Source organism: Micromonospora sp. NPDC000121 (assembly GCF_042899165.1).
Classification (GTDB): Bacteria; Actinomycetota; Actinomycetes; order Mycobacteriales; family Micromonosporaceae; genus Micromonospora.
Window position 1 is genome coordinate 243411 of record NZ_JBIAZP010000003.1, and the last position, 226839, is coordinate 470249.

The following is a 226839-nucleotide window of genomic DNA, read 5'->3' on the forward strand; positions in this document are numbered from 1 at the left end:
TGGTCGGCGTGGAGCAGGCGTGGGCGGCGTGCGAGAGTGTGGGCCCGGCGGCGGTCAACGACCTGACTGCACCGCCCTTGAGCAGGGAAGGCAGCCCGGATGTTCAACACCGCACGCCTGCAGGTCGTCCTCGAGATCGCCCGCCACGGCACCATCGTCGCCGCCGCGGAGCAGCTTCGGCTGAGCCCGTCCGCGGTCTCCCACCAGCTCGCCACGCTGGAACAGGAGGCCGGGGTGGCGCTGGTGGAGCGGGGGCCGCGCAGCCTGCGGCTGACCGCCGCGGGTCAGCGCCTGGCGGACTACGCGCAGCAGATCGTCGATCTGATGTCGGCCGCCCGGGGAGAACTGGCCGCGCACGGCAAGGGCCGTCAGGGACTGCTACGAATCGGATTCTTCGCCACCGCCGGCACCGAGCTGCTGCCGCGCGCCCTGTCGAGCTTCACCCACGACCATCCGCAGGTGGAGCTGGCGCTGATCCTGGGGCAGCCGCACGAACTGCTGCCCCGGCTGCACCAGGGCGAGCTGGACCTGGTGATGGTCTTCGACCATCCGTTGAGCCCGGCGCAGAAGTCGCCGTACACGAAGGTCCAGCCGCTGATGGTGGACCCGCAACTAGTGGTGCTGCCCACCGGCCACCCGCTCGCCGGGCGACGGCGGCTGCGGCTCGCGGACCTTGCCGCCGAACCGTGGATCACCACCCTTGGCGTGCAGGGTGAAGTCTCGGTGCTGGAGCTGGCGGCGCGGGCCGAGGGCTTCCCGCCGCGGATCCGCTGCCGCAGCGACCACTACGAGGTGGTGCTGGGTCTGGTGCGGGCCGGTGTCGGGGTGGCGCTCGTGCCGTCGCTCGGCCTGGGTGATCCCGGCGGGGTGGCGGTGCGGCAGCTCGCCCACGCGAATCTGCACCGGGAGATCGGCGTGGCGCTGCGCCCCGGCAACCCCAATCCGGTGGTCGGCAGCTTCGTCGAGCGGCTGGCCGGCGCGGCGGCGACGCTCAGTCAGGAGCTGTCCGAGCGGTGGGCTCCGGCGAGCCGGTCGACCGCCGTGCCCCAGCGCCGCAGCTCGGCCACGGCGGCCCGCTCGGCCCCGGGCTCGAACGCGGCGATCACGGCGTAGACGACGGTGTGCCGGCCGGACACGATCCCGGTGTCGGCGCGTACCCCGGTGTCGGTGCCGGTCTTGTTCTCCACCCGGACGCCGTCGCTGGACCACGGGTCGTGGCCGACGGAGTCGGCGACCATCGTGCGGTCGGTGTTGCCGGCGAGCCAGCCGCGCAGCAGCCGGCACGCCTGCGGGCTCTGCCAGGTCCCCGTGGCCACGTCCGCGAGGAAGGCACAGAGCTCGTGGGCGGTGCCGGTGGCGAAGGTCTGCGGCACGTCGGGGCCGCGCTCGGCCCGGATCCGGTCGTGCACGGTGGAGTTCCGCATCCCAGCGCGGCGGGCCAGCTCCTGCACGGCATCGAGGGTCACAAGCCGCAGCAGGGCGTTGGTGGCGGCGTTGTCGCTGACCGCGGCGACCGCCGTGGCCAGGTCGGCGACCGTCCACCGCCGAGGGGACAGCTGGCCGAGCAGTCGGGTGCCGCCGACCTGCCGGTCGGTGTCGAGCAGCTCCAGCGGCTGGTCCGGCGCGAGCGTGGCGTCGGCGAGCCGCCGGGCCACCTCGGCGAGGAGCAGCACCTTGCCGACGCTGGCCAGCGGCAGGGCAAGGTCGGGGTCGGCTGAGACGGTGCGCCCGTCGTCCAGCCGGCGCACCATTGCCCCGACCCGCACCGCCGGGCTCATCGCCGCCCCGGCAGGGCGGGCTGCCGGTCCGGCACGGCCAGCACCCGGCCCGGCCGCGCGTCGGTGACCTCACCGCCGTCCACGACGATCCGGCCACCGACCACGACCAACCGCACGCCCTGCGGAGGCGCGAGCGGATCGTCGTACGTGGCGCCGTCGGCGACCCGCTGCGGGTCGAGGACCACCAGGTCCGCGTGGTACCCGTCGGCGAGCAGCCCGCGGTCTGGTAGGCCGAAGCGGCGGGCGGGCATCGCCGTCATCTTGTGCACCGCCTCCGCCAGCTCCAGCAGTCCCACGTCACGAACGTAGTGGCCGAGGACCCGGGCGAAGCTGCCCGCCCACCGCGGGTGAGGGCGGCCTCCCTTCGGTACGCCGTCGGAGCAGAGCATGGTCAGCCGGCTGGCCAGCACCCGGCGTACGTCGTCCTCGTGCATCGAGTGGCTGAGGATGGTGACGTCGCCGTGTTCGGCGGCCAGCAGGTCGCAGGCGTAGTCGACCGGGTCGACGCCACGCGCGGCGGCCAGCTCGGCGATCGTGTGCCCCTGGGCGTCCGGGGTGCGCGCGGCCGACGCGACCCGGATCAGGTCCCAGCCGCCGTTGCCCACGGTGTTCTCCCAGCCCGGCACCCCGGCGACCAGGTCGGTGCGGATCCGGTCGCGGACCGTCGGATCGGCGACGGCGGCCAGCATCGCGGGCACCCCGTCGGCGATCAGCCACGGCGGCAGCATCGCGTGCAGGGCTGTGCTGCCCGCCGTGTACGGGTAGACGTCGCAGGTGACGTCGAGTCCCTCGGCACGCGCCCGTTCGAGTCGGGCGAGGGTGCGGACGGTGGCGCCCCAGGCGCGCCGCCCGGCCGTCTTGTGGTGTGAGACCTGCAGCGCGGCCCCAGCCGCGACAGCGATCTCGATGGCCTCTTCGAGGGCCGACTCGACCTGGGACATCTCGTCCCGCAGGTGCGTCACGTACGGCTTGCCGTGCGCGGCCGCGATCCGGGCCAGCGCGATGACCTCGTCGGTGCCGGCGTTGACGCCGGGGGAGTAGATCAGGCCGGTCGACAGGCCGGCCGCGCCCGCGGCGAGCGCCTCGTCGAGCAGCCGGCACATCCGCCGGGTCTCCTCGGGCGTGGCCTGCCGTTGGGCGAAGCCGACGACCGCGGCCCGCAACGTTCCGTGTCCGACGAGGGCGGCGAGGTGGTTGCGTCGCGCCACGCCCTGCGCGTCGGCGAACTCGGCGAACGACGCGTACGCCGACGCGGGCGGACCGAAGGTCGCGGCGATCAGCTCCCGCACCGGCCCGACGCGTTCGGACGGGACCGGGAAGGGGCTGATGCCGCAGTTACCGCAGATCTCCGTGGTGACGCCCTGGAGCAGCGGCGCCCGGCGCAGCGCCTCCCGCCGCGCGTCGTCGCCGGCGAGCAGGTCGGAGTGGGTGTGCACGTCGATGAAGCCCGGCGTGACGGCCAGCCCGGTCGCGTCGACCACCTCGCTGGCGGGCGCGCGACTGCCCGGCGGTAGTAGCACGAGCCGCCCGTCCCGGACGCCCACGTCGGCGGGGCGGGCCGGCGAGCCGCTGCCGTCGATCACGTCCCCGCCGGTGACCAGCAGGTCCAACCGTGCCATCAGAGCACCTTGGACAGGAAGGCGCGGGTGCGGTCGTGCTGCGCCGCGGCGAGCACCTCGCGGGGTGGCCCCTGCTCGACGATCAGGCCCTCGTCCATGAAGACGAGATGGTCGCCGACCTCCCGGGCGAAGCCCATCTCGTGGGTCACCACGATCATGGTCATCCCGCTCGCCGCGAGGTCCTTCATCACCTCCAGCACCTCGCCGACCAGTTCCGGGTCGAGCGCCGAGGTCGGCTCGTCGAAGAGCATCAGCTTGGGTGACATGGCCAGGGACCGTGCGATGGCCACCCGCTGCTGCTGGCCGCCGGAGAGCTGTGCCGGGTAGTGGTGGGCGCGGTCGGCCAGACCGACCCGGTCGAGCAGGTCAGCAGCGCGTTGCCGCGCGTCGGCCGCCCGGACGCCCTTCACCGCGACGAGGCCCTCCATCACGTTCTCCAGGGCCGTGCGGTGCGGGAACAGGTGGAAGCGCTGGAAGACCATGCCGATCGACTCGCGTTGCCGGCGCAGTCGCGCGTCCGGCAGCGGTCGCAGCCGGCCGCCGCGCTCCTCGTACCCGATCAGCTCACCGTCGACGTAGACCCGACCCGCCTGCGGCTCCTCGAGGTGGTTGAGGCAGCGCAGCAGGGTGGATTTGCCGGATCCGGACGGGCCGACCACGCAGACCACGCGGCCGCGTTCGATGGTCAGGTCGATGCCGCGCAGCACCTCGAGGCGGCCGAAGCTCTTGCGCAGGGACCGGCACTCCACCATCGGCGGGGTCATCGCGCGCTCCCCGTGACGCGCAGGTTGCGGGTGATCCGCCCGCGCAGGGTCGCCGGAGCGGTGGCGCCGAAGCCGCGGCTGAATCGGCGTTCCAGGTAGTACTGGCCGATGCTGGCGACGGTGGTCAGGACCAGGTACCAGATGGACGCGACGATCAGCAGGGCGATCACCTCGAAGTTGGTCAGGTAGAGCCGCTGGGCGACGGTGAGCAGGTCGGCGCCGGCGATCACCGAGACGAGCGAGGTGGTCTTCAGCATGGAGATGAACTGGTTGCCGGTCGGCGGGACGATGATCCGCATGGCCTGGGGCAGCACCACCCGCTTCATGATCTTCGTGCGCGACATGCCCAACGCCGCCGCGGCCTCCTGCTGGCCGGGGTCGACCGAGCGCAGGCCGGCCCGGACGATCTCGCTCATGTAGGCGCCCTCGTTGATGCTCAGCCCGAGCAGCGCCGCGACGAATCCGGTGACCAGGGTGTTCGTCTCCCAGGTCACCAACTTCGGGCCGCCGAACGGCACGCCCAGCCCGATCTCGGGGAAGATCAGCGCGATGTTGAACCAGAAGATCAGCTGCACCAGCAGCGGCGTGCCGCGGAAGAACCAGACGTACGCGATGGCACCGGAGCGCAGGATACGGCTGTCGGAGACCTGCATCAGCGCCACGATGACGCCGAGCACCACGCCGATCACCATGGAGGCGACCGTGAGCTGGACGGTGACCCAGAGCCCTTCCAGGATGACCCGGTCGAACTGGTACTTGACGACGATGTCCCAGTGCAGGTTCGGGTTGATCGCGATGGTCCAGGCCAGCCAGGCCAGGACCAGGGCGGTCGCGCCGGCGGCCAGCCAGCGCCCCGGTCGCAGCGGGTGGCTGATCCGGTTCACCTCCGGGCCGGCGGGCCCGGCCTTGACCGGGCCCGTGACGGTCGCATCCACCGGTGTGCTCATTTCTGGTCGTTGACGGTCGCGGTCTTCACACCGCTGCCCTGCACGCCCCACTTCTCGAGGATCTTGGCGTACTCGCCCGAATCGATCAGCTCCTGGAGTGCGCGCTGGACGGCGTCACGCAGCTGGCTGTCCTTCTTGTCGATCGCGATGCCCCACGGGCCGGCCTCGTACTGGGCCTCCAGTACCTCGTACTTGCCGCTCTGCTGGGCGAGCATCTTGGCCACCGGGTAGTCGACGATGGTGGCCACCGCACGCCCGGCGTCGATCTGCAGCAGGCCGGTCGGGGCGTCCTCGCTCTGCGAGATGGTCATCTTCTTGGCGCACGAGGCGTTCTGCTTCTCGCCGATGGCGAGGTTGGAGCTGCCCTTGGCGAGCACCACGGCCCGGCCGCACAGGTCCGCCAGGTCCTTGACCCCGGCCGGGTTGCCCTTCGCCACCATGATCGCGCCACCGGCCTGGAAGTAGTCGACGAAGTCGACGGCCTGGCGGCGCTCCGCGGTGTCGCTCATCGAGGACATCGCCAGGTCCCAGCGGTCGGCCTGCAGGCCCGGGATCAGGCCGGGGAAGCTGGCGTTGGTCATCTCCAGCTTGAGGCCGAGCCGGCCGGCGATCGCCGCCGCCAGATCCGGGTCGACGCCGATCAGCTCCTGGGTCCCCTCCTTGTACATCTCCATCGGCGGGTAGCCCTCGGCGGTGGCGACCCGGAGCACGCCCTTCTCCTTCAGGGCGGCCGGGACCAGGTCGGCGGCCTTGGCGTCGGCGGCGACCGAGGCGGAACCACCGGCCTGCGGCGTCTGACCGCTGGTCGAACGTCCGCAGCCGGTGACGGCGAGTGAGAGTGCGGCGAGACCGACGACAATGCGAAGCGCGCGCTTCCTGACCACCGGAAACCTCCTGCGTAAGACGATGGCGGGGACCCTATCCGGGATCGGCCAGCATGAACAGCCCGAATGCTTTGCGGGGTGAGCATCGAATCCTTCGATGCTCGCTCGGGTTCGCTGTGGTGCCAGGCTCGGCAGCTCAGAACGTGCCGTCGGGCGACCGGGCTCAAGGCGACGGCGCGGCCGGTGGTGCCTGCCGTGTCATGGTCCGGCTCAGGCTGTCAGAGGTTCGTGTGAAGATCGCCGCCGTGACTGGATGGATCTACAACGATCGCCCGGAGGGGGTCAGGTTCCTGGCCGAGCGGATTGCGGAGCCGGGTCGTGGGGAGATCGAGGCCGAGATCTGGGACTGGGTCGTGCGCGGCGAGGACGACGCCGGCGAGTTCGTGGATTTCTTCGACGAGGACGAGCAGCGCCACGGCGCCACCGACGAGGAGCTCGGGGCGGCGTACGAAAAGGCATTGGCTGCTCGGCGGGAGCAGCAGCGTGAATGGGGTGGGGTGCGGAGCAACCTCACCCGCGCCTTCGTCGATCTCAACGAGCTCGGCGTGTTGGCCAGGGAGAACTTCAGCTGCTGTGGCACCTGCGCGGCCGCTGAGATCCACGACGAGCGGGACGACTCCCGGCACTGGCACGGATACCTCTGGTACCACCAGCAGGACACGGAGTCGTTGCTCGCGAGCGAGGACGGCGAGGTCTACCTCGGCTACGGCGCCTATCCGCCGGCGGACTTCGACGAGGTCGCCTATGCCGCCCTGCCGGAGGCCGAACAGCAGGCCCGCTACCAGGCCGACCTGGAACGGCTCCTGGACGAGGTCGCCTTTCCGGTGCTCCGCAAGTACGGCATGCGGGTGGAGTGGAACCGCAAGCAGTCCAGGCGGATACGGGTGACCGGCGCCCAGTGGTACGCGCCATTGGTCTGAGACCCACCCTCTCGCGTTCTCGGCTGGGCGCTGGTCGAACTCGCGGTGGTGATCGCCGATGGCGCGCCGGCGACGGCGCCGCGCCAGAACAGCAGCTATCAGCGAAGACTCCGACGTCACAGGTCAGGCGCGGGTTGAGCCGTCCGCACCGGGGATGGCTGACCAGGCGAGCCTGCCGCCGATGATCGTGGCGGCAACTCGCGTCGAGAACCGATGACCGGAGAACGGTGTGTTCCGGGCTCGGCTGGCCAGCCGGTCCGCGTCGACCGTCCAGTCGGCGTCGGTGGCGACCAGGCACAGCGTCGCGGGCATGCCTACCTGGAGCGGATCCCCGTCGCCGACAGCCGTTCCGCCGATCGCTGCGGGTCGGATCGCCATCGCCTCGGCCAGGCGGCGCCATGACATGAGGCCCGTGCGCACCATGGTCTCCGCGACGACCGGCAGCGCGGTCTCCAGCCCGAGCATGCCGGGTGGCGCCTCGCACCAGGGACGGTTCTTGGCGGCGGCGGGGTGTGGCGCGTGGTCGGTGGCGACCACGTCGATGACCCCCTCGGCGAGCGCTTCCCGCAGGGCCGTCACGTCCTGGGCGCTCCGCAGGGGCGGGTTGACCTTGTAGCGGGTGTCGCCGGTGCGTACCAGTTCGTCGGTGAGCAGGAGATGGTGCGGGGTTACCTCCGCGGTGACTGGCCAGCCCCGCGATTTGGCCCAGCGGACTATCTCCACGCTGCCTCGCGTCGAGACATGGCAGATGTGCAGCGGGGTGTCGTCCGCGCCCGCCAGCACGCAGTCCCGGGCGATGATCGCCTCTTCGGCGACGGCGGGCCAGCCGGGCAGGCCCAACTCGCGGGCGACCGCCCCGTCGTTGGCCTGGGCGTTCGGGCTCAGCGGCGAGGATTGGGCGTGCTGGGCGATGAACCCGCCGACGTCGGCCGCCCGGCGCAGCGCCTGTCGCATCAACGCGGGGTCCTCCACACACCGGCCGTCGTCGGAGAACATCCGGGTGCGGGCGGCCGAGGCGGCCATTGCCTCAATCGGTGCCAGCACCGTGCCGTCGAGGCCGACGGTGACCGCGCCCACGGGCCGTACCTGGCAGTGTGCGGTGCGTTCGGCCACCTCGGCGACGTACTCCACGCGTCGCGGATCATCCGCCACCGGCTGGGTGTTCGCCATGGCGAACACCGTCGCGTAGCCGCCCATGGCCGCCGCGAGCGTGCCGGTGGCGATCGTCTCCGCCTCCTCCGCACCGGGTTGACGCAGGTGGGTGTGCAGGTCGGTGAGCGCAGGCAGAGCGATCAGGCCGTGGCAGTCGATGCCGTGGACGGCGGGCCCCTGCCCGGCGGGATCGAGCGCGGCGATCCGGCCGTTGTCGATCAGCAGGTCCACCGGTTCCTCGCCGTAGGGTCGTACGCCCCGCAGCACGGTGGGTGGCAGGAGCGGTTGCCGGGACAGCGGGCGCAGGTTCCAGCCGGGCTCAGTCATCCGCGGATCCCCACTTGAAGACCGGTCCGTCCAGACATACCAGAGGAGCTTCGGTCCCCATGCTCCGTTGTCCGGAGGAGCAGCCGTGGCAGTATCCGAGGCCGCACGCCATGTGCGCCTCGACGGACACCTGCACCTGCGCATCCCACCGTTTTCCGAGGTCGGCGGCGAGATCGGTCAGCCGTTGCGAGCCACAGGTGAGGATGAGCTGCGGAGGATCGGTGTCCAGCGTCGAGGTGAGCAGGGTGGACAGGACGTCCGGCTCACTGGTCCCGTCCGCGTCGGTGACCTGGTGCAGGCGCTCGACACCGCCCCGGCGCAGGACGTCGGCGCCGATCAGCACCCCAGGATGGCGGGCGCTGATGACGGCGACGGTCGTACCGCCGCGGCGGGCGTTGACCGCGGCGACCATGGTCAGCGAACAGGTGCCGATGCCGCGGCCGAGCAGCAGTACCCGGCTGGTTGCGGGGGAGAGGTGGAACCCCTGCCCGAGCGGGCCGGTCGCGAGCATGGTCTCGCCGACGGCGAAGGTGGCGAGCCGGCGCGTACCGCCGCCGACGACGCCGTAGATCACGTCGAACGTGCCGTGTTCGGGTGCGGTGTCGTAGATCGCCATCGGCCGCGGCAGGACGGGGGCGGTTTCGTCGGCGCGTGCCGCCGTGAGCATCACGAACTGGCCGGGTTGAGCCCGGGTGGCGATGGTCGGGGCGTGCAGGCGGAGGGACCGGTACCGGTCGCCGACCGGTTCGTGGCGCAGGACCGGCGCGTGATGCCAGGTGGGTGGGGGCCGGTGCGCCGGCGGCAGGTCGAGCGGGACGAGTCGCCCGCTGCTGGTGTTCAGCACGGCCCCTCCGCCGGGGATGTCGTGGTCAGTTCGCGATCGAGGGCGAGCAGGCTTCGGGCGAGCAGGTCGGTTCCGGCGGCGAGATCCGCGCTGCTCGTCCACTCCTCGGGAACGTGACTCAGCCCGGCCCGGCTCGGCACGAAGATCATTCCCGCGGGCACCACTTTGTTGATCATCTGGCTGTCGTGGCTGGCGCCGCTGGGCAGCACCCGGTACGCCGCCCCCGTGGCGGTGCAGGTCTCGGCGATCCGGCGGCGCAGCCAGATCGGCAGCACCACCGGGGAGGCGTCGCCGAGCAACTCGACGTCCAGGCTCACCCCGCGTCGCTCGCAGATGGCGCGGGCGCCGTGGATCAGCTCGGTCGCTGTCGACCGCTGCCGGTCGCTGTCCACGTCGCGGATGTCCACGTAGAGCCGAGCCTCGCCGGGGATCGTGGTGATCGAGCCCGGTTCGAGTTCCAGCCGGCCGACCGTGGCCCGGGTGCCGTGGTGCCGGGGGTCGGTGGCGATGCTCTCGGCGAGGAGCGTGATCTCCGCCGCGGCTGTCATGGCGTCGGCCCGCTGGTGCATCGGCGTCCCGCCGGTGTGCGAGGCGCGGCCGTGCAGGTCGAGGCGGAACCGGGTGCTGCCGGAGATGAGGTCGACGATGCCGATGGGCACGCCCTGGGCTTCGAGCACGCCACCCTGCTCGATGTGCAGCTCCACGAACGCCGCCCAGTCGTCCGCGCGCCACCGCGCTTCCTCGACGCGGCTCGGATCGAGACCGACAGCCCGCATGGCCTCGGCGAGACTCACTCCGTGGACGTCCCGCCGGGCGGCCAGATCGGACGGGCTCAGCAGGCCCGCCGCGATCCGGCTACCGGTGCACGCCTGACCGAACCGGGCACCCTCCTCACCGGCGAACGCCACGAATCTGATCGGGTGGCTGTGCCGTACGTCCGCCTCGACGAGAAGCCGGGCGACCTCCATGGCGGCCACCACTCCGGCTATGCCGTCGAACCGTCCGGCCCGCGGCACGCTGTCCAGGTGGGAGCCGGTGCCGATGGCGGGGGCGGGTCCGGCATCGCCGGGCCGCTCGGCGTAGCTGTTGCCCGCCGCGTCGGTCCAGGTGCGCAGTCCCAGCGCGGAGAGCCGGTCGGTGAACATCCGGTGCGCCGCGCGTTCCAACGGGGTGTACGCGAGTCGCGTCACGCCGTCGGTGCTCTCGCTGATCTCGGCGAACTTCGCCAGCAGGTCGGCCAACCGGCTGGCGTCGGCCAGGGGCAGGGCGACGTCGACGGTGTCCAGGCTCATCGCGGTGTCCGCGAGGAGGCTGCGGCGGTGACGACCGGGGTGCCGTCAACCGCTGCCAGGACCGCGTCGGTGACGGGTAGCGCCGCCGCGACCGCCACCACCTCGGCTTGGGCGTGGGCGAGCAGGAGCCGGAGCGCCGGCAGCGCCGACATGTCGTGCCAGGAGGCGGCGAGAAGCGCGACGCGTGCTCCGGGGTCCGGGGGCGGGCTCAGCGAGAGCAGCCCGGAGTCTTCGTAGATGCGTACGGTGGGGAGGTCCAGCTCCCGGGAGACGACGTGGGCCAGCACGCCGTCGTCGAGGTTGTCCCGCACGACCACCACCGTCGGGGTGTACGGCCGCAGCGCGTCGGCGATCGCCCCGCTGACGAGTTCGACGGCCGCCGCGGCACCGGCACGGTCGGCTGTGACCGCCCGGTGGAGTTCGTCGACAGCTGCGGCGAGCTGGCTCGCCGGTGTTGGGTGAGTGTTCATGGCGTTCGTGGCGCGGTGCCCTCGGCGTTGGCCATGGGAAGGAGCGCCGTCCCCCTTTCAGGAATCAGTGGACCGACAGCCGTCGGAGCCTGGGTGAAGCGGTGGAAACTGGGTCACGCTGGTGGTACGTCGGCTGTGCCCTGGCGGTCCCGGACTCGCGGCTGATCGGGGAGGTGCAGGTCCGCTGGGGTGAACAGGGCCCAGACGGGGCAGCGGGCCGCAGCCTCGCCCTGGCCGCCGCTGCGGTCGACGGCCGCCAGTACGGCGGGCACCACCGCGCCGTGGTCGCGAAGCGCGCGGACGGCGGTGGTGGCGCGTGAGCCGGACATGATCACGTCCTCGACGAGGACGACGCGTTCGCCCGCGTGTAGTTCCCCCTCGATCTGCGTCGGGTGTCCGCCGGCAGCAGGGGTGGAGACCACCGCGAAGGGCAGACCGGTCTCCAGGGACAGGGCGGTGACGAGGGGTGCCACCTCCGCCCGGCCGGCCAGCCGGTCCGTTGTGGCGTCCAGCAGGTCGGCCATCAGGGCGGCCATCCGCCGTAGGATCGTCGGGCGGGTTTCGAACAGAAAGACATCTATGTAGACGTCGACCGGGCCGGCCGGTGCGAGGGTGAACGCGCCGGGCAGACACGCCGCGGCACGCAGATCGCGGGCAAGCTCCAGCCAACGTTGGTGGCGGTTCTGGAAGGCGGTCGTGTCGCCAGTGCCGATGCTGGATGCGGTTCTGTTCATGGGGTCCCTCGAAAGGTCGCGGTGCTGTCGGTCTGGTCGGCTTCGGCGATCAGCGGTGGCGGGTTGAACTCGCTGATGTAGCCGAGTTCGGCGCTGAGTCGGGCCGCCGTGGCGAGCACCAGATGGGTCGCCCGGGCCCGGGCGACTGGATCACGCATCCGGTCGGCTGCCGCGGCGAGGGTGATGCTCGCGCAGGTCGTGCCGGTGGAAGAGCGAACGGGCGCGGCCACTGCCCACACGCCCCGGTCCAGTTCGTCGTCGCAGACGTCGTAACCCCGGGCCCGGATGACCGCGAGGTGTTCGATCACGGCCGCCGGGGTGTCCGGGGTGTCCGGGGTGAACGTGGTCAGTGGCTGCTCCGCGAGCAGTGCGCGGACGATGTCGGTGTCCATCTCGGCGAGGAGGGTTCGGGCGGACGCCGCCGCGTGCAGCGGCATCTCCTGGCCGATCCGGACGAACAGGCGCAGCGGGTGCACGCTCTCGACGAGGGCGATGCAAACCACCCGGTTGCCGACCAGTTCGGCGAGGAACACCGTCTCCCCGGACTCGGCCGCCGCGGCGACCACCGCAGGGTGCGGGGCTACCAGTGTGGCGGTGCGCCGGCTGTTCTGCTCGGCCAGTTGACGCGCGGCGGGGCCGAGGAAGTAACGCCGGTTGACCGGGGAGCGGGTGACGAACTCCTGCTCGGCCAGGACCGCCAGCAGCCGATGCGCGCTGCCGAGCGGGATGCCGAGCGTCTCGTGCAGATCCTTCATGCTCATTCCGTCGCCGTGACGGGCGAGGATCCGCAGTATCTCCAGCGCTCTGACGACCGGTTGCACGCTGTCTCCTTCGAACTGGCTCGGCGGGCTTCAGACCCGTAGCGAGCCGACGACTTCCGAGACGGACATGGTGCCCGATGCGGCCAGCAGCGGCCCGAGCTCCCGCACGATCTCCGCCATGGCGTACGGGCGGGCGAAGTTGGCCGTCCCGACCTGGACCGCGCTCGCTCCGGCCAGGAGGAATTCCAGGACGTCCCGCGCCGAGCTGATGCCGCCGCAGCCGATGACCGGGATGTCGACCGCGCGGGCGGCCTGCCAGACGAGGCGCAGGGCGATCGGTTTCACCGCAGGCCCGGACAGTCCGCCGACGCCATTACCGAGTACGGCCGTACGGCGGGTGGCGTCCACGCTCATTGCCGGGAAGGTGTTGGCCACCGTGATGGCCGTGGCGCCGGCGTGCTCCGCTGCGCGGGCGATGTCCACGATCGACGTCACGTTCGGGGTGAGTTTGACGAACACCGGCACGTGCGAGCGGGCCACCACACCGGACACGACCCGTTCGACCGTGGCCGCGTCGGTGCCGATGGCCAGTCCGCCGTGTTCGAGGTTGGGGCAGGAGACGTTCACCTCGAGCGCTGCGGCGTCGTGGCCGGCCAGTTGCTCCGTCGCCGTCCAGTACTCCGCCACGGTCAGCCCGCCGACGCTGATGATGGTCGGCACGTTGGTGGCGAGGTAACGGGGGAGTACGCGGGAGCGGAATTCGTCGATACCCGGACTGGGGATGCCGACGCTGTTGAGCATCCCGTCGGGGGTCTCGGTGATGCGGTGTGCGGGATTGCCGGAGCGCACCGCGGCGAAGACGGTCTTCGTGACCAGCGCGCCCAGTTCGTCCAGCGGCACCAGCGTGCCGAGCTCCGGGCCGAAACAGCCGGACGCGGGCATGACCGGGTTGCTCAGCCGGATATCACCGAGAGTGACGGACAAGTCGATCCTGGTTCGTTGTGTCTGGGTCCAGAATTCAGCTCTCGAGTCGCTCTCGTCGCCGTGCATGGCGACCGAAATACCCGAGTTATCGGTTGAGACGTGCAGCTCCGTTTCCACCACGCGGATGTACCTCTTCCGTTTGGGAAGAGACGACTATGCGTCACCCGCTGTGGTTCGTCAAGGGGGGAATCCTCCGCCCCGAGCCGGGCCGAGCGTTCACGCCGCCCTGGGAGCCGCCGCGTTTCAGCATGTGGAAAGCGGGGTGGCGAAGAGCGGCTTGCTGGCCGCGATGCGGGCTGCCCGTCGGAGAGCTCCTCCTCCCGGCTACTCAACGCAGTTTCCTGGACCGCTGGCTCGGTCTGCAGGCTCGCTGGCGAAGCGCTGTCAGTGCCCAGGCGGCCGGGATGCTTCCGTCTCACCGAAGTTAGGTTTCTGTTTCGCCGGACGGCAGTCACGCATGCCGGTGACGCCACCAAGCGTCTGATGGGGTCGGGGTTATCAACACGTATTGACTACCCGGTGTGATGGACGTATCTTCGGCACTTCCTTCCCCCGGAGGTGTCCATGAAGGTGACCCGAGCCGATGTGGCCAGGCGGGCGCAGACCTCGCCGTCGGTGGTCAGCTATGTGCTCAACGGCGGTCCACGCCCGGTCGCACCGGCCACCCGGGCCCGGGTCGAGGCAGCCATCCGGGACCTCGGATACCGCCCGAACCGCGTGGCCCAGGCGCTCCGCCGTACCCGCAGCGGCTTTCTCGGCCTGTTGATGCCGGATGGGGGCAACCCCTTCTTCGCCGAGCTGGCCAACGCCATCGAGACCGAGGCGGCACGCCGCGGAAAGCTGCTGTTCCTGCTGCACTCCGACGGCGGCGAGGAGGGCGAGCGGCTCGCCGCCATGGGGGATGTCCGGGCCGAGGGGGTGCTGTGGGTGCCGCACCACGAAAGCCCGTCGACCGCATCCGCCCTGGCCAACTCGCCCTGCCCGGTGGTGGTCCTCGACCGGGTGCCGGCCGATGCGGCGACCGGGCACGACTCGGTCGCGGTGGATCACCATCAAGGCGCCTGGCTGGCCACCAGCCATCTGGTCGAGCACGGCTTCCGGCAGGTGTCGTGCCTGTCCGGGCCGAGCGAGACCATCGTCGGGCGCGACCGGACGGCCGGTTGGCGGCAGGCGCTGGCCGACCACGGCATCACCGAAGGCGTGTGGGAGATACCGGCGGAATTCACACCGGAGGGCGGATGGGCGGCCGGGAACGAACTGCTCGACCGGTTGACCTTCCCGGCCGCCGTCTTCGTCGCCTCGGACCGGCAGGCGCTCGGCCTGCTGCGCGCCGTACGCGAACGGGGACTCGACGTACCGCGAGACATCGCCATCGTGTCCTTCGACGGTACGGACGTCAGCGCCTACACCACGCCGCCGCTGTCCACCATGCGGCAGCCCCTGCCGGCGCTCGCGGCCGGCGCTCTGACGCTTCTCGAGGAGCGAATACGCGACCCGTACCGACCGGCGCGGCACATCGCCCTGCCCGCCGAGCCCCTGTTCCGAACAAGTTGTGGATGTGGACAGCTATGAGTGTGCCAACCGGAAACCCCATCGCCGAACGCCGTTCCCCACAGGCCGAGCAGGGAACTCTGTTGCGGCTGTCGCAGATCACCAAGGAGTACCGGTCCGACCGGGGCAAGGTGGTGCGCGCGCTGCACGAGGTGTCGCTCGACGTGCGGCAGGGCGAGATCCTCGCCATCATCGGCGCGTCCGGCTGCGGCAAGTCCACCCTGCTGCGGATCATGGCGGGCCTCGACACCATCACCTCCGGGCAGACGGAGTGGTCACGCCGGCCGACACCCGGCCGGGACATCGGATACGTCTTCCAGGAGCCGGTCCTGCTGCCCTGGCGCAGCGTCTTGCGTAACGCCTGCATCGCCCCCGAGACGTTGAAGGAGCCGCGGCAGCGGTACGAGCCTCGGGTACGCGAACTGCTGGGCCTGGTCGGACTGACCGACTTCGCCGACGCGCTGCCGCGCGAACTCTCCGGCGGGATGCGGCAGCGGACCTCGATCGTGCGGGCGCTGGCCCACGATCCGATGCTGCTGCTGATGGACGAGCCCTTCGGCGCACTCGACCAGATCACTCGGGAGAAGCTGCACGACGATCTGCTCAACATCTGGACCGCGACCGGCAAGACCATCGTGTTCGTGACGCACAGCGTCGACGAGGCCACCTACCTCGCCGACCGGGTGGTCGTGCTGTCGCCCCGCCCCGGTCGGGTACGCGCGGTCCACGACGTGCCCCTGCCCCGGCCCCGGGACGCGCGGACGAAGCTCGATCCGCGGTTCGCGGAGTTCCAGGCCATGCTGCGGGGGGAACTGTGACGGTTCAGACCTCGACGCCCGAGCCGGCGGCACCGGCCGTCGCGCCGCCGCCGGCACCGGTTGGTACGTCGCGACGGGACCGCCTGCGATTCGTGGCCAAGCCCTTCGTGGCGCTGCTGTACGTCCTCGTGATCGTCGGTGCCTGGGGCGCGTACCAGGCGGTGGCAGACGTCCCGCGGTATCTGCTCGCCAGCCCGGCCGAGGTCGGATCGCAACTGCTGGAGTTCGTGCAGACCGGAACGCTGTGGACCCACCTGGTGTACACGGTCCGCAACATCGGCGTCGGCTTCGCGATTGGGGCGGTGATCGGCGCCGCGCTGGGAGTGGCCGTCTCCCGGTCGCAGATCGTCGACGCGATGCTCTCCCCGTTCCTGATCGTGTTCCAGGCGATGCCGAAGATCGCGCTCGCGCCCATGTTCGTGCTCTGGTTCGGCCTCGGCCTGACCAGCCAGTTCGTGCTCATCGTGAGCCTGTCCTTCTTCCCGATCCTGGTCGGTACCGCCACTGGTCTGCGGCAGGTGAACCCGGGCTACCGGGATCTCGCCACCGTCGTCGGGCTGAACCCGGTAGCCCGACTGTTCCGCATCGACATCCGGGCGGCGTCACCGTCGATCTTCGCCGCCGCCCGGGTAGCCGCCGTCGACGCCATGACCGGAGCGGTCCTCGCCGAGTGGATCTCCTCCAGCCAGGGACTCGGCTACCTCCTGGTCGAGGCCAACTCCTCCTACCAGGTCCCCATGCTGATGGCCTCGATCGTGGTGATCGTGGCTGTCGGACTCGCCCTCTACCAACTGGTCTCCTTCGTGGAGGCCCGCGCCCTGCGGTGGCGCGATCCCGTCACGGCCTGATCACACGACCTGTCCGTCGTGACTCGACCCCCCCATCGAACTGGAATACGAGGTACACCCATGCGCTCCATGACCCGTAGATCCCTTCTCGCCGGTATCGCCGCCAGCACCGTCATCGCCCTCACCGCCGGCTGCGGCGGCGTCGAGGCAACCAGCGGCGGCACGGACGGCGGCACGACCAAGGTCAGCATCCAGATCGACGGCGCCGCCGCCCCCTACTACGCGCCGCTGTACTGGGCCAAGGAACAGGGCTACTTCACCAAGCAGAACCTCGACGTCGAATTCCTGTACGCCGACGCCGCAACCATCACCAAGAACGTGGCCGCCAACAACGTCCAGTTCGGCTTCCCGAACGCCGACAGTGTGATCCAGGCGGTGGCCAACGGCGTGCCGGACCTCGTCGTGCACACCACGTACCAGCAGGGCATCGGCGCACTGCTCACCCTCGCCGACTCAGGCATCACCGGCCCGGCCGACCTGAAGGGCAAGACGGTCGCGGTGACCAGCCTCGGCTCCCCGAACTACGTCCAACTGACGGCGATTGCCGCCTCGGCGGGCCTGGACGTGAAGAAGGACCTGACAGTCAAGGTCGTCGGTACCGGCGCCATCGTCTCCGCACTGCAGAACAAGCAGGTGGACGCGATCGTCTTCTCGCGGCTGCGCTACTACACCCTGCAGGCCGCCGGGGTGCAGGTCACCCAGATCCTGTCCAACCAGTACCTCCCGTCGTTCGGCAACGTCGTGATCACCGGCCAGCAGTTCGCCAAGGAGAACCCCAAGGCCGTCACCGGATTCACCACCGCGCTGAACGCCGCGCTGCAGGACCTCATCGACGGCAAGCTGCCGCAGGCGGTCGAGATGTCCATCCAGAAGTACGCCACCAGCTTCGCCGGCCAGGAGAAGTCGGTGACCCAGGTGATGCAGGAGGTCTTCGTCAAGGACCTGTGGCAGAGCGACGCCACCAAGGCGCACGGGCTCGGCTACGGTGACCCGACGGCCTGGCAGAACGCCGTGGACGCGCAGAAGAAGTACGGCCTGATCCAGGGTGACGTGCGGGCGTCCGACTTCGTGAAGGCTTCCTCGTGACCGAGCAGCGACTCGGCAAGCTACCGCGCGCCGTGCTCGGCACGGCGTCGGTAGCGGCCTTCCTGCTGGCCTGGCAGGGCTATGTCCACCTCGCGCAGGTGCCCACGTACACCCTTCCCGGCCCGATCGAGATCGTGACGCACACCTGGCGGATGCTCACCGGCGAGCAGTTGCTCGTCCACCTCCGGGTGACCGCTGCCGAACTGCTGCAGGGGGTGGCGATCGGATTGGCGGTCGGCGTGCTCGCCGGGGTGGCGATGTCCCGATGGCGCTGGCTGGAACGAGCGGCCATGCCGCTGCTGGTATTCATCCAGATCACCCCGAAGATCGCGATCGCCCCGCTTCTGGTGCTGTGGCTCGGGCTCGGCGTGACCAGCAAGATCACCCTGGTTGCGCTGGTCACGTTCTTCCCGGTGCTGATCAACACGCTGGCCGGGCTGCGCGGCATCGGTACGAACTACCGCCACCTGTGTCAGGTGCTCGCGCTCTCCGGCCCACGGCGGTTCTTCCGGCTCGAACTGCCGATGACCCTGCCGCACATTGTGGTCGGGCTCCGCCTCGGTGCGCTGGCCGGGGTCACCGCCGCAGTGATCGGCGAGTTGATCGGCGCCCAGGGTGGGCTCGGATACCTGGTCGCGCAGAGCCAGGAGACCGACAACATCCCGCAGGCAATGGTCGGGCTGCTGCTGCTGAGCATGCTCGGGCTGGCCTCCTGGTCCGGTATCGGTGCCGTCGCCGGCTGGCTCCGCTCCCGGTTCGGTGTGACCGATGGCTGAACCTCCGCGGAGCCGCTGTCGTCGGCGGAGGCCGGGACGATGACCAGGACACCCCGGCGCATCGTGGTCGACACCGACGGAGGCGTGGACGACCTGGTGGCACTCGCCTGGTTGCTGCGCCTGCCGGATGTGGAGATACCGGCGATCATCGCCACCGGCGGGGCACGGCCTGCCGATGTCGTCGGGGCGGCGGTCACCCACGCGCTTCGCGCGCTCGCTCCGGCCCGGCGGCCGTTGCTGCTGCGAGGCGCCGAGATCGACCCCGCGGCGCGGGTTGCGGTCCCGTCGGGCGCGCGGCTGCACGGCGAGTACGGCCTCGGGCCGCTCGTCCCCACCCACGGCGCCGAGTTCGGCGGCGACGTACTCGTCGACCGGTCACTGCCGGCGCACACCGACTACCTGGTGCTCGGCCCGTTGACCACCGCCGAGCGCCTCGCCGGGCAGGTGAGCCACTGGCCGGCGCATGTCCGGTTGACCATGATGGGTGGGGCGTTCTCCCTGCCCGGCGTGGTGCGGGGAGCCGAGCCGAACTTCGCCCGCGATCCCCGGGCCGCTCGGCACCTGTTCGCCGAGCCGCCCGGCCGCGGGGTGCGGGTCGTGCCGACGGACGCGACCACCCTGGCGAGCTGCCCACCGGAGGCCGTCCGGCGGGTGCTCGCCGGCGGCACCGGCTGGCCAGGGGTGCGCGCGCAACTGCTGGCGCACTACTGGTCCGGCACGGCCAGCCGATACTGCCACGACCTGGTGGCCGCAGCTGTCGTGGCGCGCCCGGAGGTGGTGGCGGTCGAGACGCCCGCCACGGTGGCCGTCGACGCGTACGGCCGGTCGGACATGACCCCGCAGGGGAACGTGGCCGTGACGGTGGTGAGCCGCCTCGACGAGACGGCGTGGCGCGAGATCGTCCTGGCATGGGCGACCGACAGAGAGGCGACGGTGCGTTGAACGGCCCGAAGATCGCGGTGGTGGGCAGCGCCAACCTTGACCGCATGGTGGTGACCGACCGGCTCCCCGGGCCGGGGGAGACCCTGACCGCCAGGGAGTATCGGGAAGGTGTCGGCGGTAAGGGCGCGAACCAGGCGATGACCATCGCCACCCTCGGTACGCCCGTCGGCTTCGTCGGATGCGTCGGCGCCGACGCCGCTGGTGAGCAGGTGCGACAGCGGCTCGCCGGCCGGGGCGTGGACGTGTCGGGGCTGACGGTCGTCCATGACGTCCCCACGGGGACCGCGCTGATCACGGTGGACAGCGCCGGCGAGAACGTGATCGTGGTGCACCCCGGGTCGAACGGCGCACTGGACGCGGCCCGCGTCGACCGGCACCGGGACATGATCGCGACGGCAGCGCTCACCCTGATGCAGTGCGAGGTCGGCACGCCCGCCCTGGAGCGGGCCGCAGCGCTGGCCGAGGGCCTCCTGGTGCTGAATCCCGCGCCCGCAACTCCGCTTTCCGACGCCCTCGTACGCCGGGTGGACGTGCTGGTGCCCAACCGGGCCGAGTTGGCGGTCCTGGCCGGCACGTCCCTGCCAGAGAGCCTGGACGACGTGGCGAGCGCCGTCGGCAAGCTCGGGCTCGCGGCGACCGTCGTGGTGACGCTCGGGTCGCAGGGCGCGGCCGTAGTGGAGCCGGACGGCCGGGTTGATCACGTTCCGGCGCTTCGTACCGAGGCCGTGGACACGACCGGCGCCGGCGACTGCTTCTGCGGAGCCCTCGCGACCGCGCTGGTGGCGCGGCCGGGCCGGGCCGTGGCGGAGGCCGCCCGCTGGGCGGCCGTCGCGGCGGCGCTGTCGACACGCGGCCGGGGCGCGCAAGGCGCGCTGCCGACCATGGACGAGGTGTCCAGGGCAATGCTGGTTGCGTCTCCAGGGGCATGACATCAGCAACTGCGCCGTAACCGCCAGCACTTCGGAGCTGGCGGCTACGGCGCACACAGCCGAAGCGCCGGGACACGTCTCCGGGAGTGGTATAGGAGCTGACCCGCTACGGCGCAAAGGCTGATCAGCCACACGACCTCTCGGGTATGGGTTGGACCGCCGGTAGAGGGAGGACCAACACCGCTTCCGTTGGCGATGCCGGGCACACCACCAACAGCAGCTGCGCCGGGATGGCGGTCATCGCGCCGAGGTTAGGAACTTGGCCTGGGCTTGCCGCAGGCTGCTGAGGTCGGCGGGTACGGGCACGACGCCGTAGCGGTCGCATGCGTCGACGCTCGCTCCGAGCGATGGTGGCCACCGCCGCTGCCACTCGACCAGGGGCACGCTTGGGCCCGCGGCGCGCAGTGGCGCGGCGAGACGGTCGAACTCCGCCTGTTGCCACTCACGCAGCGCGTTCCAGCGCCGGGTTGCGGCCATCAGCGAGCCGGCGACCTCGGTGGCTGTGGCCGCTGGCGGCTGGACCACGTCGCCGTTCATGAGTGAGTGCCGTCCCAGTGGCAGTGCGCTGCGGTGGCCGTACCGTTCGCCGACGACCTGCGAGACGTGTCGGCAGGTTTCGCAGCCCAGCCACGACCACCGGGTCCGGGTGGTCACCGTGTCGCGGACGCACAACACGCACAGGTCGAGGTCACTGGAGATGTCCTGCCCCTGCCACTGCTGCGCCCACTCCGGCGTACGTGGCTGGCAGCCGCATCGCTGCTCGCGCGGGACACCACCGCGGAGATCCCCGCAGGTCAGGCAGACCGCGAAAGAGGTTAGGCCCAGCTCTTCGAATGGCACGGTGAACTCGCTTTCCGATGCCCCGAGGCACCCGCTCTTGCCGGGCCGCAGTTCGCGGTCGGCCTGGTCTTCTCCCGGGGGCACCGTGCGCGGGTAGCGCGGTTGCCGGGTCAGCAAGCCGGGAGGCTTGACGCTGACCACTCGTGACGACAGGCAGCATAGAGATCATCGACGCAGGGAGCAACCCCGGGATCAGGCTGGCGGAGGCGGCGTCGGCGGGGTCGTAGAGCGAGTCGGCGGTCGGCTCGCAGGTCCTCTACGCTTCGACGGCCTGCTGGGCGGTGCCGGTGCGTTAGACGAGGAGCACCAACACCTGCTTGATGTTGTCGAGGGCCTGCAGGAGCGGGCCGGGTTGCCCGCCGTGCAGGACCGCGCTGACGAGGTGGCGGCTCCCAGGCAAAGCCCGGGAGCCGCCGCGGTGAGAAACTACGTCAGCCCGCAGTCGGGCCGCACTGCCAGCGTCAGCAGTAGGCCTGGTACAAGGCGAGGTTCTGCTGGTAATACGTGAAGTAGCGGCGCGCCAGGCTGCCGTAAAGGAGGCGGGCTGCCGGATCCGTGCTGCTGAACTGCAACATGTTGTACTTGAGGTACATGTTGAGGTCGCTGGTGTACTGCGCCTTCAGGTCAGCGCAATAGGTACTGGTCGTGGGCGTGGCCGTATCGGTCGCGTGGGCCGGTCCGGCGAGGCCTGCCGTTGCGGTGGCTGTGATGGCGGTGACGAGTGCGATGCGGGAAAGGAAAATGCGCACGCCGATCCTCCTTGAGTTGAGTCTCGCGAGTCCGCCGGAATCGGTTTGCCAGGCGGACCAACCTTCCGCAACAACGGACGCGAATCGGAATCCTTGTAGTGGTCTCGACCGTGGGCGATTGCGATCGCTTGTTGCTGACATGGATGTTAAGAACGGCGTACCTGCTTGATCGTCGGCCGCAGGGTTGATCAACGGGTGGACGACACCCGGTTCTCACTCCACCCCTGGGTGGACCCACGGTGGCCGCCCGGGCTCGGCGACGAGCAACCACAGGGCTGGTCTACCGGCACGCGAACCGACAGGCTGACCTTTAAGCTTGCGGTTCGTGACGACACCCCTTACCCCGGTCGAGGTGGCCTTCGCGCTGTTGCGGGAGGGCCGTCTGGGCGACGCCGAGAACATCATGACGCGCGAGCTGCAGGCCGTCGCGGACAAACACGGTCACGGCAGCCCGGAGTGGGCCTCGGCCCAGTGCGACCTCGGCAATGTGCTGCTGGACGCCGATCAACTCGACCGCGCGATCGAGTGCTACCGCCGCGCCGTCTCCGCGACGCCGCGCGATCACGAGTCCCGCAAGGACCAGTTGACCTACCGACTCAATCTGGGCTTGGCGCTGCGCATGGCCGGACGACTCGACGAGGCCGAGACGGAGCTACGCCAGGGCGTTCAGGAGCGGCTTGCCTTCTACGGTCGCGAGCATGCCGGGTACGCGTTCGGCCTCGAACCGCTGGCGGACCTGCTGCGGCAGCGTGGCGACGTGGCAGGTGCCCGGCAGGTCGTTGAGGAGGTGGTGGCCAACCTGTGGCGCAACGGGCACGAGCGGGTGGCCTCCGCGTTGGCGCTGCGAGCAGCGATTGTGCACGCTGGCGGCACCCGCGAGCCGCTGTTCGTGGGCTTGCACCAACTGCCGGACGAGGTCGTCGAGCAGGTCGGGCGAGTCGTCACCCAGATGCTGGACCACGACGATGCGGCGTCCAAGCCCCTGCTCACCTCCCTGGTCGCTGCGTTGGAGGAGCGGCTCGGCGTTGACCATCAGGCGACGCTCAACGCTTTGTCCGCGCTGGCGAACCTCGGCCGTGATCTCGGTGACCAGGCGGGGCGGGTTGATGCGATCGAGCGCGTGCTCGCTTCGTACGATCGCCAGGGCCGGCAGGAGGAGGCGCTGATGGCAGCGCTCGGCTTGGCAATGGCCCAGGACGACGCCGGCGATGCCGAGGCGGCGCTGCGCACGTACGCGTCGGCGCACGCGAGGGCGGAGCGCATCGGTCGTCCGGAGCTGCGAAGCCAGGTGCTGCGCAACTGGGGTCTCGCGTTGAAGGAGGCCGGCCAGGTCGGCCCCGCGGAGCAACGGTTGACCGAGGCCGTGAACCAGGCGCGCCGCGGCATCGACCATGAGATGGTCGGGCGGGCCTGCATCGCCCTCGGGCTGTTCCTTCAGCATGAGGGTCGGCTGCTGGAGGCCCGGACGGTCCTGGAGGAGGGCCTGGCCGTCATGAATCCCGTACACCCGGACGCGATCACCGGCCGCAGCCACCTCGGTGCGGTCCTGGATGGCCGCACCTGCGGGTGCGGCGACATGGCGGGCACGATAGCGGACGCGTTCCGCGAGTTCGTCATTACCAGGCTTCCCGCGGACCTGCTCGACCGCCTCGATGTGGCGATCGTGGACGGCGACTTCAAGATCGAGGTTGGGCTGCGGCGAGAACCGGCCGAGTCCGAGCTCGAGCGGCTCAACGACGTTTTCCAGACCGCTCACGCGGAATTCCGTCGCCGGCTCAGCGAGCCCCGCTACGCCGGCTGACCGCCCGACTGCCGTTGCAGTGCCAGGCCATCGGCGTGCGAGGCCAAGCGCCGATCTTGCCAGGATCGCACGCACTGTTCTCGGCGTTACCGGAAGCTTGGATGAGCCAGTTGGCGGGATCAAATCGATTGTCATCTTGACGGGAGGGGCGGGATGTGACGTAGTGGATCGAGCGGTCCGGATCGATATCGGTCGGGCCGCTACGGTCTGTGATGTCTAGGAGGCTTGTCCGTGTCTTTGTCCCGCCGCCAGTTCCTGTCCCGCTCGGTCGGGGCCGGTCTTGCCGTGGCCGTGGCCGGTTCGGTCGAGGCCCTGTTCACCGCGGCACCCGCGCTGGGGGTGTCCGGCCCGGAGGTCGGGTACGGTCCGCTCGTGCCTGATCCGGCCGGCATGCTCGACCTGCCGGCGGGCTTCCGCTACACGGTGCTGTCGCGCGAAGGCGCCGTCCGGCCGGACGGTGGTGTCGTGCCGAGCCGGTTCGACGGTATGGGTTCCTTCGCCGACGCGGCGCGCGGCACCCGCCTGGTCCGTAACCATGAGTGCTCGCCGACCGCGAAGATCACGGTCGTGGCTCCGCCGGAACGTACGTACGACCCGGCCGCTGGCGGCGGGACCAGTACGCTCGCCGTCGACGCGTCGAACCGCGCCGTCTCCGAGCACGTGAGCCTGGGCGGCACGGCCATCAACTGTTCCGGCGGCCGGACGCCGTGGCACACCTGGCTGACCTGTGAGGAGACCGAAGACAAGGCGGGCGCCCGCGGGTACACGAAGGACCACGGGTTCATCTTCGAGGTCGACCCGTACGACGATGCTCACAACACCGATCCGACACCGCTGACCGCGATGGGCCGGTTCCAGCACGAAGCGGTCGCGGTCGACCCGTACACCGGCATCGTCTACGAGACCGAGGACGCGTTCGTGGCGCCGCTGGGCAGCTTCTATCGCTTCCTGCCGAACCGGCCGCTCGGCGGTCACGGGAGCCTGCGGGCGGGCGGCGTGCTGCAGGCTCTGCACGTCCCGGACCTGCCGGACCTGTCGGTGGTGACCGAGGCGGGCACCTCCTTCTCCGGCGTCGAGTGGCTTGACGTGCCGGACCCGCTGGCGACGACGGAGTCGGTGCGTGCCCAGGACTACGGCAAGCCGATCACCGGTGGGTACAAGATCGAGGGTGCCTGGTGGGGGGAGAAGGACGCCTGCGCCTACTTCGTCTCGTCGTTTGCCCGGCGTGAGTTGGGCTCGGCCCGCGACCACGACGGCCAGGTCTGGCGATACGACCCCCGAGCCAACACGTTGCGCCTGGAGACCATCTTCACCCGTCCCACGCCGGCGCCGGAGAGCCCGGAGTTCGACGCTCCGGACAACATCTGCATGTCCCCGTACGGGGGCCTGATGATGTGCGAGGACGGGATCGGGGACCAGCACATCCTTGGTACGACCGCCGACGGCGAGGTGTTCGTCTTCGCCCGTAACCGGGTCAACGTCGGCACCGCCGATGACCCGGAGTACGGCGAGCTGGCCGGCGCCACGTTCTCCGCCGACGGCCGGACCATGTTCTTCAACGTCTACAACCCGGGCATCACGTACGCCGTCACCGGCCCCTGGAACCGCCGTCAGGGCTGACTGTGGGCATGGCGAGGTCGGCTCAGCGGTGGTGAGCCGAAGCTGGCAGCGGCGGGCGTGACTCTGGGTCTGATCGGCTTTGTGTCTCCGAGGGGACTTGTCCGCCTGCTGCTGCCCGCACCGGCCCGGCGGGAGACGTTGGCCTGATCAGGGAGCTGACCCGTCAGGCGTGTCTCATCACAGGGCCGACGAGGTGGAGGCCGTTGCGCGGCGGCGTACCCGCTCTGCGGCCAGCGCGTGGGTTGCTCCTGCCTACGCCGCCGCCACACGCAAACGGCCGGCCCGCGACGGGTGGTGATCACCGACACGTTCCGCCGGGGGCAACTCTCCTCTCACCGGAGGGTAGGGTCAGGGCGCGTCGGAGCGCGGCTGATGCCTTCGCCCTCGACGGCAGTGCGCTGAGGTGAGCGACGACGCCCACCCGCCGGATCGACAGAGGTCTCGACCGGCGACGAGTCTTCCGGTGTTCCTGGTGGGGCGCCTGCGCGTGCCCTGGTGGCGTGCGTACCGATCGGAAATGAGCTGTATGTCTTCGCTGTTGTCGGCGGTTCGCCGTCCGGGTCTGTCTCGTCCGTCGTGGCTGTCGCCGCGGGTGCTGCGTACCGAGGTCCTCGCCGGCCTCGTCGTCGCGCTCGCGCTGATCCCGGAGGCGATCTCGTTCTCGATCCTGGCCGGGGTGGACCCGCGGGTGGGGCTGTTCGCGTCGTTCACGATGGCGGTCACCATCGCGTTCTGCGGTGGACGCCCGGCGATGATCTCCGCCGCGACGGGGGCGATCGCGCTGGTCGTCGCGCCGCTGGCCAAGGAGCACGGTCTCGAGTACCTCATCGCGGCGGTCATCCTGGGCGGGCTGATCCAGGTGCTGCTGGCCGTGCTCGGGGTGGCGAAGCTGATGCGGTTCGTCCCGCGCAGCGTGATGGTCGGATTCGTCAACGCCCTGGCCATCCTGATCTTCGTGGCGCAGGTCCCGCAGTTGATCGGCGTGCCGTGGCTGGTGTATCCGATGGTCGCCGTGGCCCTGACCATCATGGTGTTCCTTCCCCGGGTGACCACCGTCGTGCCCGCCCCGCTGGTGGCGATCGTGGCGCTGACGGTGTTCACCGTCGTCGCGCACGTCACCGTGCCGAACGTGGGCGGCGAGGGCAGCCTGCCGGACAGCCTGCCCACCTTCGGCCTGCCCGACATCCCCTACACCCTGGACACCCTGCGGCTCATCGCCCCGTACGCGCTGGGCATCGCCCTGGTCGGGCTGATGGAGTCGCTGATGACCGCCAAGCTCGTCGACGACATCACCGACACCCGCTCCAACAAGACCCGCGAGTCCTGGGGACAGGGCGTGGCCAACATCGTCACCGGATTCTTCGGCGGCATGGGCGGCTGCGCCATGATCGGCCAGACGATGATCAACGTGAAGGCGTCCGGCGCACGCACCCGCCTGTCGACGTTCCTGGCCGGCGTGTTCCTGCTCGTGCTGGTCGTCGCCCTCGGTGACGTCGTCGCCGTCATCCCGATGGCGGCCCTGGTCGCCGTGATGATCATCGTGTCGGTGTCGACGTTCGACTGGCACAGCATCGCCCCCGCGACCCTCAAGCGGATGCCATGGGGCGAGACCATCGTCATGGTCTCCACCGTCGCCGCCACGCTGATCAGCCACAACCTCGCGATCGGCGTGATCATCGGCGTGCTCGCCGCCATGGTGATCTTCGCCCGCCGGGTGGCGCGCCTCGCCGAGGTCACCAGCGTCCTCGACCCCGACGGCGGCACCCGCATCTACTCGGTGCACGGCGAGCTGTTCTTCGCCTCCAGCAACGACCTGGTCTACCAGTTCGACTACGCGAACGACCCCGACCGCGTCGTGATCGACCTGTCGGCCGCGCACATCTGGGACGCCTCCTCGGTGGCCGCCCTGGACGCGATCACCACGAAGTACACCGCCCGGGGCAAGACCGTGGACATCGTCGGGCTGAACGCACGCAGCGCGGCCATGCACGACGCCCTGGCCGGGCAGCTCAAGGCTGGCCACTGATGACCGGGCACACTGATGCGATGACAGGACGGCACATGCAGATCGGCGAGGCCGCCGACCGCGTCGGGCTGAGTATCCGCACCATTCGCCACTACGAGGACGCCGGCCTGGTCACACCGTCGGCCCGCAGCGACGGCGGGTTCCGCCTCTACACCGAACCCGACCTCGACCGGCTGCGCGTGGTGAAACGGATGAAGCCGTTGGGCTTCACCCTGGAGGAGATGCGCGACCTGCTGCAGATCCTCGACGCACTCACCGACAACGCCACCACCAGCGACGAACGCGTCCTCCTGCGCGACCGGCTGGCCATGTTCCACGCCGCCGCCCAGGCCCGCGTGCAGGCGCTACGCGACCAACTCGCCACTGCCGAGGGCTTCGCCGCCCAGATCCAGGAACAGATCGACCGACACAATCCCTGACACCGCGTCCGCCCCGAGGGACACCGGGACGGACATACAACTAACGACCTGTGCACCGACCGGGTCGAGCACCGCGACGGCGGTGACGCGGGGTATTTCAAACAAGGTGGCCCGTGCAACAAGGAACACCAGAATCAGCACGTCGGAGACCTACGTCCAGGCCTCGGTGCAGCCAGGTGAACAGTGTTCGTCCGAGCGCATTGGTGCCGAGAAGGTCGCTGCGGCGGTTCATGATGAGCGCGGGGCGCCGGTGATGGCGTGGATCTCCACCAGGACTACCGCCGCGCGTGACGGCGCGCGCTGGGTCACTGTTCAGCCGGCTGGGTTGGGATGCTCGGGGGGTCGTTGCCTGGCGTGACGTTTGTCGAGTGCGGCGACGAGGAGGAGGGCGAGGGCGGCGAGGCTGGCGGCCGTCAGCGGTGGAGTGTGGGACAGCAGCGGGGTGGGGATTAGCAGCAGCGTGATCCCGATGATCCGGCGGCGGGACACGCGGGTGAAGACGAGGTATTCCAGGCGGGCTCGGCCGGCCAGGAAGATGACCGGCCCGCCCGTGATCATCGTCAACCAGGGCGGGTAGGTGTAGCTGGTGTGCTGGTGCTGCACCAGGTCAAAACCGATCGCGGTGGCCACGATGCCTAGCACCATGAGAGCGTGGGAGAAGCCGACGTGCCGTCCCCAACTGGCAGGGTGGTGGCATTTGTCGAGGGCCTCGCCGAGTAGTGCTCCGGCGCGGAAGAAGTAGATGCGCCAGAGCAGTACCGTCGTGGCGAACGCCACCAGTAGTCCGAGCGTCTCGTAGAGGGCGCGTGGGCCGGAGGTGTAGACGCTCCCGACGGCGAGGATGCTCTCCCCGAGGGCGATGAGCAGGAACTGGGGATACCGGTCCGCGAGGTGATGGCCGCCGGCCTGCCACACGGTGGCCCGCCCCTGTCCCAGGCCGGGCACCGGCCACCCCAGCCGAGCGGCACCCAGGTCGAGCACCACCGCCGCCGTCCACAGCGCCACCCGAGCCCCGCTGTCGGTGAGCGCGCCGGCGATCCAGCCCACGGCGGCGATACAAAACCAGACCAGGATTCGCGAGTACAGGCGTCGCAGGCTGTGCGAGCCGAGACCGAACGCTATGACAGCCACCCGGGTGACCTGCACCACTACGAACGGCAGCGCGAAGGCCAACCCGTCGCGTCCGAACGCCTGCGGGATCGCCGTGCCCATGATCAGCAGCCCGAGGGCGCTGCCCAGCACCACCAGCTGCGTGCCCGCGCGTCTCGGTTCGAAACGGCTGGTGATGTAGGCCGTCATGGTCCACAACCACAACAGCGGCGCGAACAGCAGCAGAGTGCGGCCGATGTTCGCCCACCGCTCGCTGAAGCTGTGACTGTCGAACCCAGGTACCGCCTGCTCGACCAGCCGGGTCAACGCGAACACCATCACGAGGTCGAAGAACAGCTCAACGAACGTGGCCTGCTGTCCGCTGCCCTCCTCCCGCAGCATCCCCGTAGCCCGACCGCCGCCACGTCCCCGCCAGCCATCCCGTCCCCACACACGAACATCACACCTCAGATGGGGGGTAGGAACCTATGGTTCCCCGGCTCGGCACGGGAACTCACCGGCCAGCCCGAAGCTCGGGTGTCTGGGCTGCGTCATCTCGTCCTCCTCGCCCTCGGACGACGGACAGGCGGCCTGATCTTCCTTATCGACGCCGGTCGGTGGCAGACCGGTGTGGTGGTCTGTCTCGCTGTGTCTTGCGCTCGGAATCGCCGGAGGCGGCGGAACGCTGGTCAGCCAGGTCGCCGGGGCTGCTGTCCGGCAGGGGTGGGAGGTCGGGTGAACGCCTTGTCGTGGGACGTCAGGCGGTCGCGTGGTCCGGCCGCGCGAAGCACCACGTCGAGGACGTGGTCGGGGTTGGCGGCGTAGCTTGTGCTGAACCAGGCCATGTTCGCCTCCACCACGGCCCAGTGTTCGTCGCCGCGGTCGGCGTTGCTGGCGAGACCGACGTCGACGACGACGGCGCTGGGCAGCCTGTCGGCGCAGGCGTCGAGCAGGCTGGCGGCGAACTCGAGCACGGCGGCACCGTGTGCGCAGGCGTCGAGGGGGGCCGGGTCGAGCCGGCCGTTGGTGGCGTAGCGGCTGGCGGCGTGCACCGTGGCGTCCAGGACGAACAACCGGTACTCCGCCAGGAACGTCACGATCTCGCTGACCAGCACTGGAGTGTCGGCCGGGTAACGCTCGTTACCGGGCAGGCGGGAGCCGTCGGCGTAGACGCCAGCCGTCAGGATCTTGTCCCGGGGCGGCTTGACGAACATGGGCGTACGGGACCAGCGGGCCTCGCCGAGGGTGGTGAGGGTGATGTCGCGGTGGGTGTACTCGTACGGCAGCTGCGCCAGCCAGCCGTCGGCCGGTTCGAGCAGGGCCAGGTCGAGGTCCGCAGCGAGCGCGCCAGCAAAGTTGGGCCCGCCGTAGAGGTGCCCGCCGACGGCACGCCGCAGCCGGGCCGGCACGACCGGGCCGGACAGTTGCTCCACTGCCAGGCCTCGTTGCCGGGCCGATTCGGCAAGCAGTTCGGCGGTGCGGTCGAGCCGTGGAGGCAACATCAGGAAGTCGGCGACCGGGGCGGCGATGGTCATGCCTCACGATTCTGACGATCCGCCACCCTACCGTCGCCTGGATTATCCTCGCGGCAGCAGACAGCGAGGTTCCCCCCGGCGAGCCGGCGCGACGGCGGGCTTCAGCCGCGCGACGCCCAGACCAGCGAGGCCCCAACCGGACTCGGACGGACTGCCTGGGTTGTGGCCGGACGCCGTCCGGGAAGGTAGGCCGGCGGCAGGGTCCAGCCGAGATCGATCCCGCACACGCGGGGGCCGTCCCCGACATGAGCGTCGCCTGCCTCTCCCCGGACATGACTTCGAGGGTTAGATCGCCGAGCGCACCAGGCGCTCGAATGATGTGACGTGGGCGCGGGCGCTGTCTGCTGCGGCCTGGGCGTCACCATCCATGATGTGAGTCAGCAGCGCGATGTGTTCGGTGATGTGCTCGCCCACGTTCGCCAGTCGGTCGGCCACCATGCACCAGATCCGTGTCGAGAGGTTCCCGTATCTGGTGAGCGCCTCAGCAAGATGGCCATTGCCGTTGGCGGCATAGATGCTCCGATGCACCTCGCGATCGTGCCGCAGTAATCCACTCACTGGTGTGCGGTCCAGATCGAGTGCCCTGAGCTCCTCGATCAGGCTTTTCATCTGCCCGCGCCCATCGGGTGTCACGAACTGTGCTGCCCTCGATGCTGCGAGCGGCTCAAGCTCCGCGCGGATCTCAGAGATCTCCGCCAAGTCGGTCAGGTTAACTGGCGCCGCAAACGTCCCTCTGCGTGGGAACACCGTGACCAGACGTTCCGTCTCTAGCCGCTTGATCGCCTCTCGCACGGGCGTTCGTCCAACACCGAGCTCCCGACCGACGAAATCGTCATCGATCGGAGCGCCTGGCGGGATCTCCAACATGACAAGACGATCACGCAACATCCTCGTCGCATAGTCAGCAAGCGACTCGCCAGCCCCACCAGCGTTCGGCTGACCAGGAGACGCGCCCCGCCCAGCTTGATCGCTCATCTTCGCTCCTCACCACCTGTCGGATGCTTCAGCATGGCGGAGCTGAGCGTCGACCACTCACGGAGGTGGACGTGGTCTGGGGTGAGCTGCCGTTCGCTGCGCAGGGCCCGCTACTGCTCCACTGGTTCCACTCCGCGCTCGTGCCTTGGGTCTCACATGCCCGGACCCGGCGCGTACCAGCCGTTGACATGCGATAGATATATCAGATGAGTGGCAGGGTGTGAGCTGCTCGGGAAGTGCCCTGTGTCGGTAGCGGGTTGTAGGGGAGCGATGGAAGTGACGGTCCGTGCGGCTGTGACTGAGCAGCCGGCGGCAACGCGGACGGCGACCCGTGGAGTGTTCGCCTCGGTCGCGGCGTCCGTGCTGTTCGGGGTCCTGTTCCTCCTTCCGCCGTTGCTTGAGTCTTTGAGTGGTAGCGAGGTGTTCGGCTGGCGAGTCGTCCTGACGCTCCCGGTCGTCGCCGCGATCTTCGCGGCCACCGCGCAGTGGCGTGATGTCGTCAACGTGACCTCGCGCATCCGACGCAGACCCCCGCTCGCCTTCGCGCTCTTGTTCGATGGGCTCCTGCTGGGGGTGCAGCTATGGCTGTTCGGTTGGGCGCCAAAGTCCGGACATGGGCTCGACGCCGCTCTCGGCTACCTGCTGCTGCCCCTGGTCATGGTCGTCCTCGGCATCCTCGTCCACCGCGAAAGACTTTCAGTCATGCGAGGTGCAGCGGTCGGGGCCGCCGTCATCGGAGTCCTCGCCGCGCTGATCCTCAAGGGTGGCCTCTCCTGGGTCACGCTCGTGGTGGCCCTCGGCTACCCTCTCTACTTCACACTCCGCAGGCGCTGGCGACTGGACAGCAGCGGCGCCTTGTGCCTCGAACTCGTAGTCCTCGTGCCTGTCGCGGCTTGGCTTCTGACGGCGGCGGATGCATTCGCAACGCTCATGCAAACCCCAGTTCTCCTTCTCGCTGTCGTGCTTTTGGGCCTCGTGAGCGGCGCCGCGCTCGTGCTTTATCTCGCAGCGAGCCGCGTCCTTCCATTCGGCCTGTTCGGCCTCCTCACCTACCTCGAGCCCGTCTTGCTCGTCGTGATCTCGATCAGCCTGCTCGGTGAACACGCCACACAATCGGACGCTTTCATTTACGGCCCGATCGCGCTCGCGCTCGCTCTGCTCGCCATCGAATCCACCCGAAAACGCCCTTTGGCGCGATCGAAACACCTCGCCTCGTGAGCGCTCGTCGAAGAAAACCCCTTCAACGGTCTGAGTGGCTGCCGGGGTGTGAGATTCGCAGGTTGTCCGTTCGTCAGTCGTACTCAACGCGAGTCTCTCGACGGAAGAGGCTGCGGCAGGCCCACCCGGAACGCCCTGAGTCACGCCCCAAGGCGGGAAGTGGGTCAGCAGGCTGTGGCGGGCTTTTTGGTGGGGTCGGCCGAGGTGGCGCCGTGAGTGGGGCGGCGGGTCAGGACCTGGGGGCCGGAGGCCGTGATGGCGACTGTGTGTTCGGAGTGGGCGGTGCGGGAGCCGTCGGCGGAGCGGATCGTCCAGCCGTCGTTGTCGAACTTGATTTTGTCGGTGGAGCGGCAGAACCAGGGCTCGATGGCGATGGTGAGGCCGGGGTCGAGTTTCAGGCCGCGGCGAGCGCGGCCGTTGTTGGGGACGTGTGGGGCCTCGTGCATGGTGCGGCCGATGCCGTGGCCGCCGAACTCGGCGTTGACGCCGTAGCCGTAGGAGTGGGCGACCTCGCCGATCGCGGCGGAGATGTCGCCGAGGCGGCCGCCGGGCTGGGCGGCGGCGATGCCGGCTTCCAGTGCGACCTCGGTGGCCTCGATCAGCTTCAGGTCGGCCGGGTCGGGAGTGCCGACGATGACGGAGAGCGCGGAGTCGGCGACCCAGCCGTCGATGCTGGCCGCCATGTCGATGCTGAGCAGGTCACCGTCGCGCAGAACATAGTCGTGCGGCAGGCCGTGCAGCACCGCGTCGTTGACCGACAGGCACAGCACGTTGCGGAACGGGCCGCGGCCGAACGATGGGGCGTAGTCCCAGTAGCAGGATTCGGCGCCGCGTTCCTTGATCCGGCGGCGGGCGTGGTGTTCGAGGTCTAGCAGGTTGACGCCGACGGCGGCGACACCGCTCAGCTCGGCGAGCAGCTCGCCGACGAACTGGCCGGTCACCGCCATCCGGCCGATCTCGTCGGTGGACTTGAGCTCGATCACGACAGTCTCCCTCCCCGGATGCGGTATTTCTATACCGGCATTTTTATACCACGTCAGGTTGGGATGCTCCGGAGGGATATCCTGCTCGCATGGTGCGCCAACCACTCACCGCCGAACAGATCGCAGCGGGCCAGCGCCTCGGAGCCGCCCTCCGGGCCGCGCGGGCCGGCCGTAGCCTCGTCGAGGTGGCCCTGGCAGCCGGCATCTCCCCCGAGACGCTGCGCAAGATCGAGGCGGGCCGCCTTCCCGCACCGGCGTTCGGCACTGTGGTCTGCCTCAGCCAGGCCCTCGACGTCCCCCTCAGCGACCTGGCCGACGTCTGGCTGGCCGACATGCCCATCCGCCAGGCGTCCTAAGACCAGCCGGCCTAGTACTCAGTAGGAGATCCGTTTCAGGCTTCGTGAGGGCCTGGCGGGTGTAATGGCTGGTCCAGGCGGCGGCTTGATGCCTGCGCCGGAAGAGGGACCAGGCGATGACGCCGGCGACGCCTTGGGTGATCCGTGTACGGACATCATCAGCACCAGGCAGCCTGCCAGGCGTGGTCAGCGCACCAGCCCAGGTGCCCTCACCTCGACGACTCCTGCGCCGCGTCAGCGGTGTGAGCCTGTCGTTCGCCCGTGGCAAGATCTGCCAGGTGCAGATCGGGATGCTCGGACCGTTCGAGGTCCGCACGGACGGCGGCGTACTGGCCGACGTGCCGGGCGCGCGGTTGCGCGGGCTGTTGGTCGCCCTCGCGCTCAGGCCAGGTCAGGTAGTCCCGAAGGCGACACTCGTCGACTGGATCTGGGGTGAACACCCGCCGGCTGACGCGGCGAACGCCCTGCAACGCCTGGTTTCTCGGCTGCGCAAAGTGCTGCCGGAGGGGCTGGTCGAGGGGCAGACGGACGGCTACCGGTTGACGGTGGAGACCGACGCCGTCGACGCCGTACGGTTCGAACGTCTCGTCGGCCAGGCCCGCGACGGCGAGGGCCCGCAGCGGGTACGGCGGCTGCGCGAGGCCCTCGCGTTGTGGCGCGGTGCGGCCATGCAGGACGTCGTTCTACCTGACAGTACGGCGTTCGACGCGGCGGTCACCCGGCTCGAGAGGCTACGCCTGACCGCCATGGAGGATCGGTTCGACGCGGAGGTCAGCCTCGGCCACGGCGCGGAGCTGGTCGCCGAGCTGACCGACCTGGTGGCCGCCCACCCGGTGCGAGAACGGCTCGTCATCGCGTTGATGCGTGCCCTTGCCGTGGCCGGCCGCGACACCGAGGCGCTGCTCGTCTACGACCGCACGAGGGAGGCGCTGGCCGACGCGCTGGGCGTCGACCCCTCACCAGAGCTCTCGGCATTGCACGTCGCGCTGCTGCGGGGCGAGTGGGGACGGCGTGAGGAGAACCGGAAGGCCAATCTGCGTGCCGAGCTGAGCAGCTTCATCGGCACGGACGAAGCTGTCGCCGCGGTCGGCGCACTCGTCGCCGAACACCGGCTCACCACCCTGATCGGGCCGGGCGGCTCGGGGAAGACCAGGCTGGCCACGGAAACCGCGCGCAGGCTGCTCGACGACCTGCCGGATGGCGCCTGGCTGGTGGAGTTCGCCGCCATCGGCGCCGACGGTGACGTGGTGCAGGCGACGCTCGCCGGGCTCGGCCTCCGGGACGCTCTGCTCGGCGAGGCACCGCACAGGGAGCTGATCGACCGGCTCATCGCCGCGGTCCGCGAGCGGGACGCGCTGTTGATCCTGGACAATTGCGAGCACGTGATCGAGCCGGCGGCGACGCTCGCCCATCGGCTGCTGGGGAAGTGCCGGCGGCTGCGGATCCTGGCGACGAGCAGGGAACCGCTCGGCATCACCGGTGAGGCGCTGTGGCCGGTCGCGCCGCTGGCCCTGCCGGACGGGGACGCCGGCCCTGGCGAGATCGAGTCCTCTCCCGCCGTCCGGTTGCTGCGGGACCGGGCGAGCGCGGTGCGCACGGATCTCGCGGTCGACGCCCACACGTTGTCGACGATGGCGCGCGTCTGCCGGGCGCTGGACGGGATGCCGCTGGCGATCGAACTGGCGGCGGCCAGGTTGCGCACCATGTCCATCGACCAGCTCGCCAACCGGCCCGACGACCGGTTCCGCCTGCTGACCGGTGGCAGCCGCACCGCGCTGCCCCGGCACAGAACCCTGCGCGCGGTGGTCGACTGGAGCTGGGAACTGCTGACCGACGCCGAACGGACGGTCCTGCGCAGGCTCTCGGTGTTCTCCGGCGGGGCGAGCCTGGAAGCGGCCGAGCGGGTCTGCGCCGACGACGCGGTCGAGCGGGAGGAGGTGCTCGAGCTGCTCACCGCGCTGGCCGAGAAATCGCTGCTGGTCGCCGAGGATGACGCCACCTTGCGCTACCGCATGCTCGGCACGATCAAGGAGTACGCCGCGCACCGGCTCGCCGAGGCGGGGGAGTCGGACCTGGCGCGCCACGCGCATCTCGCATACTTCACCGAACTCACCGAGACCGCCGAGCCGCAGCTTCGCCGTGCCGACCAGCCCTCTCAGTTCGGCGGGGTCCCTGGGGACCGTACGTCTCAAGGCCCATCCACAGGTCACACCCGCCCGGCCAGTCCGCATTCAGCCCGCAGGAGGCTGACGGGCGGCGGGGGAAGCGGTACGCCGGCCCACCGCGGCCTCGGCCGCGAGGCTGAAGGGCCTACGACTGTCCGACGAGGAGGGCGCGATGACGGCTCCACAGCCACTGTAGGTACTGCTGTGCCTCCGCCGGTGTGGCGAGCCAACCGTTGTTCATGTAGGTGAGGATGCGTTTGACCTCCCCGGGTACGAGGTCGTAGGCGGTCGCTCCGCTCTCCGGGACGGGTGTGTCCGGGGAAACGGCCACGGGGAGCGGGATGACGGGAAGGCGTACGCCACTCCTGGTGAAGGCCTTGAGGACCGTGAGGTAGACGCGGGCCAGGTGGTAGGGGGAGACGACGAGCGCGAGGCTGGTGATGCCGCGGGCTCGGGCCTGGTCGGCGATCCAAGCGGCCTGCAGGCCGGTGTTGGGAGCGGGCTCGGATTGGAGGCAGAGCCCGTTGACGCGACGGAGACCGAGGCTCCGCAGGTAGTCGAGCGTGATCCTGACATAGGTTCGTTCAGCCGGGTTCCCGTTCGCCACCAGGAGATGACGGATTCGCGGGTTCGCCTCCCAGCTACGTATCGCATGAGTGAGGCGCCACTCTTCGCCCTGACCGGTGGCTACGACGAGTGCGTCCACGCGGTCGGCGGCTGACTGAGGCAGGGTCAGGATCACCGTCAGGGCCTTCATCACCTCCACGAACTGGCCGGCTGCGAAGCCGGCGAGATCCTCTTCACCCACGACCCGAGGGGTCGCTCTGCCGGGATTCACCGCCCGGCCCGCGTCGCTGTCGGAGTCGGTGCTCACCACCAGGGGCGCCAGGTCGTCGGGTGGGGGGAGGGCGGCCATGCGGGCGATCTTTCCAGCCCCGTTCCACCCTCGGCCCGGTGAGACACGGCCTAGTTGTCAAAGGGCGCTCAGCGAAGCGGAGGATCCGTCGCGTCTGCGTCGCGTTGACGAGCGCGAAGATCAGCAGGATCAGCCCCGTGGTGGCCCCGACCTCGCCGAACCAGAGGTGCCCGGCCGACCGGTCCGGAGCCGACCGTGGCGGTGACCAGCAGGGCGGTGCCGACGAACTCGGCCAGCAGGTGCCGCCGAAGTGCGCTGGCCATCTCCACCGGACTGTCAAGCGCGTACGGCAGTTGTTGACGTCATCGCCGGGGAAGGGCAGCAGCGCTGGTGGCAGTGGCTCGTGCCGTGCTGCCAGACGTCGATGTCAGGGCGATGAGGGTTCGGGTGCGGGACGGCATTGTGGATACCGACCTGAGAGACTACTTTCGAAACATGTCTCTCACGAATCCGTACGGAGATGTGGAGCTGACCGCTCCGCAGGCGCTGCGGGCATTGGCTCATCCCGTACGACTGGCTTTGCTCGATCGGTTGCAGCGACACGGCCCGGCTACGGCCACCCAGCTCGCACCGTACGTCGGTGCCACGCCGTCGGTGGTGAGCTGGCACCTGCGGCACCTCGCTTCCTTCGGTCTCGTTACCGACTGGGATGGCGCGACGAGTAAGCGCGAGCGGTGGTGGCAGGCGGCAGGTAAGGGCTTTCGGTTCACCATGCCCGACGATGCAGAGGGCCAGGACGCGGCGCGGCAGTTGCGCGCCGAGATGTTCGCCCGATCCGCAGAGGCACCGTTGCAGTGGTCACTGCGGGACGAGCCTAGGCTGAGCCCGGAGTGGCGAGCCCTGGCGGGGATGGCCGACACCCAGTTCGTCGTCACCGAAGACGAGTTGCGGCAGCTCGAAGAGAAGATCGAAGCGCTGCTCGCGCCATACGTACGGCGCAAGGGCGGCCAGTCGCCGGACGGCGCGCGGGTCGTCAGGATGCTGCGCTATCTGCTGCCCGATCCCGGCGACGACCCGGCGCCGTCATGACGGCCACCAGCACGGCGCCCCTGCGCGGCAACCGACGGTTCCGGACGTTCTGGATCGGCGAAACCATCTCCAACTTCGGCGACCGGATCAGCGAACTTGCCCTGCCGCTGATCGCTGTCACCGCCCTCGCCGCGACGCCCGCACAGGTCAGCATCCTCACCGCGCTGATCTGGCTACCCAACCTGCTGGGCATGTTCGTCGGCGCGTGGGTAGATCAACGGACCCACAAGCGCCGTCTGCTGATCGTGGCCGACCTGATCCGCGCGGCGGTGTTGCTCAGCCTCCCGGTGGCCTACCTACTGGACGCGGTCACGCTGACCCAGCTCTATCTGGTGGCCCTGCTCACCGGGGCCGGTGCGGTCCTGTTCGGCATGGCACGCCAGGCGTTCTTCGTCGCCCTGGTCCCGCCGTCGGCCTATGTCGAGGCGAACAGCAGGCTGAGTCTGAGCCGTGCGGCCTCGTTCGTGGCTGGGCCGGCCCTCGGCGGCGGCCTGGTCCAAGCCCTCACCGCCCCGGTCGCCGTCCTCGTCGACGTGGTGTCCTTCCTCGGCTCCGCGCTGTTGATCGGCCGGATCCCGGTGACCGAGGCCCGGCCCGCCCCAACGCGGTCATCGACGCTGGGCCTGGTTCGCGACGGACTTGTCCTGGTGCTGCGTCATCCGGTGATGCGCGCCGCTCTCGGCTGCACCAGCACGGTCAACTTCTTCACCCTCATGGCCAACGCGCTGCTCGTACTGTATGCCAGCCGTGAGCTTGGTTTGTCGGCCGGCGCTATCGGCATCGCGTTCGGCGGCGGCGCGGTAGGTGGGCTGGCTGGTGCGGCATTGGCACCCCGGGTCTCGCGCGCCATCGGGCTGGGCCGCACCGCGATGATCGGAGTGGTTCTCTTTCCCGCTCCCTTGGCGCTGACAGCGTTCGTGTCCGGCCCGACCTGGGCCCGAATCGCTGCGCTCGCGGCTATCGGGACGGTCTCCAGCGTCGGTGTGATGCTGATGGACGTCAACCTCAACGCCCTGCTCACCTCGGTCACGCCCGACGACGCGCGGGGGCGCCGGGCGGGCGCGTACAGCGCCGTCAACTACGGGATCAGGCCGCTTGGAGCGCTGGTCGGCGGCTGGTTGGGCACCACCATCGGCCTGGGACCGACGCTCGTCGTCGCCGGCCTTGGCGGTGTCCTCGCCGTGCTGTGGCTCCTCGCCTCGCCGGTGCGTCACATCGCCACCATCGACGAGGCGGCGATTGGCACCCCGCCTGGCGAGGTGCGGCAGGGCGAGCCACCGCCCGGCCCGCACAATCGACCAGAACCTCCTCCTGCATCAGCTGGACCAGCTCACCGCGATGAGGGGGCGTCTTCCGAGGCAGGACCCCGTGCCGCTGCGCCGAATGGATCTGGAGCGGGAAACGTGAGGTAGATGCTGCTGCCATCGGGAACAGCAGGTGCAGCGCATCGCACCACGAGTGGCACTGTCTCGGCGCCGCTGATGGCGCGAGGTGGCAGGGTCAGCGGATTGTGGCGGTGAGGCGTTGCAGGGCGGCGTGAGCGGGTGGGCCCCAGGTGGGCTTGCCGCCGGGACGGCCGTGGACGCCGTCGTCGCCGATGAGGATGCCGCTGAGGGCGCGTACGATCGCCCAGCCGCGGGCGCGGCGCGTGGTGGCGGTGTCCGGGGCCGGCTGGTAGGCGGCGTAGAAGTGGTCGGTGGTGTCGTCCGGTAGCAGGAGCCACACGGCGGCGAGGTCATATGCAGGGTCGCCCGCGCAGAGGTCGCCGAAGTCGATCACGCCGCAGAAGGTGCCGTCGGCGGTGAGGACGTTGGCCGGGTGCAGGTCGGCGTGGAGCCATAGCGCCGGGCCCGTCCACTGAGGCGCGGTGACCGCGTCGTGCCAGACGGCGCGGACGGCGTCCGGGTCCTTGATCAGCCCTCGTGCGGTGGCGGAGGTGAGCGCCTTGGCGCATCCCTCGGCGTGGTCGGTCAGTGGCCCGCCGCGGTCCCGGCCTGCGGGCGCGCCGTTGGGGGCGGGTTGGTGGAGAGCCGTCAGGAAGGTGGCCATGGATTCGGCCGCGTCGGAGGCTCGCGTGACGGGGGTCCGGTCGGCGGGTGTGCCCGGAACCCAGGTGGTGATGAGCCAGGGCCGAGGGAACCGTTCGGAGGGCTCGCCGAATCGCTGCGGGACGGGGATCGGCAACGGAAGGCGCGGGGCAAGCGTGGGCAGCCAGGAGTACTCCTTGCGCAGCAGCGCGTCCGCTGACCCGGTCGCCCAGGGAAGCCGGACGGCCAGGTCGTCGCCGAGCCGCCACATCTGGTTGTCCCACCCACGCGCGCCCAGCCGAACCGGGCGATCGGCGAGGTCGGGGTGCTGGTCGCGTACCAGATCCCGGACCAGCTCCGCGGTGATCTCGATCTCGACGTGGGCCATGCGGAGCAACGGTAGTCCTGCAGCGCCGCCTGTTCACCCCGCAGCGGAAGGTGCCCTCCTCTTGCGGCATCGAGAGGGAGGTGAACCGGACCGATCAAGGCCAGGCGGGTACGAGCAGGTGAAACCCGACCCGCCGTTGCGCTGGCTCAACCGCCGGCCCCGTTCTGCGCCCGCCCATCATGCCGACGCTCGCCGCCGGCGTCGACGCCGTACCGGGGCCTGGCCTGCGACACCGAATTGTCACAGATGACCCTCCGCGCGTACGCCGAGAGGGTTGATGTGGGCCCCGCCACGCGCGACGGGTGTCAGTCGCGCGGGCGGGAAGGCGTGGCGCGGATCGCGCCTACGCGGCGTGCTGCGCGCCCGCCACGGCGGAGGTGGCGAGGTCGGACTTGGGCAGCGGCCGGCCGGCGGCAACGGCCTCGGACCAGGTCGCGGTGTCGGCGACGGCGGCGAAGTTCGAGTTGAGCAGTGCCAGCAGGGTGGTGTGGACCGTCTTCGCGTCGGCGAAGCCGGCCTCGTTTGCGATGTTGATCGCGCCGGTGGCGTCGGAGAGGACTTCGGCGGCCAGGCCGTGGGTCTCGGCCTCTGCGGCGGATGCCAGCACGCAGTTGTTGATCATGTAGCCAACGAGGGTGATGGTGTCGATGTCGCGTTCCCGCAGCCAGGCGAGGAGGTCGGTGCCGGCGAACACGGTGCTGTACTGCTTGACGACGGACTTCCACTCGTCCGTGCGGCGGCTTTCGACCTCAGGGTGCAGCTGGAAGCCGGGCTGGGTGGGGTTGAACACGGGTGCGTCCTCGCCCATGGTGTGCTGCACGGCGACGACGGGAACGCCCGCGGCGGTGGCCGCGTCGATCGCGTACGTGATCTGCGGCAGCGACTCGGCGTGGGGCGGGTACTGGATCTCCAGCGGGCCGCTGCCGAAGTAGTCCTGCTGCACGTCGATGAGGATGAGTGCGCGGCGATGGGTGGTCATGGCCTGTGCTCCTTGGTCTCGTTGCCGCCGACTTCGCGGGCGACGCATCGAGTCTGCGGGCTGTGAACCGCGCCGGCCATTGGCACGCGTGCAGCGTTACGATGGATTCGTGCCAACCTCCGAGAACGCGCTGCGGATCGCCGTCTACGCCTTCGACGGCGTCACCATGTTCCACCTTTCTGTGCCGCAGTTGGTCTTCGACGAGGTCGCGCGACAGGGCCTGGGCAACTGGGAGACGATGCTCTTCTCGGACCGCGCTGGGTCGATTCGTACCGCCGAGGGCTACACGCTCGGCGAGGTACGGGGCCCTGCGGCGGCCGAGGAGGCCGATGTCGTGGTCGTCCCTTCCTGGTTCGAGGACGGCCGTACTGCCGGGCCGGCGCTCCAGCGAGTTCTGACGAGGGCCCACAGCCGCGGCGCGACGGTCGCCGGGCTGTGCCTCGGGGCCTTCGCCGTCGCCGATACGGGCCTGCTGTCCCGACGCGCGGCCGTGACGCACTGGCAGGCCGTCGACATGCTCGCCGCCCGCCACCCCGATGTCGACATGGATGCCTCCGTTCTGTACATCGATCACGGGGACGTGCTGACGTCCGCCGGAACTGCCTCGGCGATCGACGCATGCCTGCACTTCGTTCGCAGCAGGCTCGGTGCGGCGGCGGCCAACCGGGTGGCGCGCAGTCTCGTGGTGGCCCCGCACCGTGAGGGCGGGCAGGCGCAGTACATCGAACGACCGCTACCTCCGCACTCCTCCGACGACCCGATCGCCGGAGCGCTCGAATGGGCGCTGCGGCACCTGGCAGAACCCCTCACGGTCGATCGGCTGGCCGCCGTCGCGCACATGAGCCGGCGCACCTTCATCCGAGCGTTCCAGGCTTCTACGGGCGTCACTCCGGCCGTCTGGGTCAAGCGTCAGCGTCTCGACGAGGCCCGTCGTCTGCTGGAGTCGACGGAACTGTCGGTCGACCAGGTCGCTGCCGCGTGCGGCTTCGGCAGCGGCGTCACGCTGCGGCAGAGCTTCGCCGCCGCCTTCGACACCTCGCCGTCGGAGTACCGCCGACGGTTCGACGCCCGTACCGCGGACAGCCCTGCGGGAGGCTCCCGCTCGTAGCGCCGAACGGCGTGGCCCGAATCCACGTGCTGGGTGCTCACGTCTGAAGGGGGCGAGACGGGCTCCCGGCGTACCCGTACCTACGTCGTCGCCGGATCGACCTCCGCCGTGCCGGTGATCCGGTCCCACGCCGGGATGGGCAGGGCGATCACCGCGGCCGGAAACAGCCCGTGCTCCTCGTTGTCGATGTGCCGGTGCAGCCGGTCCAGGGCGGCGAGCACGGCGGGCCAGTCCGGGGCCGTCCGGTCCACCGCACCGAGCACGCCGTGGATGTCGTCGTGTTCGGCGCAGAGCTTGTCGACGGCCTCGGCCAGGCTGCCCTCCTCGCGCAGTTCGACGAAGAGGCCGGTCTCCTCGGTCGTGGTGTGCGGCAACAGTAGGGAGAGCAAGGCGTCCAGGGCGGTCAGCCGGTCGTCGGCCTCGGTGAGGATGGCCCGGCGGAGCTCGCCGGCCGCGTTGGCGATCTCGTCGTGCTCGGCCGACAGCCGGCCGATCAGCGGGAAGTCGCGGCAGCCGCAGTAGTTGCACATGTTCTTCTCCCTGTCTCCTCCAGGTGCGGTTCGATCGTTCACCCGGTGCGGCATGGCCAGCCAGGCCGAAAGACCCGCCGGCGCCGGGACGCTGGTCACATCGCCCCGGCGTCCCGCAATCCGTCGTCGCGCCGGTCAGCGGGGTGCGGGCGGCCGGCTCAGCCGGATCTGCCACACCTGCGGGCCGTGCTGCAGCCACTCGGTCGTCACCGCGCCGCCGTAGCGCTGGTCGATCTCGGCGAGCAGCGGCCGGGGCGCGTGCGGCGCGACCAGGACCAGCGCGTTACCCGCCCGCAGCCCGTCCAGGGCGGCGAGCACGGTGGCGTGCCGCTGCCCGTGCGGCAGGTCCCGGACGTCCAGCCGGGGGTCGATGCTCAGCACCGGTGCCGCGCCCGCGCCGGCCGGGGCGTCCCCGCCGCAACCGCAGGAGCCGCCGCCGCATCCGCCCCCGGCGGCCGGCGTTGCCGTGCCCAGCAGGTCGTGCATGCCGGCGAGCAACCCCGCGAGCGAGACGTCCGCGGCTTCGACCAGTAGCGGTACGACCAGGTGGTTCTCCTTGTCGAGGTGTACGGCGAACAGCGCGGCGAGTGCGCGAGCGGCCGCTGCCGCGGGCACCGCGCGGGTGTGGACGGCCAGTTCGGAGACGAGCCCGACGATCGCCCTGTGCTCACCGAGCATGCCGTCGACGAGGAGCTTTCCCTCGGCGAGTGCCGCCGCGGCGGGGTAGAGGGCAGCCTCCTCAGCGTGCGCGTGCGGCAGCAGCTCGGCGTGCAGCCATCGGACGAGTTCGTCGCGAGCATGCATCGCCTCCGCGTCGTCGCCGCGGCCGGCTGCCTCCACCAGGTGGTTGGTCAGCGTTCCGAGGGTGGTGGCGAGTGCGGCGTGGTGTCGTACGACCGCCTCGGCCGCCTGGCGGTCCGCGGTCGCTTCCGACTGTGACATGGCGCCCTCCCGGGTTTTGATGCCGTTTGACGTTGTAACGTTAACTATCGTGAAAACCCGTCGAGAAGGGCCGGTTGGGAAGACAATCGACACTCCCCGCCGCCAGGCCCTCGGCATTCAGAGCCGGGTGGCGATTCCCAACCTCGCGCGGCTGTCCCTGCCACCGGCATCGTCCGGCTCGGACCGGTCATGACCACGCCCCGGTCGACGCCCGTCGCCTGGCGGCTGCCAGCCCTCGCCGCTGGCGGGGTCGCCCTGCTCACCGGTCTGTACGCGGCCCTGCTGCTGCTTGGCACCCGGGTACCCGCGCCCCCGGGGCAACTGGCGGAGGTGCACGGACCGCTGATGGTCCTCGGCTTCGTCGGGACCCTGATCGCCCTCGAGCGGGCGGTGGCCCTGGGCGACCGCTGGGCCCTGCTCGCGCCGGCCTGCTCCGGCGGCGGCGCCCTGCTGCTGGTGCTCACCGGGCCGAGCCTCGCCGCCCGCCTGTTGCTGATGGCCGCCTCGGTCCTCCTGCTCGGCGTCTACCGGCAGATCTGGCGGCGTCAGCTGGGCGTCGCGCTGCTCGCCCAGGCTGCCGGTGCGCTGGCCTGGTACGCCGCCACGCTGCTCTGGCTCGCCGGACTCACCGTGGCCGAGATCGTGCCGTGGCTAGCCACGTTCGTGGTGGCCACGATCGCGGGGGAACGCTTCGAACTGGCGCGTGTGGCGCTGCCCCCGCGCGCCGGTCGGTGGTTCCTCGGCGCGCTGTCGGCGTTGATGGCCGGCGTGACCGCCACCGCCGTCTGGCCCGGCGTCGGCCCGTACCTGTTCGGCGCGGGACTGCTCGCCGTGGTGGCCTGGCTCGCCGTCTTCGACGTCGCCCGCCGCACCGTCCGGAGCCGCGGTCTGCCTCGGTACGTGGCGCTGGGCCTGCTCGCCGGCTACGCCTGGCTGGGACTGGCCGGCCTGCTCTGGGCCGGGGCGGGCGCCAGCGCTGACGGCCCCCGCTACGACGCCACCCTGCACGCCGTCTTCCTGGGGTTCACCATGTCGATGATCTTCGTGCACGCCCCGGTGATCCTGCCGGCCGTGCTGCGCCGGCCCCTGCCGTACCGGCGCCTGCTGTACGCGCCGTTGGCGCTGCTGCACGCCTCCCTCCTGGTGCGGGTCGTCATCGGTGACGCCCTGCGGGTGCAGCCGGTGTGGCGTGGCGCCGGCGTGGTCAACGTCCTCGCGGTCCTCGCCTTCGTCGGCCTCGCGGCGGTGTCTTCGCTGCGACCGCCCAGGAACCGAGACACGTCGCCGACCCGACCCGTTCCGGTCGCGGTCAGGTGATGGCCGTGACGGACCGAGCGACCACGCCGTCGACGGGCACCGGCCGGGCCGGCTGGCACCGGCGGGTGACCGCCCTGCCGATGGCGTACCTGGCCGGACTGGTCGTCCTCGCCTTCAGTCATCCGTTCCTGCCCTCGTGGCGTTGGCTGGCGATCCACCTTCTCCTGCTCGGGGCGGTGACCAACGCGATCGTGGTGTGGAGCGCCCACTTCACCGTCGCCGTGCTGCGCGCCCCGGCGCCGCCGAACCGCCGCGGGGAGACGGCACGTCTCGCCGTACTCAATGTCGGCGTGGTGGCGGTGCTGGTCGGCGCCCTGGTTGGCCGGCCGTGGGTGGGAGTCGCCGGCGCGGCCCTCGTCTTCACCGCGATCGCCGCCCACGCCCACTGGCTGGCCGGCCGCCTGCGCGCCGCACTGCCCGGCCGCTTCATCGTCACCGTCCACTACTACCTCGCGGCGACCCTCGCCATCGGTATCGGCATCCCGGTCGGAGCCTGGATGCTGGTGGTGGACGACGCCACTCGTCCCCGGCTGACGCTCTTCCACGCCCACGTCAACCTGCTCGGCTGGGTCACCCTCACCGTCCTCGGCACGCTGCTGACGCTCTGGCCGACGGTGCTGCGCGCCCGGATGGCCGCCGGCGCCGCCCACGCCGCCACGCTCGCCCTGCCACTGCTGACCACCGGACTCGTCCTGCTCGGCGTCGGGCTGCTCGCCTGGTGGCGTACGGTCATCGGGGTCGGCCTGGTGATCTTCGTCCTCGGCGCGCTGACCGCGCTGCGCCCCGCCGTCACCGCCGCCCGCGCCCGGCCGCCCGCCTCCTTCGCCGCCTGGTCGATCGCGGCGGCCGCCGGCTGGCTGCTCGTCGCCCTCGCCGTCGACACCGCGACCCTGCTCACCAGCACCGGACCGGAGATGGCGGCGGACCGCTTCGGGATCGTGCTCGTCCCGTTGCTGGCCGGCTTCGTCGCGCAGGTCCTCATCGGGTCGTTGAGCTACCTGCTGCCGGTGGTCCTCGGTGGCGGGCCGGGGCCAGCGCGGCGCCGCATCGCCATCCTCGACCGCAACTGGCCGCAACGGGTGGCGATGGCGAACGGAGCCCTGGTGGTGTTCGCCCTGCCGAGTCCCCCCTTCGTTCGCATCACCACCTCACTGTTGATCCTCGCCGCGCTGGTGCAGTTCCTCGTGCCGGCCGTGCGGGTCCTACTCGCCGCGCGGAGGTAACCGTGTCCGGGCCCGACCCCACCACGCCGATCCGCCCCCTCGGTGGCGTCGCCGTCGGCCTCACCCTCGTCCTGATCGCCGTCCTGATCGGCGTCGCCGGCCAGCGGCTCTCCACCGCACCGGCCGGTGCCGCCACGACCGCGACCGGATCCGTGCCGGCCTCCGGGCGCACCACCACCGTCTCCGTGGTCGCGCAGGGAATGCGGTTCCAACCGGACCGGATCACCGTGCCGAGCGGCGACCGCCTCGTCATCGAGGTGACCAACCGTGACGACCGCCGCCACGACCTCGTCCTGGCCACCGGCCAACGGACCTCCGCCATCGGCCGCGGGGCGACCGCGCGCCTGGACGCCGGCGTCATCGGCGGACCGGTGGCGGGCTGGTGCTCCCTGCCCGGGCACCGCCAAGCCGGCATGACGCTGACGATCACGACCACCGACGCGCCGGCCGGCGCCGGGCACGACAGCGGGCACACCACGCCCGGCGCGGAGGCGCCGCGCGTCGACGCGATGGCTGCCCCCGCGGCGACCTTCACCGCCCGGGACGCCGCCGCGCCGACCGCCCCGCCCGGCCGCCTGCACAAGCGGGAACTGCGGGTGCGCGAGGTCGAGCGCGAGGTCGCCCCGGGCGTACGGCAGAAGCTCTGGACGTTCGACGGCATGGTCCCCGGGCCGGTGCTGCGAGGCAAGGTCGGCGACACCTTCGAGATCACCCTGATCAATGACGGCACCGTCGACCACGGGATCGACTTCCACGCCGGTGCGGTCGCCCCGGACGAGGTGATGCGCCCGATCGACCCCGGGCAGCGGTTGACCTACCGGTTCACCGCCACCCGGGCCGGCATCTGGATGTACCACTGCTCGACCATGCCGATGCTGCACCACATCGGCAACGGCATGTACGGCGCGGTGATCATCGACCCGCCCGACCTGCCCAAGGTCGACCGGGAGTACGTCCTCGTGCAGTCCGAGCTGTACCTCGGCGGCGACGGCGAGCCCGGCGATCTGGCGAAGATGCAGGCGGAGCGGCCCGACGCCGTCGTCTTCAACGGCTACGTCGCCCAGTACGCCCACCGGCCGCTACCCGCGCGGGCCGGCGAGCGCGTCCGCGTCTGGCTGCTCGACGCCGGCCCCAACCGGGACAGCTCCTTCCACGTCGTCGGCGCCCAGTTCGACACCGTCTACCGCGAGGGGCGGTGGGAGAGCCGGCCGGCCGACCCCGGCGGGGCTCAGGTGCTTTCGCTGACTCCGGCCGCCGGCGGCTTCGTCGAGATGGTCTTCCCCGAGCCCGGGCACTATCCGTTCGTCAGTCACGCCATGGTCGACGCCGAACGCGGTGCCCGGGGCATCTTCGAGGTGACGCCCTCCTGACAGTTACCGCTGCGGCGACGACGCCATCGGCCACGTCAGGCTCGTGCAGGCCCGTCCCGGCCGACCTCCCCGGCGGATGGACCGCCACTGTCGGCGGTCGGTACGCCGCCTGACAGCCGGGCCGGTCATGACGACGCTGCCATTGAGCCGACATGTGGTCCGACGGCTGACGTACGACGCAGCTCTGCCAGGTGATGTGCGACAGATCCAGCGACCCAGGGGCGACAGGAGGGCCGCCGACCCACCCTCCTGTCATGCCGTGATTGCGTGCATGTCTGAGGGTGGAGGTCCCGAAGCGGTGCGGCAGGCGTCCGTGACGGTTTTGGCCCACCTCAGGGCGGGTGAACCAGAAGTCATGCGGTACGCCAGGGACGGTTGAGAACCTCCCGCGCGGAACCAGCGCGGCAAGCTGTACCAGTGGCCATCGTTGCATCTGCCGCCGTCCGCACGCGCTGACCGATTTGATGGCGATCACGCTCGGTAGCGGTCCTCTGGGCCGAGCGGGTCGGTGGTGCTACGGTCGCCGGCGCTGATCTGGCACCCCGCCGAACTTCGGCCTTGACGCAACCCCACGGTCGTCCGGGCCCGTCGAGCTTGCGGAGGAGGGAGCCCCGATGGCGGATGCCGAGCGTGAGTTCGTGGAGTACGTTTCCGCGCGACTGCCGAGCCTGCACCGGACCGCGTACCTGATGTGCGGCGACGCCCACTTGGCCGACGATGTGGTGCAGCAGACGATCACGGCGCTGTACGTGAACTGGCGCCGGGTCAGCCGGGCTGACAACGTCGACGCGTACGTGCACCGGATGCTGGTCCACAAGCTCGTCGACGAGAAGCGGTTGAGTTGGGCGAAGGTCCGGCTGCTGGGGTCGATGCCGGAGCCAGAGCGCCCGCCGGTCACGCCGCACGACGGGCTGGCCGAGCGGGACAGCCTGGTCACCGCGCTCGCCCACCTTTCCCGCGGCCAGCGCACCGTACTGGTCCTGCGGTTCCTGTGTGACCTGTCGGTGGCCGACACGGCCGCCGCGATGGGCTGCTCTGACGGCAACGTGAAATCGCAGACGGCTCGGGCGCTGGTGGCGGTCCGCCAGGTGCTCGACGTCACCGAGATGTCCGGGAGGAATCCGAGATGACCACGTTGGACGACCAGCGGATGGCTGCACTGCTGCAAGCGGCGCCGGTTCCTGAGCCGCGGGTTGACGTAGGCCGCGCGGTCCGGGACGGCCGGCGTCGCCGCCAGCGCCGCCGCGTCGGCGGGATCGCTGCGGTGACGGTGATGGCCGGGCTCGGCGTCGTGGGCGCCGTCCAGCTCGGCGGGCCCGCCGGCCGGCCGGCTCCGGCCACCCCGGCCCTCGCGGCGTCAGCGGCCGGGACCGTGTCGGCCGGCCCGGTCTCGCCGGTCACCTGTGAGGCGTCGTGGCTGCCGCAGCCGATCGACGGTCCGGTCGCGGTGGCGAACGGCGTCGACCCCACCGGGCGGTACGTCGTCGGCGAGATCGGCACCGGGCAGGAGGACGGGCGGGTCGTGCTGTGGACCGACGGCAAGGCACGCGTCCTGCCGGCCGCCGCGCGGCACGCTGCCGCGGTCAACGCCGACGGCGTCGTGGTCGGCACCAACGGCGACGGCACCGGATGGGTCTACCGGAACGGGAAGCTGCGCTTCCTGGCCACCCCGCCCGGCTACCAGATGGTCCTCGTGCACGCCGTCAACGGCCGGGGCGACATCGCCGGCACCGCCACGGGAGCCGGCGACGCGCACCACGCCGTGCTGTGGTCGGCGGACCGCCCGCAGGAGTACCGGCTGGTCGGCCGGTCGGGATCCGCCGCGACCGGGATCACCGAGGACGGCACGGTCGTCGGCGTGATGGGCCAACTGCCCTACCGGTGGACGCCGCAGGGCGTCGGGGCGGCGCTGGCGGTGCCCGACGGCTACCCGCGCGCCTCGGTCGACTCGGCGCACGGCGAGTGGGCGATCGGCATGGTTCCCGGCGTCCAGCAGGGCGGTGCCGTGCAGATGTTGCCGGTACGTTGGAACCTCACGACCGGGGCGGTGAGCCTGCTGCCGTTCCCGGGGACGACCGGGATCGCCGGCAACGGCGACCTGCTGGTCGGCGACGGTGCGCCGCTGGTCGTCGCCCCGGACGGCACGTCTCGCCGGTTGCCGGGCCGGCCCGAGGTCCGAGCGACCGAGCCGGGCACGTACACGGCCAACGGGATCAGCGACGACGGTCTGACCGTGGTCGGTGCCGTCTACGAGAACCAGGTGCACCGGCCGCTGGTGTGGCACTGCCGCCGCTAAGGCGTCGACACCGCCCGTGCTGCCAAGAGTGAGCTGCAGCCGCATCGTTGCTCTTTCGCCCGAACGGCACGTCTTCGCTGCTGCGGGGAGTAGCGGGGAGCCCCGGGCCGCCACGCGGCCCGGGGCTCCCCGTCCAGGGTGCCGCGCGCTACCGCACGCCGTACGCCCGGATGATCGTCTGACGTACGCCGTTGCCGTGCTCGTCGCTGAGGTCAACGCGCAGGGAGACGTTCTTTCCGGCGGCCGCCGACTGATCCACAGTGGTGACGAACCCGGCGCCCTTTCGGGTGACAGTCACCTCCTGCCACGTCGTCCCGTCGTCGAAGGAGACCCACGCCTGGGCCGCCGTGATCTGCCCGGCGTCGTAGTCACGCTGACCGGCACCGCCGAAGCCGATCTCGAACCCGGCGGTCGCCGGGGTCAGGTTCCGCGTATCGACGGCGATGTCGTAGGACGGGACCAGGATCGGCAGGGCGTGGAGGCCGTTGTCGGACGGCCGCTGCGACCGGAACCGGAACTCCGTCTCCGTGCCGTAGAAGAGGCTCCAGTTCGGGTGGCTGGGCCCGGGGTTGAACCGCATGGTCGTCACCCGCAGCCGGTAGGCCGCGTCGGCGTCCGGCACGTCCCAGATCCCCTGCGGCCAAGCGCTGCGCCCGAGGCTGACGCCGTCGGCGAACAGTTCCGCGTTGCCGACGTCGCCGAAGCCGCCCAAGCCGTAATGGTCGGGTTCGGAGTCACCCCATACCAGCATCGCCGCGCCAATCTGGCCCTCCTGCCTCTCGGCGATGCGCTCCGCCGACAGGTCCGCCCGCCGGGTGCCGGTCGAGCGCATCGGGCCGCGGTACCAGTCCTCCGACCGGACGGACCCCGCCTCGGCGGTCCGCGGCGCCGCGAACATCGTCTCGTCCCGGACGCTCGCCCCGCCCATGAAGCGCTGGGTCCGCACACCGGCGGTCACGAACGAGGCCCGTTCGACCGGAACGACGAAAGCGTCGGAGACGAGCGACACGGTGCTGGGGTAGTTCGCCGGCAAGAATTGGATTCCGTCGACGATGACCCGGTCGGTGCGGGTGGAATGGATCCGCTCGTCGACCCGGGCCAGTTTCTCCGCTCTGACCTGCAGCGGCACGTCCGGCTGGGTCATCCGCTCGTCCGCGGACGCCAGGTTGTAGACGTAGGGGCTCGTGACGACGGCGTCCCAGGCCAGCGTCACCGGTCCGGCGGCCAGCGCAGCCCGCAGGGCGGACTCCTCCACAGCGGTGACCGTCAGACCCGGGATCGTCGACGCGGCGACCGCGGACCAACGGCCTGGCTCGTCCCGTCCAAAGAGGACGGCCCTGACGTCCGCGGCCGCGGCGGCGGTGAGGACCTTCGCGACATCGGTCGAGCGCACCAGCGCGATCTTCCCGGCCGCCGCGGCCAACTCCGCCTGACTGCCTGCTCCGGCGTCGACCAGCTCGGCGGTGCCGGATCCGTCGAACCGGGTCGGCACGCCGGCCTGGAGCCGGCTCGGCCCGACGTAGACGGGGTTGAGAGCGATCCCGCCGGTAGTGCGCAGAACCAGCTCGGGCGCGTACAGCCGGTAGTAGCTGCCCAGCTGGAACCCGCCGTCGGTGACCGGCGTGGTGCGGCCGACGTAGACCTCGTCGACGGACTTCCCGCCGCTGTAGCCGCCGCTGATGTACGCGGTGTCCCACCAGCGGCCGTACTCCAGCGCGACACTTTGCGCCTCGATCGGCCGCTCGGCGGTGACCTTCTGCCGGATCGCCGTCCGGGCGTCGTAGGTGATGGTCCGGTCGACGTCGTCGTTGTTGACCACCAACTCCGGGTCGCCCATGAACGTCACCGAGTGGACCAAGCCGTTCGCCCCGGTGGTGCCCGCGTCACGGCTGGCGATCACGGCGTTGATCGAGTAGCGGCCCTCGCGCAGCCGCAGCGTCGGCTCGGTCGTGAACGACGCGAACCGCAGGGCGGTCAGCCGGTCCGCGTCCACGACGTCCACGAACGACGGCGTGGCCGGCGCCTCGCCGCGGCGGTCGATCAGCTTCAGCTTCACGGTGACCGCGTGCGGCTCCAGGTATGCCGCGATCGCGGTGACGACGGTGCTGCCGTCGGCTGCGGTGGCGACGAGCCGGGCCCCGATCGCGCCGTACTCGGCGGCCCTCAGGTTGACGGCCGGGTCGAGGACGACGGGCACCTCGGCGGTGCCGTGCGCCGGGACGGTGACCGTGCCGATCCCGGGCGCGAACGTCCGCTTCGGCAGCGGCGCTCCGTTCTCGGCGGTGGCTCCGGCGATCGCGAGGTCGAACGCGACCGCCTTGTCACCGGTGTTGGTGAGGGTGACCGTCGTCGTGGTCTTCGGCTGGTGCAGGTGCGGCCAGGCGTACGAGCCCGCGTCGACGACACCGGGGCCGACGACCGTCGCGGTAAGCGGGCGCAGCGCGTCGACGACACCGGCGCCCACCTCGTGCACCCGGCCCGTGGTGCTCGGCGTCGCCGCCGAGATCAGCGCCGCCTTGCGCTGCTGCGCCGTCCAGCCGGGGTGCTTCTGCTTCAGCAACGCGGCAACCGCGGCGACGTGCGGGGTCGCCATCGACGTGCCCGACATCCGGGTGTACCGGCCGGTGCCGGACTCGGCCGCGAGGATCTCCACACCCGGAGCGGCGATCTCGGGCTTGACGGTGTGGGTGCCGGCGACCGGGCCACGGCTGGTGAACCGTGCGGTCTGACCCGCGGAGTCCACGGCGCCCACGGTGAGAACGTCCTTCGCGCACGCGGGCGCGCTGATCGTCTGGAGCGTGGGGCCCGAGTTTCCGGCGGCGACCACGAACAGCGAGGCGCTCTGCTGCGCGAGCGCCTGCGCGGCGACGCCGATCGGATCGGTGCAGTCGGTGCCGACGCTGCCGCCGAGGCTCATGCTGATCACGTCGGCCTTCTGGTCGACGGCCCACTGCATGCCGTTGATGATCCAGGACTCCTGGCCTTGGCCGTACCTGTTGAGCACCTTGCCGATGAGCAGCTTCGCGCCGGGCGCGACGCCCTTCTCGACGCCGCCGGAGGCAGCGCCGGTGCCCGCGACCGTCGACGCGACATGTGTGCCGTGCCCGTTCAGGTCCACGTCGGCGCCACCGAAGTCGGTGGTGAAGTTCTTCGCGCCGGCCACCTGCCCGGCGAGGTCCGGGTGCTTGCCGTCGTAGCCGGAATCGAGGACGGCCACCGTGGTGCCCGTCCCATCGAAACCCGCCGCCCACGCCTGCGGGGCGTGGATCTGCGCGGCACTCTCGGCCATCGCCACGCTGACCCGCTCGTCCAGCCACAGCTTCGCGATCCTCGGCCCGTCACCGTCGGTCAGATCGCGCCAGAACTCCGCGGCCTGCTCCTTGTCCGCCGACAGGGCGACGGCGTCCGCGACCGGCAGGGTCGCCTCGACGGTCGCGCCCTGCGGGGCCTGCGGCGCCTGACGGGTACGCGTCACCGCGCCCCCGTAGGTGGCGAGCAACGGCAGGGCCGCGGCAGAGCGGTCGTCGTAGCCCTGGCGTACCAGCGCGCTGACGTTGAACAGCTGCTCGTCGAGGGTGCCCTCGGAGATCATCGGGACCGCGCGGGCCGGGACGACGTAGACGTCACCGCGGAAGACGCGGGTGATGTAGCCGTCCGGGTCGGCGTTCGGGCCGGGGACGAGCGACGCCGACGGGCGGCCCGCGGCATCGACGGAGTACACGGCGAGGTCGCCGGTGATCAGTGTGACCGGTGTACCGGCCGGGGTCGCCGTGCCGGACGCCGAGCCGACGATGGGCCGCTGCGGTGCCGCCGCGGCGGCCGGCACCGCGGCGGCGGCAACGCCCACCGTCAAGGCGACGACACCCACGGCCCGGCCGAACCGGGCCCATCGGTGGTGGACAGACATGCGATTTCCTTCCGCGAATGCGTGGTCTGCACGGATCGTGGCAGCGCATCGTCTCGCGGAATACGGATGACGGCTGGCGGTTCTGCGCCTTGGCAGTACTTCGCCACTGTTCCGATCCATGCGCCGGCCACGTTGTGACCGCGGCGAGATGTCAGATGTGAACAACGCGTCGGGCGCAAATGATCAGGATGTGGCTCTCTGCTGGGAAGATCAAGTTCAGATGATGCCGTCGCCGTAGCGGCGGCCGTGGACTCGTTGTGCAGCTCCAGCACCAGGTCGGCTCCCGGACACCCAAGCTCCTTGACGAGCGTGGCATTACGCCGCACATCGACGAGACAAGCCGTACAGCGGCACAACGCCCTATCGGTCGTGCCGGGACGTTCGTCGCGGAAACTGACCCGGTGATCAGCTTGCCGCACCACCCCTCAGGACTGTCCAAGGCCACCTGGACCGACGCCGACTTCCCGAGCATGGGATGGCATGACTGCCGGGTCCATGCCGTGAGCATCGGCGAGTACGGTGATGACACCCTGCCGCCCGCCAGGATGCTGCTGGACGTCGATTACATCGTGCGGTGGGTGCAACCTGCAGGACGAGACCGGCATTTCACCTTCTGGGTCGCGCCAGCGACGCTCGTGTTCGAACGGGCGTTCAACATCGAGGGCACGCTCGGCCCGCTCCACGAGGTCATGGAGATCGCCGACGTTCACCGGATCGATCCCCCAGACGGCAACCCGGAACCGTTGTGGCACATTGAGGGTCAGAACTTCGAGCTTCGCCTCAGAGCTGGTGGCTACACCCAGTACCTCCGGATGCCGCCACAACACGTCCCCCGGCAGGCCCTCACCTCCACCGAGCGCGCCGGGATCAGCTTCGCCGAGCAGTCCTTCGCGTGACAACGGGCGATGGCCGGTTCGCCGGCTACCGACGCTGGGGCTGCCCGCGCCGGTGCTCACCACCGGCGCCCCGCCGGACGGCAGCGGCCAGGTCGAGGACTGCCGTGGCGGCGGGGCGAGCACGCCACGCCCGTCAGGCAGTCCTCGACCGTGGGATCTCACGCCGCCACTGGTTGCCGACCCGGCCTGTGGGCGAGGCCGCTCATCCGCACCGCGGTGAACACCGCTGCGGCCAGTGCCACGTCCGACAGCAGCATCAGCCCGATCGAGTACGAGCCCTGTGCGCCGTACACCCAGCCCATGACGAGGGGCGGCACGAATCCGCCGAGGCCGCCGGCCGCGCCGACCAGGCCGGTGACCGCGCCGACCTGCTCGGGCGGGGCGACCTTGCCGACCAGCGCGAAGACGGCTCCGCTGGCGGCGCCGAGCAGGATCGCCATGCCGAGGAGGGTCACCGTGGCCACCGGCATCAGCGGTGGTTCGAAGGCCTGGACGACGGCCAGAACGGCCACCAGGGCGAAGCACCACACCAGCACCGGCACGGGGTGCAGCCGGTCGGACAGCCAGCCGCCGATGGGGCGGGCGGCCACGGCCAGCACCACGAAACCGGCGGTGCGCAGCGCCCCGTCGGCGGCGCTCAGGTCGTACGTGGTGCCCAGATAGGCGGGTAGGTAGACGCTGAAGGCGACGAAGCCACCGAAGCCGACCGCGTACAGGAAGCACAGCTGCCAGGTCACGGTGAGCCGCCCGACGTCGGCCAGTCGCCGCCAGGGAGAGCCGGTGGGCCGGGTGCGGCCGGGGGCGTCGCGCAGCAGCAGGAACGCCAGCACCGCGTACCCGGCGAGGATCGCGGCCACGAGCAGGAACGGAGCCCGGTCGCCGTAGGCGTCGGCCAGCCGGACGGTGGTGAAGTTCGCGATCGCCGTGCCACCCATGCCCACGCCGAACAGCCCGATGGCGAAGCCCCGCCGCGCCGGCGGGTACCAGCCGGAGACGTGCGGGACGCCGACCGCGAACGCGGTGCCGCCGATGCCGAGGAAGAAGCCGGTCAGGATCAGCGCTGCGTAGGAGTCGACCACGGTGAGCGTCAGCACCGGGACGATCGTCGCCACGGTGACCAGGGGAAACACCAGGCGTGCGCCGTACCGGTCGGTAAGTGCCCCGACCGGGATGCGGCCGAGCGAACCGACGACCACCGGCACGGCGACGAGCAGTGACTGGGCGGCGAAGCTCAAGCCGAGCCGTTCCTTGATTCCCGGGCCCAGCGGTCCGAGCAGCGCCCACGCCCAGAAGTTGACCAGGAATCCGACGGTGGCGACGGCGAGTTGAAGGGACGCGCCGCTGGTCTTGGCCGGCTGCGTCCGGCTGCCCGCCGCTGGGTTTCGTTCTCCGGTCATGGTCATCGCATTCTCCGTCGAGATTGTCGAGGGGTGCCCCAAACCGAAAGAGGATCAGCATGATCCGCTTCCTGGTTCTGAGCCTGTTGCAGCGGAACGGGACGAGTCAGGGCCGGAAGTCCCCACTCCGCGGCGCTCGGTGTCGGGAGCGCGTGCGCCAGCGGGCGCGCCGCCGCCCAGTCGGTCGGCCGGGAGGTATGCGGATGCCGCGCAACGATGGTCACCGGATTACCGCCAGGATGCCCCGTCCGTCAGGGCGGGGAGGAATGGCGGACGCGTTGTCAGCCATGACTGTCCTTTCTGGTAAGACTGGTTCTGTGCGGACGGCGTACAGGTGTCGGGCGTACCCGACCCCGGAGCAGGCGGCGGTGCTGAACCGCACGTTCGGGTGTGTGCGTGTCGTCTGGAACCGCACTCTCGCCGCCCGTCACGCCCGCTGGCACACCGAACGGAAATCCACCTCCTACGCGGAGACGGATCGGGCGTTGACCGGAATGAAGAGGCAGCCCGACCTGGCGTTTCTGGGTGAGGTGTCGTCGGTGCCGTTGCAGCAGACCCTGCGGCATCAGCACGCCGCGATGACGGCGTTCTTTGCCAAGCGGGCCCGGTATCCGCGTTACAAGTCGCGGCACGGCCGCCAGTCCGCCAGTTTCACCCGGTCGGCGTTCCGGCTGCGCGGCGGGAACCTGTCGTTGGGGAAGACACCGGGTGTGCTGCGGTTCGTGTGGTCGTGGCCGAACGTGGACGTGACGGCACTGGATCCGACGATGGTGACGGTGTCGCGTGACCCGGACGGCCGCTGGTTCGTGACCTTCGCCGTCGACGTCGACACACCTACCGCACCCGAACCGACGGGCGGGGTGGTGGGTGTTGACCTCGGCCTGACCGATTTTGCGGTGTTGTCCACCGGCGGGCGCATCCCGCATCCGAGGCATATGGAACGGCGTGAACGCCGACTCAAGCGGTATCAGCGGATGATGGCCCGTCGGCAGAAGGGCTCCGCCAACCGTGCCAAGGCCAAACGGAAGGTGGCCCGGGCGCATTCTCGGGTCCGCGACGCGCGCCGGGACTTCCTCCACCAGCAGTCGACCGCCCTGGTGCGCCGGTTCGCTGCCATCGCGGTGGAGGATCTGGCGGTGGTGAACATGGTCCGCAACCGGTCCCTGGCCAAGGCGATCTGCCGTACGGGCTGGGCCGAGTTCCGTACTTTGCTGACCTACAAGGCGCACCGCGACGGCCGTACCCTCGCGGTGGTGGACCGCTGGTACCCGTCGTCGAAGACCTGCTCGGCGTGCGGGCATTTGCTCGCCGCCCTCTCTCTCGGCACACGTCACTGGGTGTGTCCGGGTTGCGGCACCCGGCACGACCGGGACGTCAACGCCGCCAAGAACATCGCCGTCGCGGCCGGGCTGGTCGAGACGCAAAACGCCTGCGGAGCGGACGTCAGACACGAAGGGCAACCTTCCGTGCGGTCTGCGGTGAACCAGGAAACCCAACCCGCGAGGGTGGGAATCCCCCGCCTGTAGGCGGGGGAGGATGTCAACGCCGTCTCCTCACTGTGTGCGGGAACTGGGCCGTCCGCGCCTTCCCGCCCCCCGTCCCGCCAAACCCGCGACCGGCGGATTTCCTCGTGCCGCTCCGACGGCCGACGCCGGGGCCGCCCCGACGATCTCCTCGTGCCGCTCAGGTGGCAACGCGACGGCCGGGGCCGGTCCGCTGCCAGGCGGACCGGCCCCGGCCGGGAGCGTGGGATCAGACCGGCTGCAGCCGCGGGGCGGCAGAGGGTTGGCGGACCCGTTCGTAGAGGCCCACGTACTGCTCCGCCATCACGGCGGGGGTGAAGCGCGCCGCGGCCTCGCGCCGGCACTCGTCGGGGTCGAGGAGGCTGGCGGCCAGCAGCAGGTCGGCCAGCTCGTCCTCGTCGGTGGTGAGCAGGCCGGTGCGGCCGTGCTCGATCAGCTCGGGCAGGCAGCCCCGCGCCGTCGCGACCACGGGCGTGCCCAGGGCCAGCGACTCGACCACCGCCGTGCCGCCCGGCTCCTCCCAGCGCAGCGGGAACAGCGAGGCGCGGGCGCCCGCCAGCAGGTCGTCGCGCTCCTGCCCGGCCACGGTGCCCACCCAGCGGACCAGGTCGCCGTCGACGTGCGGCGCCACCTCGTCGTAGAAGAACCGGACGTCCGGGTTCTGCCGCGCCTCGTCCCCGGCCGCGGCCAGGTCCTCCGGCCGGTGGTACGGCCCGACGGGCCCGGCGAGCACCAGCGGCACCCCCACCCGGTGGGCGAGGCGCGCGCCCAGGTCCTGCCCCTTGCCGGGGTTGATCCGGCCCAGGATGATCACGTAGTCGCCCTTGTCCGCCCGGGGCCGCCGGTCGGCGTCGACGGCGAGCGGGGTGGACAGGTGCACGTGCCCCACGGAGTGCTCCCGCAGCGCCCGGGGCGCGCGGGCCAGTTGCGAGGCGGACACCCCGTTGACCCGGACCCGGTCGCCGCCGTCCAGGTTGCCGTAGAGCGCCGGGTGCTTGGCCAGGTCCCAGTGCAGCGTGTGCAGCGCCGGCGGGGCGTCCGGGCCCATCGCGGCGAGGGTGGCCAGGCCGACCGCCTCCACGTGGTCGTGCACCAGGTCGATGTCGTCGCGGGAGTGCAGCGCGCGCACCACCCCGTTCAGGTGCGCCTGGGAGATGCCGCAGACCTGGTTGTACGGCCGTTGCAGCGCGTGGAACTGCCCGTCGGGAAAGACGGAGAGCTTCTCGTCGACCGGCAGCGTGCTGCTGTCGACCGACGCGAGCACCACCCGCACGCCGAGGCGGCGCAGCTCCGGCACCAGCGTCGCGATCACGTTCTCGATGCCGCCGTAGCCGGGCGGGGGCACGGACAGCCACGGACCGGCGTTCATCAGGACGGTGAGGCTCATCGTGCGGGGTTCCTTCCCTCGGCGGGGCCCTGGGCCGTCCGCGACCGGTCACCTGTGTGCTGATGCGGCCGGGCGGTCACGCCGCGGCCACCCGTCGGCGGGGGATCCGGTGCCGCAGCTCCGCCAGGGGCGGCCGTTCCTCGATGGACACGTCGCTGACGACGATCTCCCGGTCCAGGTTGGGCAGCGCGTCGGAGCCGCCGCGCCGGAACTGGGTCAGCAGGGCGGTGGGCATCGCGCCCGGTGCCGCCCAGCCGCGTCGCTGCAACCGCGACCAGGCGGTGAGCATGATCTGGGCCGACATCCGGCCCAGCGCGGCGGTGTCCTGGTGGCGGTGCTTGCGTTCGCCCAGGTCCACCTGGGCCAGCGCGTCGAGCCCGACGAGGTCGAGCAGGTCGATCAGCATCGCCGTCTCCACCCCGTAGCCGGAGACGAACGGCACCCGCTCCAGCACCTCCCGGCGGCCGGCGTACTCACCGGCGAGTGGCTGCACGAAGCCCGCCAACTCCGGCCAGAACAGGTTGAGCATCGGCCGGGCCATCAGTTCCGTCACCCGGCCCCCGCCGTCGGCCTCCACACCGGTCGTCCCGACCAGCGGGCGGTGGTAGAAGCCCTTGACGAAGTCGACCGACGGGTCGGTCAGCAGCGGGCCGATCAGCCCCGTCACGAAGTGGGGGCGGAACTCCCGCAGGTCGGCGTCGACGAACGCGACGATGTCGCCCTCGGCCGCGGCCAGCCCGGCCCAGAGCGCGTCGCCCTTGCCGGTCAGCCGGGGCAGCCCCCGGGTCATCGCGTCCTGGCCGACGACCTCCGCGCCGGCGGCGCGGGCCACCTGCGCCGTGCGGTCGGTGGAGCGCGAGTCCACCACGATGAGTTCGTCGACCAGGGCCACCCGCTCCATCAGGTGCTCCCGGATCGTCGACACGATCGCGCCGACCGTTGCCTCCTCGTTGCGGGCCGGCAGGACCACGCTGACCCTGCTGTCCCCCTTCGCGCGTATCAGCCGCCGCGCCGGCCAGTCGGCCGCGGACGTGGTGCGGTAGGTGGCCCAGGCCTCCACCACCGGTGAAACCATCGTCTCCGTATTCCGCACAGGCACCCCCTGATCGTGGCGGAAAAACCGATCCTGTTTTTCCCACTACTGCGCTCGCGCTAACCGCAGCATGCCTAACAGCTTGATCACGGAGGTCACGCGGCCCGGTTCCCCCCGGGTGAACGTTTGATTGCGCCCACGCGGGGGGAGTGCACTCGCCGGAACATGAAACCGTGGCGGAAGGGCTTTTACATGCGCACGTGCCGGGTGGGACTGGTAGGGGCCGGCGGGGTGGCGCAACGCCACGCCCGGGTGCTGGGCGGCTTCGCGGACGTGGAACTGCTCGGGGTGACCGACGTGGTCCCGGAGGCGGCGGCGGAACTGGCCGGCGCGCACGGCGCCCGGACGTTCGGCGACGTGGACGAACTGCTGGCCGCCGGGCCGGACGCGGTGTACGTCTGCGTGCCGCCGTTCGCGCACGGGCCGGCGGAGGAGGCGGTGATCGCGGCCGGCGTGCCGATGTTCGTGGAGAAGCCCGTCGCGGTCGACCTGGCCACGGCCGAGCGGATCGCCGACCTGGTCGCCCGGCGGGGGCTGCTCACCGGCGTCGGGCACCACTGGCGGTACCTGCCGGTGGTGCAACAGGCGCGGGAGCTGCTCGCCGGTCGTCCGGTGCGGATGGTCAGCGGGGCGTGGTGGGACAAGGTGCCGCCGGTCGCCTGGTGGTCCAGGCGGGACCGCTCCGGCGGCCCGGTGGTGGAGCAGGCCGCCCACGTGCTGGACCTGGTCCGGTCGCTGGTCGGGGAGGCGACCGAGGTCACCGCGTACGGCAACGGCACGCCGCCGTCGGTCGACGGCGCCGACATCGACTCGGTGACCACCGCGGCGCTGCGCTTCGCCGGCGGGGCGGTCGGCACGCTGACCGCCGCCTGCGTGCTCGGCTGGAAGCACCGCGCCGGGCTGGAGATCCTCGCCGACGGGCTGGCCCTGTCGCTCACCGAGGACAGCCTGGTGGTCTGCGACGCCGACGGCGAACGTCGCTTCGACGCCGACCCCGACGCCGCCCGGGTGGCCGTCGACCGGGCCTTCGTCGACGCGGTCCGCGGGATCGGCGACGACGTCCGTGTCCCGTACGCCGAGGCGCTCGGCACCCAGCGGCTCGCCTGCGCGGTGGCCGACTCCGCCCGCACCGGCCGGACCGTACGCCTGGACCGCCCGGCCGCCGCGCCGCTCGCCACGGGGGTGACCGTCGATGCGTGACAAGGTGGTGGTGGTCAGCGGCCCGGGCCGGGTGGAACTGGTCGAGCAGGACGCCGCCGAGCTGACCGAGGGCACGTTCCGGGTCGAGACGCTGTTCAGCGGCGTCTCCGCCGGCACCGAGCTGAGCTACGTCAAGGGCACCAACCCGTACCTGCACGTCACCTGGAACGCCGACCTCGGCCTGTTCCAGCCGGGCGGGGCGAGCACCCCCTACCCGGTGACCCGGCTGGGCTACATGCAGGTCGGCCGGGTGGTGGAGAGCCGCACCCCGGCCGTCGCCGTGGGCACCGTCGGCGCGATGACGTACGGCCACCGCACCGGCTGGGTCGCCGACCCGGTCGCCGAGCGGTTCGTGCCGCTGCCCGACGACGTCGATCCGCTGCTCGGCGTCTACGTGGCGCACATGGGGCCGATCTGCGCCAACGGGGTGTTGCACGCCGCCGCCGACCTGCACGGCACCGACGTGCGGTCGCTGGGCGACGGTGTCCGGGGCCGCCGCGTGGCAGTCGTCGGCAGCGGGGTGGTGGCCCTGCTCACCGCCCTGTTCGCCAGGCGGCACGGCGCCGCCTCGGTGGTGGTGCTCGACCCGACCCCGCAGCGGCGGGCCGTCGCCGAGGCGCTCGGCCTGGAGACCCTCGACCCGGAGGCCGACGACCCGGCCGTGGTCCTCAAGACCCGCTGGGCGCACGGCCCCGGCGACCGGGGCGCCGACGTGGTGTTCCAGTGCCGGGGGCAGGCATGGGCGTTGCAGCTCGCGCTGCGCCTGCTGCGCCCCCAGGGCACGGTCGTCGACCTGGCCTTCTACCAGGCCGGCGCGGACGCGGTGCGGTTCGGCGAGGAGTTCCACCACAACGGACTGTCGCTGCGCTGCGCGCAGATCGGACGGGTGCCGCGCGGGCTCGCCCCCACCTGGGACCGCGAGCGCCTCTCCGCCGAGACGATCGACCTGCTGCGGGCGTACGGGGACGTGGTCCGCAAGCACCTGGTGTCGGCGGTGGTGCCGTTCGAGGAGGCGCCGACGCTGCTGGCCGACCTGGCCGAGCGGCGCCGGCAGGAACTCCAGGTGGTGCTGGCCGTCTGAGCACCGCGTCCGGCCGGGGCGGGTGCGGGGGCCGGTTACCGTTGGCGGTCATGACCGCCAGGACCCCGTCGTGACCGCCGACGCCCCCGCAGCCGCCGAGGCTCCCGCCGCCGACGCCCCCGGGGAGCGTCGGGTCGGCGTCGCCGCCCTGCTGCCGTACCTGCGCGCCCACCGCGGCACCCTCGCCGTGGTGGGCGCGCTGTCGCTGGCCGGGGCGGCGGCGTCGCTGGCGCAGCCGCTGCTCACCCGCGCGGTGCTCGACGGCGTGTCGGCGGCCCGGCCGGTGGCCGGCCTGGTGGCGGCGCTGGTCGCCCTGGTGCTGGTCGCCGCGGCGCTCGGCGGCCTGCGGGACTACCTGCTGCAACGCACCGCCGAGGGCGTCGTGCTGGGCACCCGGCGGCGGCTGGCCGGGCACCTGCTGCGGCTGCCGATCGCCGAGTACGACCGCCGCCGCACAGGCGACCTGCTGTCCCGGGTCGGCTCGGACACCACGCTGCTGCGCGCGGTGGTCACCTCCGGGCTGTTCGAGGTGGTCACCGGCGCGGTGATGGTGCTGGGCGCGGCCGGCGCGATGGTGCTGCTCGACCCGGTGCTGTTCGGGGTGACCCTGCTCGGGGTGGCCGCCGGGGTCGGCTTCGCGGCCACCTTCGCGCACCGGATGCGCGGCCTGGCCCGGGCCGCCCAGGAGCGCATCGGGGAGATGACCTCGGCGGTGGAGCGGGCGATCTCCGCCGTCCGGACGATCCGCGCGGCCCGGGCCGAGCGACGCGAGGCCGACGCGGTCGGCGCCAGCGCGGCCCAGGCGTACGCGGCGGGGCTGCGGGTGGCCCGGGTGCAGGCGTTCGTCGGCCCGGTGAGCACGGTCACCATCCAGGGCGCGTTCCTGCTGGTCCTGGGTGTCGGCGGGGCGCGGGTGGCGGCCGGCGTGATCACCGTGGGCGACCTGGTCGCGTTCGTGATGCTGCTGTTCTTCCTGGTGCTGCCGCTCGGCCAGGCGGTGCACGCCTACGCCCAGTTGCAGACCGGGCTGGGCGCGTTGCAGCGGATCGAGGAGGTGCTCGCGGTGCCGGTGGAGGACGCGGCCGACCGCCCCGCGCCCGTCCGCCCCACCGCCACCCTGACCCGGCCGTCCGCCGCCGACGGGGCCCCGGCGGCCGTCGAGTTCGACCAGGTCGACTTCCACTACCCGGGCGGCCCGCCGGTGCTGCGCGAGGTCAGCTTCACCGTGCCGGCCGGCACCCGCACGGCCCTCGTCGGCCCGTCCGGCGCCGGCAAGTCGACGCTGCTGGCCCTGGTCGAGCGCTTCTACGACGTGACCGGAGGCACGCTGCGGCTGGACGGGGTGGACGTGCGCGACCTGCCCCGCGACGCGCTGCGCGCCCGCCTCGGCTACGTCGAGCAGTCCGCGCCGGTGCTCGCCGGCACGCTCCGGGAGAACCTGCTGATCAGCGCGCCCGGCGCCACCGACGACCGGCTGCGCGCGGTGCTCGACGAGGTCAACCTCGGCCACCTCGCCGAGCGGGCCCCCGAGGGGCTGGCCGTGCAGGTCGGCGAGGGCGGGGTGCTGCTCTCCGGCGGCGAGCGGCAGCGCCTGGCGATCGCCCGGGCCCTGCTGGCCGGGCCGCCGGTGCTGCTGCTCGACGAGCCGACCAGCAACCTCGACGCCCGCAACGAGGCCGCGCTGCGCCGGGCCATCGACGCGGTGGCCGCCCGGCGCACCCTGTTGATCGTGGCGCACCGGCTCTCCACGGTCGTCGACGCCGACCAGATCGTGGTGCTCGACGGCGGGCGGGTGGCCGCCACCGGCACCCACGACGAGCTGACCGTGACCAGTCCGCTCTACCGCGAGCTCGCCGCCCACCAACTCCTGGTGACCTGAGCGCCGGCGGCCCGACCCGCCCGGCGGCGACTCCCCGCGCGGCGGCGCGCCGGGCGGGCCGCCGCCACCCGGCCCCGTCGCGTACCGTTGCCGCTCATGGGTGTGTCGCAACGCTTGAAGAGCAGGTTCCGCCGGTTCCTCCAGCGCCCGGGGACGACGGTCGACCTGGGGCCGCTGGAGAAGCTGCTGCCGGCCATCGAGGCGCGCGAGGAGAAGCTGTCGGCCCTCGACGACGCCGAGCTGACCGAGGCCGCCGGCACGGCCACGGGCTACGAGGAACTCTGCGCGGTCGGCCGGGAGGCCGCCCGCCGCGGCATCGACCAGCGGCCGTACGACGTGCAGCTGCTCGGCGCCATGGCCCTGCTCTCGGGCAAGGTCGCCGAGATGGCCACCGGTGAGGGCAAGACGCTCACCGCCGCCATCGCCGCGTACGGGCACGTCCGGCTCGGCAACGGCCCGGTGCACGTGCTCACCGTCAACGACTACCTGGCCCGGCGCGACGCCCAGTGGATGGAGCCCGTCTACACCCTGCTCGGCCTGACCGTGGGCTGGGTCAACGAGGCGTCCACCCCACAGGAGCGGCGCGACGCGTACGCCTGCGACGTCACCTACGTCTCCGTCAGCGAGGCCGGCTTCGACTACCTGCGCGACCAGCTCGTGACCGACCTCGACGACCGGGTGCAGCCGCCGCTACGCACCGCGATCGTCGACGAGGCCGACTCGATCCTCATCGACGAGGCCCGGGTGCCGATGGTCCTGGCCGGCGCGGTCGCCGGCGAGCAGGACCCGGTGCACGCGGCCGCCGCCCTGGTGCGCGGCCTGCGCAAGGGCAAGCACTACACGGTCGCCGAGGACGGCCGCAGCGTGGCCTTCACCGCCGCCGGCCTGGCCGCCGTCGAGGGCAAGCTCGGCATCGACCTGTACGACGAGGAGCACGTCGCGCAGCTCTCGGCGGTGAACGTGGCGCTGCACGCGCACGCCCTGCTGCACCGCGACGTCGACTACATCGTCCGCGACGGCACCGTCGAGCTGATCGACGAGATGCGCGGCCGGGTGGCCCAGCGCCGCCGCTGGCCGGACGGGCTCCAGGCGGCGGTGGAGGCGAAGGAGGGCCTGGACGCGACCGCCGAGGGTGAGGTCCTGGGCACCATCGCCGTGCAGGCGTACATCGGGCTCTACCCGACGGTGTGCGGCATGACGGCGACCGCCGTGCTGGTGGGCGACCAGCTCCGGGAGTTCTTCGGCCTCGAGGTGGCGGTGATCCCGCCGAACACCCCGTGCGTCCGCGAGGACGAGCCGGACCGGATCTACGCCACCCGGGCCGAGAAGGAGGAGGCGCTGATCGACGAGATCACGCGCTGCCACTCGGCGGGGCGGCCGGTGCTGGTCGGCACGCTGGACGTGAAGGAGTCCGAGGGGCTGGCCGCCGGCCTGAACGCCGCCGGGGTGCCCTGCGTGGTGCTCAACGCCAAGAACGACGACGAGGAGGCGGCGATCATCGCCGAGGCCGGCGCGTACGGCGCGGTGACCGTCTCCACCCAGATGGCGGGCCGGGGCGTGGACATCCGGCTCGGCGGCAGCGACCAGGCCGACCGGGAGCGGGTCGCCGAGCTGGGCGGCCTCTACGTGATCGGCAGCGGCCGGCACGACAGCCGGCGGGTCGACGACCAGCTGCGCGGCCGGGCCGGCCGCCAGGGCGACCCGGGCGGCTCGGTCTTCTTCGTCAGCCTGGAGGACGACCTGGTCGTCCGGCACGCCGGCGACGCCGTCCCGCCGTCGCCCCGGATGAACGCCGACGGCCTGGTCACCGACGAGCAGGTCGACTACGCCGTCGAGCACGCCCAGCGGGTCGCCGAGGGCGTCAACCACGAGATCCACCGCAACACCTGGCGCTACAGCGTGGTCATCGAGCAGCAGCGCAAGGCCCTCGCCGAGCGGCGGGAGCGGCTGCTGACCAGCGACGTGGCGGCACTGATGCTGCTGGAGCGGGTGCCGGAGAAGGCCGAGGAGATGGACGAGGACCTGCTCGCCCGGGTCGCCCGGTCGATCGCCCTCTACCACCTCGACCGGCTCTGGGCGGAGCACCTCGCCGAGCTGTCCGAGGTGCGCGAGGGCGTGCATCTGCGCGCGCTCGGCCGGCTCGACCCGCTGGACGAGTTCCACCGGGCGGCGGTGCCGGCGTTCAACAACCTGATCCCCGAGATCGAGAAGCGGACCATCGCGACCTTCGAGGAGACGGAGTTCGGCGAGGACTGGGAGCCGGACGAGGCGAAGCTGGTGCGGCCGAGCGCCACCTGGACGTACCTGGTGCACGACAACCCGTTCGGCTCCGAGCTGGACCGGTTGATCGCTTCCGTGGGTCGACGGCTCAGCGCCGGCTCCCGCTGACGCGTCCGGGCCCCTTCCGCGCCACCCGGCGTCGGAAGGGGCCCCCTTTTGCGCCGTTTCGACCCGGGTTTGCGAGGGTAGTAGGGCGGGTCCGGAGAGTCGGGAGAGATCAGCAGATGGAACGGGTGACGACGCCGGTCGGGCGTGCGGAGGCACGCGCGGGGTCGGTGGAGGCTGTGCAGCGGTGAACCTGGAGATGCGGGACCCAGCGGTGGAACGGCTCGGCGTCCTGGAGACGGCCGCCCTGCTGCGGGAGCTGACGGCCGGACTGATCGCCGTCGACGACTTCGACGAGGCACTGGCGGCGCTGGTGCGTATCGCCCGGGACGCGGTGGACGGCGTGAGCTGGTGCGGCTTCACCGCGCTGCGGGCCGGTGAGCCCGCCGGCGTGGCCGCCTCCGACGCGCGGCTGGCGGGGCTGGACGACCTGCGGCACGGCCCGGACTCGCCGGCCATGGACGCGATCCGGCGGCGGGAGATGATCCTCTCCGAGCACCTGGGCCGCGAGCCGCGCTGGCCGGCCTGGACGCCGCACGCACGGGAGTTGGGCGTGCACGGGGTGATCTCCGCCCCCGTCGACGTCGACGAGCAGGTGATCGGGGCGATCAACCTCTACGCCGGCGCCGCCGACCTGCTCACCCCCGGGCACCAGCTCACCGCGATGCTGCTCGCCGAGCACGCCGGGCTGCTCCTCGCGGCGGTCCGCGACCGGGCGCGCCAGGCGGCCCGGGCCGGGGAGCTGGACTCGTCGCTGCTCGGCGACGGGGTGGTGGGGCAGGCGATCGGGGTCATCATGACCCAACGCGGCTGCCCGGCCGACGAGGCCCTCGACGTCCTGCGCAGCGCCGCGTCGTCGCTGGACATCCCGCTGCGCGAGGTGGCCGACCGGCTCGTCACCACCGTGTCGCGCCCCCGGGACACCTGACCCACGCCGCCGTCCCTGCCGGCCGTGACATGTGGGGCCGTTGGGGCGCGTGTCGTTTCGCCCTGGGAGCACGCGGGTAGCACTCTGGATTCGTGGGGTGAGCCGACCTGGGGGAGGAACGATGCAGAGCCGGCTGCGGGTGCAGGGGCACCCGATCCAACCGATGCTGGTGACGTTCCCGTTCGGGCTCTTCGTGAGCGCGACCGTGTTCGACCTGACCGACGTGCTGGGGGGACCGGCCTTCCTCGGCGAGGTGGGCTACTGGACCTCGGTGGCTGCCCTGTTCGCCGCCGCGCTGGCCGCCGTGGCCGGCATGATCGACCTGTGGGACGTGCCGGGCGGCCGGACCCGGCGCACGGCGGTGACCTTCAATCTGGTGAACGTGGCGATGGCCGCGCTGTTCCTGGTGTCCTGCCTCGTCCGCGCGGACGCGCCGCAGCGCGGCGCCAGCGTCGTGCTGCTGCTCACCGAGGTCGTGGCCCTCGCCGTCGGCGGGGTCGGCGTGCGGCTGGGCGCCCGGCTGGTGCGGCAGTTCGACGCCGGCCGCCGGGCCGAGGCCACCACCTTCGACGCGCTGGGCGGCGGCGTCTCCGGCTCCACCGTCGACCTGGCCCGCTCCCGTCCCTGACCCCCGTCCCGCCGTCTCCGCGATGTTGGGCTCAGTGCCCCGACGACGGTCGCGGTGCCGCCCGATCCGAGGGCCGAAGGCGCGAGGCGGAGCGGTGGCGGGAGGTCAGGAGGGCGGGTGGGATTCGGCGTGGTGGGCGGCCAGGACGTCCGCGCCGAAGTCGCTGACCGGCCGACGCAGCACGGTGTGCGCGTGGTTGCCGTCGTCGGTGGTGTTGTCGTATTCGATCAGCAGGTCGTCGCCCTGCACGCGGTAGTAGTGGCGCTGGCCGGGGCGGGTCGGGCCGGCCCAGGCGAAGTGCAGCTGCCCGCAGGCGAGCCGGCGTGCCTCCCGGATCGCCAGCTCGGGCGGTAGCCGGTCCAGGTAGAGCGCGACGAGCTGGTCCAGCAGGGCCCGTCCGGTGGGGCCGAGGCGGTCGGCGGGCACCCCGAGCGGCTCCAGCGGCGCGTCGACGCGGGCACGGGTGGCGCTGACGATGTCCCCGGGCGCCTCGTCGGCGACGATCGCGGCGGCCCGGCCGGCCGGGCCCATCGCGTCCAGCAGGGCACGGCCCAGGTCCTCCTCAACGCCCAGGGGCCGGGAGACCGGGCGGCCGGCGTACCGGACGGTGGCCGGGTTGGCGCCGAAGAAGATCGGCGCCGGGGAGACCTGGTCGGCCACCACGGTCATGCTCACCGAGAGGTGGTGCCCCTCCAGCCGCCACGCCCACGCGTCGTCGCGGGCCGGATCGCCGAAGACGGCCACCCAGTAGTCGCCGCTGTGCCGGCCCCGACGCCATCCCTCCGCCCGGTCCAGCACCTCCTCCAGCGCGACGATCGCCATCGCCTGGGCGTACGCAGGCGGGCTCAGCGCGGTGGCCAGCAGCCGGTGCGCGGCCTTGCGCCCGGCGCGGTCCAGGTCGGCCAGGCACACCCCGGGCCGGGGCCGCGGCCGGTACTCCAGCCAGCGCCGGGCCTGCTCGTCGTCGAACCGGTGGGCGGCACGGGCGCGGGCGGGCTCGTCCAGCGCGGCCAGCAGCGCGGTGCCGGCGGTGCGCATCTGCTCGGGCAGCGGATCTTCCACCGCCTCTGTATACCGGGCCGGGCGCGACCGCGCGGGGCGACGGCGTCAGCCGGCCGCCGGTTCCGTCAGCAGCGCGAGCATCTCGGGCAGGTCGAAGAAGCGGGCCGTCTCCACCGCCGACGGGTTGCCGTGGTGCGGGTCGGCCCCAGCCACGAGCAGCGCCCGGACCGCATCGGCGCTGCCGCGGAACGTCGCGGCGGCCAGCGCCGTCTGCCCCCGGTCGTTGGTCGGGGCGTGGTCGGCGCCCCGGGCGAGCAGCGCGGCGACGGTCTCCGGGCGGGCGTGGTACGCCGCCAGGATCAGCAGGGTGTCGCCCTTGTCGTTGGTCAGGTCGACCGGAAGCCCCGCGTCGACGTAGTCGGCCAGCTCGTCGGTCGCGCCGTCGCGCGCCAGGTCGAACATCCGGTGCGCGAACGCCAGCGTCTCGGCGTCGAGTTCCTCACTCACCGGTTCAGGTTAGTCGCGCGGCAGCCTGGTAGGTTCCTCGGCCGGCGCGCTGGGGGAGGGGTCGATGGACGACACGGTGTACGTGGGCAACGCGAGCGTCGACGGCGCGACGAACGCGGGCTGGCTGCTCGGCCACTTCATGCCGCCGGGCGACGCCCGGCACAGCGCCGACGTCGAGGTCAAGTGGGGCGTGCACCCGGCCGGCGAGGCGCGCTCCCGATGGGCGACGGGGGAGCGGCGGACCGCCCTGCTGGTGCTGGTCAGCGGGCGTTTCCGGGTCGAGTTGCCGGACCGGACGGTGGTGCTGCGCGAGCCCGGCGACTACGTGGTGTGGGGGCGCGGGGTGGACCACTCCTGGTACGCCGAGTGCGAGGCGGTCGTGCTGACCGTCCGCTGGCCGTCGGTGCCCGGCTACCGGGTGGAGCCGCCGGTCCGGCGCTGACCCGTGCCGATGCGTGGACACCTGTGTCCCGGCATGCGGAATTACCTACTAAACCCATAGGGTTTGCAGGCTAAGCTGAGGTTCCGCACGCCGCCCCGCCCCGAAGGACCGCCATGACCGACCGTCGCCAGCCCGACCTGCTCGCCGTCGCCGGGGAGTGGGCCGCCGATCCGTCCGCGTGGCCGGCGCCGCTGCGCTTCGACCCGGTCTCCCGGTGGTACGCCCGGCTCGCCCATGCCGCCGACCACGAGGTGTGGGCGCTGAGCTGGCTGCCCGGCCAGGGCACCGACCTGCACGACCACGGTGGCTCGGGCGGCGCGTTCCTCGTCGCGGCCGGCGCGCTCACCGAGGAGACCGTCAGCGGTGGCCGGCTGCGCCCGCACCATCTCGCCGCCGGCTCCGGCCGTCGCTTCGGGCCCCGGCACGTGCACCAGGTGACCAACCGGGGCGACGAGCCGGCCGTGAGCGTCCACGTCTACCGCCCCGCCCTGCGCCGGATGACCAGCTACCGCCTCGCCGACGGCCGGCTCCGCGCCGCCGAGGTGGCCGAGGCCGGGGTCGCCTGGTGACCGTCCCGCCGTCCCGCGTCACCGACCGTCAGCACCCACCGGAGGAAACGACCATGCCGCAGACCGACCCGCACGCCTGTCCGGCCCCGGCGCCGCCGGGATCCCGGGGCATCGACGAGATCCTGGCCGCCGCCCGCGCGCGGCTCGACCGGCTGGATCCCGAGCGGGCGCACCTGGCCTGTCGTGGCGGGGCGCTGCTGGTCGACATCCGCCCGGCCGCGCAGCGGGCCGCGCACGGCACCGTCCCGGGCTCGCTGGTGGTCGAACGCAACGTGCTGGAGTGGCGCTTCGACCCGCGCTGTCCGGCGCGGCTGTCGCAGGCAGGCAGCTACGACCTGTCGGTGGTGGTCATCTGCCAGGAGGGCTACACCTCCTCGCTGGCCGCCGCCGCCCTGCAGGACCTCGGGCTGCACCGCGCCACCGACGTGGTCGGTGGCTTCGTCGCCTGGCGGCTCGCCGGCCTGCCCGTCCTCGGGCCCACCCCGCCACCCCGTCCGTCCACTCCCGCGCCCCCGGTGACCGCCGGCCGGGCGCCGTCCTGACCGTTACGCCCCACCGGGCGTGGCGGCACCGCCGTCCCCAGGAGGCTCCATGTCCGTCGTCGCCCTCACCCCCCGATCCCAGCCGGCCGGCCGACCCGGGCCGGTCCGCCCGCGCCCCGCACCGACCGTCACCATCACCCTCGACGTCGCTCCCGGGCCGCTGAGCCCTCGCCTGGCCCGGCTGCTGGAGCTGATCGGCGAACTCGCCGAGTCGGGAGAGGGGCGCGTACGCCCGGACGCCGCCGAGGGCCCGCCGACGGCGCCCCGTCCCGTCCCGGGCGTCGCGGGCCCCGGCCCGGCCGCGGCTGTCGCGGACCCCGATCCCGCCCCGGACGCCGGGCGCTCCGACACGATCCGGATCCTCGCCGGGCCGCGGGTCGTCCACCACGGCTCCCGGGCGGTGGCGCTCACCCGCATCGAGTACGACCTGCTGCTGTTCCTGGCCGAGCGGCCCCGCCAGGTCTTCACCCGCCTCCAACTGCTCGCCAACGTCTGGGGCTACGAGCACGCGGTGGCCCGCACCGTCGACGTGCACGTCCGGCGGCTGCGCGCCAAGTTCGGCGCCGGCACGCCGCTGGTGACCACCGTCCACGGTGTCGGTTACCGCCTGGCCGACGAGGCCCGGATCGAGGTGGACCGGAGCATCTGACGGGCACCGGAACAGGCCCGGCTCGGCCCGTCCGTGCCGGTGCGAGGTCGGCGGCGGCTCCTGACGAGCCTGGCCGTTCGGCACCCCCGCGCGGCGCATCCGAATCTCCGGGTGCGCCGCGCCTTGTCACCGGTCACCGGTCACCGGTCACCGGTCACCGGTCACCGGTGCCGAGTTTCTCTTCTCGCTGGGTGAGGTGAGTCCGCAGGTCCTCATCCGTGGGCTCGATAAGGAAAGTGCCGTCCGGCCACAGCAGCGTGGGGATGCGTCGGCGCCCGTGCCGCAGCCGTCGGCGGTGCCGAGGCGGCGGCGGGGTGCGGCCGGTCGTGTCCGTCCGGGGGCGGGCACGACCGGCCAGGTGGTCAGCTGACGAGCTGGTAGCCGGCCTGTTCGACCGCACTGCGTACGTCGGCGGTCTTGAGGGCGGCGTCGCTGGTGATGGTGACCAGGCCGTCGGCCACATCGACCTCGACGCCCGTGACGCCGGCGACGACGCTGAGGTGCTCGCGCACGGAGTTGGCGCAGCCCCCGCAGGTCATCCCGGACACGGTGTAGGTGGTGCGGATGCCGTCCTGAGCGCCGGTGGCCGGCGGGGCGGTGTCAACGGCAGTGGCGCAGCCGCAACTGGATTCGCTGTTGCACATGAGCATCTCCTCCTTGTGGGGGGCCTGGCGGATCAGGAACTGCACCAGACGCCCGTCTGACCATCCGGCAACTCGCGGACACGTCCCTCATCCCGCGAGGTTGCGGTCGCGGTCGCCCTTTGCCTGGGCGCCGATGTGCCGTCACGATCCGCCCTTCCTGATGCGACGAACGCTACCCCAGGGGGGTATATGTCGCAAGGGTGCGCTGTCGCCGGGCGTCGTTGACGTGGATCGCTTGACGTTCCATACCCCTAGGGGGTAAACATTCTCCACTTACCCATACCCCCCAGGGGCATAGAGGAGTGGTTGTGATGTCACACAGGACCAAGCGGTGGTGGGCCCTCGGCCTCATCGCGCTCGCCCAGTTCATCGTCATCATGGACACCTCGATCATCGGCGTCGCTCTACCTCGGATGCAGGCGGACCTCGGCTTCTCGCCGGAGAATCTGTCCTGGGTGTTCAACGCCTACGTGGTCGCCTTCGGTGGCCTGCTGCTGCTCGGCGGCCGGTTGTCCGACCTGTTCGGTGCCCGCCGCGTGTTCACGGCCGGCTGGCTGATCCTGCTGGCCGGTTCGGCCGCCGCCGGCCTGGCCGACAGCGTCGCCGTCGAGTTGGCCGCCCGCGCCGTCCAGGGCGCCGGCGCCGCCCTGATCGCGCCGTCTGCGCTGACCCTGCTGATGATGCTCTTCGGCGCCGAGCCGCGGGAGCTCACCAGAGCCCTTGCTCTCTACGGAGCCGCGGCACCCGCCGGTGGCACCGCCGGCGTCTTCCTCGGCGGCGTCATCACCGAGTACGTCAGCTGGCCCTGGGTCTTCTACATCAACATCCCGATCGCGCTGGTCGCCGTTCTGGCCACCCCGGCGCTGATGCCGGCCGGCGGCGCCCGCAGGGGCTCCCTCGACGTCGCCGGGGCGCTCACCGTGACCGTCGGTCTCGGGGCCGCCGTCTACGCCATCGTCCGCGCCCCCGAGGTCGGCTGGTCCTCCGGGCAGACCTGGTTGGTCCTCGCCGGTGCCGTCGCCGCGCTGGCGGCGTTCCTCGCCATCCAGGCCGCCCGCCGGGAGCCGCTGATGCGGCTGTCCATCTTCCGCGCCCCGAACCTCGCCGCCGCGAACATCGCCCAACTGCTGCTCGGCGCGGCATGGATCCCGATGTGGTTCTACCTCAACCTGTACCTGCAGCAGGTCCTCGGCTACAGCGCCTTCCCCAGCGGCGCCGCGCTGCTGCCCATGACCGTCCTCATCATGGTCGGAATGATCGCCCTCGCGCCGCGGGCCATCAACCGGTTCGGCCCCAAGCCCATGGTGGTGACCGGCCTCGCGGTCCTCGCCGCCGGCCTCGGGTGGCTCGCCCTGATCCGCCCCGGCGGCAGCTTCGTCGCCGACGTCCTGCCCGCCTCACTCGTCGCCGCGCTGGGCATGTCGCTCGCCTTCATCCCGTCGCTCGGCACCGCGATCTCCAGCGCCCGCCCCGAGGAGGGCGGACTGGCCTCCGGCATCGTCAACACCAGCTACCAGGTCGGCTCCGCCCTCGGCCTGGCCGCCATGACCGCCGTCGCCGCCTCCTACGGCGCCGACCAGCTCGGCGACCTGCCGGCCCTGACCGACGGCTACTCCGCCGCCTTCATCGGCGCGGGGATCATCGCCGCCGCAGGAGCTGTCATCGCGGCGATCACCCTGCGCCGCCCCGCGCCCCGCCCAGAACAGATCGCCGACGCCGAGCCCGCCCAGGTCGGCTGACCCGGCTCCCTCCACCACGCACGTCGACCACCAGCAGCGTCCCTGACGCTCACCAGCCGCAGGTGACATCCGCCACCTGATGACATCTCCGGGGCGGTCGGCCGTGACGGCCGGCCGCCCCGAAGGCCGTGCATCGAGGGGTGGGCGGGCCGCCTCCGCGGGGTCGCGGCGCGACGCCGGTGACGCAGCCCGCGACCTCCACCTCGCGCGTGACCCGGATGGCGCACCATGAGCAGCGTCTTCCGGCGGATCCCACGATGCGAGCACCGGTTGTTACCTACCAAACCGATGGGATAACTTCCCATCCATGATCCGTAGCAGCCACTCACCGGCCGGGAAGCGCACCGTCGCTTCCCTGGTCGTGCGGCGCTACGTCGACCATCAGCGCACCTGCAGCGCCCTCTGTCCGCGCTGATCGAGTAAGCGAGGACGCGCTTCCGCGGCCGCGTGCGACTGCTCCCCGCGAGCGCGTGCGCGCTCGTCGCGGCGCATCCGGCCGCTGTCACCTCCCACTCTTCGCCGGCTCGGCCCGGCGGCCCTGACACCCGCGCGGAGCGGCTCCGGCACGAGCACTTGCCGTGCGCCTGAATCCCGTCGCCCCCTCCGCAAGTCCCTTGCCTGCACGAAAGGCCATCACGCATGTCACGATCCAGGTTCCGGTCCACCGCGCTGGCGGGGGCTGCCGCCCTCACCGTGGCGGGACTGCTCGCCTCCTGCTCGGGCGGCGGCTCGTCCGGTGCCGGGCAGGACGCCGGCGACCCCGTCTACGGTGGCACGCTCGTCTACCTCGAGCACCAGCCGCCGAGCTGCCTCTACCTGCCGGCGGCGGGCTTCTATCCGAACGGCGGGGTGCTCAACCAGCTCACCGACAAGCTCACCTGGCAGGACCCGAAGACACTCAAGGTCGAGCCGTGGGTCGCCAGGTCCTGGGAGATCAACGCCGACGCGACCGAGTACACCTTCCACCTGCGCGACGGGGTGACCTTCAGCGACGGCAGCCCGCTCGACGCGGAGACCGTCGCGGCGAACTTCGACGTGTACGGCCTCGGCAACAAGGACCTGAAGCTGCCGGTGGCCGAGTTCGTCAACAACTACGAGCGCAGCGAGGTCGTCGACGAGGACACGGTGAAGTTCCACTTCGACAAGCCGTCGCCCGGCTTCCTGCAGGGCACGTCGGTCATCGGGGCGGGCCTCGTGTCCAAGAAGACCATCTCGCTGCCGTACGAGGAGCAGTGCCAGCTCAAGAACGTCGTCGGGTCCGGCCCGTTCACCGTGGCGAACCAGATCATCGACAAGGAGATCGAACTGGTCGCCCGCGAGGACTACAACTGGGCCCCGCCGTCCTTCGCCCACCAGGGGCGCGCCTACCTCGACCGGATCAAGATCATCGTCACTCCGGAGGACAGCGTCCGGGTCGGCGCGCTGACGTCGGGACAGGCCGACTACGTGCGCTACGTGCAGGCGTACGACGAGGCGACCGTGACCTCCGCCGGCCACCGCATCTACGCCGAACCGACCCGCGGCGTCAACAACGGTCTCTATCTGCGCCCGGCGAACAGCATCCTCCAGGACATCAACGTCCGTAAGGCGCTGCAGGCGGGCACCAACGCCAAGGAGGTCGTCGAAACGCTCTTCACCGGCAGCTACCCGGTGGCGACCTCGGTGCTCAGCCGCCTGGCCGAGGGGTACACCGACCTGTCCGCGCAACTCGCCTACGACCCCGACAAGGCCAACGCCCTGCTCGACCAGGCCGGCTGGGCACGCGGCGCCGACGGCATCCGGGAGAAGGGCGGCCGCAAGCTCGAACTGAGCGTCTTTGTCTCCGGCCCGCAGCCGCTGTCGAAGCAGACCCTCGAACTGGTCGCCCAGCAGTGGACCCGGATCGGCGTACGGCTCGACGTCCGTCCCGCGGACTCCGGCACCCAGGCCGTGGACATCAAGAACGCCGAGCGGACCGCCATCACCCACTCGATGGTGGGACGGGCCGACCAGGACGTCATCAAGAGCCACTTCCACACCAAGAACCGGGACGTGCTGCTCTCCAACGACCCGAAGCTCGACCGCCTGCTGGAGGAGCAGTCCGCGCTCGTCGACGAGAACGCGCGCAACGCGAAGGTCGCCGAGATCCAGCGGTACGTGATCGAGCAGGGCTACGCGATCCCGCTGTTCGAGGAGCCACAGGTGTACGGCGCCGCGCCGTACGTGCACGGCGTCGGCTTCGAGGCCGTCGCGCGGCCCAGCTTCTACGACGTGTGGCTGTCCAAGAAGGACAAGTAGGCGGGCGGGCGGCTCATGACCAGGTATCTCGCGCTGCGCGTCGGGCAGGCCGTACTCGTGCTGTGGGCCGCCTTCACCGTCGGCTTCGTGCTGCTGCAACTGCTGCCGGGCGACTCCATCCTGATCAAGTTCCAGAACCCCGAACTCGGGCTCTCGCCCGAGCAGATCGCGGAGATCCGCCGGCTGTACGGCGGCGACGAGCCGGCCATCGTCCGGTACGTCCACACGCTGCTGGGCTTCCTGCGGGGTGACTTCGGCTATTCGATCGACACCGGCACGCCGGTGATCGAGCGGCTGGCCGAGGGCCTGCCGGCGACCGCCGAGCTCGCCGGCCTCGGCTTCGGGGTCGCCGTGCTGATCGCCGTGACCATCGCCTTCGTGTCGAGCCACAGCCGGTTCGCCTGGATCCGGGGTGCGCTGCTGGCGGTGCCGTCGCTGTTCATCTCGGTGCCCACCTTCTGGCTGGGCATCGTGCTGATCCAGGTGTTCTCGTTCCAGCTCGGACTGGTGCCCGTCATCGGCGGCACCCGGTTCGAGCAGCTCGTCCTGCCCGTGCTGACTCTCGCCGTACCGATCTCGGCGCCGCTGGCGCAGGTCCTGGCCCGCAGCCTCGACCGGGTCTACGCGCAGCCGTTCGTCGCGGTGGTGGCCGCCAAGGGCGCCTCGCGCCGCTGGATCCTCTGGCGGCACGTCGCCCGCAACGCGCTGCTCCCGACGCTGACGATCGCCGGGGTGACCTTCGGCGAACTCATCGCCGGGTCGGTCGTGACCGAGACGGTCTTCGGCCGCAACGGCATCGGCCGGCTGACCGAGCAGGCGGTCACCGCCCAGGACACCCCGGTGATGTTGGCCGTCGTCGTGCTCGCCGCAGCCGTGTTCGTGCTGGTCAACCTCGTGGTCGATCTGCTCTTCCCCGTCCTCGACCCCCGACTGACCGCGAAGGTTGGTGTTTCCGCATGACCGCCGAATCCGGGGTCGACGTCCTCCGGCCCACGCAGCCGGTTCGGGCCCGGCCGCCGCTGCGCCGGCCACCCGTCGCGCTCGTGCTCGCCTGGCTCGCGATCGCCGTCGTCGTGCTGTGGGCGGTCGCGCCGGGCCTGTTCACCGGCCACGACCCGATCAACGGCGTACCGGCGGAGAAGCTCCAGGCACCGGGCGCGGCGCACCTCTTCGGCACGGACGCCCTGGGCCGGGACCTCTTCGCCCGCGTCGTGCACGGCTCGGCCCGGTCCCTGTCCGGCGCGTTCGTCGCCGTGGCGGTCGGTCTCGTGCTCGGCACGCTGCTCGGGCTGCTCGCCGGATCGGTCGGGGGCCTGGTCGACGAGCTGGTGATGCGGGTGGTCGACGTGCTGCTGGCGGTCCCGGGACTGCTGCTCGCGCTGACGGCCATCATCCTGCTCGGCCCCGGCACCATCAACGTGGCGATCGCCGTCGGCATCGGCTCGGTGGCGGCCTTCGCCCGGCTGGCGCGATCCGAGGTGGCCCGGGTCCGACGCACCGACTACGTGGAGGCCGCGTTCGGCAGCGGGGGCCGGTTCGCCACCGTGCTCCGGAGGCACGTGCTGCCCAACTCGCTCGGTCCCGTCGTGGCGCTCGCCGCGGTGCAGTTCGGCGCCGCGATCCTGGCCATCTCCACGTTCAGCTTCCTCGGCTACGGCGCGAAGCCGCCCACCCCCGAGTGGGGGCTGCTCATCTCGGAGGGGCGCAACTACCTGGCCACCTCGTGGTGGCTGACCACCCTGCCGGGCGTGGTCGTGGTCCTCGTCGTGCTCGCCGCCAGCCGCATCAGCCGCTCGATCAGCAGGGAGGACGGATGAGCCTGCTCGAGGTACGCGACCTGACCGTCTCCTACCGGACCCGCAACCACGTCCAGCCCGCGGTCAGCGGCATCTCCTTCGCCGTCGAACGCGGCGAGGTCGCCGCGGTCGTCGGTGAGTCCGGCTCCGGCAAGTCGACCACCGCACACGCGATCATCGGCCTGCTGCCCGCCAACGGGTCCGTGGACTCCGGTCAGATCCTGCTCAACGGCACGGACGTCGCCGGCTGGTCGTCGAAGCGCCTGGAGTCGGTCCGCGGCGCCCAGATCGGCCTGATCCCGCAGGACCCGACGAGTTCGCTGAACCCGGTCAGGACGATCGGCGCCCAGATCGGCGAGACGCTGCGCATCCACCGGCGCGGCGACCGGCGAACCGTCCCGCGCCGGGTGATCGAGCTGCTCGACCGGGTCGGCCTGTCCGACCCCGAGCTGCGCGCCCGGCAGTATCCGCACGAGCTGTCCGGCGGGATGCGTCAGCGGGTCCTCATCGCCAGCGCGATCGCACTCGAACCACAGCTCGTCATCGCCGACGAGCCGACGAGCGCGCTCGACGTCACTGTGCAGCGGCGCATCCTCGACCTCATCGACGACCTCCGTGCGGAGTTCGGCACCGCCGTGATCCTCGTGACCCACGACCTCGGCGTGGCCGCCGACCGGTCGAACCGGCTCGTCGTGATGCGCGACGGGCGGGTCGAGGAGCAGGGGGCGACCGCGGCGGTGCTGGCCCGACCGGAAGCCGAGTACACCCGGCGCCTGCTGCGGGACGCGCCGTCGCTGACGCCACGACAGTTCCGCGACGTCCGCCCTCCGGCGCGGATTCCCGACGGCGAAGGCGCCGCAAGCGAGCAGCCGTACGCCGTCGTCGCCCGCGACCTGGTGAAGGAGTTCCGGGTCGGGCGCAAGGCGTTCCGGGCGGTCGACGGGGTCTCGTTCGACGTACGGCGGGGGACGACCCACGCCCTCGTCGGCGAGTCGGGGTCCGGCAAGACGACGACCGCGCGGATGGTCGTCCGTTTCGCCGCGCCGACCTCCGGTTCCGTGACGATCGGCGGCACCGACGTGGCGCGGCTGCGCGGCGAGGAACTGCGCCAACTGCGCCGCCGGGTGCAACTGGTCTACCAGAACCCGGCCGGCTCGCTCGATCCCCGGCAGTCCGTCGGCGACATCGTGGCCGAACCGCTGCGCAACTTCCGGCTCGGTGACCGGGCCGGACGCGGCAGGCGGGTGCGGGACCCGATCGACCGGGTGGCCCTGCCGCAGACGGTGCTCGACCGCAAACCGCGTGAGCTCTCCGGCGGTCAGCGACAGCGCGTCGCGATCGCCCGTGCGTTGGCCGTGGAGCCGGAGGTGCTCGTGCTCGACGAAGCGGTCTCCGCGCTCGACGTGACCGTGCAGGGGCAGATCCTCGACCTGTTCGACGGGCTGCAGCGCGAACTCGGGCTCACCTACCTGTTCATCTCGCACGACCTCTCGGTGGTGCGGCAGATCTCCGACACCGTGTCGGTCATGAGAAAGGGACGCATCGTGGAGACCGGAACCACGCGGCAGGTCTTCGAGACGCCGCAGCACGATTACACCCGGGAGTTGCTCGCCGCCGTACCCGGCGCCGTCGCGGAGTTGGCGGCGTGAGCGGTCCGCGACTCGGGTTCTTCACCCGGCTGCTCGACGACGGACCGGCGGAGGTGCGCTACCGGCTGGCCGCCGAGCAGATCCGGCACGCCGAGGCGTACGGGTTCGACTCCGCCTGGGTGGCCCAGCACCACTTCCACGCAGCCGAGGGCGGCCTGCCGGCACCACTGGTGTTCCTCGGTCACGTCGCCGCGCGGACCAGCCGCATCCGTCTCGGCACCGGCATCATCACGCTGCCGCTGGAGAACCCGGTACGCGTCGCCGAGGACGCCGCGGTGCTCGACCTGCTCAGCGGCGGCCGGCTCGAGGTCGGCGTCGGCAACGGCGGCACCCCCTCGTCGTTCAGCGCGTTCGGGCAGGACAGCGCGAACCGCTCGGCCGTCTACGCCCAGCATCTCGCGGTGCTCGTCGACGCCTGGTCGGGGCGGGCCCTCGGCGACGACGGCAACCACCTCTACCCGGCGGCGCCGCGCCTGCTCGATGCCCTCTGGGAGGCGACCTTCTCGGTGAGCGGGGGAGTCCGCGCAGGGAAGGCCGGCAACGGACTGATGCTCTCGCGCACCCAGCCGCGCACGGAGGACGCCCCGCGCGCGACGCTGGCGGAGATCCAGCGTCCGATCGTGGACGCCTACCACGACAACCTGCCGGAGGGCGTGCCGCCGCGGATCATGGCGTCGCGTACGGCGTTCGTCGCCGACAGCCGCGCCGAGGCGCTGCGCTTCGCCGAGGCAGGACTCGGCCGCGCCGCCCGGCAGTTCAAGGCGAAGGGCCACCCCGTGCCCGACGGCGGCATCGAGCAGCTCATCGCCGCGTTCGACGTGCACGTCGGAACCCCGGACGACGTCATCGCCAGCCTGCAGGCCGACCCGATCCTCCAGCGCTCGACCGACCTGGTCTTCCAGGTGCACTCGGTCGACCCCCCACACCCGTTCGTCCTCCGCTCGATCGAGCTGCTCGCGACCGAGGTCGCGCCCGCGCTCGGCTGGGCGCCGAATCCCACCGCCGACCCGTCGACCGAACTGAGCAGGGCATGAGCACATCCGTCACCGACGTCATCGACCACCTGGTCGGCATCGAGCCCGCCTCCCGCCTCGACCAGATCCGCCACCGGCGACCCGAGGCGAGGAGGAACGCACAGGCGAGCTACGAGGCGCTCTTCTCGCCGCGCCTCGCCGGGAGGGTCACCACGGCGGAGCGGCTCGCCGTCGCCGCGTTCGTGACCGCATTGCACCAGGACGGCGCGACCGCCGACTTCTACGCCGCCCGGCTGGCGGAGCACTCCCCGCGGCTGGCCGCGGTGGTCGCGAGAGAGGCCGAGGCCGGCAGGACCACCGGCCCCTACGGCGCCTACCCGGCGCCCGGTCCGCTCGCCGCGGAGAGCGAGGCGGGGCCGGCGTACCGGACGAACGACCGCGACGAGCTGGGCACGCGGCTCGCCGCCGCCCTGGAACACGCCCACCTCCTGGTGTTCCGTCCGCGCGAGTCGAGCCGCGAGGCGTTGCAGGCACTCCTCGACGCCGGCTGGAGCGCCACCGACGTGGTGACCCTGTCGCAACTCGTCGCCTTCCTCAGCTTCCAGGTGCGCCTCGTCGCGAGCCTGCGGCTCCTGGCCGTGCCGACCAGAAAGGGATCCCCGTCGTGACCGACACCGTGCTCGACCGACCCGCCACCGCGCGGCCGCTCGCCTTCACCCAGGACCAGCTCGGCTGGGAGCCCTGGCTCGCACCGCTGCGCGAGGCGGAACTCACCGACGTCCACTGGGAGGCGCTCGTCGACCGGGCCCGCGCCTCCTCTCCCTACTTCCTGCTGCTCGCCCGGGACCCGGAGATCCTGCGCGCGCGCACGAAGACCGACAAGGACATCTTCTACAACGCGGACGGGGGCCTGCCGCGGGCGGAGCGGGAACTCGCGGCGGCGGCAACCTCCCGCCGCAACGGCTGCGTCTTCTGCGCCTCCGTCCATGCCCGGTTCGCCTCGCACCACTCCAAGCGCCCCGACGACGTGCAGCGGCTGCTCGACGAGGGGGTCGACGCACCCCAGGACGAGCGCTGGCGGGCCGTCGTCGACGCCGCGGTGGCTCTCACGGCCACGCCGGCCGGGCTGACCGCCGAGCACATCCACGCGCTGCGCGCGGTCGGTCTCGACGACCTGGCGATCAGCGATCTGCTGCACGCGGCCGCCTTCTTCAACTGGGCCAACCGACTCATGCTCTCCCTGGGGGAGCCGACCCCACCAGCGGCCGCGTGAGCGCTGCCGGCCGCCAGCCCCCGTACGAAAGGACGTGACATGACCGAACCTCGACTCGACCATCTTGTCTACGCGGTGCCCGACCTCGCCGCAGGTGTCGCCGGCTTCGCGGCGCGCACCGGCGTCACCCCCGTTCCCGGGGGCCGACACCCTGGCGGCACCGCCAACTACCTGGTCGGGTTCGGCCCGACCTCGTACCTCGAGATCATCGGCCCGGATCCGGAGGCCGATCCCGCCGTCCGCCCGCGCACCTTCGGCCTGGACGTCCTGACCGAGCCTCGCCTCACCACCTGGGCGGTGCGCCCCGACGACATCGAGAAGACGGTCGGCCTCGCCCGCGTACGCGGGTACGACCCCGGCGAGATCCAGCCGTTGTCGCGCCGCCGACCCGACGGGGTGCTGCTGTCCTGGCGGCTGACCCGACGGGAGGAACCCGCGGCGGGTGGGCTGGTGCCTTTCCTCATCGACTGGGGCGGCACGGAACATCCCGCGCGCTCCGGCTTGCCGCAGTTGCGGCTCACCGCGTTCACCGTGACGCACCCGGACCCGTCGGTGGTCCGTCGCGACCTCGCCGCGCTCGACGTCGAACTCGACGTGACCGCCGGACCGCGGGCCGCACTGGAGGCGGTACTCGACACCCCGCGCGGCTCGGTGGCCCTGCGCTGAGCGGCCGGCCCGGTAACACCCAGAAGAGAGCGAATGCGATGAGCAACCTTCGTGAATACCTGTCCCAGAAGCGGGCGGCACTGACCGCGCGCCGTGCCGGCCCGGACCGCGGCCCCGTTCCGTTGCGCGCGCGGGTCACCGCCGAGGGACGCAGCGGCGTACGGCGCATCCGGATCCGTGACTTCCAGGTCGTCAGCGACAGCGGCGCCGACTTCGCCGGCTACGATCTCGGGCCCGGCTCCCCGGAGCTGCAGGCCGGCGTGCTCGGCAGTTGCGTGACGCACATCTTCCTGATCAAGGCGGCGGAGCTGGAGATCCCGCTCGACTCCCTTTCGGTGGACGTGCAGGCCGAGTACGACCCACGTGCCCAGGAGCCCGGGAACACCGACGTGCCCGTCCACCCGTACAACTTCCGTTACGAGGTGCAGGTCGCCTCGCCCGCCCCCGACGAGGACCTGGCACGACTGCACGCCGAGGTGCAACGGGTGTGCCCGATCCTCAACCTGCTGCGCAACCCCCAGGAGATCAGCGGCTCGCTGGCCCGGGTGACGGCGGCCGGAGGGGACGAGCAGGGCCGCGCCGATTGACTCCGGGAACGCGGCGCGCGACGGGGGATGCCAGGCCACGCGGACCGGGAACTGTCGGCCCGGTCTGGCAGGCTGACCCCCGTGGTGATGATCAGCATCGTCGACGAAACGACCATGGGCCGCGAGTCCGACGCGTGGCATCTGGAGATCTTCGAGGAGCGGCTGCCGCTGCGCGAGGTCATCCGTCGCCGTGTGTTCCAGGAGGTCGCGGAGCACAACGCCCGGCGCTCGGGGAAGTTCCGGGGGCTGGTGCAGCCGTCGGAGACCGAGCGTGAGCTCAACGGCGCCGGCAGGTACGAGCATCGCCAGGTCGACCCCCACCGCCAGTACGATCGCGCGGTGGAGGCGTTCGGCCGCAACGGTTTCATCGTGCTCGTCGACGACCGGCAGGTGGAGGACCTCGACGCGCAGGTCGACCTGCGGGCGGGCACCGAGATCACGTTTCTGCGGCTCGTCTCCCTGGTCGGTGGTTGATGACCGCGGTGCTTCCCGACTCGGCCTTGTCGCCGTACGCGGCCAGCCTGCTGCGGGTGCTGACCGTCCCCGGGGCGGCCGAGGACGCCCCGATCGCGGGTGAGCCGGTGGACGTGTCGCGGCTGAGCGACCGGGAGCTCGGCGCGCTGCTGCCCGTCGCCTATCGCCTGCCGGCCCAGCATCCCGCCCACCGGGTGCAGGGGGCCGTCGTGACGGCGGGCCGGTCGCGGCAGCCGGCGTTCACGCCGGAATCGTGTGCCGCGATGCTGTCCGTCCTGGCCGGGAAGCTCGAGCAGGGCGGCCATGGCGGCTATGCGGTGCTGGCCGTCAACGCGCTGGTCCGCTGCGAGGGGGCCGTGCCGAGAGAGGCGTCGCGACCGGCCAGGAAGCTTGCCACGTTCCTCGGCGTCCGATCCGGGCCTGACCATCGGTACACGCTGATGGCCCTTGCCGGGTTCGGCGGCGGGTTGACCGCGCGGATCGGAAGCAAGCTGTTCGCGTGGTCGCTGAACTCGGTCGCGCGGGACGAGGCCGCGGTGGTGTCCGCGCTCGGCCCCACCGCGCTGGCGCTGCTCGCGGAGGCGAGCGGTGAGCGCTCGTACGACTCGCCGCCGCAGCTGCCGGACCTGTGGCGACGACTGGCCGACATACCGGAGTACGCGTCGTTCGCGCACCGGGCGCTCGAGGCGGCGCAGGGGCGGGTCGCCGACATCCAGTCCGGCAGGATCCCGTACAAGGCGGACGCGGCGTTCCACAAGGACGAGGTGGCGGCGCTCGGCCGGGCGGTGCGGGTCGCCCTGCTGCGGGACGAGTCCTGGCTGACGGACCTGCTGCGGCCGCTCCTGCTGGGCGTCGCCGTGGCGCCGACCGCCGCCAGAACGACCCCCTCGCAGGCGCTGCTGTACGAGGTGGCCCGGGCCGTCGAGGAGTTCCCCACGCCGGAGGCGTTGGCCGCGCTGCGTGCCGCGCGAGCCGCAGCGCGGCACAAGGGCGTACACAAGCAGCTCGACCGCGCGTTGCGGCGGGTCGAACGGGCCCTGGGGGACCGGTCCGACGTGGCGTTCCGGCTACCCGACCTCGGCTTCGGGCCCGACGGCGTCCGGACGGTGACCGTCGGCGGACACGACGCGGTCATCACCCTGTCCCACGACGTCGACCTGGCCTGGCGGCGGGCGGACGGCAGGACGCTGGCGACCGTCCCGGCAGCCGTGCGGCGCGACCATGCCGACACGGTGAAGGAACTACGCGACCTGGTGAAGCAGGCCCGGGGACATCTCGCGACGGTGGCGCGGTCGCTGGAACTCGGCTTCACCGCCGACACCACGCTGCCCTACCGGCGCTGGCGTGACGAGTTGGCGGCGAACGGTCTCGGGTGGAGTGTGGTGCGGCGCCTGATCTGGGAGGTGCCGAGCGCGTCCGGCCAATGGCGGCCGGTGCTTCCCACGAGCGGTGGTTTCACGGATCTGAACGGGACGGCCGTTCCCGAGCCCGAGCCGGACGCCGAGATCCGGCTGTGGCACCCGCTGCGCACCTCAGCCGAGGAGATCCGGGGTTGGCGCGACGCGCTCAGCGATCGCGAGCTGCGGCAACCGTTCAAGCAGGCATTCCGCGAGGTCTACCTGCTGACGCCGGCGGAGCTGCAGACCGAGACCTACTCCCAACGGTTTGCCGCGCACATCGTGCACTACCAGCGGCTGTACGCGCTGATGAAGGGCCGGGGCTGGACGTGTTCGAGGCTCGGCCCGTGGGACGGCGGGCACACCGACGACGCGTACCGCGTCCTGCCCGGCGGGGCCTGGCGGGTCGGGTTCCGGCATGACTACCGCGACCAGCAAGCGGACGGCGCCGAGTACGCCGCCACCGACCGGGTGTGGTTCGACCGCCGGGTCGGCGGCGCCTGGCGGACGGCGCCGCTGGCCGAGGTTCCGGTCATCGTCCTCAGCGAGGCCATGCGCGACGTGGACCTGTTCGTGTCCGTGACCTCGATCGGCGCCGATCCCGATTGGACGGACCGCGAGGACGACCGCTACGTCGACTACTGGCGGGAGGCGAGCGTCGCCGAGCTGACGGCGACGGCACAGGCCCGGCGGAGCGCACTGGAGCGGATCGTCCCGCGGACGAAGCTCGCCGATCGGTGCGAGCTGACCGATCGCTACCTTGTCGTGCGGGGACAGTTGTCCACCTACAAGATCCACCTGGGCAGCGCGAACATCCTGATGGAGCCGGGAAACACGTACCTGTGCATCGTGCCGTCCCGGCGCGGGCCACGCGAGCCGGTCTTCCTGCCCTTCGAGGACGACCGGCTCGCGCTGATCCTCAGCAAGGCGTTCCTGCTCGCCGACGACGCCCGGATCACGGATCCGTCGATCGTGGCCCAGCTACGCGCACGCCGCTGAGCGCGCTGAGCTACCCCGGCGTGACCAGGACGCGCGTGTTGCCGCCGGGGAAAGCTCACGTCAGCCGGTCAGTCGGTCGTCGCCCGAGGCACGGGACGAGACCGCCAGGACGCCCAGGTCCGCTTTCCGGTCCCCCTCGGTCCGGTCAGCGGGGCGCGGGGCGCTCCGACCGGCGGTTCGCCACCTGGTGAGGGTCAGCGACAGGAACACGCCGGCGGTGGCGATCACCGTGCCGTGGAACAGGGCGACCACCGGCATCGGGGAGGTCCGCTCCAGCACGAGCCCGCTGGCCAGCATGCCGACTGCGAAGCCGAACGTCTCCGCCGTCGCGGAGATCCCGAACAGGTACCCACGTAGCTGCGCGGGCGCCGCCTGCAGGCGGGTGGAGTACGCCAGCTCGGTGCACCCGTCCGCGAACCCGGCGACCAGCGCCACCGCGATCAGCAGCGGCACGGGCGGTCCGGTGAACGCCGCCACGAACGCCAGCGACATCACGCAGGCGGCCACGGCGAACGTCCGCTCGTCCGGTGACCGGCCGGTGCGCTTCAGCCACATCGAGACCATCTGGTGTGTCAGCAGGGTGCCGACAGCCCAGGCGGCCCAGAACTGGCTGAGCAGCGCCGCCGGGTTGCCCGGGTTCGCGACGTGCGCGAAGACTGGCAGGGCCACGTTGTGCGACGCGGATCCCCAGGCGTCCACACCGCGTAGCGCCACCATGCCGGCGAGGACAGGCGACCCGGCGAGCAGCAGCCGGAGGGCGCCCAGCCCGACCGGCCCGGATCCGGACCCACGCGCCGTCGAGGCGGCACCGGCATGGCGGAACGGGAGCGGCAGGCAGGCCAGCACGACCGCGGAGACGAGAAAGCTCCCGGCGTTGACCGCGAAAGCGGGAAGGAACCCGAACTCGCCGATGATCGGGCCGGCCGAGGCGAAGCCGAGCACCGTCGCCGCTGACCGTCCCGTCAGCAGATAGCCGTTGCCCCGTAGCCGATCCTCGTCGCCCACCAGCTCCGGCACGCTTGTCCGCAGCGCCACGTTGAAGACCGTGTTGCCGCTGCCGAGGATCACGGCCACGACGTAGAGGAGCTGCGGGTGCCCGGCTGCCGGCACGGCCAGCAGCGCGATCATCGCGAGGGCCTGTGCGACGTCGGTGGCGATCATGACGGTTCTGCGGTCGACGCGGGTGACCAGGCCGCCAGCCACCGGCGACACGAGGAAACCGGCGGTGAGCCGGACCGCCATCAACAGCCCGGTCTGTAGCGCGCTGTCCGTCAGGTGGTACGCGTACAGGTTGAGGGCGACGAGGTTGAGGAAGTTGCCGAACGTCGAGACCGAGTAGCCGGCGACGAAGACGGTGAACAGCCGCATCGTCCGTGGTCCCGTCATCGGTGTCCGTGGCCGATCTCGCCCTGGGGAGCGGTCGCCACCCGCTCGAGCACCGAGAGGAAGTCCGCCGCCCAGCCCTCGATCGTCGACTCGTCGAACAGATCCGTGGAGTACTCGAAGGCCACCTCGATGCGGTGCTCCGTCGGCAGGAGTACGACGTACAGCTCGGTGCGCGCCACGCCCGTCACGGCGAGGCTCTCCACGGCGGCCGAGACACCGGGAAGCGTGAGGCCCGGCGGTGGGGTCGTCACGACCGCGAACAGCACCTGCGGTGTCGGTATGTCGGCTCCGACGGCGTCCGCCACCTGGCCCAGCGCGAGCGCGTGGTGGTCGAGCGCGACGAACGTCCGCTCGGTGACGGCATGGACGAGCTCGTCGAAACGCAGCCCGTCGGAGAGGGTCACCCTGACCAGCAGCGCCTCGCCGACGGGCCCGACCACGCCGGAGTGTTCCGGGCGGACGCGGCTCGCGCTGGACACCGGCACCACCATGTCCCGCTGTCCGCACAGTTCCGCCATCCACACCGCGAACGCCGCCGTGAGAACGGCGGCCGCCGTGGTGGCGATCCGCGTGGCGGCCGCGTGCAGGAGCCGGACGGTCCGCGCGGGTACGTCGAACCGGTGCAGCGCCCCCCGGCCGGAGAGTCGGCCGCGACGGCGCCGATCGTAGGGCAGGTCGAAGCGCAGCCGCGCGCCAGCCAGTTCCGTACGCCAGAACGAGACCAGCGCGTCGCGACGATCCGCCTCGAGCTGCGCCACCCGCCACCGGGCGTAGTCCGGGTACCCGACCACCGTCGGCAGGTCGGTGGTGGTGCCGTTCACCTCGTCGGCGCAGAGCGTCGACAGGTCCCGCCAGATGACACCCATCGACCATCCGTCGCAGATCATGTGGTGCAGCACCAGCACGAGCATCCACCGCCGCTCGCCGAGTCGGCCCAGCCGGGCCCGCCACAGCGGCGCCTCGTCGGGCGCGAGGACCGCGTTCGCGGTCGCCTCGCACCAGCGGTCCACGCCGTCCGGCTCCGCGGTCAGGTCGGTGACCGACAGCCGTACGGGCAGCTCGGCGAGGACCTCCTGGACCAGTTGGTCGTCTCGGGGAACCAGACGGGTCCGGAGCGCGGCGTGCCGACGGACGAGCGAGTCGAGGGCGCGCTCCAGCGCGCGTACGTCGAGGTCACCCTCCAGCCGAATCCGGTGCCCCACGTTGTAGACGGCCGGGCGCGGATTGGCGTGATGCATCCGCCACGCCCGCTGCTGGATGCTCGTCGCCGGGGCGGTGTCCGACACGGTGGCGGCGTGGACGCGCCTCGCCATGTCCCGGATGGTGGGGGCCTGGAACAGGTCAGCCACCCGCAACTCGACGGAGAGGGCGTCCCGTACCCGATTGACCAGCTCGACCGCCGTCAGCGAGTGCCCGCCGAGCGAGAAGAACGAGGCGTCGACCGGGACGCTCCTCAGCCCCAGTTGCTCCGCCCACAGTGTGTGCAGTCTCCGCTCCAGGTCGGAGGCCGGTGCGCTGCCGCGCCGGTGGCCCCGGTCCGGCTCGGGCAGCCGGCCGCGGTCCAGCTTGCCGCTGGCGTTGACCGGCAGTTCCTCGACCCGCACCCACTCGGTCGGGATCAGGTAGCTGGGCAGGCTGGTCGCCAGCTGTTCGGTGACGCGGCCGAGGTCGACCGCGGCGTCGGCGAGCACGACGTACCCGACGAGGCAGGTCTCCCCGCGGGAGTCCCGGCCGGTCAGCACCGCGGCGTCGCGCACCTCGTCCAGCGCGTGGAGCGCCCGCTGCGCCTCCTCCGGCTCCACCCGGTAGCCACGGATCTTCACCTGGTTGTCGAGGCGGCCGAGGTACTGCAGGGAGCCGTCGGGCAGCCATCGCGCCAGGTCGCGGGTCCGGTAGAGCCGCCTCGTGGGCGCGGCGGGATCGGGGATGAACGCGGTGGCGGTCTCCTCCGGTCGGCCCACGTACCCGCTGCCCAGGCAGGCGCCCCCCAGGTGGATCTCGCCCACGGCTCCGACCGGCACCGGCAGCTGCCGCTCGTCGAGCAGCCGGACGACGACGTTCTCGATCGGGCGGCCGATGGGAGGCTTGTCGCCCGCGTCCGGGTCGACGCGGTGGGTGAGGGTGATGATCGACGCCTCGGTGGGTCCGTACTCGTTGTAGAGCGCGCAGTCGGGATGCGCGGCGAGGAAGCGACGCAGCGCCGGGGTCAGGATCATCTCCTCGCCGGCCGACACGACCTCGCGCAGTGACGGCACCGCCGGGTCGGTGTCCATCAGGTACCTGAGCGGGGTGAACGGCATGAACAGCCGTTCCACCCCGTGCCGCCTGATCGCCGCGACCATCGCCTGGGGTTCGTAGCGCGCCTCGTCCGGGATCATCACGAGCGCGGCACCGGACGCCAACGTCGTGAAGATCTCCTGGACGCTCACGTCGAAGCCCACGGAGGTCCACTGCAGGGTGCGCAACGTCGGCCGGTGCCGCAGGTACCAGCCGACCAGGTTCGCCGGGCCGCGGTGCGGCACGGCGACCCCCTTGGGACGGCCGGTCGAGCCCGACGTGTAGATGCAGTAGGCCAGGCTGTCGGGGCCACCGACCCGTGGTGGAGCGGCGTCCGCCCTCGGGTCCGCGCCGTGCGGGGCGCACATCTGCATCCCGAGGCGGGCGGCGAGCTTCTCCTCGTCCGTCACGAGGAGAACCGCGCCGCTGTCGCTGGTCATGAAGGCCAGCCGGGACTCCGGCACGCCGCGGTCGAGCGGCAGGTAGGCGGCACCAGCCTTGTGCACCCCGAGCAGCGTGGCGACGAGATCCACGCCGCGCGGCAGGCACACCGCGACGACGTCGTCCGGCCGCACGCCCCGGTCGCGCAGCCGCCATGCGATCGCGTTGGCGCGCTGATCCAACTCGCGGTACGTCAGTCGGGTCTCGCCGACCACGAGCGCGTCCGCGTCCGGGGTCCGGGCGACCTGCTGCTCCACCAGCTCGTGCAGGCAGGCCGTCGGGCCGTCGTGGTGGTCGCCGCCCCATCGGCTCAGCGCTGCCCGGTCCGACTCGACCGGTGCCGTCAACGCCGACAACACCGGATCCCGCCCTGCGGCCGCCCGCCTGAGCAGCGCCTCGAGGTAGGCCAGAACCCGTCGCACGGACGCTTCGTCGAACAGGTCGGTGTTGTATTCGACGACGCACTGCACCCGGTCGACGTGGTGCGTCAGGTAGAGGGTCATGTCGAGCGGTGCCCGGTCGCTGGGCACGTCGAGCAGCGTGGCGTTGACCCGCGGCGGGTCGAAGTCGACGGTGACCGCGCTCTCGTACTCGACCAGGACCTGGAACACCGGGTTGCGGCTCGGGTCCCGCTCCGGGTTGACCGCCCCGACCAGCTCGTCGAACCCGACTCCCGCATGGTCGAACGCCTCGGTGCTGGCGTCCCGGATCCGCTCCACGACAGCGCCGAGGGTCGGGTCACCGGACAGGTCGACGCGCAGCGGCACCGAGTCGATGAACAGACCGATCAGGTCCTCCGTGCCGGCGGGCCGGTTGGTGAGCACGGTGCCGAGCACCACGTCGTCCTGGCCGCTGAGTCTCCCGAGCACGGCGGCGACTCCGCCGAGCAGGGTCATGAACGGCGTGACCCGGTGCTCCTGGCTGATCCGACGTACGGCCGCGGCGACGTCGGCGTCCAGGTCGTGCACGAGTGCGGCGCCGCGCGCCGTCATCACCGGCGGTCGGGGCCGGTCCGTGGGCAGCCGCAGCGGCGGCGCCCCGGCGAGAACGGACCGCCAGTAGTCCAGGTGCCGTCGCTTCTCCTCGCCGGTGACGAGGCGTGCGCGTACGTGGTCCGGATAGGTGATCGGCAGCGGGGTGAGGGGCGGTGGCTGGGTCGGTCCCGACCGGTAGAACGCGGCGAGATCCCGGACGAACACCGCGGTGGAGAACGAGTCGAAGACGATGTGGTGCGCGTAGAGCATCAGCAGGTGCGCAGCCTCGCCCAACCGGATCAGCCCGGTCCGCAGCAGCGGTCCCGTGGTCAGGTCGAACCCCTGCGCGCCGAACTCGGCCACCGCGTCCCGGATCGCTCGGTCGTCGGGGACGCCCGACCGGTCGACCAGCGGGCAGTCCAGGTCGACGGAGGGCAGGACCATCTGGTACGGCTCGCCGTCGACCTCGCGGAACACCGTACGCAGCGGTGCGTGGCGCTCCACCACGCTGCCCAACGCCCACCGCAGTGCGGTGACGTCCAGCGTGCCGTCCAGCCGGATCGCCTTCGGCTCGTGGTAGCTCGTCCGCCCCGGGTACATCTGCTCCAGGAACCACATTCCCCGCTGCGCCGCCGTCAGCGGCGCGTGCTGCGTGGCCTGCCGCGGATCGCAGACCCGGTCCTGCTGCCGCACGCGCACCCGGTCGACGAGCCGCAGGCTGCGCAGCATCTGCTCGGTGGAGACACCGAAGTCGACGAAACAGGCGATCTCGTCGACGCCCATCCCGGTGAGACGGTCGATGATCGGGGCGCAACTGTCGGGTGTCCCGATCAACGCCCGGTCCTCGCAGTACCGTGCGTAGGCCTGCTCGAGCAGGAAGTCGACGTCGCTCTCGGGAGTGGTGTCGTCGATGGTGACGCCGAGGCTGTTGGTGACGCCGCCGAGGAGCGACAGCGACGAGCGCAGGTAGCCGCAGAACGGGGCGAACGCCTCGGCGCGGGTGCGCTCGAGGTCGTCCCCGAGGTACGTGTGGACCAGGACGACCACGCGGCCACCATCCGGGTCGAGCCCGTGTTCGCTTCTGGTACGGCGATAGAGCGAGATGTTCTCGGCCAACTGGTCGACGGACTGGGTCATCAGATTCGTCACCACGCCGAGATCGGCGGCGGCGGCCGACCGGTACGAGTCCGGGTTCGACACGACGGCGACGAAGAACGGCGGCATCGTCTGCAACGGCCGTGGGAAGATCCGGACGTCGACCCGTTCACCGTTGCCGGCTGTGGCGGGCAGCGCCTCGCCCGACCACAACGTGCGAACGGTCGCCAGGTGCTCGTACGCGAGCTGCCGATGGTTGCCGAACGCGTCCGGGTTGAGCGCGAAGTCGTTCGGGTGCCAACCGCTGGCCACGCACAGCCCGACCCGGCCGCCGGAGAGGTTGTCGACCACCGACCACTCCTCGGCCACCCGGATCGGGTTGTGCAGCGGCAGCACCACGGATCCCGCGTTGATCCTGATCCGGGACGTCTCGCGGGCCACCGCGGCGGCCAGCACGACCGGGTTGGGAAACAGCCCGCCGAACGAGTGGAAGTGCCGCTCCGGCAACCACACACCGTGGAAGCCGTGCTGATCGCCGAACCGGACGGCTTCCATGATCGCGCCGTACTTGTCCTGCTGGTCCTGGTCCGGATAGTCACCGAAGAAGTAGAGGCTGAAATCGCAGGTTCTGGCCTGTGCCGGCGGCGCCGGCGGCGCGGGTCGGGGCTGCGGCGCCGGCGCCGGCGGCGGCGTGGGCACGGGTGCGGCAACCGGCGGCGTGGGCACGGGTGCGGTAATCGGCGTCGTCCTGCCGGGTGTGGTCGCGGCGGCCGCGGCGACGGCCGCGGCAGGTGCGGCGGACATCGAGGGTCCGGGTCGCGCGGGCGGCGCCGTCGGGCCGCCCTGTCCTCCGGCTGTCCCGCCCAACACGGCCAGCTGTTCGCGCATCACCGAGGTGACCTGCTCGACGAGCTGTTCGGTGAGTCGGAGCTGCTGGGCGATGACGTCGGCGACCTCCGCGGGCGGCGCGGCGACCTCCGCGGGCGGCGCGCCGGCGCCGGACGCGGTCGGTGCCGGCCTCCCGTCGGCCGCCACCGGATCGGTCGGCGTCTGAGTGGGGGCGTCCTCGGCGCCCATCCGGTCGGCGATCAACGCCGAGAGGCGCTCGGGGTTGTCCGCGATCGTGAACAACTCCCGGGCGGCCAGCTCGATCCCGAACGACTGCCGTACCTCCTGCACGACGCGCAGCATGGACAGCGAGTCGGCACCGAGGTCGAGGAACGCGCGCCGCGGCCGAACCTCGGCCAAGGAGGCGCCCAGGTGCCGGGCCGTCAGGTCACGGACGGCCGCCAGCACCTCCGCGCGCCGGGCTGCCGCAGCGGCCGGCACGACAGCCGGTTCGCAGGCCCGCGCTTCGCCACCGGCGGTGACCGGTTCGCGGGAACCGGTGGGGGCGCCGGGGGCGATCCAGTAGCGCTTGCGCCGGAACGGGTAGCTGGGCAGCGGTATCCGCCTTCCGCCACCGGCCACCTCCGCCCACTTGACCGAATCGCCGTGGCGATACAGCTCTGCGACGGCGTGCTCGACCGCCAGGACCGGGTGCGTGCTTCGCCGTTGCGTCGCCACCCAGGCAGTGGCGGGGTCGGCGCGCCGCCCCACTCCGCTCAGCACCGCGTCCGGGCCGATCTCGAGGAACCGGCGACAACCCTGCGCCACGAGGGTGCTCACCGCGTCGGCGAACAGCACCGGCCGGCGGATCTGCCGGGCGAGGTAGTCGGCAGGCAGCACCGTGCCCGCCGCCAGCAGCCCCCCGGTCAGGGTGCTGACCATCGGCGTGCTCAGCGGCGACATCCGTACGGTCGCCGCCTGCGCCGCGAAGGCGTCGACGATCGGATCCAGCAACCTGCTGTGGAAGGCCCGGTCGACCAGCAGCTTCCGCCACTCGATGGCGTGTCGGTCGAGCCACGCGGTCGCCTGCTCGACGGCGGCTTCCGGCCCGGCCAGGACGTACTCCTCGGAGCCGTTGACGGCGGCCACCTCGACGTGGATGTCGGCGAGCATCGGGGCGATGGCGGCGCGACCGGCCAGCACCGCGATCATCGAGCCCGGGGGAGTGCCCCGCTGCGTCAGCCTGCCGCGTGACGCCGTGAGCCGCATCCCGTCGGCGAGCGACATGCCCCCCGCGACACAGAGCGCCGCGTACTCGCCGACGCTGTGCCCCAGCACGAGGTCCGGCTCCACGCCGACGGTGCGCCAGAGCTCGACCAGGGCGACCTGGAACGCGAAGAGCGCGGGCTGCGCCGTGTCGGTGGGCCAGAGGCGCTGATCGTGGCGTCCGCACAGCAGCGCGAGCAGGCTGGCGCCGTGCTCCGCGGTGTACAGCCGCTCGCACTCGTCGAGCACCCGCCGGAAGGCAGGGAATGCCTGGTACAGCTCGTCGGCCATGCCCAAACTCGCGGCGCCCTGGCCGGTGAAGGCGAATGCCAACGGGCCGGGCCCGCCGGGCGGCACCTCGGCGGCCAGCGCCTCGTCGAGCGCGTCGGCCAGTTCGGCGGCGCTGCCGCCGACGACAGCGAGCCGGTGCCGGCGGTGGGCTCGGCCGAGCGCGGCGGTGGAGACCACGTCCGCGACCGGCAGGGCAGAATGGGCGCGCAGGTGAGCGCGCATCCGGCTGGTCAGCTCGGTGAGCGCCGCCGGGTCGGCCGCGGAGAGCGGCAGGACGCGGAGGGCGCCCGGCGCCGTGTCCCGCTCGGGTGTCGGTGGCGGCTCTTCCAGGATGACGTGTGCGTTGGTGCCGCCGACGCCCAGCGCGCTGACCCCGGCGCGGCGGGGCGCCCCGTCGGTTGGCCAGGCCCGCAGTTCGGTGCCGAGCACGAACGGGCTGCCGTCGAGTTCGAGTTCCGGGTTCGGTCTCCGCAGGTTCACCAGCGGTGGGAGCGTGCGGTGAGACAGCATGAGGACCGTCTTGATCAGGCCCGCCATGCCCGCGCAGCTGTCCAGGTGACCGATGTTGGGCTTGACGGAGCCGACGGTGCAGAAGCCGACCTTGTCCGTCCGGTTGCGCAACGCCCTGGCCGCCGCGCGAAGCTCCACCGGATCACCGAGCGGCGTCCCGGTGCCATGGGCCTCCAGATAGGTGATGGTCTCGGCCGGGACGTTCGCCTGGTCGAGCGCCCGCTCGATCACGTCCACCTGCCCCGCGACGCTGGGCGCCGTGAAGCCGACCTTGCCCGTCCCGTCGTTGTTCACCGCCGACCCGATGATCACCGCGTGGATCGTGTCGCCGTCCTCGATGGCCCGGTCCAGCCGTTTGAGCAGCACGGCTGCCACCCCGTTGCCGCCCACCGTGCCGTCGGCGTCGGCGTCGAACGCGCGACACCGCCCGGTGGGGGAGAGGATCGATCCGGGGTAGTGGCGGTATCCGGTGGCCTGCGGAACGTGGACCGCGGCGGCACCGGCCAGCACAAGGTCGGCATCGCCGCTACGCAGCGCCTGGCAGGCCAGGTGCACGGCGACCAGCGAGGTGGAACACGCGGTCTGCACGCCGACGGCGGGGCCGGTCAGGCCCAGCCGGTAGGCGACCCGGGTCGCCAGGAAGTCCGGTTGGGTGCCGATGGCCTTCTGCATCCCGCTGACCGGGTCGTCCTGACCGGTCAGCAGGTTGTTGAGCAGGTAGTTCTGATGCGTGTAGAGGTTCATGCCGCCACCGGCGAAGATCCCGATGCGTGCGTCGCCCGTCGCGCCGGCGTACCCGCCATGCTCCAGCGCGTGGTAGCAGCACTCGAGGAACAGCCGGTGCGCGGGATCGGTCAGCTCGGACTCCGCCGCGCTCATGCCGAAGAAATCGGCGTCGAAGGCGTCGATGTCGGCGAGCGCCCCGGTGACCGGAACGAAGTCGGCGTCGGCACGGTCGGCAGCGGGCACACCGGCCGCCGTCAGCTCCTCCGCGTCGAACCGCCGTACGCTCACCACGCCCCCTGTCAGGTTCGTCCAGAAGTCGTCCAGCGTGTCGGCCCCGGGGAACCGCGCGGCCATACCGACGACGGCGATCCGCTGTTCGGAGGCAGCCGCGACGCGCGGGTGCCGTCCGGGTGGCGGGCCGAGCGAGCCGAGGTGACTGGTGAGCGCGGCGATGGACGGGTGCTCGAACATCGCCACCTTGCTGAACTCGATCCCCAGCTCGCTCTGCAACCGCGCGTGCAGCCGGACCAGTGTCACCGAGTCGACGCCCATCTCGTAGAAGGGCGTGTTGTCGTCAACCTCGGCCTTGAGCACGGCGCGGAACGCATCCCGCATCGCGCCACGCAGTCCGGCGGGCGCGGCGACGGCGCCGGCGGTGGTGGGGCCGGCGTCGAACTCACCGTCGAGAAGCCGCCGACGCAGTGCCGACCGCTGGACCTTGCCGCTGGGCGTCTTCGGGAACGCGGCGCGTGGCACCGGCACCACCCGCGCGGTCATCCGCAGCCGGACGAAGAGCGCCTGCTGGATGGCCCGGACCGTGTCGGCCGGTTCGGCGTGGTCGGTGCCGAAGAACACCACCAGTGTCTCGGAGCCGCTCTCCGGACGCGGCACGCCGCAGGCCGCGACGAGCCCGGGGACGACGCCTGGTGCGTCAGCGACGACGCTCTCTATGTCATGGGCGTACCACGTCTGTCCGTTGAGGACGACGCGGTCGCCCGCACGCCCGGCGATGACGACCTGGCCGTCCCTGCCGAACGCCAGGTCACCGGTGTTCAGCCAGATCTCGTGCTCGGAGTCGCCCGTGACGAACGCGGCCCGGTCGGCGTCGGAGTTGCCGAAGTATCCCTTCGTGACCCGCGCCGAGCTGACCTGCAGTCGTCCGATGCGTCCCTCCGGCAGCACGACGTCGCGGTCGTCGACGACGCGAAGCGTCGCTCCCGGCGCCGGCGACCCGACCGCCACGAACGTGACGTGGCCGTCCGCCTCGGCCGCGTCGTCCGTCCACGTCAGATCGCCGCCGAGGCTCGACGCGCGGACGCGGTGCACGTTCGCGTCCAGACCCCCGCGCGCGAAGCTGATGCCGGTCACCGTCTCGGTCATCCCCCATGCGGGAACGAAGACCTCCGGTCGGATGCCGAAGGACGCGGTGGCGCGGAGGAACTCGGCCATGACCGGGACCGTGATCTGCTCGCCACCACTGACCAGCGTGACGATCGAGGACAGGTCCCAGTGTCCGTCCGTACGCCCCGAGAGAGCCTCGTTGACCAGCTGGTACCCGAAGTTCGGCGACCAGGCGTGGTTGACCTTGTGCTCGACGATCAGATCCAGCCAGCGCACCGGGTCGGCGAGGACCAGTTCGCTGGGCGCGTGCACGTTGGTGCAGCCGACGAAGACCTCGAGCAGGTGATAAAGGAGAAACGACGCGCTGTGGTCGAGTGGGAGCCAGTTCAGCGTGACCTCCCCGGGGCGGATCGGCAGCAGCGTCGGGGTGCCCGCGCCGAACTCCACCAGACCTCGCTGCGTGAGCTGGATGAGCTTGGCGCTCCCCATGCTCCCGGAGGACATCATCAGCAGCGCGACATCGTCCGGATCCGGTTGGTGCACGTCCACGGCGGGCGGATGCTCGGCGTACGCCCCGACGTCAAGGAGCCGAAGCCCTTCGGGCAGGCCGTCGCGGTCGTCCGCGGTGCAGAGGACGAGCGGCTCGCCGAGTAGCCGCACCGCGCGGCCCAACCGGTCGAGGCCGTCGGCGATCGCGGCGGGACCGGACGGGCGAGCGACCAGGAGCGGACGGATTCCACCGAGGGCGCAGGCCCAGAAGGTGGTGACGAAGTCCAGCGGTCGCCCGCCGTACAGGACGACGTGGTCACCGGCCCGCAACCCCCGGTCGCGCAGTCCGCTGAGGATCCGGCGGGCCCGGTGCAGCAGCGCCGGGAACGGGAGGGACGCCGACCGCCCCGGCTCGGAGACGACGACCACACCGGCGTCAGGAAACTGCTCCGCGGCGCGCAGAAGCGCCTCGGGCAGACACCGCGGACAGTCGTCCGCCAGTTCCAGCGGTGGGCCGCTGTAGAAGGCCGGTCGGTCCACGCTCTCCCCCATCGCGTCGTGCTCTCCGCTTGCCTGGCTGCGCCAGCAGAGCCGCGCCGCCGCCCGGTGGAGCGTACGCACGCTGAGCAACCTCGATGGCTCGTAACGCGCGTGTCGATTCACGAATGGGCGCGACCCGCACCGCGGCGGGCCGCGACCGGGGCCGGTCCGGGGACCCCGTTCAGCCACCTGCTCGCGCCGGCTCCCGCGGCCCCACCGTCCACGGCTGGAGCTTGTCGGGGTTGCGTACCGCCCAGATGCGCCTGATCCGGTCGCCTGCCACCTCGAACGCGTACACCGATACGGTGACGCCGTCCTGCCGAGCGATCAGGCCGGGTTGGCCGTTGACCGTACGCTCCAGGATCGTCAGGTCGCGCAGCCTGTCCTCGAGATGGACCAGGGAGCGCACGATCTGCTCGGCGCCCTCGACCGGGCGGAGCGCGGTGCGGACGACGCCGCCGCCGTCGGCGATCGCCGTGGCGTCGGGGTCGAGGAGGCCGATGAGGGCGTCGATGTCCCTGGCTTCCCAGGCCTGTTTGAAGTCCCTGACGATCCGGGCCTGCTGGGCTGTCGACGTCGCGGGAGCCTGCGACGCGCGAATACGACGGCGGGCCGAGGAGGCCAGCTGGCGGCATGCCGCCGGGGTACGGCCGACGATCTCGGCCACTTCGGCGAAGGAGTAGCGGAAGACGTCGTGCAGGACGAACGCGACGCGTTCGGCCGGGGTCATCGATTCGAGCACGACGAGGAAGGCCATGTTGACCGACTCGTCGAGAGTGACCCGGTCGGCTGGGTCGACGGTGAAGCCGCCCGACCGTCCGGTGATCCACTCCGTAGGCTCGGGTAGCGGCTCGGGGAGCCATGCGCCCACGTACGTCTCCCGCCGGGCCCGTGCCGAGGAGAGCACGTTGAGGCAGACACGGCTGGCGACCCTGGTCAACCAGGCGCCGGGGGATGCGATGACGTCCTGCTGCTGCCGGGGCAGGGCGTACCACCGGGCGTAGGTCTCCTGGACGACATCTTCGGCGTCGGCCAGGGAGCCGAGGAGCCGATACGCCAGATTGATCAGCTGACGCCGCTCGCTCATGATCGCGGTCAGGCTCGGATCGAGCTGGCCGCCTGCTGGCCCGGACTGGATCGTCATGGTGTCGTCGGCTCCCCTGGTCGCACGTGCACTCACCAGTTCGACAAGACGGCGCGGCGATCTGTGAGGTGGGCGGGCCGCCTCACATTCCGAGGCGTTGCGTTGTCGGATGAGTGAGACACCATCCACCACCGCAAGGTAGCTGCCCCGGCGGGCATCCGGATCGCCGTCGAGAACCCGCGCCGGAAGGCGTGATCGTCCCCGCGCCGGCCGCCCCGTGATGAGGGACCGACCCCATCGGGCCGCAAGCCTCGAACACCTGCCGAGATCGAGAAGGGAATCCTGCCATGTCCACGCCCGGACCCCACACGTCCAACAAGGTCGTCGTCATCGGCGGCGGTTACGCCGGCACGCTCGCGGCCAACCATCTGCGGATGCGCGCCGACGTCGACATCGCCCTGGTCAATCCCCGCCCGGAGTTCGTCGAACGAATCCGGCTGCACCAGTTCGTGGCCGGCACCGGTGCGGCCACGGTCGACTACGGCACGCTACTCGGTGAGGGCATCCAGTTGGTTGTCGACAGCGCCACGCGCATCGACACCGCCCTCCGCACGGTCCAGCTGGCCTCGGGCGGCGCCCTGGACTACGACTACGTCATCTACGCGGTGGGCAGCACCGGGTCGATACCGTCATCGGTGCCTGGCGCGGCCGAATTCGCTGTCTCCATCGCTGAGTTCGAGTCCGCGCAGCGGCTGCGCGCCGAGCTTGACGAGTTGCCTCCCGACGCTCCGGTCACCGTGGTCGGCGCCGGGCTGACCGGCATCGAGACGGCCGCCGAACTTGCCGAGCAAGGACGCAGGGTCACGCTGGTGTGCGGCCGGACCTTGGCGCCGTCCCTGAGCGCCCCCGCCCGCCGATCCGTGGCCAGGTGGCTGTCCCGGCACGGTGTCGCGGTGCTTGAGGCCGCCGTGGTGAGCGAGGTCCGGCCGGATGCGGTCGTCTTCGCCGACGGCGCGGTGCGTGCGAGCGCACTGACCATCTGGGCGGCAGGCTTCGGCGTGCCGAGGTTGGCGGCCGCGAGTGGGCTGCGCACCGACGAGCTCGGCCGGCTCCTCACCGACGAGACGCTGACCAGCGTCGACGACGACCGGATCGTCGCGGCCGGGGACGCCGTCGCGCCCTCGGACCGGCCGCTGCGGATGAGCTGCTACGCGGCCGGGCCGCTCGGGGCGCAGGCCGCGAACACCGTGTTGAGCCGTATCGCGGGGACCGATCCGGCGCTGATCAGCCTGGCCTTCACGGGGTCGTGTGTCAGCCTCGGCCGGCGGGCCGGCCTACGACAGTTCGCCCGCAAGGACGATACCGCGGTGAACGTCTACTTCGACGGCCGCATGGGCGCCGCGTACAAGGAGATGACCTGCAAGTTGGCGGTGTCGAGGATCCGACGCGAGGCCCGCAAGCCGGGTTCCGTCGTCTGGGTCAAGGGCGGCCCGCGTCCCGAGCAGCCGGCCTCCGCTGACCGGGTGGTCGCGTCCCCGTGACGACCGGCGAGCATGCCGAGCGGTTCAACCGGCCGGGGCCGCGGACTGCGAAACCTCCGTGGCCCCGTCGAGGAGGTTCCGGTACGTCAGGATTCAGCCCTCGCCCGCCAGAGTGCCAGCGCCAGCCAGGCCGAGCCGACCGCGACGAGCACGCCGTGTGCGACCCGGACGGCCGCGGGAGTGTAGAACTGTGGCAGGAAGAGGGCGAAGCCGAGTGCGAAGACGATGCCGCTGGGGCGGGGCAGCACTCCCGAGCGCCAGACCGCGACGGCGGTCAGGACGGCCGACACCCCGAGCGTGATCAGGCCGAGCCCGAACGTCGTGATCGCGACCGGGTTGTATCGAACCGTCTCGACCATGTCGAGCAGGTCGAGCGGCTGGCCCGCGGCGTACGTGCTGGCGATGGCGTGCAGGCCGAAGTCCTCGGCGCCGTAGTAGGGCAGGACGAGTCCCACGCCGATCCAACCGGTCACGACGGCGGCGAAGGCGAGCCGTCCGGCTCGGGTGTGCCTGACCGCGTCGCGTACGGCGAGCAGACCCAGCGTCACCAGGATGAAGCCGATGATGGCGAACAGGTGCGAGGCGACCCACCAGTCGGAACTCATCGCCCGGGTCGCGCCGTCGACCGTGGATTCGTCGTGCCACGGTCGGGTCGCCGGGTAGAGGACGAACAGGACGCCGGCGGCAGCGAGGGCGAGGGCGCCGAGCCGGGTGCGGGCGGGGGAGGTGGACATCGTGTTCTCCAAGATCAGGTGCGGGGCAGGCTCGCGATGAACATGCGGATCAGTTGCTCGTGGGTGGCGTCCAGGTCCTCGGGCAGGCCGAAGCCGCCGGCCGCCTCGATCGAGGCGAAGCCGTGGACGATCGCCCGCAGGCAGCGGGTGGTGTGGATGGCGGCCTCGCCTTCGAGTCCGTAGCCACGCAGCACCGCGAGGAAGACCTCGAGCAGCCGTGCGCCCGCGCTCGCCAGGACCGGGTCGTGCAGTGGATCCGGCGGCATCGCGGCGTGGCGGGCCGGATGCTCGATCGCGTACCGGCGGTAGGTGCGCATCAGGGTGGCGGTGGCGTCGTCGCCGCTGCGGCCGACCAACGCGGCGGTGAAGCGTTCGGTCAGTTCTTCCATGATCCGTACAGCCATCAGTGTCCGCAGCTCGGCGAGGCTGCCGACGTGCTTGTACAGCGAGGGTGCGGCGACCTTGGTGCGTTCGGCGACCGCGGCCAAGGTCAGGGCGTCCAGGCCCCGATCGTCGATGAGGTCGAGGGCCGCGTCGACGACGGTCGAGGTGGACAGCCCGGCCCTAGGCATGAGCACCCTCCGGGCCGCCCGAGTGCGTTCGGGGGAGGGCTTGGCTAATAGGCATAGCTGGAAAGCTACGCCGAATAGCCGGGGCTGTCAACGCGCTGGTCGTGGCGGCGCCGTCGCGCCGGAGGGCACTCGTTCGCAGGCCCGCAAAAGCGCCGAGGGCGTCACCATGACGGTGACGCCCTCGGTCAGCGGAGGTGTGACCCTGCTTGCGGTGTCACGGCTTGCAGGTTTTGTATGCCTTGTTGAAACCGGCTTCGCTCGCCGCGTCCTGCACCGCGACGAACTCGTCGTCACCGAACCCCCACCCGGCCGGCGCGCCCGTCGAGGAGTCCATCACCCACAGGTCGCGGCCGTCGTCGCAACGGAACCCGCCGACGACCTGGATGCCGCCGGAACGGTCGAGACATCCGCGTTCAGCCTGCGCTTGCTCGATCTTCTGGCCCGGCTTGAAGAGGTCGCTGCAGGCAAGCAGGGCGGGCGCGGTCGGTGCCGACGCGGGAGGGTTGCTGCCGTCTCCGTCTTCGCCGCATCCGGTCAAAGTGAGCAGCATGGCAGCGGCGGTGGTAAGTGTGAGCTTGCGGATCATTCCGGGCACCATACAGAAATCGGACGAAGTCCGCTGGCTCTAACGGTGCGCCTCGCGACCCGAACGGCGGACCCGAATTCCCGCCCTGAAGCGGACGTCGCTGGTCGGAGCGAAGGCGCTCGGCGAGGAGGACCGTCCCACCTCTTTGCCGGTCCGCATTCTCGCCGGCCTCAGTCGAGCAGGGCGAGGAACCGGCGGAGGGCGGGGTTCGTGCTGTCGCGCGGCCAGGCCAGGGCGACGTCCACGGTGGGCGTCGGGGCGGTGAACCGGCGCAGCCGTACCTCGCGCAGCCGCAGCGCGCGGGCACGGCCGGCCGGGACGGCCGCGATCACGTCTCCCTGCGCCACCGCCCGCAGCAGTTGCTCGTCGTCCGGCTCCTGCCGGACGAGCCGGAACCCGCCGTGCGGCCACACCTGGGCGATCGTACGGTCGAACATGCCGGGGCCGTTCTCGCGCGGCCACATCACGGCTGGCAGGTCGACCACCTCGGCCCGGCTGATCCGGCGGCGGCCCGCGGCTAGGGGGTGACCGGCGGGCAGGGCCAGCAGCAACTCCTCGGTGTCGACCGTCCGGCAGACCAGCGCCGGCTCGTCGACGGGCGGGCGGACGAACGCCACGTCGAGCCGGCCGGCGAGCAGTCCGGCCACGTTCGGCGCCGTCCAGGCCGTCTCCGGGACGACCTCGATGTCCGGGTGGGCGGCCCGGAACCGGGCGACCAGCGCGTCGACCGAGCCGCCGCGCGCCGACCGCGTGTACGCGAGCCGGAGTCGGCCGCCCCGCCCGCGTACCAGGTCCCGGATGCGGGTGGCCCCCGCGTCCACGTCGGCGAGCAGCCGGACGGCCTCGTCGGCGACCCGCGCCCCCACCTCCGTCAGACGGCAGCCTCGGCTGGTGCGGTGCACGAGCGGCACGCCGAGCTGGCGTTCCAGGGCCCGGATCTGCTGGCTGAGCGCGGGCTGGGCGACGCGCAGCCGGGCGGCGGCCCGGGTGAAGTGCAACTCCTCGGCGAGCACGGCGAAGTAGCGCAGCCGCCGCAGGTCCAACCAGGCGTCCAGGGTCGGCGGGTCGGACATGGACCGATCATAAGCGCCGCTTATCGCCGGCTGTCCGATCCGTCTTGGACGGCGGCCCGGCGGGACGGCGACGATCCGAAGCCAACGGCACGAGCGAGGGAGCGGACGATGACGGCAGCGGCGGACGTGGTGGTGGTCGGGGGCGGGATCGTCGGGATGACGGCGGCGGTCACCCTTCAGCAGCGAGGGGCGCGGGTGACCGTGCTGGCCGCCGACGACCCGGCGGACACGGTGTCCACGGTGGCCGCCGCGGTCTGGTACCCAAGCCACACCGACCAGGACCCGCGGGTGCTGCGTTGGGCGCGGGAGACCCACACGGAGCTGGGCCGCCAGGCCGCGGACGGGGTGCCGGGGGTGGTCGCGCGGCCGACCCGGATGCTGCTGCGTCACCCGTACGAAGGCCCGCCCTGGTGGGCGGAGGCGTGCGGGGACCTGGTGGTGGAGCCGGCGCGACCGCCGTACACGGCGCTGCTGCGGTTCACCGCGCCGACGGTGGAGATGACGCCGTACCTGGCCTGGCTGCGGCAGCGGTTGGAGGCCGGCGGCGGGCGGGTGCTGCGCCGCCGGGTGCGCCGGCTCGCCGACGCGTTCGACACCGCGCCGACGGTCGTCAACGCGACCGGTCTGGCCGCCGGCCAGCTCGCCGCGGACCCGGCCGTGCACCCGGTACGCGGGCACTTGGTGCTGGTGGCGAACCCGGGCCTGACCGTCTCGGTGCGCGACGAGGACGACCCGGCCGGGATCACGTACGTGCACCCGCGCCGGCACGACGTGGTGCTCGGCGGCACGTACCAGCCGGGGGTGGGGCACACCGCGCCCGACCCGGGGACGGCGGCGGCGATCCGGCGCCGCTGTGTCGCGCTGGTGCCGGAGCTGGCCGACGCGCCGGTGCTCGGCGAGCGGATCGGGCTGCGGCCGGCCCGGCGCGGCGGCCCGCGGGTCGAGGTGGACCCGGACCCGGCGGGCCCGCGCGGCAGCCGGCTCGTGCACGCGTACGGCCACGGCGGGGCGGGGGTCACCCTGTCGTGGGGCTGCGCCGCCGAGGTGGCGGACCTCGCCCTGGGTGGCTGACCGGGCGTATCCGGGGGACGCTTCGCCACTACGCGGATCGGCTGTCCGTCCCGATTGGTCGGGGCGATCACGGGCCGCCGGTTCCGCCCGATCGCGGGTCCGGGCGCCATTCGACGTCGGCCCGGATCAATGGGTGGTCAACTCTTGCTCCGGGGGCCAAATGTCGGGAAAACTGGCCATGATCCTCGTGGGGGCCAGACGCGACGCGCGGTCCGTGATGTGGACAAGGAGCTGACACGTGGGCATTGGTCGGCGCACCGCGGGAGGGTCCGTGACAGTCGACAGTGTCGCCCTGCCGGCCATGGTGTTCGCGCTGCTGACCCGCGCCGCCATGGCGGGGATCGCATCCCGACGTAAACCTCCGATGTGGACGCTATCGGCCTCGGTGGAGGGTCTGGCCCCGGTCGACGGCGCCGCCGCTGCCGTGCTGCATCGCCAGACCTCGCGTTGCCTGCTGCTCGGCGCCCTGGCATACCGGGTGTGCGTCCTGCCCGTCGCCATGGGCCTGCTCGTGGCGCGCGGGGAGCCGGTGGCACTGGTCACGTTGCTGCCGGTTGCGGCCCTGCTGCTGGCCGGCAACGTCGCGGCCATCGTCACGGTCCACCGGCGGCCGACGGTGGACCTCGAACAGGTACGCGGGGCCGTGCTGGTCGACGTCGCCGTGGCCTACGGGGTGATCGTGGCGGTGAGCGCGGTCGTACCGCACACCGACGTGTTCTGGCCCTACCTGGCCGGTGCCGTGGTTCTGGTGACCGGCGCGTACGGCCTGGCCGGTGGCGTGCTCGCGGTGCTGATGTCGATGCCCGTCCAGTTGGCGACGATCGCGTTCGGCGCCGCCGCGGGCAGGGGAACCCTCGCCGGCCGGGCCGGGTGGCTCGCACTGGCGGTGGTGGTCACGTTGGCGGCGCTCGTGATCTGTGGGCTGAGCCTGCACCTGGCCATGTCGTACGGGATCCGGGCCGGTCGGGAGGCCGAGCGGGTCCGATGGCTGCGGTCGCTGCACGACACGGTGCTGCAGACCCTGGAAGCGGTCGCCCTGCACAGCGCGGCGGACGAGACCGCGTCAGCGGCGCAGCTCGCCCAGGTGCGGGCCACCGCCCGCGTCCAGGCCGCCCGGCTGCGCAGGATGCTCGACGAGCCCGGTGGCGGCAGCGACAACCCGCTCGCCGACGGGTTGGCCGAACTGGTGGAGGAACTCGCCGGACGCGGGCTGCGGGTGGAGCTGGCAGTGGCCGCCGGCGCCGGCAGTCGGATGTCCCGCCCGTACCGGGACGCCGTCCTCGGCGGGGTGCGGGAGGCCCTGGGCAACGTGGCCAAGCACGCCGGGATCGGTGACGCGGTGGTCCGCGCCGACGAGGAGAGCAGCGCCCTGGTCGTGGTGATCCGTGACCACGGCTGCGGCTTCGATGTCGCCGGCCGACACGGGTTCGGCATCCGGGAGTCGATCGTGGCCCGGCTGCGTGAGGTCGGCGGCAAGGCGACCGTGGAGTCGTGGCCCGGTCGTGGCACCCGGGTGACCCTGCGGGTGCCGGCATGATCCGGTTGGGCGGGCCCAGGCGCGGTGCCGGCACGACGGCCCGGCGCGGGCCTAGTGGCTCGCGACCCGCGCTCGGCGCGCTGGCGGGCGTCGTCGGCGCACTGGTCGGGGCGCTGCCGGTGGCCGGCGCGCCGGCCGGCTACGCGGCGCCGGCCGGCTGTGCCAACCCGGTGGGGGTGCACACCGCCGGCACCCCGTGGGCGCTGGAACTGCTCGGGCCGCGCCGGGTGTGGCCACTGAGCACGGGTGCCGGGGTGCGGACCGCGGTGCTCGGCACCGGCGTCGACGCCCGTAACGCGCAGTTTCGTCCAGGCCAGGTCGAGGATGGTCGGGACGTCCTGGCCAACCGCGATGGAGCCACCGACGACTGTGACGGCCGAGGCACGTTCGCCGCCGGCCTGATCGCCGCCCGGCCGCACGACGACACCACGTTCGCCGGGCTGGCTCCCGACGTGTCCGTGCTCCCGGTCCGCTACACCCAGAGCACCAGGCAGGGCGACGGGGCCGTAGACCCCGGCCGGCTCGCCGCCGCCATCGACTTCGCGGTCACCGCCCGCGCCCGAGTGATCTACGTGGTACTGCCGGCAACCAGGAACACCGCCCAGTTGCGGGCCGCCACCGCACGGGCGATCGCGGCCGACATCGTGGTGGTGTCGCCGGCCGCTTCCGGCGCGCGGACCCAGGGTGTGACCAGCTACCCGACCGCGCTGCCCGGGGTGCTGGCGGTCGGTGCGTTCGGGCCGGACGGCGCGGTGGCCTCCACCGAATCCGGTGACTACATCGGGGTGGCCGCCCCGGGCAGGCAACTGCTGAGCCTCTCCGCCGGAGCGGACGGCCGGCTGGGACACTCACCCACGGTCGACGATCCGGCCTACGCGGCCGCGTACGTGGCGGGCACCGCCGCGCTGCTGCGGTCCTACCGGCCAGAGCTCAGCGCCGCCGAGGTGGTGCGGCGGATCACGTCGACCGCGCACCGGACCGCGGTCGACGGGCACCACCCGCAGCTCGGCTGGGGGATGGTGGACCCGTACCGGGCGGTGGCCGCCGAGGGCGTGGAGGATCCGCGGGGAGCCGTGGGCGCGAGCGCGCAGCCCGTCGCCGCAGCCCGGGCGAACCCGGGTTCCGAGGCGAATCCGTTGGTGCTGCCCGTGGCGTCGGCGGGACTCGCGGCGGCGCTGCTGCTCGGGATCGGTACGGCCGTGGTGCGTCGAGGCCGGGCCCGCGGTTGGCGTCCCGGCGGCTGACCGGCCCCACCCGTGGTGCGCCGGTGCTACGGCACCTCGGTCGGTACGCAGCGGCTGGAGCCGCCCACCACCACGTCGCCGGTGCCGTCTCGGGAGATGTGTACGCCGAGGTGCGCCCCGTCCCGCTGGAACTGGTAGGCCACCTCGGTCGCGCCGCTGCGGTCGGTGGCTCGCCAACCGTCCGCGCTCAGCTCCGGCACCACCTCGGAGAGCAGGATCTCGACGGCACCGGGCGGGGTGGGAACCCGCAGGTTGTACTCCCAGCGCACCGACTCGCTCGGCACGCCGGCCGGCCGGAACGGGTCGCAGTCGAGCTGTTCGTCGCGGCTGACCCGGACGTCGGCGCCGAACCGCGCGGCGACCTTGTCCAGCACGGCCCGCAACGGCTCGGCGACGGCGGCCAGTGGCGCGAAGTCGATCGGCTTGGTCACGGCAACGACGGTACCGTCACCAGCGGGCCGTTGGTGAACACCTGATAGATGTTCCACCACGCGTCACTGTGGTAGGTCAGCACGTCGGAGTGCGCGGAAACGCCCTCCAGCGGTCGACCGTCGGCGTAGTTGCCGGTCTCCAGCCGGATCACGCCCGGGAACTCGTCGGGGTCGGCGCCGTGCCCCCAGTTGCCGATGTTGATGTCCCGGACCCAGGCGATCGGATCGCCGGGGGCGGTCATCGAGTACCGCTGCACATCGGGCTGGGCCGGCCGCAGGTCCTCCGGGCCGTCCACGTCGTGGCCCATGCCCGCCGACTCGATGTGCAGGATCCGGTCGGCGTCCAACCCGTGCTGCTCGGCGGTGCCGACCACCGCGCCGCCGTACGAGTGGCCGGCGAAGGTGACCTGCACGTCGTTGCCAGCCGCGGCGGAGCCGGCGATCTCGGCACGCAGCTCACGGGAGAAGTCGGCGAGCCGGGGCCCGAGGTTGTCGGCGTAGCTGGCCGACGGGGCCTGCGGGAACAGGTTGGAGGGCAGGTCGCCGTCCATCCAGACGACCATGGCCAGATCCCGGCGGGGGGCCGCGTCGACGAAGCCGACCGCACCGTCGCGGTACCGCTCGAAGTTGGACAGCTCGGAGAAGGTGCCCGGGACGAACACGGCGACGTTGCGGGTGCCGGCGTCGATGTCGCCGACCAACTCCACCATCGATCCGTCACCGGACGGGTCGAACGAGAGGATCTTGCGGTGTTCGGCGATGACGTTCTCGTACAGTTCGATGCGCGCCTGCGACCGATTGATGGTCTCGCGCAGTTGGTGGTCGGCGCCCGGGTCCCCGGTGAGCTGGGCCCGATAGGTGGCGAGGCGCTGCCGTTCGGCCGTCAACTCGGCGGCGATCGCCGAACGGTTGGCCGCGATGCGGGTGCCGAACGGGGCGGTGCCGGCGGGCGCGGCGGCCCCGGCGGCGGCCAGCGTGGTGCCACCGCCCAGATCACCCAGCAGTTGCCGGAATGCCTGGCTGACCTGGATGTCGCCCCGCCGGTAGTTGGTCACCGCGGCGGTCACCCCGGTGGCCAACCGCCGGGTCTGCGTCGCCGCCGACTCCAGCTCGGTGCTGCTGAGCTGCAGACTGTTGCCGTGTGCCTGCATGGCCCGTTGGGACTGCGGCACCAACCCGAACGCCTTGCCGTCGACGGCTTGCGCGGTGAGTTGCCCGCGGATGGTGTTCAACCGGTCGGCGCTTCCGGTGAGTTCGGCCGCCGCGGAGTCCAGCGCGGCCGGGACGGCTCGGAATCCGGTGCTGGTCACCTCCATGACCGGGCCCCCGGCTGGTCCGACTCAGGCTCCTCGCCGATCACCGCCGGCGTCACCACCGACTGCTCGCCCCACACGTCTTCGGTCTCGACCAGCCACGGCGGGATGCGCCGGCTGCCGGCGGCGTCGCCCGCCCCCATCGGGGCGAAGGGCATCGCCGGCATGAAGCCGCCGGCCATGCCCTTCGCCGCGGCCACCCCGGCGGCGGTCCCCACGGCTCCGGCGAGCCCGCTCGCCGTCGGGCCGCCGGCCTGACCAGCCAGGGACTGGTTCGCCACCGGCGACATGTCGACGCCGCCTCCGCCGCCACCGACACCACCGACACCACCGCCACCCGCACCGCCGGCGGAGATCCGGGCGCCGCCGCCGGGGGCCCGGTCGTTGGCCGTGGCCACCGGGGCGGCGTCCTTCTTCTCGTCCTTCTTCTCGCCCGTCGGCTTGGCTCCCAGCCCGGGCGGCACGGTGGTGAACCGCCCGCCGAGCGCGGCGGCGGCCGCGGCCAGACCGGCGGTGAACATCGTGCCGAACAGCGGCCGGGGTTGGGTTGCCGGCGGCGGCGGCGCCGCGTCCGGGTCGACGGGGGTCGTGGCCGGGTCGACCGGCGTCCCGGCCGGTACGGACGGCACGCCGCCACCGGGCTGCGGAACCAGCGGTGGGGCTGGCGTGACCGGCGGCGGCTCCTCGATCGGCGTGCCGGTGGCCGGTCGGGACGCCGCGCTCGGGGTGACCGGCATCGCGTCCTCGGCGGTGACGTACTCGGTGGCGAGGGTGGTCATCACCTGCACCGCCTGCTGGTGAGCCGCGTCCGAGGCGGCCTGTGCCCGCTGCTGGGCGTTGACCTCGGCGACCGCCTCGGCCTGGTGCTGGCGGAGCGTCTCGACCGTGCTGGCCGGAGTGTCCGCGGGTACGACCAGGGGCGTGGTCGCGGCGGCGATGACGGAGGGGGCGAGATCGGGTACGGCGACCGGGGCGGGCATCGACTTCTGGGCCGTCGTGAGCGCCTCTGCGGAGGAGTAGGCCAGGTCACGCACCGCGAACGCGGTGCTGGCCACCTGCCGGATACCCGAGGTCAGATCATTGATCATCAGCTTGTACTGCCGGGCGGCCCCGCCGTCCCACCACTGCTCGAACTCGCGGAGCTGGCGCTCGATGTCGCCGGCGCGCTCGTGCAGCGCGGTGCCGGCCGCTCCCCAGCCCTCGGCCGCCTCGGTCACCGACTTCGGTTCGCCGGCGTGCAGCATTCGCATGAGTTCGTGATGGCTGTACTGGCTGAAGTCGCTACGCGCGCGACCGCGTCCACGCGGCATCGTGTCAGTCCCTTCCGTGCGCCCGGAAGGACGTGGCGACGCCGATGTCGTAGTCGGCGTACCCGTCCGCGATCATGCGGGTCACGTCGTTGGCGAAGGCGATCGCCTCCCGCACGGTGTGCAGCAGTTCGTGCATCTGTTCGGCGGCGGCCCGGTGCCGCTCGGCCAGCGACGCCGCCTCGCCGAACTCGCCGAGCCGGACCGGCCGGATGCGCAACTGGCCGAGGCCGTCCGTCGGTTTGCGCATCGCCTCCAGCTGGTCCTCCAACTCACGGGCGAACGCCAGCAGCGATTCGAGGTGGACCCGGAACGACTCCTCGTGGGACATCGTCGCGCTCTCCTGTCTCGGAGCTCGGCTGAGAACGACGCCGGCGAGCGGGGCGGCGGCGTCGGGTGGAGGCGGATCCCGCCCCACCCCACGCCGCCGCTGACCGCCCCGGCTCAGGCGAAGAAGCTGGTGTTCCGGTTCTCCAGCGCCAACTGGGTGTCGTGCGCCTCGTTCACCTTGGCGGAGAACTGACCGATCACCGCGATGATGTCGGCCAGCGCCGCCCGCAGCCGCGTCTCGGACTGCTCCGCGGCCTGACCGGCGGCGCTGCCGGAGGCGTACCAGGTCTGCTTGATCGGGGCCAGGCTGCTCTGCAACTGGTCCATGTGGCCGTTCAACGCCTGGGCCTTGACCTGCAACGAGTCGGCGGCGGCCCGCAGCGCGGCGAATTCGACGTTGATCACATCGGCGGTCATCTCACATCACCCCTTTCCGGGCAGGTTAGGCGCCGGCCAGCCGGCTGAGTACGGGGCTGCCCTCGCCCACGGCGCCGGTGAGGCCCCGCAGCGAGTCGGCGGCCGCCACGTCACCGGTGTTGTAGTTGCGGAAGCTCTCGTTGACCAGGCCGGACATGGTCTGCAGTTCCCGTGACGCAACCCGCATGCTCTCCTGCAGCCGGCCTTGCAGCTGCCAGAAAGCGGTGGCCTGGTTACCGGCGTACCGGCTCAGTACCGACACGAGTTCGCTCTCCAGTTGCGCCATGCTCTGAGCCGTGTTGGTGGCGGCTTCGTCGAACCCGCTGACCGCTCGCGTCATCGCGGCGGCATCACTCTGGTATCCGGGACTGGCCACGTCGGTTCACCTCCTCTTGGCAAGGTCGCGCGCCGACTCGCGGCGCCGTACACGCTGGGGATGCTATGCATCCGTCACCCTTGGTAGTACGGCACAAGTACCCCGTCGCCTACACGGCACTATTACCCACAGGGATCCGAGGGCCAGGGCGCCGGACCCGTACATCGACCGGTCCTGATCAGGCCGGGTCGGTCTGCGCCCAGGCGAGCTGCACCAGCGACACCCCGGTCCGCCGGTCCACCAACTGCCCACGTCCGGGCGGCTGTTTGCTGGGCTTGACGTCGGCCAGCAGCGCGCCCTCGTCGCGGGACCCGGAGAGCAGCAGGCCCGGTGTGCCCAGGTCGCGCAGCCGCTGCACGACCGGCTCGAACAGGCTTCGGCTGGCGCCGCCGGACCGGCGGGTGAGCACCAGATGCAGGCCGACGTCCTTGGCCTGGGGCAGGAAGTCCAGCAGGGGCGCGAGTGGGTTGCGGCTCGGTGACACCACCAGGTCGTAGTCGTCGACGAGGACGAACAGCTCGGGACCGTTCCACCAGCTGCGGTCGCGCAACTCGGTGGCGGTCACCTCCGGACCGGGCAGGCGTCGCCGCAGTCCCTCGGCGGCCTCGGCGACGAGCTGCGCGAGCACCGGCTCGCTGCCGGCGTAGCCGAGCAGGTGCGGGCCGGTGAGCGCGTCCACCAGCCCGCGCCGGTAGTCGGCGACGATGACCGCGGCCTCGGCCACCGAGTAGCGGGCCGCGATCTGCTGGGCGAGCACCCGCAGCAGCCCGGTCTTGCCGGACTCCACGTCGCCGAAGGCGAGGAAGTGCGGGTCGGCGTCGAAGTCCAGGTAGGCCGGTTTCAGGTCCGCCTCGGCCAGCCCGATCGGGATCCGCCGGTCCCCGGGGACCGGGCCGGGCAGGTCGGTGGCCGGCACCAGCCGGGGCAGCAACCGCACCTGGGGAGCGCGTGGGCCGTGCCAGCTCGCTTCCACCTGCTTGACCAGGTTGCTCGCGCCGTCGGGCAGGTCGCTGACCGTGGTGCGGCCGTCGATGCGCGGCAGCCCGCCGAGGAAGTGCAGCTTGTCGGCGGTGAGCCCGCGTCCCGGGGCGCCCTTCGGCACGTCGGCCGCGGCCCGCCGGTCGTACGCCGAGTCGGCGGGGTCGCCGAGGCGCAGCTCGACGTGGGTGCCGATCAGGTCGCGCAGGGCCGGTCGGATCTCCATCGCCCGGTTGGCCGACAGCACGACGTGCAGGCCGAACCCGAGGCCGCGGGCGGCGAGCGTGGTGACCGACTCGTCCAGCGGCTCGAACTCCTGGCGCAGGGTCATCCAGCCGTCGACGACGAGGAACACGTCGCCGAACGTTCGTCCGTCCGGGCTGGGCGGTGGGCGGCGCCGGAAGTCGGAGATCGAGTCGATGCCGTGCGCGGCGAACGACTGCTCCCGCTCGGCCAGCAGGCCGGTCAGCTCGGCGACGATCCGGCGGACCCGTTCGGCGTCCATCCGGTTGGCGTAGCCGCTGACATGCGGCAGGCCGGAGAGGGTGGCCAGGCCACCGCCACCGAAGTCGAGCAGGAAGAACTGCACCTCGGTGGGGGTGTGGGTGAGTGCCAGCGCGCTCACCAGCGTACGCAGCAGGGTGCTCTTGCCGCTCTGCGGTGCGCCGAGCACGAGCGCGTGCCCGGCCGCCCCGGACAGCTCCGCCCACAACAGGTCCCGGCGTTGCTCGAACGGCTTGTCCACGATGGCCAGCGGCACGGTGAGCTGCCCGTTGCCGGCCCAGCCCACCGGGGTCAGACCGCGCTGCGGGTCGATGCCCAGCGGCGGCAGCAGTTGGTCCAGGGCGGGCGGTTCGGCCAGCGGTGGCAGCCAGATCTGGTGCGCGGCGGGCCCGTTGCCGAGCAGCCGGCCGATCATGGCGCTCAGCACGGTCTCGCCCTTGGTCGCCGCGGTGTCGGGGCCGTTCGCCGGCGCCGGTGCGGGTACCGCCTCGGCCGGCGCCAGCGGGGCGAGCCCGAACGGCAGCACCCGCCGCTCGTACGGGATCTCCTCGGACTCGGCGGCCACCTGCTCGGGCGGCAGTTCGCCGGAGACGTACGCGGCCTTGAACCGTTGCAGGGTGGTGGTGTCCCACTTCAGGTACGCCGACCCGGGCACCGGCGGCAGCTCGTACGCGTCGGACACCCCGAGCACCGCCCGGCTCTCCGCCGCGGAGAAGGTGCGCAGACCGATCCGGTAGCTCAGGTGGCTGTCCAGGCCGCGCAGCCGCCCCTCCTCGAGTCGTTGCGAGGCGAGCATCAGGTGTACGCCGAGGCTGCGGCCGAGGCGACCGATCATCACGAACAGGTCGATGAACTCGGGCCGGCTGGAGAGCAGTTCGCTGAACTCGTCGATGATCACCAGCAGCGAGGGCAGCGGTTGCAGCGGTGTGCCCTCGGCCCGGGCCCGCTCGTAGTCGCGTACCGACGCGTAGTTCCCGGCGGCCCGCAGCAGTTCCTGGCGGCGGACCAGCTCGCCGCGGAGCGCGTCGGCCATCCGGTCGACCAGGGTCAGGTCGGCCGCGAGGTTGGTGATCACCGCGCAGGTGTGCGGCAGGCCGGTCATGCCGGCGAAGGTGGCGCCGCCCTTGAAGTCGATCAGGGCCAGGTTGAGCGTCTCCGAGGAGTGGGTGGCGGCGAGCCCGGTGACCAGGGTGCGCAGCAGTTCGCTCTTGCCGGACCCGGTGGCCCCGATGACCAGCCCGTGCGGGCCCATGCCCCCTTCGGCCGACTCCTTGAGGTCCAGGTCGACCGGGCGCCCGTCGGGATCCACCCCGATCGGGATGCGCAGCCGGTCCCGGGCCGGCCGGGGGCGCCAGGTGACTTTCGGGTCGAGCCGGCGGGGGTCGCCGATGCCGAGCAGGTCGGCCAGGCCGAAGGTGGTGGACAGCGGCTGCTCGCTGGCAGTGGGTGTGCCGGTGTGCAACGCGGTGAGCTGCCGGGCGATCACCTCGGCGCCGGCGACGCTGAGCCGGTCGGGCACGCCGACCAGGGAGACGCCGTCCGGGGTGCGCATGCCGAGCCGACCCTCGGCGATCACCAGATCGAGCGCGTCGGCGCCACCGCCCGACCCGCCGCCGATCTCCAGGATGGTGGTGCCGGCCAGGCCGTCGGGTGGGGCGAGCCCGGCATCGGGCAGCGTGCCGGCTCCGTCGAGCACGATCAGCAGGTGCGGCGCTTCGGGCCGGGCACCCGGTCTGAACGGGCCGCGGGCCGCCGGATCGGCCGGATCGTCGGCCAGCAGCGCGGCCAACTCACTGAGGGTGGGGGCGACCAACCGGGTCGGCCCACTCGCGTCGGCCCGACCCGGATGCACCGCGTGGGGCAGCCACTTCAGCCAGTCCCAGCCGTCCTGCCGGTCCGGCCCGGCGCAGGCGGCGACGCGCAGGTTGTCCGGGGAGTGGAAGGTGACCAGGTGGGCCAGCAGGGCTCGGGCGAGGGCCAGGATCTCGGGGCGGTCGCCGGCCAGGCTGACCCGCTGGAACGAGCGCAGGGACACCGCCACCGGCAGCCCTCCGACGGTCGCGTAGGTGCGGATGAAGTGCCGCAGCGAGGTGGACGCCACCGGATCGAGGTCCTCCAGCGGGGCGGTCTGCGGCGCCCGCAGCGCGGTGGCCAGCCGCTGCGGTCCGGTGCCGACCCGGACCCGGCCGAAGTCGGGATCGGTGCGGGCCCGCTCCCAGAGCCGCTCGGTGCCGGCGAACGACCACAGGTCGGCCGGGTCGGGCAGCGCCGCCAGGGCCGCCTCCCGTTGGCGGACCGCCACCTCACGGACCTGGCCGCGCAGGCCGCCGAGGTACCGCAGGTAGTCGCGTCGCTCGTCGTTGATCTGCGCCTTCTTCGATGCGCCACCGCGCGACAGGCTCATTATCAGCATGCCGGCCATGGCGCTGATGTACAGGGCGCCGAAGATCCAGGTCATCGCCCCGCCGGACCGCCCGATGTAGACGAACGACATGGCGCCCATGCCGAGCATCATCGGCAGCATGAACATCAGCTGCATGCCGGCCTGGCTGGACCCGCGGGGCAGGGCGGGCGGGGACTGCAGCATGATCTCGCCGCGTGGTGGTTCGGGCAGTACAGCCCGGCGGCGGAAGGTGTCGGCGGACATCCGGCGGTGCCTCCTCGGCCCGAAGAAATCGGAACCCGTGGTCACTTTGACAGAGCAGATCGTGGGTAGTTTTGCCGTTTAAGGGCTCGCGCGCACCAACCTACGATGACCCGCAACCATCCGGGAACCGCCTCAGCACGGTCGAGTTGCCCGGCCCGGCGTGGACGATCTGGCGGGAAGGTGCGAACGATGACGACAGGCTCGTCGTACAACGTGCGGCCGGATGCCGTACGTGGAGTGGTCGGCAACGTCGTCGGCATTCTGCTCCAGGCGTACAGCACGGTGATGGAGTTGGAGCGGCTCACCATCGCGCCGACGTCGTTCGCGAAGCTGGGCTCCCCGGTCGCGTCGGCGAACATCGCGATGCAGGGGCAGGTCGTCGGCACCATGCGGACGCTGCTGCAACTGCTGCAGGAGATCAACGACCTGGTGCACCGCAGCGCCAACGACTACGACGAGGCGGACCGGGCGGTCGCCGCCGCGCTGGGCGGGGCACCCAACGGCACCGGTGCGGCGCCCAGCGCCGCCCTCGCCGGCTACGCGATCAACGACAGCGCGGGCGCGGCCGGGGAGCCCGGTTCGGTCGGCAACATACTGGACTACCTGGGCCGGGCGGGGCTCGGTGAGCTGTCGGCCCGGCCCCTGACCGAGGTCACCTTCCGCGACGCGCGGGACTTCGCCGACTGGCTCGACCGCAGCCCGGCCAACCAGGAACGGGTCGGCCTGTTGGCGGTCTACTCGGGCAGCGGGCGGGACGTCTCCGGCCTGGTGCACCCCGGCGACGTGGTGGTCGTGCAGCCCGTCGCCGGTGACGGTGGCCCGGTGATCGGTGTCGCCGGCGCGGGCGGCCAGCTCTACAACCACGGAGCGGTCGGCTCGGCGGCGGAGTTCGGACGCGTCCGGGTCTACCGCCCGATGACGGATGCGACCTCGCTGTGGTGAGCCCCGACGACCTGAAGCCGAGAGAGGTGCGTCGTGTTTGACATCCCCAACTCGGGCGCGATGGACGCCGCCGCCGGCGGTCGCGGGCCCGGCACCGTCGCGCTGCCCACGATCGTGGGCGGTAACCCGCAGGCGATCCTTGCCCACGCCGCGGCGTTGACCGCGCGGGTGGCCCGGCTGGTCACACTGTTGGCCGACCTGGAGCGGGCCCGCGAGCAACTGCGTGAGGTGTGGTCCGCCGGCTCGGCGAGCGACTCCGTGGTGCAGAAGCTGAACAAGTCCTTCGCCAGCTTCCAGCAGATCATCGAGACCGTGTACGCCGGCGTTCGGGAACTCGAGGGGGCCGCGGCGCAGCTGACCACCGCGCAGTCGGCCTACCGGGCGGTGGTCGGCGCGGTCAACCCGACGGTGGCCGCGCTGATGTCCAATCCGTACACCCAGGCGGCCGGCCGGGCCCTGGCGGTCAGCACCACCGGGATCCTCAAGGCGTTCCTCACCGGTATCGGCGGCATCCTCACCGCCATCGGGGTGACCAACCTCGGCCAGATCCTGACCGGTCTGGCCACCATCGTCGGGCAGGTCGAGCAGTTGTTCTCGAAGAACAACGACGGCGGGGCGGCGCCCGCTCCGGCGCTGCCGGCCGGGAGCGCGGGCAACCCCGTCCTCGCGCCGCCGCCGATGGCCAGCGTCGCCACCGGCGCGGGGCAGGCGGTGTTGGGCGGCGGCTACGGCGGCTACGGCATGCCGTCGTTCACCGGCGCGGGCTACCCGGCCGGTGGTTCGATGAGCAGCTACGTACCGTCGGCGCTCGGCACCGACCAGTGGGTGGCGGTCCAACCCGGTCAGTCCACGCTCCCCTCCGGGGGTACGCCGGTGACGATGACGCCCACCGGCCCGGTGCAGACCCTGCCGATCCCACCGGCCGCGTCGGGTGGCGAGTCGCCGCCGTCCGCCCCGTCCGGGCCCACCGACGACGGCGACGACGACGTGACGATCACGGCCAGCAAGGGTGACATGACGCTGACCGTCGAGGTGCCGGTGGATACCGGCCGCGCCTTCGACATCGAGGTCAGCGCCAGCTCCGGTGGGCAGACCGTCAACGCCGACATCAGCGTCGGCGCCGACGGCTCGGTCAAGGTGGACTGACCGGTGACCGGCGTCTCTCCCGTCCTCGTCGGACACACCGTCAACCTGTCGGGCGCGCTGTCCTGGCTGCTCTCCCGGTACGCCACGGTGCTCGACGAATACCGCCGGCAGATGACCGGCGACCCGGCCGGGCTGCGGGCCGTAGCCCACTCCTATCTGGCGATCGCCGACCAGGCGGCGGGCGTCTGCGGCGAGCTGACCCGGCGCCGGACCGGGCTCTCGGCGCACTGGCACGGCTCCGCGTACGACGCGTTCGGCGCCGCCGCCGGCCGGGTCACCATCGGGCTGGACGGCGCCGAGGCGCGGCTGCGCCGGCACGCCGCCGGGCTGGAACGCGCAGCCGGCGGACTGGAGGCCGCCGCGAGCACCGCCGACACGGTCATCGCCCGGTTCCGGGCCAACGCCCAGCTCCTGGTGGCCGCCGCCGGGGCGGTGCCGAGCAGCCAGGTCTCCGCTCTGCTCGGGCAGGCCCGGCACGTCGGCGAGCAGGCGTTGAGCGCGATGCGCGGGGTGTGGGACCGGCTTGGTGTGGTGCTGGCGCAGGTCGCCACCGAGCTCGGCGGGCCGCACCCGGTGGGCGCCGCCGGTCCGGCCGCCGCGGCCGGCGCCGACGGACGTCACGTGGCAGAGACGGTGCGGGCCGCGCTCGCCGGAGACGTCTCGCCGGCGCAGTTCCGCCAGAGCATGGCGCAACTCGCCGTGATCACCGACCGGGTACGCAACGGCCAGCCACCGTCCGCCGCGGACAAGGCATTCCTGACCTCGTTCTACGGCGCGCTCGGCGACCGGGTGTTCGACCTGCCGGGCTACGTCAACGCCACCGAGCACCGCTACCAGACCAGCCTGTTCGGCATCTTCGGCGAGACGGCCCCGGGCTTCGCCCCCGCCGATCGGCAGGCGATGCTGCGGACCGTCGGCAACGGCATCCTGACCCTGTCGCAGGACCCGGCCGACCTGCCTGCCGCGATCCGCGACCTCGTGCACGCCCGGGCGACCACCGAGACGAACATCGGCACCACCTCGTTCGGCTTCACGCACGAGGTGCCGGCGACGCCGGGCCGCGCGCCGCTGACCGGGGCGCTCGGCGAGACGGTCTACACCAACCGGCTGGACGTGCCCCGCTATGCCCAGTGGGAGGCGCTGTCCCAGCTGACCGGCGCGGCCGACCGGGATCTCGTCGCCGGAGCCGACTATTCCGCCGCGGTGACCCGTCGGGTCGGTGAGATTGCCGACGTGACCCAGCGACTCGACGACCTTTCCCGGCACAGCCCCGACCAGCCCGGGTACTACGTGTCGACCGACGACGCGGTGCTCTGGGACAAGCCCCGGGTGGATGCGACGATGACCACGCTGCTCGACGTGTCCACCCGGAACCACGTCGCCGACGCGGCGCTGGCCAGCGACGGCGAGACACTGCGCCGACTGGCCGGCTTCGGGTGGGCGGACGACGGCGTCACCGCGGGCCGGGTCGTCGACTGGATCGGTGCCGGAACCGCCGATCCCGCCGAGCGCGACCTGGCCCGCGGTGCGTACGTCAACCTCGCCCAGACGATGACCGACCCGGCGTCGTACCCGCAGACGTTGACCGCGATGCGGGAGAACCCGCACTTCGCCGAGGCGATCGCCCGGGCCACCGTGCCGAACATGGATCTGTACGCCCAGCCGCTCGACGGGTTGGACACCGATCCGGCGGCGCAGCGCCTGGGCAGCACCGACGCCCGGCACATGCTGATGCTCGGTCAGGTCACCCAGGACGGCCGGGACGAGATCAGCGCGGCCGCCGACCTGTACCAGGAGTACCTGCTGCGCCAGGCCGACGCCGGCACGATCCCGATGGAACAGGCGGGCCGGTACGCGGGCAACGTGGACGGCCTGACCAACGCCGCGGCCGCCAACGCGATCTGGTACGCCAACGTGCAGGACGCCGAGCAGGCCACCCGTACGGCGCAGGAGGCGTACGCCCGGCAGGTGGCGATCGCCAACGCGGTCAAGGACGTGGTCGGCTTCGGCGTCGGCAAGCTGCCGGAGGTCGGCGACTTCGCCGGCTTCGCCTTCGGGCAGGCGGCCAACGTCGTCACCGGTGCCCTGCAGGCGCCCGCCCCGGTGCATCCGCAGAGCCTGCCCACCGACGTGTTCCACCACCCGCAGTTCACCGGCAACGGGACCGTGTACACGGCGGCCGGCGACCTCGCCAGTTTCGAGCTGCGCAACGGCGGATCGGCCCCGACCGTACCGGTTGGCGCGCTGCACGGCGCGGCCGCCGAGGAGGCCGTACGGTGGGCCCGGGCCGACCCGGGCCGGGCCGACTACATGGACGCCTACACCACCGCCGCGCAGTACGTATATCTCGCAAACCTTGCGACTCATACCCGTGAGTCGATCCAATACGACGTGCAGGGGCGGCGGCCGTAGTCCACTGGCGGGCTACGACGCCAGCGGGTAGCGGTGACACCGGAGGGAAGACGAAGATGGAACCGGCGATCGAGGATCTGCTCGCCCAGGTACGTGAGCAGCAACAGCGGATCGAGGAGATCCAGCGCTCGGTGGCGAGCATGGAGCTGACCGCCTACGCCGGCAACGGTGACGTCACCGTGAAGCTCAAGGGCGACGGCCGGTTCACCGAGGTGACCATCGACCCGCAGGTGCTGCGTCGCTACGACGCGCACACCCTCGGCCAACTCGTGCTGGAGGCGGTGAACGACGGCCTGGCCAAGCTGGCGGCGGCCAACGAGGCGAGGTACGCCCCGCTGCTCGGCGAGGCGCAGCAGTGACCACTGCGGTCGCCCCTCGACGGGTCACCGTGGTAGCCCCCCACGCCCGTCTCGACGTGTCGTTGCCGATCCAGAGCACGGTGGCGGAGCTGCTTCCGCAACTGGTCCGGCTGCTGGCCACCAACGCCGACCGGGCCGGCGGGGTCGGCTGGGAACTGCGTCGCTTCGGCGGGCCACCGTTGGACGGCGCGGTCACCGTCAGCGGCGCCGGGGTGCGCGACGGCGAGGTGCTCTACCTGGGCACGGTCGACCGACGGGCCACCCCGATGCTCTTCGACGACGTGGTGGACGCCATCGCGAGCGCCGCCGCGGACCGGCCCGGAGTGTGGCGGGCAGCGGCGTCCCGGAAGGTCGGCGGCGCGGTCGCCGCGCTGGCCTTCACCGCGGTCGCCGTCGCGATCGGCTTCAGCGGGCTCGCCGCGTCGACCGTCGCGCTGCTGGGCGGCATCCTGGCCCTGGTGCTGCTGCTTGCCAGCGGAGCGCTGTCGCGGGCGTTCGGCGAGCGGGGCATAGGCGCGGCGGTGGCCGCTGGTGGCGTACCGGCGGCGATGATCGGCGGGCTGGCGGCGATCGGTGGTCCGGGCGCGGCGATGGAGCTGACCGCGAGCCGGCTGGCGCTGGCCGGCGCGGCGGCCACTCTCTACACGGCGGTGGCCGCGGTGGTGGTGGCGGAGCAGCGGTTCGCCGCCGCCGCGGTGGCTGCCGCGGTGGGTAGTCTCGGCGCGCTCGCCGACCTGCTCACCGCCTCCCCGCCCGCCTCGGTCGCGGCGGTCACCTGTTGCGTGGCCGTGGTGGCCAGTCCGGCGCTGCCGATGCTCGCGCTTCGGCTCGGCCGGCTGCCGCTGCCTGGTGTGCCGACCGACATGGAGGCGTTCCGCGGGGACGAGCGGCCCACGCTCGGACCCGAGGTGGTCGCGGACACCGAGGCCGCCGAACGGATCCTGACCGGTCTGCTCTGCGGCTTGGCGGTCATCGTGGCCGGTTGCGCCGGGATACTCCTGTGGAGCGGTGGCCGCTGGGCGTGGGCGCTGGCCGGTCTGGCCGGCGTGGGGCTGCTGCTCCGCGCCCGAGCCTACGTCGGCGTCGGCCAGCGGGCCGCCCTGTTGCTGGCCGGTGCGGCGTCGGTGCTCGGCCTGACGGCTCGGGCGAGCCTGGCCGGCGGGCCCGGAACGCGGTTGCTCCTCGCCGGGCTGCTCCTGGTGACCGGAGTGGTCTGCGGGACGTACGCGGTCCGCGCCGCCGCCAAGACACCGTCGCCGTACTGGGGCCGGCTGCTCGACGTGGTCGAGTTCCTGGCGCTGCTCAGCCTGGTGCCGGTGGCGGGCGCGGTGCTCGACATCTACGGCGCGGCACGCGCATGGGGCGGTTAACCCACTGGCAGGCCAGCCAGCGGCAGCGTGGCCCAGGCCGCCTCGGCATGCGCCCCGTCCAGTGGGACCAGGTCCCGGTCGAATCCGGCGGTGGCCTTCCCGACCGCCTCGGCGACCGCCTCCCGGGACGGTCCGGCGGGCACCCCGAGCCGGATCAGCGCCGCGCAGCGGGTGCCGCCGCCCCGCTGCCGGTCCCACCGTACCGACACCGCACTGACCAGCGCCGGTGCGACGGCGTGCCGGCCAAGCAGCGTGGCCACCTCGGTCAGGCTCCGGGCGGCTCGGCGTGGCCGGAAGCAGACCTGGTGCAGCATGCCCAGCGACCAGTAGTGCCAGGTCTCGGTGCCCGGATCGTCCGCCCGTCGCGGATCGACGCCGAGCACGGCGGCCCAGGCGTCGCGCAGCTGACCGCCGTCGAGCGCGGTGACCTGATGCCCGGCGGCCCGCAGCTCGGCGGCGAGCCGCAGCGCGGCGGTGCCCGCGGCACGTACCGCACCGATCTGGCCGCCGCCGCGGGCCCGTACCGCCCGGGTGGCCATCTCGGGGTCGAGCCGGACGGCGATCCAGCGCGCCGCGTTGCCGGTGCCGGGCGAGGTCCAGTCGACGAGCTGCGCGCCGGCCAGCGGCAGATCGGGGTCGTCGTAGCGGGACAGCAGCCGGCGCAGCAGGTCGTCGAGGTCACTGCCGGGTTCGACGCGCAGCAGCGCGCTCCACGAACTGCCGTCGCCGGCCAGCCCGATCCGGTTACCCACCCGGTCCGCGTCGGTCCGGGTCCGCAGGTCGGGCAGGGCCGGCAGGGCGTGCCCGCCGCGGCGCCGGAAGCGGTGCCGGACCACCACCCAGTCGGACAGCCACCGACCGCGCCAGCGCACCCCGGTGGCGAGCACCACGCCCGCCGCCACCCCGGTGAGCGTGCCGCCGACCGCACCGGAGGGCGCGCCGCCGGCGACCGCACCCAGGACCGCGGCCTGCCAGAGCACCAGCCGGCCGACGCCGAGCCCGCGCAGTGCGCGCGGTCCCACCGGTGGTACGGGCATCGGGGGCGCACCCCGGTGCCGTGCGGAATCGAGGGGCGGTGCGGTGGCCGGTGCGGCTGGCGGCATGGCTCGGCTCCTTGGGCTCGATCTCGTCGGCGATCCGTACCTTGTATCCGTAGTTCTAGTGCACCGGGCGTGCACCGCACCATGGCGGGGACGAACTGATGTGGACACAGCGGGACCAACTGCAGGCGTACCAGTTCCTTCGCCGCCGGCTCGTTTCGGCGCTGCAGGTCGGCGACGCCAACCACCCGGTGTCGCCGAGTCGCCGTCTGGTCATCGGGTGTGCGCTCGGCGCGGCGGTCGCCCTGCTGGTGACCGCCGGCTTCGGTGTGTACGGCTTCCTGCGGCCCGGAGCGAACACCGACTGGCGCAAGCCCGGCCAGGTGGTGATCGACAAGGACACGGGAGCGGCGTACGTGATGGGCGCCGACGGGTTGCTGCACCCGATGCTCAACTACGCCTCCGCGCGGCTGCTCGCGGGTGGTGACGGCACCGCCACCAGCCGGGTGTCGAGCAAGTCGCTGGCGCGTGCGCCGCGCGGCGTCCCGCTCGGGATACCCGGCGCGCCGCCGGCGTTGCCGAGCCGGGATCGGCTGGTGACCGGGCCGTTCACCGTCTGCGCGCAGACGGCCGACGGTCGGCCGGCGGGCACCGCGCCGGTCACCACGGCGCTCGCCGGGGTGCCGCCGGTGGGCGTCGAGGTGGACGCGGCGACCGCGTTGCTGGTCGCCGGGCCGGACGGCACCGAGCACGCGTTGGTGGCCGGGCGCCGGCACCGGATCATCAACTCGGCCACGGCGGTGGCCCTCGGCTACGACGCGGTACGCCCGCTGCCGGTCAGCGCGGCCTGGCTGAACGCGGTGATCGCGGGCCCGGACCTGCGACTGATCACGGTGGCCGGGGTGGGCGCGGCCGGACCTCGGGTCGGCGACCGGAGCACCCGGGTCGGTCAGGTGCTCGCCGCCACGACCGTCGGGGCCGAGCCCCGCTACTACCTGGTCCACGCGGACGGGCTGCTGCCGATCGGGCAGACCGAGGCGGCGCTGGTGCTCGGCAACCCGGCCAACCGGGCGGCCTACCCGGGCGGCGCGGCGCGCGAGATCCCGGTGACGCCGGCCGACGTGGCGCAGTCGCGGCCGGTGGCCGGTAAGGCCGCCGACTACCCGGCCCGACTCGCCCCGCCGGCCGAGGTGCCCCAGGAAGGGGCCGCGTTGTGTGCGACGGTGGACGGCGATCGGGCGGTGGTCAGGCTGGGTGCCGGCACCGGTGTGCCGGCCGGCGCGCAGCCGCTGGCGGCCGGAGGTGGCACGCGAGCCGACACGGTGTTCGTACCGGCCGGCCGGGCCGCGGTGGTGCGCGAGCGACCGACACCGCAGGCCGCCCTCGGCACCGTCTTCCTCCTCACCGACCAGGGCGTGCGGTATCCGGTGCCGGACGGGGACGCGCTCAGGGCGCTCGGGTACGGGACGGTTCGGCCCACGCCGGTGCTGCCGACCGTGTTGGCGCTGTTCCCCGCCGGCCCGGTGCTGGATCCGGCCGCCGCCCGACGGCCGGCCCCGCCGGGCGTCGCCACCCCGGCCACCGGCGCGGGGGAGCCCCGGTGACCGGCGTGCCGACGATCGAGGTGTCGGTGGTGGAGGACCACCCCCTCTACCGGGCCGCGCTGGTCCGGGCGCTCGGGGACGCACCGGATGTCCAGGTCAGGGTTACCGCCAAGTCGGTGGAGGAGTTCGCGGCGTACCGGCAGCCCGGCGGTGGAGTGGCGATCCTCGACCTGCGGCTGCCGGGGGTGCGCGACGCGGCGGCGGTGGTCGCGGTCACCGGGATGGGCCACCGGGTGCTGGTGGTGTCCGCGCACGGCGACCAGTCCGACGTGCTCGGGGCGATCGCCGCCGGGGCCCGCGGCTACCTGACCAAGGACGCCGACGCCGACGAGATCCTCCGGGCCGTACGGGAGATCGCCGCCGGCAACACCTACGTGTCGCCGACCCTGGCCTCGATCCTGCTGGACTCGTCGCGGGGACGGCAGCCGCTGTACCGGGTGCCGTTGTCCGACCGGGAACGTCAGGTGCTGTCGCTGCTGGCAGCCGGCGAGCGGGACCAGGACATCGCGGAGGCGTTGGCGATCAGCGTCCGTACCGTCCGGTCCCACCTCGACCGGATCCGGGAGAAGACGGGGCGTCGTCGGCGGCCGGAGCTGACCCGGCTGGCGATCGAGGAGGGCATCGCCGCACCCGCACAGGACCGCTGACGGCAGGGCCGCTGCGGCTGCTGCTGTCGCGGGTGGGCGGCCGGGCGGCAGCCGCGGTGCGATCTTCGGCCCACGGACCGTCCGATGATCCACCGCGGCTGCTCACCCATCTCACCGTCCGGCGGGACGATTCCCACGTCCGCCGGACGGCACCCGCCTGCCGATGTCAGGCACTCCTGTCGGCGCTGCGGTAGCGCTCGACCTCCGACCACACCGACGACATGCCGGCGAGACAGCGGTCGAACACCTGGGCGTGATCCCGGTAGGCGGCGCGGTTCGGCCCCGGGTGCACGCACAGGTCGTCCTCGTCGTTGACGGTCCACGGCGGGACGTCGTGGCCGAGGGCGCCGGGCAGCAGGGAGGCGACGCCGCGGGCACCGAGTTCGCTGGTGAGCTGCCGCCGGACCGGGCGGCCGAGCACGTCGGCGAAGATCTGGGCCCACACCGTCGACCGCGCGCCGCCACCGGCCAGCCGCCAGGGCCGGTCACCGACGTCCGCGCCGCTGGCCAGCACCCGGTCGAGCTGCACCCGGTGGTACTGCGCGACGCCCTCGATGACCGCCCGGGTGAGGTGGCCCCGGCGGTGGTTGCTGGAGATGCCGAGGAAGGTGCCGGACGCGGACGGATGCTCGGGCGAGCCGTTGACGAAGGGCAGGAACAGCAGGCCGTCGGCGCCCGGCGGCACCGCGGCGGCCTCCTCCAGCAGCTCCGCCGCGGCGACGCCGCCGGTCTGCTGGTGGGGCACCCCGGCGCAGGCGAGCCAGTCGAGGTTGGCCGCCGACGTGGGGGCCACCTCCATGGCCAGCATCGTGGCCGGATCGGGCATGAACGCGCTGAGCGTGACCTCCGGGGCGGGGGTGCGCGCGGGCACCACCACCCCGTTGATCGCCCAGGTGCCGACGATGATCGTCCCGTCCCCGAGGTCCCGTCCCCCCGCGCCGAGTGTGGCGGCCACGCAGTCCATGCACCCGGCGATGACCGGCAGGCCCTCGGGCAGTCCCGTGCGGGCCGCGGCCGCCGCGCTCAGACCGGCGACCACCTCGTCGGACCTGCGCAGCGGCGGGAACCGGTCCAGGTCGGCGGCGGGCAGGCCGACCAGTTCGAGCGCCGTGGGCGTGTACGCGCGGGTGTCGAGCCCGACCATGCCGAACGCGCTGGCGTCGCTGTAGTCGGCGCTGGCCACGCCGGTGAGCTGCGCGGTGACCCAGTCTTTGCAGGACAGCACCCACCGGGTGGCGGCGTACGTCGCTGGTTCGGCGTCCCGCAGCCAGCGCAGCAGGACGGCGGGCTGGGCGGCCCACGGGATCGAGCCGGTCTCCCGGGCCAGCCGGCGGGCCCCCTCCGGCGGGATCGCCTGGACGATGTGCTGCGCCCGGCTGTCCGACGAGGCGATGGCCGGCCCGATCGGCCGCAGGGACCCGTCGACCGGGTAGATGCCGTTGCCGTGTGCGGCCACGCCGATGCCCGCCGGGGCGTACCCCTCGGCGGCCAGCTTGCCGCCGACCTCCGCCAGCAGCGACAGCACCGTGTCGGCGAGGGCGGTCATGTCGACGTCGTGACGGTGGGCGGTGACGCTGGTGCGCGGGGTGCGGGCGTGCGCCACGGCCAGTTCGTTGCCGACGACGTCGAAGGCGGCCACCTTGGTGGCGGTCAGGCCGACGTCGACCCCGAGATAGCAGGTGTGGGGAATCGTCACGACGTCCTCCTGTCGCTCGTTCCGGTCGCCGGCGCGAGGTTCAGCCCGCGCGGGCGGAAGCGCCGCAGCTCCGCCCGGTAGGCGGCCACCTCGGCGTCGGCCCGTCCGGTGTCCCAGCCGAGATGCCGTACGGCGACGTCCGCGCAGGTCACGGCCGTCGACACCGCCATGTCCGGGCCGAGGCCGATCAGCGTACGGCGCAGCAGCACGTCAGCCAAGGTCACGGCCCGCTCCTCGCGGAAGGCCATGACCACCTCGGCGGCGACCGCCCCGGTCCGCTCGTCGATGACGTCGGCCAGTGCCGGGTCGGCTACCGCGAGTTCGAGCACCCGGCGGGCGCGGACGCCGTAGATGTCCAGCAGCCGGGCGGACTGCGCCGGGGTGAACGGTGTGGCCGAGCGCGCGAAGTCCGCGCGGAAGGCGTACCAGTCCGGGGTGTCGGCGCCGGGCAGCGGCCGGGTACGGGTGGTGCACCGTTGCCGCGGCCGGCCGAGCACCTTCAGTGCCGCGTCGGTGGCGTCCTCGGCGAGGGCGCGGTGGGTGGTCAGCTTGCCGCCGATGATCGTGAGCAGCCCCTCGTACGCGGGCGCGTGGTTGAGCACCGTGTGCCCACGACTGATCTTGGCGTTGTCCGACACGCCGGCCGTGTACGGCAGCGGGCGGATTCCGGCGACGCTGTACAGCACGTCGTCCGGGGTGAGACCGGCCTGGGGGAACAACCGGTTGGCCTCGGTGAGCAGGTAGTCGATCTCGGCGTCGCTGGCGACGACCTCGTCCAGGTCCCCGTCGTACGTGAGGTCGGTGCTGCCGAGGACGTAGCGACCCTCCCACGGGAAGATGAAGATCGGTCGCTGGTCCGCGGCGGCCTCGAAGAAGATGCAGGTGTCCGGGGCGCCCGGGAACGGGTCGATGATGACGTGGCTGCCCTTGGTGCCGCCGTTGAGGCGCCCGCTGTCGACCTGGCCGTCGAGGATCCGGTCGATCCACGGTCCGGCCGCGTTGATCGTGAGGCGGCCGCGGATCTCCCCCTCGTGCCCCGACTGGTTGTCCCGGGTCCGGACCCCGTGCACCCGCCCGTCCGTCACGAGCAGACCGGTCACCGTGGTGTAGGTCAGCACCCGCGCGCCCAGCTGCTCGGCGTCGACCAGCAGCTCGACGCAGAGGCGCTCGGCCCACGGCACCTGGGCGTCGTTGAAGAGCACCCCGCCGCGCAGGCCCTTGCGGGTGAGGTGGGGCCAGCGTCGGCCGATCGCCTGGGTGGACATGCCCCGGCTGCGTCCGCGCCCGCGGCCCGCGGCCAGGACGTCGAACGCGGCCAGGCCGAGGCGGATCAGGGGTCCCGGCCGGCTGTCTCCGGCGTAGAACGGAATGAGCATGGGGTAGTCGTGGACCAGGTGCGGCGCGGTGCGGAACAGCAGGTGCCGTTCCCGGATCGATTCGTGCACCAGGGCGAAGTCGTAGCGCTCGAGGTACTTCAGGCCGCCGTGGATGAGCCGGCTGGAGGTGGCGGTGGTGCCGGCGCCGACGTCCCCCCGGTCGACCACGACGACGCTGAGGCCCCGACTCGCGGCGTCTCGGGCGATGGCGAGGCCGTTGATGCCGGCGCCGATGATCACGAGGTCGACGATGTCGTCGGCGCCGGTCTGTGGGTGTGACATGAGGAGCTCCCGGAGATGAGGGGTGCGGGCCCGGGTGGGAGACCCGCACCCCTGGCGAAGATCAGGACGCGGAAGAGGCCGACCGCTCCCGGAAGAGCTCGTAGGCGTCCTCGGGCTTGACGTCGTCGTGCACCACGGCGCGGACCGCGGCCAGCATCGCGGCCGGGTACTCGCTCTGGAAGATGTTGCGACCCATGTCGACGCCCGCGGCGCCCTCCTGCATCGCCCGGTACGCCATGGTCAGCGCGTCGAGCTCGGGCAGCTTCTTGCCGCCGGCCACGATGATCGGCACCGGGCAGGCCGCGGTCACCGTCTCGAAGCCCTCGTTGACGTAGTACGTCTTGACGATGTGGGCGCCCATCTCCGCGCTGATCCGGGTGGCGAGGCGGAAGTAGCGCGCGTCGCGGACCATGTCCTTGCCCACGGCGGTCACGCCCAGCACCGCGATGCCGTGCCGCTGCCCGGCGTCCACCAGGGCGGCGAGGTTCGCCACCGACCGGGACTCGTGCTCGCCGCCGATGAACACCTGGATCGCCAGCGCCGCGGCGTTGAGCCGGACCGCGTCCTCGATGTCCAGGGCGATGTGCTCGTCCGAGAGGTCCCGCAGCACGCTGGGCCCGCCGCTGGCCCGCAGCACGATGCCGGCGTTGCTGTGCGACGGGATGCTGGTGCGCAGGGCGCCGCGGGTCATCATGATCGCGTCGGCGTCCGGCACGAGCGGGGCGATGTTGGTGTCGAGCCGCTCCAGGCCGGCCATCGGCCCGAGGAAGTAGCCGTGGTCGAAGGCCAGCATCACCGTACGGCCGTTGTCGGGTCGGAAGATCCGGGACAGCCGGTTCTGCAGGCCCCAGTCCTGGGCGTGGGCTCCCTTGACGTGGAAGCCGGTGGCGGTGGAGGCGGCCCCGCCGAAGTCGCGGGCGTCGAGCAGACCGTCGGTGTCAGCCATTGGTGTTCTCTCCTGTGCTAGTTCCAGCGGTGGTCGCGGCCGCGGGTTGCAGCCGTCGACGGGTTCGGGTGGTCCCGCCGGCGTTGCGGAGCGCTCCGCCACCGGCGAGGAAGAGGACGAACAGCACGAGGCCGCCCTTGAGCAGGTTCTGCGCGGCCGTGCTCCAGCCCACGAGGTTGACGAGACCGTCGAGCAGGATGAAGAAGAGCGCGCTGCCCCAGATGCCGACCGGCACGGCACGGCCGCCCGAGATGAGCGTGCCGCCGATGACGACGACGGCGACCGAGTCGAGCAGGTAGCGGGTGCCCAGGTCGGGCGACGGCGCGATGTAGGCGGCGAGCAGCGCGCCCGCCAGTCCGGCGAGGGCGCCACTGGCCAGGTAGGTGGTGCCGATGATCCGGGTCACGGGGATGCCGGCCCGTTCCGCGGCCGGTCGGCTCTGCCCGACGGCGAGCAGCGAGCGACCGTACGTCGTGCGCCGGAGCAGGACCACGACCAGCGCGGTCAGCGCGGCCACCGCGACGGCGAGCACGGGTACGCCGGCCGGGCGCAGGTTGAGCAGCTTGCGCAGCCCTTCGTCGGGCACCGCGGTGAAGCCGTCGGCCAGCGACAGCGTCAGCGACGAGGCGATCAGCCCGGCGGCCAGGGTGGCGATGATCGGCGGGACGGACAGCCCGAGGATCGCCACCACGCTGATCACCGCGACGGCCAGCCCGGTTCCGATGCCGGCCAGGATGCCGACCGGCACCGAACCGGTCGACGCGGTCACCTGGACCGCGACGAAGCCGGCGAGGGAGATGATGGGCGCCACCGACACGTCGATGTTGCCGGGCCCGGCGGTGATCACCAGCATCTGGCCCAGGCCGACGATGACCAGGTACGGGGCCAGGGACAGCGCGAGCGAGACGGTCTGCCCACCGCCCTGACTGGAGATGGCCAGGATGGTGACCCAGACCAGCGTGGCGGCGACGAAGCCCCAGATCCAGGGGCGGGCGAGCGTACGGAGGGTCATCGGAGCACCTTTCCGACCACGACGCGGCCGGCGAGCACGGCCAGCACGATCACGCCCTGCACGGCCGACTGCATGTTCGACGGCACGTCGAGGAGGCTGAGGACGACACTGACCAGGCCGAGGGTGATGCCGCCGATGGCGACGCCCCACGGCACGGCGGTGCCGCCGGCGAAGGAGCCGCCGCCGAGGATCACCGCGGCGACCGTGATCAGCGTGTAGCTGGTGGCGGACGAGACGTCGCCGCCGCCGGTCTGCGAGGCGAGCAGCAGTCCGGAGAGCACGCCGAGCGCCCCCGCCACGGCGTACGCGACGACCCGTGCGGTCAGCGGTCGCAGGCCGGCCCGTTGCAGCGCGACCGGGTTGCTGCCCAGCGCGCGGACCCGCACCCCGACGGAGCTGCGGGACGACAGCAGCCAGACCAGCGCCGCGACGACGAGGATCGGCAGCAGCGGGGCGGGGAAACCGCCGGGCTGCCAGGAGCCGAAGGTCGCCAGCCACTCCGGGGTGCTGCCGCCCGGCGTGGGCAGGACGAACAGTCCCAGACCCAGCCAGACGAACGAGGCGCCGAGGGTGGCGATCAGCGACGGCACCCGGCGCAGGTGGATCAGTGCGCCGAGCACCGCGTACGCCGCCACGAGGCCGAGCAGCATCAGCGCGCCGGTGCCGGGGGAGTCGACCAGCTTCGTGGCGGTGATGACGGTGACCAGGCCGACGAAGTTGCCGATGCCGAGGTCGATGTCGCCCACGGACATGAGCACCATCTGGGCCTGGGCCGCGATGACCAGGGGCACGGCGGCCGAGAGCACGAGGGTGAGACCGGGGACGGTCAGCACGTCGGACTGCAGCGACGCGCAGACCGCGATCATGGCCACCATGGCGACCGCGCTGACCATGGCGGGTCCGGTGCGGCGCAGCAGGGCCCGCGACGGCATCGCCGTCGCGACGAGGTTCGTCATCGCTGTGCTCCCGTGGACTCGGATTCGGCGAAGGAGACGGCGATGATCCGTTCCTCGGAGATTTCCGCGCCGGTCAGCTCGGCGACGACCCGGCCGGCCCGCAGCACGTAGACCCGGTCGCAGTGCGCCATCTCGGCGTTCTCGCTCGAGTACCAGACCACGCTGCGGCCGTCCGCCGCCTCCTGCCGGATGAGCGTGTAGAGGTCGGTCTTGGTGTGCACGTCGACCCCGCGGAACGGGTCGTCGAGCAGGACCAGGTCCGCCGTGGAGGCGAACGCCCGGGCCACGATCACCTTCTGCTGGTTGCCGCCGCTGAGCTCGGTCATGCCCGCGTCGGCGCCACCGCGGATGGCCAGCCGGTCCACCCAGTCGCGGACCGCGGCGTCCTCCGCGCCGGTGCGGCGTACGCCGTACCGGGCCAGGCCGCGCATGGCGGTGACGATGAGGTTCTCCGCCACGGACCACAGCGGCAGGACGCCGGAGCGCTGCCGGTCACCGGGCACGTAGGCGCGGGTGCCCTCGACCGTGGTGTCCCGCCGGACGGGGCGCCACAGCCGTTCGAGCACCTGCTGCTGACCCTGGCCGGCGAGCCCGGCCAGCCCGACGACCTCGCCCCGGCCCACCGTGATCGACACGTCGTGCAGGCCGTGGCCGGTGGCGCCGCGCAGTTCGGCGACGACCGGCCGCTCGCCGGCCACGCGAGCGGGGGCGGACGCGGCGGCGGGCTCGGCCACCTCCGCGCCCATCAGGGTGAGCACGTCCTGTTCGCTGAGGCCGGCCGCGGGGCGCTCCTCGACGACCGCGCCGTCGCGCATCACCGCGACGCGGTCGGCCACGGAGAGCACCTCACGGATGCGGTGCGAGATGAGCAGGACGGCCGTGCCCTGGGCGGTGATCCGGCGGACGTACGCGTAGAGCGACCGCGCGGCGTCCGGGCCGAGCGACTCGGTGGGCTCGTCCAGGATCAGCAGGTCGAGCCGGTCTACGAGGCTCGCCCGGGCGATCTCCACCATCTGCCGCTGGGCCAGCGACAGGTCCTCGACCCGGTCCCGCGGCGACACCCCGTGCCCCGGGAACATCTCGTCCAGCCGGCGGGCGACCGCGGTGCTGGCCGCCCGCCGCCAGCGCAGGCGGGGCAGGCAGTGCCGGGAGGAGACCCAGATGTTCTCCGCGACGGTGAGGTCGGGGCAGAGCGACGTTTCCTGGTAGGCCATCCGGACGGCACGGAACGGCTCGGAGCCCGGCGTGACTTCGCGCGGCGCCTCCTGCCCACCCACGGTGACCGTGCCCTCGTCGCACGCTTCGAGGCCGGCGAGGACGCGCATCAGCGTGCTCTTGCCGGCGCCGTTGTGACCGACGAGGCCGAGCACCTCACCGGCGCGGACGTCGAGGTCCACGCCAGTGAGGGCTCGGGTGCGCCCGTACGTCCTGGTCACCCGCCGTGCGGTGACGACCGGGGGCGCCGTGGTCGGCTTCCGGTCGCCCTGCGGCGGGGCCGCGTGCGACCCCACCGGCAGGTTGTCGACGTGCATGATGCGCTCCTTGAGTTGCTTTCGGTCAGCCGGCGGCCGTCGGGATCGGCGGCTGCACCGGGGCGCCGCCGCTCTTCACGGCCTCGACCTGCTTGCGGAAGAGCTCCTGGGTCCACGGCCAGGCGGCGTACTCGTCGGGCTTGAGCACGCCGGCCCACGCGGCGACGTCCTTCTGCTCCACCAGCACGATCGGGAAGGTCATCTCCTTCGGGATGTCCTTGCCGTCGAGCAGGTCGATCGCCTGCCACAGGGCGGCGACCGACTGGCCCGGGTCGGACATGACCGCGACCGAGCCGTTGTCGAGCTTGCTGTCCTGCCAGTACTTCAGTGCGCGACCGTTGGTCTCGAAGGTGACCGCCGGGACCGGCTTGCCGGCGCTGGTGAAGGCCTGGGCGACGCCGTAGCCGTCACCACAGCCGATGACCCCGTCGACCTGCGGCACGCTCGACAGCACACCGAGCACGGCCTTCTGCGCCTTGGCGCCGTCGCACATGCCGTTGACGGTCGCGGCGACCTTGATGTCCGGGTTCTTGGCCAGGATGTCCTGCGTGGTCTGGTACATCTCCGCCTCGGGCTGGGAGCCGACCACGCCCCGGCTGACGATGACCGTGCCCTTGCCGCCGATGCCCTTCACCAGCGGCTCGGCCGCGGCCGTCGCCCAGTCCTTGAAGCTGTTGAGCAGCACGTGGGCGCAGGGGGCGTCGATCGCCGAGTCGAAGACCACGACCTTGATGCCGGCGTCGCAGGCCTGCTGGATGACCGGCTTCAGCGCGGTCGGCGAGGCCGGGTCGATCAGCAGAGCGTCCGGCTTCTGCAACAGCAGGCTCTTGATCTGGGCGACCTGCTCGGTGGCCGAGTTCTCGCCGGGGGCGTTGACGACCTTGAACTTGCTGATCAGCCCGTCGCTCTGCGCCTTGGTGGCGGCGGCCTCGAACTTGGCGATCATGGTCTGCCGCCAGCCGTTGCCGATGAATCCGTTGCTCAGCGCGATGAACGGCTTGTCGCCGTCCTTGGCGCTGCCGCTGCTCGCGCCGGAACCGCAGGCGGTCGCGGTGACCGCGACGGTTGCGAGGAGCGCGGCCACGACGGCGCCGCGCCGTCGCCGGGACGAGGGGTGAGTACGCATGGTGGGGGCCTCCAGAGAGAGCGAAAACCCGCCGGGGCGGGAGTGGACGTGCTCAGTCGGCTGACCGCAGCTGAGGGGCTGCGATGAGGTGCAGTCATTACAGACCTGTAGTGACAGGTCCGCTAGAGGTTGATGACAAACGTGTTTCAAGTCACAGTGATGGTGGTTACGTTCCCGTACCGATTTGGTGTTCAGGCTGGAAGTCCGCCCCGCGACCTGTCATGACAGGGCGGCGCGGTCGTGGCATGCTGTATTCGGTCGATGGGGAAGGAAGTCCATGACGATGACGTACCGGCGGCTCACCCGGGACGGGAGCGAGCCGCTGTGGATGCAGCTCATGCGCGAGCTGCGCGGCCAGATCGAGGCCGGTGAGATAGCCCCCGACCAGCCGTTGCCGTCGGAGGCGGAGCTGACCGACCTCTATGGCGTCTCCCGCACCGTCGTCCGCGAGGCGCTGCGTGAGCTGGTCCAGCAACGGATGATCTACAAGGTCAAGGGGCGCGGCGCCTTCGTCGCTCCCCGCAAGACCGAGCTGCGCTTCGTCGGCTCCGTGTCCGGCTCCGCCGACGACCTGCGGGAGTCGGGCCGCCGGGTCACCACCCACACGATCAGCCAGAGCCTCAGTCCGGCGGACCAGCGCGAGGCGGACCTGCTGCAGATTCCGGTCGACGAGCCGGTCGTGCGGATGCGCCGGCTCCGGTGCGTCGACGGCCAGCCCTGGCTGCTCGTCGACACCGCGCTGCCGGCCCGGCTGGTGCCCGGCCTCGACCGCGCCGTTCTGGAGAACCAGTCGCTCTACGACGTGCTGCGTCGCCGGTACGGGCTCGAACCTGTCGGGGCCGACCGCTGGATCGAAGCCGTCTTCCCCGAGCCCGAGGATGCCGCCCTGCTCGAGGTCACCACCTCGACGCCCCTGCTCGGCATCGAGTCCGTGGCCTGGCTGCCGGACGGCACCCGGTTCGAGGCCTACTACGCACTGCACCGCAGCGACCAGACCCGCTTCTTCGTCGGTATCCGCTGAACCTCGGTGGTCGCACGCTCCCTCGCGTGGCTGTTCCCGCCCGCGCGCCGGAAATCCACCCGCGGTCATCGCTCGGACGATCGCGGGGGTCGGGCGGTCCGGTAGGTTTCGCAGGCCAGGTCGACGAGTTCGGTGAGGTGGGCGGGTCGTCCTTCCACCAGGCCAGCCGCCGGGCGGCGTACATCCTGCTCGACCGGTTCGTCGGGGCCCGCCTGCCGGGGTTGCGGGCACCGGCGGCGGCAACCCTGGTTCCTGCGCTGCGCGGGGGCCGGTGCCCCGGGGGTGCTACGCCGGGCCGGAGTCGGTTTCTCCTCTGGTCTGGTCGAGGCTGGTGAGCGGGAAGCAGCCGGTGAACGGGTCGTCGTAGGTGCGCCAGACGTCTTCGCCGTCGGCGAGTTCGGCGTCGGCGAGCAGGCATCGGGCAAGGGTGCGGTGCAGGGCGGCCGGGTCGAGGTCGAGGCCGACGAAGACCAGGTGTTGGTGCCGGTCGCCGTAGTACGGGTCCCAGTTCAGCGTGGCCGCGAGCCGCCGGTGGTCGGACACCTCGTCCCAGTGACGGTCGGGCAGAGCCGCCAACCAGCGGCCGAGGGAACCGAGGCCGAGGCCGCCGCCGGCGAAGTCCCAGGCGAGCACCGTCTCGGGCTGGCTGGCCAACCACAGGTGTCCTCGGGAGCGGATGACCTCGGCGTTGACCTCCTCGAGCACGTCGTGCAGCCGCCGGGGATGGAACGGCCGGCGGGCGCGGAAGACCACCGAGACGACGCCGCAGTCGGGCTGCGGCTCGTGCGCGCCGACGGTGCGGCCCTCGAGGCCCCGGGCCAGTACGGGCGGGGCCTCGAGGTGGTGCCGGCGGTTGCCGCGTAGCTGACGGGTCAGCGCGGCGGCGTCGACGAGATCGCCGTCGACGCGGACCTGCGTCGCCCACGGCACCATCCGATCCAACAGCACCGACAGCCGGCTCGTGTCGTACGCGCCCTCGCGCGACTGTCCCCAGAGGACGAGCGTGTCGGCGTACTCGATCTGCCGGACGATGACGTCGGCCAGCGCCCGGTCGTCGTTGTCGGCGGCGTGGATGCCGAGGGTCTTGAGGTCGTCGGTGCTGGCCAGACCGTCGAGGAGGTGCTCGGCGTCGACCACGGTCACGTAGGAGTCGACGTCGACCAGGTCGGTGAGTGGCGCGCCGTCGACGAGGTGGTGCGCGCAGACGGCGGCCACCGCCTCCGGCTCGACCACCTCCGGCAGCATCAGCACCAGGCCCCGGTGCGGTTGGGTGCGAGCCAGCCGGGCGAGGGTCGGCAGTGCGTCCTCCCGTAGGGCGCAGGAGACGCAGCCGTGCGTGAGGCTGATCCGCGCGTCCTCCAGCAGTCCCGAACCGTCGCGGACCACCCGGTGCACGGCGCCCGTGCCGAGGTCGGCGAGGTCGTGCCGGACCAGCAGCAGCGACGGGTCCGCCGCGAGCAGGGCGCGGGCGACGGCGTACGTCGCGGCTGGCCAGAAGCCACTGAGCACGGTCAGCGACGGGTGGGTGCCTGTCCGGGCGGCGGTGCCGGCCGGTGCCAGTGGAGACGTCGACATGAGGGGTCCTCTCGACTCTGTTGAAAACGGTTGTCATTATAGGCATGCGCCTGCCGCGGCCCGCCTGGTCGGCTCGCCTCCCGGCGCGCCCTGCCCCGCCCGGGAGTCGCGGGATCGGGTGGTGTAGAAATGAAAATGATTGTCGTTATGGTCAAAGGCTGATGTGGAGGAATAGCCGTGTCCCGACGCTGTGCCGTCACCGGCGCGAAGCCGAGCTTCGGAAACGCCGTGTCCCACTCCCACCGACGCACCCGCCGTCGGTGGAACCCGAATCTGCAGAACCACCGTTACTGGCTGCCGTCGGAGCGGCGGTGGGTACGCCTGACGTTGACCGCCCAGGCCCTCAAGACCGTGGACCGCAAGGGCATCGAGAAGGTCGTCGCTGAACTGCGGGGCCGGGGGGTGACGGTCTGATGGCGCGGCAGACCGACGTCCGCCCGATCGTGCGGCTGCGCAGCACCGCCGGCACCGGCTACACGTACGTCACCCGCAAGAACCGCCGCAACGACCCGGACCGGCTGGTGCTGCGCAAGTACGACCCGGTCGTCCGTCGGCACGTCGAGTTCCGCGAGGCGCGCTGACATGGCCCGTACGAACCTGCGCAACCGACAGGCCCGCCGGGCGGAGCTCGTCGCCCGCCACGCCTCGCGCCGCGCCGCGCTGAAGCGGACGATCGCCGCCCCCGACACCGACCCGGCCGTACGCGGCGACGCCGTCCGCCAGCTCGCTCGCCTACCCCGGGACTCCAGCCGCGTGCGGCTGCGCAGCCGGGACGTGATCGACGGCCGCCCACGCGGCGTGCTCACCCGGTTCGGGTTGTCCCGGATGCGCTTCCGCGAGATGGCGCTGCGTGGCGAACTCCCCGGCGTCCGCAAGGCGTCCCGCTGACCCGGTGGATGCGGTCGGCGTGACACCCGAGGGGCCGTTCGCCTGCCGAAACCGGTGACGGTGAGTGGCTTCCGCCCAGGTAAGGGATACCTCCAGGTGGCGAAGCCGGCCGGCGCGCTCCGTCCAGGTGTCGCGCCGGCCGGTCTTCGCGAGCCGGGGGAGCGCCATGCCGACGGGCGAAGGGCAGCGTCTCGCCCGTGCGGCCACCGCATCGACGATGGCCTCCGCGCCCTGAGGGAGGACCGTGTGGCGCCGTCCACCGTCCGTTCGACGGCTGCTCGGCCGAGGACCGGGATTCCCGCCGCGAGCAGTGGCTATGGTTGGTGCTGGCGAAATCGTCAAGCCCCACCCGGCCGGCGGGCTGCCGGTCGACGGCCGTGGTGGCGGGGGTCGTCAGGACGGGTCGGTGACCGGGGAAGTGGAGCGTCAGTGATGATCAGATCTATTCCCGGAGCCGCTCGGAACACCCGCCAGCGAGCCGAGGTCATCGCGCTGCTTGAGGAGTCCGACGAGTTCCGTAGTGCCCAGCGGCTGCACGCGCAGTTGCGTGACAGGGGCGCCGCCGTCGGCCTGACCACCGTCTACCGCACTCTGCAGGCCCTCGTGAACGCGGGAGAGGTCGACGCGCTGCAACTGCCCTCGGGGGAGCAGTTGTTCCGCCGGTGCAGCCGCGGCCATCACCACCACCTGGTCTGCCGGCACTGCGCCCGCACCGTCGAGATCGCCGGTCCCGCGGTGGAGGCCTGGGCCAGCCGCACCGCCGCTCGACACGGATTTACCGACGTCAACCACACCCTGGAGATCATGGGCACCTGCGGGACCTGCGCGGGAAGCTAGGAAATCCGGGAGCACCGACTCCGCGGCCACCCCCTGGGCTGGTCACCGTCCTTTCCCAGGATCGGCTCCCACTGTCCGTGCCGGGGCCTTCGGGCCTGCGACGGCGTCGGCGCGGTCAGCGGCTGGTGGTGTCCTCGACCGCCGCCCGGCCGGTGGCCTGCCGTGCCCTGCCTCTGTCGTGGTGGTCGGCGTGGAAGAGCGCTTCGGTCAGCAGCCGCTGCACGTGCACGTCGGCGGCGGAGTAGTAGACGAAGGTCCCCTCGCGCCGGCCCCGCACCAGCCCGGCGAGGCGCAACTTCGCCAGGTGTTGGCTGACCGCGGTCGGTGCCGCTCCGACCAGCTCGGCCAGGCAGGCCACCGACGACTCGCCCTGCAACAGAGCCCAGAGGATCTTGATGCGAGTGGGGTCGGCGAGCAGCCGGAACCCGTCGGCGGCGAGCTGGACCTGCTCGTCGTGCGGCATGCGGAAGTCCGGCAGCGACGTGTGCACGCGCCCAGCCTACCGCCAGCACGTGGATGCCTGTTCAGCTATCTGCGAAGCTGCGCAGGTATGCTGCCGCCGTGACAACGACATGGGAAGCGACCCGCATTCCGTCGGCGGTCCCGCCGCCGACCAGAACCCTCGCCCAACGACTCTGGGCGCTGCCGGAGGTGCGGTGGGCGGCAGCGGCCCTGGTGCTGTTCGCTCTCGGCGGCGCCGCGCAGCTCGCCAGCGCGCCGAAACCGGTGTGGTGGGCGCTCTACCTCGCCTGCTACACGGCGGGCGGCTGGGAGCCGGCGCTGTCCGGCCTGCGCGCGCTGCGCGAGCGGACCCTCGACGTGGACCTGCTGATGATCGTTGCGGCGCTGGGCGCCGCCGGGATCGGGCAGGTCTTCGACGGGGCGCTGCTGATCGTCATCTTCGCCACCTCCGGGGCGTTGGAGGCGTTCGCCACGGCGCGCACCGCCGAGTCCGTGCGCGCGTTGCTCGACCTGACCCCCGAGCGGGCCACCCGCGTCGGCGACGACGGAAGCGCGGAGACGGTCGACCCGACGCGGTTGCGCGTCGGGGACCTGATCCTGGTGCGTCCGGGCGAGCGTGTCGGCGCCGACGCCGTCGTCGTCGACGGGGCGAGCGAGGTCGACCAGGCCAGCATCACCGGCGAGCCACTGCCCGTGGACCGGCACCCGGGCGACGAGATCTACGCGGGCAGCGTCAACGGCACCGGCGCACTGCTGGCCCGGGTGCACCGCCCGGCCGGGGAGACCGTGCTCGCCCGGATCGTCGCGCAGGTGGAGCAGGCGTCCGCCACCAAGGCGCGCACCCAGATGTTCATCGAGAAGGTCGAGCAGCGCTACTCGCTGGGCGTGGTGGTCGCCACGCTGACGCTGTTCGTCGTGCCGCTGATGCTCGGCGCGGCCCTGCAGCCGACGCTGCTGCGGGCGATGACCTTCATGATCGTGGCGTCTCCCTGCGCGGTGGTGCTGGCCACGATGCCGCCGTTGCTGTCGGCGATCGCCCTCGCCGGCCGGCACGGCGTCCTGGTCAAGTCCGCCGTGGTGATGGAACGGCTCGCTGACGTCGACACCGTCGCCTTCGACAAGACCGGCACCCTCACGGAAGGCACTCCCGTGGTCACGGCGGTCCACGCGACCGGCGCGGCCCACGACGAGGACTCGCTGCTGCGCCTGGCCGCAGCGGCCGAACATCCCAGCGAGCATCCGCTCGCCCTGGCCGTGACAGCCGAAGCCCGGCGCCGGAACCTCGACGTTCCCGTTCCGCGCGACTTCACCGCCACCCCCGGCGTCGGCGTCACCGCGAGCGTCGACCGCCACCGGGTCCGCGTCGGCAACCCCACCCTGCTCGACGGGCTGCCGGCGTCCCCCCGACAGGAGCAGACCCGCGCCGCCGTCGAGGCGGCCCAGGCCGACGGGCGTACGGCCGTGGTGGTGGTGGTCGACGACGAGCCGGCCGGCGTCCTCGTCCTCTCCGACCGGGTACGCCCCGACGCCGCTCGCGCCGTCGGCGCCCTCGGCGCGCTCACCGGCCGGCCGCCCGAACTGGTCACCGGTGACAACCGCCGAGCGGCGGACCGGCTCGCCGGCGACGTCGGCATCCCCGTCGTCCATGCCGGACTGCTTCCCGCCGGCAAGGTCGAACGCATCCGCGCCCTGCAAGGGGCCGGACACAGGGTGCTGCTGGTCGGGGACGGGATCAACGACGCGCCCGCCCTCGCCGCCGCCCACGCCGGCATCGCCATGGGCCGGCGCGGCTCCGACCTTGCCCTGCAGACCGCCGACGCGGTGTTGATCCGCGACGACCTCACCGCGCTGCCCGCGGTCCTCGCGCTCGCCCGGCGGGCCCGGCGGGTCGTGGTGGCGAACCTCGTGATCGCCGGCACCTTCATCACCGTGCTGGTCACCTGGGACATCGTCGGCCACCTGCCGTTGCCGCTGGGGGTCGCCGGCCACGAGGGCTCCACCGTCATCGTCGGCCTCAACGGCCTACGCCTGTTGCGAAGTGCCGCGTGGCACCAGGGCGGCGACCCGCGCTGACGCCGGGCCGAACGCCTCCGCGTCGCCGTGCGTCCCGTCGGCCCGTCCGGGACGGCGGGGACGCACCGGTCGCCGAGTTCTGTCAGCAGGCCGGACGCGGGGAGCACGGGTCAGCGGTACCCCGGCGTCGGGCTCTGGTGGTCGTCGGCTGCTTCGGCTGCTCTCATCGCTCGCTGTCCGCGGGGTGTGTGTGCCGGTGGGCGGAGAGCTGGTCTGCCAGCAGGCCGGCCAGGGGCTCCCGCTCGCGCAGGCTGTCGAAGCTGCCCTCGGCGACGACGCGGCCGGCCTGGAGCATCACGACGCGGTCGGCTCGCATGATGGTGGACAGGCGGTGGGCGATCACCAGGGTCGCCCGCCCGGCCCGGGTGGCGTCGAGGGCCTCGGTGAGGTCGTGCTCGGTACGCGTGTCGAGGTTCGCCACGGCCTCGTCGAGGACGAGAACCGGCGCCTCGGTGAGCAGGGCTCGGGCGACGGCGACCCGGGCCCGCTGCCCGCCGGAGAGGGCGGCGCCCCGCTCGCCGACGGTGGTCTCCAGCCCGTTCGGCAGGCCGGCGGCGAACGCGCTGACCTGTGCGGCGTCGGCGGCTCGCCGCACGTCGGCGTCGGTGGCGTCGGGTCGGCCCAGGCGGATGTTGTCGGCGATCGACCCGGGGAAGAGATGCACGTCCTGGGGCACGACGGTGACGGTGCGTCGGAGGTCGGTGTCGGTGAGGTCGCGCAGGTCGACACCACCGACGGTGATCCGCCCGGCGGCCGGGTCGGCGTAGCGCAACAGCAGGTGGACGCAGGTGGACTTGCCGACGCCGGAGGCGCCCACCAGGGCCACGGTTTCGCCGGGTCGGATGGCGAACGAGACGCCCCGCAGCACCGGCCGGCCGGGCAGGTAGCCGAAGCACACGTCGTCGAAGACCACCGGACCACCGGCAGGTGCCGGCGCCGGGCAGGGCGGGCCGGTGACCGCCGCCTGGGCGCGCAGCAGGGTGTCGATGCGGCCGGCGGCGGCGCGGAGGACGCCAGCCTGCTTGAGCAGCAGCGCGACCTGGGCGGCGGGGCCGAGGACGGCGCCGGCGAGGACCACCGCGACCGGTGCGAGCGCGGGGTTCAGCCGGCCCGTGTCGACACCGTCGGCCACGACCAGCAGCGCGCCGACGCCGGCCACGGCCAGCAGCGCGTCGACGAGCGCTGTCTCCAGACCCGCCCGGGCGGCGTTGGCCCGCTGGGCCCGGCCGAGCTGCCGGGTCCGGGTGGCCAGGTGGGCGCGCCGCCGCTCCATCGCCCCGAAGACGGTCAGCTCCCGCAGGCCCTGCACGGTGTCGACGATGTCGGCGGTCAGGTCGGCGGTCGCGTTCCGGACGCGGGTGCCGTACCGGTCGGCGTGGCGGCGTAGCAGCCAGGGCACCACCGCGACGAGGCAGGCCAGCGGCAGCACCACGGCGGGCAGCCACGGGTCGATCGACGCGGCGAGCAGCGTGCCGGCGGTCAGGACGACGGTGGCGGTGAGCAGTTGCGCGATCGTGTGCGCGAAAAGCCATTCCAGCGTCTCCACGTCGGACAGCGCGACGGTGGTGAGGTCGCCGGAGCGCCTGCCGGCCAGTCCGCCGGGCGCGAGGCGGGTGATCGCGTCGTAGACGCGCAGCCGCAGGTCGGCCAGGACGCGGTAGGCCAGGTCGTGCGAGACGAGCATCTCCCACCAGGTGGCCGCGGCGATCACCGTCACCAGCCCGCCGAGCACCGCCGCGACCGTCTCGACCGGTGTGGGATCTCCGGTCACCGCCCTGCCGAGCAGCCACGCGCCGAGCACCGCTGCGCCGGTGGTGGCGAGCTGCCCGACGAGGTTCGCCGCCAGGGTCGCCCAGAAGGCGCGGGAGTGCCCCGCGATCGCCGGCAGCAGCCGCCGCAGCGCGCCGGGCTGCCAGCCGCCGGGCCTGGGCTCCGCGCCACCGCCGGTCGGCGGGTCGGCCAGGTCCACGTCGGCTGCGAGGTCCGTCGTGACCATCAGGCCACCTCCTGTGTGTTGACCAGGTCGGCGTACGCGCGGGTCGTGCGCAGCAGATCGTCGTGGCTGCCGGCGGCGGTGACGCGGCCGTCCTGCATCAGCACGATCCGGTCGGCGTGCCGGACGCTGGCCAGGCGATGGGCGATGACCAGGCAGGTGCGCCCGCGCGTGGCGTCGGCGAGCGCGGTCACGACCTCCGCTTCCTGCCGTCTGTCCAGATGGGACGTGGCCTCGTCGAGGACCAGCACCGGGGTGTCGGCGAGTAGCGCGCGGGCGATGGCCAACCGCTGCCGCTGCCCGCCGGAGAGGGCGGCGCCGCGCTCGCCCACCGGGGTTCCGTACCCGTGTGGGAGGGCGGCGACGAAGTCGTGCGCGCCCGCGGCGCGGGCGGCGGCCTCCAGCTCGGCGTCGGTGGCGTCCGGACGGGCCAGGCGCAGGTTCTCCGCCACCGTGCCGTGGAAGAGGTACGTCTCCTGCGCGACCACGGTGACGGTCCGGTGCAGCGACTCCCGGGTGAGCTCCCGCAGGTCGACGCCGTCGACCGTGATCCGGCCGGTCTGCGGGTCGAGGTGCCGCAGCAACAGGTTGGCCAGGGTCGACTTGCCCGCACCCGACCGGCCGACCACCGCGACGGTCTCACCGGGACCCAGCCGCAGCGTCACGTCCCGTACCGCCGGAGACGGCCGGTCGGGGTAGCGGTAGTCGACCCCCTCGAAGGCGACGTCGGGGCCTGCGGTGAACCGGCGGTCGACGCGGCCGGTGTGCACGACCGGGGCCGGCGCGGTGAGCAGGTCGGCGAGGCCGTCGACGGCGGTGACGCCGAGGTAGCCGGCGTGCCAGTGCGCGCCCAGGTCGCGCACCGGCCGGAAGCACTCCACCGAGACCAGCAGCACCAGGAACACCGTGGCCGCGCCGGCTCGGCCGCTGGTCGCCGCCACGGCCGCGGCGACCGTCGACGCGGCGAGCCCGGCCTGGATCAGCAGGGCGCTGATCCCGCTCTCGACCAGCGACAGCCGCAGCTGCGCCATGGTGGTGACGTGCAGGTCGCGGCTGCGCACCTCGATCCGGTGGCGCATCCGGCCAACCGCGCCGAAGGCCCGCAGCGTCGCCGCCCCCTGGAGGGTGTCGAGGAAGTCGGCGGCGAGCGCGGTGAAGGCCGCCCACCGTCCCCGGCCCCGCCGCAACAGCGTGGCGTCCCACACTCTCGGCACGGTCAGCACCAGCAGCACGGCGGCGCCGAGCAGCGTCGCGGCGACCGGTTCGACGGTGGCCAGCCACGCCACCAGCACGGTCGGGACGGTCACCGTGACCAGCACCTGCGGGACGTAGCGGCTGTAGTAGGCGTCGAGCCCCTCCACGCCGTCGACCAGCGTGGCCTGGGTGCGCCCGGTGCGCGCCCCGCTCAGCCAGGCCGGGCCCAGCTCGGCCAGCCGCGCCACCAACCGGTCCCGCAGCCGGGCCCGGATCCGGGCGCCCGCCGTCGCGGTCGCCACCTCCCGCCACCACAGCAGCACCGCGCGGGCCGCGATCACCGCGAGCACCCCGACCAGCAGCGGGGGAGCGGCGTCGAGGTCGCGTCGTGCCACCGCCGCCAGCGCCGCGGCGAGCAGCAGCGCCTGGCCGACGTACGCGGCCGAGACCGCCACCCCGAGCGCCGCGCATCCGACGACCGGTCCGGCGACGGCCCCGCCGAGCCGCACCAACTCCCGGTGGACGATCATGTCGCCTCCAGCGGGGCGTCCGCCAGCGCCCGGACGGTGCCGGTGTGCGCGTCGGTGAGCACCCGGCCGCGTACGCCGAAGACGTCGGCGAGCAGGCCGGGGGTGACCACCTCGGCGGGTGGCCCGTCGGCGGCGACCCGGCCGCCGGCGAGCGCCACGACCCGGTCGGTGAACCGGGCGGCATGGTCCAGTTCGTGCAGCACGGTCACCACGGTCAGGCCCCGCTCGGCGTGCAGCCGGCGGACCAGCGACAACACCTCCAACTGGTGCCGTACGTCCAGGAAGGTGGTCGGCTCGTCCAGCAGCAGCGCCGGGGTCCGCTGCGCCAGCGCGAGCGCCAGGCGGACCCGCTGTCGTTCCCCGCCGCTGAGCGTGTCCACCTCCCGCCCGGCCAGCCCGGCCACGCCCGCCGCCTCCAGCGCGGCGGCCGATTCGGCGTCGTCCGGGCGCCACAGCATCCCCAGCGGCCCCCGGTGCGGGTAGCGGCCCTGGGCCACCAGTTGCCGTACGGTCATTCCCGGCATCGGCGGTAACTGCTGGTGCAGCACCGCAACCTGCCGTGCCACGTCCCGCCGACGCACGGCGTGCGCCGGCAGGCCGTGCAGCAGCACGCGCCCGCTCTCCGGCCGGTCCGCCCCGGCGAGCAGCCGCAGCAGGGTCGACTTGCCGCAGCCGTTGCGACCCACCAACGCCACACACTCGCCCGGACGCACGGCCAGCGACACCCCGTCGAGCACCAGCCGGTCCCGGTATCGGTACCGGACCTGCTCCGCCACGAACACCGGTTCCCTCACGACACCTCCACATGTGACGAGCGGCGCGCCACGACGACCAACGCCACCGCTCCCAGCAGCGCGGTCACCGCACCCGCCGGTACCCCCAGCCGCTGCCCGGCCGACCCGGACTGCACCACCACCGTCAGCACCTGGGCGAGCGCGTCCGCGCCCGCGACCGCCGTCGCCCCGAGCAGCGCGACGGCCGGCAGCGCCCGACGCAGGTCCGCCCCGCACATCGCCCGAGCGACGTGGGGCACCACCAGCCCGACGAAGGCCAGCGCGCCAGCCAGCGCGACCGCCCCGGCAGCCAACGCCACCGCCAACGTGAGGCCGACCGCCCGGGCCGGGCGGGGTGGCACACCGAGGGCGGCGGCGTGCCCGTCTCCCGCGGCCAGCACGCCGAGCGCCGCCGAGCACAGCCAGGCCAGCAGCAGCGCGCCGACGAGCCACGGCCAGGCGGTCTGCACGTGTGCCCAGACCCGCCCGTCCACCGCGCCGACGAGCCATCGCATGGCGTTACCGAACCGGGCCGGCTGGTACGCCAGCAGCAGGGTGGTGACCCCGGCCAGTGCCGCCGATCCGAGCAACCCGTACGCCGCCACCTCGGCCGGCGAGCCTCGCCGCGCCAGCAGCCACATCAGCGCACCACCGAAGGCGCCACCGGCCAGCGCCGCGACCAGTCCACCGACCGCCGAGTCCGCGGGAACCAGCCCGAGCTGTACCGCGGCGAGCACGCCGAGCACCGCACCGGGATTGACCCCCGTCAGCTCTGGGGCCGCCAGCGGGTTGCGCAGCACGGTCTGCAACAGCAGCCCGGCCGCGCCCAGGCCGGCACCGGCGAGCAGCGCGGTGGCCAGGCGGGGCAACCGCAGCTCGAGGACGATCCGCTGCTCCAACGCGTCCAGGTGCGGCCAGTCGACGCCGCGTCCGACGGCCAGTTCCGCGACCGCCGCCAACAGCAGCGCCCCGACCGCCCACCACCACCTCACGACGCGCCCCGGCGCGCCAGCATGACCAACCCGGCGACGATGCCCACGGCCGCCGTCCACGCGCCGAGCGGCGTCTCCGCCGGGGCGAAGACGTGTCGGGCGGCGAGGTCGGCGACCGTCGTGAACAGGGCGCCGAACGCCGCCGCCCACGGCAGCAGGAGCCGCGCGTCCGCAGCCGGGCGAAGCCACCGGGCGGCGTGCGGCGCGACGAAGCCGATCCAGGCGATCGGCCCGCACGGCCCCACCACCACGGCCACCAGGACGGCGGCGAGGCCCAGCACGGCCACCCGGGCACGTCCCACCCGCAGTCCGACGGCGGCCGCGGCCTCGTCACCGAGCCGGAGCGCCCCCAGCGCGGGCAACGCCAGCACGGCCAGCGGCACGCAGGCCAGCAGCCAGGGCAGGGTGAGCCTGGCGTGGTCCCACGTCACTCCCGTGAGGCTGCCCACCAGATACCGGAACAGCGTGTCGTACTGCAGCCGGTCGGCGGCAGCCAGCACGGCCAGCAGCACCGCCTGCAACGCGGTGGAGACCGCCGCGCCGATCAGCAGCACCGCCCCGGGACCTCGGCCGGCGCCGGCGGCGGCCAGACAGATCGCGCCGCCGCACAACGCTCCGACCAGCGCCACCGCCGGCTGGAGCGCCCCCGGGACCGGCAGCGCCCAGACCACCATCACCGCTGCGGCCAGCGCTCCGCCGGTGGACACACCCAACAGCTCGGGCACGGCCAGCGGATTACGCAGCGCCGCCTGCATCAGCAGTCCCGCCGACCCGACCGCCGCGCCACCGGCAACCGCGAGCAGCAGCCGGGGCACGCGCAGCTCCCACAGCACCACCCGAGCCACGTCCGCCTCGGTGGGCAGGCCCACGCCGAGGGTCAGTCCGACCACGCCGGCCAGGGCCGCCAGCAGCGTCAACGCCGCCGGCCGGCGCAGCATCGGCCGGACCGCAGCGGTGGCCAGCGCGGTCATGCGGTGGCCCTGGCGACCGCCTCGTCCAGGATCAGCCCCAGCGCCCGGGTTCCCCGGCCCGAGGCCCACAACTCCGCCGACACCTCGTACGCCCTCCCCTCACGCACCGCCGTGATCCGCTTCCACACCGGGTTGTCCGCGTACTGGGCGGACACGGTCTTCGCGTCGGGGCCGAACGTGAACGACTGGATGAACACGATGTCCGGGTCGCGGGCCAGCACCTCTTCCACGCTGTACGCCTGCGCGGTGTCGAAACCGCCGCCCTTGTTCGGCCAGGGGTAGTCGAACACCTGCGACAGCAGGTGGCCGAGGAGGTCGTCGGAGGTGTTGACGCCGATGGACGTTCCGCCGTACATCGCCAGGGCGGTCGTCTTCCTCAGCCCGCGCTCGGTCGCGCTGGCCCGGGCGGCGGCGAGCCGGTCCCGGAACGTCTGCTCGGCGGCCGCCTGCTGGGCGCCGCGGTCGGTCAGCGTCGCGACGTCGCGCAGGTAGCGCACCGAATCCTCGTACGTCCTCACCTCGATCAGCCACAGCGGCGCGAACTTCTCGACCGCCGGCCGAAGCTGGTCGTGCACACCGGCGAGACCCATGACCAGATCCGGCTTGGCCGCGGCGATCGCCGCCACGTCCTCGTTGCCGAAGGTGCCCGGCAGGGTCGGCACCACCCTGCCCTGCTCGCCGAGGTAGTCGGGGCGGGTGAGGAGCTTCGGGGTGGTGGTCGCCGTCGGCGTCAGGCCCAGCTCCACCAGCGCGTCGTCGCACAGCCCGGTGAGGCACACGATCCGCTCCGGCTTCGACCTGAGGCTCACCGTCTGCCCCCGCACGTCGGTCACGGTCAGGCTGTGCGTCACCGGTTCCACGGGCGGTGCGGGTGGCGCGGGAGCAGCGGCGGTCTGCGGCGGGGCGGGAGAGCCCGCGCAGCCGGCCAGCGCGGCGCCCGCGGCGAGGAGGGAGGCCAGAGCCAGACGCAGTCGTGTCACAACCATGCACTTTCCGTCGAGGAGCGAACCCGGTAACGATAACGGTTGTCATAAGCATGTCGGGTGTGGGGGTCGGGCCACCTCGGCCGCGGCTCCCGGGCGCGGCTGTCGACTGTGGTGGCGCGTCGGCCGAACGCGAAGCATTGACGTCGCGGACCGTGGCGTGGTGTGCTCGGGGCGTAACGCTAACGACAACCGTGATCGTTAACGTGCGTGAGGAGGAGCATGTCTCTCACCGTGCCGCCGAGCCTGCTGCAGGCCGCCGAGTCCGGGCCCGTCGACGACGAGGCGTTCGTCGCCTGCGTGCGCGACTCGCTGCCGTACGCCTGGCAGACCGTCAGCCGCGTGGTCGCGGACCTGGAGTCGTCCGACGCCGAGTTCGCCGACAACGTCGTCCCGCCGCCGACCGAGACGGAGCGCGGCCAACTGCTGCGCGCCCTGGCCAGCGACGCCATCAGGTCCAGCCTCGAACGCCACTTCGGCGTCAAGCTGGCCTTCCAGAACTGTCACCGGGTCGCGGCATTCCGGCTGTCTGCCGTCGACTCCGACACCTACCGCCGGTTCGTGTCCCTGCGCGGCCAACTGCTCAACCAGTCTCCCGAACTGCGTGACTGCTGACCCGACCGCCGCCCGGCGGGCGGGACGGGGCGCCCGGGCGCACCTGTTCCTGCTCGCCGGGCACCGTCGCGGCGGCACCCACGCCCAGGCCCTCGCCGACGCCCTCCACTACGGCCGCGCCGCGGAGGCCGCCGGGTACGCCGGGGCCTGGATCGCCGAGCACCACTTCATCTCCTACGGTGTCTGCCCCTCGGCGATCACCTTCGCCGCCCACCTGCTCGGGGCCACCCGGACCATCGAGGTCGGCACCGCCGCGTGCATCCTGTCCAACCGGCACCCCGTCGCGCTCGGCGAGGAGGCGGTGCTGCTCGACGAGCTGTCCGGCGGCCGGTTCCGCCTCGGCGTCGGCCGCGGCGGCCCGTGGGTGGACCTCGAAGTGTTCGGCACCGGTCTGGACCGCTACCACGACGGCTTCGGCGACGCGCTGGACCTCCTGGCGCGGTGGCTGTCCGGCGCGCCGGTGGTGGCCGGCAATCGTCGCTTCCCCTTCCGGCCGGTGCCGGTGGTGCCGCAGCCTCGACGTCGCATACCGGTGTGGGTCGCGGCGACCTCGCCGCGGACGGTGGACCTCGCCGCGCGGTACGGCCTGCCGCTGCTGCTCGGCCTGCACGCCGACCTGACCGAGAAGGCGAGCATGCTCGACCGCTACGCAGAGGTGGCTGCCGCACACGGCCACGACGGGCGACGCGTCGGCCACGCCAGCGCGCACCTGGCATACGTCGCGGATGGCGACGAGCAGGCGGCGCAGGCCGTACGCGCCGGGCTCCCGCCGCTGCTGGCGGGCACCCTCGAGTACGTCCGACTCGACGATGCCCCCGCCAACCGACGGGACCTGGTCGCCTACGTCGACCACCTGATCGACATCCACCCCGTCGGTTCGCCGCACCGCTGCCGGGACGCGATCGACCGCGCTGCCGGCCTGCCCGGCGTACGGCACCTGCTGCTCATGGTCGAGGCGGCTGGCGGACGTGACCGCACGGTGGACACCATTCGCCGCATGGCCACCGAGGTCCTCGACCTGCCTGACGCCGCAGCGCGGTGCGAGCACCCGCCACCCGGAGGATGATGCGCGACGCCTCGCGGCGCTGCTCCGGCATGGCGGCCGGGCAGCGCCACGCCGGGCGCCCGGGTGACGGCGAGTTGCCGCCGGGCGGCGGCAGCGTCCACTACAGTACGGCTCGTGGAAACGATTGCCGTTAGCGTTGGGGTGGGGTGGCGGCGATGAAGGTCGCGTTCGTCGGAAAGGGCGGCAGCGGCAAGACCACGCTGGCCGCGCTGTTCGCCCGTCACCTCGCTGAGCGGGGGCGGGCCGTACTCGCTGTCGACGCCGACATCAACCAGCACCTCGCGGTCGCCCTCGGCGGGCCGGCGCACGCCGCCCCGCCCATGACGCCGCTGGGCGAACACCTGCCCGCGATCAAGGAGTACCTGCGCGGCGGCAACCCCCGCATCGGCTCCGCCGCTGAGATGGTGAAGACCACCCCGCCGGGGACTGGCTCGCGCCTGTTGCGGGTGGTGGAGGACAACCCGGTCTACACGGCGTGTGTCCGGACGGTCGGTGGAGTGCGAATGGCGGTGACAGGGGAGTTCACCGCGGAGGACCTCGGCGTTGCCTGCTACCACTCCAAGGTCGGCGCCGTCGAGCTGCTCCTCAACCACATGCTCGACGGTCCCGGGGAGTACGTGGTGGTGGACATGACCGCCGGCGCCGACTCGTTCGCCTCGGGCCTGTTCACCCGCTTCGACCGCACCTTCCTGGTCTGCGAGCCGACCGTGCGCAGCGTCGGCGTCTACCGCCAGTACGTCGGCTACGCCCGCGACTACGGCGTGGCCCTGTCCGTGATCGGCAACAAGGTCGAGGACGCGACGGACGTGGAGTTCCTCCGCGAGCACGTCGGCGAGGACCTGCTGACCTGGGTGAGCCGCTCGGCCTACGTACGACGAGCCGAACGCGGCACGGTCGGCCCGCTCGACGAGCTGGAAGCGGTCAACCGGGCAGTGCTGGAACAGTTGACCGGCACCGTCGACGGCACCGTCCAGGATTGGGCGGCCTTCACCCGGTGGGCGCACGAGTTCCACCGGCGCAACGCCGCCGCATGGGCCAACGACCGCGCCGGCGTCGACCTCACCACGCAGATCGATCCCGAGTTCCGGATGGGACCGCAGACGCTCAGCGCTGTCACGCCCTAACCCTCGCGGTCGTGGCGCGCCCGAGTCACCCGTCGGGTCGAGTTCCGGCCACTCGTCCGCGCGCCGAGGGGCCGGTGACGGCAGGAGGGCTCCCGGCCACGGCCGGGAGCCCTCCGGTTCGCTTCGCTGGCGGATCAGTAGACGGTGACGCGGTAGGCGTTGACCGCCTCGCGTACCGGCTGGTAGAAGGTGGTGCCACCGGACCGGCAGTCACCACTGCCGCCGGAGGTGATGCCGAGCGCCTTGGAGCCGTCGTAGAGCGCGCCACCGGAGTCGCCCGGCTCGGCGCACACGTTGGTCTGGATCATGCCGCTGACCCTGCCGCCGCCCGAGCCGACGTAGCGGACCGAGACGTTGAGCGCGGTGACCGTTCCGCTGTGGGTGCCCGTGGTCGACCCGCTCCGCTTGACCGACTCTCCGACGTACGCGTCCGCGACCGTGAACCCGCCCGAGTGGCTCAGCGAGGCGTTGTCGTAGCGGACCAGCGCGTAGTCGTTGCCGGGGTAGCTGGAGCCGACGGTCGCCCCGATCAGCGTGCTCTGGCTGGAGTTGGTGTACCAGGTGTTCGCCACGTTCCCGCAGTGCCCGGCGGTCAGGAAGTAGTAGGTGCTGCCGCTGACGACGTTGAAGCCGAGCGAGCAGCGGTAGCCGCCGCCGTAGATGGCGTCACCGGCGCCCAGCAGCGGCTTGAAAACTCCGGAGGCGCGTTCGACCCGGACCGCGCCGGCCCTGTCGCCCGCGCTCTGCCTGATCTTCGCGATCTCGGCGCTGGTGACGGTGCTGTCGGCGGTCACGACGACCCGGCCGGACGCCCCGTCCACGTGCCAGGCGATGCCCTCGACGCCCGACCGGTCCACCGCGTCGCTCACCTCGGCGAGCTGGCGGGCGGTGTAGTCCTGAGGGGATGCCGACGCGGCGGTCGGCTGCGTGAAGGCGGCGGTGGCGAGCATGCCGACGGCTACGGCCAGCAGTTGGGCGGATCGGGCGACGGGACTGCGGGAGAGATTCCGCTTGATCCTCACTGTCTCCTCCTAGGGAGTGATGGGCCAGGTGGGTGGTGGCCCCGGTGAGTCGCCGTTGGACGCATCGCCGGGTCGGACGATGCCGCCTTCTGGCGCACCCCGCCGTCAGTATCGTCATGCATCGATTGGTTTGCAAGATGCAACCTCATCGATGTGTGGGTCATGGAGGGCACGTTCACACCCCCAGAAATCCCCACATCAGAACACGTTCTGTTCACCGCCCGTTCCGGGCAGCGTCAGGCCGGGCCGTTGGGATGTCGAGGAACAGTGCCCGACCTGCCCGGAAGGCAACGCCTCATGTCACAGTCCCCATTCGTGCTACCCCGCCGTCGCTTCCTCGCCCTGGGCGGCATCGCCGCGGGTGCGGCGGTCCTCGCCGCCGAGCCCGCCTCGGCGACCTCCACCGCCTCGGACAGCCGGGTCACCCTGCCGGGCTACGTGTTCACACTCGGTGTGGCGTCCGGCGACCCGACGTCCGACGGTGTGGTGCTCTGGACCCGCCTGGCGCCGGACCCGCTCGCCCTCGACGGGCTCGGCGGCATGCCCGACCGCCCCGTCCTGGTGCGCTGGGAGATGGCGGAGGACGAGAACTTCCGCCGGGTGATGCGTCGCGGCGTCGAGCGCGCCACGGCCGACTGGGGATACTCGGTGCACGCCGAGGTGCACGGCCTGCGGCCGGACCGCGTGTACTGGTACCGGTTCCGGATCGCCGACCAGGTCAGCCCGGTGGGCCGTACCCGCACGGCACCGCGCGCCGGGACCGCGCTCCAGTCGCTGAGCTTCGCCTTCGCGAGCTGCCAGGCCTACACCGACGGCTACTTCACCGCGTTCGAGCACATGGCCCGCGAGAACCTGGACCTCGTCGTCCACCTGGGCGACTACATCTACGAGGGCGGCGGCGCCGGCTCGATCGGCCGCGCCCACTACCCGGCCGTCGAGACGTTCTCCCTGACCGACTACCGGATCCGGTACGCCCAGTACAAGCTCGACCCGTCGTTGCAGGCCGCGCACGCCGTCGCGCCCTGGGTGGTGGCTCCGGACGACCACGACGTGGAGAACAACTGGGCCGGTGACCACTCCCAGCCGGACACCGAGCCGGACCAGGACCCGGCCGTGTTCCGGCTCCGCCGGGCCGCCGCGTACCAGGCGTACTACGAGAACCTGCCCCTGCGGGCGTCGTCGATGCCGCAGGGCCCGGAGATGCAGGTCTACCGGCGGCTGCAGTTCGGCGACCTCCTGCAGCTCGACGTGCTCGACACCCGTCGGTTCCGCGACCGGCAGCTCACCGACGCGTCGCTGCGTTGGGACCCGAAGCGGCAGATGCTCGGCGCCGAGCAGGAGGCATGGCTGCTGGCCGGGCTCGCCGCGTCAACCGCACGGTGGAACGTGCTCGGCAACCAGATCTTCGCCATGGAGGCCGACCACACCGCCGGCCCGGGCGAGCGGTACGGCATGGACACCTGGGACGGGTACGCCGCCGCGCGCCAGCGGCTCTTCGACGGCGTGGCGGAGCGGAACGTCGAGAACTTCCTCATCGTCACCGGTGACGCCCACCGCAGCGTGGCCGCCGATCTGAAGCTGGACTTCTCCGACCCGGGATCGCGGACGATCGGCACGGAGTTCCTCGGCACGTCGATCAGCTCCGGCGGCAACGGGACCGACCACGACAGCCTCGGGGTGACCTGGCTGGCCGAGAACCCGCACATGAAGTTCCACAACTCCCAGCGCGGTTACCAGGTGTGCCACCTGGGCCGCGACGAGATGCGCACCGACTACCGGGTGGTGCCGTTCGTCAACGCTCCGGGCGCGCCGGTGTCGACGCGGGCCAGCGTCCACGTGCAGAGCGGACGGCCCGGGGTGGCGCACGTGTCCAAGTGACGGCGTGATCGAGCGTGGCGGGCCGGTCCGACGGCGCGGGACCGTCGGACCGGCCGGCCGCTGCCACTCGACACGCATGGCGACCCGAGCCGTCGGGGTGGCTGCTGCGGCCGCCGTGCGGACGGCCGGGCCGGCGAACCGGTCCCGGCCGTCCGCGTTCTGGTCGCGGGAAACTACAGGTCGAGCGGCTCGATCCAGATGTTGCGGTATTGGACCGGGTTGCCGTGGTCCTGCAACCGGATGGCGCCCGTCGCCGGGCCCTCGGGCCGGCTGCCGCCGGTCGGGCCGAGGATCTCGACGTCGTCGTGCACCGTGACGCCGTTCCACACGACGGTGACGCGCGCGTTCTCGACCTTGTTGCCGGCCGCGTCGTAGCGGGCCTGCCGGTAGACGATGTCGTACGTCTGCCAGGTCTGGGGCGGCAGCGCCGCGTTCACGTCGGGGGCCTTCTGCTGGTAGATGGCCGCGGCGTCGTTGACCTTCGGCGGGTCGATGCCGAACGAGTCCAGCACCTGGATCTCGTAGCGGTCCTGCAGGTACACGCCGCTGTTGGCGCGTGCCTGGCCGGTCACGTCCGGCGGGTACAGCGGCAGGTTGAACTCGACGTGCAGGCGGAAGTCACCGAAGGCCTGCACGGTGCGCAGATCCCCGTTGCGCACGGTCATGGCGCCGTCGGCGACGGTCCAGGATGGTTCGCGCCCGTCGCTGTGTTGCCACTCGGTGAGCTCACCGCCGTTGAACAGCGTGATGCGCTCGCCGTGCGGCCGGACGGCGAGCACGTCGAGGTTCACGTGTCCGGAGTCCGCGGCCTCCTTGCGGTACTCGACCAGGTTGCGGCCCTCGTCCAGGCGCACGGTGGTGGTGACGGTGCCCCACTCCTTCCAGGTCACCGTGGAGGGGAAGACCGTCTGCTTCACCCGTTCGCCGTTGACGTACAGGCTCAGTTGCTTCTCACCCGAGTAGGGGTTCGGGCCGTTGCTGTAGCGCATCGCCAGGTCGTACGTCCCGCTCTCGCGCACGTCGACGGAGATGCTGGTCGACGAGCCGTTCTGGGTGAACCCGGCGGCGAAGCCGGCGCCGGAGTAGGCGGCGTGGTCGGTCGCCATGCCGACGCCGACCGTGCGGCCCTCCTCGGCCTCGAAGAAGGTCTGCGGCTGCACCACCCGGCCCGGGATCTCGTTGAGCGTGTACCAGGCCTCAGTGTTCCACAGCTCCTCGCCGTCGGTGGAGGAGAACGGGCGAGGGGAGCGCACGTGCACCACGCGGTTCTCCTTCAGGCCCGGGATCTGGAGCTTGACGGTGCGACCGTCGGCCGACAGCTCGGCCTTGGTCACCTTGAGCGTCTCCAGCTCGAGCTTGGGCCCGCCGTACTGGCTCGTCGCGCCGTAGCGCCACTGCGTCACCTGGTAGGCGTCGGCGAGCTTCTGCGCGGTCTCGGCCGACAGCGGCTCGGTGTACTCCAGCTCGAACCCGACACGCGACGCGCGCATCCGCTTGACCTCGAAGACCGAGGCGCCGTTGGGCGTGAGCTTCTGCAGGCCGTACGTCAGCTTGCCCTCCTGGCCCCAGTTGCCGCCGGCGCCCAGGCCACCCACGTAGAGCGCGCCGTCGGGGCCGAGGGTCACCTCGTTGATGCCGGACTCCAGGCCCTGCGTGTGCCGGAACACCGCGCCCTGGTACTGCCCCTCGATCTCTTCGAGGAACACGCGCTGCAGGCCGCCGTAGGTCACGTCGCCGACGACCAGTTGCCCCGCGTACGGACCCTGCTTCAGCAGCACCGGCGTGGACGGTGAGTTACCGATCTCGTTCTGCGGAAGCCAGACGATGGGGCGCGTGACCGGCTTGTCGTCGAACCGACCCGCGGGCGTCGTGTAGTGGTTGTAGAACGCTCCCTGCTGGATCTCGACCAGCTTGGACGCCGGCAGCCAGCCCCCCTGGTTGTCCGTGACGAAGACCTCGCCGCGTGGACCCCAACCGATCCCGTTGGGGGTGCGCAGCCCGCCGGCGACGTACGTGATCTCGCCCGTCGCGGCGTTCACCTTGATCGAGGTGCCGCGGTTCGGCGCGGGCTGGGGCACCGTGGTGGCGCCACCATAGTTGATGGCTACCGACAGGTTGAGATGGAAGTGTCCGTCCCGGTAGAGCAGGCCGAATGCGAACTCGTGGAAGTTCTGGCCCCACGGCCAGGTCGCGATCGTCCGGTGGTCATCCGCGACGCCGTCGCCGTCGGTGTCGCGCAGGGCCGTCAGCTCGTGCTTCTGGCTGACGTAGACGGTCCCGTCGACCACCGCCACCCCCTGGGGCTCGCGCAGCCCCTCCGCGAACTTGCGGTAGGACACCTGCCCGGGACCGCTCCCGGTGACGCCCTCGACCACGTAGACCTCGCCGGTCGCGTTGTCGGTGCCGCCCCAGGTGGAGATGACCAGGTCGCCGTCGGGGAGGAAGTCCATGCCGGTGACCTGTGGCTGGAAGCCCTCGGGACGCAGGTCGGTGAGGGTGTACCCGGGGTGCACCCGGTCGAGGGGCAGGCCGTCGCCGGCCGAGTCGGTTGCGCCCTCGCAGTACTTCCAGCCGGGGGCGGTGACGCGCACGACGCCTGCGTCGGTGCTCAGCGCGGAGGTCGGCACGAGTTCGAAGCCGGCGGCACCGGGACGCCGCCACTCGAGCCGCAACACCTGGCCTCCGCCGTTCTCGAAGAACTCGACGAACAACGGGTGCAGGCCGGCGCCCAGGGTGATCGATCCCTCGCGGGAGGTCTCCCCGTGCAGGCCGTCGTGGTCGACGACGAGCTGGTCGTCCACCGTCAGGCGTGACCCGTCGTCGCTGGTGAGGCGGAACGTGTATTCGCCGTCGGTGGGCACGGCGAGGTTGGCGATGACGTGACTGATGAATCGGTCGGACAGGCCGAACTCGTCCGTGGTGGTCCAGTTGATCTGCGGCATGAGCTTGTCGACGTTCGGCGTCTGTGCGGGTTTGAGGGTGCACAGCGTCGACAGTGGGACGCCCATGTCGTACGAGCGCAGGGTGACGCCGGGCTCCTGCGGTGGCACATCGGCGGTGGCGGGTGCGGCTGTGGCGGGCGTGACGGGGGCTGCGGCGAGCAGGGTCGCCACAGCGGCAGCTGCGGCCGCGAGCGCGGCTCGACGCCGCCGTCGGCTCGGTGCGGTCATGGTTCCTCCTGGTGGTGCGGCTCCCGTGCGGCGAGGGAGCCGTGCAACTTTCTCCCCTGGACCGGTCGATCCGCTCTCACAGGCAAAAGATCGATGGGTGACGTTATCACTTTCCATCGATGTAGCGAAACTTTCCGATGAGTTAAGGGAAAGTCGGCCCCAGGCGTGATCGACTGACCGTGGTTGCCGTTCAGTGGGTGGTCATGACGGGTGCCCCCGCAGGGCGGCGCGCAGGAACGCGGCGTCGCTCACGCAACGGAGCTGCCCCCGGTTTCCCGGACATCTGAGCTGAGACGACACTGGTCACCCGAGAGCGGCAACCCGCCTTCGCGGCCGATTCTGGGTTGTCCGGCTGGTGGGGGAGATGGACGGCAGGGGCCGTTGGGCACGGGTGGGGCTGGCTGTGACACGTCGAACTCGAGGAGCCACCACGACCGATCGCAAGGCCGTGGCGATCGCAGGGCCCTGGACCTCCGTCGAGGGCGGGCCGACCGCCGCCGCGCCGCTTCGCGGCTTGCCATTACTGGGCCCGGGCGCGTGAAGCCGGCGGTGCGCCAGGCCGCGCCGACCCGAGAGGCCGGGGGCGGCAAGCCGGACGCCGGACAGTCAGGCGCCTACCATGCCGCCGCGCCAACTGCGTGCCAGTAGGGGGCGCCCAAGACGGTCGGTAGCGGTCACGGCTGCCGGGCGTGCGAGCGGGCCTGCCGGGATCTGCTGGCTACGAATCGGTCGAGAATCGCCGAGCGGTGCCGGCCCCGTCCTTCAACGGGTGCCGGCACCGCTCGCGTCTGTCACCGCTTGGCGTGCTGTTTGGCCATCTGCGGCCGTTCGCCCTTGTCGACCCTCCGCAGTGCCTCGCGCAGCTGCTCCTCGGTCATCTTGGAGTTACCCTCGATGCCCGCGTTGTGGGCCTGCTGGCGGAGTTCGTGCAGCCGTTCCCGGTCACCCATGTCGGCCTCCCCGTGCTGCGGTGGCGCGGGCGGCTCCACGCGCCACTTCGCTCGTCGTCTTCCCGGGTCGGCAGTGAGCAAACGGCCTCGGTCCGGCGCCCGCCGCTGGACGGCGGGCGTGTTCCCGGACTCGCCGTCCCTGCCCTCTGCTGCGTGGCCATGGCAGTGACCCTGACAATTATGCGGAGGAGCGTCCCCGGTCAGAGGACGGCCAGATGCTGCGTAGCGGACGCATGCCCTCCTCCACGTAGTCGGCGATGGGGCGGTTGCCGCCGTCGAGGTACCACTGCTCGAGTGCGGCGAAGTAGCCGAAGACGAGGGCGTTCGTGACCACGCGAGCCTGCGTCTCGGTCATCTCGCCGGTCGCCGCGATCAGCGGTGCGATCCGCTGGCTCGTGCGGTCGAGATTGGCGCAGACGGCCACGCGGACCGATGGCTCGGCGAAGAAGTAGCGGACTCTGCGCCACGGACTCTTCTTGGCCTGCGGGCCTTCGCCTACCTCCTCGGCACCGGATGTGCCCTCCGGTGCGGATTCGTAGGCGCGGACGGCTCGGAGCAGGCTGCCGATGGGATCGCCGGAGTCCAGGAAGTCCTCCGGGCTCATCCTGTCGAACTCGTCGGCGACGATGATCCCTTCCTTCGTGCCGAAGTAGCGGTACACCGACGACGGCGACACCTCGGCAGCGGCAGCGACCTCCTCGATCGTGACCGCGGCGAACCCTCGCTCGTCGAACAGATCGAGGGCGCGCTCCTGGATGGTGCGCACGGCCCTGATCCGCCGGCGCTCGCGAAGCCCGCTCATGCGACGAGGGTAGCAGGAGCCGGTCTCAGAAGCATGTGACTGTCAGAAGACATTGACTGTCTGGCGGATTGGCATTTAGAGTCACTCTCAAGAGACAGTGACTTTCTGAAACGGGTATCGACGAGGCGACGACCTCGACCCTCGGGCTCGCCCCCTCGCGGGCTCCGACGCGTCCCGGCTGTCATCGACCCACGCACCTGGAAGGACTCTTGCCATGACGACGCTGAAGCAGAGATCGCGCAACCGGACCTCGCTGGCGATGATGTACATCGGAGCGGGGCTCACCGCGGTCGTCGCCCTCGTTCCGTTCGTCGACCGATCCACCACGACGGTCCTGGCAGACCACATCAGGGCGAGCTATCCGGACTACGAGCCCGGCGCGATCGACACCGCCGTCACCACCTATCTGGCGATCTTGGCCACCGTCGGGGTGCTGGGACTCCTCGGCTGGCTCGGCACGATCTGGGTGGCCCGCGCCGGTGTGCGCTGGACCCCCTGGCTGGCGACCGGGCTGCTCACGATCGCGATCTGCACCGCGATCGCCGGACTGACCATCAAGGACACCTCGGGTGATGTCGGACTGGCGCCGATGCTGGGCTGGCTGCAGGTCCTCCCGTGCGTTCCCGGCCTCGCTGCGGTCGTGCTGTGGAGAAGGGCGGAATGACCGCACGCCCCGTGCGGGCGCTGAGCATCGGGCGAGCTGTCGTACGCGCGCTCGCGGCACTCAAGCGCGCGATGTATCGGGGAGGACGGCCGAACGGGCTCATGCGGCTCATGAACCGGCTCGACGTCCTGGTGTACGGGGCGCGGCGGCTGTCGCCGCGCCACGTCGCCGTGTTGAAGGTGCGGGGGCGTCGCAGCGGCACCGTCACCTCGGTTCCGGTCGCTGTCACGGCCTACCGCGGTGCCGAGTACCTCGTGTCGATGCTCGGGCCGGATGCGAACTGGGTGCGGAACATCCGGGCGGCGGGCGGTGGGGCCGCGCTCCGCCGTCGAGGTCGCGAGACCCCGATCCTGCTCGAGGAGATCCCGTCCGAGCATCGCGCCGAGATCCTGCGCCGCTACCTCGCCGCCGCGCCCGGCGCACGGGCGCACCTGGGGCTGGGGCCGGCAGCCCCCTTGCCGGAGTTCCGCCGGATCGCGCCTCGCCACCCCGTGTTTCGAATCCGTGAGCGCCTCGTTCGTGCCCCCACGCGAGAGGTGGGCGAGTGAGCGACAGCGCCTCGCGGCCTCGTCGCCCGTCAGCCGGTCGGGCGCGGCCTACGCCTGCTCGGTCCACAAGCGCGGTCGACTGACGGCGTCTCCTTTCCGGCGCCGCCGTCAGTCGACGGCACGTCTGGGCCGACCGTCGTCGTCGGCAAAGTACGGCAGGACCATCTCGACCAGTGCCGCGACGTCAGCGTCGGTCATCGGCTCGCCGGTCATGCCCATCCGGTGGAGCAGGGTCCCGACGACGACGTCGATGAGGAGCAGGACCCGATTCTCCGGCTCGCCGAGGGCGTCCTGGAGCGCGAGCCGGTACGGCTCCTGCAACCGCGTGGCCAGGATCTCGCGCAGGGTCGGATCGCTGACGGCGTCACTGAACACGCCGGCGAACGCGTCGCCCACCCCGGGCTCGCCGATCTTCGCCGCGATCCAGTGGATGGCCGAGGAAACGAGCTGAGCTCGACTGCCGCTCGCCACCGGCACCGGGCCGAACGCGTCGAGGAGGCAGTCCACGACCAGCGCGCCCTTGGACGGCCAGCGACGGTAGATCGTCGTCTTCGCGACGCCGGCCGTGGCGGCGATGCGATCGACGGTGGCGCGCGCGTAGCCCAGCTCGTGGATGGTGCTCAGCGTCGCGGCGAAGACGGCGGGGTTGACGCCGGTGCGCGGGCGGCCGGGCGGCCTGGCGGATGTGGTCCCAGGGGTCATGTTTGACACGGTAACCGATTACGCTACCTTAGGTATCGATACTCCAAGTAGCGAAACCACAAAGTGTCGAGGAGAACCATGAGCGAGGTCACCGCGGAGCGGGCGCCGCTGGGCATCCGGCTGATGCAGGCCCTGGGCAAGGAGCCGGACTGGTCGGCGATGACGGCCGAGGAACTGGTGGTGCTCCGCGAGACGGTGAACCGTAAGCGGTCGTCCCCTCTGGCGCGGCTGATCACCGGGTTCCCGGACGGCGGCGCCACGATCCAGTGGCAGGAGGTCGCACTTCCCGGCCGCAGGCTCCGCGTCCGGACGTACCGGCCGTCGCCCGGGCGCGAGGGCGAAGGCGCCGCCCGGGCCGGTCTGCCACTCGTGCTCCACGTCCACGGAGGCGGATTCGTGGGCACGGCGGTGCAGAGCGACTGGGTGAACAGCCACCTCGCCGCGCGGCTACCCGCGCTCGTCGTGTCGGTCGAGCATCGCCTCCTCGATCCGCAGACTCCGCTGCAGGCGGCCGTCGACGACGGCTGGGACGTGCTTCTGCACGTCGTACAGCGCGCCACGCAGTGGGGCATCGACCCGGCCCGGATCGCCGTCTTCGGCGAGAGCACCGGCTCGATGGTCACCGCCCTGGCCGCGATCCAGGCCAAGAAGTCCGGCCCGTTCCTGCGGGCACAGGTGCTGGTCAACCCGGCCGTCGACCTCACCGCGGCGGGGTTCGAGCACGCCTCGATGCACGAACACGCCGACAGCCCGACCCTCACCATGCCGCAGATGCGGCTGTTCCAGCGGCTCGCCGTGCCGCCGGGAACGGATCCTCGCGCGGTGTCGCCGCTGCATGCCGACGACCTCAATGGGCTGGCCCCCGCGCTCGTCGTGGTGCCGACCCTGGACCCGGTGGCCGATCACGGCCGCCTTTACGCCGAACGACTGCGGGCGGCCGGGACCCCCGCACGGCTCACCGAGTACCCCGGAGCCACGCACGCGTTCCTCAGCATGCCGGGCGTGGTGCCTCAGGCCAAGGCCGCACGAGCGGAGATCACCGAGTTCCTCCGCGGGGCCCTCACCGGGTGATCGCCTCCGGCCGGCCGGTCTCTGTTCCACGTCATCGCCGCCATGGACCACCTGGCCCGGGCGATCGACACAACCGGCTGGCCGACCCCGGGACACGGCCATCGGCGCGACCGCCGGCCTGGTCGTGAGGAGAGATCGATGAAGACGGGAGAACGATGAACGCCTCGGACCTTGCCCCGGTGGGGGAGCGGCCCGCCCCACCACCACCGAGGGACGCCGAGTGCTGGGAACCTACCTCGCGCTCGGCGGGGACATCGGGACGGCGGAGGTCCTGACGATCCTGGTGCTGGCGGCCCGCTGCGCGGATCCGCTGCTGTCGCTGTCGGACATCGGCGGCAAGCTCCGCGGTGCGCGGTCCGAGCTGGCCAGACTCGACACGGTGCTGCGCACCGAACCGCTGCCGGAACCGGCCGAGCCGATCCGGCCGGTGCGCCATGACCTGGCGTTCGAGTCCGTCACCTTCAGGCACGGCGACCGCACGGTGATCGACATCGTGTCGCTGTCCGTGCCCGAGGGACAGCGGCTCGCCGTCGTCGGACCGTCGGGGGCGGGCAAGAGCACGTTGCTGCAGTTGCTCGCGCGCTTCTACGACGTGCACGAGGGCGCGGTACGCGTCGGAGGCGTGGACGTCCGCCACGTCGACACCGACGTGCTGGCCGCGCAGATCGCCATCGTCTTCCAGGACGTCTACCTCTTCGACGGCACCATCGAGGAGAACGTGCGCCTCGGCCGTCCCGACGCCGACGAGGCAGAGGTACGCGCCGCAGCGGCCGCAGCCCGGTTGGACGAGGTGATCGAGAGGCTGCCCGGTGGCTGGGCGGCCAACGTCGGCGAGGGCGGCACCCTGCTGTCGGGTGGCGAGCGCCAGCGCGTCTCGATCGCCCGAGCCCTGCTGAAGAACGCCCCCATCGTCCTGCTGGACGAGGTGACCTCTGCCCTCGACCCGGTCAACGAGGCGGCCGTCCACCAGGGCATCGAGCGCCTGATGGCGGGCCGAACGGTGGTCATGGTCGCCCATCGCATGCGGACCGTCCAACGCGCCGATCGCGTCGCCTTCCTCGACGACGGCCGGGTTGTCGAGGAAGGCAGCCACGACGAGCTGCTGCGCCGTGGCGGCCGCTACGCCGACTTCTGGAACATCTCCATGGCGCCCGTGGCGGGCCGATGACGCCGGGGGACCTCGAACGCCTCGGTCTTCAGGGGCCGGACACTAACGCACCCTGGCTGGTGGTGATCTCCGCGCTTCAGGTCGCGGCGAACCCCTCCGGTCGGCCTGTTCGTGGCGTGTTGGCTCGGCTCGGGTGAGGACGACGAGGCAGCCGGTGATCAGTGCGATGCCCGCCCAGCCGGGGGCGGGCAGGCGCTCACCGACGACGAGCACGGCCAGCACGGCCGCGATCGCGGGTTCGACGAGCGAGAGGGTGGTCGCGGTGCTGGCGGGGACATGGTTCAGGCCCCAGCCGAACAGGGCGTAGCCGGCGAACATCGGCACCAGCGCCATGTAGACGCCGACCGCCGCGTTGGACCAGGAGCTGATGAGCGGCGTCCCGGTGGCGAGCAGCACCGGTAGCAGCAGCACCCCGCCGAGCCCGAAGATCGTCCCCATCGCCGCGCGACTGGCCACACCCCGATGGATCAGGCGGTGTGCCGTCCAGGTGTAGAGGGCGTAGGTCAGCCCGGCGACGAGGCCCAAACCCACCCCGAGCACCGCATCGCCTCCGGAGGCGTTGGTGGGGCCGGAGTGCGCGTTCAGGGCTTGTGCCAGGCACAGCAGTACCGTGCCCGTCAGGCCGAGAACAGCGCCGAGCATCCACCGGTACGTCAGCCGACGCCTGTCGATGACGCGTTCGATCACCGCGGCGGCCAGCGGTGCCGAGCCGATCGACACCACGGTTCCCACGGTGACTCCGGCCAGCCGCATCGAGGTGTAGAACGCCAGGGGATAGACCGCGACCGCCACCGCGCCGAGCAGCACGATGCCGCTCTGCCCGCGCAGGTGTGTGGTGTGGCGGGTGATGTGGGGGGCGGCCACCAGGGCTTGCAGCAGTCCGCCCAGTCCCATCGCGGCGGCGCCGATGGCCAGGGGCCCTACGGCTGGGGCGAAGGTGGCGGCGGTCCCTGTGGTGCCCCACAGGACCGACGCCGCGAGCACGCTCAGTGATCCCGCGAGCGTCGAACGGGTCGCGTGTCCGCCGGAGTGCGTCACCGCCCGTCCAACAGATCCGCCGCCATGGCGCGCGCGTGCTGAAGACGCGTCTCCTCGCCCTCCAGCCCGGCGCGCGCCATGGCGCCTTCCAGCAGGAACGACAGATGCTCCGCCAGCGCGTGCGCCTGCTCGGGCCGCCCGGGCAGAAGCTGTTCAAGATGCCCGGACAGCAGCTCCTCGACGTGTTCCTTGTGTCGGCGCACGATCTCGCGGCCCTGGTCGCCGGCGGGCAGTTCGGCGGCGGCGTTCAGCAGGCCGCATCCGCGGAAGCCGTGCTCGTAGGCGAGGGCGGCATGATCGGCATAGGCGTCGAACACCGCCAGCACGCCACCGCGGGCGTCGGGGGCCTGCTGCAGCCGCCGCCGGTACAGCTCCAGCCACTCGCCGTGCCGGGCATCGAGGTAGGCCTGCACCAGGTCGGCCTTGGAGGAGAAGTTGTTGTACAGGCTCATCTTCGCCACGCCCGCTTCGGCCGTGATGGTGTCGATCCCGGTCGCGGACACCCCGTGGATGTAGAACAGGCGCGCCGCAGCAGCCAGCAGCCGCTCACGAGCCCTCTTGCGTGTCATCGGTGCAGAAGCGGCACCACTCATGACGCCCCCGTTGCTAGGTAGGTCGGTCTACCTATCATAGTGGCTGACGTCACGACTCGAACAGCGGAGAACGATCATGGTCGACTGGACCGGAGACGCGGTGGAGCTGCACGACCCGATGACGCCCGGGCTCGTGCTCCGGTGATCCCGTACCTCTCCGCCGACGACGTCTTCGCACTGCTCCCGCCCGCGGACGCGGTCGCGGCCATAGAGGCCGCGCTGCGCGCCGGTCTCGACCCGTCCACCGGCGTTCCCCGCACCACGGTGCCACTCAGACACGGGTCCATGCTGCTCATGCCGGCCGAGTCCGCCGCACACGCGGGCGTCAAGCTCGTCACGGTGGCACCGGCCAACCCCGCGCGCGGACTGCCCCGGATCAACGCCCTGTACGCCGTCTTCGACGCCACCACCCTGCGACCCGCGGCGATCATCGACGGTACGGCGCTGACCACGCTGCGCACCCCGGCCGTGTCGTTCGCGGCGGTCCGGCAGTTCCTGCCGCCGGCGCCACACCTGGTCGTCTTCGGTGCCGGCCCCCAGAGCGCCGGGCACGTCGCCACGCTCGCGGCGCTGGTGACCCCGGCCTCCGTCACGGTCGTCACCCGCACCGGCGCGCTCCCGAAGCCCGGCCTGGCAGCGCCGGCCCCAGCACGCGCGCCGGGCAACGCCGTCGCCGCAGATCCGCTCGCGGACGCAGGCGCCCGCCCGCTCCGGGCCGGCACACCCGAGGTCGACGCCGCCGTGCAGGCCGCGGACGTGGTGGTCTGCGCCACCACCGCCCGCGAGCCGCTCTTCGACTCCGCGCTCCTCGGCGACCGCGCGGTCGTCGTCGCGGTCGGCTCCCACGAGCCGGACGCCCGCGAGGTCGACTCCGCGTTCTGCGCCCGAGCCACCGTGATCGTCGAGGACCGGGCCACCGCGCTCCGCGAGTCCGGCGACGTCGTCCGCGCCGTCGCCGACGGCGCCCTCGCCCCTGAACGCCTCCTCACCATCGGCGACGTGCTCCACGACGCGCCCACACCAGGCGGCCCGATCCTCTTCAAGGGCTCCGGCATGTCCTGGCAGGACCTCGTCATCGCCGAGGCGCTGCTGGCCCGCGTCGCCGGCGGGACCTAGCCCGCGTCCAGGGGTGATCGACGCCTGGTGGCGGACGCGGTTCACACCAGGCCGGCGACGGCGCCTATCGCGGTGATGGCGACCGCCACCCGCTCGGCAGGAGGACCGTCGACCGGCCACGAGCCGTCCGGGCGCTGGGTGGCGGTGAGCCGCCGGACCACGGCGGCAAACACGGGATGGTCCGAGGGCAGCAACGCCGTCCGCAGTGCGCATCCGGCGTGGGCGACGTCGGCCGGCGGCGCGTCGAGCAGCCGCCGCGCCAGGATGTCCAGCCCCTGGTCCGCCTCCTCGCGCAGCCCCACCGCCCACAGCAGGGCGGCGGCGAGCCAGGTGGTGGTGAGGCACGACGGCCAGGCGCCTGAGGCTGCGACGGCGTCGCGTACCGCCCGGGCGGCCCGCCCGGCCGCCTCGGGCCGGTCCAGGACGGCCAGGCACCAGCCGACGTTGGCGGTCAGGTAGAGCGGGTCCTGCGACGGCAGGTGCCCGGTGTCCACGGCGGAGCGCACCGTGCCGTCCGGCGCGACCAGCGCGGCGAGCCAGTCGACGCAACGGTCCACCGGTGAGCTGTACCGCAGGTCCAACTCGATGATCCGGGCGAGCCGGTCGCACGTCGCCGCCACGGAGGGGGCGCCGGCTGACCAGGGGGCCGGGAAGCCGCCCTCGGGACACTGGTCGGCGAACAACGCGTCCGCCACGTGCAGCGGCGCCGGCCACACCCCGGTCAGCACCGTCGCCAGTCGGTGCCCGTCGGACTCGTCACCGTGCGCGATCACCCACTCGATCGCCGCAGCATTGTCGATCATGAGCCGAACGTAACAAGCGCCGGGACGAAGGGTCGAGCAGAGGCACGCGCGCCGCCGAGGGCTACGACGATTCTCACCGACCGCGGGGCTGACGCTCCGCAGACAGCCGACTTCCCGCTGACCTGCGCCGTCACGGGCGAGTATGAGGTCATGGGGCTACGAGCGGGCGGCGGGCAGGACCTGTTGCAGCGTCGGGAGGCCGTGCGGCAGGCCAACTTCCTCGAGATCTTCGTCGACCTGATCCTGGTGTTCGCCCTCTCCGGCGTGGTCAGCCGGGTCGTCCAGGACATCACCGCCGCCGAGCCGGTCGTCCGGTGGCGCTCGCTGGCCTACCTGCTCGTGCTCGCGATGCCGCTGATCTGGCTGTGGACCACCACCGCGCACATCACGAGCTGGTTCGACCCCCGCCGCCGCAAGATCCAGTGGATCGTGCTGGCCAGCGCCTTCGGCCTGCTGGTGATGTCGTCGGCGCTGCCGGGGGCCTTCACCGAACGGGGGTGGGCATTCGTCGTCCCGTACGTGCTGCTGCACTGCGCCCGGCCACTCATCCTGATTCCCGCGCTACGCGGACACGCCCTGCGCGACCTCTACCTCCGGTCGGTGCTGTGGTGCTCGGCCACCGCGGTGATCTGGATCGCCGGCGCGCTGGTCAGTGGCAACGCACGCGCTGGGTTGTGGGCGGTGGCGGTCACCGTCGACGTCGTCGCGGCGCAGATGCGCTGGCCGATGCCCGGCATGAGCCGCCCCGCCCTCAGCCCGTGGGCCATGGACAGCGGCCACCACCTGCCCGAGCGCTACCAGCAGCTACTGATGATCGCGCTGGGGGAGACCGTGCTGGTCGTCGGCGTCACCTTCACCGGCCAGACGGTGACCGTGGCGACCTCGGCGGCGCTGACGGTGGCGTACCTGTCGACGGTGCTGCTGTGGCGGATCTACTTCTACCGCTCCGGTCAGGTCCTCGCCGAGGCGGTCGCCACTGCGGGGAACCGGCTGGTCGCCGGCCGGCACACCGGCATCGCCCACGTGGTGATGGTGGTCGGCATCGTCACCACCGCGGTCGGCTTCGAGGTCGTGCTGAAACACCCCGGCGCCCGGCCCGAGCCGGCCTGGCTCGCCGTGATCCTCGGCGGCCCGGCGCTGTTCCTCTACGGCCGCGTCCGCCTGGAACGGATCGTGTTCAACCGGCTGTCGATGCGCCGCGTCGTCGCCATCGCCGTCCTGGCGGTCGCGGCGGCGCCTCTCGCGTACGCCGCATCGCTCGCCGCCTCGGTCACGGCGGCGGCCGTGCTGCTCGGGGTGGCCCTGGCCGACGCCCGCCACGCAGCCGGCCGTCCGCCCGAACATCCGTCCCCGGCCCACTGAGGCCGCGCCACCCGCGGCGGTCGACCGGGGGTGACGTCCGCGCAGCCGCGGCCGCCGATTCCACGCGATCCGGGGACCGCCCCACCGCGCCCCCTCCACGTGGGAGCGTGCCCGGCTGCCCACGGCACCGACGTGAGCCGCGTCGACCCGGACGGTTCGCGCCGGCCTCCACGAATGTGAACCGGACAGGCACCCCCCGTATCGGGTCAACTCGGCGGCTCTGCTGTAATCATCAGGCTTCGTACGCAGAGCGAGCGTTCGGCTCCGATGTGTTCGTCAATTGTCACATTCATGCAACGTAGCCGCCCCTTGACCCTCGCACGGGCGCCGGGAAGCATCGATGAAGCGGCGTCCCGGGCCGTGGGGAGATACCCGGACCAGCCAAGGAGGACCATGTCGGTCAGCCCCGCCTCGTCGCGCGCCGGATGGCATACGTCCCAGCCCGCTGTTCCCGGTCGGCCCCCCGGCGGCCAGCGCCGCCCCGCCAACACGGCCGCCCCGATGCTCACGGTGACGCTGAACATCCCGCTGGCCTGCGAGGAGTCGCTGACCCCACCCGCCCGTCGGCTGCTCGAGGCCGCCCGGGAGATGCTCGAACGCGGCGAGGGCACCATCACGGCCACCACCGCCGAGCGCCGCCCCGACGTGCCGGTCGGCCGGTCGCCGTCCCGCCCGGTCGCCGTCCCCACGATCCCCGCCCTGCACATCCTGGCCTCGTCCCGCTCCGTGCTGCGCGACGGCGAGCCGTTGCCGCTGACCCGGCTGGAGTTCGACCTGCTGCTGCACCTGGTCGCCCACCCCCGCCGGGTGTTCACCCGGTTGCAGTTGCTCAACGCGGTGTGGGGCTACGAGCACGCCGGCGTGCGCACCGTCGACGTGCACGTCCGTCGGCTGCGCGGCAAGGTCGGCGTCGACGTCCCGCTGGTCACCACCGTCTACGGCGTCGGCTACCGGCTCGCCGACGACGCCCGCGTCACCATCGACCGCAGCGGCTGACCGCGCGCCCGGAGCGACCCGTTCGCGGGGGAGCGCGACGGCCGGCGACCGGGCGGTGACCGCCCGGCCCCGCCCCGCGGCCCGTCGGGCCGCCGGGCCACGAGGCACGATGGTCGGATGCGGATCCGTCCCATCTCCCCGGACCGGCTGGTCACCGAGCTGACCGAGCGGCTCGCCGGCATCGCGAGCGCCGGGCGGCTGCGCGTGGCCGTCGACGGTGCGCCCGCCGCCGGCCCGGACGCGCTGGCCGCCGCGCTGGTCGACCCGCTGCGCGCGCTCGGCCGGCCCGTGCTGCACGTGCGCGCCGACGACTTCCTCCGCCCCGCCTCCGTCCGCCTGGAGCACGGCCGGACCAACCCCGACGCGTACTACGAGGGGTGGGTCGATGAGGCGGGGCTGCGCCGGGAGGTGCTCGACCCGGCCGGGCCGCACGGCTCGGGGCGGGTGCTGCCCTCGCTCTGGGACGCCCGCGCCGACCGGGCCAGCCGCGCCGCGTACGTCGACCTGCCGCCGGGCGGAGTGCTGCTGCTCAGCGGGGCGCTGCTGCTCGGCGGCGGCCTGCCCTTCGACGTCACGGTCCACCTGGCGCTCTCCCCGGCGGCCCTGGCCCGGCGCACCGACCCGGCGCTGCGGTGGACGCTGCCCGCCTTCGCCCGGTACGCCGACGAGGTCGCCCCCGCCTCGTTCGCCGACGTCGTGGTGCGCGCCGACGACCCCCGACACCCGGCCCTGGTGGAGTCCGCCCTGTCCTCCTGAGCGCCGAGAAGTCCGGAAAAGTCGCCGGTTTGATCGTCGGCACGCCCGGGTATTCGGCCGGCTCACAGAGCACGGGTGATCCACCCGCGCGCAGACCACCACGGCCCGGGCGCACGCACCGGCGCCCCGGCGGACCTTGAGGCCCAGAAAGGCAGGCAGCGATGCTCGTCCACGACAAGGTCGGTACGGGCCGATCCCAGGCGGAGATCGACCAGATCCGGCGCTCCCTGCAGGCCCGCTACGACGAGCTGTCCGCGGAGTACGAGCAGGCGGTGGTGCAGAGCCAGGTGCTGCGGCTGGTGGAGGTCGGCGACACCGCCGGCGACGACCAGGCCGACAGCGGCACCAAGACGGCGGAGCGGGACACCGCGCAGTCCCTGCTGCGGACCATCCTCGACCGCCGCGCCCAGTACGAGCACGCCCTCACCCGGTTGGAGGAGGGCACGTACGGCTTCTGCGAGGGCTGCTCCGCGCCCATCCCGGTCGAGCGGCTGGAGATCTTCCCCTCCGCCACCACCTGCGTGCAGTGCAAGCAGAACCGGGAGCGCCGGGCGGCCTGACACGAGCGGTTGCCGGTCGGTCCGGGACGCGGTGGACTCCACCCATGGGTGAGATCAAGGTGGGCACCGCCTCCTGGACCGACCGCACGCTGCTGGACTCCGGCTGGTACCCGCAGACCGCCGACACGCCGGAGAAGCGGCTGGCGTACTACGCCCGGCAGTTCCCGCTGGTCGAGGTGGACGCCACCTACTACTCGCCGCCCGCCGAGCGGACGGCGCGGCTGTGGGCCGAGCGCACCCCGGCCGGCTTCACCTTCAACGTCAAGGCGTTCAGCATGCTCACCGGGCACCCGACCCGGCTCAGCGCGCTCTACAAGGATCTCCGGCCGGACACGGCGAAGAAGAACCTCTACCCCGACGACCTGCCGCCGCAGGCGTACGAGGAGGTCTGGACGCGGTTCCTCACCGCACTCGACCCGCTCGTCGAGGCGGGCAAGCTCGGCGCGCTGCTGTTCCAGTTCCCGCCCTGGTTCACCATCCGGCGGGACAACAAGCAGTACCTCTTGGAGGTGGCGAAGCGCTGCGCCCCGCTGCGCCCGGTCTACGAGTTCCGGCACGCCTCCTGGTTCGACGGCGACAACGCCGACGAGACGCTCGCCTTCCTGCGCCAGCACCGGCTGGCGTACGTCTGTGTGGACATGCCGCAGGGGCACCGCTCGTCGGTGCCGCCGGTGCTGGCCGCCACCGCGGACCTCGCGGTGGTCCGCTTCCACGGGCACAGCGACAAGTGGACCAGCAAGGACATCCACGAGAAGTTCGGCTACCGCTACTCCGACCGGGAGCTGCGCGACTGGGCGCCGAAGCTGCGCGAGCTGGCCGACTCCACCGAGCGGACCCACGTTCTCATGAACAACTGCTACCGCGACTACGCGCAGACCAACGCCACCACCCTCACCGGGCTGCTCGACGCCGGCTGAGCCGCGGCCGGCGTCTCATCCCGTCGGGGTGAGGCCCGCTCACCCCGCCGCCGCGCAGCATGGACGGTGCGTGCGGTCGACGCGACCGCGGAACCGACACCACGGAGGTGGCTGGAGATGACGGTTCGGGTGGTACCGGATCGACGACGCGGCGCCGTGCTGCACGTCGTCGGGTCGTCCGGCGACGCCCGGTGGGTGCCGCGCGCCAACCGGGTCAGGCCGACCCGGCAGCCGCGCGGCCCGGTGGGGCCGCCGCGACGTGACGACGACCGACGGTGGGAGACCGACGTACGGGGGTGGAGAGATGGCTGAGCAGTTCCAGTCGGCAATCGAGTCCTCGATGCAGAAGACCAACGAGATGTTGAGGGACATCGAGCAGGCCTACGGCTGGCCGAAGGAGCACCGCAACCAGTCGTACTGCGCGATGCGCACGGTGCTGCACCTGCTGCGCGACCGGATGCCGGTGCAGGAGAGCGTGGAGTTCGCCGCGCAGTTGCCGGTGGTGGTGCGGGGGATCTACTTCGACGGCTGGAAGCCGATGGACGTGCCGGTCAAGCTGAACCGGGACGACTTTTTGCTGGAGGTCCGGCAGCGCTTCCCGTACGACGTCGAGGGCGGTCCGGAGCGCGTGGTGCAGGTGGTGCTGGACACCCTGCGCCGGCACGTGACCCAGGGTGAGTGGCAGGACGTCAAGGACACCATGCCCAAGGACATGGCCCAGATGATTCCCTGACCGGCGCGTCGACGAGGGCTCGCTCCACCCGGCGTGGGGCGGGCGCTCGCGTGCTCAGGCCCCGGCCGAGCCCGGCCGGTCGTCCCGGCCGACGGCCTCCGCCGCGGTCGGGACGCGACTGACCCGCCGGCCGGCCCGAGCGGCCAGCGCGGCGAAGGCGACGGCGTCCACGACGGCGGCGCCGCCGGGGTCGTTGTTGAAGTAGACGTACGTCGGCTCGTCGTCGCCGAACCCGTCGGCCAGCCGCCGCACCCAGGAGGCCAGCGAGGTGCGGCCGTACCGGGGCCAGGGCCGGGCCCGCCCCTCGTGCAGGCGCAGGTAGCCGAAGTCGGTGGTGCGCCAGCGGGGCGCGACGGGCCGGCCGAGCCGGTCGGCCCAGACCAGCGCCGCCCGCCGCCGCTCCAGCACCGCCCGGGTGGCGTCGGTCCACCACGACGGGTGGCGCGGCTCCACCGCGACCCGCACGTCGGCGGGGAAGAGCCGCAGCGTGGCGTCCAGCGCCGCAGGCTCGGCGCGCAGGTTCGGTGGGAGTTGCAGCAGCACCGGGCCGAGCCGGTCGCCGAGCGCGGTGGCCCGATCCAGGAACCGGGCCACCGGCTCGGCCGGGTCACGCAGCCGCTTGACGTGGGTGAGGTAGCGGCTCACCTTCACCGCCACGCAGAAGTCGTCCGGCGTACGGGCCCGCCAGGCGGCGAAGGTGTCCCGCTCCGGCAGCCGGTAGAAGGCGTTGTTCACCTCGACCGTGGCGAACCGGGCGGCGAAGTGCTCCAGCCAGCGGCGCTGCGGCAGCCCGGCCGGGTAGAGGCGGCCCCGCCAGTCGCGGTACTGCCACCCCGAGGTGCCGAGCAGGATCATCGCGGCGGCCCTACCAGAGGTCGAAGTGGAAGACCTCGAAGGCGGCGCCGTAGCGGACGCCGAGTCGGGCGCCGGCGGGCCGGCCCAGCCCCTCGAGGAACTCCTCGGCGTCGAAGCTGCCGTCGCCCAGGCCGCTCAGGTACGCGTCGTGCGCCCGCAGCGAGGCGACTCCCCGGTCGAACGTGTCGGTGACGTCCACCCCGTGCGCGGCGAGCGGCGAGGAGGCCGCCCACACCTGGCGCACCCCGCCCCACGGCTCGACGCCGTCGGCGAGCTGCTCCGGGAAGACCCAGCGGTTGCCGGCGTCGCGGACCGCGTCCAGCACCGCCCGCCCCGTGGCGATGTGGTCGGCCTGGTTCAGCGCGTACGCCCCGTCCCACGTGTCGCGGAAGTTGTTGGTGATGACGATCTCGGGGCGGTGCCGGCGCACCACCGCCGCCAGCTCGCGGCGCAGCGGCACGCCGTACTCCAGGATGCCGTCGGGCAGGCCGAGGAACTCCACCGTGTCCACCCCCACCAGCGCGGCGGACGCCCGCTGCTCCTGCTCGCGCACCTGGCGGGCCCGCGCGGGCGGCATCCCGTCGATGCCCGCCTCGCCGCTGGTGACCAGGCAGTAGACGACCTGCTTGCCCTGCGCCGTCCAGCGGGCGACCGCGGCGGCGGCGCCGAACTCCAGGTCGTCGGGGTGCGCCACGATCGCCAGCGCGCGCTGCCACTGCTCGGTCACCGGCTCCAGCGGCCCCGGTCCCTCGGTCATCGCCACCTCCTCGTCGACCCGATCATCCTGCCACCGCCGGTGCCGGCCCGCCGCCCGGCGCCGCCGCCCACGCGGGTCGTGAACGTCTGTCTCGACCGCGCCCGCGGTACCGGTCGACCCGGCACGGCGAACCGCCGGTGTGAGCCGGAAAGGACGTCTACGGTGTGGTTAGAGAAGATCGTGTGGGGTACCACCCGCTGCACGACGGACCCCGGCGCACGGCGGGGCGGCACATCCGAGGGAGCACCGATGGCACTCAACGACGACGACATCCAGACCACCGGCGGCGGGGGCCTCGAGGGCCCGGCCGACGGCGGCGCGACCCCCGGCCAGCAGGACGGCGGCGCCGACGGCGGCGCGGACCGCGGTGCCGACAAGGGTGCGGACCGAGGTGCCGACAAGGGCGCGGACCGCGGTGCCGACAAGGGTGCGGACCGGGGCGCGGAGGGCCCGGCCGACGGCGGGGCCACCCCCGGCCAGCAGGACGGCGGCGCCGACGGCGGGGCGGAGGGTCCGGCCGACGGCGGCGCGACCCCCGGCCAGCGGGACGGCGGCGCCGACGGCAGCGCCGCCTGACGGACCGCCGTGACCCACGTCGACCCGCCGGGCGGCCACGGCCGCCCGGCGGTTGCGTCCGCACCCTCGGCCGCGCTGACCCGCTGCGTGTCGGTCGAGCCGGCGAAGTTCGCCGCCGCCCACTGGGGACGCACGCCGCTGCTGTCCCGCGCCGACGAGCTGCCCAACCCCGCCGGGTTCACCGACCTGCTCAGCCCCGCCGACGCCGACGAGCTGCTCAGCCGGCGCGGTCTGCGTACCCCGTTCCTGCGCATCGCCAAGGACGGCCAGCTCGTCCCGGCGGCGCGCTTCACCGGCGGCGGCGGCGCCGGGGCCGAGATCGGCGACCAGGTCCTCGACGAGCGGGTCCTGGAGCTGTACGCCGACGGCGCCACCCTGGTGCTGCAGGGCCTGCACCGCACCTGGCCGGCCCTGATCGACTTCGCCCGCGACCTCGGCGCCGCGGTCGGGCAGCCGTTGCAGGTCAACGCCTACCTGACCCCCGCCGGCAATCAGGGGTTCGCCACCCATTACGACACCCACGACGTCTTCGTCCTCCAGGTCGACGGCCGCAAGCACTGGCGGATCCATCCGCCGGTGCTGCCCGACCCGCTGGAGAAACAGACCTGGGGCGGGCGGGCCGACGAGGTCGCCGCCACCGCCGACGGCCCGCCCGCCCTCGACGTGGTGCTCGGCCCCGGCGACGCGCTCTACCTGCCCCGCGGCTGGCTGCACAGCGCGCAGGCGCAGGAGTCCAGCTCGGTGCACCTGACCGTCGGTGTCCGGGCGCTGACCCGGTACGCGCTGGTCGAGGAGTTGCTCGCCCTGGCGGCCGAGGACCAGCGGCTGCGCGCCACGCTGCCGTTCGGCACCGACGTGGCCGACCCGGACGCGATCGAGCCGGAGCTGACCGAGACCGTCGAGGCGCTGCGGGACTGGCTGCTGCGGGCCGACCCGGCGGCGGTGGCCGCCCGGCTTCGCCAGCGCGCCTGGCCGGCCGCCCGGCCGGCGCCGATCCGGCCCCTGGCCCAGGCCGCCGCGCTGGCGGCGCTGGACGCCGACACCCGGCTCGCCCCGCGCCCGGGCCTGCGCTGGCAGTTCGCCCCCCAGGGGGACCGGGTGGCGCTGCGCCTGTTCGACCGCACCATCACCCTGCCCGCGTCGTGCGCGCCGGCGGTGCGCGCCCTGCTCACCGGCGAGGCCATCCGGGTCGGCGACCTGCCGGGCCTCGACGACGACGCCGACCGGGTCACCCTGGCCCGCCGCCTGCTCCGGGAGGCCGTCGCCGTCCCCGCCTGACGCCGCGCCCCACCCCGCGCCCGACACGCGGGAACCCCACCCCGCCGGGCGACACCCACGCCGGTCGCGGGGTCAGCGGGCGAGGGTCAGCAGCAGGGCCGTGGTGAGCAGGCCGGCGCCGAGGACCACCGTGACCGGGCGGGGGCCGAGCACGGCGTGCCGGCGGTCGGCGAGGGCCTTCGCCGGCACCAGGCCGACCAGCGGGCCCAACAGGGTGACCACCAGGGCCAGGACGGGCAACCCGACCGCGAGCTCGCCGCCGTACCGGTCGCCCGCCGCCCGGGCCGCGCCGCCCAGGGCGTACGCGAGCACGGCGCCAGCCGCGCCGCAGAACGCCAGCAGCGGGTTCACCGAACCCGGCAGGTCACCGGGCTGGCGGGTGCGGTTCAGCAGGTCGCGCACGCCGTCCAGCAGCGTCACCGGGTCGGCCGTGGCGCCCGGCACCGGCGCCGGCGGCCCGCCCGCCCGGCGACCGCCCCCACCGAGCCGGCCCCGCAGCTGCTGCCACAGGTGGGCGACCTCGGCGTCCACCCGCTCCTGCAGCTCCCGCGCCGCCACCAGCTCCCGCTCGGCGCGCGCGACCTCGGTCTCGGCCTCGGCGACCGCCCGTTCCGCGGCCGCGCACTGCTGCGCGTACCAGGTGTGCGCCTCGGTCCGCTGGTCGCGCACCCGCGCGGTCAGCTCGGCCAGCCGCCGCAGCTGCGCCGCGTACGTCTCGCTCGTCACCGGTTCGTTCATCGGGCCGGTCCGTAGGGGATGATCACCTGACCGGTGCGGTGCACCGCCCGGTCGAAGAACAACCCGCGCCAGGGGCGGGGATACCAGTCCGGGCCGCCGGTGCCCGGATAGAGCGACGAACCCAGTTCGCCGCCGTGCGCGTCCAGCGCCACCCAGGCACCGATCTGGTCCGTCCGCGCCGCCGGCCCGCCCAGGTCGGCGCGCATCCGGGCGACGCCCCGCCACCAGGCCAGCACGTGCGTACGCCGTTCCGGCCCGTCGTGCAGGATCCGGCGCAGCTCCTCGAGCCCGGTACGCCGGCCGACCCGTGTCGCCAGCGCCCCGGCCGCCGCGTCGACCGCGAACAGCAGCAGGTAGTGCGGGGTGCCCGGCGCGCCGAGGCCCTCGGCGGTCTCGGCCACCAGCTCGCCGACGGTCTCCTCGTCGTACCAGGCGGCGTCGTCGGCGAGGTCCTCGTAGAGGGAGCGGGCGGCCGGGTCGGCGTCCGGGTCGAGGCAGGCGATGGAGAACCGGGCCGTGCCGGGACGGTGTTGCCGGGCCAGCGAGCGGGCCGCCGCGTCGAGCACCGCGCACGCCTCGTCCACCCGCGTGCCGAGCACCGCCAGGTTGCGCCCGGGGGCTCGGGGCAGCCGCAGCGCCGCCGAGCGGGCCTGCACGTCGATGATCTCGCCGAGCAGCGCGACCGGCGTCCGCGGGTGGCCCGCCTCCGGGGCGGTGAGCGCCCGGAAGTCCGGCGCGTCGGCGAGCCGGGGGATCGCGTCGCCGTCGAAGAGCCGGGCCGGGGCGGCGTCCTGCGGGCGCATCCGCCACAGCCGGTGCTGCAGCTCGCTCCACGTCTCCCAGTCACTGGCCGACGGGATGCGGGCCACCTGGTTGCCCTCGGCCATGCCCGACTCGGCGTTGACCACCGCGTGGTGGCGGGGCAGCGACTGGGCGGCGTCGTTGCGTTCGGCGAGGATCCGCAGCGCCTTGGGCAGCGCGATGCGCAGCGTGAACTGGGCGACCAGGGCCGGCCGCCCCCAGAGCGCCTCGATGCCGCGCACGTCCTGCGAGGCGAGCACCAGGTGGATGCCCTGGGACCGGCCGCGCCGGGCCAGGTCCTCCAGCAGGTCGGCGGCCTCGCGGGCGACCACGTCACGCCCGGCCAGCAGCATCTGGAACTCGTCGACCACCGCGACGATCCGCGGCCAGTGCCCCGTCGGGTCGACCGCGCGCAGCTCGGCGAGCTTGGTGACCTCGTGTTTCTTCGCGGCGTCGGCCCGCCGGCGCAGCTCCTCGGCGAGGAAGCGCAGCAGCGCCAGGCCGAACTCCCGGTCGGTGTTGACGTTGATCCCGACGAGCCGCATGTGCGGCAGCCAGCTCGGGTCGCGCCGGCCCTGGGCGAACCGGGCGAAGGAGACCCCCTCCTTGAAGTCCAGCAGGTAGAACTCCAACTCGGTGGGGGAGTAGCGGGCGGCCAGTGCGCCGATCCAGGCGAAGATCAGGTTCGTCTTGCCGGTGCCGGACGGACCGCCGATCAGCGCGTGCGGCGGGTAGTCGCCCAGGGTGAGCAGTACCGGCCGCCCGTGCGGCCCCTCGCCGATCGGGGCGGTCAACCCGGTCGCCGAATCCTCCCGCCACATCTGCTCCGGGGGCGGGAGCAGGTCGGTGAACGGGGTCGGGGCGGGACCGGCGTTCACCCGCGCCGCCACGTCCCGGCAGGTCTCGGTGACCAGGGTCGCCGGCGGCGGCGGGTCCAATCGGACGGGCAACCCGCCGATCCGCGCGCCGTCGGGGTCGAGCGTCACCCGGGTCACCGTGGGGTCGTCGGGCAGCGACACGCCCCGGACCACCAGGTGCACCCCGCAGGCCGCCCCGGTGCGGACCACCCGGTCGAGCTGGCCGCGTTCGTGCCGGGACAGCTCGTCCCCGCCGAGCAGCACCGCCACCCGCCACGGCTCCGGCCGGCGGCCGGTCGCGGCGGCCAGCTCGCGCAGCGAGGCGTGCTCCCCGGCCAGCACCGTCTCGTTGATCCGGCGGATCTGCTCCACCAGGTCGTCGAGGAGGCGGCCCAGCCCGCCCGGGCCGACGAAGGTGAGCAGGCCGGCGGTGCCGAGCGGGGCGAAGCCGGCCAGGCCGCCGCCCAGGTGTTCCGGGTCGTAGCCGATCAGTCGGACGGCGCCCGGGTCGGCCCGGCCGACGGCGCGCAGCAGCAGGGCCGACACCACCGCCTCGCCGCCGTCCCGGTCGTCCCCGGCCAGCTCGACGTGGCCGGCGTCCAGCAGCGGCACCAGCGCCGGCACCGGTTCCGCGCCCGGGATGCGCACCGTGCCGATCCGCAGCGCGCCGGGCGGCTCCGACCGCCGCGCCGGGGTGGGGCGCCATCGCGCCCAGTCGGCGGACCCGGCGCCGGGGGCCTCCCGCCGCGCGGCGTCCGCCGCACGGCGAGCCAGCTCGGCGATTCGCGCCGCGTGCCGGTCGTCGATGTCGGCCAGCCGGCGGTCCCGTTGCGCGCCCACCCGCTCCGGCACGACCGCCGCGGCCCGCCGCACCTTCGCCAGCCGCTCCCGGGCCGTGGTCAGCTCGGCCTGCGCCGTCGAGAGCCGGGTCCGGGTCGCGCCGAGGGCCTCGCCGAGCATGCCCCGGACCCGGGTGACCAGCTGCGTCCGCCGGTCAGCCATCGACGCCCCGCGGCCGCGCCTCCCCGGCCCCGCCGGACCTCGGCCGGCCCGGCGGGCTCGACCAGGCGCGACCGCCGCCGGGCCGGCCGGCGCTCGCCGCGCCCCGGCCGGCCGCCGGCCCGCCGGATGTCCCCGCTCCGCCCGGTGCCGCCGGATCGCCCGGGGCGGCCCGCCCCCCGACCTCCGGCCCGGTCTGCCCGCTTCCCGTCGGCCCGGTCTGCCTGCCGCCCTCCGGCCCGGTCTGCCCGCCGCCCGCCGATCCGTTCCGCCGGGCGGCGGCCCGGTCCCGCACCGCCGCGGTCCGCTCGTGCGCCGAGGCCGCCCGTTCGGATGCCGCGGCGGCCCGCTCCCGCGCTGCGGCCGCCCGGTCCCGCGCGCCGGCGGCGCGCCGCTCCCACTCGGCGTCGGCGGCCCGGTCGCGCGCGGCGTCGGCCCGGCGGTCCCGCTCGGCGTCGGCCTGCCGCTCCCGGGCGGCCTCGGCCTGCCGGTCCCGCTCGCCCTCGGCCGGCAGGTCCCGGCCGAGCCGGGCCAGCAGCACGCCGGTCAGCACCCCGGCGGTGACCGCCGGGTCGGCCGCGTGCGGCTGCTCCGCCTCGCCCCGCCGTGGCGGCGGCATCCGGCAGACCCGGGTCAGGAGGGTGTCCAGCACCGGCGCCGGCAGCCCGGGCAGCAGGTCCCGGACCCGGCCGTCCAACTCGCGGCGCAGTCGTCCCAGGTCGTCGGCGCGCGGCGGGTGCCCGAGCAGTTCCCCGGCCAGGTCGCGCAGCAGCGGCGGCGCCACCGCGGCCAGGCCGAGGCCGACGTCGGCGCGCGCGCGGCGCAGCTCGCGGTGCAGCCGGTCCCGGTCGCCGGCCCGGACCCCGCCCACCACCCGGCGCAGCAGCTCCCGGGAATCGCCGACCCGCTCGTCGGGTTCGTCCGGCGGCCCCTCCCTGCCGCCGGTCAGCTCGGCCACCCGCACCGACCACCAGCGGCGCAGCTTCACCTCGCCGGCCGGCTCGGGCGCCGGGGCGACCGGGGCCGCCTCGCGCGGCGCGTCGTTCGCCGGCCGGCGCTGCTGCCGCTCCGGCCCGGGCGCCGGCGCGCCGTCGGGGCCGAGCCCGATCGCCGTCAGGTACGCCGACAGTTGCTCCTGCGCGACGCGCAGCGCGTAGCCGGCGGTCTCGGCGTGCTCGGTGGCGGCGGAGAGTTCGGGTACGCCCATCGGGTCGGCCGACTCCTGGCGCACCCAGCGCAGCCGTTCCGCAGCCAGGCCGAACTTCTCGAGGGCCTGGGCGAGCTGGGCGAGCGGCAGGTCCTCGGCGGCGGCGCGGACCTGCGCGCCGACGTCCTCGACGATGGACACGGCCCGGCCTCAGAGCGTCGCGATGTAGAGCTGCGCCTGCTCGACCGCGACGAGTGTCGCGGCGAGGCACTCCTCCAGCTCCTGGCTGGCCTGGGTCAGCGAGGACTGGGCCGCCTCGACGGTCTCGTGCCCGCTGCCCTCCAGCGCGCCGGCCAGCGTCTGCTGCGCCTCGGCCAGCTTCTCGCCGGCCGCCTGCACGGCGGTCTGGCCGTCGCCGATCTGTTGGAGCGCGACATCGATGGCTGCCTTGAGCTCGGCGACGCTCGCCACGGCGAAACCTCCTGGGGGCGGGGAGGCCTCCATTAGAGCCTATCGGGTGCGGTGAGAGAACATCCGCCCTGTCAGTGTTCCTGCCTCCGTGACCGGTTGTCGACCGGAAGCACCCTGGGTCCGATTAACGGGACTCGTGTCGGGGTTCGGTCCGGTCCCGCAACCAGCGCGGGCCGTGCACCTCGGCGCCCAGTGCCGCGACCCGTTCCCGCAGCTCACGGTCGGCCGTGACGACCAGCCGCCGGCGGTCCGGCGCGCCGGCTACCAGCTCGACCACGGCGTCGTCCCCGGACCCGGCCGCGGCGACCACCCGGACCCTGGCCGTGCCCGGCACGTCCCGTGCCCGGCCCTCCACCACCAGCACCACTTCCACCGGGGGCGGCAGCTCCGGGGGGAGTCCGTCGTCGGCCACCCGGGCCAGCGAGTCGCGTAGCCGGGCGGTGGCGCCCGCGCGGTCCCGCCACCAGCCGTCCGGGCGGGAACCCACCACGTTGGCGGCGTCCACGATCAGCAGCGGCGTCGGTCCCATCCCGCCAGCCTGCCACCCCGCCCCCGCCGCCACGTGGAAGGAAGGGACCCTTCCTCTACCCCAGGCGTTAACAGGGGGCCCTTCCTTACACGCACACCGCTGGCAGGGCGCCGGGGGTACGCAGGGTCGCCTCGGCGGGCGGCGGCGTTTGTCGGGCCGACCGCCGGGTAGCCCCTGGCGACCGTGCCGCGCCCGAGGATGCGGAGGAAGACATGAATGGACCCGGCGACTTCGGCTCCGACCCGTGGGACGAGTTCCTGGCCCGGTACTTCGGCCGGGGCGAGGGTGGGCGCCGACCCGCGCACCGGGTCGACATCACCCGGCTGATGACCGCCGACGCCCGCGAGATGCTGGCGGACGCGGCCCGCCGGGCCGCCCAGCGGCAGAGCACCGACCTCGACACCGATCACCTGCTGTGGGCGGCGCTGCAACGCGAGCCGCTGCGCGACCTGGTCCGCCGCGCCGGCGCCGACCCGGACACCCTGCTCAACGCGCTCGGTGGGCGCGGCGACGGCGCGCCCCGGGGCGAGGTGCCGCCGAACCTGTCGCTGACGCCGGCGGCGAAGCGGGCGCTGCTCGACGCCCACCAGTTGTCCCGGGCGATGGGCGCGAACTACATCGGCCCCGAGCACATCCTGATGGCGCTGCCGCTGAACCCGGAGTCCCCGGCAGGCCGGATGCTCGCCGCCGGCCGGATCCAGCCCGAGTCCCTGCAGGCGGCCAGCGCCGAGCGCGGGCCGATGGCCGGACCGAAGCCGGACCGGGGCACCCCCACGCTGGACCAGTACGGCCAGGACCTCACCGACCTGGCCCGCAACGACCAGATCGACCCGGTGATCGGCCGGGCCGACGAGATCGAGCAGGCCGTCGAGATCCTGTCCCGGCGTACGAAGAACAACCCGGTGCTGATCGGCGAGGCGGGCGTCGGCAAGACCGCGATCGTGGAGGGCCTCGCCGAGCGGATCTGCGACGGCGACGTGCCGCAGACGCTGCTCGGCAAGCGGGTGGTCCAGCTCGACCTCGCCGGGCTGGTCGCCGGCACCCGCTACCGGGGCGACTTCGAGGAGCGGCTGAAGAAGGTGATCGACGAGATCCGCGCGCACCGCGAGGAGCTGATCGTCTTCCTGGACGAGATCCACACCCTGGTCGGCGCGGGTGGGGCGGGCAGCGAGGGCGGCATGGACGCGTCCAACATGCTCAAGCCCGCGCTGGCCCGGGGCGAGCTGCGGGTGATCGGCGCGACCACCCTGGACGAGTACCGCAAGAGCATCGAGAAGGACGCCGCGCTGGCCCGCCGGTTCCAGCCGGTGTTCGTGCCGGAGCCCAGCGTCGAGGACACCGTGGCGATCCTGCGCGGCCTGCGGGACCGCTACGAGGCGCACCACCAGGTGCGGTTCACCGACGAGGCGCTGGTCGCCGCGGCCGAGCTGTCCGACCGGTACGTCACCGACCGGTACCTGCCGGACAAGGCGATCGACCTGATCGACCAGGCCGGCGCCCGGGTCCGGCTGCGTACCCGCACGCCCGCCTCCGACGTGCGCGAGCTGGAGACGCAGCTCGACGAGGTACGCCGGGACAAGGAGCAGGCCGTCGCCGACGAGCAGTACGAGAAGGCGTCCACCCTGCGTGACCGGCTCGCCGAGCTGGAGGAGCAGATCCGCCGCGCCCGGGGCGACGAGGGCGCCACCTCGCAGGTGCCGGCGGTGGGGCCGCGGGAGATCGCCGAGGTGGTCTCCCGGGCCACCGGCATCCCGGTCAACCAGCTCACCGAGGAGGAACGCGACCGGCTGCTGCGCCTGGAGGGCTACCTGCACGAGAAGGTGGTCGGCCAGGACGACGCGGTCACCGCGGTCGCCGAGGCGGTCCGCCGCTCGCGTACGGGGCTGGCCGACCCGGAGCGGCCGATGGGCAGCTTCCTGTTCCTCGGGCCGACCGGCGTCGGCAAGACGGAGCTGGCCCGGGCCCTCGCGGAGGCGCTCTTCGGCGAGGCCGACCGGATGGTCCGGGTGGACATGAGCGAGTTCCAGGAGCGGCACACGGTCAGCCGGCTCGTCGGCGCCCCGCCCGGGTACGTCGGCTACGAGGAGGCCGGCCAGCTCACCGAGGCGGTGCGCCGCCGCCCGTACGCGGTGGTGCTGCTCGACGAGATCGAGAAGGCCCACCCGGACGTGTTCAACATCCTGCTCCAGGTGCTCGACGACGGCCGGCTCACCGACAGCCAGGGACGTACGGTCAACTTCAAGAACACCGTGCTGATCATGACGAGCAACCTCGGCTCGGAGCTGATCACCGGCACCCAGCGCGCGGTCGGGTTCGGCGCCGGCGCGCCGGGCACCGACGCCGAGCGCGACGAGCTGCGCGAGCGGCTGATGCGCCGGCTCCAGGAGAACTTCCGGCCGGAGTTCCTCAACCGCATCGACGAGGTGATCATCTTCCGCCGGCTGGAGGCCGAGCAGCTGCGCCAGATCACCGAACTGATGCTGGAGGAGACCCGGCGCCGGCTGCACGCCCAGGACATCCAGGTCGACTTCACCACCGCCGGCATCGACTGGCTGGCCGAGCACGGCTACCAGCCGGAGTTCGGCGCCCGGCCGCTGCGCCGGGTCATCCAGCGGGAGGTGGACAACCACCTCTCCCGGATGCTGCTGGAATCGGCCGTCTCGCCCGGCCAGAAGGTCGTCGTCGACGCCCGCGACGGCCGACTCGCCTTCGACGTGACCGCCGGCGAGCGCCCGTACAGCGCGGCCAGCACGTCCCATCCCCGATGACCCGGAGGGCGGAGATGACCGAACCCGAGGAGACCCAGGAAGAGACCGACCGCACCGATCCGATCCTGGCGCCGCCGACGGCGAACCCCGCCCGGGTGCAGGTGCCGCCGGAGGGCCTGGGCCAGCAGCAGGGCGACGAGCCGGAGCCGGCGGCGTCCGACCGTCGCCGTCGAGAGGAGGGCTGATGGTACGCGAGCAGCGGCTCGAACCCGACGTGGAAGTGCTCTGGGACGACTTCCACGCGCAGGTGAACGTCCCGTCCGAGCAGTTGCGGCAGTGGCTGCTCACCCGCGGCTCGGGGGAGGAGTCGTTCGGGCCGGACCCGGACCTCGACCTGCCCGAGCTGGGTCGGCGGATCCTCCGGGTGCTGAGCAAACGCAAGGTCGATCTCACCCCGGAGGACATCAAGGTGATGCAGGACGCGATCGACGAGATCCAGAACCTGCTGGAGGCCAAGCCGCCGCGCGGCAACGCCGACGACGAGTGGCGACACTCGCTGCTCGACCTGGGCCACGACGTCCTCGTCGAACGCTGACCCGTCCCGGCCCGAGACGCGGGGAGCGCTCGTCTACCCGCGGGACCGTCCGCACGCGCGGACGGTCCGCTGGAGGGCGGTACGGCGGGCGCATCGCGCCGCACACGCGGGCCATCCGCGTCCGGGCCGTCCGGGAGGAACACGCGAATCGGCGGCGCCCGGGGAACACCCCCGGGCGCCGCCGGTCCGTGTCATCGGCCCTGGTCGCTCTCCAGGCTGCCGATCGTCAGGCCCGCGGCGTCGGCCGCCGCCTCGCGGTAGGCGCGCGTCCGCTCCTCCCGGGTGAGCAGGGTGGCGTACTCCGTGACGTCCGCCGGGCCGGGCGTCTCGGGCAGGCGGCGCAGGAATGCCTCCACGTCGCGGGCGGCGGACGTGTGCGCGGCGGCCGCCTGCCGGAGGATCTCCCGGTCGTCGGCGGCGGGGTAGAGATCGGTCATGCCCGCCTGATACCCGACGTCAGGCCGTTCGCACCCCGTCCGTCCCGGCGGCCGTCAGCCCCCGCGCCCCGAAGCCGGGGTTGCGCAGCAGCCAGGACAGGTATTCCGGATGCGCCGCCAGCGAGTCGGTGTACGCCGCCAGCGCGGTCTCCAGCACCACCTCGGCGTCCTGGGCGGCGGGGGAGTCGGGGTGCCAGCCGAGCATCAGCCGCCAGCGCAGCGGGGTTCCGGCGAGCATCCGGGTGACCAGCCCGGCGACCGGGCGGAAGGTGGCCTGGCACAGCGCCACCGCCTCGCCGGAGTCGACCATGTCGATGCACACGCGCACGTCGGCCTCGTACAGCTTCCGGGGGGTGAAGCCGGCGCGGGCGCAGGCGGCGGCGAAGCAGTCGCCGAAGCAGCCGTCGCCCGGCGCGGCGACCCACTGCTCGCGGCGCAGGTCGGCCAGGGGCACCTCGGTCCGGCCGGCCAGCGGGTGCTGCTCGGGCAGCATGACGAGCACCGGGTCGACGGCCACCTCCCGCCAGCTCAACCCGTACTCGGCCGGCGGCGCGGCATCGCCGCACACCCCGATCAGCGCGAAGTCCAGCCGGCCGCCCGCGACGAGGTGGGTCAGCTCCTCCGCGGACCAGGAGGCGTGGGTGGTGATCTGGGCCGGCGGGGGGTCGGCGGCGAGCCGGTGCACGAGCCGACCGAGGATCGGGCTGTTCACCCCGCCGAACCGGTAGCGCCGGGGGGCGTCCGCGGCGCCGGCCAGCCGGGCCGCCTCGTCCTGCAGGCCCTTCATGGCCGGCAGCAGCACCCGGGCCCGGGCGAGCACCAGCTCGCCGAGGGCGGTGGGCCGGGCGCCGCGGCGGTCCCGTTCGAACAGCGGCCCGCCCAGCGTCCGCTCGATGCGCTGGAGCTGGGCGGTGAGCGCCGGCTGGGCCAGGCCGAGCGCCGAGGCCGCCTTGGTCACGCTCCCCGTCTCCGCGATCGCGCAGACCACCCTCAGGTGACGCAGCTCCAGATTCATAGAGTGACGGTATGACCCCGCAGCGGCCGGCGGAAGGCCCTGGACGGATCAACAGCCTCCGATGTGTGCCGGACCGGTGGCCGGCGCGCCCGGCGGGTGAGCCGGCGGCTCAGCTCGACGGCGCTCAGCTCGACGGCGGCTCGGCCAGGTCGGCGAGGTAGGTGGGTCGGCCGGTGACGGCGTCGCGCACCTTGTCGACCACGCCCACCGCCGGCTCGACGACCCGGTTCCAGGGCGGAGTCGCCGGCGTGCCCGGATGCGGTCTGGTCGGGGCCGCCTCCTCGGCGATCTCCAGCCGGTTGCCCAGGCGGATCAGCTCCTCGGGGCTGGCTACCTCGCGCAGCGCCACGACCAGGGCGCCGACCTCCTCGACGTGGCGGCGCACCCGCGCGTCGACCTCGGCCAGCCCGTCGTCGGCGAGCCCGCGCAGAGCGGTCAGCAGGGCCGCGTCGTCGGCGAGCGTCCGGTCCACCCGGTCGGCGGCGTCGGGCAGCGCGGCCCGGACCGCGGGCAGCAGGTACTGCTCCTCGGCGGACAGGTGCCGCGACAGCGCCGCCGTCAGCACCTCCAGCCCGCGTTCCGGTGCCGGCTCGGGGTCGGCGTCGGTGAGCCGGCGCAGCAGCCCCCGCAGTTGCCGGTGCTCGGCGTCGACGATGTCGGCGATGCTGCGCCCGCCCGGCCGGAAGGTCTCGTCCTCTCCGGTGGGCGGCAGCGGGGGCAGGGGAACGGTCATGGTGCCCTCCTCGGGCGGCGGGCGGAGCACGTGGTGGGGTGCGGTCGCGACCGGCGGTACCCGACCGCGCCGGCGGCGAAACGGGGCGGCGGTGTGCACCGGCCCCGGCGGCCCCGTCCGCCGCGCCACAGGGGCGGGACGGGGCGACCGGGGCGGACCGGTCGGCTGGTATGAAGAACCGATGACGAGCGACGCCGCCTCCGCCCTTCCCGACCCCACCGACGAGGTCGTCGGCCTGTGCCGCGACCTCCTGCGGATCGACACCACCAACACCGGGGACAACGACACCAGCGTCGGCGAACGGGCCGCCGCCGAGTACGTGGCGGAGAAGCTGGCCGAGGTGGGCGTCGAGTCCGTCATCCACGAGTCGGCGCCGGGCCGCGCCAACCTGGTCGCCCGCATCCCGGGCACCGACCCGAGCCGCGGCGCCCTGCTGGTGCACGGCCACCTCGACGTGGTCCCCGCCGACGCCGACGAGTGGTCGGTGCACCCGTTCTCCGGGGAGCTGCGCGACGGCTACCTCTGGGGCCGGGGCGCGATCGACATGAAGGACTTCGACGCGATGGTGCTGGCCGTGGTGCGGCACTGGCAGCGCACCGGGGTGCGCCCGCCGCGCGACATCGTGCTCGCGTACACCGCCGACGAGGAGGCCGGCAGCGACTACGGCGCGCACTTCCTCGTCCAGCGGCACCGCGACCTCTTCGACGGCTGCACCGAGGCCATCGGCGAGGTCGGCGGCTTCTCCTACTCCGTCAACGACGAGCAGCGGCTCTACCTGATCGAGACGGCCGAGAAGGGCATCGACTGGCTGCGCCTGCGCGCCAAGGGCCGGCCCGGACACGGCTCGATGGTGCACGACGACAACGCCGTCACCGCGCTCGCCGAGGCGGTGGCCCGGGTCGGCCGGCACCGCTTCCCCGTGGTGGTCACCGACACCGTCCGGGCCTTCCTGGAGGAGGTCTCCGACCTGCTCGGGATCGAACTCGACCCGGAGGACCCGGAGACCGCCATCGCCAAGCTCGGGCCGATCGCCAACATCATCGGCGCGACGATCCGCAACACCGCCAACCCGACCCGGCTCGCCGCCGGCTACAAGGACAACGTCATCCCCGGCCGGGCCACCGCCACCATCGACTGCCGCAGCCTGCCGGGGCAGTCGGAGCTGCTGGAGCGGCAGCTGCGCGAGCTGGTCGGCCCGGACATCGTCATCGAGTACATCCAGCGCCAGCCCGCGCTGGAGACGACGTTCGACGGCGACCTGGTCGACGCGATGTCGGCGGCGCTGCGCGCGGAGGACCCGGGGGCCCGGCCGGTGCCGTACATGCTCTCCGGCGGCACCGACGCCAAGGCGTTCTCCCAGCTCGGCATCCGCTGCTTCGGCTTCGCGCCGCTGCGGCTGCCCGCCGACCTGAACTTCTCCGCGCTGTTCCACGGCATCGACGAGCGGGTTCCGGTGGACGGACTACAGTTCGGCGTGCGGGTTCTCGACCGGTTCCTCCGCACCTGCTAGCCCCCGTCCGGAACACCACTGTTCCGTCGGGGAACCTCCCCATCGTGAAGGGACTGACCCACATGACCGACCAGCACGGTGAGCTGGACGCCGCCCTCGAGCGCGTGATCGATGCGGCCCGCCACCACCTGGCCGCCGTCCGTGCCGCCCAGGGCCGCGTCGACGACGACGACGTCTGGCAGGCGTACGTCGCGCTGAACAACGCCTCCTTCGCGTACGACGAGCAACTCCTGGACGCCTTCGGCGAGGTCACCCCGTGGGACGTCGAGTCGATCGACCCGGACGAGGCCGACGAGCGCTTCGGCGGCGGGGAGGGCGTGGAGCCCACCGACCCGCACCCGCGGGTCATCTCGGTACGCCAGCGGCGCGACTACCGGGTGCCGAGCGTGTCGGCGTTGATCCGGGTGGCCGAGGTGGCCCGGCGGGAGGGCACTCCGGCCGAGGACGAGCCGGCGCCCGTCGAGGGGGTCGGTGAGGCGGTGCTGGAGCTGCTCCAGAGCGGCGACGGCTCCCTCGCCGCGCTGGACGTGCCGGAGCTGGAGCCGCTGGACGGCGTGGTGATGGTCAGCGAGGTCGGCACCCCGGTCGACCTGGAGTCCTTCGACGACGACGACCCGGTCGGCCCGTTCCAGCCGGCGGCCGACGACCGGCTGGTGGGCCGGCTCGACGAGCACCCGTTCCTGGAGCTCGACGACGAGCACGACCACGCCCACTAGGGCGGCGACGCCCCGGGGCCCGGCCGCAGCGGCCGGGCCCCGGGGCGTCCGCTCACCGGCGGTGCCCGCCGGTGATCAGTACGACAGGCCCGGCTGCGGCTGGTTGACCCGTCGGCGGCGCAGCACCACCTGGCGCGTGCCGTCGCGGTACAGCCGCACCCGGGCCAACTCCCACCCGGAGAACTCCGCCTGGATCGCCAACTGCGCCGCGGCGGTCAACCGGTCGACGTTCGGCGGCAACCGCAGCGGCGCGTACTCGTAGTCCATGAGCCCTATGCTGCCCAGCCTGGCGGCCGTCCGCCACCCCCTCGCCGGTGACCCGTGCCGCCGTCCGGCCCCCTGGTGTGACGTGACCCACCCGGGGTCGCGCCCCGCCCCAGAACCGGGCCGGTCCACCCGGCGCCGCCCGGTCCACCCCGGGGCCGCCCGGTCCACCCCGGGGCCGGCCGGTCCCGACACCGCCCTAGTCGACGGGCGCGCCGTCGAGGGGCGGATGTGCCGGCGGCGGGGCGGCCACCGCCGGCGGGGCCAGCGGCATGGTCGGTGCCGGCCGCACCCGGGGGCCGGTGGGCGGAAGGACCTGGCAGGACAGCGCGTCGGGTTCGGTGGTGAGCACCGCGGCGGCGGTCCGCGCCACGAACCCGCTCCACCAACGCAGGCCCTCGGGGGTACGCGGCGTCTCGTGCCACCAGCCGCCCGCGCCCCGCGGCGCCTGCCAGCCGAGCTCCGCGAGGTGTCGCTCGTCGTAGGCGGGGCAGATCCCCCGGACCCGGTTCCGGCGCACCATGAGGTGCAGCCGGCGGGAACCGGCGGCGAGTTCCAGGTCGGTGTCCCGGTCGCAGCCGGACAGGGTGTCGTGGAGCCGGGCGACGACGTCGGGCCAGCCCGGCGAGGTCATGCCGGTGGCCCCGGCAGGCGACCGCCGAGCCGCCCCGTCGCCTTCTCCAGCCGGCCCAGCGAGGCGACGTCGCCGGGGGTGCGGAAGATCCCCTTCCGGCCCGCGCCGAGCGCGGCGCCGACGGTCGCGGGCGCCTGTCCACTGTCGACGGTCGTGGACTCCCGTCCACTATCGGCGGTCGCGGTACCGCTCAGCTCGTCCAGGTCGGCCCTGAGGCCGGCGAAGCGGCGTTCGATGTCGACGAGCCGTCCGGCGGGAGCGTCGAACGCGGACAGCGGGTCGGACATGAGAACCTCCGGGGCGCGGCGCCGGTCCGGGGTGGCGACCGGCGGCCGCGTGATCGTATCGTCGTCCGCCCGGCCACGGTGGAGAGACGCCGTGCCGGTGCGGGTCGATCGAGGGGGTGGGGCGTGACCGGTGTGCGAGGCCGGCTCGACCGGCTGACCGAGGCGGTGCTCGGCGGGGCGCGGGCCGCCCGCGACAGGGCCCGCGAGCTGCGCGACGAGTTCCGTACCACCGACGAGCCGGAGCGCGCCCTGGTCGCGCCGCTGCTGCCCGGCGAGGAGATCCGCTACGTCGGCCTGGCGCCTGTGCGGGCCCCCGAGAACCACCGGGCCGCCAGCCAGCTCGCCGACCGGGTGAACGCGGAGCTGGCCGAGGCGCTCGACCCGCGCGCGCTGTTCGGGCTGCTCCACGTCGTCAACCCGGTCGCGTGGGTGGACGCCGTGATGACGCCCGTGCGGATCGTCGCGGGCGCCCTGCTGCTGCCGGGCGACGCCGCCGTCCTCGCCGCGGACACCCCGGACGCGGCGGAGGCCGACCCACCGGGACCGGCCGCCGAGCCCCGGCAGCCGCTGCCGCTCACCGCCGATCAGGAGGTGTTCCGGGCGCTGTTGCGGCTCAGCCGCTACCGGCCGCTGGCCGACCAACTCGCGGAGATCGCCTACCGGCGGCGGTACGTCTTCAGCGGCGACCTCGCCACGCTCGCCGGCAGCCTGCTGCTGTTCCTGGAGCGCTACACCGGCACCCCGCTCGCCGTCACCGACACCCACCTGCACCTGCTGCGGATGGGCCGCCGCCCCGACCCCGACCGCGAGGACCGCCGCCGCCCCCGGCTGCTGTGGAGCGTGGACCGCGGGCGCGTCGCCCGGATCGACTCCGACCACGGCGCCGCCCGCCTCGCGCAGTTCCCGTCCACCATCGTGTTCGACGACGGCTCCTGGATCCGGATCGTCAACCCGGCCACCCGCGACGACCAGGCGCGGTTCCTCGCCGCCGTATGCGACATCCCCGGTCGGCGCCCTCCGGCCTGAACCGGCCGCGCCCGCCGCACCGGCGCGGGCGCCGGGCGCCGCGCCGTCGCGCCGCGGGAGGTCTGCCGGCGCGGTGCGAAAGGTCAGCCGCCACGCCGCGGGAGGTCAGCCGTCGCGCTCGGGGTAGCCGACCGGCACGGCCGACACGTCGTCCAGCGCGGTGATGATCTCCTCCGGCAGCGTCATCCGCTCAACCTGGAGCGCGCCGAGCAGCTGCCCGACCGTCCGCGCGCCGAGGATCGGGGCCACCACCCCGGGACGGTCGCGGATCCAGGCCAGCGCCACCTCCAGCGGCGAGACCCCCAGCCCGCCGGCCGCGGTGGCGACCGCCTCGACGATGCTGGAGCAGCGCGGCTCCAGGTAGGTGGCGACGAACCGCTCGAAGTGCGGCGAAGCCGCCCGCGAGTCGGCGGGGCGGCCGTGCCGGTACTTGCCGGTGAGCACCCCGCGGCCCAGCGGCGACCAGGGCAGCACCCCCAGCCCGAGGGCCTCGCACGCGGGCAGCACCTCCCGCTCCACGCCCCGCTCCAGCAGCGAGTACTCCACCTGCGCGGCCACCACCGGGGCGCGGCCCGGCCAGGCGGCCTGCCAGGCGGCCGCCCGCGCGGTCTGCCAGCCGGAGAAGTTCGACACCCCGACGTAGCGGACCCGGCCGCTGGCCACCGCGTGGTCCAGTGCCGCGAGGGTCTCCTCCAGCGGGGTGTCGGGGTCGTAGCCGTGCACCTGGAACAGGTCGACGTGGTCGGTGTTGAGGCGGCGCAGCGAGGCGTCCAACGTCCGCAGCAGGTGCCCCCGGGAGCCGTCGCGGCGCCGGCCGCTGCCCGGTCGCAGCCCCGCCTTGGTGGCGATCAGCAGCTCCTCGCGCGGCACCAGGGTGCCCAGCAGCGACCCGATGACCGACTCGGCGTCGCCGTCGCCGTAGACGTCGGCGGTGTCGATCAGGTTGCCGCCCGCGTCGAGGTAACTCTTCAGCTGGGCGGCCGCATCGTCGGCGTCGGTGTCCCGGCCCCACGTCATGGTGCCGAGCGCGAGCCGCGAAACCGCCAGCCCGCTTCGGCCGAGCGGTCGCTGTTGCATGGGTGAACCTTATTTCGAACCCGGCCGCGCGGACATCCTCGCTCCCGTCAAGTCTGCCGGGCGCGTCGTGTTTCCGACCGCCCGGGCCGGCCCCGGTTGCGGTGAGCCGGTGATCGGAGCGTCCTGCCGCATTGCGTAACCTGATGCGACCTGTGGTGCGGATGGGGGAGGACCTTAGTGCGACTCGGGCTCAGCCTCGGATACCAGACAGCGTGGAGCACACCGGCCGATCACCTGGCTCTCGTCCAGGAAGCGGACCGGCTCGGCTACTCGGTGGTGTGGGCGGCGGAGGCCTACGGCTCCGACTCGCCGAGCATCCTCGCCTGGATGGCGGGGCAGACGGAGCGGATCGACGTGGGCAGCGGGGTGATGCAGATCCCCGCCCGGACCCCGGCGATGACCGCGATGACCGCGGCCACCATCGACGCGCTTTCCGGCGGCCGGTTCCGGCTCGGCCTGGGGGTGTCCGGCCCGCAGGTCTCCGAGGGCTGGCACGGGGTGCGGTTCGGCAAGCCGCTGGCGCGGACCCGCGAGTTCGTGGACATCGTGAAGCTGGCCATCGCCCGCCAGGAGGTCGCGTACGACGGCGAGTTCTACACGCTGCCGCTGCCCGACGGGCCCGGGAAGGCGCTGCGCCTCAGCTTCCACCCGCCGCGCGAACGCATCCCGATCTACCTCGCCGCGGTCGGCCCCAAGAACCTGGAGCTGGCCGGGGAGATCGCCGACGGCTGGCTCGCCGTCTTCTACGCCCCCGAGTTCGCCGAGGAACAGCTCGCGTCGGTCCGGGCCGGGCGGGCGAAGGCAGGCAAGGAGCTCGCCGGCTTCGACGTGGTTCCGACCGTGCCGGTGGTGGTCGGCGACGACGTCGCGTCCTGCGCCGAGCTGGTCCGCTTCTACGCGGCCCTCTACGTGGGCGGCATGGGCAGCCGGCAGCAGAACTTCTACAACCAGCTCGCCACCCGGATGGGCTACGGCGACGCCGCCCGCGAGGTGCAGGACCTGTACCTGGCCAAGCGGCACCGCGACGCGGCGGCCGCCGTGCCGATGGAGTTCATTGACCGGACCTCGCTGCTGGGCCCGAAGGAACGCATCGCCGAGCGGATGCGCGAGTACGCCGCCGCCGGCGTCACCACGTTGTCGGTGAGCCTGTTCGCGGCGGACCGGGACAGCGGCGTGCAGACCCTGCGCACCGTCGCCGAGGCGCTGGACCTCTCGGGAGTCGGCGAGTGACCTGGGTCGAGGCCATCGTCCTGGGCATCGTCCAGGGACTGACCGAGTTCCTGCCGGTCAGCTCGTCGGGGCATCTGCGGATCACCTCGGCGATCTTCTTCGACCGCGACGCCGGGGCGTCGTTCACCGCGGTCACCCAGCTGGGCACCGAGGCGGCGGTGCTGATCTACTTCGCCAAGGACATCTGGCGGATCACCCGGACGTGGCTGGTCGGCATCCGGGACAAGTCGGTCCGCTCCAGCCTCGACTACCGGATGGGCTGGTACGTGATCGTCGGCTCGATCCCGATCGGGCTGTTCGGCTTCCTGTTCAAGGACCAGATCCGCACCGCCGGGCGGAATCTCTGGCTGGTGGCCACCACGCTGATCGTCTTCGCGTTCGTGCTGGCGTTCGCCGAGTACTGGGGGCGGCAGACCCGCACCCTGGAGAACTTCCGGATGCGCGACGGCGTGGTGATGGGCTTCGCCCAGGCGATGGCGCTGATCCCCGGCGTGTCCCGCTCCGGCGGCACGCTCACCGCCGGGCTGCTGCTCAACCTCACCCGGGAGGCGGCGGCGCGCTACTCGTTCCTGCTGGCCATCCCGGCGGTGGTGATGTCCGGGATCTTCAGCGTCGGCGACGTCTTCGAGCCGGCGGCCCCCGGCACCTCCGTGCCGAGCGTCGCCCAGATGGTCGTGGCCACGATCATCGCCTTCGGCGTCGGGTACGCGGCCATCGCCTGGCTGCTGCGCTACGTCGCGCACCACACCCTGTACGTCTTCGTGCTGTACCGGGTCGCGCTGGGCACCCTGGTGCTGGCCCTGCTGATGACGGGCACCATCAGCGCCACCTGACCCGCCCGCAGCCCTGCCGGCCCCCGCCTCCGCCCCGTGCGGACGGGGGCCGGCGCGCGTCCGGCGCGGCCGCCGGCCGTCTGCGACGTCAGCGCCAGTCCGGGTCTTCCGCCGGCGGTTCTGGCGACGCTGGTGTCGCGCGGGGACGGGCGCGCAGGTGCGCCCGCTCGCCCTGACTGCCGAACAGGCTGAGGAACTCGACCGGCTCGGCGTCGGCGGCCCCGAACCAGTGCGGTACCCGGGTGTCGAACTCGGCCGCCTCGCCGGGGGAGAGCACCAGGTCCCGCTCGCCGAGGACGAGCCGCAGTCGCCCGTTGAGGACGTAGAGCCACTCGTAGCCCTCGTGGGTCTGCGGCTCGGGCTCCCGGCGGGGGCTGCTGGCCGGGATCACGAGCTTGTACGCCTGGATGCCGCCGGCCCGGCGGGTGAGGGGCAGCATCGTCATGCCGTGCCGCGTGACGGGCCGCAGGTGGATGCGCGGGTCGCCCGTGGGCGGGGCGCCGACGAGCTCGTCGAGCGTGACGCCGTGGGCCCGCGCCAGGGGGAGCAGCAGTTCGAGGGTCGGCCGGCGGGTGCCGGACTCCAGCCGGGACAGGGTGCTGACCGAGATGCCGGTCGCCCCCGACAGGTCGGCCAGCGTGGTCGCGCGTTGCCGGCGCAGCGCGCGCAGCCGGGGTCCCACCGCGCCGAGCGCGTGGTCGAGGTCGTCGTCCATGGCCACGAGCTTGCCACATCGGCAACAGGATTTGCCGCCACGGCGGGATGGCGCCAGGGTGCTCCACCGGGCCGGGGCCGGACCCGGCGGTCGGACGCGCCCGCCGCCGGGCGCGCGGCCATAGGGTGTCACCGTGGCGACCCTTCTGCTTCTTCGACACGGCCGGACGACCGCGAACGCGGACGGCGGGCTGGCCGGCCGCCAGCCGGTCGAGCTGGACGACACCGGCCGGGCCCAGGCCGTCGCGGTGGGCGAGCGGCTGCGGGCCGTGCCGCTGGCGGCGGTGGTGACCAGCCCGCTCGTCCGCTGCCGGCAGACCCTGGAGCTGGCGTTGCCCGCGGCCAGTCCGACCGTGGAGGAGGGCCTGACCGAGTGCGGCTACGGCACCTGGGAGGGGCAGCCGCTCAAGAAGCTGGCCAAGGAGCCGCTCTGGCCGGTCGTCCAGCAGCACCCGAGCGCCGCCGTCTTCCCCGAGGGGGAGGCGATGGCGGCGATGGCGGCGCGGGCGGTCGCCGCGGTGCGCTCGTGGGACGCCCGGGTCACCGCGGAGCACGGCCCGGAGGCGGTGTGGCTGGCGTGCAGCCACGGCGACGTGATCAAGGCCATCGTTGCCGACGCGCTCGGCGTACACCTGGACCTGTTCCAGCGGATCGTGGCCGACCCCGCGTCGGTCACGGCGATCCGCTACACCCCGCTGCGGCCGTTCCTGGTGCGGCTCAACGACACCGGCGGCGACCTGTCCGCCCTGGTGACGCCGCCGCGCAAGCGGCGCCGCCGGGCGGCCCGGGTGGCCGGCGCGGCCGACTCCGACGCGGCGGTGGGCGGCGGCGCGGGGGCGGGCCGGTGACGGCCCGGCGGCGGTCCGCCGCCACGCCCGCGTCCGGCCGCCGGTCCGCCGGGCGCGGCGGGGGCGCGGCGATTCGCGTCGGTGGGGTACGCGATGCCGTGGCGCGCCGGATAGGGTCGTGGGTATGACCCACCAGGTGCACGCCTTCGAGCCGCCGGAGCGGTTCGTCGCCGGGACCGTCGGGCCGCCCGGGGAGCGCACGTTCTTCCTCCAGGCGCGCGGCGGCGGCCGGCTGGTTAGCGTCGCGCTGGAGAAGGTCCAGGTGTCGTTGCTCGCCGAGAAGCTGGAGGAGCTGCTCTCCGAGGCGCAGCGCCGCTTCGGCGTCCAGTTGCCCGAGCCGGTGCCCGCCGTCGGCGACAACGACCCGCTGGACACACCGGTCGACGAGGAGTTCCGGGTCGGCACGCTCGGGCTGGCCTTCGACGTCGACACCACGACCGTGGTGATCGAGGCCATCGCCGCCGGCGAGGCGGAGGCCGAGGTCGAGCTGGGCGAGCCGGACGACGACGAGGACGTCGACGACGAGCCGGACGACGACCTCGACCGGCTCCGGGTGCGGCTGACCCCCGAGGCGACCCGCGCGTTCATCGAACGGGCCCGGCGGGTCGTCAACGCCGGCCGGCCGCCCTGTCCGCTGTGCGGCCAGCCGCTCGACCCGGCGGGTCACCTCTGCCCGCGCCACAACGGTTATCACCGGTGACCTCGTCGGAACTCCAGCCCCGACAGGACGGCGACGCCGCGCTCCGCTTGCTCCGCGACGGACGACTCGACCTGGAGGGGCGGCTCGTCGACGCCTCCAACACCACCCTGCGCGGCATCCTGACCCTCGACGGGGCGACCGCGCGCTGCGTCTACAAGCCGGTGCGGGGTGAGCGACCGCTGTGGGACTTCCCCGACGGCACCCTGGCCGGTCGGGAGGTCTCGGCGTACGTGGTCTCCCGCGCCACCGGGTGGGACCTGATCCCGCCCACCGTGCTGCGGGACGGCCCGTTGGGGCCGGGGTCGTGCCAGCTCTGGATCGACGAGCCGGAGGACGCCGAGCCACTGGTCGGCTTCGTGCCGGCCGACGCGCTGCCGCCCCGCTGGTTCCCGATCGCCGCGGCCCGCGACGACGACGGCACGCCCTACGCGCTGGCCCACGCCGACGACCCGCGGCTGGCCCGACTCGCGGTGCTCGACGCGGTGATCAACAACGCCGACCGCAAGGGCGGCCACGTGCTGGCCGGCCCGGACGACCGGATCTACGGCGTGGACCACGGCGTCAGCTTCCACGTCGAGGAGAAGCTGCGCACGGTGCTCTGGGGCTGGGCCGGCCGGCCGCTGCCGGCGGACGCCGTGGAGATGCTCGACGCGCTCGCCGGCCAGCTCGCCGGCGCGCTCGGCGCGGAACTGGCCGACCACCTCACCCTCGGGGAGATCGCCGAGCTGGCCGCCCGGGTCGACCGGCTGCGCCACACCGGCTGCTTCCCGCAGCCGTCGCCGGACTGGCCGGCGGTGCCCTGGCCCCCCATGTGACCCTTCCCGCCGATCCTCGCGGCGCTGTCGTGATGATCACCCGTGGGGTGCCCGTGTCCGGGTCCGACGGCTGGTTAGGCTGACGGTCATGGACTCTTGGGCGGGACACGAGGTGCCGCGGCTGCCGGGCAGGGGCGGCCCACTGGCGTTGTTCGACTCGGCACGGCAGGGCGTCCGGCCGAGCGATCCCTCCGGCACCGCGACCATGTACGTCTGCGGCATCACCCCGTACGACGCGACCCACCTCGGCCACGCCGCCACCATGATCGCGTTCGACCTCGTGCAGCGGATGTGGCGGGACGCGGGCCTCGACGTGCGCTACGTGCAGAACGTCACCGACATCGACGACCCGCTGCTGGAGCGGGCCGAGCGCGACGGCGAGGACTGGAAGGTCCTGGCGATGCGCGAGACGGCGCTGTTCCGGGAGGACATGGAGGCGCTGCGGATCATCCCGCCGGCGCACTACGTCGGCGCGGTCGAGTCCATTCCCGACATCGCCGAGAAGGTCCTCGTGCTGCTCAAGGAGGGGGCCGCGTACCGCCTGGAGGACGGCACCGGCGACGTCTACTTCGACATCGCCGCCGCGCCCCGGTTCGGCTACGAGTCCAACCTGACCCGCGAGCAGATGCTGGAGATCTTCCCGGAGCGCGGGGGCGACCCCGACCGGGCCGGCAAGCGCGACCCGCTCGACCCGCTGCTGTGGCGCGGCGCCCGCGAGGGCGAGCCCTCCTGGCCGGGCGGCGACCTGGGGCCCGGCCGCCCCGGCTGGCACATCGAGTGCACGGTGATCGCGCTCAACCTGCTCGGCGACCGCATCGACGTGCAGGGCGGCGGCAACGACCTGATCTTCCCGCACCACGAGTGCTCCGCCGCGCACGCCGAGCGGCTCACCGGCGCGGCGCCGTTCGCCGACCACTACGTGCACGCCGGCATGATCGGCCTGGACGGCGAGAAGATGTCGAAGTCGCGGGGCAACCTGGTCTTCGTCTCCCGGTTGCGCGCCGACCGGGTCGACCCGATGGCGGTCCGGCTGGCGCTGATGTCCGGGCACTACCGCACCGACCGCTCCTGGACCGACGAGCTGCTCGCGACCGCGCAGCAGCGGCTGGCCCGCTGGCGGCAGGCCGCCGCCGCGCCCGCCGGCCCGTCGGGGGAGGCGTTCCTGGCCGGCGTACGCGCCCGACTCGCCGACGACCTCGACTCGCCGGGTGCCCTGACGCTGGCCGACGAGTGGGCCGAGGCCACCCTCGCCGGTGACGCGACCGACCCGGCCGCCCCCGCCCTCTTCGCCGACACCCTCGACGCCCTCCTGGGCATCCGCCTCTGACCCCCGCCCCTTCGGGCTCGGTCAGCCCAGGACCAGGCCCGGGTCGGGGTCCGGGTCCGGGGTGGGGGAGGGGATCTTGTACTCCTCGGTGAGCGTGGTGACCGGGCCGGGCCAGGTGGCCTGGGCGACCTCGATCGGCTTGCGGTGGCCGTCGTACGCGACGTGCAGCAGGTGCAGCACGGGGGTGTCGGGACGGATCTGGAGGGTCTCCGCCTCCTCGCGACTGGGCTGGCGGGCGCTGATCGTGTCGGTTGCCGAGACGTACCGCCGGCCGGTGGCCTCCTCGGCCTCCTGGTAGAGCGGCCGGCCGAACGCCTCGGCGCGCTCCAGCGACGTGCCGGCGGTGTCGGCGGGCAGGAACCACGAGGCGCCCACCTCGACCGGGGAGTCCTCGGTGCGTACGAGGTGGCGCCGGCAGAGCAGCTCGGTGCCGTCGGCGACCCCGAACGCGTCGGCGACCTCCGGCGGGGCGGGGGCCCGGCCGACCGAGACGAGCTGCTGCCGGTACCGGGCGGCCAGGTCGGTGTGGTAGCCGCGGAAGCCGCCGTACCGGCCCCGGGAGAGCCGGTTGAGCCGCCGCCGGGTGCCGCGGACGTACGTCCCGGAGCCGGGTTTGGTGATCAGGATGCCCTCGACCCGTAGCTGGTCGACGGCGCGTTGCACGGTCTGCTTCGCCACGCCGAACATCTCGGCGATCGCCGGGATGGACGGCAGCCGCTCGCCCGGCCCCCAGTCGCCGCGGCGGATCTGGGCCTTGAGCTGCGCGGCGATCTGCCGATGCGGGAACTCGGCCGCCCCCGGATTGATCTGCATGCCCGCCTCCTCGATCACAGCTAGGTTCCTAGGATGCCGTAGAGGTGGTGACGGCGCCACCCCGGACACGACAAAAAGGGCCCCGGACGCGCGTGCGTCCGGGGCCCGGGCAGGCAGGGGAAAAGGCGCTACCAGGAGCCGGCGGTCGGGCCGGCGGAGCCGCCCCGGCGGCGCAGGTACTTCTCGAACTCCTGGGCGATCTCGTCGCCGGTCAGCGGGGTGATGCCGGCGTCACCGACGCGCTCCTCCAACTCGCGCACGTACTCGCCGAGCTCGGCGTCCTGCTCGGCGGCGCTGCGCACCCGCTGCTCCCACTCGGCGGCCTCCTCGGCCAGGTCGGCCATCGGCACCGGCAGGTCGAGCACCTCCTCGACCCGGTGCAGCAGGGCGAGGGTGGCCTTCGGGCAGGGCGGGTTGTTGGCGTAGTGCGGCACGTGCACCCAGAACGACACCGCGTCGACCTCGGCGCGGTTGCAGGCGTCGTGCAGCACGCCCACGATGCCGGTCGGGCCGTCGTAGCGGGTGGGGGTGAGCTGGTAGCGCTTCGCGGCCTCCGCGTCGGAGGCGCTGCCGCTGATCGGCAGCGGCCGGGTGTACGGCACGTCGGCCAGCAGGGCGCCGAGCACGACCACCCGCTCGACCTCCAGACTGTGGCAGATCTCCAGCACCTGCTCGCAGAAGGTGCGCCACCGCATGCTCGGCTCGATGCCCCGGATCAGCACCACGTCCCGCTCGGTGCCCTCGGGGCTGGCCACCATGAAGCGCGTGGTGGGCCACTCCACCCGGCGGGTCTCGCCCTCGGCCATCGTGATGGTGGGGCGGCTGACCTGGAAGTCGTAGAAATCCTCCGGGTCCAGCTCGGTGACCTGCCGGGCCTGCCACACCTGCTCCAGGTGCTCGACGGCGGCGGTGGACGCGTCGGCGGCGTCGTTCCACCCCTCGAACGCGGCGATCGCCACGGGGGACCGCAGCACCGGCAGTCCGTCGAACTCGGTCACGCCGTCACCTCACCCTGCTCGTCGGGGGCGGCGCCGGGACCGTACCCGGTCGCCCGCCCGCCGGGCGTGGTGCTGTCGCTGTAGTCCTTCACGTCCGCCAGCCTACGTCCCGGCGCGGGAAGGGGCCCGTCGGCCGCGCCGGTCGGGCCCGGCGCCGGCCTCATACCGCGATGAACCGGACAGCGTGATCCCGCTGACAGAATGTGGGAAGGCAAGCACGGGGGAGCCCATCGGGTCGCGGCGGCACTAACCTGAACCCCGTGCGGACCTCATTGCTCGACGTGCTGGCAGACCGGATCCTCATCGCCGACGGCGCCATGGGCACGATGCTGCAGGCGGCTGACCTCACCCTCGACGACTTCGAGGGCTACGAGGGCTGCAACGAGATCCTCAACGTCACCAGGCCGGACGTGGTCCGCGGGGTGCACGAGGCGTACCTGGCCGCCGGCGCGGACTGCGTCGAGACCAACACCTTCGGGGCCAACCTGGCCAACCTGGGCGAGTACGACATCCCGCACCGCATCCGCGAGCTCTCCGAGGCGGGGGCGCGGATCGCCCGGGAGGCCGCCGACGCGTACGCCACGCCGGAGCGCCCCCGGTTCGTGCTCGGGTCCATCGGCCCGGGCACCAAGCTTCCCACCCTCGGGCACGCCGACTACGCGACCCTGCGCGACGCCTACCAGGAGAACGCCGCCGGCCTGATCGACGGGGGGTCCGACGCGCTGATCGTGGAGACGTGCCAGGACCTGCTCCAGGTCAAGGCTGCCGTGGTCGGTTCGAAGCGGGCCATGGCCCAGCTCGGCCGGACGGTGCCGATCATCTGCCACGTCGCCGTGGAGACCACCGGCACCATGCTGGTCGGCAGCGAGATCGGGGCGGCGCTGGCGGCCATCGAGCCGCTGGGAGTCGACCTGATCGGGCTGAACTGCTCGACCGGGCCGGCCGAGATGGGCGAGCACCTGCGCTACCTCTCCCAGCACTCCCGGATCCCGCTGTCGGTGATGCCGAACGCGGGTCTGCCGGTGTTGACCGCGGACGGGGCGTACTTCCCGCTGACGCCGGTGGAGTTGGCCGACGCGCTGGAGCGGTTCGTCACCGAGTACGGCGTCTCGCTGGTCGGCGGCTGTTGCGGCACGACCCCCGAGCACATCCGGGTGCTGTCCGAGCGCCTGCACGGCACGAGCCCGGCGCCCCGCGAGCCCCGGCACGAGGCGGGAGTCTCGTCGGTCTACCACCCGGTGCCGTTCGCCCAGGACGCCTCCGTGCTGATGGTGGGGGAGCGGACCAACGCCAACGGCTCCAAGGCGTTCCGCGAGGCGATGCTCGCCGGCGACTGGCGGGCCTGCGTGGAGATCGCCCGCAGTCAGGCCCGCGACGGCTCGCACCTGCTGGACCTGTGCGTCGACTACGTCGGCCGCGACGGCACGCGGGACATGCGGGAGCTCGCCGGTCGCTTCGCCACCGCCTCCACCCTGCCGATCATGCTGGACTCGACCGAGCCGGCGGTGATCGAGGCGGGGCTGGAGATGCTCGGCGGCCGGTGCGTCGTCAACTCGGTCAACTTCGAGGACGGCGACGGGCCGGAGTCGCGGTACGCCCGGGTGATGCCCGTCGTCAAGGAGCACGGCGCCGCCGTGGTGGCGCTGCTCATCGACGAGGAGGGGCAGGCGCGGACGGCCGAGTGGAAGGTGCGGGTCGCGGCCCGGCTGATCGACGACCTCACCGGTCGGTGGGGGATGGACCGCTCCGACATCCTCATCGACGCGCTGACCTTCCCGATCGCGACCGGTCAGGAGGAGACCCGGCGCGACGGCATCGAGACGATCGAGGCGATCCGGGAGATCGCCCGCCGCTACCCGGGCGTCAACTTCACCCTCGGCATCTCGAACGTGTCCTTCGGGCTCAACCCGGCCGCCCGGCAGGTGCTCAACTCGGTCTTCCTGCACGAGTGCCAGCAGGCCGGCCTGACCAGCGCCATCGTGCACGCCAGCAAGATCCTGCCGTTCAGCAAGATCCCCGACGAGCAGCGGGAGGTGGCGCTGGACCTCGTCTACGACCGGCGGCGCGAGGGCTACGACCCGGTGCAGAGGTTCATCGAGATCTTCGAGGGCGTGGACGCCGCGTCGGCGCGTGCCGGGCGGGCGGAGGAACTGGCCGCGCTGCCGCTGGAGGAACGCCTCAAGCGGCGGATCATCGACGGGGAGCGCAACGGCCTGGAGGCCGACCTGGACGCGGCGATGGCGCAGGGGCGCAGCCCGCTGTCCATCATCAACGACATTTTGCTCGACGGCATGAAGGTCGTCGGCGAGCTGTTCGGCTCGGGCCAGATGCAGCTGCCGTTCGTGCTCCAGTCCGCCGAGGTGATGAAGACCGCGGTGGCGTACCTGGAGCCGCACATGGAGACCGCCGAGGACGGCGGCAAGGGCCGAATCGTGCTGGCCACCGTGCGGGGTGACGTGCACGACATCGGCAAGAACCTGGTCGACATCATCCTGTCCAACAACGGCTACGAGGTCGTCAACATCGGTATCAAGCAGCCGATCAGCGCGATCCTGGACGCCGCCGAGCAGCACCGCGCCGACGCGATCGGCATGTCCGGCCTGCTGGTCAAGAGCACCGTGATCATGAAGGAGAACCTCGCCGAGATGGCCGCGCGCGGGGTCGCGGAGCGCTGGCCGGTGCTGCTGGGCGGGGCCGCGCTGACCCGGGCGTACGTCGAGGACGACCTGCGGTCGATGTTCCCCGGCCAGGTGCACTACGCCCGGGACGCCTTCGAGGGGCTGTCCCTGATGGACCGGGTGATGACCGCCAAGCGCGGCGGGGCACCCGTCATCGACGCGGAGCGGGAGGCGGCCCTGGCGGCCCGCCGGGCGCGCCGCGAGCGGCAGCGGGCGATCGTCACCGAGTCGCTGCCGGCACTGGACGACGCCTCGGTTCGCTCCGACGTGGCCACCGACGTCGAGGTGCCCACCCCGCCGTTCCTGGGCACCCGGGTCGTCAAGGGCGTGCCGCTGGCGGACTACGCGGCGCTGCTCGACGAGCGGGCGACCTTCCTCGGGCAGTGGGGCCTGCGTGGCGCCCGCAGCGGGCAGGGCCCGTCGTACGAGGAGCTGGTGGAGACCGAGGGCCGGCCGCGGCTGCGCTACTGGCTGGACCGGCTGATCGCCGACCAGGTGCTGGAGGCCGCCGTCGTGTACGGCTACTTCCCGGCGTACGCCGAGGGTAACGACCTGGTGGTGCTGGACGAGAACGGGCACGCCGAGCGGGCCCGGTTCTCCTTCCCCCGGCAGCGCCAGGAGCGGCGGCTCTGCCTGGCCGACTTCTTCCGCCCGCGCGGCGACGAGCTGGACGTGGTGGCGTTGCAGTTGGTCACGGTGGGTCAGCCGGTCAGCGAGTACGCCGCCAAGCTGTTCGCCCGCAACGAGTACCGCGACTACCTGGAGGTGCACGGCCTGTCCGTGCAGCTCACCGAGGCCCTCGCGGAGTACTGGCACCGGCGGATCCGCGCCGAGCTGACTCTGCCCGGCGGCCGTACGGTGGCCGACGACGACCCGGCCGACCTGGCGGGCCTGCTGCGCACCGACTACCGGGGCTGCCGGTACGCGTTCGGCTATCCGGCCTGCCCGGACCTGGAGGACCGCGCGAAGATCGTGGAGCTGCTGGGCGCGGAGCGGATCGGCGTGCAGTTGTCGGAGGAGTTCCAGTTGATGCCCGAGCAGGCCACCGACGCGATCGTGGTGCACCACCCGGAGGCGAGCTACTTCAACGCCAAGTGACGCCGTTGCCCTGCCTGGGTTGGCGTTGGTGGGGCGGCGCGGGCGTCCGGTGGTCGAGCCTGGTCCGGATGTCTGATGGTGGCTCAGGGGAGAAGCAGACCACGCACGCGTGCTTGCAGTGCGGGTTGCACCGCGCGTTCGGTCATTGCCTTCTGGACGAGTTGCAGGTCAGCACCGTGCATCCGCAGGTGATCGATAAGTGGCATGTACCGGTCCGGGCGATCCCGGTAGAGCTCTGAGACCAACCGCAACTCCAGTCGGACCGCGGGAACCACGTGCCTGCCGCATTGGACTGGACGATAGTGCTGCCACGGGCCGGTCCCGACGCATTCGAGCACGTCGGTATCGGCCTGTCGCTCGACGGTGCTGACCCCCACATCGATCTGGTCGACCTCATAGTGCGCGAAGTACTGCCCGGCGTGCGGGAGCCAAACCGGCGGATCCAGGCATGGGAATCGGGACAACGCGGCTGCGATGGTGTCGACGTCGTCTCGACGGGCGACCAGGATGTCGACGTCGCTGGCCTGAAGTTCGACGCCCTGCAACAGGGCGGCACTGGTGCCGACCAGCCGATAGCCGATTCCGTTGGCACCCGGATCGATGTGGTCGAGAACCTTGGACAGGATTTTCCGCAGCTCTGCCTGGTCGCGCAGCGGTCTTGCCTTGTTCTGATCCATATCTGGACGGTGCCTCAGGGGTGTGACAGCGGGATCAGGCGCTCGGCCGGGAGGACCCGGCGCATTCCACCGGTCGCGGTGTAGATGGTCTCGGTGATCCCGGGGGCCTTCTCGGCGGGCGCGGCCCCGGCCGGCGCGGCAAGGGTCAGGGCGGCGACGGTGAGGGCGGTGCTCAGGGTTCCGAAGCGCCACCTTGCCTCCGGTTGGGGGAGGGCAGGGCAGGGTTCCGGCCGCCCGATCAATACGGCGACACAGATAGCGAAAATGGGACCGCCGAAAGTATTGACCGGTGGGGTCGCGGACCATAGGTTGCGCGGAGAGAGATTTCCACTCCTCGATGGAGGTGCAGATGACACCCTCCGGTATCAGCAGGCGCGGCCTGCTCATCGGCGCGGCCGCCAGTGGGGCGCTGGCCGGCCTCGGCGCGGCACCGGCCACGCCGGCGCGCGCCGCGGAGACCCCCGACTTCACCACCCGGGCCGCGTTCGACGCGCTCGACCTCGGTTTCAACGGTGGCAACGGGCGGAAGGACGATCTCAACGACAACCGCGGCGCGCTCGGCTGGGGCGAGTCCTACGTGCTGCAGGCGTACCTGCTGATGTACGAGGCGCACCGGGACACGTACTACCTGGACAAGGCCATCGACCACATCGACCACGTGCTGGCCAACCGGGACAGCGTCCGTGGCGTCGTCGACTGGCGCGGGCTCTCCCTGCCCGCCTGGCAGACCGGTGACCCCTACTCGGTCGGCGAGGTGCTGCTCACCGACGCGCAGGGGCGCCCGACGTTGCGCGTGCGCTCGGCCCTGGCGTTCAGCGCCACGTCCCGGTTGACCGTCACCCCGGGCACCAACCCCGGCACCTTCAAGCTGTGGGTCTACTCGGCCTACCGACGGGTCGGCGACACGTACGACAACCTCTCCATGGATCCCGCGAGCCCCGACTACGCGGTCCGGCGGATCAACGAGTCCTTCTACGTCGGGGGAGCCCAGGTCACCGTCAAGGACGTGCGCCCGAGCCCGGACGCCGCCGGCGAGCCGGTGCCGGTGGACACCCTGATGACCGCGCCGAAGTTCCACTCCGTCGTGCACACCGGGCAGATCGCGTACCCGATCGCGAAGTTCGCCCGCCTCGTCGCGGCCGACCCGAAGCTGCGATCCAGCAGCCCCTACCGCGACAAGGCCCGCGAGTACTATGCCGCGGCCGACGCCGCGCTCGCCGTGCACGACCGGGAGTTCGTCCAGGAGGGGCGGTACGGCTACTACATCGCCCTGCGGGACGACCCGGTCAACTACGACGGGGTCGACTGGCCGCACAACTACTACACCAGCGTCGCGCGGGCCTACCTGGAGCTGTACCGGGCCGGCCTCCGTCCGGCCCACGCCGAGCGCGCCTCGGCCCTGGTGCACACGTTCCGCGACGACATCCGGTGGAAGAGCGCCGGTACGGCGGCCTGGACCTACTACTGGACCAGGGGCTGGCCGTACCGTGGCTGGACGCCCGAGGACCGGGTCAGCAACAACATTCCGCGCTCCGGGGCCAGCACCCGCCTCGAGGATGTCTCGCACGGGCACATCGACGTGCAGATGATGGTCACGGCGTACGAGGCTGGTCTGGTCGCCCGGCGGGCGGACATGCGCGCGCTCGCCGCCACCCTCAGCCGCGAGATCATCACGACCCGGGCCGACGGTCAGCCGACCGTCTGGTCCTACGTCGGCCCGGCCGGCGTCATCGGCAGCGCGGCGTCCGAGCAGATCGTGGCCGGCTGGCTCGCCCTGGCTCCGTACGACGAGGACCGGCGGATGGTCGAGGCCGTTGCCACCATGTACCGCAACCAGAACCCGGCCCCCGGCATCGTGCCGATCTACGGCGCGGCGTGGCTGAACTGGGCCAGCCGCGTGCGGTGAGGTACGCCCGGCACCGGCCGTGCGAGCTGCGGCACACGACCGGCCGGTGCCGGGACCGGACTCAACGCAACGCCGCCAGCCGGCGCAGCGGCTCGGCCGTCTTCGCCCCCGCGACCGCGTCCGCACCGTCGGTGTAGCAGCCGGCGATGGCGGCGGCGTACTCCTCGCGCCACGCGTGCCACCGCCCGACGAGCTCCTCCACCGTGCTCGTCGCCAGCACCCGGGCGGCCGACGTCGCCGGGTCCCCGGGTTCGGCCGCGTGGTGCCAGGCGGCGGTCTGGGCGATGTCGTCGGTGGCGTGAACCAGCAACCGGTGCCCGGCGCAGGCCCGCACCAGCGGATCGTCGGCCGACTCGTACAGGGCCCGCAGCTCGTGGACCGTGCCGCGCTCGATCACCCCGCACCAGGACGGCAACGCCGCCGCCGCGTCGGCGTTCCAGTACAGCGTCGCGGAGGCGGCCAGCACCGGCTCGGCGGTGGCGAGCGGTTCGCACGGCGGGGAGACCGTGTCGTACGCCGCCCACGCGGTACTGACCACGCCGTCGGCACCCAGCGCGCGGGCCTCCCGCGCCCACATGCGTACGTTGGCAAGCCGCCGCGACCAGGCGGGGTAGGCGACGTTGGGGCCGTCCGCGCCGCGCGCCGCCGAGGCTCCCACGACGGCGCGACCGCGGGCGGTCAGCGCCCGCGCCCACGGCAGCGGGTGGTCGCCGGACTTCACCGCCGCGATGAGCCGGCGCTCGTCCGGCGGCAGCGACCCGGCCGGTATCAGGGGCGCGCCGGGCGGTGCCGACTCCAGCCGGTTGGACGCCGCCACCAGCGTCTGGGGCGTGCCCCACCGCGCCCAGCCCGTGCGGCCGGTCGCCGCGTACTCCCACGGCATCAGGACGGTCTCGGGCGGCAGCGCGTCGACCAGGGCAGGGTGACGCTCGCCGTAGAGCACGTCGTCCCACAGCACCGGCCGCCGGCCGGCCTCGATCACCAGCCGGGCCGCGGCGGCCACGTGCCGGACGTACAGGTCGCTCCGCCGCTGCCCGGCGCAGCGGGAGCAGCCGCCCAGAGACCACGGCTCGTCGCCGCCGATGTGCACCATGCCCGCGTCCGGGTGGGCCGCGAGGACCGCGTCCAGGGTGGCGGCGAAGAAATCGAGGGCCCCCGGTAGGGAGGGGCACAGCTGCTGGTGCCGCTCGTCCTCGGCGAGGTGCCGCCAGCGCGGGCGACGCAGGGCGTACTCCAGGTGGCCGAGACACTGCACCAGCGGCATGACGGTCATGCCGTGCCGTGTGGCGGTGGCGAGCAGCCCCGGCACGTCGACCGGGTCCGGCGCGGCCAGGTCCAGCTCCGGTGGGTACGGGAACCTGTCCTCGTACTCGACCAGCAGGGTGTTCACGCGTAGTGCGCCGAGCCGGGCGAGCAGGCCCTCCAGGTAGGACGGGTTCAGGGACGGTCCCTTGAGGTCCAGGTGCACGCCCCGGACGGCGAGGTCGGCGAAGTCGACCAGGCGCCGGCAGTCCAGCCCCTCGGTGGTCAGCGACGTGGCCGCGTAGGCGAGTGCCGCCGGGGAGCGTCCGGTCAGCTCGATCCGGTCGCCGGTCACGGCCAGCGCGAAACCGTCGGGCCGGTCGGGCGCGGTCAGCGTGGGGTCGGCTGACGTACCGACCACCACCCACCGGCCCGGCGCCCGGCTCACGGCCCGGGTTGGCAGCCCGAGCAGGCCCGCCACCCGGGCCGCCGTGGCTTCGGCACCGGGCGGGTGGTGGACGGCGGCTCCGGCCGGGGGGCGGAAACCGCCGGGCTCGGGAAAGACGGCACGGGCCTCGATCATGTGGCGAGTCCTCTCCGGGGCCGAGCGCGTCGGTGGACCTCGTTCGCCTGACCCCGATCGCGGCCTGCTTCGCGGGGCGGTTTCATCGCTGCCGCGCCCGGCGGTACGCGGCGGCGAACGCCGGACCGTCGTACTCCACGTCGAACAGGTACGGATCCCGCAGGTCGACCCAGCGCCCGCCGTCGTGCCGGGATTGCAGTGCGGCGAGGGCCGCCAGTTCCGGTTCGACCAGGGCGGTCACCGGCAGCGGGTTCGGGGCGTCTCCGCGCAGGTACGGCACGACGGCGTGCAGCAACCTGGCGTGGAGCGTCGACGGCTCGACCTCGATGTGGCGGACGGACTGCCCGGAGAGGACGGTGGCGTGGAACGGGTGCGAGGAGGCCGTTTCGCCCACCGACACCATCCCGGTCCGCCCGTCGGCCCAGGCGATCTCCACCCGGTGCTGACCGTGCCCGCCGAGCCACCGGGCCCGATGCATGCCGGGCCCGAACAGGCCGTGCAGCAGCGAGTACGCGTGGATCCCGCGGTCGAACTCGTGGCCGGAACAGCCGACGAGGGCGAACTCGGCCTCCGGGTCGGACTCGACCGCCCAGCGCAGTGACGAGCCGCCGGAGAGTCGTACGCCGTGGTCGCCCCACTCGATGAGCTGGCTCAGGTCGGCGACGTTCCCGGCGAGCGGCTTGTCCAGCAGCACCGCCCGGTCGGCGGTGACGAACGGGGTGGCCCGCTCGAGGCGCGCCGACCAGTCGGCGCCGGACACCACGGCGAGGTCCACCGCCTCGGCCATCTCGTACAGGTCGTCCATGACGTGTGGGATGTCGTGCCGGGCGGCGAACTCGTCGGTCGGGCCGTGATGCCAGACGGCGGTGACGTCGTGCCCCATCGCCCGCAGCAGCGGGATGAACTCGCCGGGGTGGCTGGTGTCCAGATCGACCAGCCCGATCCGGGCCATCAGCCTTTCACCGCCCCGCGCATGCCGTCGACGAAGTGCTTCTGCATGGCGATGAAGAATATGACGATGGGCAGCACCGCGATCACGGTGCCCGCGGCCATCGAGCGCACGTCGGTGCCGAAGATGCCCTGCAGGTATGCCAGCCCGAGCGCGACGGGGTACTTGTCCTCGCTCTTGAGGACCACCAGCGGCCAGATGAAGTTGTTCCAGACGCCGATGAAGCCGAAGATGGCCAGGGTGGCGAGAGTGGGGGTGACCTGGCGGACCGCGACCCGCCAGAAGATCTGCCACTCGTTGCACCCGTCCACCCGGGCCGCGTCGAGCAGTTCCCGGGGGATCTGCTCGAACGCCTGCTTGAGCAGGAAGATGCCGAAGGCGGAGAGCAGCCCGGGCAGGACGACGCCGGCGAAGGTGTCGACCATGCCGAGTTCGGACACGACGAGGAAACGCGGCACCAGCATGACCTCGCCGGGCAGGAACATCGTCGACACGATCAGCGCGAACAGCGGCGCCCGGCCCCGGAAGTCCATCCGGGCCAGCGGGTAGGCGGCGAGCGCCGAGATGACCAGGTACGCCGGCACGGTCATCAGCTCGTAGAGCAGGGAGTTGGCCAGGTACCGCGGAAAGGGGATCTGGGTCCACGCCTCGACGAACCAGGTGGCCACCGGGGGCAGCGGGATCAGCTGCGGCGGGAACGAGTAGACCGGCTGGCTCGCCGGTTTCAGGGCGCTGGCGAGCAGGATGAGGAACGGGACGACGAAGAGCGCGCCGACGAGGCACAGCAGCGCGTAGCAGGCGGTCTTCTTCACGAGGCTCATGCGGCGGCCGCCTTTCCGCGGGTCAGGCGGTAGGAGACGAGGGAGAGGACGACGAGGATCGCCCACAGGACCAGACCCATCGCGCTGGCGTAGCCCATGTTGAAGTGGCGGAACGCCTCGTCGTAGAGGTAGTAGCCGAGGGTGAGGGTGGCGTCCTGCGGGCCGCCCTGCGTCATGACGAAGACCGACGTGAAGACCTGCATCGAGTCGAGCGCGGCGAGTACGGTGACCACCGCGATGTAGGGGCGCAGCAGGGGCACGGTGATGCTGCGCAGCCGGCGCCACGGTCCGGCGCCGTCGACTGAGGCGGATTCGTAGAGGTCGCGCGGGATGGACTGCAATCCGGCGAGGTAGATCATCATGTAGTAGCCGAGGGACTTCCAGCTCTCGACGAGGACGAGGGCGGGCAACGCCCAGCCCGGCTCGAGCAGGTACTGCACCGGTTGGTCGAGCAGGCCGATGCTGCTCAGCAGCCAGTTGAGCATGCCCCGCTGGTGGTAGACGTAGTTCCAGGCGATGGCCACGGCGACCATCGAGGTGACGACCGGCAGGTAGTAGACCAGCCGGAACATCTTGATCCCGCGCAGCGGCAGGTTGACCAGGACGGCCAGGAACAGCGGCACCACGACCAGGATCGGCAGCATCCCGACCAGGAAGAGGCCCGAGTTCGCCAGGGCCGTCCAGAAGCGTGGGTCGTCCCCCATCCGGACGAAGTTGTCCAGGCCGACGAACTCGGCGGGGGAGACCACCCGGTAGTCGTAGAAGGCCAACTGCACGGCGGTGATCGCGGGCCAGACGAAGAAGACGGCGAGCAGCGCGAGGGCCGGCAGCAGGAACAGGTACGGCGTGACGCGCCAGTGCTGGCGGACGCGCCGCGTGCGCCGTCCGGAGGGGACGGTCGGGTGCGCCGGTTCCGTCGGCGCTGGCATCACCGTCATCGTCATGCCGCACATCCTCAGGGTGAGCAGTGAGTCGGATCGAACCTCTTGACAGCCTGGCCGCGATGGATAACCTTTGTCCGCAACGAGCTTTAAGGACCGCCGAAATTTAGTCCGGACCATATTTCGCCCCCCAGGGACTGTCAAGGTCGCCGATGCATCTCCACCGCCTCGCCCGGTGACCCATCGATCCCCGACACCATTGGAGGTCCGCCGTGAGGGTCGCATCGCTGCTGGCCAGGAGCCTGGCCGTCGGACTCGCGCTCAGCCTGACGACCGGATGCGTCGCCGGCACCAAGGACGACGCACCGGCCGAGAGCGGCAGCATGGAGATCGAGTTCTGGACGATCAACCTGAAGAAGAACTTCGAGAGCTACATCGGCGGGCTCATCGACGGGTTCGAAAAAGAGCACCCGGGCGCCAGAGTCACCTGGGTCGACGTGCCGGGCAAGGAGATCAAGCCCAAGCTCCTCGCGGCGGTCGCCTCGGGCAAGGTCCCGGACGTGGTCAACCTGAGCAATCTCGACCTGGAAGGGTTCGTCCCGTCGCTGACCGATCTCGGCCCGCACGTCACCGTCGAGCAGCAGCAGGCGTACACGCCGAATCTCCTTGAGCCGCTCAAGGCCGACGGCAAGCTCGTCGCGCTGCCCTGGTACAACGGCGGCGCGCCGGTGTTCATGTACAACAGCGAACTGGTCCGAAAGGCCGGCCTGGACGTCGACAAGCCGCCGAGGACGTACACCGAGGCGCTGCAGTGGGGCATCAGGCTGCACCAGGCGACGCCCGGTGTCTACGGCATGAACGGCCTGCCCATGGTGGCGGTCCTGCAGTCCGAGGGGATGCCGGTGCTCTCCCCGGACGGCCGCAAGGCCGCCTTCAACACCCCCGAGGTCAAGGCACTGCTGAGCACCTGGAAGGACGCCTACGACAAGGGTGGGATCGCGCCGGGCACCATCGGCAAGGACGACCGCAGCCTGCCGCAGACCATCGAGAACCAGCAGATCGCCTTCTCCGCCTCGATCCTGCCCTTCACCCTCACTAACATCCAGAAGAACGCCCCGGGCGTCTACCGGGCGATCCGACTGGCCCCCGCCGTGACCGGCCAGACCGGCGCGCACATCCTCTCCGACCAGCAGACGCTCGTGGTGCCCAAGGGCGCCGACAACCCGAAGCTGGCCGCCGCCTTCGCGAGCTACGTGACCAGTGCCGAGAACCAGACGGCCTTCTGCAAGCTGGTCGCTATCTATCCGTCCACGCTGGAGTCCCTGAAGGACCCGCACTTCAGCACCTTCCAGCCCGGTGACCTCGGCGACCAGGCGCGAAAGATCGTCGCGGAGGAACTCCCGGCGGTGAAGCTCGGGTTCCTCGGCACCGGTGCCGACGACAAGCTCAACGAGCGGTGGATGGAGAACATGCGTGCCATGTTCTCCGGGGCCAAGACCGTCGACCAGGCGGTCGCCGACGCCGAGCGGGAGTGGAACGCCATCCTCGCCGCCAAGTGATCGATCCGGTGCCGCCACGCACGGGGGCGGCGCCGGCCGGGAAAGGACGCAGCATGTCGCAGTTGGGTGTCGGGATCGCCGGCGCCGGGATCATGGGCCGGGCCCACGCGGAGATCCTCGGCGACCACCCGGCGACCCGGGTCGTCGCGGTCACCAGCGGGACCCGCGCATCGGCGGAGAAACTCGCCGGTGAACACGGCGCGCGGGTCCACCGGGACGCGGCGGCGCTGGTCGCCGACCCCGATGTGGAGATCGTCGTCGTCGCCACCCCCGACCACCTGCACGCCGACATCGTCCGCGCCGCCGCCGAAGCCGGCAAGCACGTGCTGGTGGAGAAGCCGTTCACCACCGACCCGGCCGACGCGGACCGGGCGCTGGCGGCCGTCCGGCGGGCCGGGGTGAAGGCGATGACCCTGTTCAACCACCGCTGGGTTCCCGCCTACGCGCAGGCGCAGGAGCGCATCGCCGCCGGTGCCATCGGCCGGCCCCGGCTGGCCTACGCCCGCAAGAACGACACCCGCTACGTTCCGACCCGGATGATTCCGTGGGCGGACCGGACCACCTGCGCCTGGTTCCTCTCCAGCCACGACATCGACCTGGTCTGCTGGTTCTTCGACGACCAGGTGGAGACCGTCTACGCCTCCGCGGTCGACGGGGTGCTGCGCGACCTGGGCGTGCACACCCCGGACGCGATCCAGGCGCAGTGCCGCTTCCGGGGCGGCGGCGTCGCCACCTTCGAATCCTGCTGGACCTACCCGGACACGTACCCCACCATGACGGACTCCTTCGTCGAGGTCGTCGGGGAGCGGGGTGTCATCCATCTCGACCGCAAGTGCGAGCAGATCGAGATCGCCACGGACGATGCCTACCAGTACCCCCGCAACCTGCTGATGCGTACCGTGCACGGCGTGCCGGCCGGTGCCGTGCGCGACGCCGTCTGGCACCTCGTCGACTGCGTGCGTCACGACCGCGAGCCGCTGGTGACGCTGGAGTCCAGCCGGCACGTCACGGCGGTGCTGGCCGCTATCCACCGCTCCGTCGCCTCCGGCCGACCGGAAGCCGTCTGACATGACCACCTTCGTGGAGAAGCCGGCCCACGTCGACGAGGCGCGGATGCGGCACATCAGTGCGGCGATGCTCGCCGCCGCGACCGAGGTGCCGGACCTGCGGGCCCGCCTGACCACACGGACCGGGACGAGTCCGGTGCGCGACCCGCGCCGATGGGCGGCGCAGGTCCGCGGCACCGCCCGTGCGGCGGCGGTGCTGGCCGCCGCCGACGCACTGGCGGACCGGCCGGTCGACTTCACCGATCCGGCCCACGGCCGGTCCGGGCTGTACGGCTTCCACTACCTCTCCTGGACCGATCCACTGGTGCAGGCGTACGCGCTCACCGGCAAGCGGCGCTACGCCGACCGGTTCGCCGCGATCCTCGACGACTGGTACGCCGCCCGGGACCAGGTGCGCGGTGAGTGGCCGGGGCTCGACGTCGTCTGGTACACCCTCGGTGTCGCCTCCCGGTCGCACGTGCTGATGCGCGCCCTGCACACCCTCGGCCGGGAGCTGAGCGAGAAGAGCTGGCACCACCTGGTCGCCACCCTGCTCGGCGGCGCCCGCTGGCTCGCCGAGGAGCACGACACGTTCCGGCACGGCAACTGGCAGCTTGCCGGCTGTGCGGTGCTCGCCGAGATCGCCGGGTTCCTGCCGGAGTTCACCGAGGCGGCGAGCTGGGCGGCGGTCGCCCGGGAGCGGCTGCACGAGCACCTGGCGTTGGACGTGTACGCCGACGGCGGGCACTACGAGCGCAGCCCGTCCTACCACCTGATGTGCCTGGCCGGCCTGCAGAACGCGGCGCTGCGCGACGAGAGCCTGCGGACGCATCCGCGGCTACGCGCGATGCACGACTGGTTGCTGGCCATGGCCACGCCGGACGGGGTGATACCACCCTTCAACGACTCCCACCTGACGTACGTGGCCGAACCGCTGCTGCGCGGCTGGCACCTCTACGGCGACCCCACCTATCTCGCCGTCGCCCGGCGGCACCTGCCGCCCGAGCGGATCACCGAAATCCTCGCCTGGCTGGCACCGCGTGACCTGCCCGCGGAGTCGCCGCAGGTCGCGCCGGCCGGTTCGGTCCTGCTGCCGCAGAGCAAGTTCGCGGTGCTGCGGGCCGGGGAGCACCACGGGGTGGTCAACTGCGGGCCGTACATCGAGCATGAGCTGGAGAGCCACAGTCACCACGCCGCGCTCGACCTGGTGCTGTGGGGCCACGGCGCCCCGCTGGCGTGGGAGGCGGGCGGGCCGGACAGCTACGACGACCCGCGGTATCAGGACTGGTACCGCGCGACGCGGGCGCACAACACCGTCCGCGTCGGCGAGCGGAACGTCGGCGAGGACCACGACGCCCGGATCGACCTGCACCTGACGCTGCCCGCGTGCGACGTGCTGGTCGCCGCGCACACCGGCTGGGGCGCCCCGCACCGCCGGACCGTCGTCCTGCTGCGCGGCGAACCGACGTACTGGATCGTCGAGGACGACTACCCGGCCGGGCCGTACGCCTGGCGGCTGGGCGCACTCAGGACCTGGCGGGGCGACCCCGCCACCGGACTGCACGGCGGCGGCGGTCCTGCCCTGCTCGTGCTCCCCGTCGAGGCGCCGGAGGCGGTCCACACCGACACCGGGCCGACCCGGATCCCCGACGGCGACGGCGGGTCCGCACCGGCGACGCTGCACGGGCTCACCCTGACCTACCCGGCCGGCCGGGCCCGGCACCTGCTGGTGCCGTACGCCGGTGCCCGTCCCGCCGTGCGGGTCGCCGAGTCCGGCCCGGTGCTGCGGATCACCCACGACCAGGGCGTGGACCTGATGGGCCGAGGCTTCCTGACGCGGCTTCGCCACGGCCGGCTCCGCGCCGCGGCGTCGTGGGCCGGAAAGCCGATCGAGCACGCCGGGCGCCCGCTGGTGCGGGGGCCGGCCGAGGCGGTGGGGCTGACTGTCGACGGGACGCGTTGGGTCCTCACCGTGGATGCCGCCCGACGGACCGCCATCCGGGTCGGCGCGCAGGGTGCGACCCGGCTGGACGGCGTACGGATCCGTCCGGCCCGGACCGACGACGGGACACGGATCACCCTGCCGGCGGCCGGCCGGTGGACGGTGGAGATCGACTGCGAGGGGGAGTTATGACCGGCGCCTGGCCGAGTTGGCCGCAGTGGACGGAGCACGACCTGGAGGCGGTCCGCGCGGTGCTCGACTCCGGGGCCTGGAACGGCGTCGACGCACCGGCGGTCACCGCGTTCGAGCGGCGCTGGGCCGAGCACACCGGCGCCCGCCACGCGATCACCGCCGCGAACGGCACGGATGCCCTCCTGCTCGGGCTGCGTGCGCTCGGCATCGGGCCGGGAGACGAGGTCATCGTGCCCGCCTACACGTTCCTGGCCACCGCCTCGTCGGTCGCGCTGGCCGGCGCCACGCCGGTCTTCGCCGACATCGACCCCGACAGCTACTGCCTCGACCCGGCCGCGGTCGACACCGCCGTGACGGCGCGCACCGCCGCCGTCATCGCCGTGCACCTCGGCGGTCACCCGGCGGATCTCGACGCGCTCGGCGCACTCTGCCGACGGCACGGGCTGGCGCTCATCGAGGACGCCGCGCACGCGCACGGCGCCCGGCACCGCGACCGCCCGGTCGGCGCGCTCGCCGACCTGGGCTCCTGGTCGTTCCAGGGCTCCAAGAACCTCACCGCGGGCGAGGGAGGCGCGTTGACCACGAACGACGACGCCCTCGCCGAGCGGATCCGCTCGCTGCGCAACCAGGGCAGGGTGACCGGGGGCGCGTGGTACGAGCACCACGTGCTCGGGTGGAACTCGCGGTTGACGGCGATGCAGGCGGCGCTGCTCTGCGCCGGACTGGACCGGCTACCGGGCCAGGTGCGGGCGCGCGAGGCCGCCGCCGGCTACCTCGACCAGCACCTGCGCGGGACCGTGACGCCGCAGGGGCGGGCGCCCTGGGTCGCCGTCCACGCCCACCACCTCTACCTGTTCCGCCACGACCGCGGCCCGGTGGGGGAACTGGTCGAGGCGCTGCGTGGCCTCGGTGTCCCGGCGGTCCCCGGGTACCCGGTTCCCCTCTACCGGCAGCCGCTCTTCGCCGACCGGTACCCCGGTCTGCACCTTCCCGAGACCGAGCGGGCCTGCCGGGAGACGGTCTGGCTGCCGCACCAGTTGCTGCTCGCGCCGGTGGAGCGGATGGCCGAGGTGGTCACCGCCGTGGAGAAGGCGCAGCGGTGAACCTGATCGACTGCAACGCGATGCTCGGCCGGCTGCCCACCGCCAACGCGGGGGAGGGCAGTGCCGCCGCGCTGGTCAAGCTGATGGACCGGTTCGGCATCGACGGGGCCGTGGTCGCCCACACCGCCGCCTGGCGGCACGACCCGGCCTCCGGCAACGCCCTGTTGCTGGCCGAGCTTGCTGGTGAGCCGCGGCTGCGACCCGCCTGGGTGGGCCTGCCCGACAGCTGCGGCGAGGTGGCGCCGCCCACGCAGTTCGTCGTCGCGGCCCGCCGCCAGGGCGTCGTCGCGGTCCGCCTCTACCCGGCCGACCACGGGTACGCGCTGGGCGGACCCGACTGCGCGCCGCTGCTCGACGCGCTGGCGGCGGCGCGCCTGCCCCTGCTCATCGACGCCGCCCAGGCGCCGATGGCCGAGATCGAGGCGGTCGCCGCGGCCCGTCCCGCGCTGCCGGTGGTGGTCTGCCAGCTCGGATACCGCGCCCTGCGGCAGCTCGCCGGCGTCCTGGCGCGTACCGGCAACGTGCACCTCGACCTCTCCTATCTCGGCAGCCACCTCGGCCTGGAGTGGCTGGTGGAGCGGTTCGGGTGCGGCCGGCTGCTGTTCGGTACCGGGCTGCCGCTGCGTGACCCGGCCGACGCGGTGACCCGGCTGCTCTGGTCCGAACTCGACGGCGGCGCGGTCGGCGCGATCGGTGGCGGTAACCTGCGGCGACTCATCGGTGGTGAGCTGTGGTGACGGACGATCCACTGACCGCGGCGGTCCGGCAGCGGGTCCCGCTCACCGACGTCGCCGTCATCGACGGGCACGCCCACCTGGGCCCCTACAGCCGGTTCTTCATCCCGGACCCGTCCGCCGAGGCGATGATCCGGCTGATGGACCGCTGCGGGGTACGGCGGGCGGTGCTCTCCTCGTGCCTGGCGATCGAGCTGGACACCGTCGCCGGCAACGCCGCGACCGCCGCCGCCGTACGGGCCCACCCCGACCGGCTCGCCGGCTACCTGACCGTCAACCCGCATCAGAACCCGGACGCCGAGCTGGCCCGGTGGGCCGACGACCCCGCCTTCGTCGGTGTCAAGCTGCATCCGAGCCTGCACGAGTACCCGGTCACCGGGCCCGCGTACCGGCCGGTGTGGGAGTATGCGGCGGCGACCGGGCGGCCGGTGCTCAGCCACACCTGGACCGGGTCGCCGTACGACGATCCGGCCCTGCTCGCCACGATCGCCGAGCGTCACCCGGAGGTGACCATCCTGCTCGGGCACGCGGGTGCGTTGCCGGCCGGCTTCGACACGGTCATCGAGCTGTCCCGGCGACACCCGAACCTCTACCCGGAGATCTGCGGCTCGCACTTCACCGCTTACGCGCTGGAGCGGATGGTCGGGGAGCTGGGCGCGCACCGCGTGATCTACGGCTCCGACTTCCCCTTCATCGACCTGCGGTTCTCCATCGGCCGGGTGCTCTTCGCCGACCTACCGCTGGCCGACCGGGTGACCGTCCTCGGCGGTGCCCTCGCCGCGCTGCTTCCGCATCCGACCGTGACCGACTCGACCCCGAAGGATGGAGCGCTGTGAGAATCGCCGGACTACGGACACCGGACGGCCCCCGCGTCGGCATCGGCGTCGGCGACCTCGTCGTCCGCGCCGACGCGCTCGGGCTGGACGCCGGTCCGGTGGCGCTCGCCGCCATGCCCCCCGCCGAGCGGGAGCGCTGGCAGGTCGCGGCCGACGCCAGGGCCGCGGCCGGACCGGACGGTGACGTCGTACGCCGGCTCGACGACACTGCGCTCGGGCCACCGGTCTGGCCGGTCCCCAAGATGATCTGCCTCGCGTTGAACTACCGGGCGCACGCCCAGGAGGGTGGCTTCACGCCGCCAGCCCGGCCGGTGATCTTCCTGAAGGGTCCGAACACCCTCACCGGCCACGGCTGCGACGTCGTCGTGCCGCCACTGACCCGGCGGATCGACCACGAGGGTGAACTGGCGGTGGTGATCGGCCGACGCTCGCGGCACCTCACGGGGTCGACGTGGCGCGACGCGGTGGCCGGGTACACGATCTGCAACGACCTGACCGCGCGTGACCTGCAACTGGAGGACATCGAGGCGCGGCATCCCTGGGACCTGTCGAAGAGCATCGACGGTTATGGGCCGATCGGGCCGTGGCTGGTCACCGCCGACGAGATTGCCGACCCGCAGGCCCTCACCCTCGAGGTGCGGGTGGACGGCAAGGTGCGCCAGCGCGGCGGCACCGACCAGATGATCTTCGGGGTGGGGGAGCTGCTGGTCCGGCTCAGCGCGGTGATGACCCTGGAGCCCGGCGACGTGATCGCGACCGGCACCCCGGACGGCATCGGGCCGGTGCCGGACGGCTCGACCGTCGAGGTGCGGATCGGTGGCCTCGGGGTGCTGCGGAACCGGGTCGTCTTCGCCCCCGCCGTGCCGCCGTCCGCCGGCCTGGCCGGTGCGGGTGAGCCCGTCCCCGCCGGCGTGTGACGGTCCGGCCGTACGGGTAGGGCAGGCATTCGCCGCCCGTGCCCGTCACGGGCTGCGTCGGTAGTCTGCACACAGGTCGTGAGACAGGAGTGTGACCGGTGGCGGTGGCGGGTTCCGAGGGGCACGGTCACAGGCTCACCGTCGGTGTCGTCGGCACGGCCGACGTGGTGGCCACCACCATGCATCTCGGCGCGGACCTCACCGAGGGTCCGGTCGACTTCTGGCTCGTCGCCGTCGTGTACGAGAACGAGGCGGACATCGCCCGGGAACTGGCCCGGGTCCAGCCCGACCTGGACGTGTGCCTGTTCGCCGGCCCGCTGCCCTACGACCTGGCGCGGGAGGCGGACGCGCTGAGCGTGCCCGCCACGTTCGTCCCGCTCTCCGGCTCGGCGCTGTACGGCACGTTGCTGCGCGCGGTCCTCGACGGCGGATACGACCTGCGCCGGATCAGCATCGACTCGGTGCCGCGGCGGGAGGTGGACGAGGCGTACGCGGAGATCGGCATCGCCCCCGACGGGGTGCACGTCCTGGAATACTCCGACCCGTCCTCGCCCAGCGCCTTCGAGTCGTTCCATTCCGAGCTGTACCGCTCGGGCGCGACCACGGTCGGCCTGACCAGCGTACGGTCCGTGGCGCAGCGGCTCACCGCCGCTGGCGTGCCGGTGCTGCTCGTCCGACCGACGAAGGCGACGGTGCGGGTCGCGCTGCGGACCGCGCTGCTGCTCGGGCTCGGCAGCCGGTTGGAGGAGTCGCAGATCGCGATCGGCATCGTCCAGGCGCCGGTGGGTGGTGGCGACTTCGGGGCGCTCCGGCTGGCGCTGCACGGGCTGCTGCTGGACGAGGCGCGCGGGATGGGCGCCACCGTGCTGCCCCGGGACGAGAGCAGCTACTACGTGGTCGCCACGCTCGGGTCGCTGGTCGCGGCGACCGATGACTTCACGGTCCCGCCGTTCGTCGAACGCGTCCGTGCGGAGCTGGGCATCGGCATCGAGTTGGGAATCGGGCTCGGGGAGACGGCCCGGCAGGCGGAAGCCAACGCCCGCGCGGCACTGGTGAGGTCGCGCACCGACGGCGAGCACCACAGCTATCTCGTCGGGCACGACGGTCATGTGCTGCTGCTGCCGTCGCGGCCCCGGGTGCGGATGGCCGCGCAGCAGGAGGCCCGGGAGAAGGCGGTCGCGACGCTCGGCCGGCTGGTGGCGGCGATGCGGGCCGCCGGGGAACCGCCGGGAGCCGGACCGGTGGTGGTCGACGCCCCCGGCGTCGCGGACCTGCTGCAGATCACGCCCCGGGCGGCCCGTCGGCTGCTGCACACCCTCTCCGATCTGGGCCTGGCGTGGCAGATGCCACCGGCACGGGCCACCGGTCCCGGCCGGCCCCGGCAGGCGTACCGGCTGATGGTCGAGCGGCTCGGCTGACCCGGGCGGCTGCCGTTGCCGGCGCCGGCAACGGCAGCGCGCGGTGATCGGAACCCCGACAGTCGATTCCGATCACCGCACGGCTCAACCCCGGTCAGCTCGTCCGCGACTCACGCGGCGAACGCGGCGTCGATCGCATGGGTGTCCTCGTACATGTGATAGGTCGTGATCTTGCCGTTGGTGACGGCGATGTGCAGGGCGAAGTGGTTGGTGAACGACTTGCCCGTGGCGAGGACCTCGAACTTGTTGTGCCCGAGCACCACCGCGTTCTCCCCGTCGACGACCGTCGCCGTGACGTTGTACTCCTGAGCCGGCCCGAGTACGCGTCCGAACGCGCCGAAGAAGTCCGGCAGCTCGGCCGGGGTGGAGCGTCGTCCGGACCAGGGGATGTTGGGGGTCCCGTTGACCACGAAGTCGAACGTGTCGGCGAAGAGGTCGACGAGTCCCGGCACGTCACCGGCGCCGAATCGCGCGAAGAAGGACTCGACGACGGCGGCCGTGCTGGTAGGTGTCGCGTTGCTCATGTGGATGGAACTCCTTGTGGATGACGTGGTTGGAGCGGCGTCGCGTGCGAGGGAAGGTCTCAGGCGGCGACGGAAAGGACGATCTTCCCGGTGGTGCTGTTGGTCTCGCCGCGTTCGTGGGCGTGAGCCGCCTCCCTCAGCGGGAGAGTGGTGTCGACGAGCGGCCGCAGTTGCCCACGAGCGACGAGGTCCGCGACCGCCTTCATGCCCGCATGGTCGGGCTCGACGAGGAGTCGGGTTGCGCGGACGTCGAGTTCCTCGGCGAGGTCGGCGGGGAAGTCCGGGGCCACGGGGAGGAGCGAGATGAGGATCCCGCCCCTGCGCAGGGTTCGGAGTGAGCGTGGGGTGTAGTCCCCGCCGATGGTGTCGAGCACGACATCGATGTCGCGGAGGACGGCGAAGTCCTCCGTCGTGTAGTCGATCAGCTCGTCCGCGCCGAGTCCGCGAAGGAGGTCGTGTTTGCCGGCACTGGCGGTGCCGACGACCCACGCGCCGCGGGCCTTGGCGATCTGCACCGCCAGGTGTCCGACTCCGCCGGCGGCGGCATGGACGAGGACGCGCTGGCCCGGCTGGACGTCGGCGGTGTCGACGAGAGCCTGCCACGCGGTCAGGGACGCCAGAGGCAGTGCCGCGGCGGTCGTGTGGTCGATGTTTGTCGGTTTACGGCAGAAGTGCCGGGCCGGAGCGGTCACGAACTCCGCGTAGGCGCCCGCCGGATGCGGGAAGCGCGGCATGCCGAACACCTCGTCGCCCGGGGTGAACAGGGTCACCCCGGGCCCCACCTGTTCGACCACGCCGGAGACGTCGTAGCCGAGGACGAAGGGAGGGACGGCGCCGGTGGCGAACTTCCCGCGGGCGCGGGTCTTCCAGTCGGTGGGGTTCACCCCCGCGGCGTGGACCCGGACGAGGATCTCGCCGAGCGTGGGGACCGGACGCCGCGTCTCGATGATCTTCAGGACGTCGGGTGTCCCGGCCACGTCCTGGCTGACGGCGAGCATCCGGTCCGGCGCTCGCCCTGAGCTGGTTGTCACTGCGCTCCTCACCTGTCGTGTCGGCCGCATCAGGCGGCCGCGCCCGTCCAGCATCGCTGGACAGGCAGTGCCGCTACAGTGGCCAGATAGACAACATGTGTCAGGATCTGGCCATGCATCGCGTTGTTGTGCTCGCGCTTCCCGGCGTCGTCCCCTTCGAGCTGGCCATCCCCTCGCGGCTCTTCGGCGCCGCCCTCGACCCCGACGGCAACCCGCTGTACTCGGTGACCACCTGCTCGCTCGATGGCGGCCCGGTCGACACCTCGGCCGACTTCGCGATCGCCGTGGACCACGACCGCACGGCGCTGGCCCAGGCGGACACCGTGGTGATCCCTCCCTCCGCTAGCGGGCGGGAGTGGGGAGAACAGAAGGCCCTCCCGGTGCCGCTGCGTGACGCGCTGGGACTTGTCCGTCCCGGCGCGCGCGTGATGGCGATCTGTACGGGTTCCTACGTCCTGGCGGCGGCAGGCATCCTCGACGGACGCTCGGTGACGACTCACTGGCGTGAGTCCGACCACCTTCAGAGCCTCTACCCGGACCTCATGGTCAACGCCGATGTTCTCTTCATCGACGATGGCAGCGTCCTCACCTCGGCAGGCGTCTCAGCGGGAATCGACCTGTGCCTGCACCTGATTCGACGGGACCACGGCAGTGAGGTCGCCAACGAGGTCGCGCGTTCCTGCGTCGTCCCGCCCTGGCGCGACGGGGGTCAGGCCCAGTACATCCGGCGCCCGGTCGTCGAAGCAGACTCGACGACGACGGCGCAGGCCCGGGCGTGGGCGCTCGAACACCTCGATCGCCCGCTGACCCTGGCTGAGCTTGCCGCCCGGTCGAACATGAGCGTGCGGACATTCAGCAGGCGGTTCCAGGACGAAGTGGGGGTGAGCCCGATGACCTGGCTCACCCAGCAGCGGGTCGAACGCGCCCGCGAGCTGCTCGAGAGCACGGACCTGCCGGTCGACAGGATCGCCGAGCAGGCCGGGTTCGGATCGGGTGGTTCGCTCCGGCAGCACCTGCTGGCCGCCACCGGGGTGTCGCCGCGCGCCTATCGGCGAACGTTCCGCGCGGTCCCGGCGGGCGGCTAGCGCCGGCGCCGAACCGACAGGGGAACGGCCCGAGACACGCCTTACCGGGTTGTCTCCGATCGCGCGGCGCGGCGGATGTCGAGCAGGTGGTGTTCGCCCTCGTGGATGGTGTGCCGGCCGAGCCACAGCAGCGTGCGGGCCTGCGGCCGCGGCCACGGGTAGACCCCGGTGCGGGCGAGTTCCGCGGGGCCGAGCACGCCGAACCGGGCGGCGAGGTCGTCGGCGGCCGCGCCCAGCGCCGCCAGCACGGTCGCGGGATCCTGCTCGTTGTACGCCTCCGTCACGGCGCGCTCGTCGCGTCCCATCGGGGCGAACTCCGGCTCCTCGACGCGCAGCGCCAGCGCGAGGCGTTCGGCCTGCACACCGAGCACGTCCCGGACGTGGCAGGCGTACTCCAGCGGCGACCAGACCCCCTCGGCCGGTCGCCGGCGCACCTGCCGCACCTCGGCGAGGGCGGCCGCGTACCGCCCGCCGAGCGTGCGGAGGAGTTGCGGCAGCTCGTCGGGGGAGACGCCGGCATAGTCGAAGCCGCACTCGTCGCACCGGTCCACACACCGAGGCTAGCGGCGTTGCCGTGCGCCGTCACGGCCCGCCGGGCGTGCCCCGCGGCGGCCAGGGATGGACCCGCCCGAGGAAGTCGCGCACGAGGGGGACCACCTCGTCGAGGTGCGTCTCCAGCAGCCAGTGCCCGCCGTCGAGCAGGTGCAGCTCCGCGTCGGGCAGGTCCCGCAGGTACGCGCGCGCCGCGCCCTCGGGCATGTAGCCGTCGTGGGGTCCCCAGACGATCAGCGTCGGCGGGCGGTGGTCGCGCAGGTACGCCTGCTGCCGGGGGAACCAGGCGACGGTGCTGCCCTGGTCGGCGAGGAGGCGGACCAGGTTGGCGCGACGCTGCGGGGTGGCGGCGGAGGCCGCGGCGAGCCGCCACAGGTCGGGGCTCACCCGGTCCCTCAGCCGGTCGGGCAACTCGCCCAGGAACTCGCTGCGGAAGCCGTCCTCGCTGACCGCCGCGGCGAGGCGGTCGCGGCCCTCGTCGGTGGGGTTGCGCCAGAACTGTTTGAGCGGCTCGTACTTGGGCCCGTGCTCGTCAGGGTAGATGTCGCCGTTCTGGATGACGAGACCGGCGACCCGCTCCGGGGCGGACATGGCGAGGCGCAGCCCGAACTGGCTGCCGTAGTCCTGGAGGTAGATGACGTACCGGGTCAGTCCCAGCGCCTCGGTGAACCGGCGGAGCAGTTCGGCGTGGGCGTCGAAGGTGTACGCGAACCGGGACGGGTCGGGTGTGTCGCTGTATCCGAAGCCGGGCTGGTCGGGGGCGACCGCCCGCCACCTGTCGCCGAGCGCGGGCAGGAGATGGCGGAACTGGAAGGACGACGCGGGATAGCCGTGGGGCAGCAGCACCACCGGCGCGTCCGCCGGTCCGGCCTCCCGGTAGAAGATCCTGATCCCGTCGACGTCGACGGACCTGTGGTGCACGGCGGCGTGGCCCACCATCGTCTCCTCACCGGGCGCGGTACGAGCGGCCCCTCCGACGGTGCCAGACAACGACCCCGCGCGGGCGCGAGCCGCCGTTCCTCCTCTGGAATCAGGCGGTCGGGCCTTCGCCACTTCGGCAGGCCGACGGCGGGGCCGGGCGCGGCGGGGCCGGGCGGTACGGCCCGCAGCACAGTCTTCTCGGGCCACCCGGTTTGGCGGCGTTGACCGAACGGTCTGACGCAGTGTCACCATGCCGACACAGGCGTTGTGAGTAATCTCCGCGATCGATGTGCTGGCGCCCAGCGCCGTCGGTGACGGCCATCGGACGAACGAGGTGGCTCATGGTGGCTTTACGACGGCTGCTCGCCGCGGCGATCGCGACAGCGGTGACCGCCGCGATGGGGTTGGTGTGGACGGCGGCCCCCGCCCATGCCGACGAGGCGTGGGAAAGCGCGTTCAAGAACCTGATGTCCCGCACGGCCACCTGGGCCGACGGCGGACTGTCCCAGCTGGGGCTGCTCGGCCAGCCGCTGCCCCTGCTCGGCGTCAGCCCCGGCGCGCTCGTCGACGCCGACACGCTCGTGGACAAGGCGTCCGACGCGTTGGCCAGCGGCCTGACCAAGGACGACGTCGACCTCGGCGGCGGCACCCGGCTCACCAGTTCGGTGAGCACCAGCGGCGGCGACCACCTGCTGGACGTGCTGCTGACCACGAAGCGCGAGATGGTCGACAAGGACC

At 72.6% G+C, this 226839-nt stretch carries 198 protein-coding genes, 4 pseudogenes and 1 riboswitch (1 of these 203 cut by a window edge); of the genes and pseudogenes, 106 read left to right on the plus strand and 96 right to left on the minus strand.

Annotated features, from left to right (window positions below; genetic code table 11):
- Nucleotides 1–99: 99 nt before the first annotated feature.
- Complete coding sequence (locus ACFY23_RS11675) at nt 100–1113, plus strand: LysR substrate-binding domain-containing protein (RefSeq protein WP_350677439.1); 1014 nt, start codon at nt 100–102, stop codon at nt 1111–1113.
- Here ACFY23_RS11675 and ACFY23_RS11680 read toward each other — a convergent pair.
- Genes ACFY23_RS11680 through ACFY23_RS11700 form a run of 5 tightly spaced genes read right to left on the minus strand, consistent with a single transcriptional unit; the run spans nt 996 to nt 5992 of the window.
- Complete coding sequence (locus tag ACFY23_RS11680) at nt 996–1766, minus strand: serine hydrolase (protein WP_350677437.1); 771 nt, start codon at nt 1764–1766, stop codon at nt 996–998. The two genes, ACFY23_RS11675 and ACFY23_RS11680, sit on opposite strands and share 118 nt — an antisense overlap.
- Before the next feature lie 8 nt (nt 1767–1774).
- A complete protein-coding gene (locus ACFY23_RS11685) occupies nt 1775–3397 on the minus strand; it encodes a D-aminoacylase (RefSeq protein WP_350677435.1) in 1623 nt (540 codons plus the stop codon).
- Nucleotides 3397–4161, minus strand: coding sequence for an amino acid ABC transporter ATP-binding protein (locus ACFY23_RS11690; RefSeq protein WP_350677432.1), 765 nt, complete (start codon nt 4159–4161; stop codon nt 3397–3399). The genes ACFY23_RS11685 and ACFY23_RS11690 overlap by 1 nt, the downstream gene beginning before the upstream one ends.
- A complete protein-coding gene (locus tag ACFY23_RS11695; RefSeq protein ID WP_350677430.1) occupies nt 4158–5108 on the minus strand; it encodes an amino acid ABC transporter permease in 951 nt (316 codons plus the stop codon). The genes ACFY23_RS11690 and ACFY23_RS11695 overlap by 4 nt, the downstream gene beginning before the upstream one ends.
- Complete coding sequence (locus ACFY23_RS11700; RefSeq protein ID WP_350677428.1) at nt 5105–5992, minus strand: ABC transporter substrate-binding protein; 888 nt, start codon at nt 5990–5992, stop codon at nt 5105–5107. The genes ACFY23_RS11695 and ACFY23_RS11700 overlap by 4 nt, the downstream gene beginning before the upstream one ends.
- Before the next feature lie 245 nt (nt 5993–6237).
- Here ACFY23_RS11700 and ACFY23_RS11705 point away from each other — a divergent pair, with 245 nt between their 5' ends.
- Nucleotides 6238–6912, plus strand: a complete 675-nt coding sequence (locus ACFY23_RS11705) for a DUF6891 domain-containing protein (protein WP_350677425.1) — start codon at nt 6238–6240, stop codon at nt 6910–6912.
- A 123-nt stretch (nt 6913–7035) separates the two neighbouring features.
- Here the strand turns inward: ACFY23_RS11705 and ACFY23_RS11710 are convergent, their stop codons facing one another.
- The 7 genes from ACFY23_RS11710 to ACFY23_RS11740 form a co-directional block, all read right to left on the minus strand.
- Nucleotides 7036–8343, minus strand: coding sequence for a dihydroorotase (locus tag ACFY23_RS11710; RefSeq protein ID WP_387038489.1), 1308 nt, complete (start codon nt 8341–8343; stop codon nt 7036–7038).
- A gap of 40 nt (nt 8344–8383) precedes the next feature.
- Nucleotides 8384–9235 (minus strand): hypothetical protein, encoded by an 852-nt coding sequence (locus ACFY23_RS11715; RefSeq protein WP_350677420.1) that lies wholly within the window; start codon nt 9233–9235, stop codon nt 8384–8386.
- Complete coding sequence (locus ACFY23_RS11720; RefSeq protein WP_350677419.1) at nt 9229–10527, minus strand: Zn-dependent hydrolase; 1299 nt, start codon at nt 10525–10527, stop codon at nt 9229–9231. Before ACFY23_RS11720 ends, ACFY23_RS11715 begins: the two co-directional genes overlap by 7 nt.
- Nucleotides 10524–10997, minus strand: a complete 474-nt coding sequence (locus ACFY23_RS11725) for a hypothetical protein (RefSeq protein WP_350677416.1) — start codon at nt 10995–10997, stop codon at nt 10524–10526. The genes ACFY23_RS11720 and ACFY23_RS11725 overlap by 4 nt, the downstream gene beginning before the upstream one ends.
- Nucleotides 10998–11110: 113 nt before the next feature.
- A complete protein-coding gene (locus ACFY23_RS11730; protein ID WP_350677413.1) occupies nt 11111–11731 on the minus strand; it encodes a hypothetical protein in 621 nt (206 codons plus the stop codon).
- The gene (locus ACFY23_RS11735) at nt 11728–12552 is read right to left on the minus strand and encodes an IclR family transcriptional regulator (RefSeq protein ID WP_350677411.1); all 825 of its coding nucleotides are present in this window, start codon (nt 12550–12552) and stop codon (nt 11728–11730) included. Before ACFY23_RS11735 ends, ACFY23_RS11730 begins: the two co-directional genes overlap by 4 nt.
- Before the next feature lie 30 nt (nt 12553–12582).
- Entirely contained in the window at nt 12583–13596 is a 1014-nt protein-coding gene (locus ACFY23_RS11740; RefSeq protein ID WP_350819439.1) for a dihydroorotate dehydrogenase, read from the minus strand.
- A 444-nt stretch (nt 13597–14040) separates the two neighbouring features.
- On the opposite strand from ACFY23_RS11740, the gene ACFY23_RS11745 reads away from it, so the two are divergent.
- The 7 genes from ACFY23_RS11745 (at nt 14041) to ACFY23_RS11775 (ending at nt 20426) form a co-directional block, all read left to right on the plus strand.
- Nucleotides 14041–15048 (plus strand): LacI family DNA-binding transcriptional regulator, encoded by a 1008-nt coding sequence (locus ACFY23_RS11745; RefSeq protein WP_350677406.1) that lies wholly within the window; start codon nt 14041–14043, stop codon nt 15046–15048.
- A gap of 62 nt (nt 15049–15110) precedes the next feature.
- Nucleotides 15111–15845, plus strand: a complete 735-nt coding sequence (locus ACFY23_RS11750) for an ABC transporter ATP-binding protein (RefSeq protein ID WP_350819437.1) — start codon at nt 15111–15113, stop codon at nt 15843–15845.
- Nucleotides 15846–15937: 92 nt separating this feature from the next.
- Nucleotides 15938–16693 (plus strand): ABC transporter permease, encoded by a 756-nt coding sequence (locus tag ACFY23_RS11755; RefSeq protein WP_350677402.1) that lies wholly within the window; start codon nt 15938–15940, stop codon nt 16691–16693.
- A gap of 69 nt (nt 16694–16762) precedes the next feature.
- Nucleotides 16763–17779, plus strand: coding sequence for an ABC transporter substrate-binding protein (locus ACFY23_RS11760; RefSeq protein ID WP_350677399.1), 1017 nt, complete (start codon nt 16763–16765; stop codon nt 17777–17779).
- On the plus strand, nt 17776–18555 hold the full coding sequence (locus ACFY23_RS11765) for an ABC transporter permease (RefSeq protein WP_350677398.1): 780 nt from the start codon (nt 17776–17778) through the stop codon (nt 18553–18555). The genes ACFY23_RS11760 and ACFY23_RS11765 overlap by 4 nt, the downstream gene beginning before the upstream one ends.
- Nucleotides 18556–18594: 39 nt before the next feature.
- A complete protein-coding gene (locus tag ACFY23_RS11770; protein WP_350677395.1) occupies nt 18595–19497 on the plus strand; it encodes a nucleoside hydrolase in 903 nt (300 codons plus the stop codon).
- The gene (locus tag ACFY23_RS11775; RefSeq protein WP_350677393.1) at nt 19464–20426 is read left to right on the plus strand and encodes a ribokinase; all 963 of its coding nucleotides are present in this window, start codon (nt 19464–19466) and stop codon (nt 20424–20426) included. The genes ACFY23_RS11770 and ACFY23_RS11775 overlap by 34 nt, the downstream gene beginning before the upstream one ends.
- Before the next feature lie 237 nt (nt 20427–20663).
- Here the strand turns inward: ACFY23_RS11775 and ACFY23_RS11780 are convergent, their stop codons facing one another.
- From ACFY23_RS11780 to ACFY23_RS11790, 3 genes and pseudogenes are all read right to left on the minus strand, one after another.
- On the minus strand, nt 20664–21266 hold the full coding sequence (locus ACFY23_RS11780) for a hypothetical protein (protein WP_350677392.1): 603 nt from the start codon (nt 21264–21266) through the stop codon (nt 20664–20666).
- 28 nt (nt 21267–21294) lie between these two features.
- Nucleotides 21295–21415: riboswitch (SAM riboswitch) on the minus strand.
- A gap of 146 nt (nt 21416–21561) precedes the next feature.
- Nucleotides 21562–21654, minus strand: a pseudogene (locus ACFY23_RS11785) (DUF6244 family protein); the annotation flags it as partial.
- 73 nt (nt 21655–21727) lie between these two features.
- Complete coding sequence (locus tag ACFY23_RS11790; RefSeq protein WP_350677389.1) at nt 21728–22015, minus strand: hypothetical protein; 288 nt, start codon at nt 22013–22015, stop codon at nt 21728–21730.
- 325 nt (nt 22016–22340) lie between these two features.
- Here ACFY23_RS11790 and ACFY23_RS11795 point away from each other — a divergent pair, with 325 nt between their 5' ends.
- The 4 genes from ACFY23_RS11795 (at nt 22341) to ACFY23_RS11810 (ending at nt 27881) form a co-directional block, all read left to right on the plus strand.
- Nucleotides 22341–23816 (plus strand): tetratricopeptide repeat protein, encoded by a 1476-nt coding sequence (locus ACFY23_RS11795; RefSeq protein WP_350677386.1) that lies wholly within the window; start codon nt 22341–22343, stop codon nt 23814–23816.
- A gap of 231 nt (nt 23817–24047) precedes the next feature.
- Nucleotides 24048–25436, plus strand: a complete 1389-nt coding sequence (locus ACFY23_RS11800; protein ID WP_350677384.1) for an alkaline phosphatase PhoX — start codon at nt 24048–24050, stop codon at nt 25434–25436.
- A 526-nt stretch (nt 25437–25962) separates the two neighbouring features.
- Entirely contained in the window at nt 25963–27462 is a 1500-nt protein-coding gene (locus ACFY23_RS11805) for a SulP family inorganic anion transporter (protein WP_350677382.1), read from the plus strand.
- A 20-nt stretch (nt 27463–27482) separates the two neighbouring features.
- Nucleotides 27483–27881 carry a MerR family transcriptional regulator gene (locus tag ACFY23_RS11810; RefSeq protein ID WP_350677380.1) on the plus strand — a complete coding sequence of 133 codons (399 nt, stop codon included), beginning with the start codon at nt 27483–27485 and terminating at the stop codon, nt 27879–27881.
- Between the two features lie 312 nt (nt 27882–28193).
- Here ACFY23_RS11810 and ACFY23_RS11815 read toward each other — a convergent pair whose 3' ends face one another.
- The 3 genes from ACFY23_RS11815 to ACFY23_RS11825 form a co-directional block, all read right to left on the minus strand.
- Nucleotides 28194–29372: a low temperature requirement protein A gene (locus ACFY23_RS11815; protein WP_350677378.1), complete on the minus strand. Its 1179-nt coding sequence runs from the start codon at nt 29370–29372 to the stop codon at nt 28194–28196.
- Nucleotides 29373–29659: 287 nt separating this feature from the next.
- Nucleotides 29660–30505 carry an ATP-grasp domain-containing protein gene (locus tag ACFY23_RS11820; RefSeq protein WP_350677375.1) on the minus strand — a complete coding sequence of 282 codons (846 nt, stop codon included), beginning with the start codon at nt 30503–30505 and terminating at the stop codon, nt 29660–29662.
- A 285-nt stretch (nt 30506–30790) separates the two neighbouring features.
- Nucleotides 30791–31480 carry a GntR family transcriptional regulator gene (locus tag ACFY23_RS11825; RefSeq protein ID WP_350677373.1) on the minus strand — a complete coding sequence of 230 codons (690 nt, stop codon included), beginning with the start codon at nt 31478–31480 and terminating at the stop codon, nt 30791–30793.
- Between the two features lie 270 nt (nt 31481–31750).
- Between ACFY23_RS11825 and rarD the strand changes: the two genes are divergently transcribed.
- Nucleotides 31751–32698 (plus strand): EamA family transporter RarD, encoded by a 948-nt coding sequence (gene rarD, locus ACFY23_RS11830; RefSeq protein ID WP_350819436.1) that lies wholly within the window; start codon nt 31751–31753, stop codon nt 32696–32698.
- A gap of 164 nt (nt 32699–32862) precedes the next feature.
- Here rarD and map read toward each other — a convergent pair whose 3' ends face one another.
- On the minus strand, nt 32863–33681 hold the full coding sequence (gene map, locus ACFY23_RS11835) for a type I methionyl aminopeptidase (protein WP_350677369.1): 819 nt from the start codon (nt 33679–33681) through the stop codon (nt 32863–32865).
- A gap of 89 nt (nt 33682–33770) precedes the next feature.
- On the opposite strand from map, the gene ACFY23_RS11840 reads away from it, so the two are divergent.
- On the plus strand, nt 33771–34037 hold the full coding sequence (locus ACFY23_RS11840; protein WP_089011556.1) for a helix-turn-helix domain-containing protein: 267 nt from the start codon (nt 33771–33773) through the stop codon (nt 34035–34037).
- Between the two features lie 278 nt (nt 34038–34315).
- Nucleotides 34316–36191: pseudogene (locus ACFY23_RS11845) on the plus strand (BTAD domain-containing putative transcriptional regulator); the annotation flags it as partial.
- Nucleotides 36192–36347: 156 nt separating this feature from the next.
- Here ACFY23_RS11845 and ACFY23_RS11850 read toward each other — a convergent pair.
- Nucleotides 36348–37118 carry an ElyC/SanA/YdcF family protein gene (locus ACFY23_RS11850; protein ID WP_387038474.1) on the minus strand — a complete coding sequence of 257 codons (771 nt, stop codon included), beginning with the start codon at nt 37116–37118 and terminating at the stop codon, nt 36348–36350.
- A gap of 182 nt (nt 37119–37300) precedes the next feature.
- Nucleotides 37301–37381, minus strand: a pseudogene (locus tag ACFY23_RS11855) (aquaporin family protein); the annotation flags it as partial.
- Nucleotides 37382–37553: 172 nt separating this feature from the next.
- Between ACFY23_RS11855 and ACFY23_RS11860 the strand changes: the two are divergent.
- Together ACFY23_RS11860 and ACFY23_RS11865 are read left to right on the plus strand one after the other, a co-directional pair.
- Complete coding sequence (locus ACFY23_RS11860) at nt 37554–38147, plus strand: helix-turn-helix domain-containing protein (protein WP_350677366.1); 594 nt, start codon at nt 37554–37556, stop codon at nt 38145–38147.
- Entirely contained in the window at nt 38144–39559 is a 1416-nt protein-coding gene (locus ACFY23_RS11865; protein WP_350677364.1) for an MFS transporter, read from the plus strand. The genes ACFY23_RS11860 and ACFY23_RS11865 overlap by 4 nt, the downstream gene beginning before the upstream one ends.
- A gap of 88 nt (nt 39560–39647) precedes the next feature.
- Here the strand turns inward: ACFY23_RS11865 and ACFY23_RS11870 are convergent, their stop codons facing one another.
- Entirely contained in the window at nt 39648–40562 is a 915-nt protein-coding gene (locus ACFY23_RS11870) for an aminoglycoside phosphotransferase family protein (RefSeq protein WP_350677362.1), read from the minus strand.
- A 343-nt stretch (nt 40563–40905) separates the two neighbouring features.
- Nucleotides 40906–41541, minus strand: coding sequence for an isochorismatase family protein (locus tag ACFY23_RS11875; RefSeq protein WP_350677360.1), 636 nt, complete (start codon nt 41539–41541; stop codon nt 40906–40908).
- Between the two features lie 88 nt (nt 41542–41629).
- Between ACFY23_RS11875 and ACFY23_RS11880 the strand changes: the two genes are divergently transcribed.
- Nucleotides 41630–42649, plus strand: a complete 1020-nt coding sequence (locus ACFY23_RS11880) for a helix-turn-helix domain-containing protein (RefSeq protein ID WP_350677464.1) — start codon at nt 41630–41632, stop codon at nt 42647–42649.
- Nucleotides 42650–42729: 80 nt separating this feature from the next.
- On the opposite strand, the gene ACFY23_RS11885 is transcribed toward ACFY23_RS11880, so the two are convergent.
- Both ACFY23_RS11885 and ACFY23_RS11890 read right to left on the minus strand, forming a co-directional pair.
- Entirely contained in the window at nt 42730–43179 is a 450-nt protein-coding gene (locus tag ACFY23_RS11885) for a hemerythrin domain-containing protein (protein WP_350677358.1), read from the minus strand.
- Nucleotides 43180–43314: 135 nt separating this feature from the next.
- Entirely contained in the window at nt 43315–44121 is an 807-nt protein-coding gene (locus ACFY23_RS11890; RefSeq protein WP_350677355.1) for a DUF2249 domain-containing protein, read from the minus strand.
- 189 nt (nt 44122–44310) lie between these two features.
- Here ACFY23_RS11890 and ACFY23_RS11895 point away from each other — a divergent pair, with 189 nt between their 5' ends.
- From ACFY23_RS11895 to ACFY23_RS11915, 5 genes are all read left to right on the plus strand, one after another.
- Entirely contained in the window at nt 44311–45438 is a 1128-nt protein-coding gene (locus ACFY23_RS11895; RefSeq protein WP_350677353.1) for a hypothetical protein, read from the plus strand.
- A 5-nt stretch (nt 45439–45443) separates the two neighbouring features.
- Nucleotides 45444–46661: a hypothetical protein gene (locus ACFY23_RS11900; RefSeq protein WP_350677350.1), complete on the plus strand. Its 1218-nt coding sequence runs from the start codon at nt 45444–45446 to the stop codon at nt 46659–46661.
- Nucleotides 46662–46663: 2 nt separating this feature from the next.
- Nucleotides 46664–48031 (plus strand): multicopper oxidase domain-containing protein, encoded by a 1368-nt coding sequence (locus tag ACFY23_RS11905; RefSeq protein ID WP_350677347.1) that lies wholly within the window; start codon nt 46664–46666, stop codon nt 48029–48031.
- Between the two features lie 614 nt (nt 48032–48645).
- Entirely contained in the window at nt 48646–49161 is a 516-nt protein-coding gene (locus ACFY23_RS11910; RefSeq protein WP_350677345.1) for a SigE family RNA polymerase sigma factor, read from the plus strand.
- Nucleotides 49158–50327, plus strand: a complete 1170-nt coding sequence (locus ACFY23_RS11915; RefSeq protein ID WP_350819435.1) for a hypothetical protein — start codon at nt 49158–49160, stop codon at nt 50325–50327. The genes ACFY23_RS11910 and ACFY23_RS11915 overlap by 4 nt, the downstream gene beginning before the upstream one ends.
- Before the next feature lie 148 nt (nt 50328–50475).
- On the opposite strand, the gene ACFY23_RS11920 is transcribed toward ACFY23_RS11915, so the two are convergent.
- The gene (locus tag ACFY23_RS11920) at nt 50476–54234 is read right to left on the minus strand and encodes a S8 family peptidase (RefSeq protein WP_350677340.1); all 3759 of its coding nucleotides are present in this window, start codon (nt 54232–54234) and stop codon (nt 50476–50478) included.
- A gap of 257 nt (nt 54235–54491) precedes the next feature.
- Between ACFY23_RS11920 and ACFY23_RS11925 the strand changes: the two genes are divergently transcribed.
- On the plus strand, nt 54492–55130 hold the full coding sequence (locus tag ACFY23_RS11925; RefSeq protein ID WP_350677472.1) for a hypothetical protein: 639 nt from the start codon (nt 54492–54494) through the stop codon (nt 55128–55130).
- A gap of 158 nt (nt 55131–55288) precedes the next feature.
- Here the strand turns inward: ACFY23_RS11925 and ACFY23_RS11930 are convergent, their stop codons facing one another.
- Nucleotides 55289–56533 (minus strand): nitrate/nitrite transporter, encoded by a 1245-nt coding sequence (locus ACFY23_RS11930; protein WP_387037286.1) that lies wholly within the window; start codon nt 56531–56533, stop codon nt 55289–55291.
- Between the two features lie 281 nt (nt 56534–56814).
- On the opposite strand from ACFY23_RS11930, the gene ACFY23_RS11935 reads away from it, so the two are divergent.
- Entirely contained in the window at nt 56815–58053 is a 1239-nt protein-coding gene (locus tag ACFY23_RS11935; RefSeq protein ID WP_387051223.1) for an RNA-guided endonuclease InsQ/TnpB family protein, read from the plus strand.
- 226 nt (nt 58054–58279) lie between these two features.
- Here the strand turns inward: ACFY23_RS11935 and ACFY23_RS11940 are convergent, their stop codons facing one another.
- Nucleotides 58280–59437 carry a glycosyltransferase gene (locus ACFY23_RS11940; protein WP_350686992.1) on the minus strand — a complete coding sequence of 386 codons (1158 nt, stop codon included), beginning with the start codon at nt 59435–59437 and terminating at the stop codon, nt 58280–58282.
- A gap of 76 nt (nt 59438–59513) precedes the next feature.
- On the minus strand, nt 59514–60512 hold the full coding sequence (locus ACFY23_RS11945; protein WP_387037301.1) for a glucosyl-3-phosphoglycerate synthase: 999 nt from the start codon (nt 60510–60512) through the stop codon (nt 59514–59516).
- A gap of 210 nt (nt 60513–60722) precedes the next feature.
- Between ACFY23_RS11945 and ACFY23_RS11950 the strand changes: the two genes are divergently transcribed.
- From ACFY23_RS11950 to ACFY23_RS11975, 6 genes are all read left to right on the plus strand, one after another.
- Complete coding sequence (locus tag ACFY23_RS11950; protein WP_350686993.1) at nt 60723–61730, plus strand: Gfo/Idh/MocA family oxidoreductase; 1008 nt, start codon at nt 60723–60725, stop codon at nt 61728–61730.
- Nucleotides 61723–62811 carry a zinc-binding alcohol dehydrogenase gene (locus ACFY23_RS11955; protein ID WP_350686995.1) on the plus strand — a complete coding sequence of 363 codons (1089 nt, stop codon included), beginning with the start codon at nt 61723–61725 and terminating at the stop codon, nt 62809–62811. Before ACFY23_RS11950 ends, ACFY23_RS11955 begins: the two co-directional genes overlap by 8 nt.
- Before the next feature lie 70 nt (nt 62812–62881).
- A complete protein-coding gene (locus tag ACFY23_RS11960; protein ID WP_350819149.1) occupies nt 62882–64690 on the plus strand; it encodes an ABC transporter ATP-binding protein in 1809 nt (602 codons plus the stop codon).
- A 96-nt stretch (nt 64691–64786) separates the two neighbouring features.
- Nucleotides 64787–67078, plus strand: coding sequence for an accessory Sec system translocase SecA2 (secA2, locus tag ACFY23_RS11965; protein WP_350678898.1), 2292 nt, complete (start codon nt 64787–64789; stop codon nt 67076–67078).
- A gap of 184 nt (nt 67079–67262) precedes the next feature.
- The gene (locus ACFY23_RS11970) at nt 67263–68003 is read left to right on the plus strand and encodes a GAF and ANTAR domain-containing protein (RefSeq protein ID WP_350678896.1); all 741 of its coding nucleotides are present in this window, start codon (nt 67263–67265) and stop codon (nt 68001–68003) included.
- Nucleotides 68004–68124: 121 nt separating this feature from the next.
- Nucleotides 68125–68631, plus strand: coding sequence for a DUF2231 domain-containing protein (locus tag ACFY23_RS11975; RefSeq protein ID WP_350678894.1), 507 nt, complete (start codon nt 68125–68127; stop codon nt 68629–68631).
- 105 nt (nt 68632–68736) lie between these two features.
- Here ACFY23_RS11975 and ACFY23_RS11980 read toward each other — a convergent pair whose 3' ends face one another.
- Both ACFY23_RS11980 and ACFY23_RS11985 read right to left on the minus strand, forming a co-directional pair.
- Nucleotides 68737–69693, minus strand: a complete 957-nt coding sequence (locus ACFY23_RS11980; protein WP_350678892.1) for a DUF3500 domain-containing protein — start codon at nt 69691–69693, stop codon at nt 68737–68739.
- 45 nt (nt 69694–69738) lie between these two features.
- Nucleotides 69739–70140: an ankyrin repeat domain-containing protein gene (locus tag ACFY23_RS11985; RefSeq protein ID WP_350678890.1), complete on the minus strand. Its 402-nt coding sequence runs from the start codon at nt 70138–70140 to the stop codon at nt 69739–69741.
- 64 nt (nt 70141–70204) lie between these two features.
- Here ACFY23_RS11985 and ACFY23_RS11990 point away from each other — a divergent pair, with 64 nt between their 5' ends.
- The 4 genes from ACFY23_RS11990 to ACFY23_RS12005 all read left to right on the plus strand — a co-directional run bounded on the left by ACFY23_RS11990 (nt 70205) and on the right by ACFY23_RS12005 (nt 72342).
- Nucleotides 70205–70582 carry a signal peptidase I gene (locus ACFY23_RS11990; RefSeq protein ID WP_350678888.1) on the plus strand — a complete coding sequence of 126 codons (378 nt, stop codon included), beginning with the start codon at nt 70205–70207 and terminating at the stop codon, nt 70580–70582.
- A gap of 113 nt (nt 70583–70695) precedes the next feature.
- Nucleotides 70696–71151 (plus strand): cysteine dioxygenase family protein, encoded by a 456-nt coding sequence (locus tag ACFY23_RS11995; RefSeq protein WP_350678886.1) that lies wholly within the window; start codon nt 70696–70698, stop codon nt 71149–71151.
- A 53-nt stretch (nt 71152–71204) separates the two neighbouring features.
- Nucleotides 71205–71693: a rhodanese-like domain-containing protein gene (locus ACFY23_RS12000; RefSeq protein WP_350678884.1), complete on the plus strand. Its 489-nt coding sequence runs from the start codon at nt 71205–71207 to the stop codon at nt 71691–71693.
- 49 nt (nt 71694–71742) lie between these two features.
- A complete protein-coding gene (locus ACFY23_RS12005; RefSeq protein ID WP_350678882.1) occupies nt 71743–72342 on the plus strand; it encodes a winged helix-turn-helix domain-containing protein in 600 nt (199 codons plus the stop codon).
- 362 nt (nt 72343–72704) lie between these two features.
- On the opposite strand, the gene ACFY23_RS12010 is transcribed toward ACFY23_RS12005, so the two are convergent.
- Nucleotides 72705–72986, minus strand: coding sequence for a heavy metal-associated domain-containing protein (locus tag ACFY23_RS12010; protein WP_350678880.1), 282 nt, complete (start codon nt 72984–72986; stop codon nt 72705–72707).
- 311 nt (nt 72987–73297) lie between these two features.
- Between ACFY23_RS12010 and ACFY23_RS12015 the strand changes: the two genes are divergently transcribed.
- The 12 genes from ACFY23_RS12015 to ACFY23_RS12070 all read left to right on the plus strand — a co-directional run bounded on the left by ACFY23_RS12015 (nt 73298) and on the right by ACFY23_RS12070 (nt 86817).
- Nucleotides 73298–74725: an MFS transporter gene (locus tag ACFY23_RS12015; RefSeq protein WP_350678878.1), complete on the plus strand. Its 1428-nt coding sequence runs from the start codon at nt 73298–73300 to the stop codon at nt 74723–74725.
- Between the two features lie 639 nt (nt 74726–75364).
- Entirely contained in the window at nt 75365–77002 is a 1638-nt protein-coding gene (locus tag ACFY23_RS12020; protein ID WP_350678876.1) for a TIGR04028 family ABC transporter substrate-binding protein, read from the plus strand.
- 15 nt (nt 77003–77017) lie between these two features.
- Nucleotides 77018–77962 carry an ABC transporter permease gene (locus ACFY23_RS12025; protein ID WP_350678874.1) on the plus strand — a complete coding sequence of 315 codons (945 nt, stop codon included), beginning with the start codon at nt 77018–77020 and terminating at the stop codon, nt 77960–77962.
- Nucleotides 77959–78819 carry an ABC transporter permease gene (locus ACFY23_RS12030; RefSeq protein ID WP_350678872.1) on the plus strand — a complete coding sequence of 287 codons (861 nt, stop codon included), beginning with the start codon at nt 77959–77961 and terminating at the stop codon, nt 78817–78819. The genes ACFY23_RS12025 and ACFY23_RS12030 overlap by 4 nt, the downstream gene beginning before the upstream one ends.
- On the plus strand, nt 78816–80447 hold the full coding sequence (locus ACFY23_RS12035) for an ABC transporter ATP-binding protein (RefSeq protein ID WP_350678870.1): 1632 nt from the start codon (nt 78816–78818) through the stop codon (nt 80445–80447). The genes ACFY23_RS12030 and ACFY23_RS12035 overlap by 4 nt, the downstream gene beginning before the upstream one ends.
- Nucleotides 80444–81481 carry a putative FMN-dependent luciferase-like monooxygenase gene (locus ACFY23_RS12040; RefSeq protein ID WP_350678868.1) on the plus strand — a complete coding sequence of 346 codons (1038 nt, stop codon included), beginning with the start codon at nt 80444–80446 and terminating at the stop codon, nt 81479–81481. The genes ACFY23_RS12035 and ACFY23_RS12040 overlap by 4 nt, the downstream gene beginning before the upstream one ends.
- Nucleotides 81478–82089, plus strand: coding sequence for a CMD domain protein (locus ACFY23_RS12045; protein ID WP_350678866.1), 612 nt, complete (start codon nt 81478–81480; stop codon nt 82087–82089). The genes ACFY23_RS12040 and ACFY23_RS12045 overlap by 4 nt, the downstream gene beginning before the upstream one ends.
- On the plus strand, nt 82086–82694 hold the full coding sequence (locus ACFY23_RS12050; protein WP_350678864.1) for an alkylhydroperoxidase domain protein: 609 nt from the start codon (nt 82086–82088) through the stop codon (nt 82692–82694). The genes ACFY23_RS12045 and ACFY23_RS12050 overlap by 4 nt, the downstream gene beginning before the upstream one ends.
- Nucleotides 82695–82733: 39 nt before the next feature.
- Nucleotides 82734–83360, plus strand: a complete 627-nt coding sequence (locus tag ACFY23_RS12055) for a VOC family protein (RefSeq protein WP_350678862.1) — start codon at nt 82734–82736, stop codon at nt 83358–83360.
- 38 nt (nt 83361–83398) lie between these two features.
- Complete coding sequence (locus ACFY23_RS12060) at nt 83399–83947, plus strand: OsmC family protein (protein ID WP_350678860.1); 549 nt, start codon at nt 83399–83401, stop codon at nt 83945–83947.
- Between the two features lie 87 nt (nt 83948–84034).
- Nucleotides 84035–84421, plus strand: a complete 387-nt coding sequence (locus ACFY23_RS12065) for a hypothetical protein (RefSeq protein ID WP_350678900.1) — start codon at nt 84035–84037, stop codon at nt 84419–84421.
- Entirely contained in the window at nt 84421–86817 is a 2397-nt protein-coding gene (locus ACFY23_RS12070; protein WP_350678858.1) for a DUF4132 domain-containing protein, read from the plus strand. Before ACFY23_RS12065 ends, ACFY23_RS12070 begins: the two co-directional genes overlap by 1 nt.
- A gap of 60 nt (nt 86818–86877) precedes the next feature.
- On the opposite strand, the gene ACFY23_RS12075 is transcribed toward ACFY23_RS12070, so the two are convergent.
- From ACFY23_RS12075 to sigJ, 3 genes are all read right to left on the minus strand, one after another.
- Nucleotides 86878–88203, minus strand: coding sequence for an MFS transporter (locus ACFY23_RS12075; protein ID WP_350678856.1), 1326 nt, complete (start codon nt 88201–88203; stop codon nt 86878–86880).
- The gene (locus ACFY23_RS12080) at nt 88200–99062 is read right to left on the minus strand and encodes a non-ribosomal peptide synthetase/type I polyketide synthase (protein WP_350678854.1); all 10863 of its coding nucleotides are present in this window, start codon (nt 99060–99062) and stop codon (nt 88200–88202) included. Before ACFY23_RS12080 ends, ACFY23_RS12075 begins: the two co-directional genes overlap by 4 nt.
- A gap of 100 nt (nt 99063–99162) precedes the next feature.
- Complete coding sequence (sigJ, locus tag ACFY23_RS12085) at nt 99163–100254, minus strand: RNA polymerase sigma factor SigJ (protein ID WP_387051216.1); 1092 nt, start codon at nt 100252–100254, stop codon at nt 99163–99165.
- A gap of 158 nt (nt 100255–100412) precedes the next feature.
- On the opposite strand from sigJ, the gene ACFY23_RS12090 reads away from it, so the two are divergent.
- Nucleotides 100413–101606, plus strand: coding sequence for an FAD-dependent oxidoreductase (locus tag ACFY23_RS12090; RefSeq protein WP_350678850.1), 1194 nt, complete (start codon nt 100413–100415; stop codon nt 101604–101606).
- 86 nt (nt 101607–101692) lie between these two features.
- Here ACFY23_RS12090 and ACFY23_RS12095 read toward each other — a convergent pair whose 3' ends face one another.
- From ACFY23_RS12095 to ACFY23_RS12110, 4 genes are all read right to left on the minus strand, one after another.
- Complete coding sequence (locus ACFY23_RS12095) at nt 101693–102340, minus strand: hypothetical protein (protein WP_350678848.1); 648 nt, start codon at nt 102338–102340, stop codon at nt 101693–101695.
- A 14-nt stretch (nt 102341–102354) separates the two neighbouring features.
- On the minus strand, nt 102355–102912 hold the full coding sequence (locus ACFY23_RS12100) for a TetR/AcrR family transcriptional regulator (RefSeq protein ID WP_350678846.1): 558 nt from the start codon (nt 102910–102912) through the stop codon (nt 102355–102357).
- A gap of 214 nt (nt 102913–103126) precedes the next feature.
- Nucleotides 103127–103498: a hypothetical protein gene (locus ACFY23_RS12105; protein WP_350678844.1), complete on the minus strand. Its 372-nt coding sequence runs from the start codon at nt 103496–103498 to the stop codon at nt 103127–103129.
- A 170-nt stretch (nt 103499–103668) separates the two neighbouring features.
- Nucleotides 103669–104571, minus strand: a complete 903-nt coding sequence (locus tag ACFY23_RS12110; protein WP_350678842.1) for a LysR substrate-binding domain-containing protein — start codon at nt 104569–104571, stop codon at nt 103669–103671.
- Between the two features lie 108 nt (nt 104572–104679).
- On the opposite strand from ACFY23_RS12110, the gene ACFY23_RS12115 reads away from it, so the two are divergent.
- The 3 genes from ACFY23_RS12115 to ACFY23_RS12125 all read left to right on the plus strand — a co-directional run bounded on the left by ACFY23_RS12115 (nt 104680) and on the right by ACFY23_RS12125 (nt 108423).
- Complete coding sequence (locus ACFY23_RS12115) at nt 104680–105642, plus strand: FAD-dependent oxidoreductase (protein WP_350678840.1); 963 nt, start codon at nt 104680–104682, stop codon at nt 105640–105642.
- 271 nt (nt 105643–105913) lie between these two features.
- The gene (locus ACFY23_RS12120) at nt 105914–107179 is read left to right on the plus strand and encodes an ATP-binding protein (protein ID WP_350678838.1); all 1266 of its coding nucleotides are present in this window, start codon (nt 105914–105916) and stop codon (nt 107177–107179) included.
- Nucleotides 107176–108423: a S8 family serine peptidase gene (locus ACFY23_RS12125; RefSeq protein ID WP_350678836.1), complete on the plus strand. Its 1248-nt coding sequence runs from the start codon at nt 107176–107178 to the stop codon at nt 108421–108423. Before ACFY23_RS12120 ends, ACFY23_RS12125 begins: the two co-directional genes overlap by 4 nt.
- 26 nt (nt 108424–108449) lie before the next feature.
- On the opposite strand, the gene ACFY23_RS12130 is transcribed toward ACFY23_RS12125, so the two are convergent.
- The 7 genes from ACFY23_RS12130 to eccCa all read right to left on the minus strand — a co-directional run bounded on the left by ACFY23_RS12130 (nt 108450) and on the right by eccCa (nt 116726).
- Complete coding sequence (locus ACFY23_RS12130) at nt 108450–108854, minus strand: hypothetical protein (RefSeq protein WP_350678834.1); 405 nt, start codon at nt 108852–108854, stop codon at nt 108450–108452.
- Nucleotides 108851–110164, minus strand: a complete 1314-nt coding sequence (locus ACFY23_RS12135) for an alpha/beta hydrolase (RefSeq protein ID WP_350678832.1) — start codon at nt 110162–110164, stop codon at nt 108851–108853. The genes ACFY23_RS12130 and ACFY23_RS12135 overlap by 4 nt, the downstream gene beginning before the upstream one ends.
- Entirely contained in the window at nt 110161–111417 is a 1257-nt protein-coding gene (locus tag ACFY23_RS12140; protein WP_350678830.1) for a WXG100 family type VII secretion target, read from the minus strand. Before ACFY23_RS12140 ends, ACFY23_RS12135 begins: the two co-directional genes overlap by 4 nt.
- 64 nt (nt 111418–111481) lie before the next feature.
- Complete coding sequence (locus ACFY23_RS12145) at nt 111482–111805, minus strand: hypothetical protein (protein WP_350678828.1); 324 nt, start codon at nt 111803–111805, stop codon at nt 111482–111484.
- A gap of 113 nt (nt 111806–111918) precedes the next feature.
- Nucleotides 111919–112221 carry a WXG100 family type VII secretion target gene (locus ACFY23_RS12150; protein WP_350678826.1) on the minus strand — a complete coding sequence of 101 codons (303 nt, stop codon included), beginning with the start codon at nt 112219–112221 and terminating at the stop codon, nt 111919–111921.
- Nucleotides 112222–112246: 25 nt separating this feature from the next.
- Nucleotides 112247–112597 (minus strand): hypothetical protein, encoded by a 351-nt coding sequence (locus tag ACFY23_RS12155; protein WP_350678824.1) that lies wholly within the window; start codon nt 112595–112597, stop codon nt 112247–112249.
- Nucleotides 112598–112775: 178 nt separating this feature from the next.
- Nucleotides 112776–116726: a type VII secretion protein EccCa gene (gene eccCa / locus ACFY23_RS12160; RefSeq protein WP_350678822.1), complete on the minus strand. Its 3951-nt coding sequence runs from the start codon at nt 116724–116726 to the stop codon at nt 112776–112778.
- Nucleotides 116727–116915: 189 nt separating this feature from the next.
- On the opposite strand from eccCa, the gene ACFY23_RS12165 reads away from it, so the two are divergent.
- Genes ACFY23_RS12165 through eccD form a run of 5 tightly spaced genes read left to right on the plus strand, consistent with a single transcriptional unit; the run spans nt 116916 to nt 122955 of the window.
- Nucleotides 116916–117668 (plus strand): WXG100 family type VII secretion target, encoded by a 753-nt coding sequence (locus ACFY23_RS12165; protein ID WP_350678820.1) that lies wholly within the window; start codon nt 116916–116918, stop codon nt 117666–117668.
- Between the two features lie 33 nt (nt 117669–117701).
- Nucleotides 117702–118814 (plus strand): WXG100 family type VII secretion target, encoded by a 1113-nt coding sequence (locus tag ACFY23_RS12170; RefSeq protein WP_350678818.1) that lies wholly within the window; start codon nt 117702–117704, stop codon nt 118812–118814.
- Between the two features lie 3 nt (nt 118815–118817).
- Nucleotides 118818–121226 carry a hypothetical protein gene (locus tag ACFY23_RS12175; RefSeq protein ID WP_350678816.1) on the plus strand — a complete coding sequence of 803 codons (2409 nt, stop codon included), beginning with the start codon at nt 118818–118820 and terminating at the stop codon, nt 121224–121226.
- Nucleotides 121227–121282: 56 nt separating this feature from the next.
- Entirely contained in the window at nt 121283–121585 is a 303-nt protein-coding gene (locus ACFY23_RS12180) for a YbaB/EbfC family nucleoid-associated protein (RefSeq protein ID WP_350678814.1), read from the plus strand.
- Nucleotides 121586–121614: 29 nt separating this feature from the next.
- Nucleotides 121615–122955, plus strand: a complete 1341-nt coding sequence (gene eccD, locus ACFY23_RS12185) for a type VII secretion integral membrane protein EccD (RefSeq protein ID WP_350819184.1) — start codon at nt 121615–121617, stop codon at nt 122953–122955.
- Here the strand turns inward: eccD and ACFY23_RS12190 are convergent.
- On the minus strand, nt 122952–123992 hold the full coding sequence (locus tag ACFY23_RS12190) for a type VII secretion protein EccE (protein ID WP_350678810.1): 1041 nt from the start codon (nt 123990–123992) through the stop codon (nt 122952–122954). The genes eccD and ACFY23_RS12190 overlap by 4 nt on opposite strands.
- A 164-nt stretch (nt 123993–124156) precedes the next feature.
- Between ACFY23_RS12190 and eccB the strand changes: the two genes are divergently transcribed.
- Both eccB and ACFY23_RS12200 read left to right on the plus strand, forming a co-directional pair.
- A complete protein-coding gene (gene eccB, locus ACFY23_RS12195) occupies nt 124157–125599 on the plus strand; it encodes a type VII secretion protein EccB (protein ID WP_350819152.1) in 1443 nt (480 codons plus the stop codon).
- On the plus strand, nt 125596–126246 hold the full coding sequence (locus tag ACFY23_RS12200) for a response regulator transcription factor (protein WP_350819153.1): 651 nt from the start codon (nt 125596–125598) through the stop codon (nt 126244–126246). The genes eccB and ACFY23_RS12200 overlap by 4 nt, the downstream gene beginning before the upstream one ends.
- Before the next feature lie 166 nt (nt 126247–126412).
- Here ACFY23_RS12200 and ACFY23_RS12205 read toward each other — a convergent pair whose 3' ends face one another.
- The 7 genes from ACFY23_RS12205 to ACFY23_RS12235 form a co-directional block, all read right to left on the minus strand.
- A complete protein-coding gene (locus tag ACFY23_RS12205) occupies nt 126413–127942 on the minus strand; it encodes an FGGY-family carbohydrate kinase (RefSeq protein WP_350679996.1) in 1530 nt (509 codons plus the stop codon).
- Nucleotides 127939–129600 (minus strand): glycerol-3-phosphate dehydrogenase/oxidase, encoded by a 1662-nt coding sequence (locus ACFY23_RS12210; protein WP_350679994.1) that lies wholly within the window; start codon nt 129598–129600, stop codon nt 127939–127941. Before ACFY23_RS12210 ends, ACFY23_RS12205 begins: the two co-directional genes overlap by 4 nt.
- A gap of 61 nt (nt 129601–129661) precedes the next feature.
- Nucleotides 129662–130546 (minus strand): 3-hydroxy-5-phosphonooxypentane-2,4-dione thiolase, encoded by an 885-nt coding sequence (gene lsrF, locus ACFY23_RS12215; protein ID WP_350679992.1) that lies wholly within the window; start codon nt 130544–130546, stop codon nt 129662–129664.
- On the minus strand, nt 130539–131558 hold the full coding sequence (locus ACFY23_RS12220) for an ABC transporter permease (RefSeq protein ID WP_350679990.1): 1020 nt from the start codon (nt 131556–131558) through the stop codon (nt 130539–130541). The genes lsrF and ACFY23_RS12220 overlap by 8 nt, the downstream gene beginning before the upstream one ends.
- Complete coding sequence (locus tag ACFY23_RS12225) at nt 131555–132514, minus strand: ABC transporter permease (protein WP_350679988.1); 960 nt, start codon at nt 132512–132514, stop codon at nt 131555–131557. Before ACFY23_RS12225 ends, ACFY23_RS12220 begins: the two co-directional genes overlap by 4 nt.
- Nucleotides 132511–134046: a sugar ABC transporter ATP-binding protein gene (locus ACFY23_RS12230; RefSeq protein ID WP_350679986.1), complete on the minus strand. Its 1536-nt coding sequence runs from the start codon at nt 134044–134046 to the stop codon at nt 132511–132513. The genes ACFY23_RS12225 and ACFY23_RS12230 overlap by 4 nt, the downstream gene beginning before the upstream one ends.
- Before the next feature lie 25 nt (nt 134047–134071).
- The gene (locus ACFY23_RS12235; protein WP_350679984.1) at nt 134072–135172 is read right to left on the minus strand and encodes an ABC transporter substrate-binding protein; all 1101 of its coding nucleotides are present in this window, start codon (nt 135170–135172) and stop codon (nt 134072–134074) included.
- 277 nt (nt 135173–135449) lie between these two features.
- Here ACFY23_RS12235 and ACFY23_RS12240 point away from each other — a divergent pair, with 277 nt between their 5' ends.
- On the plus strand, nt 135450–136193 hold the full coding sequence (locus ACFY23_RS12240; RefSeq protein ID WP_350679982.1) for a GntR family transcriptional regulator: 744 nt from the start codon (nt 135450–135452) through the stop codon (nt 136191–136193).
- Between the two features lie 285 nt (nt 136194–136478).
- Here ACFY23_RS12240 and ACFY23_RS12245 read toward each other — a convergent pair whose 3' ends face one another.
- A complete protein-coding gene (locus tag ACFY23_RS12245; protein WP_350679980.1) occupies nt 136479–137768 on the minus strand; it encodes a GTP-binding protein in 1290 nt (429 codons plus the stop codon).
- Nucleotides 137769–137945: 177 nt separating this feature from the next.
- Here ACFY23_RS12245 and rpmB point away from each other — a divergent pair, with 177 nt between their 5' ends.
- The 4 genes from rpmB (at nt 137946) to ACFY23_RS12265 (ending at nt 139493) form a co-directional block, all read left to right on the plus strand.
- A complete protein-coding gene (rpmB, locus tag ACFY23_RS12250) occupies nt 137946–138182 on the plus strand; it encodes a 50S ribosomal protein L28 (RefSeq protein WP_350679978.1) in 237 nt (78 codons plus the stop codon).
- Nucleotides 138182–138349, plus strand: a complete 168-nt coding sequence (rpmG, locus tag ACFY23_RS12255; RefSeq protein ID WP_013287204.1) for a 50S ribosomal protein L33 — start codon at nt 138182–138184, stop codon at nt 138347–138349. Before rpmB ends, rpmG begins: the two co-directional genes overlap by 1 nt.
- A 1-nt stretch (nt 138350) precedes the next feature.
- On the plus strand, nt 138351–138656 hold the full coding sequence (gene rpsN / locus ACFY23_RS12260) for a 30S ribosomal protein S14 (RefSeq protein ID WP_350679975.1): 306 nt from the start codon (nt 138351–138353) through the stop codon (nt 138654–138656).
- A gap of 432 nt (nt 138657–139088) precedes the next feature.
- Nucleotides 139089–139493, plus strand: a complete 405-nt coding sequence (locus ACFY23_RS12265; RefSeq protein WP_350679973.1) for a Fur family transcriptional regulator — start codon at nt 139089–139091, stop codon at nt 139491–139493.
- A 115-nt stretch (nt 139494–139608) separates the two neighbouring features.
- Here ACFY23_RS12265 and ACFY23_RS12270 read toward each other — a convergent pair whose 3' ends face one another.
- Nucleotides 139609–139956 carry an ArsR/SmtB family transcription factor gene (locus ACFY23_RS12270; protein WP_387037298.1) on the minus strand — a complete coding sequence of 116 codons (348 nt, stop codon included), beginning with the start codon at nt 139954–139956 and terminating at the stop codon, nt 139609–139611.
- A gap of 98 nt (nt 139957–140054) precedes the next feature.
- Between ACFY23_RS12270 and ACFY23_RS12275 the strand changes: the two genes are divergently transcribed.
- Nucleotides 140055–142028, plus strand: a complete 1974-nt coding sequence (locus tag ACFY23_RS12275; RefSeq protein ID WP_387037245.1) for a heavy metal translocating P-type ATPase — start codon at nt 140055–140057, stop codon at nt 142026–142028.
- Nucleotides 142029–142191: 163 nt separating this feature from the next.
- On the opposite strand, the gene cydC is transcribed toward ACFY23_RS12275, so the two are convergent.
- Genes cydC through ACFY23_RS12305 form a run of 6 tightly spaced genes read right to left on the minus strand, consistent with a single transcriptional unit; the run spans nt 142192 to nt 149461 of the window.
- A complete protein-coding gene (cydC, locus tag ACFY23_RS12280; RefSeq protein ID WP_350679969.1) occupies nt 142192–144024 on the minus strand; it encodes a thiol reductant ABC exporter subunit CydC in 1833 nt (610 codons plus the stop codon).
- Nucleotides 144024–145745 (minus strand): ATP-binding cassette domain-containing protein, encoded by a 1722-nt coding sequence (locus ACFY23_RS12285; RefSeq protein ID WP_350679967.1) that lies wholly within the window; start codon nt 145743–145745, stop codon nt 144024–144026. The genes cydC and ACFY23_RS12285 overlap by 1 nt, the downstream gene beginning before the upstream one ends.
- Nucleotides 145742–146539, minus strand: coding sequence for an ABC transporter ATP-binding protein (locus tag ACFY23_RS12290; RefSeq protein WP_350679965.1), 798 nt, complete (start codon nt 146537–146539; stop codon nt 145742–145744). Before ACFY23_RS12290 ends, ACFY23_RS12285 begins: the two co-directional genes overlap by 4 nt.
- Nucleotides 146536–147510, minus strand: a complete 975-nt coding sequence (locus ACFY23_RS12295; RefSeq protein WP_350679963.1) for an iron chelate uptake ABC transporter family permease subunit — start codon at nt 147508–147510, stop codon at nt 146536–146538. Before ACFY23_RS12295 ends, ACFY23_RS12290 begins: the two co-directional genes overlap by 4 nt.
- Nucleotides 147507–148481 carry an iron ABC transporter permease gene (locus tag ACFY23_RS12300; protein ID WP_350679962.1) on the minus strand — a complete coding sequence of 325 codons (975 nt, stop codon included), beginning with the start codon at nt 148479–148481 and terminating at the stop codon, nt 147507–147509. The genes ACFY23_RS12295 and ACFY23_RS12300 overlap by 4 nt, the downstream gene beginning before the upstream one ends.
- Complete coding sequence (locus ACFY23_RS12305) at nt 148478–149461, minus strand: ABC transporter substrate-binding protein (protein WP_350679961.1); 984 nt, start codon at nt 149459–149461, stop codon at nt 148478–148480. The genes ACFY23_RS12300 and ACFY23_RS12305 overlap by 4 nt, the downstream gene beginning before the upstream one ends.
- Nucleotides 149462–149686: 225 nt before the next feature.
- Here ACFY23_RS12305 and ACFY23_RS12310 point away from each other — a divergent pair, with 225 nt between their 5' ends.
- The 3 genes from ACFY23_RS12310 (at nt 149687) to ACFY23_RS12320 (ending at nt 152269) form a co-directional block, all read left to right on the plus strand.
- The gene (locus ACFY23_RS12310) at nt 149687–150079 is read left to right on the plus strand and encodes an SCO5389 family protein (RefSeq protein WP_350679960.1); all 393 of its coding nucleotides are present in this window, start codon (nt 149687–149689) and stop codon (nt 150077–150079) included.
- Nucleotides 150069–151145, plus strand: a complete 1077-nt coding sequence (locus ACFY23_RS12315) for an LLM class flavin-dependent oxidoreductase (RefSeq protein WP_350679959.1) — start codon at nt 150069–150071, stop codon at nt 151143–151145. Before ACFY23_RS12310 ends, ACFY23_RS12315 begins: the two co-directional genes overlap by 11 nt.
- A gap of 155 nt (nt 151146–151300) precedes the next feature.
- Nucleotides 151301–152269 (plus strand): AAA family ATPase, encoded by a 969-nt coding sequence (locus tag ACFY23_RS12320; RefSeq protein ID WP_350679957.1) that lies wholly within the window; start codon nt 151301–151303, stop codon nt 152267–152269.
- A gap of 134 nt (nt 152270–152403) precedes the next feature.
- On the opposite strand, the gene ACFY23_RS12325 is transcribed toward ACFY23_RS12320, so the two are convergent.
- Nucleotides 152404–153291, minus strand: a complete 888-nt coding sequence (locus tag ACFY23_RS12325; protein ID WP_350679955.1) for a S1 family peptidase — start codon at nt 153289–153291, stop codon at nt 152404–152406.
- Between the two features lie 297 nt (nt 153292–153588).
- On the opposite strand from ACFY23_RS12325, the gene ACFY23_RS12330 reads away from it, so the two are divergent.
- Nucleotides 153589–155169, plus strand: a complete 1581-nt coding sequence (locus tag ACFY23_RS12330; protein ID WP_350679953.1) for an alkaline phosphatase D family protein — start codon at nt 153589–153591, stop codon at nt 155167–155169.
- Between the two features lie 173 nt (nt 155170–155342).
- On the opposite strand, the gene ACFY23_RS12335 is transcribed toward ACFY23_RS12330, so the two are convergent.
- The 3 genes from ACFY23_RS12335 to ACFY23_RS12345 all read right to left on the minus strand — a co-directional run bounded on the left by ACFY23_RS12335 (nt 155343) and on the right by ACFY23_RS12345 (nt 160091).
- Nucleotides 155343–158339, minus strand: coding sequence for a family 16 glycoside hydrolase (locus tag ACFY23_RS12335; RefSeq protein WP_350679951.1), 2997 nt, complete (start codon nt 158337–158339; stop codon nt 155343–155345).
- Nucleotides 158340–159130: 791 nt separating this feature from the next.
- The gene (locus ACFY23_RS12340) at nt 159131–159289 is read right to left on the minus strand and encodes a hypothetical protein (protein ID WP_350679949.1); all 159 of its coding nucleotides are present in this window, start codon (nt 159287–159289) and stop codon (nt 159131–159133) included.
- A gap of 178 nt (nt 159290–159467) precedes the next feature.
- Complete coding sequence (locus tag ACFY23_RS12345; protein ID WP_350679947.1) at nt 159468–160091, minus strand: helix-turn-helix domain-containing protein; 624 nt, start codon at nt 160089–160091, stop codon at nt 159468–159470.
- Between the two features lie 214 nt (nt 160092–160305).
- On the opposite strand from ACFY23_RS12345, the gene ACFY23_RS12350 reads away from it, so the two are divergent.
- Both ACFY23_RS12350 and ACFY23_RS12355 read left to right on the plus strand, forming a co-directional pair.
- Complete coding sequence (locus ACFY23_RS12350) at nt 160306–160755, plus strand: hypothetical protein (RefSeq protein ID WP_350679945.1); 450 nt, start codon at nt 160306–160308, stop codon at nt 160753–160755.
- Nucleotides 160752–161303, plus strand: a complete 552-nt coding sequence (locus tag ACFY23_RS12355; RefSeq protein WP_350679943.1) for a nitroreductase/quinone reductase family protein — start codon at nt 160752–160754, stop codon at nt 161301–161303. The genes ACFY23_RS12350 and ACFY23_RS12355 overlap by 4 nt, the downstream gene beginning before the upstream one ends.
- Before the next feature lie 108 nt (nt 161304–161411).
- On the opposite strand, the gene ACFY23_RS12360 is transcribed toward ACFY23_RS12355, so the two are convergent.
- Nucleotides 161412–162005 (minus strand): TetR/AcrR family transcriptional regulator, encoded by a 594-nt coding sequence (locus ACFY23_RS12360; protein ID WP_350819155.1) that lies wholly within the window; start codon nt 162003–162005, stop codon nt 161412–161414.
- 78 nt (nt 162006–162083) lie between these two features.
- Between ACFY23_RS12360 and ACFY23_RS12365 the strand changes: the two genes are divergently transcribed.
- Both ACFY23_RS12365 and ACFY23_RS12370 read left to right on the plus strand, forming a co-directional pair.
- Nucleotides 162084–163076 (plus strand): alpha/beta hydrolase, encoded by a 993-nt coding sequence (locus tag ACFY23_RS12365; RefSeq protein WP_350679939.1) that lies wholly within the window; start codon nt 162084–162086, stop codon nt 163074–163076.
- A 220-nt stretch (nt 163077–163296) separates the two neighbouring features.
- Nucleotides 163297–164244 carry an ABC transporter ATP-binding protein gene (locus ACFY23_RS12370; protein ID WP_350679937.1) on the plus strand — a complete coding sequence of 316 codons (948 nt, stop codon included), beginning with the start codon at nt 163297–163299 and terminating at the stop codon, nt 164242–164244.
- Between the two features lie 42 nt (nt 164245–164286).
- Here ACFY23_RS12370 and ACFY23_RS12375 read toward each other — a convergent pair whose 3' ends face one another.
- Together ACFY23_RS12375 and ACFY23_RS12380 are read right to left on the minus strand one after the other, a co-directional pair.
- Entirely contained in the window at nt 164287–165282 is a 996-nt protein-coding gene (locus ACFY23_RS12375; protein ID WP_350819157.1) for a DMT family transporter, read from the minus strand.
- The gene (locus ACFY23_RS12380) at nt 165279–165851 is read right to left on the minus strand and encodes a TetR/AcrR family transcriptional regulator (RefSeq protein ID WP_350679933.1); all 573 of its coding nucleotides are present in this window, start codon (nt 165849–165851) and stop codon (nt 165279–165281) included. The genes ACFY23_RS12375 and ACFY23_RS12380 overlap by 4 nt, the downstream gene beginning before the upstream one ends.
- Before the next feature lie 165 nt (nt 165852–166016).
- Between ACFY23_RS12380 and ACFY23_RS12385 the strand changes: the two genes are divergently transcribed.
- Nucleotides 166017–166991: an ornithine cyclodeaminase family protein gene (locus ACFY23_RS12385; protein WP_350679931.1), complete on the plus strand. Its 975-nt coding sequence runs from the start codon at nt 166017–166019 to the stop codon at nt 166989–166991.
- A gap of 41 nt (nt 166992–167032) precedes the next feature.
- Here the strand turns inward: ACFY23_RS12385 and ACFY23_RS12390 are convergent, their stop codons facing one another.
- The gene (locus tag ACFY23_RS12390) at nt 167033–167794 is read right to left on the minus strand and encodes a hypothetical protein (protein WP_350679929.1); all 762 of its coding nucleotides are present in this window, start codon (nt 167792–167794) and stop codon (nt 167033–167035) included.
- A gap of 150 nt (nt 167795–167944) precedes the next feature.
- Here ACFY23_RS12390 and ACFY23_RS12395 point away from each other — a divergent pair, with 150 nt between their 5' ends.
- The 6 genes from ACFY23_RS12395 (at nt 167945) to ACFY23_RS12420 (ending at nt 173118) form a co-directional block, all read left to right on the plus strand.
- Nucleotides 167945–169156 carry a low temperature requirement protein A gene (locus tag ACFY23_RS12395; RefSeq protein ID WP_350679927.1) on the plus strand — a complete coding sequence of 404 codons (1212 nt, stop codon included), beginning with the start codon at nt 167945–167947 and terminating at the stop codon, nt 169154–169156.
- 393 nt (nt 169157–169549) lie between these two features.
- Nucleotides 169550–170152 carry a winged helix-turn-helix domain-containing protein gene (locus ACFY23_RS12400; RefSeq protein ID WP_350679925.1) on the plus strand — a complete coding sequence of 201 codons (603 nt, stop codon included), beginning with the start codon at nt 169550–169552 and terminating at the stop codon, nt 170150–170152.
- 117 nt (nt 170153–170269) lie between these two features.
- A complete protein-coding gene (locus ACFY23_RS12405; RefSeq protein ID WP_350679923.1) occupies nt 170270–170908 on the plus strand; it encodes a uridine kinase in 639 nt (212 codons plus the stop codon).
- Between the two features lie 161 nt (nt 170909–171069).
- A complete protein-coding gene (locus tag ACFY23_RS12410; RefSeq protein ID WP_350679921.1) occupies nt 171070–171468 on the plus strand; it encodes a TraR/DksA C4-type zinc finger protein in 399 nt (132 codons plus the stop codon).
- Nucleotides 171469–171512: 44 nt separating this feature from the next.
- Nucleotides 171513–172385: a DUF72 domain-containing protein gene (locus ACFY23_RS12415; RefSeq protein WP_350679919.1), complete on the plus strand. Its 873-nt coding sequence runs from the start codon at nt 171513–171515 to the stop codon at nt 172383–172385.
- Between the two features lie 304 nt (nt 172386–172689).
- Nucleotides 172690–173118, plus strand: a complete 429-nt coding sequence (locus ACFY23_RS12420) for a DUF2267 domain-containing protein (RefSeq protein ID WP_350679917.1) — start codon at nt 172690–172692, stop codon at nt 173116–173118.
- A 54-nt stretch (nt 173119–173172) separates the two neighbouring features.
- Here the strand turns inward: ACFY23_RS12420 and ACFY23_RS12425 are convergent, their stop codons facing one another.
- Nucleotides 173173–173973, minus strand: a complete 801-nt coding sequence (locus tag ACFY23_RS12425; RefSeq protein WP_350679915.1) for a DUF72 domain-containing protein — start codon at nt 173971–173973, stop codon at nt 173173–173175.
- 10 nt (nt 173974–173983) lie between these two features.
- Complete coding sequence (locus ACFY23_RS12430) at nt 173984–174730, minus strand: PIG-L deacetylase family protein (RefSeq protein WP_350679913.1); 747 nt, start codon at nt 174728–174730, stop codon at nt 173984–173986.
- A gap of 249 nt (nt 174731–174979) precedes the next feature.
- Between ACFY23_RS12430 and ACFY23_RS12435 the strand changes: the two genes are divergently transcribed.
- Together ACFY23_RS12435 and ACFY23_RS12440 are read left to right on the plus strand one after the other, a co-directional pair.
- Entirely contained in the window at nt 174980–175306 is a 327-nt protein-coding gene (locus ACFY23_RS12435; RefSeq protein ID WP_350819158.1) for a hypothetical protein, read from the plus strand.
- 9 nt (nt 175307–175315) lie between these two features.
- On the plus strand, nt 175316–176584 hold the full coding sequence (locus ACFY23_RS12440) for a JmjC domain-containing protein (RefSeq protein WP_350819160.1): 1269 nt from the start codon (nt 175316–175318) through the stop codon (nt 176582–176584).
- A 72-nt stretch (nt 176585–176656) separates the two neighbouring features.
- On the opposite strand, the gene ACFY23_RS12445 is transcribed toward ACFY23_RS12440, so the two are convergent.
- The 5 genes and pseudogenes from ACFY23_RS12445 to ACFY23_RS12465 form a co-directional block, all read right to left on the minus strand.
- Nucleotides 176657–177322, minus strand: a complete 666-nt coding sequence (locus ACFY23_RS12445; protein WP_350687291.1) for a hypothetical protein — start codon at nt 177320–177322, stop codon at nt 176657–176659.
- Nucleotides 177319–179982 carry an FtsK/SpoIIIE domain-containing protein gene (locus ACFY23_RS12450; RefSeq protein WP_350819162.1) on the minus strand — a complete coding sequence of 888 codons (2664 nt, stop codon included), beginning with the start codon at nt 179980–179982 and terminating at the stop codon, nt 177319–177321. The genes ACFY23_RS12445 and ACFY23_RS12450 overlap by 4 nt, the downstream gene beginning before the upstream one ends.
- Nucleotides 179983–180304: 322 nt before the next feature.
- Nucleotides 180305–181327, minus strand: a pseudogene (locus tag ACFY23_RS12455) (hypothetical protein); the annotation flags it as partial.
- Nucleotides 181328–181336: 9 nt separating this feature from the next.
- On the minus strand, nt 181337–181597 hold the full coding sequence (locus tag ACFY23_RS12460) for a hypothetical protein (protein ID WP_350686332.1): 261 nt from the start codon (nt 181595–181597) through the stop codon (nt 181337–181339).
- Between the two features lie 124 nt (nt 181598–181721).
- The gene (locus ACFY23_RS12465) at nt 181722–182126 is read right to left on the minus strand and encodes a hypothetical protein (RefSeq protein WP_350686333.1); all 405 of its coding nucleotides are present in this window, start codon (nt 182124–182126) and stop codon (nt 181722–181724) included.
- Between the two features lie 212 nt (nt 182127–182338).
- Here ACFY23_RS12465 and ACFY23_RS12470 point away from each other — a divergent pair, with 212 nt between their 5' ends.
- From ACFY23_RS12470 to ACFY23_RS12480, 3 genes are read left to right on the plus strand one after another with little or no spacing between them, the layout of a single operon-like run.
- On the plus strand, nt 182339–184894 hold the full coding sequence (locus ACFY23_RS12470) for an ATP-dependent Clp protease ATP-binding subunit (protein WP_350686334.1): 2556 nt from the start codon (nt 182339–182341) through the stop codon (nt 184892–184894).
- A gap of 14 nt (nt 184895–184908) precedes the next feature.
- Nucleotides 184909–185079 carry a hypothetical protein gene (locus tag ACFY23_RS12475; RefSeq protein ID WP_350686336.1) on the plus strand — a complete coding sequence of 57 codons (171 nt, stop codon included), beginning with the start codon at nt 184909–184911 and terminating at the stop codon, nt 185077–185079.
- Complete coding sequence (locus ACFY23_RS12480) at nt 185079–185429, plus strand: DUF3140 domain-containing protein (RefSeq protein ID WP_350686338.1); 351 nt, start codon at nt 185079–185081, stop codon at nt 185427–185429. Before ACFY23_RS12475 ends, ACFY23_RS12480 begins: the two co-directional genes overlap by 1 nt.
- A gap of 191 nt (nt 185430–185620) precedes the next feature.
- Here the strand turns inward: ACFY23_RS12480 and ACFY23_RS12485 are convergent, their stop codons facing one another.
- The 3 genes from ACFY23_RS12485 to ACFY23_RS12495 form a co-directional block, all read right to left on the minus strand.
- Nucleotides 185621–185866, minus strand: coding sequence for a hypothetical protein (locus ACFY23_RS12485; RefSeq protein ID WP_350686339.1), 246 nt, complete (start codon nt 185864–185866; stop codon nt 185621–185623).
- A gap of 19 nt (nt 185867–185885) precedes the next feature.
- Entirely contained in the window at nt 185886–186881 is a 996-nt protein-coding gene (locus tag ACFY23_RS12490; protein ID WP_350686341.1) for a LysR family transcriptional regulator, read from the minus strand.
- 124 nt (nt 186882–187005) lie between these two features.
- A complete protein-coding gene (locus ACFY23_RS12495) occupies nt 187006–187614 on the minus strand; it encodes a hemerythrin domain-containing protein (RefSeq protein ID WP_350686343.1) in 609 nt (202 codons plus the stop codon).
- A 181-nt stretch (nt 187615–187795) separates the two neighbouring features.
- Between ACFY23_RS12495 and ACFY23_RS12500 the strand changes: the two genes are divergently transcribed.
- Together ACFY23_RS12500 and ACFY23_RS12505 are read left to right on the plus strand one after the other, a co-directional pair.
- On the plus strand, nt 187796–189124 hold the full coding sequence (locus ACFY23_RS12500; protein WP_350686345.1) for a M20/M25/M40 family metallo-hydrolase: 1329 nt from the start codon (nt 187796–187798) through the stop codon (nt 189122–189124).
- A gap of 62 nt (nt 189125–189186) precedes the next feature.
- Nucleotides 189187–189840 carry a hypothetical protein gene (locus ACFY23_RS12505; protein WP_350686346.1) on the plus strand — a complete coding sequence of 218 codons (654 nt, stop codon included), beginning with the start codon at nt 189187–189189 and terminating at the stop codon, nt 189838–189840.
- A gap of 75 nt (nt 189841–189915) precedes the next feature.
- Here the strand turns inward: ACFY23_RS12505 and ACFY23_RS12510 are convergent, their stop codons facing one another.
- From ACFY23_RS12510 to ACFY23_RS12520, 3 genes are all read right to left on the minus strand, one after another.
- On the minus strand, nt 189916–190107 hold the full coding sequence (locus tag ACFY23_RS12510) for a DUF5703 family protein (protein ID WP_013734349.1): 192 nt from the start codon (nt 190105–190107) through the stop codon (nt 189916–189918).
- Nucleotides 190108–190303: 196 nt separating this feature from the next.
- Nucleotides 190304–190738, minus strand: a complete 435-nt coding sequence (locus tag ACFY23_RS12515) for a hypothetical protein (RefSeq protein ID WP_350687429.1) — start codon at nt 190736–190738, stop codon at nt 190304–190306.
- Complete coding sequence (locus ACFY23_RS12520; RefSeq protein WP_350687427.1) at nt 190735–191025, minus strand: hypothetical protein; 291 nt, start codon at nt 191023–191025, stop codon at nt 190735–190737. The genes ACFY23_RS12515 and ACFY23_RS12520 overlap by 4 nt, the downstream gene beginning before the upstream one ends.
- Before the next feature lie 123 nt (nt 191026–191148).
- On the opposite strand from ACFY23_RS12520, the gene ACFY23_RS12525 reads away from it, so the two are divergent.
- Nucleotides 191149–192051, plus strand: coding sequence for a hypothetical protein (locus ACFY23_RS12525; protein WP_350687425.1), 903 nt, complete (start codon nt 191149–191151; stop codon nt 192049–192051).
- Between the two features lie 105 nt (nt 192052–192156).
- On the opposite strand, the gene ACFY23_RS12530 is transcribed toward ACFY23_RS12525, so the two are convergent.
- Complete coding sequence (locus ACFY23_RS12530; protein WP_350687314.1) at nt 192157–193128, minus strand: aldo/keto reductase; 972 nt, start codon at nt 193126–193128, stop codon at nt 192157–192159.
- 177 nt (nt 193129–193305) lie between these two features.
- Here ACFY23_RS12530 and ACFY23_RS12535 point away from each other — a divergent pair, with 177 nt between their 5' ends.
- Entirely contained in the window at nt 193306–194358 is a 1053-nt protein-coding gene (locus ACFY23_RS12535; RefSeq protein ID WP_350687316.1) for an LLM class F420-dependent oxidoreductase, read from the plus strand.
- Entirely contained in the window at nt 194355–195191 is an 837-nt protein-coding gene (locus ACFY23_RS12540) for an undecaprenyl-diphosphate phosphatase (RefSeq protein ID WP_350687317.1), read from the plus strand. The genes ACFY23_RS12535 and ACFY23_RS12540 overlap by 4 nt, the downstream gene beginning before the upstream one ends.
- Before the next feature lie 88 nt (nt 195192–195279).
- Here ACFY23_RS12540 and ACFY23_RS12545 read toward each other — a convergent pair whose 3' ends face one another.
- Nucleotides 195280–195906, minus strand: a complete 627-nt coding sequence (locus ACFY23_RS12545) for an XRE family transcriptional regulator (RefSeq protein WP_350687530.1) — start codon at nt 195904–195906, stop codon at nt 195280–195282.
- 133 nt (nt 195907–196039) lie between these two features.
- Between ACFY23_RS12545 and ACFY23_RS12550 the strand changes: the two genes are divergently transcribed.
- The 4 genes from ACFY23_RS12550 (at nt 196040) to mshC (ending at nt 199595) form a co-directional block, all read left to right on the plus strand.
- Nucleotides 196040–196753 carry a histidine phosphatase family protein gene (locus ACFY23_RS12550; RefSeq protein WP_350687529.1) on the plus strand — a complete coding sequence of 238 codons (714 nt, stop codon included), beginning with the start codon at nt 196040–196042 and terminating at the stop codon, nt 196751–196753.
- A gap of 124 nt (nt 196754–196877) precedes the next feature.
- Entirely contained in the window at nt 196878–197453 is a 576-nt protein-coding gene (locus ACFY23_RS12555) for a DUF3090 domain-containing protein (RefSeq protein WP_350681287.1), read from the plus strand.
- Nucleotides 197450–198268, plus strand: coding sequence for an SCO1664 family protein (locus ACFY23_RS12560; RefSeq protein WP_350681285.1), 819 nt, complete (start codon nt 197450–197452; stop codon nt 198266–198268). Before ACFY23_RS12555 ends, ACFY23_RS12560 begins: the two co-directional genes overlap by 4 nt.
- An 88-nt stretch (nt 198269–198356) precedes the next feature.
- Nucleotides 198357–199595: a cysteine--1-D-myo-inosityl 2-amino-2-deoxy-alpha-D-glucopyranoside ligase gene (mshC, locus tag ACFY23_RS12565; protein WP_350681283.1), complete on the plus strand. Its 1239-nt coding sequence runs from the start codon at nt 198357–198359 to the stop codon at nt 199593–199595.
- 21 nt (nt 199596–199616) lie between these two features.
- On the opposite strand, the gene ACFY23_RS12570 is transcribed toward mshC, so the two are convergent.
- Together ACFY23_RS12570 and ACFY23_RS12575 are read right to left on the minus strand one after the other, a co-directional pair.
- Entirely contained in the window at nt 199617–200408 is a 792-nt protein-coding gene (locus tag ACFY23_RS12570; protein ID WP_350681281.1) for a GntR family transcriptional regulator, read from the minus strand.
- 128 nt (nt 200409–200536) lie between these two features.
- Entirely contained in the window at nt 200537–201406 is an 870-nt protein-coding gene (locus ACFY23_RS12575) for a PAC2 family protein (RefSeq protein WP_350681279.1), read from the minus strand.
- Nucleotides 201407–201666: 260 nt separating this feature from the next.
- Between ACFY23_RS12575 and metH the strand changes: the two genes are divergently transcribed.
- Nucleotides 201667–205182 (plus strand): methionine synthase, encoded by a 3516-nt coding sequence (gene metH, locus ACFY23_RS12580; protein WP_350681277.1) that lies wholly within the window; start codon nt 201667–201669, stop codon nt 205180–205182.
- Between the two features lie 83 nt (nt 205183–205265).
- Here metH and ACFY23_RS12585 read toward each other — a convergent pair whose 3' ends face one another.
- Nucleotides 205266–205859: a hypothetical protein gene (locus ACFY23_RS12585; RefSeq protein WP_350681275.1), complete on the minus strand. Its 594-nt coding sequence runs from the start codon at nt 205857–205859 to the stop codon at nt 205266–205268.
- A 349-nt stretch (nt 205860–206208) separates the two neighbouring features.
- Between ACFY23_RS12585 and ACFY23_RS12590 the strand changes: the two genes are divergently transcribed.
- Entirely contained in the window at nt 206209–207765 is a 1557-nt protein-coding gene (locus ACFY23_RS12590) for a hypothetical protein (protein WP_350681273.1), read from the plus strand.
- A 61-nt stretch (nt 207766–207826) separates the two neighbouring features.
- Here the strand turns inward: ACFY23_RS12590 and ACFY23_RS12595 are convergent, their stop codons facing one another.
- From ACFY23_RS12595 to ACFY23_RS12610, 4 genes are all read right to left on the minus strand, one after another.
- Nucleotides 207827–209590, minus strand: coding sequence for a family 20 glycosylhydrolase (locus ACFY23_RS12595; protein WP_350681271.1), 1764 nt, complete (start codon nt 209588–209590; stop codon nt 207827–207829).
- Between the two features lie 82 nt (nt 209591–209672).
- Complete coding sequence (locus tag ACFY23_RS12600) at nt 209673–210542, minus strand: hypothetical protein (protein WP_350681269.1); 870 nt, start codon at nt 210540–210542, stop codon at nt 209673–209675.
- Nucleotides 210542–211360 (minus strand): carbohydrate ABC transporter permease, encoded by an 819-nt coding sequence (locus ACFY23_RS12605; RefSeq protein WP_350681267.1) that lies wholly within the window; start codon nt 211358–211360, stop codon nt 210542–210544. The genes ACFY23_RS12600 and ACFY23_RS12605 overlap by 1 nt, the downstream gene beginning before the upstream one ends.
- Nucleotides 211357–212304: a sugar ABC transporter permease gene (locus tag ACFY23_RS12610; protein ID WP_350681265.1), complete on the minus strand. Its 948-nt coding sequence runs from the start codon at nt 212302–212304 to the stop codon at nt 211357–211359. The genes ACFY23_RS12605 and ACFY23_RS12610 overlap by 4 nt, the downstream gene beginning before the upstream one ends.
- 209 nt (nt 212305–212513) lie before the next feature.
- Here ACFY23_RS12610 and ACFY23_RS12615 point away from each other — a divergent pair, with 209 nt between their 5' ends.
- The 8 genes from ACFY23_RS12615 to ACFY23_RS12650 all read left to right on the plus strand — a co-directional run bounded on the left by ACFY23_RS12615 (nt 212514) and on the right by ACFY23_RS12650 (nt 221988).
- Nucleotides 212514–213800: an extracellular solute-binding protein gene (locus ACFY23_RS12615; protein WP_350681264.1), complete on the plus strand. Its 1287-nt coding sequence runs from the start codon at nt 212514–212516 to the stop codon at nt 213798–213800.
- A gap of 53 nt (nt 213801–213853) precedes the next feature.
- Nucleotides 213854–214867, plus strand: coding sequence for a Gfo/Idh/MocA family oxidoreductase (locus ACFY23_RS12620; RefSeq protein WP_350681263.1), 1014 nt, complete (start codon nt 213854–213856; stop codon nt 214865–214867).
- Nucleotide 214868: 1 nt separating this feature from the next.
- Nucleotides 214869–216980 carry a heparinase II/III family protein gene (locus tag ACFY23_RS12625; RefSeq protein WP_350681262.1) on the plus strand — a complete coding sequence of 704 codons (2112 nt, stop codon included), beginning with the start codon at nt 214869–214871 and terminating at the stop codon, nt 216978–216980.
- Nucleotides 216977–218083 (plus strand): DegT/DnrJ/EryC1/StrS family aminotransferase, encoded by a 1107-nt coding sequence (locus tag ACFY23_RS12630; RefSeq protein ID WP_350681260.1) that lies wholly within the window; start codon nt 216977–216979, stop codon nt 218081–218083. Before ACFY23_RS12625 ends, ACFY23_RS12630 begins: the two co-directional genes overlap by 4 nt.
- A complete protein-coding gene (locus ACFY23_RS12635; RefSeq protein WP_350681258.1) occupies nt 218080–218820 on the plus strand; it encodes a hypothetical protein in 741 nt (246 codons plus the stop codon). The genes ACFY23_RS12630 and ACFY23_RS12635 overlap by 4 nt, the downstream gene beginning before the upstream one ends.
- Nucleotides 218817–219653 carry an amidohydrolase family protein gene (locus tag ACFY23_RS12640; protein WP_350681256.1) on the plus strand — a complete coding sequence of 279 codons (837 nt, stop codon included), beginning with the start codon at nt 218817–218819 and terminating at the stop codon, nt 219651–219653. The genes ACFY23_RS12635 and ACFY23_RS12640 overlap by 4 nt, the downstream gene beginning before the upstream one ends.
- Nucleotides 219650–220570, plus strand: coding sequence for a fumarylacetoacetate hydrolase family protein (locus ACFY23_RS12645; RefSeq protein ID WP_350681254.1), 921 nt, complete (start codon nt 219650–219652; stop codon nt 220568–220570). The genes ACFY23_RS12640 and ACFY23_RS12645 overlap by 4 nt, the downstream gene beginning before the upstream one ends.
- A gap of 98 nt (nt 220571–220668) precedes the next feature.
- Nucleotides 220669–221988, plus strand: a complete 1320-nt coding sequence (locus ACFY23_RS12650; protein ID WP_350681252.1) for a hypothetical protein — start codon at nt 220669–220671, stop codon at nt 221986–221988.
- 110 nt (nt 221989–222098) lie between these two features.
- Here ACFY23_RS12650 and ACFY23_RS12655 read toward each other — a convergent pair whose 3' ends face one another.
- A complete protein-coding gene (locus ACFY23_RS12655; RefSeq protein ID WP_350681250.1) occupies nt 222099–222512 on the minus strand; it encodes a nuclear transport factor 2 family protein in 414 nt (137 codons plus the stop codon).
- Between the two features lie 59 nt (nt 222513–222571).
- Nucleotides 222572–223543, minus strand: a complete 972-nt coding sequence (locus tag ACFY23_RS12660) for an NADP-dependent oxidoreductase (RefSeq protein ID WP_350681248.1) — start codon at nt 223541–223543, stop codon at nt 222572–222574.
- Nucleotides 223544–223656: 113 nt separating this feature from the next.
- On the opposite strand from ACFY23_RS12660, the gene ACFY23_RS12665 reads away from it, so the two are divergent.
- Nucleotides 223657–224628, plus strand: a complete 972-nt coding sequence (locus ACFY23_RS12665) for a helix-turn-helix domain-containing protein (protein ID WP_350819164.1) — start codon at nt 223657–223659, stop codon at nt 224626–224628.
- Between the two features lie 41 nt (nt 224629–224669).
- Here ACFY23_RS12665 and ACFY23_RS12670 read toward each other — a convergent pair whose 3' ends face one another.
- Complete coding sequence (locus ACFY23_RS12670) at nt 224670–225179, minus strand: DinB family protein (protein WP_350681244.1); 510 nt, start codon at nt 225177–225179, stop codon at nt 224670–224672.
- Between the two features lie 31 nt (nt 225180–225210).
- On the minus strand, nt 225211–226116 hold the full coding sequence (locus tag ACFY23_RS12675; protein ID WP_350681242.1) for an alpha/beta hydrolase: 906 nt from the start codon (nt 226114–226116) through the stop codon (nt 225211–225213).
- Between the two features lie 326 nt (nt 226117–226442).
- Here ACFY23_RS12675 and ACFY23_RS12680 point away from each other — a divergent pair, with 326 nt between their 5' ends.
- A protein-coding gene (locus tag ACFY23_RS12680) for a calcium-binding protein (RefSeq protein ID WP_350819165.1) crosses the window boundary here: on the plus strand, nt 226443–226839 show its 5' end (the start). Its footprint extends 9272 nt past the window's final position; the window shows 397 of its 9669 coding nt (coding positions 1–397); the start codon lies at nt 226443–226445; the stop codon falls past the right edge of the window.

What these genes read in the sequence shown, in the direction of transcription:
- ACFY23_RS11675 (WP_350677439.1), top strand. Translation starts at nt 100, where the DNA reads ATGTTCAACACCGCACGCCTGCAGGTCGTCCTCGAGATCGCCCGCCAC.
- ACFY23_RS11685 (WP_350677435.1), bottom strand. Translation starts at nt 3,397, where the DNA reads ATGGCACGGTTGGACCTGCTGGTCACCGGCGGGGACGTGATCGACGGC.
- ACFY23_RS11690 (WP_350677432.1), bottom strand. Translation starts at nt 4,161, where the DNA reads ATGACCCCGCCGATGGTGGAGTGCCGGTCCCTGCGCAAGAGCTTCGGC.
- ACFY23_RS11695 (WP_350677430.1), bottom strand. Translation starts at nt 5,108, where the DNA reads ATGAGCACACCGGTGGATGCGACCGTCACGGGCCCGGTCAAGGCCGGG.
- ACFY23_RS11720 (WP_350677419.1), bottom strand. Translation starts at nt 10,527, where the DNA reads ATGAGCCTGGACACCGTCGACGTCGCCCTGCCCCTGGCCGACGCCAGC.
- ACFY23_RS11725 (WP_350677416.1), bottom strand. Translation starts at nt 10,997, where the DNA reads ATGAACACTCACCCAACACCGGCGAGCCAGCTCGCCGCAGCTGTCGAC.
- ACFY23_RS11730 (WP_350677413.1), bottom strand. Translation starts at nt 11,731, where the DNA reads ATGAACAGAACCGCATCCAGCATCGGCACTGGCGACACGACCGCCTTC.
- ACFY23_RS11745 (WP_350677406.1), top strand. Translation starts at nt 14,041, where the DNA reads ATGAAGGTGACCCGAGCCGATGTGGCCAGGCGGGCGCAGACCTCGCCG.
- ACFY23_RS11760 (WP_350677399.1), top strand. Translation starts at nt 16,763, where the DNA reads ATGACCCGTAGATCCCTTCTCGCCGGTATCGCCGCCAGCACCGTCATC.
- ACFY23_RS11770 (WP_350677395.1), top strand. Translation starts at nt 18,595, where the DNA reads ATGACCAGGACACCCCGGCGCATCGTGGTCGACACCGACGGAGGCGTG.
- ACFY23_RS11775 (WP_350677393.1), top strand. Translation starts at nt 19,464, where the DNA reads ATGGGCGACCGACAGAGAGGCGACGGTGCGTTGAACGGCCCGAAGATC.
- ACFY23_RS11805 (WP_350677382.1), top strand. Translation starts at nt 25,963, where the DNA reads ATGTCTTCGCTGTTGTCGGCGGTTCGCCGTCCGGGTCTGTCTCGTCCG.
- ACFY23_RS11810 (WP_350677380.1), top strand. Translation starts at nt 27,483, where the DNA reads ATGACAGGACGGCACATGCAGATCGGCGAGGCCGCCGACCGCGTCGGG.
- ACFY23_RS11815 (WP_350677378.1), bottom strand. Translation starts at nt 29,372, where the DNA reads ATGCTGCGGGAGGAGGGCAGCGGACAGCAGGCCACGTTCGTTGAGCTG.
- ACFY23_RS11820 (WP_350677375.1), bottom strand. Translation starts at nt 30,505, where the DNA reads ATGACCATCGCCGCCCCGGTCGCCGACTTCCTGATGTTGCCTCCACGG.
- ACFY23_RS11825 (WP_350677373.1), bottom strand. Translation starts at nt 31,480, where the DNA reads ATGAGCGATCAAGCTGGGCGGGGCGCGTCTCCTGGTCAGCCGAACGCT.
- rarD (WP_350819436.1), top strand. Translation starts at nt 31,751, where the DNA reads ATGGAAGTGACGGTCCGTGCGGCTGTGACTGAGCAGCCGGCGGCAACG.
- ACFY23_RS11840 (WP_089011556.1), top strand. Translation starts at nt 33,771, where the DNA reads ATGGTGCGCCAACCACTCACCGCCGAACAGATCGCAGCGGGCCAGCGC.
- ACFY23_RS11850 (WP_387038474.1), bottom strand. Translation starts at nt 37,118, where the DNA reads ATGGCCGCCCTCCCCCCACCCGACGACCTGGCGCCCCTGGTGGTGAGC.
- ACFY23_RS11860 (WP_350677366.1), top strand. Translation starts at nt 37,554, where the DNA reads ATGTCTCTCACGAATCCGTACGGAGATGTGGAGCTGACCGCTCCGCAG.
- ACFY23_RS11865 (WP_350677364.1), top strand. Translation starts at nt 38,144, where the DNA reads ATGACGGCCACCAGCACGGCGCCCCTGCGCGGCAACCGACGGTTCCGG.
- ACFY23_RS11870 (WP_350677362.1), bottom strand. Translation starts at nt 40,562, where the DNA reads ATGGCCCACGTCGAGATCGAGATCACCGCGGAGCTGGTCCGGGATCTG.
- ACFY23_RS11875 (WP_350677360.1), bottom strand. Translation starts at nt 41,541, where the DNA reads ATGACCACCCATCGCCGCGCACTCATCCTCATCGACGTGCAGCAGGAC.
- ACFY23_RS11885 (WP_350677358.1), bottom strand. Translation starts at nt 43,179, where the DNA reads ATGTGCAACTACTGCGGCTGCCGCGACTTCCCGCTGATCGGCCGGCTG.
- ACFY23_RS11890 (WP_350677355.1), bottom strand. Translation starts at nt 44,121, where the DNA reads ATGTCACAGTCGGAAGCGACCGCGGACCGCCAGGCGGCCGAGGCGGTC.
- ACFY23_RS11895 (WP_350677353.1), top strand. Translation starts at nt 44,311, where the DNA reads ATGACCACGCCCCGGTCGACGCCCGTCGCCTGGCGGCTGCCAGCCCTC.
- ACFY23_RS11910 (WP_350677345.1), top strand. Translation starts at nt 48,646, where the DNA reads ATGGCGGATGCCGAGCGTGAGTTCGTGGAGTACGTTTCCGCGCGACTG.
- ACFY23_RS11915 (WP_350819435.1), top strand. Translation starts at nt 49,158, where the DNA reads ATGACCACGTTGGACGACCAGCGGATGGCTGCACTGCTGCAAGCGGCG.
- ACFY23_RS11920 (WP_350677340.1), bottom strand. Translation starts at nt 54,234, where the DNA reads ATGTCTGTCCACCACCGATGGGCCCGGTTCGGCCGGGCCGTGGGTGTC.
- ACFY23_RS11930 (WP_387037286.1), bottom strand. Translation starts at nt 56,533, where the DNA reads ATGACCATGACCGGAGAACGAAACCCAGCGGCGGGCAGCCGGACGCAG.
- ACFY23_RS11935 (WP_387051223.1), top strand. Translation starts at nt 56,815, where the DNA reads ATGACTGTCCTTTCTGGTAAGACTGGTTCTGTGCGGACGGCGTACAGG.
- ACFY23_RS11940 (WP_350686992.1), bottom strand. Translation starts at nt 59,437, where the DNA reads ATGAGCCTCACCGTCCTGATGAACGCCGGTCCGTGGCTGTCCGTGCCC.
- ACFY23_RS11945 (WP_387037301.1), bottom strand. Translation starts at nt 60,512, where the DNA reads ATGGTTTCACCGGTGGTGGAGGCCTGGGCCACCTACCGCACCACGTCC.
- ACFY23_RS11950 (WP_350686993.1), top strand. Translation starts at nt 60,723, where the DNA reads ATGCGCACGTGCCGGGTGGGACTGGTAGGGGCCGGCGGGGTGGCGCAA.
- ACFY23_RS11955 (WP_350686995.1), top strand. Translation starts at nt 61,723, where the DNA reads ATGCGTGACAAGGTGGTGGTGGTCAGCGGCCCGGGCCGGGTGGAACTG.
- secA2 (WP_350678898.1), top strand. Translation starts at nt 64,787, where the DNA reads ATGGGTGTGTCGCAACGCTTGAAGAGCAGGTTCCGCCGGTTCCTCCAG.
- ACFY23_RS11975 (WP_350678894.1), top strand. Translation starts at nt 68,125, where the DNA reads ATGCAGAGCCGGCTGCGGGTGCAGGGGCACCCGATCCAACCGATGCTG.
- ACFY23_RS11990 (WP_350678888.1), top strand. Translation starts at nt 70,205, where the DNA reads ATGGACGACACGGTGTACGTGGGCAACGCGAGCGTCGACGGCGCGACG.
- ACFY23_RS11995 (WP_350678886.1), top strand. Translation starts at nt 70,696, where the DNA reads ATGACCGACCGTCGCCAGCCCGACCTGCTCGCCGTCGCCGGGGAGTGG.
- ACFY23_RS12000 (WP_350678884.1), top strand. Translation starts at nt 71,205, where the DNA reads ATGCCGCAGACCGACCCGCACGCCTGTCCGGCCCCGGCGCCGCCGGGA.
- ACFY23_RS12005 (WP_350678882.1), top strand. Translation starts at nt 71,743, where the DNA reads ATGTCCGTCGTCGCCCTCACCCCCCGATCCCAGCCGGCCGGCCGACCC.
- ACFY23_RS12010 (WP_350678880.1), bottom strand. Translation starts at nt 72,986, where the DNA reads ATGTGCAACAGCGAATCCAGTTGCGGCTGCGCCACTGCCGTTGACACC.
- ACFY23_RS12015 (WP_350678878.1), top strand. Translation starts at nt 73,298, where the DNA reads ATGTCACACAGGACCAAGCGGTGGTGGGCCCTCGGCCTCATCGCGCTC.
- ACFY23_RS12020 (WP_350678876.1), top strand. Translation starts at nt 75,365, where the DNA reads ATGTCACGATCCAGGTTCCGGTCCACCGCGCTGGCGGGGGCTGCCGCC.
- ACFY23_RS12025 (WP_350678874.1), top strand. Translation starts at nt 77,018, where the DNA reads ATGACCAGGTATCTCGCGCTGCGCGTCGGGCAGGCCGTACTCGTGCTG.
- ACFY23_RS12030 (WP_350678872.1), top strand. Translation starts at nt 77,959, where the DNA reads ATGACCGCCGAATCCGGGGTCGACGTCCTCCGGCCCACGCAGCCGGTT.
- ACFY23_RS12035 (WP_350678870.1), top strand. Translation starts at nt 78,816, where the DNA reads ATGAGCCTGCTCGAGGTACGCGACCTGACCGTCTCCTACCGGACCCGC.
- ACFY23_RS12045 (WP_350678866.1), top strand. Translation starts at nt 81,478, where the DNA reads ATGAGCACATCCGTCACCGACGTCATCGACCACCTGGTCGGCATCGAG.
- ACFY23_RS12055 (WP_350678862.1), top strand. Translation starts at nt 82,734, where the DNA reads ATGACCGAACCTCGACTCGACCATCTTGTCTACGCGGTGCCCGACCTC.
- ACFY23_RS12060 (WP_350678860.1), top strand. Translation starts at nt 83,399, where the DNA reads ATGAGCAACCTTCGTGAATACCTGTCCCAGAAGCGGGCGGCACTGACC.
- ACFY23_RS12065 (WP_350678900.1), top strand. Translation starts at nt 84,035, where the DNA reads ATGATCAGCATCGTCGACGAAACGACCATGGGCCGCGAGTCCGACGCG.
- ACFY23_RS12070 (WP_350678858.1), top strand. Translation starts at nt 84,421, where the DNA reads ATGACCGCGGTGCTTCCCGACTCGGCCTTGTCGCCGTACGCGGCCAGC.
- ACFY23_RS12075 (WP_350678856.1), bottom strand. Translation starts at nt 88,203, where the DNA reads ATGACGGGACCACGGACGATGCGGCTGTTCACCGTCTTCGTCGCCGGC.
- ACFY23_RS12090 (WP_350678850.1), top strand. Translation starts at nt 100,413, where the DNA reads ATGTCCACGCCCGGACCCCACACGTCCAACAAGGTCGTCGTCATCGGC.
- ACFY23_RS12095 (WP_350678848.1), bottom strand. Translation starts at nt 102,340, where the DNA reads ATGTCCACCTCCCCCGCCCGCACCCGGCTCGGCGCCCTCGCCCTCGCT.
- ACFY23_RS12100 (WP_350678846.1), bottom strand. Translation starts at nt 102,912, where the DNA reads ATGCCTAGGGCCGGGCTGTCCACCTCGACCGTCGTCGACGCGGCCCTC.
- ACFY23_RS12105 (WP_350678844.1), bottom strand. Translation starts at nt 103,498, where the DNA reads ATGATCCGCAAGCTCACACTTACCACCGCCGCTGCCATGCTGCTCACT.
- ACFY23_RS12110 (WP_350678842.1), bottom strand. Translation starts at nt 104,571, where the DNA reads ATGTCCGACCCGCCGACCCTGGACGCCTGGTTGGACCTGCGGCGGCTG.
- ACFY23_RS12115 (WP_350678840.1), top strand. Translation starts at nt 104,680, where the DNA reads ATGACGGCAGCGGCGGACGTGGTGGTGGTCGGGGGCGGGATCGTCGGG.
- ACFY23_RS12125 (WP_350678836.1), top strand. Translation starts at nt 107,176, where the DNA reads ATGATCCGGTTGGGCGGGCCCAGGCGCGGTGCCGGCACGACGGCCCGG.
- ACFY23_RS12140 (WP_350678830.1), bottom strand. Translation starts at nt 111,417, where the DNA reads ATGCGAATGCTGCACGCCGGCGAACCGAAGTCGGTGACCGAGGCGGCC.
- ACFY23_RS12145 (WP_350678828.1), bottom strand. Translation starts at nt 111,805, where the DNA reads ATGTCCCACGAGGAGTCGTTCCGGGTCCACCTCGAATCGCTGCTGGCG.
- ACFY23_RS12150 (WP_350678826.1), bottom strand. Translation starts at nt 112,221, where the DNA reads ATGACCGCCGATGTGATCAACGTCGAATTCGCCGCGCTGCGGGCCGCC.
- eccCa (WP_350678822.1), bottom strand. Translation starts at nt 116,726, where the DNA reads ATGTCCGCCGACACCTTCCGCCGCCGGGCTGTACTGCCCGAACCACCA.
- ACFY23_RS12165 (WP_350678820.1), top strand. Translation starts at nt 116,916, where the DNA reads ATGACGACAGGCTCGTCGTACAACGTGCGGCCGGATGCCGTACGTGGA.
- ACFY23_RS12180 (WP_350678814.1), top strand. Translation starts at nt 121,283, where the DNA reads ATGGAACCGGCGATCGAGGATCTGCTCGCCCAGGTACGTGAGCAGCAA.
- ACFY23_RS12190 (WP_350678810.1), bottom strand. Translation starts at nt 123,992, where the DNA reads ATGCCCGTACCACCGGTGGGACCGCGCGCACTGCGCGGGCTCGGCGTC.
- eccB (WP_350819152.1), top strand. Translation starts at nt 124,157, where the DNA reads ATGTGGACACAGCGGGACCAACTGCAGGCGTACCAGTTCCTTCGCCGC.
- ACFY23_RS12210 (WP_350679994.1), bottom strand. Translation starts at nt 129,600, where the DNA reads ATGTCACACCCACAGACCGGCGCCGACGACATCGTCGACCTCGTGATC.
- lsrF (WP_350679992.1), bottom strand. Translation starts at nt 130,546, where the DNA reads ATGGCTGACACCGACGGTCTGCTCGACGCCCGCGACTTCGGCGGGGCC.
- ACFY23_RS12220 (WP_350679990.1), bottom strand. Translation starts at nt 131,558, where the DNA reads ATGACCCTCCGTACGCTCGCCCGCCCCTGGATCTGGGGCTTCGTCGCC.
- ACFY23_RS12225 (WP_350679988.1), bottom strand. Translation starts at nt 132,514, where the DNA reads ATGACGAACCTCGTCGCGACGGCGATGCCGTCGCGGGCCCTGCTGCGC.
- ACFY23_RS12230 (WP_350679986.1), bottom strand. Translation starts at nt 134,046, where the DNA reads ATGCACGTCGACAACCTGCCGGTGGGGTCGCACGCGGCCCCGCCGCAG.
- ACFY23_RS12235 (WP_350679984.1), bottom strand. Translation starts at nt 135,172, where the DNA reads ATGCGTACTCACCCCTCGTCCCGGCGACGGCGCGGCGCCGTCGTGGCC.
- ACFY23_RS12240 (WP_350679982.1), top strand. Translation starts at nt 135,450, where the DNA reads ATGACGATGACGTACCGGCGGCTCACCCGGGACGGGAGCGAGCCGCTG.
- ACFY23_RS12245 (WP_350679980.1), bottom strand. Translation starts at nt 137,768, where the DNA reads ATGTCGACGTCTCCACTGGCACCGGCCGGCACCGCCGCCCGGACAGGC.
- rpmG (WP_013287204.1), top strand. Translation starts at nt 138,182, where the DNA reads ATGGCGCGGCAGACCGACGTCCGCCCGATCGTGCGGCTGCGCAGCACC.
- rpsN (WP_350679975.1), top strand. Translation starts at nt 138,351, where the DNA reads ATGGCCCGTACGAACCTGCGCAACCGACAGGCCCGCCGGGCGGAGCTC.
- ACFY23_RS12265 (WP_350679973.1), top strand. Translation starts at nt 139,089, where the DNA reads ATGATCAGATCTATTCCCGGAGCCGCTCGGAACACCCGCCAGCGAGCC.
- ACFY23_RS12270 (WP_387037298.1), bottom strand. Translation starts at nt 139,956, where the DNA reads ATGCCGCACGACGAGCAGGTCCAGCTCGCCGCCGACGGGTTCCGGCTG.
- cydC (WP_350679969.1), bottom strand. Translation starts at nt 144,024, where the DNA reads ATGGTCACGACGGACCTCGCAGCCGACGTGGACCTGGCCGACCCGCCG.
- ACFY23_RS12285 (WP_350679967.1), bottom strand. Translation starts at nt 145,745, where the DNA reads ATGATCGTCCACCGGGAGTTGGTGCGGCTCGGCGGGGCCGTCGCCGGA.
- ACFY23_RS12300 (WP_350679962.1), bottom strand. Translation starts at nt 148,481, where the DNA reads ATGACCGCGCTGGCCACCGCTGCGGTCCGGCCGATGCTGCGCCGGCCG.
- ACFY23_RS12310 (WP_350679960.1), top strand. Translation starts at nt 149,687, where the DNA reads ATGTCTCTCACCGTGCCGCCGAGCCTGCTGCAGGCCGCCGAGTCCGGG.
- ACFY23_RS12320 (WP_350679957.1), top strand. Translation starts at nt 151,301, where the DNA reads ATGAAGGTCGCGTTCGTCGGAAAGGGCGGCAGCGGCAAGACCACGCTG.
- ACFY23_RS12330 (WP_350679953.1), top strand. Translation starts at nt 153,589, where the DNA reads ATGTCACAGTCCCCATTCGTGCTACCCCGCCGTCGCTTCCTCGCCCTG.
- ACFY23_RS12335 (WP_350679951.1), bottom strand. Translation starts at nt 158,339, where the DNA reads ATGACCGCACCGAGCCGACGGCGGCGTCGAGCCGCGCTCGCGGCCGCA.
- ACFY23_RS12340 (WP_350679949.1), bottom strand. Translation starts at nt 159,289, where the DNA reads ATGGGTGACCGGGAACGGCTGCACGAACTCCGCCAGCAGGCCCACAAC.
- ACFY23_RS12345 (WP_350679947.1), bottom strand. Translation starts at nt 160,091, where the DNA reads ATGAGCGGGCTTCGCGAGCGCCGGCGGATCAGGGCCGTGCGCACCATC.
- ACFY23_RS12350 (WP_350679945.1), top strand. Translation starts at nt 160,306, where the DNA reads ATGACGACGCTGAAGCAGAGATCGCGCAACCGGACCTCGCTGGCGATG.
- ACFY23_RS12355 (WP_350679943.1), top strand. Translation starts at nt 160,752, where the DNA reads ATGACCGCACGCCCCGTGCGGGCGCTGAGCATCGGGCGAGCTGTCGTA.
- ACFY23_RS12360 (WP_350819155.1), bottom strand. Translation starts at nt 162,005, where the DNA reads ATGACCCCTGGGACCACATCCGCCAGGCCGCCCGGCCGCCCGCGCACC.
- ACFY23_RS12365 (WP_350679939.1), top strand. Translation starts at nt 162,084, where the DNA reads ATGAGCGAGGTCACCGCGGAGCGGGCGCCGCTGGGCATCCGGCTGATG.
- ACFY23_RS12380 (WP_350679933.1), bottom strand. Translation starts at nt 165,851, where the DNA reads ATGACACGCAAGAGGGCTCGTGAGCGGCTGCTGGCTGCTGCGGCGCGC.
- ACFY23_RS12390 (WP_350679929.1), bottom strand. Translation starts at nt 167,794, where the DNA reads ATGATCGACAATGCTGCGGCGATCGAGTGGGTGATCGCGCACGGTGAC.
- ACFY23_RS12395 (WP_350679927.1), top strand. Translation starts at nt 167,945, where the DNA reads ATGGGGCTACGAGCGGGCGGCGGGCAGGACCTGTTGCAGCGTCGGGAG.
- ACFY23_RS12400 (WP_350679925.1), top strand. Translation starts at nt 169,550, where the DNA reads ATGTCGGTCAGCCCCGCCTCGTCGCGCGCCGGATGGCATACGTCCCAG.
- ACFY23_RS12405 (WP_350679923.1), top strand. Translation starts at nt 170,270, where the DNA reads ATGCGGATCCGTCCCATCTCCCCGGACCGGCTGGTCACCGAGCTGACC.
- ACFY23_RS12410 (WP_350679921.1), top strand. Translation starts at nt 171,070, where the DNA reads ATGCTCGTCCACGACAAGGTCGGTACGGGCCGATCCCAGGCGGAGATC.
- ACFY23_RS12415 (WP_350679919.1), top strand. Translation starts at nt 171,513, where the DNA reads ATGGGTGAGATCAAGGTGGGCACCGCCTCCTGGACCGACCGCACGCTG.
- ACFY23_RS12420 (WP_350679917.1), top strand. Translation starts at nt 172,690, where the DNA reads ATGGCTGAGCAGTTCCAGTCGGCAATCGAGTCCTCGATGCAGAAGACC.
- ACFY23_RS12425 (WP_350679915.1), bottom strand. Translation starts at nt 173,973, where the DNA reads ATGATCCTGCTCGGCACCTCGGGGTGGCAGTACCGCGACTGGCGGGGC.
- ACFY23_RS12430 (WP_350679913.1), bottom strand. Translation starts at nt 174,730, where the DNA reads ATGACCGAGGGACCGGGGCCGCTGGAGCCGGTGACCGAGCAGTGGCAG.
- ACFY23_RS12435 (WP_350819158.1), top strand. Translation starts at nt 174,980, where the DNA reads ATGGCACTCAACGACGACGACATCCAGACCACCGGCGGCGGGGGCCTC.
- ACFY23_RS12445 (WP_350687291.1), bottom strand. Translation starts at nt 177,322, where the DNA reads ATGAACGAACCGGTGACGAGCGAGACGTACGCGGCGCAGCTGCGGCGG.
- ACFY23_RS12450 (WP_350819162.1), bottom strand. Translation starts at nt 179,982, where the DNA reads ATGGCTGACCGGCGGACGCAGCTGGTCACCCGGGTCCGGGGCATGCTC.
- ACFY23_RS12465 (WP_350686333.1), bottom strand. Translation starts at nt 182,126, where the DNA reads ATGGGACCGACGCCGCTGCTGATCGTGGACGCCGCCAACGTGGTGGGT.
- ACFY23_RS12470 (WP_350686334.1), top strand. Translation starts at nt 182,339, where the DNA reads ATGAATGGACCCGGCGACTTCGGCTCCGACCCGTGGGACGAGTTCCTG.
- ACFY23_RS12475 (WP_350686336.1), top strand. Translation starts at nt 184,909, where the DNA reads ATGACCGAACCCGAGGAGACCCAGGAAGAGACCGACCGCACCGATCCG.
- ACFY23_RS12480 (WP_350686338.1), top strand. Translation starts at nt 185,079, where the DNA reads ATGGTACGCGAGCAGCGGCTCGAACCCGACGTGGAAGTGCTCTGGGAC.
- ACFY23_RS12485 (WP_350686339.1), bottom strand. Translation starts at nt 185,866, where the DNA reads ATGACCGATCTCTACCCCGCCGCCGACGACCGGGAGATCCTCCGGCAG.
- ACFY23_RS12490 (WP_350686341.1), bottom strand. Translation starts at nt 186,881, where the DNA reads ATGAATCTGGAGCTGCGTCACCTGAGGGTGGTCTGCGCGATCGCGGAG.
- ACFY23_RS12495 (WP_350686343.1), bottom strand. Translation starts at nt 187,614, where the DNA reads ATGACCGTTCCCCTGCCCCCGCTGCCGCCCACCGGAGAGGACGAGACC.
- ACFY23_RS12500 (WP_350686345.1), top strand. Translation starts at nt 187,796, where the DNA reads ATGACGAGCGACGCCGCCTCCGCCCTTCCCGACCCCACCGACGAGGTC.
- ACFY23_RS12505 (WP_350686346.1), top strand. Translation starts at nt 189,187, where the DNA reads ATGACCGACCAGCACGGTGAGCTGGACGCCGCCCTCGAGCGCGTGATC.
- ACFY23_RS12510 (WP_013734349.1), bottom strand. Translation starts at nt 190,107, where the DNA reads ATGGACTACGAGTACGCGCCGCTGCGGTTGCCGCCGAACGTCGACCGG.
- ACFY23_RS12515 (WP_350687429.1), bottom strand. Translation starts at nt 190,738, where the DNA reads ATGACCTCGCCGGGCTGGCCCGACGTCGTCGCCCGGCTCCACGACACC.
- ACFY23_RS12520 (WP_350687427.1), bottom strand. Translation starts at nt 191,025, where the DNA reads ATGTCCGACCCGCTGTCCGCGTTCGACGCTCCCGCCGGACGGCTCGTC.
- ACFY23_RS12530 (WP_350687314.1), bottom strand. Translation starts at nt 193,128, where the DNA reads ATGCAACAGCGACCGCTCGGCCGAAGCGGGCTGGCGGTTTCGCGGCTC.
- ACFY23_RS12545 (WP_350687530.1), bottom strand. Translation starts at nt 195,906, where the DNA reads ATGGACGACGACCTCGACCACGCGCTCGGCGCGGTGGGACCCCGGCTG.
- ACFY23_RS12555 (WP_350681287.1), top strand. Translation starts at nt 196,878, where the DNA reads ATGACCCACCAGGTGCACGCCTTCGAGCCGCCGGAGCGGTTCGTCGCC.
- mshC (WP_350681283.1), top strand. Translation starts at nt 198,357, where the DNA reads ATGGACTCTTGGGCGGGACACGAGGTGCCGCGGCTGCCGGGCAGGGGC.
- ACFY23_RS12570 (WP_350681281.1), bottom strand. Translation starts at nt 200,408, where the DNA reads ATGCAGATCAATCCGGGGGCGGCCGAGTTCCCGCATCGGCAGATCGCC.
- ACFY23_RS12585 (WP_350681275.1), bottom strand. Translation starts at nt 205,859, where the DNA reads ATGGATCAGAACAAGGCAAGACCGCTGCGCGACCAGGCAGAGCTGCGG.
- ACFY23_RS12590 (WP_350681273.1), top strand. Translation starts at nt 206,209, where the DNA reads ATGACACCCTCCGGTATCAGCAGGCGCGGCCTGCTCATCGGCGCGGCC.
- ACFY23_RS12595 (WP_350681271.1), bottom strand. Translation starts at nt 209,590, where the DNA reads ATGATCGAGGCCCGTGCCGTCTTTCCCGAGCCCGGCGGTTTCCGCCCC.
- ACFY23_RS12600 (WP_350681269.1), bottom strand. Translation starts at nt 210,542, where the DNA reads ATGGCCCGGATCGGGCTGGTCGATCTGGACACCAGCCACCCCGGCGAG.
- ACFY23_RS12605 (WP_350681267.1), bottom strand. Translation starts at nt 211,360, where the DNA reads ATGAGCCTCGTGAAGAAGACCGCCTGCTACGCGCTGCTGTGCCTCGTC.
- ACFY23_RS12610 (WP_350681265.1), bottom strand. Translation starts at nt 212,304, where the DNA reads ATGACGATGACGGTGATGCCAGCGCCGACGGAACCGGCGCACCCGACC.
- ACFY23_RS12620 (WP_350681263.1), top strand. Translation starts at nt 213,854, where the DNA reads ATGTCGCAGTTGGGTGTCGGGATCGCCGGCGCCGGGATCATGGGCCGG.
- ACFY23_RS12625 (WP_350681262.1), top strand. Translation starts at nt 214,869, where the DNA reads ATGACCACCTTCGTGGAGAAGCCGGCCCACGTCGACGAGGCGCGGATG.
- ACFY23_RS12630 (WP_350681260.1), top strand. Translation starts at nt 216,977, where the DNA reads ATGACCGGCGCCTGGCCGAGTTGGCCGCAGTGGACGGAGCACGACCTG.
- ACFY23_RS12655 (WP_350681250.1), bottom strand. Translation starts at nt 222,512, where the DNA reads ATGAGCAACGCGACACCTACCAGCACGGCCGCCGTCGTCGAGTCCTTC.
- ACFY23_RS12665 (WP_350819164.1), top strand. Translation starts at nt 223,657, where the DNA reads ATGCATCGCGTTGTTGTGCTCGCGCTTCCCGGCGTCGTCCCCTTCGAG.